We start from the raw sequence: 194293 nt of genomic DNA on the forward strand, positions 1-194293 counted from the left end.
CCAACACGCTACGCAAACAGTACCTCGCCGAGTTTCGCGCCTTTCGCGAGCAATTTCGCGACATGCTCACCAATATTGGTGCCGATTTGGTCACGCTCAGAACAGACCAAGATTTGGGGGAAACATTGGCTCAATATCTGCGCCGGCGTACCGCACAGAAGACTGCCACGTTAGCTCGTACTCGTTAAACCGAAATCCTCGTTTGAGAAGATCGCCGTGTCGTTCCTCAGTGGACTATTCCTGTTCGCCTTGCCGCTGGCCGCCGTGCCGGTGTTGATCCATCTCTATCGGGGACGGCAACACGACATGGTTTATTGGGGGGCCATGCAGTTTTTGGAAAAGGCACTCACTAAGGGTCGCAGTTGGGAAAAGCTCGAAGAAATCCTACTGATGTTGCTGCGGACGGCGGTGGTGATTGCTTTGATCTTTGCTCTGGCCAGACCTCTGGTGAGCAGCAGTTGGTGGGGTTCGGCCGGGAGCCGCGAGGTTGTGTTGATCCTCGACAATTCGCTGTCGATGTCACGCACGGTCGCCGATACTTCATCTTTCGATCAACTCAAAGATAATGCCGTGGCGTTTCTCGATGAACTTTCCGGCGACGACCGTGTGCATGTGATGCTTGCGGCCGGAGGCGGGCAATGGCTCACTGCCGAGGGTCTCACCGGCGATTACGCGGGTGTGAATCAAATTCGCTCGCTCGTCGAAGGGGCTGAACCGTCTCGCGGCTCGGCCGATTTGCTGACCTGTCTGCTTTCCGTTGTTCACCTGCAACCCGAGGACAAGCCAGCGTCACGGCGGGTGGTCGTGTTTACGGACAATCAAGAACAAAGCTGGCAACTCGAAGCCGAACAAGCCTGGACACAATTGGGAGAAACACTCACAAACGCGAATGTTCCTACAACCATCCAAGTTATGGAATGTGGATTGGAAAACAACCAGGTAGACAATCTCGCGGTACAGGGGATCGAAGTTTCGCGAAAGATTGCTCGGCCCGGTGAAGAGATTCAAGCTCGTGCGCAAGTGATCAATCTGGGAGAAGTTGAGCGTCCTGCGGGAGTTGTCGAGTGGCTGGTCGATGATGAAGTCGTGGGCACAAGTTCATTGGGAGTATTATCACCAGGCGCCACGACCGAGGTTTCAACGTCGCTGCGGCGAAAAGATGCCGGGACTTATCTGATTCGCTGCCGCATTGAGGCCGACGATCAAGTGCCGCTCGATCAGGAAGAAGGAACGGTTCTGGAAGTAACCGATGAAATTCCCGTATTAGTGGTCCATAACCCCGAATTTGCGAATGGCGAGAAATCATCCCGCGATTTTTTGACCGCAGCGCTGGGGTACAACGGCACGGACCCACAACCTTGGCACGCGGTTTATCGCCCTACGATTATTGAAACAAGCGAATTAGCCGAGACGAATCTTGCCCAGTATCGGGCCATTGTGCTTACCGAGGTCCTCGAAGGAGATGATGTAACGATTTCGCGACTCGATGATTTCGTTCGAGAAGGGGGCGGATTGTGGATCGCGCTGGGTGAGAATGTCGATCGCTCGAATTTCAATCGCGATTTTTTCGACGATGGTGATGGGCTCAGTCCGTTGCCGCTGGAAAGCCTGCAAGAAAATGACTCGGCCACCGAAGAAGCGAGCCAAATTCACCCGCCCGGCCGCGATCATCCCGCGACGGTGCAATTAGCCAACACCGCGCAACTTGATATCGATGAAGCCCGTATCAACACGCATTGGTTGTTTGCTCCGCGTGAGGAAAATGCGGCAGAAACCAAAGTTTTGCTCGAAGCGGGCGACGGCACGCCACTTGTCGTTGAGAACTACGTGGGGGAAGGACGAGTCATCGTTCAATCTTTCCCGCTGGGATTGGAGTGGAGCAACTTACCACAACTCAAATCGTATGTGGTGATGGTGTCTGATTGGCTGGATTATTTGACGGCGCCCACGTCGGCCCGTTTTAATCTTGCGTCGGGAAGTGCCTTGGTCGCTACGTTACCGACTAGCGCCGATGGTGACGAGATTCAGTTACTTACTCCTGCGGGTACCACCGTGCCACTTGTTGGTCAAGAACTTGAAGACTCACACGTGGTTCGTTACTGGCAAACTCATTTGCCGGGTGCATATCGAGTTCTGTATACCGACGGTGGCCAATCCGCGAGCATTCCTTTTCACGTTGCTCGTGATCCACGGGAATCACAGCTTAGGTTTCTCGACGAGCAGCAGCGCGATTCGCTCGCCGCGTCGGGGCTCGTGTTTGGCACGGAACTTCCCGAAGCGCAAGTGACCGAAGAATCCACCGTGCGGGAGCAGCCGATCTGGCAGACACTTTTAGTCGCACTCATCGTTTTACTTGCCGCTGAATTGTTGATTTCATCGTGGTTAACACGACAACGGAGCGGCCCAGCCTTGAACAGCTCGTTTTAAGTTTCAATCATGTCTCCCAGCCAACAATCTGAAAACTTGATCTTCGACGGCGCGCTTTCGCTGCCGACGGCGATCGTAATTGGGTTGTTGCTTATTGGACTCACGACGTGGTTATTGATTCGTGACCGTAACGCCTTAGGCACGGGTTGGGCCACTGTGTTTTGGGCCACGCGGTTGGGTGCGGTGGGGTTAGCCCTCTGGATGGCGGTCGGTCCCACGATGGAAAAAGTCGAGCGCAGCAGCACACCGCAATCGATTGCGATTATTGCCGATCACAGCGAGAGCATGAACATCGTTGATCCCCCCGACGGCGCTGAAAGCGTCCGTTGGGAATTAGCAGCTGAGAAAATGACCAGCGACCCGCAAGCGGCAGAGATCGCCATGATTGCCGCGGACCGCGCGGGAGTGGCCTTGGCCGTGGCCAATCAACATTGCCAAACCACCGCGAAAATGCTGGCAGAGCATCGGCCCTTGAATTTGCTCCGTGGAAGTTTGAAATCGGTGCGAATCGCGGTGGAACGGGCTAGCAAACATTGCGAAACCATTAGCGACGAACTCGCAGGGACGCGCGACGACATGCTCGAACGGCTTGCTCGCGTTGACACGCTGCTGGAAGGCCCGATCGCGGAATCGCTCGACGCGGCTGAAAAAGCGGTGACTGATCGGGGTGATTCTGTTGTTGAAGAATTAACGACATCCTTGGGGCAGTTGGGCGAAGGCCTGACAGGTGCTCAGCGTCGCATCGATATTTTGGCGAGCGATCTCCTCCGCGAACAAATCGATGCCAATAGCGGCGTGTTCGCGACGGACGAAAATCAAAATCGCCAAGAAAAAACATCGGAAGCCTTACGGGCTTTGGAGCGAGGCGCGCTGACGGACTTGCCCGACGACGTGCGCGTGAATCGCTTTCGTTTTGATGCGATGTTGACGCCCGTGTCGGGAGATGAGCCTTGGTCGCAGCGATTGAATGTGGAAGCGGATTCGCAACCGCGTACTGGAAAACCGGCCAATCCAAACACAAATCTGAGTGGCGTATTGGAACAACTCTCCAAAGCACGCACCACCGACGCCACTCGGCTGGCCGTCGTTTACACAGATGGCCGCCACACGGCCATTGATGGCGTCGCGCCTCAAGAAGCCGCCGCGGAATTACACGATTTGCCCGTGTTCGTCGTGCCAGTCGGCAGCGCAGCCTTGGTTCGTGATCTGGTGGTGCATCGCGTGACTGCGCCGTCGACCGTCGTGGAACGTGACTCCGCAGTGATTGAAGCGATTGTCACCGCGTTTGATTGCGACGGTTTGCAATCGGAACTCGTGTTACGGCATAACGGTGAAATCGTCGATCGCAAACCGGTCGATTTCACGGGTGATCGCATTGATCGCCGGGTGAAGTTCGATGTCTACGCCGACAAGCTGGGGTGGCAAGAATATGAGTTGGCTTTGGAACCCGTCGACGGTGAGGCCAGCCAAGCCAACAACGTGACGCCCGTTTCTTGGGAAGTCGTTAAAAATAAATTCCGCGTTTTGTTGTCGGATGGCGTTTCGCAGTGGGAATATCGCTATTTGCAGCAACTCTTCCGCCGCGATCCTCACGTGGAATGCGACGAACTGCTCTTCTTCCCTCGGCTACGTGGCACGGGCAACCTTGCCGCCAAGCCGCAATTTCCCAGAACGGTCGACGATTGGGCGATGTACGACGTGGTGATTCTGGGCGACATCAGCCCCAAACAATTGCCGCGCGCGAGCCAGGAATCACTCGTGGAATATGTTCGCAAACGAAACGGGCATCTCATTCTAATTTCTGGCCGTGATCATATGCCACAAGCCTATGAAGGCCAGCCATTGATGGGACTGCTCCCGGTCGAGCCACTCTCTGGCACGGTCTACGAAAGCTACACCGTGGCGCTCACTGACGAGGGCCGTGTCCACAGCGCACTCGCCATCGAAGATGGAGCCAAACTCAGCGAGATGGCCTGGCAAGACGTGTACGATCAGAAGCCGCTGGGTGGGGTCTCGCTATTTTGTAAGCCCAAGAAGACCGCGCGGACATTGATTGAAGCTGTTCCGTACGGTTCGACGGTGCAACTTCCCGAAGATCAGCAAGAACAAGCGGCGTTTCTCTGTTGGCATCAAGCCGGGGCGGGGAAGGTCGTTTATCTCTCTAGTCCCCAAACCTGGAAGCTTCGTTTTCGTCGCGATGATCGTCGGCATCATCGTTTTTGGGGGCAGATGCTCCGCTGGATTACTGCCACGAACTTAGGAAGCGGTTTCGATCTGGTCCGGCTTTCGACGGATCAAACCCATTACGCCACGAATGAACCGGTAGAAGTTACGGTATGGCTCAAGGATCAAACGGGTCGGCCACTCGCTGATCAAGAAGTGCAAGTGGCCGCGAGAGTTTTGGACGACACCGTTGCCAGTGTGCCCTTGGTGGCCGACGACGAAATGGCGGGACGCTACTCCGCCGTCCTCAAAGGTCTGCCCGCGGGTGCTTACGAGATCTTGGTCGAGGGGACGATCATCGATCAATTGCTGAGTGGCCAAGTGGAGCAGAAAGATGTCCGCTCGCTGATCTCGATTGAATCCAGCGACAGCCTGGAAATGATGGATACTCGCTGCGACCGGGCGCTGTTGGAGCAAATTGCCAAGACGACGGGTGGGCAAGTCATTCCGCCCACGGCGGTGGCGGAAGTTTTGCAACTTGCATCGCTGTCGCCCGAAGTTCATGAATCCGTGGAACGAACTCCGCTGTGGGATCGCTGGGCCAACCTGTGGATTATTCTCGGGTGTTTGTTCGTGGAATGGATCGTGCGCAAAGCCAAGGGCTTTGTGTAGGCCACAATAATTGACGTTGAAAAATTCTCCGTTGGAGGAGGAAACATGACTCGCCATTCGCAAGATTTTCGCGTGCCGCTCGCCGTTGCCGATAAACTGGAAGCCGTTCGTGCGCGGGCGTGGAAGATGCGGCTTCTCACGGCTGCGGTCAGTGGAATCGTTGTGCTCCTTGCCACGATGGGTATCTCCATGGCCATCGACCGTTGGGCCACGTTGTACAGCCCGACGTGGAGATCGCTGCTCACATTTTCAGCCTTAGCTGCGACGGGATTCACCGTCCTTGCCTGGATTGTGGCGGCATGGCGGTATGTGAATCGTGTCGAGCGCGTAGCCGCAGATGTTGATCGCCAAGTGCCAAAACTAGAAGAACGCTGGACCACGATCGCTCATCTCTCGACGCCCGAAAAAGCACGGGACGTTCACCCCGCGATGTTCCGTCAAGTGGCCGCCGAGGCGAACAACTATTCATCTCAAGTTGATCCCCACGAAGTTGTGCGGCCCGACGGCGTATTCCGCGCTGCTTGGTGTCTGACGGCGGTCGCGGCAATCTTGGCGGTTGCCGTGGTGATGGATTCGCATCGCACGGCCGTGTTATTCAAGCGGTTTTGGTTGCCGATGGCCAACATTTCGGCCACGGAGATTCTTCCCATTGCTCAAGAAGGTGTCGTCGCGCGGGGCGAATCGCTGGAAATCGCAGCCGAATTGAAGGGTACACCCGTCCGCGAAGCAACCTTGTTCCTCAGTCCGGAAGGGGCTGACGAGCAAACAATCACTCTCGTGCCGCGGGGTGACGAGCATAATCGGCTGACGCATCGGGTACGATCCGTCAAAGAGCCGCTGCGGTATCGCTTAAGAGCCGGCGACGGTCAGAGTGATTGGCAAGAAGTTGCGGTAGCGGATCGCCCCGAACTTGCGGCGGCAGCGCTCAAATTGATCCCTCCTACATACACCCAACAAGAGCCCCAGGAGTTTGACAAACTCCCGCGGCGTTTGTCTGCACTCATGGGAAGCACGCTCCAGTTCGCGTTCAAACCAATGCATCCCATCGCCAAGCTGCACCTCGATTTATCCGGTGGCAAAGAGCAACCGTTGCTGATAGATGCCGATGGGTGGTATCGATGGGAAGTCAAAGTGTCGGAGAACATTTCGCTGTCCCCGATCTTGGAAGAAGAGCATGGGCTCACCAACAGGCGGCCGCCACTGTGCGACGTCCAAGCGCGGCCCGACAAGCCACCTGTCGTGCGAATCCTTACTCCCAATGAAGAAGTGGCCGTTCGTCCCGACGAAAAAGTGCCGGTCACCTTTGTGGCCAAGGATGATGTTCGCGTTGGCAGCGCCGAATTAGTTGTGTTCGACGAAGGAGGAAAGCCTGGCGCCGAGCCGCGAATTCTTGATACGATTCCCGTGCCGTTGGGTGACCAAGAAGGGGCGACCGAAGTCAAAGCCACGGTCGAACTTGATCTCTCGAAATACAAAGTCCAAGACGGGGCTCAACTCAGCTTCGCCGTGCGGGTCCGCGAAGATCGTAGCTTGCTGTCGCCGGTCATGCCCCAACAACCGGCGCTCAGTGGTGGTGAAGTCACGCAAGGCGAAATGATCGAGGGAGACGCCTCGACTATTGCAAACGCACAGCAAACGCAACCTAGCTCAACGCAGCCACAACCAGCAGGGGAACAAACAGCCTCTTCTCCGAATACTGAAGCTCCGCAGCCACAGCCGGGAGCAGAATCTGTCGCGTCGGCCGAACCGACATCGCCTGCTGATCCTTCTGCATCCGAGAAGCCAACATCACCTGCTGACGAACCTTCGGCCATCTCCAAAGCCATTGCCGAAGCCATGCCTGAGAAGCTCAAAGACTTAGCAGCAAAAAATACTGACCCTGAATCGAGTTCGACATCTACCGAGCCTTCCACGGCAGCAGGTACAAATGCCACCGCCAATAAAGAAACGACCAGCGATCGCCAATCGCTGAGTACAGCCAGTTCCGAAACGGCCCAACCACAAACGACTCCGCAGGCGGACCAAGATCAACCACAGCAAGTGGCTCAGAGTTCACCGCCACAAGCTGGCAACTCTTCTCCTCAGCCGATGGCTGGCAATCAACCTTCGCAACAGGCCAACGCCAATCAGCCACAACAACGTACCCAATCGGCGGAGTCCAATTCCGAGTCTACATCTGAGCAGATGGCCGATTCGCAAAACAATCCGAATCAACAACCGAACAACCAATCGGCACAAGACGCTAACAATCAGCAAAATCAACCGCAAGAACCACAGTCCAACCAAATGGCAGGGAGTACGCCACCACCCAACAACCATGCCATGAATCAACTTGATATACCACCTCCTGCTCAGTCGTCGACCAGCAATCGGATGCGGCTGAAAGTCGATGAATGGGCCGGCAGCTTTGCGGGCCAGGAACGGGCTCAGTTGGAAATGGCTATCTCACCGCAACTCCAGGAAATCGATCTCCTGCTGGAGAAAGCGGAAAAGCTCTCTCGCAATGTGCTCGATCATCTTGATGCGGGAAATGAATGGGCGGACGCCCAGGGCCGCGACATTGATAGCGCGGGCCAGCAGATCGCTAAGTCTCTGGAAATTGTCGAAGATCTAGAACAAAAAACTCATGGCACGCCTTACGCCTTCGTCGGTTTGCAACTTGTCAACATCGGCAAGGCCCACATGCAGCCTGCACGGAGAGAGTATTGGAAAGCGTTGCAAACCAATGCCGAGTCCCGCGTCACAGCTACTCGAGACGCTTGGCAACACACGGTGCGAGCGCGGGAAATGTTGGGCGAGATCACATCCAAATTTGAAACCGCCCGACGGGAATATGCGCTCGCCGAATCGGTTGAAAAAGTCAAAAAGATGTATCAGGTGTTTGTTGAGAATTCGATGGCCATGCTGAGTGGCAACGGCGACGAAAACGGCAGCAGTCCCTATAGCCGTAAAAGAGTGGAGTTCGAACTCGATGAGGAGTATCTCGCCCGCTTGCAGGAAGTTATCGAGATGCGCAACAAGATGCGAGCCGAACTCGCCAAGATCCTAGCGGATGACCCTCGTTTGCTACGACGTTTTCTGGATTCGCAGCAGAATCGGCGGCGAATATTACGCCACGAACTTGAGGAAATGATTGAAAGCCAACGCGAATTGAATCGCGAAGTATCGGCTTGGTCTCAAGCCGATGAAGCAGCGAAGCCAGAACTGCAAGCTATGATGCTTCAACGCCATGCCGAGACTTCGGCCGATTTGGCGGTCGATGCGGCCGTGTTGCAAGATCGCTTCGACACTTGGCTGCCGCTAGCGCAAGAGATGAACAACGCCGATGTGCAGACCGCGGCGAAGCTCTTGCAAGATGTCGCTACGGCCACGCAAGAGTTGAGCGCCGATGCGGATGCCTACATCATCCAGAATCAGCAAGCGACTTTAAAAGAATCCGGTGATGAGGAAGCACTTGCCGCGGGAGCGGGGGAAACACCCGTCGTCGATGCGGGCGTCACAGTCGAAGACATTGCCGCCGATGCCCAATCTCTTCACAACCAACTTGCCAATTTGGAAGTCTCGCTGCGCCAACTGGGTATGCAACAAGACCGTTCGGATTTGGCCGTGTTCGCCGCAAATCGCATGGTCGAAACGCGCGACTTGATCGCTTCGACCTCGGAATGGATGCGGCAACTCAAACAGCATCAAGATGGGAATTATCAGAACGCCGCGGAAGTCGAGCAATATCGGCTCGCCACGCAGACGGACGAAATGGCGGGTAAGCTCGCTAATCTGGAACAGCAGATGTCCGCTCTGCTGCAGCGCGTGGATAACAAGATTCCCGAGGAAATTGCCTTGAAGTCACGGGAGTTGTTGGCGTCTCTCGACGAGCAGGCAGGTCCCAATCAATTGTCGGCCGTTTATGCCTTGCGACGCAATCAACTCCCCCGCGCCGTGGAACGTCAAGCTACGGCGCTCGAAGCGATCGAGAAGGCCGGCAAGGATTATGATGAATTGATCCAATTGGCCATCAAAGAACTCGACAAACTCCCGGTGCAAGATCCGATCGCCAGCTTGCTTGAAGACCCCACGCTTGACGAATTGTTGGCCGGTTTGGAGCAAGAGTTCGCGATTGAAGAACTCTTGGGAATTCCGAATCGGCCATCGAACTTGCAAATTAGCGGCGACTTCATGCGATTGGGGGGAGACAACTCGGTCGCCACCGCCAGTAACCAGCGGATGATGATGAATCAGATGCTGCAACAACAGCGGATGCGGCAACGTCGGCTGGATCGTGCTTATCGCCGCGCGGTGGCTCGTGCCCTGAAAGAAGGCGAAGCGATCGAAGCGCCGGATGATGAATTGGAACTTGCCAAGGAAACGGTCGATTGGAACGTACTGCTATCGCAACTCGGAGACGATTTGGAACAGGGGGCGGATAAAGCTCCTCCTGAGCGTTACCGCCGTGCCATCGAACAATACTTCCGCCAGATTAGCCGGCCTGAAAATTCTCAATTGGACTGAGATTGAATTGACAACAATGCTAAAGCTGAATTTCAAGAAACGATTATTTTACGTATCGCTCGCGATGCTGTTGGGTTACTGTTTCCATACTGCAAGTGCGGGCGAATACGAAGCACCGGCCGATGATGTTCTCACGGAAGAAGAGTGGCAAGCCCTCGATCAATCCGTAGAAAAGGGTTTGGCTTGGTTAGCGAGTCAACAACAGCCCGACGGCTCGTTCCCCACGATGCCGTTTGGTCAGCCCGGTGTGACAGCACTTTGCGAACTGGCCTTTTTGTCGCATGGTCATGTTCCCGATGAAGGCGAATACGGCGAACGGCTTCATAAGGCGATTGACTACGTCGCGGGCTGCCAAAAAGAAAGCGGCTTGATAGCGCTGGTCTCACCGGGCGGCGCCACGATTAACAGGAACATTCCCCATCTGCACGGCAGCACCGCGTCTTATAACCACGCGATTGCTATGTTGGCTCTTACTGAAAATTATGCCATGGGTGGGGCCTCGGTTGCCGAACAGCTTGATCCCGTCATTAGCAAAGCCCTTCAAGCGACTTTGCAGATGCAAAAGTGGGACAAACGCCGCAATGTCGATGAAGGGGGTTGGCGGTACATCAATGTCACCCCCGAAATTTCCGAGGCGCTGGATTCGGACTTGTCCGCGACGGGTTGGCATCTCATGTCATTGCGTTCCGCCAAGAATGCGGGCTTCGACGTGCCGCAGGAGCCAATCGACGATGCCGTTGGTTTTGTCCGGCGGTGTTTTATTCCCGACTACGGTGCGTTCTTGCTGTTTTCGTCGAAATCCGATCACCGCAGCCGGGGCATGGCGGGGGCGGGAATTTTGGCACTCGCTCATGCGGGCCTGCACGACGCCCCCGAAACCAAGGAAGCTGGCGATTGGATCCTGAAATATGGCTTCACTAACTACAACGTCCAAGAAACTTTTGGCAAAGTAGGTTTCGTCGACGACAGATATCACTATAGTGCATTTAACTGCTGTCAGGCGATGTACCAACTGGGGGGAGATTATTGGCGGGAATTTTTTCCACCCCTGGCGCGGACCTTGATTGCAAACCAGAATCCTGATGGCTCCTGGAATCCCGAAAGCCATTTCGATGACAGACCTTACGGCAACTCTTACACGACGGCGTTGGTGCTGTTGTCGTTGGGTGCCCCTAATCAGCTTATTCCGATCTTTCAGCGTTAAGAGGTGCGTGCATCGTGCCGCGACTTTTGCTGTTGTGTGGATTGATGTTGTTCGTGACCAATGCTTGCCTAGCGCAAGGTTTGGACGATGTGCTTTCTGAAAAAGAGTGGGAAGACGTTGATCGGGCGGTGTCACGTGGATTGGTTTGGCTTTCCAAACAACAGCAGCCCGACGGCTCGTTCCCGACGTTGCCTTATGGCCAACCGGCGATCTCGGCATTGTGCGAAATGGCATTTCTTTCGCACGGACATCTTCCTGGTGAAGGCAAATACGGAGATCAACTCACCAAAACCGTCAACTATGTTGCTCGTTGCCAAAAACAAAATGGCTTGGTGACGCTAATCGGTCCAAATGGCCCCACGATTACCCGCCAAGTGGGCCACGAAATTGGCAGCGTGGCAAGTTACAACCACGCGATTGGTTCCTTGGTGCTCAGCGAGAACTATTCGGTGGGCGGAAGTGACGTCGCGCAAAAGCTCGAACCGGTCATCGAAAAGTCGATCTCTGCGGCGCTGCTCATGCAGCGTTGGCCCAAACGCCGTGACATCGATTTTGGCGGCTGGCGGTATGTCGACGTGTTCAGCGGCGAGGAAGAGGATTTTGATTCTGATTTGTCGCTCACAGGTTGGTATCTCATGTTCCTGCGTTCCGCCAAAAACGCAGGATTCGACGTGCCACAAGAACCCATAGACGACGCTGTTGGGTTCGTGCAGCGGTGCTTTCAGACCGATTATGGAATCTTTCAGCTCATGGCGACACGGGCAAATCGTCAGAGCCGTGGTATGGCAGGGGCAGGCATTTTGGCGCTCGCGCACGCTGGCCGTCATCGCTCCCCCGAGGCCAAAGCCGCTGGTGACTGGATCTTGCGCTACGATTTCGACCAGTACAACGGTCTGGAAACTTTCGGCAGGACAGGCTGGATCGACGATCGCTACCACTACAGCGCGTTCAATTGCTGCCAGGGGATGTATCAAATGGGCGGCGACTACTGGCGGGAGTTCTTCCCACCGCTGGCTCGAACTCTCGTCGCTAATCAGCAGCCCGACGGCTCGTGGTCTCAAGAAAGTCATACCGCGGATGCCAAATACGGCAACGCATACACAACCGCGCTCGCGATTCTGTCGTTAGGCGCACCGAATCAGTTGTTGCCTGTGTTTCAGCGTTGAGGTTTTTGCTTATTTAACCTTTTGGCATGCCAAACCATGAAGCGCCTGCTCATTGCTGTGGGAATTCTTATCGCAGTTTCTGTGAATAGTTTTTCACAGCAACGTGATTCCAATTGGCAGCCCGTGGAAGTTGCAGCCGACGTTCTCTCCGCCGAAGAGTGGGAATCCGTGGATGAGTCCGTCGACCTAGGGCTTCAGTGGCTGGCGCGACAACAGAACCCCGATGGCTCGTTTCCGTCCATGCCTCATGCGCAACCGGGCGTGACCAGTTTGTGTGTATTAGCCTTCATGGCACATGGCCATGTCCCCGGGCAAGGCAAATACGGCACGGAGCTTGATAAGGCGATCGACTACATCGTCGGGTGCCAAAAACGCAACGGATTGTTGGCCCTTGTCGCCCCCAACGGCGAAACGCTTAGCCGCAATGTCGATCACGAAATCGGCTACACCGTGGTTTACAACCACGCGATCGGCGCCCTAGTGCTTTGCGAATCCTACGCCATGAACGGTGCCAAGCGTGCCGAGCAAATCGAGCCGTTTATCCTGCACGCCTTGGATGCGACGCTCGAGATGCAGAACTGGCCGAAAGATTACGAAGTCGACGAAGGGGGCTGGCGTTATTTGGATGATTACGACGACCGCGACTCGGATTTATCGGTGACGGGTTGGCAACTTATGTTCCTCCGATCAGCCAAGAACGCTGGCTTCGACGTCGCGGACGAGCCAATCACTCGGGCCATCGGCTATGTCCGTCGCTGTTTCCGGCGCGAAGCGGGGAGCTTTTCTTACAAAACCGGGCCTGAAGAACGCATTTCGCGCGGCATGTCGGGGGCAGGAGTCCTTGCGCTCGCCCATGCAGGTTTGCACGGCACGCCCGAGGCGAAACGCGCCGGCGAATGGATCCTGCAAAGTGGATTCGACGAATATAATGGTTACGGTGGTATGAGCGTCAGTCGGCGCGACGACGATCGCTACCACTATGGGTTGCTAACTTGCTGCCAAGCGATGTATCAATTGGGGGGAGCGCCGTGGCACGAGTTTTACCCCAGAACCGTGCAGGCAGTACTCGCCGGTCAAAGTGCCGAAGGCTATTGGCAGCCCGAAAATCATGGGCGTGATACCTATTTTGGCAATGCCTATACGTCGGCCATTTGTCTGTTGGCGTTGGGAGCACCTAATCAATTGCTCCCTGTCTTTCAACGCTAATCTTTCTGATTTGTCATGCACGAGCTAGTGATTCAAGGCTCAAGATCGTGCCTGGTCGACACTGCGCTTTCCCTGAACGAACTCCGTAGTTAAACTGAAATTCCGCGATACATAAGCAAGTCGAGAGCCCTGGGATCCCCATGCCCGAGTTGGTCAAACCCATCAAAGATTTGCAGATCGAGCTGGCACAGCTTCGCCGCAGCGAGAGCCAGCTCAAGGAACGCCAAGTCGTTCTATTGCGATTGGCCCTTTCGCAGCAGAATCCCAACCAATCGTTCGATGCCAAGCTTCGCACGTTCACCAAAGAAGTCGGCAATTTCCTGCACGTTGAGCGTACCAGCATCTGGTTTCTTGACCGCGACAACACGGCGCTGCGCTGTTTGAACCTCTACGTTCGCAGCGATGATCAGCACTTTGCGGGGGGAGAACTTCCTACCAAGCAATTTCCTCGCTACCTTTCTTTCTTAGCTCAGGAAGGGGTGATCGCGGCCGATTATGCCCCTACCGACGTTCAAACAGAAGAGTTCGACAAAAACTATTTGGCCAAGCACGGCATCACTTCGATGCTCGATACGCCTTTGCGTGTGGGTGAGCGACTTCGTGGCGTTCTGTGTTGCGAACATGTTGGTGAGCCGCGGCATTGGACCGAAGAGGATCGAGAATTTGTCATTTCCTTAGCCGACTTGGCTTCGCTGACCCTGGCGACCCACGATGTCGGCCGTACTGAGGAGATGCTGCGCGCTTTATTGGACTCGGCCGCTCAAGGCGTGGTGGCCGTCGACGAGAATGGCCAAATCGCGCTGGTAAACTCGCTTGTCGAGCTGATGTTTCTCTACAAGCGTGACGAACTGTTGGGGCAGCCACTGGAAATCCTGATTCCTCACGACTTGTGCGATTCCTATCTCCGATCGCTCGCGGATAAGGTCGATGGCCGACACACGCTCGTCCCTCCCGTCGGAAAATACTTCCACGGCCAGCGCAAAGATGGCAGCGAGTTTCCATTGGAAATCGCTTTAAGCGATGTGCAACTTCACGACGAACGCATGTCCCTTGCCCTGCTGACCGATGCCACGCAGCGGGTGCAAATTGAACAGCGACTCATTAAAAGCGAAGAACTTTACCGGAGCGTTGTGGAGGATCAGGTCGATTTGATCGCCCGTTACACGCCCGACGGCATTCGCGTTTTTGCCAACGACGCCTATTGCCGATTTCTGGGGAAGAGCCGGCGTGAATTGATTGGTCGGCCTTTGTGGGAGCATATTCCTCCCGAAGATCACGACCGCATGCGCGAGAATTTCGCACGGCTCACCAAGGACAATCCTGTTCTCTACTACGAACATTGCGACGTGACCAACGGCAAAGTGGTCGTGAATCAATGGATCGACCGGGCGATTTTCGATGCCAATGGCAACTTGCGCGAAATCCAGTGCATTGGCCGCGACGTTACAAAACAGCGGGCAACCGAGGAGCGCTTGACCGCGGCCGAGCGGATGGAATCGATCGCCATGCTCGCCAGCGGGATCGCCCACGATTTCAATAACTTGCTGACACCGATCTTGATCTATTCGGAAAATCTGCAAACACGCCTGCGCGAAGGCAGCATCGAAGCCAATCAGGTGCAACAGATTTACCTAGCCGCGGATCGCGCGAAAACGCTTGTGCGCCAGATTCTCACCTTTGGCCGCAAGGGGGAACGTGCCGAGCGAGTGCCGACTCAAGTCACGGCGATGCTCAACGACGCCTTGCAGTTGATTAGGATGTCGGTCCCTCCGCATATTCGCTTGGAAATTCAAATCGACGAAGATTGCGGCATCATCAATTCCGACGCTGCGGAACTCTATCAAGTTTTGTCCAACCTGTGCAGCAACGCCTGTTATGTCATGAAGCAGGGAGGCACGCTGACCGTCTCGGCTCATAAGAAGCATTTCGAGGCCGACGATTTCCCGGCGGGGGAGTACGTCGAAATCAGCGTCAAGGATACGGGCCAAGGAATTTCTCCCGCCGATTTGAACCGCATTTTCGATCCGTTCTTTACCACGAAGCCCGACGGCGAAGGGACCGGGCTGGGACTCTCGGTCGTTCACGGCACGGTTCAAGACCTGGGGGGCACGATCAAGGTTGAAAGCCACGTCGGCAAAGGAACGACCTTCGTGGTGCTCTTGCCGTGCATCGATCAAAACCAACTCGACGATCGCAACGGCCAAACATCCGAGCAAGGTGTCATGAAATCGCATATCTTGCTCGTGGACGACGACGATCTGGCGCTCAAGTCGATGCAGCTTGTGCTGAAGCAACTGGGGCATCAAGTGACGGCTTGTAGTTCCGCCCAAGAGGCCCTGTCGTGCATGGCACACACTCGCGAACCTTTCGACGTGCTGCTCTCCGATTTTACGATGCCCAGAATGTCGGGATTGGAGCTTGCCGAACATGTTCATAGCCGTCATCCTAAGTTACCGATCCTGCTGATCACGGGGGACGCAGGGCAAGTCGATGAAGATGCCGCCAAACTGGCCGGAATCAGCGGTTTCATCGCCAAGCCGGCAGGATCGCGCGAATTGAGCGCTGCTCTCTGTCAAATCCACAAGTCTGCATGCGCTTCTCCACCTACCACTATGACTGAACCTACCTCTGAAGCCGAGCAACATGTGCTCGTCATCGACGATAATGAACTTGTGCGCAGCTCGCTCTTGAGTTTGCTCAAAACGATTGGCTTCGAGCCACACGCCGCCGCGAGCATGAGCGAGGCTCGGCAAATCCTCGAAAAACAGCCCGTCGATGCAGTGATCGTGGATCACTTTCTCGAAGGGGAAAATGGCTTCGAGGAAGCGCCACGGTTGTTCGCCTCATCCCGCGCGGCCAATGGCCATGTTCCGCTGCTCGTGGGAATGACCGGCTCGGAATATCAGCCACAAGGTGACGAACACCAGTTCGACGCCTTCCTCACGAAACCCTTCACGGCAGATCAGCTCCGCGATGTGCTCTCCATCAATCGTGCTTGAGCGCATTCTTAGCGCCGTGTGTTCAATTCTTCCAACTTGTCCAACTCTTCCAACTTGGCAGGGATTATTTGTGATTTCAAATTCATGAAAAAAATGAAACCACGAATAAAACGAATCACACGAATACGCGGCCGATTGCCAGATACGCGTCCGCCTTCGGTGGATTCCGGCGTACAAAGCCACAGTACTATAGGCCATCGTCCACGTTCATCTTTTACCACAAGCGCGCGGCCAAATCGCCTGGCCAAAATGGAAATGCAAGAATAAAAAATTAATTCTTGAGCGCCAGCTGGGGCGCGAAATCGGCGCGAGGGGAAACGCCAGGGAGCACGTTGTTTGTTGGTTGGGGACAGCCGATGTCATGGACCAACACGCGAGATGCACCAACAAAATAGGTATGAAACTCGCCAACTTCCAAATTGTAAGCCACGGCTTCTTCGCCTTCTTTGGTAGATTGAAGTTTCAAGGAACCACCAATGGCAACCAATTGCTGACTGGTTTTCAGAAATTTAGCCATCTCCCAACCGTGGCCGCTGATCCAGAAGCGATGTCCACGAGTGGCAACGATTGTCTCTTCACCAATCACAAGGTTGACCGTCGGACTCGGCGGACCTACCGTCGTATCAATGACCGGACGATAACTGAGCTCTCCCGTGTGAGGGTCCTGGCTCAAGACGAGCGTGCCGACTTTGATCTTTTCGATCGCTACAGGACCTTCACGAGTCCAAACCGGGGTGCCAGCAATAAAACAGGAATGGGTTTCCCCAAAAGCCAAATCCGCGAATTCGCGAGTCCGATCAAACTGATCGATCGTTTCGTAAGTTGGCAGAATATCGGAAGTGTTAAGTTCGTTATGCAGATTCCATTCCCTCCACCAATCGATCGCCTCGGCTCCTTCGTCCTTACCGCGGACAACTTGCAAAACAGATTGCACCCGAGCATTTCCTTCCTCGCGCGCGGCATTAATGGCTGCGACTCGTTCCTTGGCGTCAGCAATTTGCGCAGCGGCATTTCCCTCGTCACGAATTTGATCGGACCAGATTGGCCCAAATCGTGGTGCATTTGTGACCACGCCGGGCACACGGGAAAGGCGGGGACTGTCTTGCCTGCTGCCCATAGCGTATTGGGTCAAGAACGTTGTGGCACGGGTATGCTTGAAATTGGCGAGCGGCCCCGCTTCGTAGTAATCTTCCAGCACGGTAATCGAACCGTTGGGAAGACGATTCACCGAAACTCCCAGTTCGATCGGCGCCGCCAAATTGGCCATCAGTTGCGGCACAAAGTCTGTTTGCCTCCGGTACTTCAGCGCGTGAGCAGCGCTGGCTCGAATTTCTGCATCCGAACCATAGAGTGATGACTCCACCAGACATAAAGTCGCATTGTGTTCGGGTATGCTTGAAAGGGCCGTGATGGCGGCCAGCTGCAATTGCCGTAAGAATTGCGTACCTTTGTCCTTACCAAACTTACTAAGGATTCGCCGCTCATTCTTGGCATCGGTCAGCACGATGTCCATGAGCGCATTAACAGCACCGGGGTCATCGATCTGGGCAATGCTTTTGATGGCAATCGCGCGTTCCTTGCCATCGGTCCGCTCGGCATCGCGGATGGCCAATTTGAGCAGTTTGGCGTATTCGTTGTAATTCTTGTCTGCTGCCTCGTCATCCGCTTTGTATTTTTCAATCTCCTCGGCGGTCAGGTATTCACCTCGATAAGGCCGAACTTCCAAGGCTCCTAACGCTTCGCTGTTCTTGTTGTCGTGCCGCAAGACGTTGAACCAATGCCAGCGGGCTTCCAACTGCAAACCTTGTGTTTGACACCAACGGGCCAGTTCCGCATGGGCGGTGAGTGTGTCGACGCCTGCCGCAACCCGCTCGCGGTACTCGAGCCAACTGGGGTCATGAGCCACGCCCTCTTCAACTTTTTGAAGCGACGACCAGCGGCCATTGTGGAGGACTTGCCCACTTTGCCAACGGGCAAGATTGTTCTCGGGATCTTGGGCGAGCACGTCCGCCAAGAGAGAATCACGGAGCTGGTCGTTGCCAGCAATGTCTGCGGCGAGTGCTTGTTGAAAAACTGTGTGGACCGGCTGCTGCTTCACTTCCGCGGAAGCGAACGCCGACAACGAAACCACGCAGAGCGCAGCGTAAAGAGCCTTTTTCATGTTCCTGCTCCGTTTCCTCCCCAAAATTGATAGAAACGAACCAGCCACTAATATACCGGTTCTCCAGCAAAAGGCAAAATGCTTTTTTGGCCGGTATTGAGTTGGAGAATACAACTCTTTCAGCATTGGATTCGGGCTGGGCAACGCAATTATGACCAGCGACCGATTTAAGCCCTTTTTTAGACGACAAACTCGGAGCTAGGTTGATTGTGCTCGCTCTCGGGGTCGGTAATGACGGGCTGAATGACGGGTGGGGCGTCTGCAATCGAATCGTTGGGAACGTCCGGCGAGGTGTGTTGCTTCTCGGAAAGATCAATCACCGGATTGCTAGGGCTCTCCACTGTCGGTGGTTCGCTTATGAAATCCACAGGCAGAGAGTCGGAGGCTTCGTTAGGTGCGTCAACCGTGCTCTCGCTGGGAATGACCGAAGAATTTGGACCTTGCATCGGCTGTTGCACTGCAAGCGGTTCAGGCTCAGGCCCTGGCTCGACGGGCTGGATGACTCGTGGAGGTTCTTCGGTTGGATTTTCGCCGAGCGAAGCAAACACAGCATTGAGCGCGACTAAGTCCTGGGGGATTCTCGATTCAAATGTTTCGAGCTTCAACGGTTGTTGGACGCTCCATTCCTGCCGAGTCGATTCTTCCACTTGCCAAGCATCGAAGACTTGCTGCATTAAAAAGTCAATGTCGTGTGAATCTGTTGTCGCTGGGGATTGATAATAGTATGCCAGTCCGCGACGTTCAGTCTCTTGGAATGCATAATTCTCGCTGCTTTCAAACTCGCTTGCCGAGGAGAGCATTGTCAGCAGGGGCAACAAGGCGCTGGGAGCATTGCGATGCTCAAGTCGCTCAGGCATCAACAGACGCCGCGGCGCGCAGTACGAGCCGCGGGACCGAATCGCCCCGCCTGAGAGCTCAGCTAGCCATTGCTGCGATTGCATCATAGTCACTCAAAATTGATGGAGGCCTGTTGCGCTGTTGGCAACTTATCGTTGCCAAGCCGCGCTTCGGCAGACTACCAACATCTAAGATGTCACTGCTTCCCCAATTCTTATGTTCGACTAAGCTTGCCAGTCGCCACGACTCGCTGGCAGTTTAGACACGACTCTAGCGGTCGTGACGCATGTTTGGGCTGGCGATTAGCAATCACAAGGCACAGGAACAGCGTAACCGTTACTGGTCCTAGTTCGGGTGTTTTTAGAGTTTGAGCCCCCATCCGTCCAGGGCAACCCCGGCTGCTGGGCAGGTGCAGTGCTACTAGCGAAGAACAATTGCCGGAATCACCGTCTTTCAGAACTGCCAGGCAATTTGTAGCTCGGCCATAGATTCGTCTTCGGCATCGTCATGCGTCTCGGCGAAGGGTCGCGCGAGCGTCGTGGCGACTTCCTCGGCCTGGGGAACGTAAGCGGCAAAGGCGTCGTCTTGGATCGCAAGATCGAAGGTGGTCGTCGCCACGAAATCATCGGCAACGATCGAAGTCGCCAGTTCTGCTTCACGAACATACGAGAAAGCGAAGACGGGGACGGATTGCAGTGCCGCAGTGGATGGCACAGATTCGGCAGCCGATGAAGCGACGACTTCAATTTCCACAGAAGCAAGCGAAGATGTAACCGATGGCGGAGCGACTGCTGGAACCGACTGAACGCCGACTTGCTTGGACGGCAGGATTGCCGCGGTCGCAGTGACCACCACACTTTGTGGTGAAGTCGTGATAACAACCTCGGACGGCTCGGTCACAGCGGGAACGGATGGCGTTGAACTTGTGCCGGTTCTTCCCCAACGATTGACGAGTCGTGAAAAGCGAGGTGTTGGCGTTTCGACTTCCACCGTCGCAGGTGTGCTGACCTCAACGACAACGGGATCGATGATTGTTTCTGGTTTGCTGGCCTCGGGAGTAAATTCTGAAACGACGGCTTCGGAAATTTCGCTCACTGGCGGTTCAGGTTCAATCGTTTCAATCACAACTGGCGTGACTTCAACGACGACTTCGACTGGTGTTTCGATAACAGAGGGGGCGACTTCTTCGACGATTGCTGGCGTGAGGGGTTCGGAAATCTGTGGCGTCGAAACCGGCTCGGTGGCAACCATCTCAGGAGTGGCCTCGGCAACGGGCGGTGAGACTGGTTCATCAACAACTTCGACCACAGGTGGCACAACCGGCGTTGCTTCCGACAAAGCATTTTGACGTTGCGTCAGCCGATTGAATCGGGACGGCGGCGCGGTGAGGGGTTGTTGTGCGGAAGGAGTCACAACCTCGGCCACGGGAACGACCACCGATGCTTCGATCACGGGCTCGATGATTTCGGCGACAACAGTTGTCTGAGCGCGGCGAGCCAAAAGTTTCGTGAAGCGTTCGGTAGGCGGAGTCGCGGGAACGGCGAGCGTTGTTTCCACGACGGTTGCTGGAACCTTCGTAGGGATGTTCACAACGATCGGCGTTGAATCGCTGGGAGTGCTCTCCTCGGCTTTGTTCGCACTGGTGGTTGGGGCCGAAGTCGTTTTCAAAGGGATGACAAAGGTTGTTGCAACAGCAACACTAACTGGAGTCGGTGTCGTTGTCGGCGTGGGCGCTGCCGCGGCACTGACGACCACCGGCGGATCGAAATTCCCAACCAACGGTAAGGAATAGCTATTGCCGAATTGGGCGAACAGGTCGTTGCCGAAGGGGGATGTATTGAACGAGACAAAGCCGTTGCCCGCGGTGAAGCGGTCGGCGATCGTCCCTTCGACGGCGATTGTGTTAGGGTCGTCCGCCGACATGAGGAAATACCATTGTCCCTGTTGACCCGGCGCGAGAATCGCGCCGTCGGGGAGATACAAGCCGAGGTCGTCGATGCCGTCGCCGTTCATGTCGCCCGCGACGGGCCGCTCGCGGACCCCGGCAAAGCCGTTGGGATTCTCGGGAGTGCCAACACGTGCGGTCAGCAATGTCGTTGACCAGGTGTTGGCCGCGGTGGCCAGCGCGATTGAGAAGCGGTTCGCTCCATTGGCAGGACTGTAAGTTGCTAGATCGTCGAGCCCATCGCCGTTGAAATCGCCGACGACCGGATAGCCGATCATGTTGGGGATCGTCACCGCGGAATCGGCATTGAGCAGATAATCGTGATCGGTATCGAAATACCACGTCGTGCCCGTGAAGACGCCGACTTCATCACCATTGGCGGCGTTGCCATCGAAGTTGCCCGCGACTGGAATGCCGTTAATACCAAGAGGATCAATTTGCACGATATCGGGAATGCCATCATTATCGACGTCGATCTGCCAACGCCATTGACTGCCCGAACGGCCGTAGACGGCCAACTTATCGAAGCCATCGGTCGTGGCTGAACCCTCGGGCGAAAAGTTGCCCGCGAGAATGCCATCGGTCGAGTTTCCCAGCAAGAATGCCAAATCGCGATTCGTGGGATCGGTCGTGTTGGGATCAAATACGAAGTTGCCATTGCCATCGATGAAAACTTGCCCACCGGCGTAGATGCCGAACTCGGGCATGGAATCGATTGTGAACCGCGCGACAAAGTTTCCGCCGGGGACGCCGTCGCCGCTGGGGAACGTTGGGTTCACGGGCTGCGACGCATTCGATTCGCCGTCGAGACGATTCCCTTCGGTATCGCGAAGCTGGTCGGAGACCGTCAACGTATAGCGATCATCCGCGAGCGGGCGAGCAAACGTCAAGACAACGCTAGCCGTCGCGGGTTGGCCCACGACAATTGGATCGGGAATCACTTGCACGGAAGTAATCGGCACAATGCCGGTCGCATCGCCCACCAGCGAATACAACGCGGGGTTCGCGGCAAAGGCAAAGTCGAGCGCGGGGGCGTCTCCCACATTCGAGCGTGGTGGCACATCGCGGAAGCTGATCGTCAGCGTACGGGCGGTGACCGTGGGACCAATCGGCGAGAACACATTGGTGCTGTTGGTGTTGTCGCTCACCGAAACGCCGGTCACTTGCGGGCCATTAAGTTGGTTCTCGGCTTCGGTGGCACCGATGTCGATCCGCGACACCGCGTTGCCGTCGCCATCACGCACGCGCGTAAATGGCAAGCCGCGTTGATCGAACTCGGGGACGCCGTCGATTCCGGCAAAGTCAGTGGGATCGCCCAGATCAATCGCGGGGCTGCCGGGGCGTGCCAAGTGGGTCCGCGTCGGTCCGCCATTCTCGGCCAAGTCGAACAGCATGGGGTCAGCCACCAAGGTTTGATCGCCCGGTTCGGTGAACTCCACCAAGGCGCTACCCGAGCCAATCAAGTTGTAACCTTGCGAGACAAACGTGTTCGGTACGGTGGTGTCGACATCGCTGCTGACGTTGCCGGCGATGATGGTCGAATGAACTTCGGTGCTGGCGTCGACATCGCCAGAGGAAAAGACACCGCTGCCGCCACCCACGGCGGCAGCGTTGTTCGTGATTGTGCTAAACAGGATTTGCGTGAGGCCTTCAAAATTGAAGACACCACCGCCGACATTGACCGCAGAGTTGCCGGAGATCGTAGAATTGATAATCACCACTGGCACATCGAGCGCCGTGTCGCTGACGATTCCACCGCCACTATCCGTGGCGGAATTGTCGGCCAAAGTCGAATTCACGAAGGTCGTGGGGCCCGTGACATAAAGCCCGCCACCTTGAGCGGCCGTGTTGCCTGCAATCTCCGTGTTGCGTACGGTGAGCGTTTCGGAGCTGAAGATCGCGCCACCGTTGCCGGTAAAATTAGCGCCGGTAAGCGTCAAGCCATTGATTGTGACTGTAAGGTCGGCAGCGAGATTTTCGATGTTCAAGAGGCGTGAATCACCATTACCGGCCCCATCAATTGTGATGCCATTGGCCAGCCCGCTGGCGTCGATGGTCAGATCGTCCGTGATCGCGAGTTCGCCCAACGTGAGCGGGATCGTTTGGCCATCAAGGGCCGCGGCAAACACTATCGTGTCGGTTCCTGAGTTGCCGTTGGCAAAATTGATCGCCTCGCGGAGCGAAAAATCGCCGACTGCAAAATTGCCGTCATCTTCATCTTCTAAGTTGTCGACGACTAACGTCCCGGCGAGCAGCGCTTCGATGCTGTTGAAGGCAATGGTCTTACGGCTGGCGGTGAACGTGATCGTGCCGTTGGTGGGAGGAACCGAAGGGACAATCGCGTCGGCTATGCCGGAGAGTTGCAGGATCAGGCGATCACCGGGGGCGTTTGAGGGGGCGCCACCGTTGATCTGCATAGGGGTATCGACGCTGGGGGCAACAATGAATGTGTCTTCATCGTCACCGCCGTTGACTGTAAGCTGAGTCGCGGTGATTGTTCCCAGGATGCTAATCATCGCTCCCACGTCGGGGGCATCGGCATCGGTGACGTCGGCATTCGCCACGACGTTGCCGGCATTGGTGATCGTGGCCCCCGCCGCGAAGATAAAATTATCGCCCGCGTTGAACGTTAAATTATTACCGTTGGCGTCAATTGTGACGCCGCTTGCAATCGTGAGATCATCACCCGCCGCCGCGGAATCGGTCGAGGTGAACGTGCTGTCGCCGCCGACCGTGACGTTGCCATTGATCGTAAGCGGGCTCGAAGCCGTGATCGTGGCACTGCCGCCGGCAGTGAGTTGATTGAGCGTCAACGCACCCGTGTTGACGATATTCACCGCACCGCTTGTCACGTTGGTCACGATAAGTTGTGGGGTCGTGGTTTCAATCGCGGCGGTGCTTGTGCCGATACCCGTGGAGGCTAATAAGCTCAATGTAGCGGTTTCAATCTTGCTGATGGTGTTGGCTGTGGAATCGGTGATCGCGCCACCACCGGCATCGAGCGTCACGGAAGTCGGTGCTGTGATCGTCGCGCCTAGCGTAATATTCTCACTGAGAATGGCAACGGAGTTTGCCGTCGTGATGTTGCCATTCACGGCCACAGCGTCGGTGCCTGTGCCGGTTTGCATGGTGAAATTCTGATTGAGATGCGCATTGGCTGCCGATGTCACGGTGATCGTGTCGTTGCCGTCGGTGCCGACCGTGGTGTCGATCACAAGATTGGTGTTATTCCAAAATGCCGCAGCTTCGATGGCGACGCCGCCACTCGTGCCCGACACGCGCAACGCGGGGTTGGTTCCGCCGGAAGCGAAATCGACTCCTTCTTGAATCGTGAGGACATCATCAGCGCTGGGCAAATTCAACGTGGCGTTGGCCATGCCGCTGATGTCGACTGGGGCCAGACTCGCGAAGGTGATCGCCTGGCCATCGACGGTGACAATGCCGTTGCCCGGCGTGGTGGCATCAGGCGTATACACGGCGTCTTCCGCGCCCGTTCCTACCACGGCGAGCGCATCGCTTCCGGCACCGCCGTCGAAACTGACGGCAAGCCCCGCGGCAGTGACCGCCGACAGCACTGTGAGCGTGTCGTTGCCGGCGAGCCCATTGACGATGACCCCATTTCCGGCAATGGCGGCAATCGGAATACGAACTTCGTTCGTGCCGTTGCCGGAAGAACCGGCGACGTCGGTCGTGAGCAATTGGCTCGAATCACGCACGACGAGATTCGCGCCGTCGATTGCAAGTTCGAAGTCGTTATTCGTACCACCAACGACTTGATCTGCAATCACCAAATTCAGCGAGCTGTCCAGCGTGATGTTTTTCGGTGTCGCTGTCCCCACGGGGGCTTCAAACGCACCCATGTCGATACGGGCCGAGCCGCTGCCATCGCCATCCAAAACCCGCGCGAAGCCGGAACCGCGTTGATCGAAGCTGGGTATTGAGCCCACACCAGCGACGGCCGTGGGGTCTCCCGTGTCGATGGCGGGACTGCCAGAGAGCAAGGCGTGAGTGAACGTCGCTCCGCCGTTATTGGCCAGTGGACCCAGCACGGCGCTCATGTCGAGCAGATTGCCCGTGCCTGAGACGTTGGTGATCCCGGTCCCCGCGGTGCTGCCGACGAGACTGTAACTGATCGTGGTTGTGCCGACGGCTTTGAGATCCGCATTACCACCTGTCGCTGTGTTGCCCGCAATAATCGTGTGCGACAAAACAACATTCGTTGAGGCATAGAAACCGCCTCCCACGCCGTTCTGCGACTGGTTGTTGGCAATCGTGCTGTGAAAAGCGTTAATGCCCTCTTGTGTAAAAACGCCAGCACCATGGGCACCTGTCCCGGTCGTGCTGTTTCCGCTAATGGTCGAACTGTTGAGGATAACACTTGGGGCTGAGATGCCTCCACCCACGGAATTGGTACCTTGAGTTTGGTTTCCACTTACGGTCGAGTTAAAGACGGAGGCATTGAGTGCGTAAATTCCACCCCCTAAGGAATTCTGGCCAGCCGTGCTATTCCCGGATACGGTCGAGTTGTTCAAAGTCAGATTGATCGCCGAGATTCCCCCTCCACCACTTGTGGTACCTGCTGTGGTGTTATTGCTGATCGTGGAATTGGCGATCGACAAAACGCCGACCGACTGTATACCTCCACCATCGGCATTGTTACCAAGCGTCGAGTTTCCGGTGATCGTTACGTCCGAAATTGTCAGTGTTCCCTCAGACGCCGAACGGATTGCCCCGCCACTGAAAGTGGTTTCTACCCCCGAGTTGCTGCCAACCGTTCGTCCACCTGTGAGGGTGAGTCCGCTAATATTGAAATCGCCCAAGGTCGCGGTGATGTTGAAAATTCGCGACAACTGATTGGCATCGACGATGATGTTGGTCGCGAGCGCCGAGGCATCGATTGTCAGCGCTTCGGTGATCGCCAACTCGGTGCCGGTCGTGAGTTCGATCGTTTGACCAGTCAGCCCAGGAATGAAGCCAATATTGTCGGCGCCCGGCGTGGCGTTCGCCGCGAGGATCGCTTCGCGGAGCGAAATTCCATCGCCTCCCGCATTGCCAATCAAAGCGGTGATCGACGACGTATCGCCATTCACGACATCGAGGGCGTTACCTACGGTCACAGCTGCTAGCACCCGCCGATCTTCGAGTAGTTCGGCAGCGAGGCGGCGCGGGCCCTGTACAGCACGACCCTGTGCGACACGGCCTTGGCGGCGAACTCCTTTGGTCAGGCGGCTAGCGATGAGAGATTTCCAGCGCAGCATCTCACGGTCCCACATCAAGGAAGCAAATCAAGTAGCAAGCGGGGCCGGCCAATGGCGCGAAAATTCGGCAGCAAAAGCCGGCTACCGAACCGCCATCCTAGAGGGGTCGTTTGCTGGTGGCAAGCAGTTGGCGCGGAGGAAATCCGCGAGAAAGAGCGAAGAATTCCGCTTTTCGAGTGCCAGCACGCGGCGAATTAGAATTCAAAGGTCGCGCGAGCCGTGAGACCATCGAACGTGATCGTGTCACTTTGGCTGGAATAATCGCTGGTCTGCACCGCCTGAATGAAGTCCTGGGTGGTGACCGCGTTGAACCAGGTGCTGACGATGTAACCAACTTGGTATTTCATACGACGACGAGGACCGACCCAGCCGACGCCGACTTCGACGTCGAAGACCGGGACGACGCGGCCAGCGGACCAGTCGCTAAAAACTTGCGTGCCGGCAAATGTGTTCGCCTGCGTATAGGTCGCGTCGAACTCACCCACCATCAGGTTCGCGATGCCACGACCGTAGGCAAACAAACCGGTGCTGGTGGAATGCTGTTCCCCTTCGAGTCCCAGGCGAATACCACCGCCGTTGAAATCGACATTGGTGTTCACCGAGGTTGTGCCCAGTGCCACGAAATTCGCACCAAAGTCTTGTTCCATCGTGGCCCACCGTCCGCCGATGAGATAATTCACGACGCTCGCGCATTTGCCTTCGCACGATTCGCAGCCCATTACCAAACCACGAAAGTCGGCATCGACCAAATTGTAGTCAATCGACGCGGTGGCGTTAGCATCGGTAGCATCAGTGGCGGCATTGGCTCCAAGGGGATGAGTCACCAAAGATCGCAACACGCCCACGGCGGGATCGATGCTCACCGCGCTATCGGTACTGCTACGAAAATACGTGTATTGAGCAGCGATGCTCGCTTCTTCGTTAAAAGCAAACGCTCCGCCAACGCGAAAATTGGGTTTGTATTCAAAGTCAACAATGGCTGTGGGACCGATGGGGATTTCGTTGCCCAACACGGGCGCGACGGGGCCATCGATGGGCAACGCATAAGCCACTTCCGCGTTGCGAGCCCGCATGTACAGGAGTTCGCCGAACATACCGCTGCGATGCAGATACTGCGGCGGCACCGGTTCATTGTAAAGCCAGTCTGCGAATTGGCCCGAAGCGGTCGTCGAAGCGGGTTGTGCCACCATCGGCTGCGCGACCATCGGTTGACCCATCATGGGTTGGGCCATCATCGGATTGGTGGGGACCGTGTAAGTAGGATTCGAATACGCGGAGTAAGGACCGTCCAAATGCACGGCACCATCCGGCGCGACTTGCAGAACTTGCTGACTGCCGTAAGACATGTTTTGAGGCGCGGTGAATTGAGCGAGCGCGCTACTTGTTATGACACAAGCCAAAAGTTGCGCAAGCCAAAAGATATTAAGCAATCGTGCCATAGGTCGCCCTGCGGAAAGGGTGCGATAAGTCGCGTCATTCAAAGCGGGTATGAGGCGGGGTTTATAGGAAGCGGGGGTACTTAGTGTCAATACGCCGTTCCCAAGGCTGCCAGCACTGCCAGCATGAATCGGTGATAACCTGTAGCAGCTAGCGAAAGTGATAGTCCAGCGCCGCAAATCGGCCAGCCGAATATGAACGAAAGGCAGCCAGTGGAGTGCAAACCGCAAACCATGAGGGCTGCCAGGGGAGGGAAAAGGGATGACAAGCCATTTGATGGGTCGGTCGGCGTTTGCGCTCGTGTTGGTGGCGGGAATGCTAAGTCTCGCCAATATACAAGCTCACGCTCAATCTTATGGCGTTGAGCTGCAAAACACGCTGATGCCAGCGTCGGGTGGCATGGCTGGCACCAGCATTGCGATGCCACAAGATTTTCTCTCAGCCATCAACGCCAATCCGGGCGCGCTCGCTGATTTCACAGGCACGCATTTCACCTTCGGTGGTGCCTGGGCCGGACCAACATACAACATCGATCAACTCGATCCTCTGCCGCTCATTGGCGTCGATCCCTATCGCGCGAAATCAGGTACCCCCGGCTCAGCCGTGGGCAATATTGGCGTCGCACAAGAGCTGTCTCTTAGTGGCTTGCCCGCGGTGTTTGGGCTCGCCTTGATTTCCAATGCCGGCGCGGGAGTCGATTTCCGCGACGTTCCCGAATCCAACGGCACGTCGGCCGAGTATGTGGCGCTCGATATGGACGCAGCCTTAGCCATGCCGATCACAGACCAACTTTCCGCAGGGGCGACGTTTACGTTCGGGACATCTTATATTGATGGCCCCTTCACAGACACGGGGGGCATGGTCCCCGCTTATGGGGTTCGCGGCACGCTCGGCGCACAATATAAACTTTACGATCTGACCAATGTCGGTATCTACTGGCAATCGAAAAAGCACTTCAATTTCGACGACGCAGTTGTTTACAACGGCGTGGCCTACAATCTGAAGTTCGATCATCCCGAGAACGTCGGCATCGGTTTCGCCGACAAGAGTCTCATGGATGGACGGTTGCTGTTGGCGATGGACGTGGTCTACAAACAGTACGGCGATGCTGACTTCTTGAAGGCGCTCTACAAGGACCAATGGGTCTATCAATTCGGCAGCCAGTACGAGGTTAACAGTAAGTTCAAACTCCGCTGCGGATATTCCTATAACACCAATCCGATGCGCGATGCAGCTCTCACTTCAATTGGTGGCATACCCGTGCCAGATGGCGTTCCAGGCTTGCGTTATATTCAAGGCCAGTTCGCCGCGATCAGCCAGCACTTCCTCACCGGCGGCGTGGGCGTGTCCGACGTTTTGCCGGGGATCGACTTCGACATATTCGCCGGCGGCATGTTCGAAAATTCCGACCAATTCGCCAGCACGATCGCGTCGGTCGAAAGCTATTGGGTCGGCTCGTATCTGACGTGGAATTTCGGCGGCGCGAAGCCGGTGGGACGGTAGGACTTACTGCTTTGTTAACGTGGCCGTCTGCTCCAGGAATCCAAGCAAGACCTCGTTAAACTTTTGCGGCGATTCAACCTGCGGCACGTGGCCACTGTTGGGGATGATGGCGAGTTTCGCCCCTGGGATTTCTTTGGCAAACCGCTCGCCCAGCGACAAAGGCAGCAATTTGTCTTGCTCTCCCCAGATGACCAGGGTGGGCATGGTCAATCCACTCAGCTTGCCATCGTTGGCGTCCTCATTGCGCTGGGCGGATTCCAGAAATCGAGCGATTGTGGTGCCGTCGCCGTTTGCAACCCGCGCGGCAAGAATCAGTTCCGCGAGCGCCGGATCGTTCGTAAATTTTTTGCCAGCGAAAACAAGGCTCAACAACTCGCGGCTTTCTTCGAGCGTTGTGGGATTCAACACGGCGGGGAGATGCTGATCGGCGTAGCCCGCGCTATCAACGAGAACCAAACGTTCGACGCGCTGAGGCTCGTTGAGTGCGACCAGTATCGACGCCCAACCACCCAACGAGTTCCCCACGAGCGTGGCTCGTTCAATCCGCAAATCGTCGAGAAATTTGCTGAGAAAATCAGCGAACGTGCCGGCGCGGTAATTGAACAGCGGTTTATCGGACCGGCCGTGGCCAATCAAATCCGGCGCGATCACACGATACTTGCCTGCCAGTGCTTCAATCGTGGCATTCCAAGTCCGTGCATCGTCGGCCAACCCATGGACCAGCACGATGGTCGGGCCATCGCCACGTTCAACGTAATGAATTCGCGCGCCGTGGACCGTGACAAACGTGCCCGTGTCGTAAATGGTGTTGTTGGGGACGTAGGTCGGATTCACAATTTATTTCACCGGCTGAGCCTCTGGAAATTTCCACGACCCGTCGAGAATGGCCGCTTGGGGACGATACATCCGCACGGTGTAATTCCACCCCGGCATGATCGGCAGGCAATTCGGAGTCTTGCCGTCACAACCGCCGAATTGAATCGTGTAGGAACCGTTGGCATCGGGCTTAGCCGTGATGCTGTTGAGCGAATAGGCGTTTTCGGGATTCTTGACGAAGTAGCCCTCTTTGTTGTAAACGCTGATCGACCAAAAGCCGTCGACGGGCACGTCTTTCACCGTCAAACGATAGATCGTCTTACCGTCGTTCTCCGCCGGTTCGACGCCTGAGTACATGGCACCCGCAGCGGGATTGCCACCCCAGCCCGCGGCTGTGCCGATCAAATGCTGGATCGGATCGACTTGATCCTTGCGGCCAAACATCCGCGCCGAATCCAAACCGCCGTTCGCTGCGGCCAGGGCCAGAAGCGCTTGGCGAATCTTGTCGCGCGACTCGGCATCCCAATTGGGAATCTCAAACTTTCCTTTCCCTTGCTGCTCGACCTTGATAGCATCCTGCAATTCATGCACGGCCTTCAGATCTTCTGGACTGTTGGGATCGACAAATGTCCGCACCGCCAAGGCGATGTACGGCGTGCCGGCTTGCTCCTTGGTGATAGTAAACTTGCCCGGCGCGTAGAACACATCCGTGGCGTATTGATCTTCGTTGATCACTTGCAGCGACATGAACCGCTTGCCGACTTCCGGAAGCGTAACCGTCACCGGCCCGGCGTTGAGATCGAACACACCGAACGAATAGAGCGTGTCGCGATTGAGTCGCACGACCGTTTGATTGTCGATGGAAGCCAACTCCCGTTCGTGCTGGAACTTGCCGAAGCCACCTTGCTCGACAAAGCGAGCAAAGTACATATCCGATTCCGCGCGGTCAAAATTATCAACCGTCACGCGGAGCGGATCTTTATCGGCCGTTTGTGCGGCAGCGATTTGAGGAACAGCAAGTGTCAAGGCTACGGCCACAGATGCAGAGAGTTTTGCTAGGGGCATATTGATCTCCAGTACTGCATAGATTTTTATCGCTATGGTTGTGTAAGTTCGTTATGTCTTGTTGCTGTACACCTACTTGCCATAAGAACTATTCAGGCAAAGCAGCGGCGGGTTCACCTTGCGCACCCGATGCGGGTTGAGATAGCCGCACCAAGAGCCAACGTTGGGTAGTGCCATTTTTATGAATCAATGCCGGGAGTTCATTTTGCGTCAGGTTGACGAGACCGGCTTCCATCACGCAGAACTGATTGTCGCCCACAGTCCAGGCAGCTCGCTGTGTTTGAGGATCGACCGCACCTTGAATCGGTTGCGTGTTGTCGGTCACTTCATCGGTGTAGTTGCCGCGCAGAATGCCATCTTTGTTGACGGCCAGTTGTAGAATCAAAGTGGGATGCTGCTGTTCATTGCGGACCATTGCGAACACGCCCAGCGGCATCCACTGATCTGAGTCGGTGACATTGGCCGTGGCACCGAGCGCTGCCAAGTCAGAGGCCTCTTGAGCAAACTCTTCGGCCGTGCCGACGCTTTGACCGGCAACCACCACGTTGTTGTCGACGCAAGTGACGTTGTTGCCATAGTTGTAGGAAACGGTCGAGGCGTTGTTGTATCCATTCGCAGCAGCAATGGCCGCCCACGCTGTCGGAGTCCACGCGGTACCAGCGGCCCAACCTGTGGCAGTCCAAGCAGTCGGATGAGCGCCGTACCAACCCTGGCCGTACACGTTGGGATGATTGAAGTTGCCCCTCACGGCGGCATAATTGGGCGAGCCCGCACCCGCGAGTGAAGCTGCGGCGACTCCTTGGGCTCCGGAAAATTGCGGTGAGTTCCGATTCTCGACGGCCGCACCCGCCGCAGCGCCTTGAGCACCCGAGTATTGGGGTGAGTTGCGATTGTCGATCGCCGCACCCGCTGCCGCACCTTGAGCGCCGGAGTACTGTGGTGAATTACGGTTATCGATCGCTGCACCTGCGGCTGCACCTTGAGCGCCTGAGTATTGCGGTGAGTTCCGATTATCCACAGCTGCGCCGGCTGCGGCCCCCTGAGCACCGGAATACTGGGGGTCGTTGCGATTGGCGATTCCGGCTCCCGCGGCCGCGCCCTGCTTGCCGGCATACTCCGAGGAATTGCGATTCGCAATACCGGCACCAGCGGCAGCGCCCTGGGCGCCGGAATGTTCCGCCGCGTTGCGATTACTGTAAGCGGCACCCGCTGCGGCACTTTTGTCGCCTGAATCTTGAGTTCCTCGGAAGTTGCCGCCAGCGCGGCCAGCTGCAAAACCTTGCCCGCCTTGAGCATTGTGCAAGCCGCCCAACTGATTGGCTCCGTGAGTTCCGCCAGAGTTAAAGTCGGACCAAGAGCCCCCGAGCCCCCCTCCTTGTTGCGCTGCTTGACCTCTGCCGCTCGGAGCTTGTGACCGTTGAGACATTCCCCCGGCACTGCCTCGACCTCCCTGAGCATGCCCTGCTCCACCACCACCGCCGCCAGCGGATCGGCCACTCGAGCGCCCACCGCCACCCCCGCCTCCACCACCACCCTTGCGTGGCGCGGCTTCAATGAGGGAAACCGTTAGACAACATGTCATCACAATCACTGCACCGACGAGTTGCCGAAACATTTTTCAAGCCTTCCGCTAATGAGAACTCAAACGACTCATACCAAGTCAAAGCAAAATGCAATGTTTGGTGGTGAGTGCTGGCTCTCTGTGTGTTGCATCAATTTCGTAAGAGATCAGCGGGCGGCCCCGGAGGACCGCCCGCTGCGATATTCACGCCGGTCTAGTTTCCCGGGCCTTTGCTGGCTTTCTCCGCTTGGGCCATACGCTTCGCCATTTCTTCTTTCACAGCATCCAGGTTAAAGCTTGCTCCGCGCTGCATGGGCGGATATTCCACAAACGTTTGCAGCTCCTTGCCCATCACCTGCTGGACGAAGACAAACCGCCAGAATTGGAACTTGAACCAATCGAAGTATTGCTGGGCACCTTCCTTGGTTCCATTATTGGGCCAACCCATACGCTCGAATGGATCGAGGCGGAGATTGGTGATGTAGGGAACGTCGGGATGCGTCTTCTCCCCCAGCCAGCCCTGGGGCTGATCGATGAAGCGAAACTTGTAATCGTCGATCCGCACCGCGCCAATCGTGCTTTCGCCAAGATAGAAGATCTCGTGACGATTCGACGGGCCCTTGCCCGTGATCAGGTCCAACTGGTTATAGCCGTCGAGATGGTTCTTGTAGGAACGATCACCGATCTCCACCCCCTTGAGCAGGTCTTTGGTGATGGTGGTGTTACCCGCCGCAGCCAGGAACGTGGGAAACCAATCGAGGCCCGACATGAGGCCATTTTGCACCGTGTCGGCCGGCACCTTACCTGGCCAACGCACGATGCAAGGCACTCGAAAGCCACCTTCCATGACCGTTCCTTTGCACTGAGCAAAAGGCGTTGTTCCTCCGTCAGGCCAGGTAAAAAGCTCGGTTCCGTTGTCGGTCGTGAAAACAACAATCGTGTTTTCATCCTCACCGATCTCTTTGAGTTTCTGCATCACCAGACCGATATCGTCATCGAGTTGGGCCATGCCGGCCTCTTGTTCCGACCAACCATTCTCCGAGTTTCGCAACGCCTCGTATTTTGGAGAGAGATGCGTGACGATGTGCATGCGCGTGGGATTGAGCCACACAAAGAACGGCTTACCATCTTTTTTGGCCTTATCGATAAAATTGATGGCAAGGTCGCGAATTTCATCGTCGACCGTTTCCATACGCTTGGGATAGAGCGTGCCAGCATCTTCGATCTTCTGCTTGCCGACTTTGCCCCACCGCGGCATCACCGTCGGGTCATCGACATCCGTGGCCCAACTATGCACCATGTTGCGGGGTCCAACCTTGTCGAGCAACTCTTGGGGATAGTTGGGATGAGCGGGGTCTTCCATCGCGTCCAAGTGGTAGAGATAGCCAAAGAACTCGTCGAAGCCGTGGACAGTTGGCAAAAACTCATTCAAATCACCGAGATGATTCTTGCCGAATTGACCGGTCGCGTAACCCTGGGCTTTGAGCGCGGTGGCAATCGTACAGGCCTGCGCTGGTAAACCCACCGTGGCTCCCGCTTGACCCACCGTCGTCATGCCCGTGCGAATGGGCAGTTGGCCAGTGATGAAATTAGCGCGGCCCGCCGTGCAACTCGCCTCGGCGTAGTAATCGGTAAAGAGCATTCCTTCTTTGGCGAGTTTATCGAGATTGGGCGTGCGACCCGCCATCATGCCACGATGGTACGCGCCGATATTCCACATTCCAATATCGTCTCCCATGATGAAAACGATGTTCGGTTTTTTACCGCCGGCTTCTTGTGCTTCTGCCGCTTGAATGCCGTAGAAGGCCAGGGCTACCAAGCCCAAGACGAGTTTGACTGCCGGCGCGAATGGAATGTTCTGCACACTCATAGGAGTAATCCTCTTATGGACAAGGGGGTATCTTTCTACGGATTGATCTGAATTCATTCCGTAAAGTTTTTCACTTATTTGAGTCGCACCACTCGCTACCGAAGAACTCGTTGGTAATCAGTACGAGCATCCCTCTTCGTGGCAATTGACGGAATTCCATCAAGGCCACGCGCCGTGCGTTGGTCGCGAATCAATCAGCATCCTACTGGCGGCCAAGCGTTTTGTATGCAGACAGCCAAAATCTTTTCTGATTTTTGTGATTACAAACAAGCAATCAATTTGCACGACTGTATGGAAAAATGGAATCCACGAGGTAAACCCCCATTCCCTGAGCGCGCAACATCAAGACAGTCACCGGAGCTGGTGCTGAAACAAAAACGGAAACACCACGGATATTCGAACGATTTTTCTGCGAGCGTTGATAACGCGATGTCCGCTTGAGGATCACATCGCCGCGGCGGGCGTTTCAGTACCGGTTTCATCGGCGCCAGGGCCGATCGATTCATCCATCGACAACACGTAGGCCAACATCGCTACGAGCATCAAACCGACAACGGTCCAAGTCCGCCAATCTTTGTGCCAAGCCGACTTCGGGTGATGTGTGTGTTGATGTTCGTGATGCTTATGCTGTTCTTTTGACATCTTGGTTAATTATGTTTCTTCGGAGTGTTATGGGTACTAGTCAGGCCGCTCAGCGATCCGCTAGAGATACGATCAGTTTGATGGGCTTGCAGGAGTCGCAGTCCCCTTCGAGGCATCATCCTGGTTGAGCCGCACGAGCGTCCATTGCTGGGTCTTGTCGGCGCTTTCGTGGACGAGCACGGTCGCTTCGTCTTTGGTTAAATTGTAAAGACCGGTGTCGAAAATCACCGCCGGACGATCTTGAACAAACCAAGTGACCCGCTGTGTTTGCTTATCAACAGCGCCCTGCACTTGCTGAACATTGTTGTCCGAAGAGTTAAAGTAATTTCCGCGAACGATGCCATCCTTGTTGACGGCGAGCTGGAACGTCATGTCGCTCGACTTTTGAGTGGGCTGAATCGCTTCAAACACACCAAGCGGCAACCACTGGGCATCCGCCGGATTCGCGGCAACCGCATCGCTGGTGTCGTCGCTATTCTGATTGGGAATGTCGGCATCGGCGCCGGTTTGGGCCAACTGTTGGGCCGAGTCATAATATTGGGCCGCGGTACCGACGGGCTGACCCGCGAGATAGACATTGTCGTCATCGTAATAGATGTTGTCGCCGTAGTCGTAGCTCATCGCTGGCCAGGCCACGCCGAACCACGAATTAATCCCGCCCCAGGTGGCTCCATACCAATAGCCCGCAGCGAACCCGCGATTCCACCAAGCATTCGGATGATCATGCCACCAATTATTCCCAAACGCGTTGTAGTGATTGAAGTTCGCGCGAGCGTAATTCCCTTGCACCCGCATATCGGCCGCCGAAGCGTGCCAGGTTCCTTCGCCTCGGGCGCCGGAATAGAAACCACCTGCCGCAGCCTGACCGTGGGCATACACACCGCCATCGGGACCCTTAACAACTGTGCCGCTGGCCTCACGACCTCCACCCGCCACTCCGCCGTTTGGTCCGACAGCTCCACCAGCTTCTCCCGCCTGACCATGAGCAACGGTCGTGCCATCTGGCCCATGCCAGACGTTGCCCGAGGCACCACCCATGTCGCCCGCGCGACCGCCAGCCGCAAACGGATTGGAGATACTATGCGCCCCCGCGGCGCTCATGCCGGAATCCGAAGGCAATCCGAGGAAGGAATTCAATCGACCTGCCGAAGGAGCAGCGCCTGCAAAGCCACCAGCACCAGGGAACCCACCGGCACCGCGCCCGGCAAAGCCATTCGTAATCGATTCGGGACTAAAGCCACCACCGGCAAAGCCACGAGCATCGCCCCCGGCTCCGGGAAACCCACCGGCCCCCATGCCTGGGGCTCGGCCCGCGCCGCCAGCGCCGGGAAATCCGCCCGCACCTGGGAACCCACCGGCCCCAGGAAATCCGCCGCCGCCCATACCAGGGACGTGCCCCGAAAACCCACCAGGCATTCCGCCGCCGAAACCGCCCATTCCGCCGGGCATCCCGCCGCTAAATCCGCTGAAGCCACCGGCAGGCATGCCACCGTGAAAGCCACCCATGCCGCCACCTCCCATTCCGCCAGGCATGCCGCCCATGCCACCGCCGCCATGGAAGCCACCCATACCTCCCATGCCGCCGCCTCCACCACCGTGAAAACCTCCACCGCCGCCGCGTGCCTGAACAGTGTTATGCGGAATCAATAAGAGCGAGCTCACGAGAGCCGTGAAGAATATGCGTTTCATCGTTTGACCCTTAAAAGGATTAATTGTTTTATGGTATCGCTGCGTGTTACTTCGCGGCGGGGATGTTGATGTTCGGTCGCTCGAACACGATCTTTTCCGTGTTGGGAAGGGGCTCGTTACCTAACGAGCGGCCAACCGATTGCCACGAGAACACATTCTTATCGCTCGAGCGATGCATGACGTTGGTCGCCATCGTGATAAGCCCCTCGGCAGTGACGCCTTGGGTTTGGCAAGCCAGCGCATCGCCGCTTTTGACCCAAATGCCATAAGCATGGCCGCCATCGGTATTGAAGAACCATGCCACGATTCGTCCCGTGAGCGGATCACGGCCGATGATTTGTATCCCACCGTGTTGCGGCTTGGCGTCCTTCTCGTTGGGATGAATCGTTGTTGTCGCTTGGAGGAATTGCCTGTTGGCCACCCATTCAAACTTGAGATCGACCGTCGCGTTTTCGCCTTTGCTCGACCAATCACCGACCATCCAATCGAGGCGCTGCAGTTCGTCGGCGGGGGGAGGCAGCAGGCTGTCCGACTCGCGCACGTCGGCCATCAGCCATTTGTTGTCGACTTTGACGTGCAAAACCGAATAGCTGCTCGCGCTTTGATGGTTCCCCTTGGGATCGCTCAGCGATGCCGTGCCGTCTTCCACGATCAAGGTCGGAGCCAGTTTGCGCACCGAATTGATTTTGATTTCCATCGTTGCGCCAGGATTGGCTTTGAACAGTTCCTCATACTGCTTTTGAATTGCAGCACGGCCTTTGAGTGTTTGCCCGCCCAGGCTGTATTCGCCATCAGGCGTCCACAGATTGGCAATCGCCCCCGCATTCCCGGCGTCGAAGGCAGTCACGAACGCCTTGGCTGTTTGTTCGATGTACTTCTGTTCGGGGAGGGATTGCGTGGCTTGGGCGTGCAGGCTGCTTGCCATGCCACACAGTAAAACGAGTGATGCGAAACGGGTCATAAGTTTGTTCCTGTGTTTGAAAATAATTTTCAAGCGATTCCTTCGAGCGGGGTTTGCTACTTCTGCAAGTCCCAGCTTTTAAGTTCCGTGCGAGCCGTGCCGTAGTTGCCGAGATGATAAACGGCCACGCCGACCGGCGAAAATGTGAACGATTCAAAAGGCTCTTTGAGCAGGTTGTCGAGCAACTCCAACCCTGCCACTCCGATCGTGACATGGGGATTGAAGTTCTTGCCGGAGTACTTGGGCACATAGTCGGCCACATAGTTGATCACCATTGGCACGATACCAGGGTCGTCAGTGGTCGTCACATACGCCGCAGCAGTTCCCGTCTTCACCGTGAACGGTGCCACCGCCTCGATCAGCTTCTGTTGGAGCCGCAGGAGCTCGTCGGTCGGTTCAACGACAATGCCAGCGAGTCCCGTCTCGGGCATCGGCAAATAGTAATACTTGTAGGCCTTCAACTTCCAAGTGGTAGGCTGCTCCTCGGCCAGGACTTTGCCGACGGCTGCGTAAACTTTGTCGAGATCAGCCGTTTTCACGTAACGCTGCAAACACGTGACATGCGGCCGGTGGGTTGCGTCGAGGGAATATCCCGCAAGGTAGCTCCGACGCAATCGCGCGTTCGCGGCCTGTGCCTTCTCAATCATCACAGCATCGGGCTTAAGCAAGATGTCGATTGCGGTAACCGAGCCTTGCTCGGCGGGCGCTTCTTTTTCCTGGGCATGGCTAGGAGCCCCTGCAATCGAGAGCGCGCAGACAATTACCAACAAAACTAATAAATCTCGTTGATGCATAATTGTCTGATCTTCCTAGTCGTTGCTCGGCGGTGGGTCGCGTTATGAGGTTATTCTTGGAATGGAAAAATCTTCTTCCAGTCATTCTTCATATCGATCACAATCCAACCGCGTTCCTGAGCTTGTTCGAGGCCTCGCTCGAGTTGGCCCACTTTCGAGGGATGGTCATAAGCGTATTCCCTCACCGCGTCGGTGTGATGAACAAGTAGCCCCAGCCGCGGCTTGGTCGCGCCGCTGGTGGTGTATTCGAGCATTTCATAATCGCCGTCCGAGTTGCCAAACGCGATAATCGGCTGTTGACCGATAAAACGCTGAATCCCCACGGGCTTGCCAGGACCGTCGTCGACGAAGTCCACGGCGGGCAACTTCAAGAGTATAGGTTTGCCGTCGCGCATCTCAAATTTAAGCTTGCCGCAACTGCCGATAACTTGCTGGGGAGGGATCCCGTAAGCTTCTTCGGCCCAGACGCGCATAAATTCGGCACCACCCCCCGAAACGATAAACGTCTTAAAACCGTTGGCTCGCAGGTAATCAAGGACCTCGATCATCGGCTGATAGACGCACTTGTTGTAGGGCTGGTGAAAGCGGGGATGGTGAGCCGTTTTCAACCACGTACGAACACGTTCATTAAATTCATCAGTCGTTATGTTGGCATGCGTGGCGGCGACCAGTTCTAGCAAGGCTTTTTCCCCACCAGAAAAGGCAAGTTTCAAGTCCCCAGCCAGAATCGACTTGAACGGCTCCTTCTCTTGCCATTCAGGATGCTGCGCGGCATCGAGCTTCACCTGATCGATGGCAAACGCGAATTGAGAATAGAACGGCTGTTCGCACCACAGCGTGCCGTCGTTGTCGAATACAGCGATGCGATCTTTCGGCGGAACATAGTAACCGTCGTCATCACTTTCATAGGTAACGCGGTCGACAAAGTCGATAAGTGCAGTCTTCGCCGCGGAGTCGTTCCACGAGGGGAGCGGATCCTGGGCGTAGGTCACACAGCACCCGAAACATACCGCGACAAGACAAATCGCCAGCGGTATCCGCCGTAGGCATCTCCATTTGCTCATCGAAACGACCCTTTGCCAACTCTTACGGTTTGAGGTCCACGGTGACCTGATCAATCTTTCCAGCAAATTTGAACGGTGGCGTGTACGCCTCGTCCACGGGTGAGCCCGTATCTTCGCCGATATCCAATGTGCCTCCCAGTCCCAAGGTAATTCCCTGAGTCTGTTCCAGCCGACCTTCGCCAACTTTCTTGTCGTTCACAAACAATGTGAGCGTTCCTCCCTTGCCCATTCCGCCACCATCATAAGTAAACTCGCCGCGCAGCTTGGCCTGACCCGCGGGTAAGGGACTTTTCGCAGCCACGCGCGTGGTTGTACGTCCCAAGAAATTTCCCACAAACACGGGCTTACCATCTTTCATATACAAGCCATAGCCGCCGTCACTGCCGCCGAGCGAAAAGATAGCGCCATCGGTCTCACCTTCGCCTGTTTCAATTGCGGCGGTAATCGAAAACGACTTGTTGAGAACATTCGGCGCACTGCCAGCTGGCAGCGCAACCATGCCAGGATAGTAAGTAAAAGATTTCCGCTTTCCGCTCAGCGAAGGCCGGCCTTGTAGCTCGCCATTCAAGCGTTCCGTCTTGCGGCCATCCAACGGAAGCACACTGTAGCGCGAAGCCTCGCTCCACCACAGGTCTTGCAATTCGCGTAGCTTCTCGGGATTACTTTTGGCCAGGTCGTTCGCCTGCGTGAAATCTTCCTGCAAGTTATAGAGTTCCCAGATGGCCGTATCGGGGTTCGCTGGCGCCGCAGAGCCTTCCCACGGAACATTGACCCGCGAAGCGGCCCACCAACCGTCGTGGTATATTCCACGGTTGAGTAACATTTCGAAGTATTGAGTTTTGCGCTTTCCCGGGGCATCGGCTTTGTCAAATGAATACACCATCGAAACCCCTTCCAGAGGTTTCTGGGCCACGCCGTTGAGAATATCCGGGAACTCGATGCCAACCGCTTCATAGATCGTGGGGGCGACGTCGATCACGTGATGGAATTGGTCGCGCACGTTCCCCTGATCTTTAATCCGCGCCGGCCAAGATACGGCGAGTGGGTTCCGCACGCCTCCCAAATGCGAGGCAATCTGCTTGGTCCATTGAAACGGCGTGTTCATGGCCCAAGCCCAGCCCGCGGGAAAATGATTGAAATGCTTGGGGCCACCAATCTCGTCGATGTGCTTGAGATTGTCCTCTAACGATTCGGGGACGTTGTTAAAGAACGAATTCTCGTTCAACAATCCAACGAGCCCTCCTTCGGCAGAGGCCCCATTGTCGCCCACCTGATAAAAAACGAGCGTGTTGTCGGCGTCGGGGAGTGAGCGAATAACTTCCAACAAGCGGCCCATTTCGTAATCTGTCTCGGCGGTGAAGGCTGCGAAGACCTCCATCATGCGCGCGAACAATCGCTTTTGATCGGCGGAGAGTGAATCCCAGGCAGGCAACTCTTCGGGCCGCTTCGTTAACACCGCATCCTGGGGAACGACGCCCAGCTGCTTTTGGCGGGCGAAGGTTTCTTCGCGATATTGGTCCCAACCTTGATCGAACTTGCCTTTGAACTTCTCAATATATTGGGGCGAGACCTGATGGGGAGCATGCGTCGCCCCCGTCGACATGTATAAGAAGAAAGGTTTGTCAGCGGCAATCGAACGCGTGCCTCTCAGCCAAGCGATCGCATGGTCGACCAAATCGGGCGTCAAAATGTAATTAGGATCGGTCGAACGCGGCACCAAATTGTGGTTCTCATAGAGCGTAGGCTGCCACTGATCCATGTCGCCCCCCATGAACCCATAAAAATAGTCAAACCCTAAGCCGCTGGGCCAACGATCGAACGGCCCGACTTGGCTGGTCTCCCAATCGGGCGTGTTATGATTTTTGCCAAACCACGCCGTGGCGTAGCCATGCTGGCGCAAGACTTCGGCAATCGTGCCGACATTTTTGCCGATGATGCCGGTGTAGCCGTCATAACCTGTCGCGGCTTCGGTGATGACGCCGTTACTCGTGGAATGATGATTGCGCCCGGTGAGAAGCGCGGCCCGCGTCGGCGAACAAAGGGCCGTCGTGTGAAACCGCGTGTATTTCAAACCTTGCTTGGCGACCGAATCGAGCGCGGGGGTTTCGACTTGTCCGCCGAACGTGCCAAATTGCCCATAGCCGGCATCGTCAATCAAGATAAAGACGATGTTGGGTGCCCCTTGGGGAGGCTTCACGGGTTGAGGAAACTCGGGCGGATCGCTTTCCGCGATCGTGCGTCCGACACTTCCCTTAAAATGAAAATCAGGAAATGGCAAAACTTGAGTTTGCTCTGCCGGGGCCGCGGGTTTCTCCTGCGCAGTCCCTGGATTTCCTAAGAGTAGGATCAAGACAAAGACACTGGCGATGTTTTTCATCTTTGAGCTTTCTGACGAATTAGCGACAAGTTGGCTATCGTGAGGCGCAGGGAGAACAAGTTCGAGCTCTCCGCCGACTCGCGCGTATTATTGGCAACACGCCAGCATGTGAAGTTAGGATTTTTCGACTTACTCACTCGCCTTGTTGTTCCGCTGGGCTGCTTGCAGTTTCGCGATATCTTCGGGCGAGAGTTGTGGCCGATCGACTTTGATCGTCAACTTGTTCAACTTCGCAGTCAGAGCAAATGGCGGCTGGTAATCTGCGTCGTTCACCCCGGTGAGGGTGTCTGAACCAATGTCAAAACTTTCGTCCCATTGCAGGATCATGGGGAGAGTTTTGGGCATCGCTTTTGTATCCACGACTTTACCATCGACTTTCAAAGTTCCCGTCCCTGGGCGACCAAGGCCGCTCATGTTATTGAAAGCCAGCGTGCCGACTCCCAAGCCGTCATATTTGAAATCGAATTCGACGGTATGTTTGCCTGGCGCCAGGGCATCGGGACCTTCCCACTTGAGGCGTTCCAGGTTGATGAGATTCCAAAGGAAGACCGGCTTACCCTTGAGCAGGTAAAATCCGTAGCCCGCAAAACGACCTCCGGAAGTCAGCATCATTCCTTCGGCGCCATCCGCAGGCACTTCGATCTCTGCCGTGATGGTGTAAGAGCTATTGAGCAAAAACGGAGAATCACCTTGTGGCAGACCGACCATCGGTCGCGTATAGACAAACTCAGTGCGGCCAGCAGTGATGTTCGGTCGCGGGGCAACGATGCGTGCCGCCACGGAAGCATCGAGCGGGAAGACCTGATACTTCTTCGCTTCCTCGACGAACATCGCCTTCATGGCCTGCACTTTGTCCGGATGCTTGTCGGCGATATTTTGGGATTGGCTGAAATCGTTGTTAAGGTCGTACAGTTCGAGCACTTGGTTATTGAGCGGATCAGGATTCGCCGTGCCGAACGCTTCCCACGGCGCGCGGTTGACCTTCGTGCTGAGCAGCCAACCTTCGTGATAGAGGGCGTACTGGCCCATCATCTCGAAATATTGGGTCGTGTGCTGGGTTGGCTCTTGGGCATTCTTCGCGTCAAAGGTGTAGGCGAGGCTCGTGCCTTCAATCGGCGCCTGCTTGATACCGTCCACCATCTCTGGCGCGGGGATGCCGCAAGATTCGAGAATTGTCGGCACGATATCAATCACATGGCAAAATTGCTCGCGGAGCGCACCTTTGTCGGTGATATGACCGGGCCAAGAGATGGCCATGCATTGGCGGATGCCGCCGAGCTTCGAGGCATTCTGCTTGAACCAGCTAAACGGCGTGTCAAAGGCCCAAGACCAGCCGGCCGACATGTGGTTGTATGTGGCTTCGGTGCCCCAAACGTCGTACCATTTCATTTGCACGGGAACAGGGACCGAGACGCCGTTAAAAAACGCGACCTCATTGGGGGTGCCCAGCGGCCCCCCTTCGGCGCTCGTGCCGTTGTCGCCATTGATGTAGATGATGAGCGTGTTATCGAGCTTGCCCATGTCCTCGATGGCTTGAATCACGCGGCCAATTTCGTGGTCGGTATAAGCTTCATAGGCGGCGAAAATTTCTACCTGCTTGATGTAGAGTTTCTTTTCCTCGGGCGTGCAATCGTCCCAATTCTTGATGATCTCGGTCGGCCAAGGCTCGAGTTGGGCATCCTGAGGGATCACGCCAAGTCGTTTTTGGTTCTCAAAGATTTGCTCGCGGAGTTTGTTCCAGCCCTCGTCAAAGAGGTGCATCTCGTGGATTTTGTCCACCCATTCTTTGGTCGGATGATGCGGCGCGTGAGTCGCCCCCGGAACGTAGTAACAGAAGAACGGCTTGCTGGGGTCTGTCTGATCGATTCGGCTGAGCCAATCAATCGCATCGTCGGCCATGCCCGTGATCAGGTTCCATTCAGGTTTGCCTTGAAAGGGATAGATTTGGGTCGTGTTGCGGAAAAGGTTCGGTTGCCATTGATTCGCATCGCCGCCGATAAACCCGAAGAAGTAATCGAAGCCTTGCCCGATGGGCCAGTTTTCAAAGGGTCCGACTTGGCTGGCTGCGAAGGCTGGCACGTTGTGGTCCTTGCCAAACCAGGAAGTTGTATAGCCATTTTCTTTGAGAATCCGGCCAATGGTGGCTTTGTCCTTGGCAATGATGCTGTTGTACCCGGGGAAGCCGGTGGATTGCTCCGAGATCACGCCGAAGCCCGCCGAATGGTGGTTGCGGCCGGTGATCAGTGCCGCGCGAGTCGGCGAGCAAAGCGCGGTCGAGTGGATATTGTTGTAGCGAAGACCGTTCTTAGCCACGCGATCCATGGTCGGCGTGGGGATGACGCCGCCAAATGTGCTCGGCACGCCAAACCCTGCGTCGTCGGTCATGATCAGCAGGATGTTCGGCGCCTTTTTAGGTGGCACCACGCGTGGCGCCCACCAAGCTTTTGATTGCAGGGCATCGTCCTTGATGACGCCGCCGAATTTGGGATCGGGGGGCGGAAGTTGCTTGCCGTCAATAGTTGTTGTCGCACTGGGAGAGCCTAACTCACCTGTGACTTCTTGCCCGTGGGCGACACAACAAAAACAAAATAAGAAAGCAAACGCTGCGCACAGCGAGCGCAGTTGTCGATGGGAAATCCCTCGCATACAAAACCCCTCTTAGTAGTAAACGTCTGGCGAACGTGCAAAAATTTCTAAGGCTTACTGCGGCGGTGTGGCTAGCAAAAACTGGAACGGCTTGGCCGGTTTGAATTTGCTGACCGCATTGCCAGAATAAATCTCGCCCCCGGAGACCATCAGTTTTTTGACCGGTTGTCCCGCGGCGAAATTGATTTTATCAAGGCTCACCCAAAACAAGCTTGGGCTGCGCACCGATTCGAAGTAATAGCGTTTGTTCTTTTGATCGATGACCGACCGCCACAAGGTCGAAGCGATGTTGGGTTGGCCAGGAGTCGTAATTCCCAGCGGCACCGACACGTTGCGGATCACGCTGAACGCGGCGGCGAGGGCTTCGGCATCCTCGGCAGTTTGCTGGACGGCGTTAATATAAAATGAAGCGCGGACAAAACGATCCGCCGCGCGGTTCGTGCCGGGAAGCATCGTCGTGCCGCCGATTTGTTGCCAATAGCCATTCAGTGCGAGCTGTTGATCGTAGGTCGGCGAATTGGTCATCACCTGATATTCGCGGCCGTGGTGAATCACAAGTTTGCCATCAATGTATTCAAAGATGGCCGAATCGCCGCTCGGATCGGAAATCGCCAAATGCCCAGTGCCTGCATGACCATCGGGAGTCATCACCTCGACGACGTAAAACGGCTCGGCACGGAGAGCTTCGACCGCTTCGTTAACTGTGGCAAAATTGTCGAGAACGTATTGGGCCCAGGCCGCGATAGAAATCGGCAATCGCATGTCGTTGGGACCGGGAGTGGGATACTTGGACTCGGCCAAGTAGAGCAAATTAACGACAAATCCTTTTTCGTTGATTCCATCGGCCGTGGCCGCATCAAAAGCCGTGACGACGACGCTGCCGTATTTTGACTTCCAAGTGATCGACTTCGGCCCAGCGGCACCGTTGCGGCTCATGCCGCGGGGGAAAATCCACAGATTCGATCCAATCGGCGCCGCCCAATCCATGCTTCGCACGGTGATGACGGTGTTTTCCGGACCAAGATAAACCGCCCGCGAGCAGGCACCCAGTGGTGCGGCCAGCACCGTGGCACAAACACAAAGAACAACAAAAGTTCGCAAACCGCCCAGATAGAACTTTTTCAAACGCTGATCTCCTTGTCACCGGGAATGTGGTCGGACCCATCAATGTCGACCTGTTTTGATGTCAATCTTTGGCTGGCTGCTGGTCATGAGGAATGGGGAGCTGAGGAAATGCCTCATGAATTTTCCGTTCAACCCGAATCTCCTTGTTCGTCTCGTCCATGGCTGGCGCGGACAATCGCAGGAAATTCGCCCGTGACATTTCCTCGGGCATGATACAGGTGGCCGTCTCGGGCGAGCCCTCGGAACAAGTGTCGTCCATCACCGGGGCCGATGTCGCAATCGTGGGCTCTCTGAAGGTTTGGACAAATCCCTGGGTGGCGAAGTAACCCACGGCAACAGCCAAGGACAACAACAAGACCGACTTCAACCGGCTGAGTTCCATGGCTTTGTCTTTTGCAGGAAAACAGTGGGGGCACTTGGTAAGCATGCTTGTGTTGCCGGTCAGGCGTCCGTTCGCCCGACTATCACAGCTATCACAATCCTATGATCTTGCGCCATGCACTTTCTGCTTATGGGTCTCATTACGCACCCCTGCGGCTTGTTTTCTAGCATGTTTTAACTGTTATACAAGCGATAAGGGTTGTTTCTCTTGCGAGATTGTCATCTGATTGCTCATAGAATTCATGGCAACGAACTTGTTGGGCTGTCACTTCAAATTCTCTGTTACTGACCGTGAATATTGACATGTAGGAGAGTGTTAAGCCTGCTTCTCAGTCTGAACGGTACCAGCATCTTTCCGTGCCGATTCGCACACATTGCCCGGGCGATTCCCCGTGAGTTTTCGCGAGAGCGTGAAAAATTCCCGCATTTCGTTCACAATCGTTTTGGTGCAACAGTTGCTTTTACTCCCAGGAAACCGTCACAATCACTCGTAGAGCGCGGTCGGAACCGTGCCGAGTGTGATCCACCGCGTTAGTCCCCGTGAGGAGTGTTCGATGTCTGCCGTCGCCCCAGCCGTTCCCAAAGTCGTTAAGAATCGCGAGATCGTCGCCTGGTTCGATGAGATGGTTACGCTCTGCCAGCCCGACAACGTCCATTGGTGCGACGGTTCGCAAGAAGAATACGACCGCATCTGCGAAGAGATGGTCGACAGCGGCACGTTCATTCGGCTTAATCCCGAGAAGAGGCCAAACTGCTTTTTGGCTCGCAGCCACGAAAGCGACGTCGCCCGCGTGGAAGATCGGACTTATATCTGCTCGCTGAGCAAAAACAACGCGGGACCCACCAACAACTGGATGGCTCCCCGCGAAATGAAGGCCATGCTGGCCCCCAAGTTTGAAGGGTGCATGCGCGGCCGCACGATGTATGTGATCCCCTTCAGCATGGGGCCGCTGGGCTCACCCCTGTCGCACATCGGTATTCAAATTACGGATTCGCCTTATGTGGTTGTGAATATGCGGATTATGACTCGCATGGGGACTGCAGCGCTGCAGGCTTTGGGCGATGGGGAATTCATCAAGTGTATGCACTCGGTTGGTGCGCCGCTCGAACCAGGACAGGAAGATGTGGCTTGGCCCTGTGCGACCGATCCCAAGGACAAATATATCGTCCACTTCCCTGAAGAGCGCTCGATCTGGAGCTACGGCAGTGGTTACGGTGGGAACGCTTTGCTGGGCAAGAAATGTTTTGCGCTTCGTATCGCTTCGGTGTTGGGACAGGAACAAGGCTGGCTCGCCGAGCACATGCTCATCACGGGCGTGAAGAATCCCGAAGGCGAGAAGACCTATGTTGCCGCGGCCTTTCCCAGCGCGTGTGGGAAAACTAACTTCGCGATGTTGATTCCACCCAAAGAATTCCAAGAAGAAGGTTGGGAAGTCACCTGCGTGGGAGACGACATCGCATGGATTAAGGCTGCCGATGACGGCAAGATTTACGCGATCAATCCCGAAGCCGGGTTCTTCGGAGTTGCTCCGGGAACGAACGTAAAATCGAATCCCAACGCGATGGCTTCGATCCACGAGAACACCATCTTCACGAATGTGGCCCTCACCGACGATGGCGACGTGTGGTGGGAGGGAATGACCGAGAAGCCGCCCGCACATCTTATCGACTGGAAAGGGAACGACTGGACCCCCGACAGCAAGGAAAAGGCCGCGCACGCCAACTCGCGTTTCACTGCTCCGTTGTCGCAATGCCCGTGCGTTGATCCTGAATACGACAATCCCAACGGTGTGCCGATATCGGCGTTCATCTTTGGCGGGCGCCGTGCGACGGTGTTGCCACTGGTGTATCAAGCGTTCAACTGGGCATTCGGCGTGTACACTGCCGCGACCATGGGAAGCGAAACCACCGCGGCAGCGTTTGGCAAGCAAGGCCAAGTCCGCCGCGATCCGTTGGCGATGCTCCCCTTCTGTGGCTATCACATGGGAGATTACCTAGGGCACTGGCTCGACTTTGGCCGGAAGCTTCCCAACCCGCCGCGGATTTTTAACGTCAACTGGTTCCGCAAGGACGCCGATGGCAAGTTTCTGTGGCCAGGGTTCAGCGAGAACATGCGGATCTTGAAGTGGATCGTCGGCCGCTCGAAGGGCAAGGCCGCGAGCATCGAAGGCCCGCTCGGCTGGATGCCCCAATATAAGGACATCGATTGGCGCGGGCTGGAGTTCTCGGAAAAGCAATTCGAGCAACTCATGAGCGTCGAGCGCGGCGAATGGATGCAAGAAATCGCTTCGCACGACGAACTGTTCTTCAAGCTGTACGATCGTCTTCCCAAGGAACTCACGTTCATTCGCGAGTTGTTGCTCTCAGGCTTATGGCGTTCGCCCGAGCATTGGGATATGACGAAGTAGTGGGAGTGCTGTAGCCGAGGTCTTTGACCTCGGCTCGGCCGCTCCGACCTCGGAGAGGTCGGCTACAGTGATCTATGCTATAATCGCCCCATGGCTTATGCGGTGGCGATTCTGTTGACGTCGGCACTCACGACCGTGGGCTTATTGGCCTTGTGGGCGGCGACATCGCGCGCCCATTGGTTCTGGCGGACGATGGGATTCCTGGTCGCAATTGCGCCGGTGTTGCTGATCCCCGCCTACGAGCCGTTCGTGGCGTTCGTGATTCAAGGGGCGGTGGTAGCTGCCGGGATTCAGTTGGCGAAGTGGCGCACTGCGCGCATGAACAGCGAAATCTTTTTCAAATCGCGGTTTTCGATAAAAACGGTGCTGCTGGCAATGGTCCCCATCGGAGTGCTAACTGCGGTTGCAGTGCGTGTACCTGAGCTTAACTGGTACGCATGGCAGAGCGTCATTTTGATTGGATTAGGTGGAGGATTAGCCACGCTTGCGGCATGGTGGGTCACGTATGGCCGTTACGACAATTGGAAGATGCGTGGCCTGTTGGCCCTACTGATCGTGTCGACGGTTTCGATAGGTGTATTTTGTGGCGACCATTTTATGATAACTGTGGATGGCATAACCGGTTGGCCACCAGATCCAGCGGCGCTTGGGATTAATCCTTTCGGAACGTACACCGATGGTGCTCCGGCACTCATCTGGACGCCGATTTTGCTGGCAGTTGCTACGTTAACCGCTATTTTTTCCGGTTTAATGCGTGGTCTCGTGGATTCTGAATCGACGCGGCATCTCGTTCGCTTTCGGACCGGTGTTGCAGTCCTATTGTTACTGATCACGGCGGTTCCCGCGGCGTTACTTTATATGGCGTTGATGAACCCGCTGCGCATACCGCCCGCACAAATCCCCAATCCGAATGGATACAACGATTTTCTTAGTGCAGTTGAGTTGTTGCCAGTCAACCCGTTGGTAGATAGCGGTAGCTTTGATTCAGAGACTGCCTCTGAGCAAGAGCTAGAGCAGGCCAGCAATGAAATCACTACGGTGCTTGACCGGGTCCGCAAAGGTTTTGAAAACGACGCCATGAAAGCCCTGAGCTATGGCGAAGTTGACCTCGCACTGCCAGATATAAAAGGATTTCGAACGATTTCTCGAGGGTTCGACGCTCAAGGGCGGTTATTGCTCAAACAAAATCAACCGGTCGAGTCTGCAAACATATTTATTGATGGAGCGCGGTTTGGGACTCTGCTCTCGCACGGCGGTTTGTTGGTTGATGATCTGGTAGGGGTTGCTTGTTCTGGCATTGCCTATAGAGGATTGCATAAAGGGGTCGAGCAATTACCCATCGAGCAGATTCCTAAATTGATTGCAGAGCTACAACAACTCGAAACGGAACGCGATTCGTGGGAAGATGTTATTTATCGCGACCGTGTGTGGTCGCAATGTACTTATGGCTGGTACGGGCAGTTGCAGGATTTGCTATCGCAATACTTTGACAATGGCTGGAATACCGCGGAAGCCTATCAAGAAGTTCGCCAAAAAGAACTCGCCGTGATAAGGCTGCTACAATTAGAGCTGGCGCAAAGGCTGTGGCAAGCTGAACACGAAGGCTGGCCAGAGTCGATTGACGAACTAGTGCCTGACTATATTGCCGAAATTCCTGTCGATCCGCTGTCACTGGAAGGTGAAAGAATGAAGTCTGTTCGCAAGGGTGAACGACTTATTATTTACAGCGTCGGTCTCAATCAAAAAGATGAGGATGGAGCAGAGGCAGAAGATGACAGCGGATACCGCGACCAATTCACCGGCGACCTGCGTCTGGATATTCTTTACGAACCGATAAACCAAACTCCGTCGCCAGCACTTGCATTGCCAGTAGTTACTGAAGCTGAAAAATCCGAACCATGAACCGACTGATTTCTCTTATAGTGATTATCGCCGTGGCCTTGCCGCAAGCTGCACACGCCAAGCCCAAGGGCGAGACTGTTGGCCGCGTGCAGACGGGCGAACTGCAAGAGATTTCCGGCATCACCACTAGCCACGTAAATCCCGGCGTCGTGTGGCTGCATAACGACGGCCCAACCTATCGTCTGTTCGCGATTCGCACGACGGGGGAAACGGTCGGCGTGCTTGAATGGCCCAACGCGATGGTCGACTTTGAAGATGTCGCCAGCGGGCCAGGGCCTGAGGATGGGAAAGACTACCTCTATATTGGCGACATTGGCGACAATGACGGCCGTCGTCCGCAGATCCGAGTTTATCGCACGGTCGAACCGGTGCTGGCGAACGGCGATCGCCCGGAATACTTGCGGGCGCAGATGGAGGATTTTCGCCTTACCTATCCCGATGGACCCCACGATGCCGAGGCGTTGTTCATCGACCCGATCAGCCGCGAGTTGTTAATCGCCACGAAGGAAAAAAAGGCGACCATGATTTATCATGTGCCTCTCGCCGACTTGAAGCCGAAGCAACCCATCGAACTTAAGCTGCTCGCCACACTAGGCGTGGGAAGCATTTCGGGTGGAGATATTTCCCGGGATGGGAGATGGTTCGTGTTGCGGAGCGAGAAGGAAGGATGGCTCTGGCCACGCGAACCACAAAGAGATCTGATGCTGACGTTCTCGACGACGTTGCCGCAAGCAATTCCGGTGCGAGGTAAAGATCAAGCAAAAAATGGCGAAGCGATTTCGATTGATGCCAGCAGTACCGGCTACTACACGATCAGTGAAGGGGAATACCAACCGCTGAAACTGTTTCCTCTGCCGGGGGTGGATGGCCAGTAAACACCTGACTATATCCACTAGAATTATAATACTGAATATAAATCTGCCTGCAATAAGATTCTGCAAAATTGCAGTGTCCAGATGTTGGCCAAATTGGAATTTTGTATATATTATGAAGATTGCGTGATTTTTTTAAAGAACTCTTCTCAAAAGTTTTTGGGCCTGTTCGCCATCCTATGACGCACCCCAACAGCAAATCTGGTTTTACCCTGGTTGAACTGCTGACGGTCATCGCCATCATCGGCGTGCTCGTGGCACTGATTCTCCCCGCCGTGCAAGCCGCGCGAGAATCCAGCCGCCGCACTCAATGTGCCAATAACTTGAAGCAGCTTTCGACGGGCCTGCTCAACTTCGAATCGGCCAACAAAAAATTTCCCGCGGGCCAGCGCTGGTCCGGCCCACGCAAAGATCCCGGCACCTATGCGATGGCTTGGTCGGCGATCTTGCTGCCGTTCATCGAACAGCAAGCGGTGGCCGATCAGCTCGATTTTAAAGTTCCGTTCACCGATCCGAAGAACATGCCGGCGTCTTCGCAGGTCATTAGCGTCTATCTTTGCCCGAGCACGTCGTTGATCGAGGAGCATCGCACAACCGACGCGCGGCTATTTAATATGTCGCCACTCGCTGGCGATGGTTTGGGATGCTTGGATTATTTGGGAATCTCAGGTCCCGATAAAGATGCCAAGAATCCTACGAGCAAGGAATACTATGGCCGACAGCGCGGCATTCTGATCGGCACCAAGGGACTGCCCAACGGCGATAAGCTCGAAGACCCACCCGCGATCAAGGCCTCGGATGTGACCGACGGCTTGTCGAACACGGTGTGGCTTACCGAATGCACGGGGCGTGGTGCTGGCATCAAAGACAACGTGATCGACTCGGTCCATGGCGCCTGGGCGTCGGGCAACAACGTCACCCACATCGACAAGAAGATCAACGACGCCAAAACACCCAAGGCCTGGTACGAAGAGCGGATTTTCAGCGAGCATCCCGGTGGGGCTCATTTCGCCATGTGCGATGGCTCGGTGCATTTTATGTCGGACGACACGGGCGAAAAGCTGATTCGCTCGCTTTGTAGCCGCAATGGTGACGAACCAATCGACAAGCAGAACTTAGAATAACACGCGGTGTTAATAGGAATATGTCGATGGGTTACGACGCTGGCCGCTCCGAACACAAATATCTCGTCAACGAGACGACCGCGGTCGCGCTGCGCAGTTTCGTGCGGGCTTATCTGACCCCCGACCGTTATATGCCTGCTGGCGACTCAGAAGGCTACCACGTTCACAGCCTTTATCTTGATAGTCCTTGGCACGAGCTTTATCGGGAAACAACCGATGGGGTCAAGAATCGCTACAAGCTGCGGATGCGATTTTACAATGAGTCTCCGTCATCCCCTGTGTTTCTGGAAGTAAAATCACGCACCACTGATGCCATTCACAAGCTGCGGGCCGTTGTGAGTAAATCCGCTGCGACGGCACTACTCGCGGGCATGACTTTAACAACGCAGGATTTGATCAACCCCAGCGAAAAGTCGATCGTCGCGCTCGAAGAATTTCGGCGACGCATGACGAGTCTCTCGGCACGTGGCTGTGCGTTTGTCTCCTATCAACGCGAAGCTTACATGGGACTTGATCTCGATGAAGTTCGCGTCACGTTCGACCGCCACATTGCCGGCATGCCTTATGACCCCACCGCAGGGTTTAACTTGCCCAAGCAGCGAGCCGAGGTGTTCCCTGATCAGGTGGTTGTCGAGCTTAAATATTCCGGCAACGTGCCGAATTGGATGCGCAACTTGGTGCGTGATTTTGGTTTACAGCGCACGTCGTTTCCAAAGTATGTTCACGCGGTCGATGCGTTAAATCTCAGTCCGGCCCAAAACGTAGCCAGCGTGCGAGGTGTGGCATGATGGATTGGCTGAGCGTCTTGCAATACGGCGATTCCGGGGCCTCCCCGCCGCCAGTCACGATTTTGGTTTCGCTGCTGCTGGCCTTCATTGTGGGCCAACTTGTCGGCTGGATTTACATGGCGACCCACACGTCGCCCTCTTATTCGTCGTCGTTCGTGGCTTCGCTGGTCGTGCTGCCGGTGATCGTCGCGTTGATGATGATTCTGATGTCCGGCAGTTTGATGATCGCTTTCGGGCTCTTAGCTGTGTTTGCGGTCGTGCGATTCCGCAACGTGCTCAAAGACACTCGCGACACGACCTTTATTCTGTGGGCGATCGTTGAAGGCATGGGGGCGGGAACCTATCGCTATGCCACGACGTTGATTGGCGCGGTGGTGATTATGGCGGTGATGTTTTATTTGTGGTGGACCCAATTCGGCGAACGGCATCGTTTCGACGCAGTGTTGTCGCTCTTAGCCCCCGCCGACGGTGGCGCCACGCGGGCCAGCATCGAACGGGTTCTGAACCGCTATTCTGACCGACTGCTACTCACCGGCGAACGGCAAAGCCCGGATGCCCGCAGTGTACTCAGCTACCGACTGTTGCTACGAAATCCCTCTCTCCGCGAACAATTGCGTAGTGAACTCGCAGCCGCGGGTAACGTGCAGGAACTCTCATTCACCGTGTACGACGATGAAAACGAAAGCTAATATCGATGGCCGACGCAGCTGCACAAAATGATCGAGAATTCGCTGGCAAAGTGCCGCTTGCGCGCAGTGTGCGGCTTCGTCGCTTGCGCGTGCGGGCGCTGCCGGTCATGTGTCTGTTGCTTTCAGTCGGCGCTTGGCTGGCTTTGTGGCGTTCCCAGGCACAAAGCGTTCAAGGCGTGGGCCGCGTTTCGACACTACGAATCGACATCATGAGCCCAGCCTCGGGCATGATTGCCCGCATGCCGCACCACACGGGCTTGCAATGGAGTTTGTTCGATCATGTCCGCGAAGGGGATGTCATTGCCGAATACGACGACAGCGAATGGCTTGCCGGCATGAAGCAGTTCGATCACGACGCGGCGGTGCTGCAAAAAGAATTGGTCGCCTGGCAAGATTACTTCGCCAAGGAAGCCGCGCCTGCGGTGAGGGATCAAGTAGCTCAGTTGGTAACGAAAGAAACCGAACAACTCCAATCGCTGGCAGCACAAGTACAACTTGGCGCCGCAGGGGACCGCGTCACCAGTTCCGAATCGTTGGAACAACAAACACTACCCGTTGATCTTCCCGCCGCGGCGCGGGAGCATTTCACCGAGTTACGCAACGAGCGACAGTTGCTGGCCATTCGCGCGCTGCAGCTGCGTAATCAAGCGGATGCACTCCAAGTGCGAGCGCCGATTAGCGGTACGCTCGTGGATGTGTTTTGCTCGCCCGGTCAGCGACTCCATGCGGGGGCACCGATTGCCACGCTCGCCGCGGATCACGGCAGCTACATCGTTAGCTATCTCCCCGAAGCAACCCGCTTCGAGCCCCTGCCCGGCATGCGGGTGACGCTGCGTTCGCGAGCCATGGGTGCCAAGGCCGTGGAGAGCGAAATCGAAGAAGTGGGCCGTCAGATTGAATCGATCCCCACGTCCTTGGCAGTCAATCCCGCGGTTCCCGAGCGAGGCTTACCCATTCGCATTGCCCTGCCAGCCGAAATCGATCTGCAACCCGGCGTGCTCGTTGACGTGATTTATCACGTTGATGCAACGATGTGATGTCTATTACTGGCGTCTGCCAACAATCAACACCGCACCAAACGTAAGCAATAATAGTGCGTTCGGTTCTGGGATCGCCACAGCTGCGACAATCGCCGGCGCGCCGTACTCCTCGGACCAAATCGCCAGATCTGCGGCATCGACGTCACCATCGCGGTCGGCATCGCCTTGGGAATGCGTGGCACCAATCGCTGTGCCCGTGCCGCGTTGCCAGGCGAGAAAATCGCGGCCGTCGACATCGCCATCTTCATCGAAATCGGCCGAGGGAATCGCCGAAAGTTCAAACGTGACGAGCGTGTTGAAACTCACGGGATCACTGCCATTGCTATTGTCGACCACTCCCACGAGCAGCCAATTGCCGTTGGCGAGGCGCGGACCGAGGGTGAGTCCTTCAAGATTCTGGCCATTGGCACCCGCGGCCGAGCCAGACCAGATCAATTCTTTTGAAACAGGTGTGTAGGACTTGCCGATGAGTCCCGTATTGAAAGGGGCCGTGCCGACATCTGTGGCGCTTGTGGCGTCGATTTCATAGATCCTACTTTTGTACAGCAGTGCTGAGACTCCAACATCGAAAGAGCGTTCCAATCCGAAAAGTGTGCCATCGGGCAGCGTCACCAGATCCGCCAGGCCACTGCGGCGCTCAGAGCGAATTCCGGAGAGATGAATTGGCTGAACCTGATAAGCATATTGCTCGGCGGCAGACACCGCGTTGCCGTCGACATTCAATTTTAATAGCCGCACGGTGGTGCCGGTCGAAGCGGTCGCCAGTGGTCCGTCGACCGTGAGTGCTTCTTCGTTGGCAACCCACATGGTCGAACCATCAGGACTCCGGGCCAGAGCTTCGAAGCCGCGATTGGCGCGGCGATTAGAAAACACGCTGGGAATGCTCGCCGTTTGCAAAGTGGCTCCGGTGCTGAGATCGTATTCACGCACGCCGGGGCTGTTTTCCTCCGAGAGGAACACGCTGTTGCGAGTCGGGTTCGTGTAGGCGGCCCCTTCAAAATCAAAGCTCGCTGCAAGTGTGAGCGATGCCGTGGTGCTGGCGGCAACGAGCGATCCCGTGGGAGACAACTCCACGTCGAGGGTGAGCAACTTGCCGCCATCATCTTGGACGGCCAGAAACGTGTGGTGCAGTGCCGTCGCACCGGGACCTTTGTAGGTGATGCCGCTCAGTTCTTCAGCCGCGACAAGGGACGTATCAATCAGAACGTTCGTTGGCGTAGAAATCTGCCACTTCGCGGCCTCGATGCGACTACTGATGCTTGCAATCAGCAGTGTTCCCAGCATCAATGTCAGTGTGCGAAACGATATCATAAGGCTTTCGGTATTGTGCGAGAGGATTACTTCGCTGGGACCGGCACCGGAGCTTGCGGGGGGATTGTTGGTTTGCCCTGCACAGGCGTTGGATCGGCAGGTTTTGCTTTTTCTTCAACAACAGGCACTTCGGGCAAAGTCTGGGCTTCGAGCGGCTCGCCAGCGTCGACCAATAAATAGCCCGACCAAAAGAACGGATGTTCCGCAGTGGGCAAAGTACTCGCGTCTTTGAGTTTCACTCGAGGTTCGAGTGCTGGTTCGAGTGGCAACTCCTTGGCGACTTCCACGCAGCGCTGCCAAGCTTCAACCGCCGAGGTACGCGGCAACTCTTGTATGAACTCGCGCATCAGTTCCAAAGTCGACTGCCCCCCCACGCGCCAGCGGCTCAAGAGAATCGTTTGGGCACCGCTCGACATCAGGCTGCAACTGGCGATGAACAACTCACTGCCCGGCGGCATGTTATCGTTGCGTTTACGAGAGGCCTTACCCCCCTTTTCGGCAATCGTGTGCGCGCCGGGGAACAACAAACGTTGAGGACCGATGCGGGGCAAGTTCACCCATGTTCCCAATTGACCTTCTTCTCCTCGTCCCGCTGCAATCGGTGACCACAGAAAAGGCTCAGCCCGTTCTATGTCAATCTCATTGAGCGACAACAAGGCATCGAGCACGGTGGCCACTACAGGGGGTGACTCGGGCAGCGGCGCGGGAAGGGAAATGAAACTGGGCATAACCGCTTGAAGATTGGCCAGTTCTGCTTCGCGATCCGCCACCTTATCGCCGGGAACAATTTCGCTGCCGGCAATTGTCGTGTGGAGAATGCGCCGCCAAGGGGCAGCCTGTCCCACGGCCAGACCCATCGTGGGGACGACGCGAATTGGGACGACCGAATTGAGCGTAGCCGGTTCACCATCCACCTTCAAAGGCAACGCACCTAAGGGGACATACCACACGACGCTGTCGGGAACAACAATCAGTTCCGTCACGGTCGCGAGGTCCAACGACGAACCCGTGAAGAGGGCTTGAAACAAAGCTTCTCCCGATTCGCGCCAATCGGTCGAGGCAAGCTCCTTTTCATCGAGCGAATTGTTGCGGTCGTGATTGCCGAGATCGGCAAGAAATTTACTAACATCCCGGCCAAGTGCCGCCGACGTTCCGCAATTCCAGATCGTCGAAGTGCTGTCGGTCAAAAGGAAACCCATCAGCTCGCCAGCAGTTTCGTGAAACACGACAACCACTTGGCCCGGCTGGAGACGAGCTTGCAAATCCTCGACCGCAACTACGGGGGGAAACTGAAATTCGCTGGGTGCGCGGCTCAACCCCAAGCGCGACACCAGTATCTCGCGCTCATTAAGATTGTTTGCCCAACTTCGCCAAAGTTTGTCGAGTGCTTTGGAACCCGCTTTGTCGTCTGTAGGCTTCCACTGTGTGCGGAGCTGCTGATGCAGTGCTTGACCATCTTTGGCGAGACCGGCGTATTCGGGATAGCGGAGCAAAAGATCATTGCGCAAGCTCCGTGAGCTCGGGCTCAACATATTTTCTGGTGATTCCAACGTATCGCGAATCGAAGCCAGCCGCCCGCCAAGTTCCAGCGCGTTAAAAAAGCGGCGACGCTTGGCCAGATCGGCCACTTCTATGGCGGCGGCTTTTTCCTTGCGCTCACCTAATGCGGCGATCCAACGGTCATAAGAATCTTCGAGTGGGGCTTTTAACATGGCAAGTGTATCAAGCGGACGAAACGCCCAATCCCGGGGTCCGGGATCACTCAGCATATTTTCATAGATTTCAACCGCGACGCTGGCTCGTAGTAGTTGGTCGTCAAACCAACGATTCGTGGTTTGTAACTGCATGAATCGCGACGACATGTTGTAGTGGTTGGCAATCGACGCATTCAGAACGTCGACGGCGGACTCTTTGCCCAGTTCCGCGAGCACGCGGGCTTCGAGATAGCGCGACCAATTGCCAAGCAGTCCCGTGGCCGCGTCGTTGAGTCGACTTTGGCCGCTTTGAAGCGCTGCAGCCGCTTGTTTCCACTTGTCGGCATTCATCCATTCTTCGGCACGGGTAAAACTCAATCGCGCGTAGAGATGGTCCAAGCGTTCGCGTTGGGCCCATGCCGCAGCGGCATCGAGAACAGGGATTGGTTGGGGATTTGGCGCGCCGAGCCGGTTCATCGCCATGTAGCGGAAAGCTTCGTCGATCACGCCTGGGTCTTCGTAATAGATGCCCGAGATGCTGGCTTCCAAAAAGAGTCGATCGGCGTTGTCGAACTTACCAGCTTCCATGGCGAGCCGTCCTTGTTCGAGCAAGGAAATACAAGTGAGCGGGTGATCGAACTGGCCCGCCATCCGTTCAGCGCGTTGCAATCTTTGAAAGGCCTGATCCAGATTGCCTTGGCCAGCATAAGCGAGTCCCAGTAAGAGATCGGCCCAAACATTCGACCAATGATTCGGCGGAGTGATCCGCGCGGAAAGTTTGTTCACCAGATCGCGTGACAACGGGTCATACGGAGCCAGCGGACCCAAAAGTTCGTTGCGCCGACGAATGGCGAGCGCGGTTGCGCGGATGATTTCCACGGCATCGATTTGCCAAAATTGCCTCTGACGAAGTACGCCCCCCTGCTGGGCGGTCTGGCTTTGTGTGTTGAGGTCATCACCGAAGCTAATCATCATCTGGGAAGGGACATCACCCAAAACGAATTTTCGCGTGCTCGGTCCCCAAGGAAGGACCTTACGGGCCATGCCCGCATCGGCTCGCGGAGCTTCGCGAAACTCAATCGACAGCACCCAGTTGGGATACTGCAAAAACATCGCGCAGGCTTCGTTGAATTGCTCAAGCGCGGCGGCAGGCTGCCCTTGGTGATATAGCACTTCGCCCCACAAAGCGTGATAGCAGATCGCGTCGATCCAGCGCTGTGTCACGCCGATCCTGACGGAGCTGCGGGCTTCGCGCATGAGGGTCCGCTGGGCATCGCGGTATTCGCCCCGATAGATGTCATACACCGCGGTGTAGTAGTACTGGCTGGGCAGGGTGTCGGTCACCGCCACCGAGCCCTGACCGTGCGCCTGATGGCGGCCCGTGAGGCCAATCAGAATGAACCCCACAAGCGCCGTGCGCTGAAGGATTTTGAAATAGGTCGCTAGCACGCTGTTCTCCCTGTGCGCGGAGGGTCTCTGTTCCAAGAAGAGCGCTGCCGCTAGCAATCTCAGGCGAGTGGCGCGCGTAGTTTCATTCTATCAGTCTCTCAGGAAAAGGCGATTTCCCCCGCAAAAACGCGGTGAAGACGCCGCCGGGAAGAACACCGACAAACACCGGGTCTGCCAGCTGCTGTCAGCAGTAGCACCCACGGAAATGCAAATTCTTCGGCAGAAGTCAAAGTTTGCCGTTCAGGACGACGATAACGATTGTGACGCCGGTAACGTGGAATTGGTCCGGCAAATGGTCCCTCCGTCAGGAGCAACGATTGTGAAAACTTCGTCCGGAAAAACCCGATTCAATGCCACGCTGCTCTGGAGTGGGCTCCTTATGCTCGGGTCGTTGGCGGCCACGGGTTGCCAAATGGACATCGCGGGCCAAACCTTGCCCAGCGGTTACTATCTGAGCGACGACGTGCAATACTACGCACCAGGGCCGGAATTCAAGTTGGCTCGCGAAGCCGCGGCTCTCAAAGAACAGTCCGCCAACAACATCAGCGAACCTCAACAGTAGGTGACCGCGATTGTTGGCTCGGGATCATGTTCCAAGGAATTCAATCAGCAAGTCTCGCGAGGACATCAATTTTTGCCGCTTGTTGCTAACGACGGTTTTCAAGAGTTAGCAACAAGGTTGGGGGGGACGGCGCCTCAGTGGCAGACGTCTGAGGAACGCGACCAATGCGTCGCGTGCCTCAGACGTCACTGCCCGGGGAACTCAAAGCCGAAACCGGCAAGGATTCTCGCATATCTCACCCCGCCAGGGCGAACTCCTGCCCGAACTGATTCTCCAGCAGTGCTCAAATCCAAGATGGCAAATTGAATTCTTGGCCGAGCATGGTGGCTGTTGTCGAGAGCATTGATCGATCTTCAAGACGCTCAATACGCAACATTCGAGAGAATGATGTTTTCTTTGGACCAAACCCGTTCATGACAAAATTCTCCGTCTGCAAGAACGATGCGCAACTAAAGGCCCAAAAAATGTGAGCAGGCAGATCCCACTCGGTTCTGGGATGAATTTGCCATACTGTAGGTGATCAAAACTAGGATTGAATGAAGTCGCACCTGGGATAGGACGTCGCAGTTGTTGGAAACTGACTGAATATATCCCAAATGGAGACGTGATGCCGATGAACCAGTCATCGCTAGTGTCAAAAGCCCGGGAGACGATTCCCTCGAATTCAAACGTCTCGGTTGCAAAACCATTTTCCCCAAGACCAAGAACGTATATCCTTCCTTCGGACCCGCTGTTAGCAGTCAGAACAAAACCTACCGCCGTCGGGTATTTACCGAAGGCTGTGTCATTGAAAATCCACTGTGTATAAACAGTGCAGTTTGAACCGATGCATGCATCGGGAGGAAAAGCATGGACAGAGTATCCTCCCGTATCAAGACCGTCAATAACGCCGTCGTCACCATCGACAGAGTTTCCCTGTATAGGAAATATTGAACCAGAAAAACCGCTTTCTAGCCCCGGCGTCAGCACATCGTCCTCAAAATCTTCCAAAAAGAACGTCGTGCCGAGCCCGCTCAAATTGAACGGACTATCCGCCGCACTGCGGTACGGGGTCGGTCCAAGAAACGTGAAAGCAGCGTGCGAGACGCTGCTTCCCGTTAAAAATAATCCTGAACACAGAATGAATCGCAAAGCGTTCATGAGACGGTCCTCATTCACGGAAAATTAGGCCCAGCAATACCCACGTCCAGGGTAACACGATATGGCCAGAACGGATAGCAGAAAAGCACTGGGCTCTGGCACCGCGAGCCCATACTGCACGTGATCTACCAAGACCCCAGGAGCCGAAAAACCCCTTGCGAAAAATTCAACTTGAACTATGCCGGCAGGATTTAAGATGCCAATAAATCGATCATCAGCTGAACTGAAGCTATTAATCACAAGACTATTTGTGCTGAACGTGGCACGATTACTATCGTTATCAATCACAGTAACTCCACTATCAGGTCCGGCACCACTCGTGATTACCAGCCCAACCGCCGTTGGAACAAAACCGAGCATTCCAACATCAAATTTGAATTGAATAATTTCGGTTGTCAGAGCGGCATCAATAACCATATTCGGTCCAGCGGAAAAGCCAGTAAAGCGTGAGTCGTCGATCACACCATCGTCGGCATCAACTGAACTCCCAATCTGTCTGACAATCTCCAGAATTGGATCGGGGCCTATGTCCAAACCGGGCTGGGGAACCAGATCCTCAAAATCCTCCAGAAAGAACGTCGCACCCAGACCGCTGAGATTGAACGGACTATCCGCCGCGCTGCGGTACGGGGTTGGACCGAGAAACGTGAAAGCGGCGTGAGAGACGCTGCTGCCAAACAGAAGCAACCCTGAACACAGAATGAATCGCAAAGCGTTCATGAGACGGTCCTCATTCACGAAAAATTAAGCCCGGCAAGACCCTCGTCTAGGGTAACACATCACGGCTGAGATGGCTAGCACAAAGGCACTGGTATTTGGCACTCAAAGACCATAATGCTAATGGTCAAATGTCGGTGCGAGATGCGTGAACTTAAACCTGTTACAGCCTCGTCGCGAGTTAATACTTCGCTACGGAAGCACTTTAAGATGAAAGTGCCGGCTTACTTGCCACCACTTCTTCAGCAGCCAGTTGCTGCCGCAACCATTGGGTGATTCTGATTCCCTGCGATCGCCAGGAATTCCACGGGTAGTAGCTATAGCGGTAGCTCTGTTCCACGCCCGTGCGAAAGCGTGCTTTGAAATCGAATTCTCCGATACCCAAATCAAGCACGCGATCACCGCGCAGAAAACTATCTTCGATAAAGAGGGCGAGCAGAACTTTTCCCACTCCCAACTCGCGGGCCTGGCGGTCGTAGCCCATGCGCAGCCCAAAGATGGTGCCCGCATGGTGGTAGTTGTATTGATAAGCGAGCGGCTGACCCGCCACGCGCAAGATCGCCACGTCGAGCATGCCGAGTCTCGCCGCTTCGGCGTGACAATCTTTGAGAAACGGCAGCACGTCGGCATGGCAAATCGTATTGCCATTGTGGGCGTCCGACTGCCAGCTTCGGCGTGAAACGGCAAGGCACTCATCAAAGAGGTCCCAACGCGGATCGACTTCGCCCACAGTGGGACGATATCTGACGAATTCGACGGGCCCCAGCTTTTCAAGATTCCGTGCTTGCCGGCGGATCTCGTGGCGCCATTTTTTGTTGAGGCCGTTGAAATAGGTTTCCCAATCCGTCGAATCGAATTCGATGAGCGACGTTTGTTGGAAAATGCTCTTCTGAGGTTTCCAGCCAACGGCCGACATCGCCCGGCCGGTCATGTCGTGATCTTCCGAAGTCCAACGGAGGTCGATCAGGTCCCAATCGCGGTCGGTCTGGCGAATGTGCTGCAAGGCCATGAACATCGTGGCCGAGGGATTGGGGCCCAGCGGTCCGGCCCACATGCCCCAGTCGTTGAGCGGGTAATTGAGTACCCTGACCTTCGCCAAGCGGTGAACTTCTTCTGCCACGCAAAGCGGCACGATTCCGACGATCGTTTCCTCGGACCGCACGACCAGCACGCGCATCCGGCGGTTCGCTCCGAAATGTTTCCAGAACGTGTTGAACCAACTGAAAGTATGAAAGAACGAGAAGCGGGGCGTTTGTTGGGCCAGAGAATCCCACGCGATGGCGTAAGATTGAAGATCCACGAGGGAATTGATTTCGACGACGTCCGCCATGGCTGGCCTCAGTGAGCTGGAGTCGAGCTGGCCGTAAGCGTCGTTCATTTTGCAAGGTTCATGCCGAGAAGGATTTGCTAAAATCAAAGATACTTCGCCCGGGGGAATCGAGCGGAATTCTTACGGAAGTTCGTCGCGGAGTGCGTGGCATTTTGGCATCATGTGGCTTTCCAGCAACAAACAACCAACGGATTAGCACTTGTGAGTGAGGCTTCTTGGCAAAATCTGATCACGGCCATCCATTCCAGTGGCAAACAATCGGTAATCGCCATCACGGGAGGTGGCAGCGCGGCGATTGGCAGGCTGCTGGAAGTGCCCGGCGGATCGCGGTCAGTGATTGAAGCCGTGGTGCCGTATGCTTCGAGCGCGCTGACCGATTTGCTGGGGGGTACGCCGGATCAATATTGCAGCGAACCAACGGCTCGCGCGATGGCGATGGCGGCCTGGATGCGCGGGCGGAATCTTTCTCCCGCCGCCGATCCGCTAACACTCGTGGGCATCGGCGTGACCGCCAGCCTTGTGAGTGATGTTCCTAAACGGGGCGATCATCGCATTCATGTGGCGTGGCAGACCGCGACGCAAACATGTTCGTTGACTTTAACACTCACCAAGGGGGCACGAACTCGCGAACACGAAGAACGAATCGCGGCTGACCTGGTGTTGCTTGCGATGGCGGAAGCATGCGGAGTTGATGCTTCTATCGGCTACAGCGAACTTCAAAAACAACTTGAAACGGCTGAGCAAATTGAGCGATTGTCGCAAGTTGCTGACCCTGCGTGGAAAAAGCTTCTACTTGGAGAAGCACACTGTGTCCTTTGTGGCGAAAACAAGCAACCAAAGATAGTATTTCCCGGCGCGTTCAATCCCTTGCATCAAGGTCATCGCGAAATGGCGCGGATTGCCGTTGAACGCTTAGGCAGCGAGCTGTGCTATGAAATCTCGCTCGCCAATGTCGATAAGCCATCGCTCGACTTCATTGAAATAAAACAGCGGATCACCGGCATACAGAAACAAGACCGGGGTAAAGAACTTTTGTTGACGACTGCGCCCACGTTTTGCGAAAAGGCCGAGTTGGTGCCCAACGCGACTTTCGTCGTAGGTGTCGACACGCTCGTGCGGATTGCTGATCCCATATATTACGGCAACGAGGCCGCCAAGCGCGATCAAGCCATCGCCGCCATCACCGCGGCAGGTTGCCGGTTTCTGGTTTTTGGCCGCACGTGTTCGGGAGACTTTCAATGCCTGAGCGACGTGGAGATTCCCACCGCGTTACGAGCGATCTGCGACGAAGTCCCCGCGAGCGAATTCCGGGAAGATATTGCGTCGACGGTGCTGCGGCGTGTTTAGTACTAATACGAGTCGCGCGCCGTGTGTCGAACCGCGACAATCAATATCCCTTCGGAGTCGTTGCGATAAGCGATGTAATAAGGAAATTTTTTGAGCAGCAAATAATGATGTTCAGTATAGAGCTTGGGGAATCGCTCTGGCTCACGAACGATCTGAGAAACAGCGTCGTCGATTTCTTGTTCCAAACGCTCAGCAGCAGGTACGCTTTGATCGAGATACCATTGTAGCGCTTCGGCGATATCGTTTTCAGCCGACGAAAGTATTCTGACGTGATTCATCAGTTTACTTTTGCCCAAAAAGTCGCTCGCGTGCTTCTTGCCAGGAAGTGGTGCTCTCCTGGCCAGCATCGTAGGCCGCCGACCTCCGCTGCACCTCGGCAATTTCCTGGGCTGGTAGGTTAGGCCACTGCTCCGGGGGGAGGCTATTCCAGATTTGATCGATCAGCCAAAGCCGTTGCTCGGGGGCCAACATTTTTGCCGCGTCGACGAGTTCTGTAGCAGTATTCAAGCTTTTGCTCCTGGGACGTTTGTCGGGGGGAAACGACAGACACGGGTTATTGTAGTTTCTTCGGTTACGGAGCGTCAAATTTCTAGCTGCGGCGGTAACGTGCTGCTCAATGCCCGCTGTATCTCGAATTGCGGCCCGGGGGCGGCAATTTTATACTGGTGAGTTCGATTTCTTCCCGTTTCGACCAGTATATGACCACACTTCCATGACCGGCTCCAAGTTTATTATCACGCTCGCCGAAGCCGAGCTTCCTCTGTTCATCGGCATCGATGTCGGCGGCACGAACATCAAGCTGGGGTTGATCGACAACCGTGGCCGCACGCTGGCTTACCATTCCGTGCCGACCGAAGTCGAACGTGGTGCAGACGATGCCGTCCGCCGGATGTGCGAGGCAGTAAATGAGCTGTTGAACAAAGCCGGAGCAAAAAAATCCGACGTCGCGCGAATTGGCGTCGCGACACCGGGACCGATGGATATTAAGGCCGGCATGATTCTCAAACCAGGGAATTTGCCAACGTGGTGGAATTATCCCATTCGTGATCGTGTGGCCGAAGCCTGCGGCAAGCCCGTCCGTTTTGCCAACGATGCCAATGCGGCGGCGTTTGGCGAATATTGGCAAGGCGCGGGCAACAGTTCGCGCAACATGGTGCTGCTCACCATGGGCACGGGCATTGGTGGTGGGATCGTGCTCGAGGACTATTTGATCGAAGGGGCACACAGTTGCGGGGCGGAATGTGGATTCATCATCATCGAATCCGATCCTCAGGCACGGCGCGATACGCAAAACCTCACCGGCACGTTGGAAGGCTACTGTGGTTCCTACGGCGTTGTGGGTCGAGCCGTCGACGCGCTGCAAGCGGGTCGTGATAGCAGTTTGGCGACCGTACTGAAAAACGAAGGTGAGATCACTCCTTTGGCGATCGCCGATGCCGCGGAAGCGGGCGATGCGCTCGCTTTGGAAGTCGTGATGGACACGGCCAGATACCTGGCGATTGGCATCGTGACCTTGATTCACACGGTCGATCCCGATAGCGTTGTCCTCGGCGGGGCGATGACTTTCGGTGGTGCTGGTCACCCGCTCGGTGAAAAATTTATCCAACGGGTCCGCGATGAAGTCCGCCCCCGGATTCTCACCGCGCTCCAAGATTCGCTGCGGATCGAATTCGCCCGACTAGGCAGCGATGCGGGTTTCGTAGGCGCCGCCGGCCTTGCTCGCCTCGAACACCGCCAGAAGAATTAAAAATAACAACACATTCATTTACTCAGCCCCAACCCCTATCCCCACCTGACCTCCGACCCCCGACCCCGGCCTCTCCCTCAATGACCGCACCTCAATATATTCGAAATTTCTCGATTGTGGCTCACATCGATCACGGCAAGAGCACGCTCGCTGACCGCCTGATGGAAGTGACGGGCACGGTGAGTGTCCGTGAAATGAAAGAGCAACTGCTCGACGACATGGCCTTGGAGCGTCAGCGCGGCATCACGATCAAATCCCACGCCGTGACGATGCACTACGAATACAAAGGTTATAAGTATGAGTTGAACCTCATCGACACGCCGGGGCACGTCGATTTTCAATACGAAGTGTCACGGTCGCTCGCTTGCTGCGAGGGTGCCGTGCTGTTGGTCGATGCATTTCAAGGCGTGGAAGCTCAAACCGTGGCGAATGCTTATGCCGCGATGGAACACGACCTCACGATCGTGCCGGTGATGAACAAAGTGGATCTCATCCACGCGCGGCCCGACGAAGTCAAAGCGGAGATGGAACACACGCTGGCGGTCAACGCCGACGAGATTCTGGGGTGCAGCGCCAAGACTGGCATGGGATGCAAGGAGATTCTCGATGCGGTCATCGAACGCGTTCCAGCTCCCAAGGGCGATCCCAAGGGCCCCTTGCAAGCGATGATCTTTGACGCGGTCTACGACGAATACCGCGGGGCGATTACGTATATTCGCGTGATGAGCGGCACGATTACCAAGGGGCAGAAGATCAAATTTCTTCAACAAGGGACCGTGCACGAAGTCCTTGAGTTGGGTCACTTTGTTCCCCATCGCAAGCCGTCATCCAAACTTGCAGCCGGTCAGGTGGGGTACTTGATCTGCAACATCAAGTCGCTCGACAAGGTCCACGTCGGCGACACCGTGAGCACCACCGATGGAGAAGCCGACCTGAAGCTGCCCGGCTATCAAGAACCCAAACGGATGGTGTTCTGCGGCCTGTATCCTTCGGATGGTCAGGACTTCAAACAATTGCGTGAGGCTCTCGATAAGCTTGTGATCAATGACCCCAGCTTTGAGTTCTCACCGGAAACGAGCGATGCCTTGGGCTTTGGCTTCCGCTGTGGTTTCCTAGGGCTCTTGCACATGGAGATCGTGCAGCAACGGCTCGAACAGGAAGCTGACATCGATCTCGTGCAGACCGCGCCCAACGTCACGTATGAGATCGTCAAAAAGAATGGCGAAACCATCGAGGTGCATACGCCGCAAGACGTGCCCGAAGTGGGGGATATTGAAGAATTCCGCCAGCCAATTGTGCGGGTGAGTTTCGTGCTCCCCACGGAGTACATCGGAGGCATTATGAAATTGTGCAGCGACCGCCGCGGCACTTACGTCCGCACGGAGTATCTCTCGCCAACGCGGGCGATGTTGGTTTACGACCTTGCGCTAGCCGACGTCATTTACGACATGCACGATAGGCTCAAGAGCACAACCCGCGGCTACGGCACGATGGATTACGAACTCCTGGGTTATGAATCGGGCGATCTCGTGCGGATGGATATTCTGGTCAAGAACGAGCGGATCGACGCGCTGTCGATTGTCTGCGATAAGCGCGATGCCGACGTGCGGGGCAGGGCGGTTATCAAAAAGCTCAAGCAGGAAATCCCCCGCCACATGTTCGAAGTGGCGCTGCAAGCCGCCATCGGCACGCGAATCATCGCCCGTGAAACCATTTCGGCGATGAAGAAGAACGTGACCGCCAAATGCTACGGCGGCGACATCACCCGCAAGCGCAAGCTCTGGGAAAAGCAAAAAGAAGGCAAGAAGCGGATGAAGTCGATCGGTTCGGTCGACATTCCTCAAAAAGCCTTCCTCGCGGTGCTGGAGACCGGTGAGGAAGAAGGGAAGAAGAAATAGCGGCTGCTATCTCAGCTTTCTTCCACCGCCTCTTCGATGGGTGGCTTCGTCGATGCCGTCCAATGGCGCGCGAGCACGTAGATCACGCAAAAGGCCCCCAACGTGTAGGCCGCTCCCAAGCTCCACACTATCGATTGATGTCCGCCAGCACGATCGAGTTGCCTGATCGTCAGCGACGCCGAGATCACGAAGAATAACAAAAACAGCGAGCTGAAACCGACGACGAACGCACGGTCGACTTCGCGATAGCGCTGCTGCGATTCGAGCCAATGCTCCCAGCCCAGCAAATCGCCGATCCTGGGTTCCACGACTTCGCGCAAGTAGCGGCCCGCGCGGCTGATGTTACTTTCTTCGGCGATGAACGAGAGCATGATCGCCAGCAACAAAAAGGGAATCGAGGCATTGGCAAACGCTGAAGGTTGTGCCGCGGCCAAGTAGCCCGACGCGAGGACCAAAAAGATCCCCACGATCAACAGCCAAAACACGCGTGATTTCGATTCGCTGATTTCGGCACGCAAGGAAATATATTGTTGCTTCGAGAAATCGTCGGAACTCATGAGAATCACCTCCGCCAGTTGGGCGATTGAGTTAAGAAAAGAGCTGAGCAGAACTGCAGAAAAGGGAGCGCAAGCAGCTTGGCTGTTTGCGCTTTCAAGGAGCCGTCCTTATCGTAACCCTAGAATAGTCGCTTCACAACTACGCGCGGTTCTTGAAGTTTATCCGTTTATGATTGAAAATAAGAGCATGCGTGGCGGGTAACATAGATTCTGGGAATCGAAGGGACATGCCATGCACAAATACATAATCATGGGAGTGCAAGGTTGCGGCAAAGGGACGCAAGCCAAACTGCTCTGCAAGCGATTTGATCTCACGCATATCAGCGTCGGCGACATCTTTCGCTGGAACATTCAAACGCACACCAAGCTAGCCGCACGCATCAAGCGCATCATGGACGCTGGACAACTTGTCTCGGATGAGATCGTCGAAGAAGTGGTTCGCCGTCGACTTGAAGAACACGATTGGAACTATGGTTTCGTGCTCGACGGCTTTCCGCGAAACCGCCCGCAGGCGGAATTCTTTTTGGAAAGCTATGACATCGACGCGGTAATTTTAATCAACGTGCCTGATGAGGTCGTGTTCGAGCGCGTTCAGGCCCGGCGACTTTGTTCGCGTTGCGGGTTGGACTACAACCTGATGCACCACCGCCCGGCAGTGGAAAATTGCTGCGATGTCTGCGGAGGACCGCTCGAAATACGCCGCGACGATCATCGGGAAGCGATTCAAGCGCGGCTGGCCGATTATCACGCGCTAACGCGGCCGGTCGTAGAATTGTTCCGCTCAAAGGAACTGGTCGTGGAAGTGAATGGTTGCACAAGCGTTGAGGAATTGCACCAGGAAATCTGCGCGCGGCTGGAGATCGCTCCCATCACAAAGATTTCCTTATGAAAGTCTTGACGCTAAACGCCACCATTTGTGATCAATAGGGTATGAGATCGTGACCGCATTTCTTTTGACCGAACGATTATCGTTCCGCGAATTGACCGAAGCCGATCTCGACTTTTTAGCCGAGATGCTCTGCGATCCTGAAGTGATGCGACATTATCCCTACGTGTTCGACCGCGCGGGTGTGCAAGAATGGCTCCGTCGCGCGCTTGAGCGACAAGCGCGCGACGGACTTTCATTTTGGTATGTCGCCAATCACAAAACGGGCGAGCCCGTCGGCCAAGTCGGCATCTTGAAGCAAGACGTCGATGACATGGTCGAAACAGAGATTGGTTACATGCTTTTGCGTCGGCAGTGGGGTCAGGGTTACGCTCACGAAGCCACGACAGCACTCCGTGATTATGCTTTTCAAACCCTAGGCAAGCAGCGCGTGATCTCGCTTATCAGACCAGCCAATATTCCGTCCCAGCGAGTAGCGCTCGCCTATGGCGCAAAGCCGGAAAAAATGGTGGTTTGGCGCGATTACGAACACCTCGTCTTCGCGCTGGCGAATCAACAGGCTTGAAGGCTGGCCTTGATCACTGACCGCAAGCGCACCCACCGGCACCCATGGTGGGGCCCATCATCATCGCACCGCTATCGAAGCCGGCCGAGACGGCGGTTCCACCCGAGCAGCAAGGATCACATGGTGGTGGGCAGCACATCGGTTGACACATCGGCTGGCAAGCTGGCGCACATTGTTGCATATGGCCAACCATCGGAGCCGCAGCCGTTTGGTTACGGAATAAACCGTTCCGGCATGCACCACAACCGGTGGCATTGAGGATCATCACCGCCACCGCAACAAACAACAAAGATTTTTTCATTACCTGCATTGTCCCCACCGGGGGACGCTCCGTTCACGTGGTTTGCCCGAGGCAATTGTCGGCCCGGCGTGAACGTGGATTCACGTCGAGCACAGTTAAGATTTCTCCACACAACCATTGCCCCTGGTGTGGCGTTTGGCAAACAGCCGGTTGATTTTTTGCCTCATTTTCTCAGCTCGCAGTACACGGCGTAGGGGTCGTGACGACGCTGTGGTTCACCGTGTGTGCAAGGAAACACTCGAAACGATTGTTCGGAGCGTGGCGCCAACGTAGGATGGCAGCAGTGGTAGGGATTTTCGTGACTGTGATTTCATCTATGTATCGCTCGCTGAACCGTTCTTCGTTGCTGAATTACGCGACTTGTACCATTGTGTTCGTACTTCTGCTGCGAACTTGGTTCATGATGGGACTCATTGAGCCGATCACGATTGCCGGCAGTTCGATGGCACCGACTTTGCGCGGACCACACTACTCATTTCACTGCACAGAATGTGGTCAGCCATTTGACGTCGGTGCGGAATTCGTCGGCGCGAATTCCCACGTCGAATGTTTGGCTTGCGGTGACGTGCAAAATTTTGGCGAAAACCGCGCCGTGAAACGCGGTGATCGCGTGCTGGTCGACCGCACCGTGTTTCAATTCCGCGAGCCAAAGCGGTGGGAAACGATCGTCTTTCACTCGCCCGATGACGCGCAACTCACAGTAAAACGTGTCGTCGGTTTGCCGGGAGAAACTGTCGAGTTGCGTGAAGGCGACGTTTGGATTGACGGTAAGATCGCAATGAAAAGCCTGTCGGAAATGCGCAAGCTCTGCCAGTTGATCCCTAGAGAAAGCGACCAATCGCGTCGTTGGCAGGGGCAGGGTTGGCATTGGCAAGACGGTGCGTGGCAGGCGGCCGCGAGCGACGATTGGCAGTGGCTCATCTATCGTCAGAGTCGGCCACTCACCGATGACACGGCTTATAACGGCGATCTATCGCGGCGGGTATTCGCAGTGCGCGATGTGGCTTTGTCGGTAAACATCGATCCTCAAGGCCCGGGAGAAGTCGCCGTTCATTTCCAGAGGAGTGGTGAATCGCTCCGCTGGCAGGGCCAGATTTCTAAAGCTGCACAACTGGAAGTTTTTACTTGTGATGGCCGTTGGCAAGTTTTTATCGATGGAACTTCTGTTGCCGATGAAAGCTGCAATACATCTTTATCGAACGCCGACGAACCAGCATTCCAAATCGGCGTACAGAATACGGACGTTTCGCTCCGCGATTTGCGAATTGATCACGACATTTATTACGCGTCGCAAAACGAAGAACTCGGCCTCCTCGAGCGGATGCCTCCCTGGGTGCTTGGAAAGAATGAATTTTTCGTGCTTGGTGACAACCATGCGGTATCGCTCGATAGCCGCCAGTGGGGGCCCGTGTCGCGGCGATTGATCGTCGGAAAGCCGCTCGCAGGCCGCTAGCAATACCTAGTAATTTGTATTCAACGAGGATGTAGGTAACACCAACAGTTCGCCAGACGTGGTTTTGCATTCTCAATCCGCAGTTTCCGGCAGATTAATAGGTGCCACCCGCGCGTAGCTCCTATGCATTTTCCCCTGAGGCTCAGCGAATTCTGTTGACTCTCATGTCGGCGTTGATATGCTGAAGTTTCCGGGCGATGCAAGTTCGTCCGCAGATTGTGTCATACCGATGTTGGTCGGCGAGATGGTCTGAAATGTCCTTCTCCTTTTGATTCGCGGTTGACGATTGTGTTGCTTGTGCGACCTGTTTCCTATTGCTTCTTGATAGGATTGCCTAATGTCTCGTTGCTTCGTGATTCGGCGATATAGAGCGTTGTTGCTACTAGGTGTGGCTGTTGTGTTGGGCAGTGGCTCGGTAGCCGAGGCCCAGGTGCTCCAATGGACCCGCCAACTGGGGACTGCCAAAGACGACGTGAGCAACGGCGTTTCTGCGGACGGTCTAGGTAACGTTTACATCTCGGGCAGTACGAGTGGCAGTCTTACAGGAGTGTCCGCCGGTAATGTCGATGCGTTCGTGAGCAAGTACAATGGGGCCGGTGCCCTCCAATGGACCCGGCAAATAGGCACTCTTAGTTTGGACAGGAGTTCTGGGGTTTCTGCCGATGGGCTGGGAAACGTCTATATCACGGGCGATACGCTGGGCAGTCTAGCCGGGACGAACGTTGGTGACTGGGATACGTTTGTGAGCAAGTACGATGAGACCGGCTCCCTCCAATGGACCCGACAACTGGGGACCGCCCGTTTCGACATGAGCAACAGCGTCTCGGCGGACGGTCTGGGAAACGTCTTCATATCTGGCTACACCCAGGGTAGTCTCGCAGGGTCGAATGCGGGTGGTGTCGATGCGTTTGTGAGCAAGTACGATGCGGCTGGATTCCTCCAGTGGACCCGACAACTGGGGACTTCATCCAATGACCGATCTCTCGGCGTCGCGGCGGACTCTCTGGGAAATATCTTCATATCTGGCTACACCCAGGGCAGGACTCGCGGGAGAGAACATCATTGGTGATTGGGATGCGTTCGTGAGCAAGTACGATGCGGGCGGCTCCCTCCAGTGGACTCGCCAGCTGGGGACTGCCAATATCGACCTGAGTAACAGCGTCTCGACGGACGGCATGGGAAACGTCTACCTTTCAGGCAAAACCTATGGCAGTCTTGGAGGAGTGAACGCTGGCTTGGACGACGCGTTCGTGAGCAAGTACGATACGGCGGGCGTCCTTCAGTGGACCCAACAATTGGGCACCGCCATTCAAGACGAGAGCTTCGGTGTCTCGGCGGATGGGAAGGGTAACGTCTACCTCTCGGGAATGACCCGAGGTAGTCTCGGGTGGGCGAACGAGGGTGGTGTCGATGCGTTCGTGGCGAAATTCGGCATTCCCGAGCCAGCCACGTCGACCATGCTGACGGTTGTCCTCGCACTGTTATCCCTAAAACGAGACAGAAGTTAGCGCCGACACTCGACCGTAGATATCCGTACTCAGACACATTCTCGTTCCGCCTGAAAGTCGGTGCTAACCTAGGGACCACTCCAGCAAGCGTATCCGCGCGGACTTCTCTCTTGTTTGAATACATCCATCATAATCACAACGATGTGTTCGCTAGAACCGAATATCGCGACCAAGGTTCATCAGACTAACGACAATCCAAGCAACTTGGCCTGGACTTGCACTCAGTGCAATCTTCACAAGGGAACGAACCTGTCCAGTATCGATCCCGAGACCTCGGCTCGCGTCGATTTGTACCATCCCTGTCAACAAAAATGGGTCGAGCACTTCCACATCGCCCCAGAAGCAAGAATCGTAGGGATTACTGCCGTGGGTAGGGCCACAGTACGACTTTTGGACATGAACGGCAGCCCCCAACTGGAACTACGCCGCGAGTTGATCGAGCAGGCCATGTTCTAATAATTTCAGCATCAGCAGGCCGCTAGCACCGTGAATGGGCCGAGTTTTAAGTTTCCCGTGGCTGGGAATTTTAGCTATATTGCCGGTCCGCTAGCGAAGTGCCGATAGCGGATGTTTTACTACTTTCAGGATCGCTAAGCCGCACCGGCTAAAAATATGGCTAAGAAGAAGACTCCTCAATATCGGCAAACGCCCTCGGCCGCTCCGCGTGAGCCTCAAGCTGCACCGGCTCTAGTCAATCGTCCACGCCGCACCGCTTCCACCGCGACGCCGCGTGGCGATGAACCACAACCGGCCAGCAGCAGTTCGGTCGCCGTGCGCGAAACGATCGAATCGATCGTGATCGCGTTCGTGCTGGCTTTTTTGTTCCGCACGTTCGATGCCGAGGCGTTTGTGATTCCGACCGGCTCGATGTCGCCGTCGCTGCAAGGTCAGCACAAAGATGTCAATTGCAGCGAATGCGGTTACCGCTTCCGCACCACGGCCAGCACCGAAGGGGAAGATCGCGACGCGATGATCGCGAGGATGAACTCCTCCAATTCCATGCAGCAGCGATCTGAACTGCAACGACAGATCATGGGCGCAGAAACCATCGCAGGCATGTGCCCCATGTGCCGTCAGACGATGTTGTTCCGCACCGACAATCTTCCCGATAACCTACCGCCGTCGATTTCGACCGAGAATGTGGAATTCGAGCCGAGTTACCCCGGCGATCGCATTTTGGTGAACAAGTATGGCTACGACTTCAACAAGCCCGAGCGATGGGACGTCGTAGTGTTCAAGTTCCCCGGTAACGGCGAGATGAATTACATCAAGCGGCTTGTCGGTCTTCCCAACGAAGAGTTGCAAGTCTATCAGGGCGACATCTTCATGCGGCCCTTGGATAAGAGCAGCGACTTCGCGATCGAGCGCAAACCGCCGCACAAAGTCCACACGATGCTCCAGCCGGTGCATGACACGAACTACGATCCCTCGATTTTGTACAACGCCGGTTGGCCGTTACGGTGGAGCGACACCGGCACGTCGGGTTGGGAAATCGTCGCGAAACCTGGCGAACAGACGGTCGCCCAGCAATTTAACTTCAACTCGAAGGATAACAACAAGGATGCCCCCGTGGCGTGGTTGCGCTATCAACATTTGCTGCCGAATGACGATGATTGGGCCGTCGCGCGGCATTTTGCCTCGACCGGTAAGGAGCTAGTTCCCAAAAAACAGTGGCAGAACAGCATCACGCCGGAGTTAATCACTGATTTCAATCCGTACAATGCCCGCGTGCAGCGTGAGCAACTTTATCGTGCGCCGTTACAAGTTGAGCCTTATTTACTCGGTATGCAATGGGTGAGCGATCTGGCGGTGGCGGCCGATGTTGAAATCCACGAATCACGGGGCGAGTTGCTGCTCGATTTGGTGAAGGCTGGCAAGCATTTCACTTGCCGCATCGATCTGACCACCGGCAAAGCGACCTTGGAGATCGAAGGCTTGGCCGATTTTTCACCAACCGCCGAAACGCCCCTTTCCAGCACGGGCGATTTTCGCCTGTTGTTCGCCAACGTTGATGACCAATTGATGCTGTGGGTCAACGATAAGCTGATCAAATTCGGCGAAGGCAATGGTGCCGCGGAATTTGACGCCGACGCTGTGTTTGGTGAGCGCAAGAATGCCATTCCTAAAACTTCGGAAGAGGATCCCGGCGATCTTTCACCCGTGGGAATTGGTGCCCGTGGTGCATCGCTCACGGTGACGCATCTCGAAGTGTTGCGCGACATTTATTACATCTCCGCGCGGGCCGACGATTATGCCGTGCCACCCCGTTGGTATGGCCCAGGCTATCACACCGATTACGAGCGCTGGGATTTCCCCGCCGAACTCCCCGATGGCAGCCAGCAAGACCCCTTGTCGTCGGAACGCCAACTCTTCCGCGACCCCAGCACATGGGACCGTTTCCTCACGCGGCATTCGCGGGAGTTTCCGGTTGAAGAGAAGCAATATTTCGTGATGGGTGATAACAGCCCCGAGAGTCTCGATTGCCGTTTATGGAAGCGCGGCAACGATTTGAAAGGTATCCCCGGCGGAGCCTATTTGGACGAACGCTTGATGACGGGCGAAGCCGCGTTCGTGTTTTGGCCCCATTCCTGGGGAAGCATCCCAGGCTTAAAGAAACTCCCCGGCTTTCCCAACTTTTGGGATATGAGAATTGTAAGATAAGCTTTTAGCAATCAGCTGTTAGCTTTTAGCCAGATTGGCTAATGGCTAAAGGCTAACAGCTTCCGTCGTCATGGAGGACGAACAACGTGTCGCTATTGCGTGCCACTGGATTGGTGAAGAACTACGGCCGTCGCCGCGTGGTAGACGGTGTCGATTTTGACGTCGAACGCGGCGAGATTGTCGGTCTCTTGGGTCCCAACGGCGCTGGCAAGACCACCAGCTTCCGCATGACCTGCGGCATGATCGAACCCGACGCGGGGCAGGTTATGCTCAATGGCCATGATGTCACCGATTGGCCTATGTATCGCCGAGCCCGTGATGGCGGGATGGGCTATCTCGCGCAGGAATCGAGCGTCTTCCGCAAGCTCTCGGTGCAAAACAATTTGCTCGGCGTGATGGAAATGCTCGGCATCGACCGCAAGACTCGCCGCGCGCGGTGCGACGAACTGCTCGATCAATTTGGCATCACCAAACTTCGCCGCAGCAAAGCGATGTCGCTCTCCGGCGGTGAACGCCGACGTTTGGAAATCGCCCGCTGTTTGGTTTCCAATCCTGAAATCATCCTGCTCGACGAACCGTTCACCGGCATCGATCCCGTGACGATCGCGAGCATTCAGGAAATCATTCGTGATTTGCGTGCCCGAGGAATCTCGATTCTGATTACCGACCATCAAGTTCGCGAAACGCTGCAAATCACCGACCGCAGCTATGTGATTCGCAGTGGCCAGGTGCTTTGCCATGGCACACCCAACGAAGTGCTGAAAAACAAAGAAGCTCGCAAGCATTATTTCGGCGAAGGAATGGACATGGGCATTTCCCCGCCCCGCATTCCGGCACCATCCGCAGCGAGCGCTACGGAAAGCCGTTTGGCCGCGCTGCGTGGCAAACTCACGGGGCATTTTCACACAACGAACGACGATGAAGCCGCTTAGTCGCTTTTCGAGTGAGCCGGGGCCGTGACGACTCGGCTCGCTGCAACTACAATGCTCGCATGAGCGACGAACCCACTGAACCTGCCGCCGACGCCCCTGCCCCGCTCCGCAGCGTGCATACGTCGAATCTGCCCCAACTTTTTGCCGAAGCAGGGATCTCGGTTCTGGTCACAACCTACCAGGCCGGCAAGCTCGTGATCTTGCGCAACAATCAGGGTGTGCTCAACACCCACTTTCGCAATTTTCTCAAACCGATGGGGATGGCCCTCAGCGGCGGCAAGCTGGCCATCGGTTGCAACATCGACATTTGGGAATTTCATAATGTGCCCGCGGTTTGCCCCCGTCTCGACGCACACGAAGAAAACAAGGAGACCGGCTTTCATCACGATGCCTGTTTCCTTCCCCGCCGCAGTCACACGACGGGCGACATTCAAATCCATGAAATGGCCTGGGTGAACGACGAACTGTGGTTTGCCAACACGTCGTTCAGCTGCCTCGCCACGCGGAGCGACATTAATAGCTTTGAACCCCGCTGGCGGCCTAAGTTCATCACGGAGTTAGTCCCCGGCGACTACTGCCATTTGAACGGCCTAGCCATGCGCGATGGCCGCGTGCGTTATGTGACCGCGCTAGGCGAAACGAACACCGTCGGTGGTTGGCGGGAAAACAAACGCAACGGCGGCTTGTTGATCGACGTCGATTCCAACGAGATCATTGTCCGTGGCCTGTCGATGCCTCACTCGCCCCGCTGGTATCGCAACAAACTGTGGCTGCTCGAATCGGGCGACGGCAGCATTGGTACGGTCGATTTGCAGACTGGTCGCTATGAGGCCATTGCCCAACTGCCGGGCTTCACGCGGGGCTTATCGTTTTACGGACCGCTCGCGTTTGTCGGTTTGTCGCAAGTCCGCGAGTCGGCCGTCTTCAGCGGGATTCCACTCGTCGAACGCTTGGAAGAACGCACCTGCGGCGTGTGGGTGATCAACATCGAAACCGGCCAGACCGTGGGCTTCTGCCGATTTGAAGACGCCGTGCAGGAAATCTTCGCCATCGAAGTTCTCACGGGCACGCGCTTCCCTGACCTTGTGAATCACGACGCTGAATTGATCGGTCGATCCTATGTGCTGGGCGATGATGCACTCGCGCAAGTGCCCGCTGATTTGCGGTCCGACAACCGCGTGTAGCCGCTCATTTTATTTTCGGCTATGCTGCAACGTTCTAAATACGAATCTGCTTGGGTGCCACTGCTGGCTTGTCCAGCAGTGCCCTTGAAACACGGGTGGGCAAGTTGCCTTGAATCCGCCGCGGCGGGCCACCCGTGGCACCCCCGGCTCATATCGTTTCTACGAGGAACACATGGAGAAGCAGCGCACTGTTCTCGTTACCGGATGTTCAACTGGGATTGGCCGCGCCGCGGCGCTGATGCTGGCCCAACGTGGCTTTGCCGTCTTCGGCGGTGTTCGTAGCGACCAACACGCCGCGGAACTTCAAGCACTACACACCACGATCAAGCCATTGATTCTCGACGTGACTTCCGAAGAAGCACTCGCCAGTGCGGTGGAAAAAATTCGCACCATCACGCCCCAGGGTTTGTATGGACTCGTGAACAACGCCGGTGTTGGCTTGCCCTCGGCCGTGGAACTCACCACCCCCGACGAGTTGCGTCAGTTGTTTGAAGTGAACACAATCGGCCCCCTGCGGTTGATCCAGGCGTGTCTCCCTATGCTGCGCGAAAACAAAGGTCGTATTGTGAATGTCACGTCGCTCAACGGAACCGTGGCCCTTCCGATGGTGGGCGCCTATTCCGCCAGCAAGTTCGCGCTCGAGGCGATTTCCGACACCTTGCGGGTCGAATTGCGGCCTTGGAGAATTTCGGTGAGCACCGTCCGGCCCGGACAAGTGCGCACGGCGATTTTCGACAAGGCAGGCGCAGCGCTCGAAGGTCGCATGGCCGCGATCCCCGACGAGTTACGTTGTGGTTACGACAAGTTGTACGCCCAAGGATTGTTTTTTAATAAACGAGGCGTGAAATCCCCCACTTCCCCAGAGGCCGTCGCAAAGGCGATTTACCGCGCGCTCACAGCCCGCCTACCGCGGCCACACTATCACGTCGGCGCGGATGCGAAGCTGCTCAAATTGGGACAGCTCACCCTGCCGACGAGAATTCTCGACCGCATCATCGCGCGGCTGATGGGAACCTTTAAGCGATTGGGTTAAAACTACAGTCGCAGAAACGCCCTAAGTCCCTTGCAGGCAAGCAGCTTGCGCTCACCGCTTCTCACGGCCATTAAAAGTTTGAGAGAATAAGTTTGCATCGCCGAGTGGATTCGCCTAGAATCACCAGCGTCTGCTCCGGTATGCAGAAGGCAACGGGGGGGAGCAGAAGGGAACGAGGCATCGATGGCAAGCTCCTCTCGGCGGCAGCAAGGTTCGCGGCACGCCCACACCCCGGCACTTTTCGCTCGCTCACCCTACGCCCGCTCGCTCCGCTGCGAAGCTCTCGAAGATCGGCGTATGCTGGCCCTGTTGACGGTCACAACCGATCAAGACGTCGTGGATCTCGACGACGGCCAAACCTCACTCCGCGAAGCGATCTTCGCGGCGAATCTCGTCCCCGGTGCCGATGAGATTCAATTCGACTTCGGCCACGATGGCCCCGCGACGATTCTTTTGACGCAGGGTGAGCTGAGAATCGAAGATTCGCTCACCATTACAGGGCCGGGGGCGGAGTTGCTCACGATCGATGCCAGTGGAATTGAAACTGTCACAAGCAGTTCGATATTTAATATCAGCGATGGCAAAGCCATGATCATTGATGCTTCCATCTATGGGCTCACATTGACTGGGGCCCAGAATTCAGCCATCAGAAATCGGGAAAATCTAACTCTGACTTCCATGATACTCACGGACAACACGAGTTCGGCTGGTGGTGCTCTTTGGATGGACTCATCATTTAATAACCAAATCATGAGTTTGAACATCATCGACACAAGCTTTGTTGATAATACGTCCACTGGCTCTGGTGGGGGAGCCATTTACTATCAGGGCGACAGAGATCAAATAACAATTCGCAACACGGAATTTTTTGGTAACAATGCCGAGTCGACGACTCGCAGTCGTGGAGGTGCGATCTCTATCCAAGGTCTCGAAAACCAAGTTGAAATCGTCGATACGAAAATCAAGAATAATTCAGCCACTGAGGGCGGAGGAGTGCATGTTCGTAGTTTTGGTGGAAATGTTCGCATCGTCGATTCTGATATCTCACGAAACACATCTTGGGCTCACGGCGGAGGTATTAGTACGGAAGTAGGTTATTTGCAAATTGATCGATCAACTATTAGCGAAAATACTGCAGGGAATGACTCGCATTCGGGCTATGGTGGCGGACTTTGGTCTAGGGCCGGTACAGCAGCCATTCACGAGTCGACAATAAGCGGAAATTCAGCCACATCGCGCGGAGGAGGTGTAAGTGTTGACGGTGGACTTCTAACAGTGCTTCAAAGTACGTTATCAGCGAATTCAAGTTTCTATGGTGGCGCTATCTATGAAAGTTCTAATAGAAGCCTAGATGTCCGTCACAGTACGGTCAGTGGCAATCATGCTCAGCGTAGTGGTGGAGGCATCCTGTCGCGTGGTATGCCCACAATTACCAATTCAACTATCGTTGATAATTCTGCTGGCTACAGCGGAGGAGGCATCTCAGCCCAGGGATTCTTGCTGGAAGGTTCTGTTGTGGCAAAAAATACTGCTCAAACAAGGCCTGATGTGTCTCATGGTCCTCTAATATCATCCTGGATCGCAGCCAGTCATTCCCTCATTGGCTTTTTCGATAGCCAATATCTTACCGAAGCTTCCATCGGCTCCCCCGATGCCAACGGTAATCTCATTGGTGGTCCGATTCACGGTGCGATCGATCCCCTGCTCGGCCTCCTCGCCGATAATGGCGGGCCAACTCTCACCCATGCCCTGCTGCCCGGCAGTCCGGCGATCAATGCGGGCGACCCGACGCTCGTCGCTGGGGTGGGCGACACCCCCGAGTTCGATCAGCGCGGCGAACCGTTCCGCCGGATTGCCGGGGGGCGGATCGACATCGGTGCGTTTGAGGCCCAATCGCTCATCGTTGATACGCTCGTCGATGAATCGGACGGCGATTTTTCCGCGGGAGATTTTTCGCTCCGTGAGGCGATTGAACTGGCCAACAAAATCGCCGGGGCGAATACGATTGAATTCAGCCACAGCCTTGCTGGCAGCACGATTTCTTTGACGATTGGCAGTCTCAATATTTCCGACTCGGTAGAAATCGTTGGCCTTGGGCAAAACGAATTGACAGTTACCAACGTCCTCACCCAGGGTCCGATTTTCAACGTCGATGATCAGTTGCCCCAGTCGCTCATCGAAGTGAGTCTTGCCGGACTCACGCTCACGGGTTCAACGAATTCCGCGATTCGCAACACCGAGGACCTGACAGTCGACTCTCTCGCGATTCGAGATAATTCCGGATTTACTGGGGGAGGTATCCGCGTCGAGATAGGCGGAACGGCACGAGCACTCGGAGCCAAACTCACCGTCCGAAACTCGATGTTCACGAACAATCAATCGACCGCGCCGAACAGCTCAAGTCGAGGTGGAGGTGGTATTTACTTTACGGGGTTCTCTGGTGAACTAACCATTGAGAACAGTGCATTCTCAGGAAATGAGGCGCTGTCGTTGGGGGGGGGTGTCTTCGTCGCCGGGCTTAACACTATCGTTCAAATCAGAGACACGACCTTCCACGGCAACACCGCGTGGCAGGGGGGCGGCGTGGCGATGATCGACGATATTACGGAAGCGGTTCAACATGCCATGTTCGAGCGGCTGATCGTGACCAATAACATTGCCACCCGGGCAGGGGGAGGGATCTACGTTTCAGGCAAAGGACTCGAGATTATTGACAGCCACATTGAAGGAAACCAAACAGTAGGAACTGCTACTGTCGCGTCGAGTGGAGAGGGTGGCGGTATCAACAAAATCGGTGGCGGCACTTTCATAATACGTGGTACAACAATTAGTAATAATCTTTCCAGCAGCGTTGGTGGAGGAATTGCATTAGTAGGGCCGTGGCTGACGCTGCTCGATTCACGTGTTGAGAATAATACTGCCAAGAGCAACGGCGGGGGCATTTCAATTCTAGGGGGCGACACTGTTGAATTGCGACAAACCTCGATCTCAGGCAATTCAACGCTGGCCAATGGCGGCGGCCTTTATGCGAGAGGTGGTAGCGGTATACAGATGCGTATTTTTGACTCCACGGTCAGTGAAAACATTGCCAACAAATCGGGAGGTGGGTTCTACATTTCGGCAGGCACGTTAGATTCGATCAACACGACCGTCAGTGGCAATCAAGCCTATGAGTCTGGCGGCGGTTTATTGTTGGGAAGGGCTGTGTCCCAAACCTCATTTCGACACAACACGTTTACAAACAATACGGCGGATGCCGATCAAAATGGCAAAGGTTCAGGTGGGGGAGTTAGCGCTCCCAACAATGTTCTCATCAACTTCGATAATACAATCGTGGCGGGCAATTTCGATCATTCAGGAGCGGCCCCAGAAATTTCTGGAATTATCAACTCGCGTTATAGCCTGATTGGCTCGGGGGCCGCTTTCCTTGGCCCTCTCGCAAATAATGGCGGACTAACCAAGACGCATTCTTTGAGGCCGGGAAGTCCCGCGATCAATGCGGGTGATCCAACGCTGAGCCTCGGTATTTATAGTATCGAGTTCGATCAACGCGGCGCACCCTTCGCACGCATTGCCAACGGGCGAATTGACATCGGCGCTTACGAATCGCAACCTGCCGCCGGCCTGCTCAACGGCGATTTCGATGGCGATGGCGACGTCGATGGGCGTGATTTTCTCATCTGGCAGCGCGGTGCTGGGACAACCCCGGCCGACAAAGCCTACGGCGATGCCACGGGCAACAATGTCGTCGACAGCCAAGACTTGGCCGTCTGGCAAGAAACGTACGGCCAATCGGGACTTAACACGTTGCCGCTTACGCTAATTGTTGATCATGAAGTGACCGACAACTCGGCCTTCTTGGCGGTGGAAGTTCCGAGCGAGATTTCACTGACGCTGAGCGATGAAACTGTCCCGTTAGGTTTTCAAGTCGGTGCGATTACGGACGAAAAGCCCACAGAGGACTTCGATTTTTCAGCGATTGCCCGTGAGCAGTTGGTGGACGAAACCACCTGGGACACAGCGTTCGACAATTGGTTCCCGCAGCGAGCCGCGTTCGATTTCGGCGACATCGCCACCCGCCGCGCGGTACGCCGAAGCGGACTCGTGATAAGTCGTTAGCTCAGAGGTCACAAAGTCTTTGTTAGCCGCAAGACGGAGCGCGTCGCAGACGAGCGAGCGGTCGAACTGGGATTGCGGATTTTGTAACAAAGGCAGTGGCCAAAGAATTCAGAAGATTTGGCCACCCCAATTGGTTAAAATACACGGCCGCCGCGAGCGGCGCGTGTTCTTTGACAATTTAAACCGTTGAGTGAATTTTGGAACACATGTTTTGTGCGTTTTGACCAAAATTCGACTCATTTTGGCACATGCGTATTTCGCAAGGGCTTGAACTTTCAGCACTTGCGACATCGCCATGTGACAAAACCCAGGAGTTTCGTCACCAAAGTTGGGACCCCAGCGCACGCGCGAAAAGTCAGCTTGGCAGTGGGGAGAGGCCGCAAACCACGCAAACCTGGCCAAGCTGGCAAACCTGAAAAGCATGTAGGCCGGAACAAGCCGTGCGCAGTTCCGGCAAGAAGTACAACAGGCTGTGAATTGCCGGAACTGCGCTGAGCTTGTTCCGGCCTACACCTAACACGAGTTTAAACCCTGTGAATGTGGAGGCTAGATTCTTCGGTCGCCTAGGCTCTCTCAGAATGTTTGTTTTCAACCATACATCAGAAATCCTAAATCATAAATTCAATGATCAAGTCTCCAACTGCACCGGCTCCAACTTCGGAACAAGCAAGTGAATCACCAGCAATGCCACTAAGTACGCCGAGCCCGCGATCGCGAACATACCGATGTAGTTGCCCGTCATCTCCTTGAGACGACCGGCTCCGAGGTTCATGAGGAAACCACCCATGGCCCCCGCGAAACCGCCGATGCCCACGACCGAACCGACAGCCCGGCGGGGAAACATGTCAGATGTGAGCGTGAACAGATTGGCCGAAAAACCTTGATGTGCCGCCGCGGCTATGCCCACCAACAGAACGGCGATCCATTTGGCGTCGATTGTCACGTTACCGAAGAGGGCGTATTGACCCTTCACCAACGGAGCGAAAACCACAGGCACAATACAGATCGCACACGTGAGCATCGCGGTCTTGCGCGCGGCGTTGGCCGTCCAACCCCGCATCAAGAGCCGCGAGCTTTGCCAGCCTCCGGCAATCGAGCCGACGTCGGCGAGCAAATAAACAATGATCATCGGCGGACCGATCGTTTTGATGTCGACGCCGAATTGTGAACTCAAAAACGGCGCAAACCAAAACAGATAGAACCACCAAATCGAGTCGGTCAAAAACTTACCGGCCGCGAAGGCCCAAGTTTGGCGAAATTTGAGTAGTTCAAACCAGGAAATGTGAACCGGGGGATCGGGTGGATCGCTTTCAATGTAAGCCAGTTCTGCGGGAGAAAGGCTGGGATGCTCTTGCGGACGGCGATAGATGGGCCACCAAAAGAACACCCAAATCAAACCCGCGAGGCCGGTCGCTAGGAACGCCGCTTGCCAATGCCAGTTAATGACAATCCAGGGGACAACTGCCGGGGCGATGATGACCCCCACGTTCGACCCGCCGTTGAATATGCCCGTCGCGAAGGCGCGTTCCTTTTTGGGGAACCATTCGGCGACGGTCTTGATCGCGGCGGGGAAGTTTCCTGATTCGCCGATCCCGAGCGCAAAACGAGCAATCGCGAAGCCCACCACGCTGTCAGCAAACGCATGCGCGGCGGCAGCCAACGACCAAACCACCAGAGCAATCGTATAACCCACCCGCGTGCCGAGACGATCCATCATTCGACCGGCGAAGAGAAAACCAATGGCATAGGCCAAGGCGAACATCGCATTGATGTCGCCGTATTGTTTGTCGGTCCACTGGATCGTTTCGCGAAGCGTCGATTCCAACACACCGAGCACCGCGCGATCGATGTAGTTGATCGTCGTCGCAAAGAAGAGCAACGCGCAAATGATCCAGCGGAAATGACCACCGGAGGATGTTGGTGAATCGGGGACGGACATGAACAGGCTTTCGGGATAAGGAAATCCAGGCAGCCCGATGAAATCGGCGCCCGGCATGAAAAGTCGCGAATCGTTCGTGCGATTATAAGCAGGCCAAGAAGCGACTGCCACCCGCGCAGGCCAATGTGCGAGGGTAAAGCTTCACACTATGACGATTAAAAAGAAATGTGCGTTTTGCGCACCATGAATTGCGCTTTTCGTGGTGCTAATTTTTTCCCGCGGCGGCGGCTTCATCGCGCTTCAAACGCGATCGTACAAAGGATTCGTCGTCGCGCAAGCGCGGCATGTCGGCGTATTCGGGATATCGATAGTCAACCGGCAGCACGATGCCGCGCGATTTTTCGTCGCCCAGTTTTGCGGTGCGGCGCAATTTGGCCATTTGATTCATGAGGTTCTGGAAATTGTCGCGTGCCACAAGTTGGCGAGTTTCGGGCTTAAGAACTTCGAGCAACGGCTCGAACTGGGAAATCGTTTTGGCCGCGGTGCTAGAGCCGCCCACAACATCGCTACCGAGCATGAAGCGCGTCGGATATTTTTCGATCAACTTCGCCCAAGTGCCGATGTCGTCGGCGATATAGTTTTCCCAAATCACCCAAGAGAGATCGATGTAAACATTTTCGCCGAACGAAGCGAGGACTTCATTAATCCAATAGGGGAGGTTCTCGACTTTAACTCGACGGCTAGCGCCCGCGTGGCACCAGATGAATACAGTTGATTGTCCCGGCGAACCGGGTTCAACGTGACAGTAACGAAACAAGTCAATCAATTCATCGAGATAGACAGGAGGCTTGGTCACACCTGGCCGGGAAACGGGGGCGATATTGTGATGAAGGCTCACGGGCAGAAAATTCGCGCCGGCGAACTTACAGACTCTCAAGACCGCCGGATGATTGCTGCGTGGGCGTTCTCCCAGTTGCAAGTGCGTAAGGTCATCGTGACGCGACATGATCTCGCCAATACCTTGCCACACGCCGGGATATTCTTGAATGCGGCCAACGACTTGATCGACCGCGCCGAGATCCGTGGGATCGAATCCACAGACAAACGGCGCGACGCGATCCAAGTCTTTGAGTTTTTGTTCGTCTTGGCGAAACTCTTGTTGATATTCCAGCACCGCCGCGCCAATCGCCAGATCGGTGTAACTTGCCAGGAGCACGTGCGATTCGTTGTCGAGATAGCCGTCGGGACGTTCGTAGGTTTCGTTATCCGCCCATTTCTTCAAAACAGGCATGCCGCAGACCATGGCATAGTCGATGTTGCCGCGGTCCATGGCATACAACAGCCCCGCGATCCGCCGCCAACGCTGCCCGGCCGGCAGGGGAATGAACCGCTGGTGATCAACCTCACCCCAGCGCGAACCGGGAAACTTGTCGTCATCATTAAGAAACTCACCACCTTGCAGGAAATTTAAGAGGTGTATGTGGCAATCGGAATAGTGGATTGGTTCAGAATCGCCATCGGGCTTCGGCGTTTCTTCTTCGGCATGAAGGGAAACGCTAAGCAAACAGCACAGGATCATCGAACTCAGAAGGTAGCTTTTCATGGCTCGATTATAGATAGACGACGCTTGGTCGGCGACCGGCTAGCTATTTGGGCCACAACCCCTATCAGAAACGAAAAAGACCTGCTCGTGTGAGCAGGCCCGGTATTCTGGGTGCGAACTTACACGAAGGATTAGTGATGGTGGCCGTGATCCCAGTGACCTTCTCGGTGGAAATCGTAGTGCCCAGGGACGTAGTGGTAGTGGTTCCAGTGCCGCTGGTAGCCGCCGGGGTGGTAGTCGTAGTGGCTCGTGTCATGCCAAAAGTGACCGCCACCGTGATGTCCGTGACTGTAAACCCGATGGTTGTAGCCACGACCATATCCCCCACCATAGTTCCCGCGATACCAACTGCCGTGGGGATTGCCGACGTCGACATGCACGGGGCCAGCTCCAATGTGAATACCTTGTGCTCGGGACTCGTTCGATTCGCTGCCCAATCCCCAGGCGACAACGATTGCCGCACCCAACAACTTTAAGTTTCTCATACTTCTATCCCCTCTGATTTCTGGCGACCACATGCCCTGCGGTCATGGTTCATCAATTTTGCGAAGACCATGCCAAAGAGAAAAAATCGACAATACTTGCCGATTTTTAATGAAAGCCCATTAAAACGACTCACACGCAATGCAATCAGAGTGATAAGAAATGTCATCGAATCGATACGTAATCCGGAAGTCCATGACCTATAAACAAAACACCCCGCTGCCAAATTCCTTGGCGCGGGGTGAAAATTGTTCAGCGGATATAGCAGCCAGATTACCAATAACGATATCTGTAGCCGCCATTCCAGTAGGGCGTCATGACGTGGTACGAACCGTAGTTGCCATAGAGATTCATATAGCTACCGGGATACCAGCCACCTTCGTAGGAATAGGTCGGGACGGGGTAGCGATACCCGCCGTAAACATACCCACTCCTGACAACCACAGGACGGTTCACGTAGTAAAAACCCTGGGCTTTTGCTTCGCTCGCACGACCATCTAAAGCCAATGCCACCAACATGGCGGCAGCAAATAAGCCCAAGCTTCTCATTTTATTTCTCCTTACTATTAAATCTTGGCGACGGTACCCTTGAATTCAAAAGAAGAAATATGCGAACGGCATGCCGAGATGGGAATTCACAGAAACGTCGAATGCTACGAGGAATTTGTGTAAGAAAGCCCACCGTTTCAGCTCATTTCGAGCGAAAGTGTGGTCGAATTGATTTCATTTCAACTAGGTCAAGCTGGGAGAATTATTGACGTTCGTTCAAGAGTTCGGCCACGGCGGCATCAATGTCTGCGGTCGTAAATTGCTTCACCGCCGCTGGATCGAGTTCGAACGTGCGGCGGAGTTTGCCTGTGCGATCGTAGAGTTTGTAGTACGGGAGGGCACCGTTAGAGATTTCGAATTCTTCCATCGACTGTGGGCTACCCCCCTGTTGACTGATGAAATGCGTACCTGTTGTATCACCACCCTTGGAAGTCAGCATTTTCGCCACCTGCTCGCTTTTGGTGGGGCTATCAAAATTCAATGTGACCAGGGCTAACTCATCGTGCTGCTGGCCAAGCTGCATGGTGTGAGGTAACTGCTGCAAACAAGGCAAGCACCATGTGGCCCAGCAATCGACAAGGACAACGCGGCCCTTGAACGAAACAAGGGCCGCGTCGTATTCCGCCCGGTCGACAATTGTGACTACGGCGGAATGCTGCTCGACGCGGCCCTGTAGCTCGGTGTTAGCGTTTTTCGTATCGTCCGGCGAACAGCCGACCAGGCCACTAGCCATAAGTGTGATTGTCGCGAAACTCAATCCCCAATTATTCATAGCGAATGCCGCAACCCATGGGCTTCATCGAATCGACCTCGGGCTTGCTGCCAGCCAGCACGGCATCAATTGCATCGCGTAAATATCGCTGCTGAACCTCGGCGAGTTCCATGTTGTCGTCAATAGCGCCGGCATAAGCGAGCTTACCTTCACCATCTAATAGGAAGGCATGCGGCGTGACCGTCGCACCAAAGGCGCGACCAATTTCCTGCGAAGGATCATAGAGATAAGCAAACTCAAAACCTTTTTCCTCGGCCCGCTTCTTCATCGCCGGGAGTTTGTCATCTTCCATATTGTTCACGTTAATGGCGACGACTTGGACGCCTTTGTCTTTGTAGTCTGTTGACAGCTCAATGATGCGATCTTCATAGGCTTGGGCAACGGGACAGTGATTGCAGGTAAAGACAACTACAACGGCCTTAGCATTATTGATGTCACTCAGACTGTGCGTTTTGCCGTCGACACCTTCGAGGTCTTTCCATACGGGAGCTACATCTCCGACGGCCAAGGCTTTTTTCTCAGTGACGGCGGCTGTCGATTCCTCTGCTGCATTTGTCGGGGTGGTAAACATCGCCAGCATGGCGACAGTAATATAGAGGCTCAGCAAATACTTCATACGAATTTCCCTTCAAAAACTGATAGTTCAAATAGTTGAACGAGACGCAATCTCCCTATTACCGCCCTTCTACGCCGCGGTTCGGCATTAGGTTCGTGGCTGATTTCAGAAATTTGTGGGGTCAACCGTGCCCTCTTTTGCCGCGAAATTCAACATGACTTGGAACTTCAAGAAAAATTCACGGCACTCTATTGACTTGTCGATAATTTACATGTAAATTAAATGCAGGTGAAGCAAATAAGGAAGCATTCAACATGACCAGCCGACTACAACATGAACTTAAGAAGAAACGCCCGTTCGAGTCGGCGGAACAGGAAGCCGTTTTGAACCTGCTGCGTACCAGCGACTGGATCGACAATCGCTTTGGTCGGTTGTTTCGAGACTTTGGCCTGACGAACTCACAATATAATGTGCTGCGAATTTTGCGTGGTGAAGGCCAGCCTTTACCTTCGCTTGAGATTGCCGATCGCATGATCCAAGTTGTGCCAGCCATTACGGGGTTGATCGACCGCTTGGAGAAACAGGAACTTGTGTCGCGTCGCCGCTGTTTGGAAGACCGCCGTGTGGTGTATGTCGAGATTACCAGCAAAGGGCTGTCGCTGCTCAAACAGTTGGATGCCCCTGTGGACGAGATGCATAAGAGTTTGGTGGGACATCTTACTCGTACGGAACTGAAGGAACTGTCACGGCTGTTGGAGAAGGCACGCCATTCTCCAAGTGAAATCGAAGCCGGATAGTTTTTTTAAGACAAACACTTGATATGTAAACAATTGACGTGAAAGTAAATAAGGAATTTGATAATGGTTACTATTCGCAAAGCTGACGACCGTGGCCATGCCAATCATGGCTGGCTGAATACCTATCACACATTCTCGTTCAGTTCGTACCGCGATCCCGCTCACACGCATTTTCGTGCTCTGCGAGTGATGAACGAGGACTTCGTTGCCGCTGGGGAAGGGTTTGGCACTCATCCGCACGAGAACATGGAGATCGTGACCTATGTGCTCGAGGGAGCCTTGGAACACAAGGACTCGATGGGCAATGGCGAAGTGCTGCGACCCGGTGAATTTCAACGCATGTCGGCCGGCACGGGGATCACTCACAGCGAGTTTAACCCCTCGTCGACCGAGCCCGTGCATCTATATCAGATCTGGCTGTTTCCCGAAGAGAAGGGAATCACGCCCAGCTACGAACAGAAGCGATTTGCTGAGGAAGAACGCCACAACCGTTTGCGGCTCGTGGCTTCGCGCGATGCCACCGAAGGTTCATTGTTGATCCATCAAGATGCTCGTATTTACTTGTCCTCTTTGGATAAGGGGCAGCAAGTGAGTCACGAACTTACCGAGAAACGCCATGCTTGGTTGCAAGTTTTGCGAGGAAACGTGACGCTCAACGGTGAGCGGCTCAGCACGAGCGATGGTGCGGCTGTGAGTGATGAAACCCAACTCACCATCGAAGCCAACGACGACGCCGAGATCATGCTCTTTGATCTGGCGTGATTCAACTTTCAAACATCTCCAATTAACTCAAGCGAGGAATTCTGACATGAACAACACACTACAGAGCGCTTTGACCGTCGTTGGTCGCGTCATGATCGCTACAATCTTTTTGATGAGTGCCGTGGGGAACAAAATTCCTAACTTCAGCGGAATCGTGGGATACATGAGCTCCGAAGGAGTCCCCGCTCCGCAAATCATGCTCGTGGGGGCCATTGTGTTTCTCATTGCTGGCAGCGTGTCGATCATTCTGGGCTACAAAGCCAAGATTGGCGCTGGCCTGTTGCTCGTGTTCCTAGTATTGGCCACTTACTTCTTTCACGACTTCTGGACCTTTGAAGGCCAGGAGCGTGAGATGCAGATGATTCAGTTTATGAAAAATCTTTCGATGATGGGCACGATGGTCTTCCTGATGGCCAACGGCTCAGGACGTGCGAGCCTTGACTCGCGACTAACAAAGAACGAAAACATTTCCGCCTAACTCAAGACGCGGCGATATTTCAATTCCGGACGCAGTACCTTTCCAAAACAGACAAAAAAGTAATAGGAGTTCCTTCCATGGCTAATATTCTTCCACACACCGACCAAGGTCTAATCACTGCCGACAACAGCGCGCTTGTATTCATCGATCATCAACCACAAATGTCGTTTGGAGTTGCGAGCGGAATCGATCGGCAGCTACTCCTGAATAATGTGCTCATGCTCGCCAAGGGGGCCAAAGAGTTTAGCGTGCCGACGATTCTCACCACGGTGGAAACCGATTCATTCAGCGGGCCGATGTGGCCACAGCTCTTGGATATCTTTCCTGAACAAACGCCAATCGAACGAACGGGCATGAATTCGTGGGATACGCCGGCATTTCGCGAAGCCATCAAAGCCACGGGCAAGAAGAATATTATCCTCTCGGGGCTTTGGACCGAAGTCTGCATTACCTGGCCCACGCTAAACATGCTGGCCGAAGGCTACAACATTTACGTCGTCGATGACGCTTGTGCCGGTACATCACCCGCTGCCCACGAAGCCGCCCTATCTCGAATGGTGCAAGCCGGCGCCGTACGAATGACAGCGCTGGCCACGGTGCTGGAGTTCCAACGCGATTGGGCCCATCGGGATCATTACAACGCCTTGATGGATATCTTCCGCGAGCATGGCGGTGGCTATGGAGTGGGCATTGAGTACGCCTACACGATGGTTCACAAAGCGCCTGCAGCCCGGAAGAATCTCAAGTAACTTTTTTTGGGAAAGCGGTCGGTTCCCTGTGTCAAACCGACCGCTATGAGAAAGGGTTTGATGATGGCCCCCGAAACAATTCTTTATCGCGGCAAGATCACGACGTTATTGAAGGGAAAGCCCGAAGTGACCGCCTTGGCGATCACCGACGGGAAAATCTCGGCGTTTGGAACCGATGACGAGATGCTGGCCCTTGCTGATCACGGCACTCAGAAAATCGATCTGAATCATCGCCGCGTGATTCCAGGGTTGAATGATTCTCACCTGCACGTGATTCGGGCAGGTCTGTTTTACAATCTGGAATTACGTTGGGATGGCGTGCCGAGCGTGGCACAGGCCTTGGAACAATTGCGTCAACAGGCTCAAAACACCCCGCCACCACAGTGGGTGCGGGTCATCGGCGGCTGGAATGAGTTTCAATTTGCTGAAGGCCGCATGCCCACGCTGGAAGAGATCAATAAAGCCGCGCCCGATACCCCGGTATTCCTGTTGCATTTGTACGATTCAGCTTTGCTAAATCGTGCTGCGTTACGTGTCTTGGGTTTCGATAAGAAAACTCCGAATCCCCCGGGCGGTCTGATTGCTCGCGACGGCCAAGGCAATCCGACGGGGCTTTTGATTGCTGAGCCGAGTGCCTTGATTTTGTATTCAACGATTGCCAACGCACCGAAGCTATCGTTCGAGGATCAGCTCAATTCCACGCGGCATTACATGCGTGAGCTCAATCGGTTTGGTGTGACGAGCGTGTCGGATGCCGGCGGCGGCGGACAAAACTATCCCGATGATTATGCGGTCGTAAAAAATCTTGACGAGGAAGGTCAGCTCACCGTGCGAGTTGCCTATAGTTTGTTTGCCCAAAAATCGGGTGAAGAGCTGGCCGACTACACGCGTTGGTTGGGCATGACGAAGCCTGGCGACGGCGGCGATCTGCTGCGAGTGAATGGTGCTGGCGAAAACTTAGTGTGGTCGGCAGCCGACTTTGAAAACTTCTTGCAGCCGCGTCCTGATCTTAGACCCATCATGGAAGCGGAGCTTGAGCCGATCGTCCGCATGCTTGCCGAGGCTCGTTGGCCTTGGCGGATCCACGCCACTTACGATGAATCGATCGGGCGATTCTTGGATATTTTCGAGCGAGTCCACCGCGAATTTCCGATCAACGATTTGCGCTGGTTCATCGATCACGCCGAGACGATTTCCGAGCGAAACATGGAACGCATCCACGTGCTGGGTGGCGGAATCGCGACTCAACATCGGATGGCGTATCAAGGTGAATACTACATCCGCCGTTACGGTATCGAATCAGCGAAGCGCAAGCCGCCGCTGCGGCAGATGCTCAAGATGGGACTTCCCGTTGGCGCAGGAACAGATGGCACGCGCGTCGCTAGCTATCATCCTTGGACGTGTTTATGGTGGATGGTGACTTCCAAAACCGTGGGCGGCACGGTCTTGCATGATCCCGCGGATCGTCTCACACGCGAAGAAGCACTGCGGCTCTACACCCAAGGCAGCGCGTGGTTTAGCGGTGAAGACGATCGCAAAGGGACATTGGACATCGGCCACTTTGCTGATCTCGCGGCACTCAGCGACGATTACTTTGCCGTCCAAGAAGACGCGATTCGTGGGTTGGAAAGCGTTCTCACTATAGTCGGCGGGCGCGTCGTTCACGGCAGCCAAGAATACACGAAACTAGACCCACCCCTTCCTGCGGTCAGCCCCGATTGGTCACCAATGGCACGATTCGGAGGCTATGACAATTCGCAGCCTACCCCTCCCGTCTTTCAACACACGCCAATCATGGCCGCGGATGGCCGGGTGTGGGAAACAAGCTGCGGTTGTGGTGTTTAAGTCGAGGATAAAAGGAGCTTTCTACTATTAAGGTTCCTCTCAGTTTCATCACAAAAATTAAAACTTAGTAATTCGTAGACAATCAAGCTGGTCGTCGCGCGTTCAGCCACAAAGCTCTGTTGACTATAAGTTTACATTAACACTGTCGGTGCGGTTTTCTGTTTCTCGTTAAAGCTTAGCTAACCGGCGAAGTGTCTTGTAGCCGCGTGCTGTAACCTCGCGAAAAAAGTAGCTCATCGCTCGTATCTTTTTGTCTCCACGGTAAAATGAGTGGAGTTCTCTTCCATTCGGAACATCAGCCGTGTTTATCCGGGGGGATCACAGCACGGCAATATCTTTATCTTTTTTTAGACGCCATGATTATGTCGAGCGAAGAGACTCTGTCCGTACGAATTGCTGTGGCGGAGGACGAACCAGCCAGCCGGAGCATTTTGGTGCGACTGTTGGATGCCTTGGGCCACCAAGTGATTTATGCGGTAGCCGACGGCGCGGATTTAGTCGACGTTTGCCGTGTCGGGGAAGTCGATTTGGTGCTCGTTGATCTCGACATGCCAATCATGGATGGCTTGGCCACGGCTGAAGTCTTATCGCAAAAAGGGATACCGGTCGTTCTCATCTCTGGACATCCGGATGCTCAAGAACTTGTGCTCGAACACGAACCCGTCGCCGCGTGTGTCCGTAAGCCCGCGAGTTTGCAAACCTTGCGAACGGCTATTGCCCAAGCGCTTGCGGAATAGATGAAAAGCAATTTGCATTTCTTCTTTATTGCGTTTGTGGCTATTAGAAACTGGTTGAATCTCGACCAGGTCGGTTTTTAACCACCTAGTACCTTCTTTGATGCTGAGCCACAAACTCTTGTGGCGTAATTAGTTGCAATTCCATAACTCTCTCGGCATATCGCTTGCTTCTCAACCGAGCCGTATCAAAAAGAAGTGATGCTCGAACTCCTCAAAAGGGCAAAGTTTTTTGCGAATGGTTTTACCATGATTCATTCACCGAATGAAACAAACAGCAACGAGCCGCTAGCACTGACCGGCATTGAAGGGTTAGACAATATCCTCAATGGCGGTTTTAGTACTCGCAGGTTGTATCTCATCGAGGGAGTACCGGGGTCAGGAAAAACAACCCTGGCCATGCAATTTCTAATGGAAGGTGTACGAAACAATGAGCCGGTCCTGTATGTCACTCTGTCGGAGACTGAAGATGAACTACGGGCCGTGGCGGCATCGCATGGTTGGTCTCTCGATGGACTGACAATCCGCGATGCCGTGCCCTCCGAGCATACATTGCAGGGCGATCAACAGTACACCATGTTCCACCCTTCAGAGGTCGAACTCAACGAGACGACCAAAGCCATTTTGGATGACGTCGAACGGATCAAGCCCCGCCGTGTGGTGTTCGATTCCTTGTCGGAGTTGCGCTTGATCACTGGGAGCCCGCTGCAGTACCGCCGTCACATTTCCGCTCTCAAGAGATTTTTCTCGGGACGTAACTGCACGGTCATCCTCCTCGATGATCTTACGGCCACTGATCGTGACATGCAGGTGCAAAGTATTGCTCACGGCGTTGTCTTTCTCGATCAATGGTATCCGGATTACGGTTCCGAACGACGGCGAGTGCGCGTCGTGAAGTATCGGGGGATGAAATTTCGGGGTGGCTTCCACGATTATAAGATCGAACACGGGGGCCTTAAAGTTTTTCCGCGGCTGATTGCAGCCGAGCATCGGCATACATCACCTCGAAGAAAACTGACGAGTGGAATTGAGCCTCTTGATCAGCTTATGGGTGGCGGCATTGAAAGTGGGACAAGCTCGCTCATAGTCGGAGCGGCTGGAACTGGCAAGTCGACGATTGCTGCGCAATTTGTCTATGCCGCTGCCGAGCGAGGCGAGCATGCAGCCATGTTCGTTTTTGACGAAGGAGTTGAGACTCTTCTCACTCGTACTGACGGATTGGGTATCACTCTTCGTTCCCATGTCGAAGCAAAACGTGTTAAGGTCCAACAGGTTGATCCCGCAGAATTGTCGCCGGGTGAATTGATCCATGACATTCGCCTAGCCGTGGAGGTCGACCATGCCAAGATTATTGTGATCGATAGTTTGAATGGCTATCTGAATGCTATGCCTGGCGAAAAGTACCTGGCTGTCCAATTGCATGAGCTTCTTATGTACTTGGGGCAGCACGGTGTGGCAACAATTTTGATAGGCGCTCATCAAGGCTTGATAGGCGGAGCGATGATCACTCCGATTGATGCCAGTTATTTGGCAGACGCGGTGATTTTGATCCGTTATTTCGAATCGAAAGGTCAGGTTCGCCAGGCGATTTCTGTCGTGAAGAAACGCGGAGGACAGCATGAACGAACTATCCGTGAGTTTCGACTGGCTAATGGAAAAATAGAAGTCGGTGAACCATTGCACGAGTTCCGCGGTATTTTTTCTGGGATTCCCGTCCCAGAGAATAGCGATCACCAACGCATGAATGGTTGATGTCATCCCAACAAGACTGCGACAGCTGAGAGACGAATCGTTATGGCCAGCGACATCGAGCAACGTGTGTTGATCATCGCACCGACCATTAAAGATGCGGAATTGACTTCGCATATTCTCAGCGAGAGCAACGTTCGCTGCGATTTGTGTCTGGATATTCCGTCGCTGGTGGACGAAGTGGCCCTGGGGGCGGGGGCCATTTTGATCGCAGAGGAGATTTTGCTAAACACTCAAAGTCAGCTTTTGGTTGAGCTTGTGCAAAATCAACCGCCGTGGTCAGATCTGCCAATCATTCTTGTAACACGGCAAGGTTTGGAATCAACAGCTGTCACCACGGCCCTTAAGACATTGGGAAATGTCATTTTGGTCGAGCGGCCCACGCGAGTGATTGGCCTCACGAACGCGGTGCATAACGCGCTTCGTGTGCGAAAGCGGCAATATCAGGCTCGAAATCTCTTGGTGGAACATGAACGGATCGCCCAAGAGTTGCGTTTTAGCGAACAACGCTACCGGATGCTGGTCGAGCAGGTCAAGGATTATGCCATTTTCATGATCGATCTGAGCGGAAAGGCTACGAGTTGGAATGAAGGTGTGTTGCGAGTGCTCGGGTTCGCAGAGAACGAATTCATGGGGCTCGAAGTGTCTCGCCATATTTTTACTTTGGAGGATCAACTCTCAGGCATTCCTCAAGAAGAGTTTGAGGTAGCCGCGCGAGATGGTTCGGCGAGCAACGATCGTTGGATGCGGCGCAAAGACGGCAGCCATTTTTGGGCTTCGGGTATTACGTCGGCGCTCTACGATCCCCAGGGCAAGCACATCGGTTACACCAAGGTGATGCGAGACTTGACACTTAGCAAAGAGGCAGAGGACGCACTCAAGCAAGCCGACCGCCGCAAGGACGAATTTTTGGCGACGTTGGCACATGAACTGCGAAACCCATTGGCCCCCATTCGTAACTCACTACATATTTTGAAGCTCGCCGCGGACGAGGATGGCACGCTCAAAAATGTTTGTGATATGCTCGAGCGTCAAGTTAACCATTTAGTGCGGCTCGTTGATGATTTGTTAGAAGTATCGCGAATCACTCGCGGCAAGATTGAGTTGCGCAAGGAAGCAGTCGATTTAGAGACAACCATGCGCAGCGCTCTTGAAATCAGTCGGCCACTCATCGATGCCGCTAATCACCAGCTCACGGTGGAGTTTCCCGCCGAGCCTCTTCAAGTCTGGGGTGATCCGGTCCGATTGGGCCAGATCTTTGCGAACTTGTTGAATAACGCGGCCAAATATACCAACGAAGGGGGGGAGATATGGTTTGCCACCAGAATTGAGGGAGACGAAGTCGCGATCTCGGTACGCGACAATGGCGTGGGAATTCCAGCAGAGATGATGCCCAACGTCTTTGAATTGTTTATGCAGGTTGATCGCACGACCAAGCGGGCACAGGGAGGCTTAGGAATTGGCCTGACTTTGGTAAAAACCATGGTCGAGATGCATGGAGGAACGATTCGTTTGCATAGTGAACCGTCCGTGCCGGGAAGCGAATTCACGGTGCGATTGCCTCTGTTGAAAGTCGACAAATCGAGTCCAGAGATTAAATCTGATCCCGCGAAAGAAAAATGCACCAGTTTCAAGGGCTGCAGAATTTTAGTAGTCGACGACAATGTCGACGCAGCAACGAGTTTAAGAATCCTGCTGAAGCTGCAGGGTGCTCAAGTGGAAGTTGCTCACAGCGGCCCCGCCGCTTTGGAAGCAATCGTTAAATCGCGACCTCATGTTATTCTTCTCGATATTGGCATGCCGGGGATGGATGGATTTGAAGTCGTGGAGCGGATCAGGCAAGATCAAGCAAACAACGACGTCTTCGTGGTTGCGCTGACGGGCTGGGGACAGGAAGAGGATCGTCGGCGCACCCGCGAGGCGGGATTCGATCACCATCTGGTGAAACCCGCTAACATTGCTGAGTTGCAGGAAGTATTGGCCAACCGCTAAAAGAATAAAACCGCGGAGCTAATTAGGCCCCGCGGTTTTTGCTTTACTTACAGCGTAGCGATTATTGCTGGGGAGCGTCGCCCTGACCCCGGCCACGGCCTTCGCGCGGATCAAACCGGCCACCGGCCCCACGCTGAGAACGGAATTGTTCCATCCTCTGCCGAGCATTTTCCATATAGAGACGAACCTCTTTGGGATTGAGTGCCCCGTCGCCATTGGTGTCGGCCCCTTGCATCATACGAGACATCTGTGGGTCCATTTCATTGGCGCTAATCACGCCGTCGCCGTTTTGATCGGCCGTCATCACTTGCTTGGTCATCGAATCGGCATCACCCATCGGGCCAAAGCCGCCACCCATGCCACCGCCAGGCCCCCCTGGGCCGCCGCCACCAAAGCCAGGACCGCCTCGCATGTTTTGCATGGCCGATTCAAGTTCAGCGCGATCAATCGCACCATCTTGGTTGGTGTCGGCTCCTTGCAACATGCGTCCCATCCGTTCGTCGACCTCGTCGATCGTGAGTTTGCCGTCGCCGTTGGCGTCTTGTTCCATAAAGCGGTCGATCATTGCGTTGGGGTCACCGCCCCGTCCTCCAGGTCCACCCGGCCCGCCGGGGCCACCTGGACCACGCATGGGCGAGGCTTCTTCGAGTGAGATATTGCCATCTCCATCGGCATCAAGCGATTTGAGTGCTTTGGCTGCGGTTCGCAACTCGCGGGCAGTGATCATGCCATCGCCATCCGCATCCATCACCTCAAACATGGGATTCGGACGTGGCCCACGACCACGCGGTCCGCCGCCTTCACCTTCTTCTCTGCCACGAAATCTTTCGCGGCGATCACCACGATCCGCGGGCGATCCGTCGTTCTCGGAAAAGCCCTCTGCTGGAGCATCTTCCTCGAATTGAGCGAACGTAGGTACAGCCATGGTGCCAACTAGCAGCATGGTCAACATAAAAAAACGATGGCACATCATATGATTTGTTCTCCCGAAATTGGGTTTGCCGTAGGCAATACCCTGCCTCTTCAGCCCGCCCCTTAAAGTGTACGCCAGTCTAACCCCCCGGCACGAGCTTAGTTTTGGCAAAATTCGTTCCAACGAGCAGAAAAGCCGAAAATATGGCGAGGTCCGTTTAAGCATTTTGCTCAACTGTGATCCCGTTTGAGCCAAAATCTCGCCAATGCAGCAATGACAAGCGGTACGGCGATTGACCCACAAACTGCGAATACGAGCCAACCCTGCTCGCTCGCTGTATGCCCCAGGTAGGAATAGGTTCCCGCGATCAGCAGATTGCTGACGATGAGTGCCGGCAAGAATGTCTGCCAACTCATTTGTAGCGTACCCACCAGCAGCACCGCCGCTTCGGCAAGCACGGGTAGTGGTCGTGTAATCAGCAGCAGCCAGAGTCCATGAGCATCGGCCGCGGATTCGAGGGCAGCGAGTTGCTCGCGATCGGCGAATCGTTCTGCCAGCGGACGGCCCCATCGCCGCGCGAGCGCAAAGGCAATCGTGCCGCCGACTGTCATGCCAAGTGTGGAAGCCAACATTCCTCCGATTAGTCCCAGTTGACTCCCGGCGAGCGTGCTAATCGGTCCAGACGGTACAGGCAGAAAAACGTCCGTCGCGAGGATCGCGGCCACGGCTATGAATGTTGTCGTGGCGGAAGGCGGATCATTTTTTACGCGATCGATGAACGTCGTAAAACTCTCTCCCGCGAAAGCCAATAGCACCAACGGCAAAACTAGCACAAGCGACACGAGCAGCAAGGGTTTAGCAAACGGATGAGTCATTGTCGCAAGAGTCGAGTCAACCCGGTTTTTGTAAGTGGCCGATGGATTGTATGTCGGCAGAGGTCTCGTTCCAATCCGTGCCGTCGTGAGTTCATAATTCTTGGGGAGATGCGTGGCAATGGTTCAGTCGAACGGCAATGAACGACTTACCGTGTTTGTGAGCATGGCGGTGGCCGTAGCGATCTTAGCGGCGGGTGTGACAGCACATCAAAGCAGTTCTCCTAAGTCGACCGACGTGGTGCAAATGGGATCCGATCTGCGATTCCAATTGGAAATGGCGTTCCGACATAACGAGCAGGAGCGTACATCACGATTGGCACAACTCGACGAGGTGATGGCGTCTTGGCAAAAGTCGAAGCAAAGCGATACCGATCGCGAAGTGCTCGTGACTTGGCTGCAAGAAGCCGGCGCGAGTTCACTGCCGGGGGTAGCAAGGAGCTTGCCGGCAGCTCCCGAATTCTCGCGTATTCAGCCGCCGGTCGAGCACAAAGTGATGAAGCCTGTGGCGAACGAAGAGACGTCGCCCTCAAAGGAAGTGGTCGTCGAGATTGAAGTCGCTAAGCAAGAGATTGACTCACCAATCACACCAACAGCCTTTGATCCGTTCGAAGAAGAAGTTGATGAAGTTGTGACATTGCGCCAACCGCCGTCTTTAAATCCCGGCGAACGGGGAGCGAATGCAAAGAGCACGCTGGAAGTCGCTCCTCGTCCTGGCACGGCCGAGCAGCCCCAACTTCTGGAAGAAAACTTGCTCGAAACTATTGTCGAAAAGCAAGACGAACCTGTCGGGCCCGTGGGAGTCAATTTTACGGAGTTGGCAGCACGCATTACCGGCTATCACGAAGGCTTGGACCAAGTGAACCTCGCCTTGTCGCAAATGAGAACGGCGAATTTGGAAGTTGTGGCTGCCCAGATCAATGAGCTCGAGAGTTTGGCGCGTGACTATAGTTTTGTTGAGTTGTACTACGATTCGCTGAACAACGCAGAGCGCCAGATGGTTCACGCCCCACGGGATATCCGCACAACGCTCGCTGAAACCAAAGAGCAACTTGATCTATGTGCCGAAGTGCTCGACGGCGACTTTTTAGGCGCGTTCGACAAGGCCGCCGAGAAAGAAATCCAAATACAGCAAGACAAACTTGCGGAAATTCAGCGACGGATTGACCGCTAAAGACACCTCAATTGACATGGGACGGGCGATCCCGCAAGATGTCGTTATGTACAACAGGACATAACGAGCATGTTTCACGCCAACAACAACTCTCTGCAACGCAGCGGCTTCACTTTAGTGGAGCTCTTGGTGGTGATCGCCATCATCGGGGTGCTCGTTGCGCTGTTATTGCCGGCGATTCAGCAGTCGCGTGAAGCCGCGCGGCGAACCCAGTGTGTCAACAATCTGCGGCAACATGGACTTGCGCTCTCGATGTTCCATGAGCGCGAGAACAATCTGCCCCCCGCGGTAACTGATGATAATGGTGGTAGCACGCAGCTTCATACTTGGGCCGTGCTGGTCTTACCGCATCTTGAACAAGAATCGCTTTACGCCCAATATGATTTCCCGGCAGGGCAAAACGCCGCCGTCAATCGGCCCGTCGTTTCAACACCGCTTTCGATCTATTCTTGCCCCAGCTCAGATGATGCGTACTACGAAGGAGACGGTCACTATGCTAAGGGGGATTACGCCGTCGTGAGTGGCGTGCAACCCGCCGAGAATGGCGGGTCCATGTTTCCAAAATCGAAAGTGAAGTTCAAAGACATCGTCGATGGACTTTCTCATACACTCCTTGTCGGCGAGTTGTACTTTCACAACTTGGGTTGGGGACGCGGTTCGGCGGCGGGCACGACCGGTGGGGGTGGCGGCCTCGGCGCGGCGTTTAGCCGTGGAGTATCGCGCTGGTGGTCGTGCAACAGCCCCTGTGCCGAACCGGGACTGAATCCCGCAGATACCGATTGCAACAACCATTGCGAACGCCGCTTTCAATTTAGCTCACCGCATGGCGACGGTGTGCATTTCGTTTACTGCGACGGCCACACGGAGTTCATCAACGACGGAATCGATGATGTGGTATTGCGATCGTTGATGACGATTGCCGATGGCGAGATCGTGCAAGCCACGCCATAGTTGTATGATGGCGGGCGCGAAGAAATGATGGTCGCCGAGGCTATAGCGAAATCTTTTGTTGCTGATTGCCCTGTTTTAGCGACGAAAAATCGCTCGCTTCCCGAATCGGTTCGCTCGCTTTACGATAGGGGATTCCCTGAGACTCCCCTCGCAAAGCTACGAGATGATCGACAACGCTCCCATTCAAACCTTGGCCTACGACGGCCTGACGATCGAAGGCTATTCCCGCGCCGCGGTGCAGAGCTATTGGCGGATCCCCGAGCTTAAGATTGGCTTTGACCTGGGAGCCCAGCCCTGGTCGTTCATGGGAACCGAAAACTGGTTCATCTCCCACGGCCATTTGGACCACGTCGCGGCACTTCCCGTTTATGTGGCCCGTCGGCGGATGATGAAGATGGAGCCGCCGCGAATCTATCTGCCCGAGGAAATGGTCGAGACGGTGCAACGGATACTTCGGCTCTTCACCAAGCTCGATCGTGGCCGTATGCCGTGTGAACTTATTCCATTGCAGCCGGGGATGGAGATTGAACTCAACCGCGAGCTGGTTGTCACAGCGATGGCGACAAAACATACGGTACCATCGCTCGGATTTTTGGTGTGGGAACGACGCCACAAACTTAAATCAGAGTACCAAGGACTCAGCGGGGAACAAATTCGCGATATCCGCCTGAGCGGCAAGGATGTCACCGAGGAACAACGTAAGCCGTTGCTTGCCTACCTAGGCGATACCACACCCGAAGGGCTCGACAACAATCCGGCAATGTACGACGCCAAGATTATGATTTGCGAAATGACCTTTGTTTCGCCGGAGCATCGCAAAGAACGCATTCATAAATTTGGCCACATGCACTTGGATGATTTTGTCGAACGGCAAGGGCGTTTCAAAAATGAATTGATCGTGGCTGCGCATTTGAGCACACGCTATCACGTCAATGTCGTGCGGCGGTGCGTGGAAAAAGCGTTTCCCGACATGCTCGGCGGCCGGCTAAAGTTGTGGTTGTAAGCGGCAAATTTAGTCCGCGTGATTTCGTCGCGGGAAGCGACTCCATTCTTGAGACACGCCGCAATAGGCCGCCGTTTCGCGGTCCGTTGCATCCCGTCGCTGACTTTCTTAATCTGAAGGTTAGGGAGAAACACGCACCAGCTCAAGGCTTCCACTCGACTAAGGATGGCACAGATGCGCTCTTGCTTATCTGTTTATAAAATCGGTTTGTTGATCCTGATTTGTTGGGTCAGCGCTTTAGGCGCAGTCGGATCAGCCCAAAGCTTCAAGTTCTTGGAAGTGAAAGTTCTTGATCCCGACGGCAAGCCGATGCCCAATGTGAATGTGAATATCAGTCTCGACGGCATGGCCTTTCCCATGCCTACGGATGATAAGGGCACGGTCTCCTTGAATGTCCCCGGCGAGGGAGGTAGCCGCGTTAAACTTTCGGTGTTGCACGATGGGTTCCTCGCACAAGGCGCCTCTTGGGACAAGGGGGAAAGCGTTCCCGACAAGTTTGAAATCCCCATGAAGAAGGGCGTCCCCATCGGCGGAATCGTGCATGATGAGGACGGCAAACCACTCGCAGGAGTCAAGATCGAAGGGATCATGACCTATGACAATAGCTCGCAGCTTCCCGGCAAAGGACAATTACTACCTGATTTAAGCGGTGAGTTGGACACCACAGATAAAGAAGGTCGTTGGCGAGTGAATTCGGCCCCTGAAGAATCAGCCAATCTGCAATTGCGATTCACACATCCCGAGTACGTGAGTGACCAAGGCTATGGTTTTCGCGGCGGCACTTGGGAAGAACTGCGCACGCTCGAAAAAATTGTGATCATGCAAAAAGGAATGGGCGTGAGCGGCACGGTGGTCGATTCCGCGGGTCAGCCCGTGCCAAATGCCAAGGTGGGGCTCGGTCGGGACTATGTTAACAACGACATGATTGTAAAAACTGACAACGAAGGAAAGTACCGCATCAACAATGTCGAGGCTGGCGAGAATCTGCTGACGGTGTTCGCCAATCAATTCGCCCCCGACATGCGGACTATCACAATCAGTCGCGACTTGGAGCCGGTTGATTTCAAACTCAAACCAGGCCACAAAGTGATCTTCAAGGTTGTTGATCCCGATGGCAAGCCCATTCCCGGAGTTGGGATCGCGGCGGACACTTGGCGGAATTGTCGCGCGCTGATGAGCATGGCCAGTCGCGGCTCGACCGATGCCGAAGGGATGTGGACTTGGGAACACGCCCCCGCCGATGAGGTGCAGTCCGATATGTTTTGCCGTGGCTATATGTCGGTGCGCGGGCAAAATTTCGCGCCGCAGGAAGAGCCGCACGTCATCACGATGCCCCGGGCGCTGAAAGTTTCTGGGACGGTGGTCGACGCAGAGACTGGCGAACCTTTGAAGCAGTTTCAGGTGATTGAAGGGCTGAGATTTAAGGGCAATGATCGCGACTATTGGCAGCGACATAATGATCATTTTGGCAAAGATGGAAAATTCAGCAAGGAGTTCGGCGAGCCCTACGAAGGCTATCTCGTGCGGATCGAGGCTGAGGGCTATCGCCCGGCAATTTCGCGTTTAATTAAAAGCGATGAAGGGGAGGTCACCCTCGATTTCAAAGTGGAAAAAGGAGCAGGTCCCACGGGCATCGTGAAATCGCCCGATGGCAAACCGGTCGCGGGCGCTGAAGTTCTGATGGCTACTGCCGGCAATAACCAACTTTATATTTCCAGTGGTCGAAGCCAACGGCAATCGGACACCGTTCAAGTGACGACTGATGCCAATGGCAAATTCTCGCTTCCATTTCCCGATGCCGATTTTAAACTCATCTGCTTGAGCGACGCCGGATGGAGTGAGATTGATAGCAAAGTCGATAGCAACAACCTCGAAATCACCTTACAGCCTTGGGCCAAGGTGACTGGCAAATACATGCGCGGCGAAAAGCCAGTGTCCAATCAGCAAGTTAGCCTCAATTATCAGATGGCTTATGAGCAGAATCGGCCGCAGTCGTATTGGTGGTACGGCGCACAAACTGATGCCGAGGGAAAGTTTGTTTTTGATCGCGTGCGCGCAGGTGACTATCAGGCCGCGCTCAGAATCGACTATGCCAATACCGGCAACGGCAGCATGTCGAGTAATTCCCACGCGGTACCTGTTAAAGTGGAAGCCGGCGACACGGCCTCCGTTCAACTGGGGGGCAAGGGGCGAAACATCAAGGGGCAGATGACGGTCCCCGAGGCTTATCAAAAGACGGTATCTTGGAAAATGGGGGCGGTGCAACTCTACGAACAAACTCATGTCGCTCCCAGTATGTTCCACGCGATAGGTCAAGCGATTGCCAATGCGACTTCGCCGACCACGCCTCAGCCGGCTCAGCCCCAATTTCGGCGCAGTTACGCTGCGGCATTTGATGAAGATGGAAACTTTGAAATCTTCGATGTAGAGCCAGGAAACTATCAATTAACGGTCACGCTCTACGAACTTCCAACAGGGCAAAACTACAACTGGAATAATCTCGCCACGCTCAACAAGCAAATCACCATTCCCGAGGGATCCGCCGACGAAATCGACGATTTGGGCAAATCTGAGTTAAAGATGACGAATCCCATCCCAACTCAAGCAGCCGGGGGAGTGAGTGTCTTTCAGGTCACCCCTACGCTTCCACAGCCAGCCAAGTAGTAGCTAGGCGCCAGATATTGAGTAAAATCTCAGGCAGTTCTTAACCTCACAACTCGTGCGCAGATTGCTATGACTGCTCGTTCTATCCTTCTCATTTGCATTGCACTTCTGTGTGTCGTCAGCAATGCGCACGCGCAGGAGGCATTTCGCTATCTGGAAATCAAAGTTGTCGATGAAGCGGGCAAACCGCTTCCCCAAGCAACCATTGACGTAACGATGGACGACACCGAATTTCCGCTCACGGTCAGTAAAGAGGGAATCGCTACGCTGAATCTGCCGAACGATTCCACCTCTTTGACGATGAAAGCTACGGCACCAGGCCGCATTCCGCTTGAAGTCCGTTGGCAGCAGAAATCAGTTCCCAAAGAATTTGCATTCACACTCTCCAAGGGACAAACCATTGGCGGGATTGTGCATGACGAGCGCGGGAAGCCCGTCGAAGGGGTGACCGTCGAAGGCTTGGTCGTTTCGTCGCGGGTCGCCGATGAGGGAGAAGTTTGCCCCGTAATTGGCGGTGAACTTGGCAAGACAAACGCCCAAGGAAGTTGGCGAGCCGAGATCGCTACGCCCGAACCGCTGGAGATGCGCTTGAAGTTGTCACACGAAATATATTTCAGCGACGTCGGCTTTGGAAAACGGCGACTCGGTAACGAACAGATTCGCGATCTTAATCACGTCGAAGTTTTGGAGGACAAGCTTGCTCCGCAGGGGCTTATCAAAACGAAGGAAGGAAAACCCTCCATTGGTGCCAAGTTATATGTGATTAAGCCGGAAGACAAACTTCTGATCGAGAATGGCGCCGTGACGACGAAGGACCAAACGGCGCATTTCGTGAGTGGAGAAAATGGCAAATACGATTTAGCCGCTCAAGAAGGTGAATATCGCGTGCTCTGCCTGGCCGATGAAGGGTGGGGACTCGTGCCCGGCAAGAAATTCGCCAAAAACGAACCGATTGATATCGTACTTACGCCATGGGCACGCGTGGAAGGCGTAGTCTCGGTTGGTCAGAAGCCCGTGGCCAATGATAAGCTGCAACTTATGGTCGTGGAATACCAGGCATTCGGCGAGAAAAGCCAAATCACTTGGAACAACTTTTCTACTGCCAATGACAAAGGCGAATTTGCGTTCGAGCGGCTGACCAATGGCTATGCCGTCCTGGGGAAGCAATTGGAATATTGCGTTGAGACGGATCACAAACAGCAGGACTTCTCTAACGAAGCCCATGTCACCTTATCGCCCGGCGCGACGAGCAAGATCGAAATCAACCGCGCAGGCATCAGTGTTTCTGGCACGGTCGTTCCCATATTTTACGACGGCAGCGAAGCGTTGATCAGTTGCGGCATGGTTCAGTTGGAACGAGAAGATGAGCCAACTGATATGGTTAAGAACATCTTCTTTGAGTGGGGTCGGTCAACGACGGTTGGAATGAATTTCGATCCCGTCGAAAACGCGGCGTGGCTCGCGAAGATGCCGAAGAGTTCCTACGTAGCGAAGCTCGATGAGGACGGAAGCTTTACTCTCCAGCACGTGCCGCCAGGAAGCTATAAGGCCAAAGTGAAACTCTGGATCGAGGAAACTGACGAACTTTCCGCCGGTTGGTTGGAAGGAGAAATATGGGAGCCACTCGCGGTGACTCCCAAAGAAAACGACAAAAGTGGCGATCTCGGCTTAATGGAAATCGAAGTTTACGAAGCGGACGAATAATGATCGCCGATTAGTGAACGCGCTGTCCAGGGACCGAGCCTTGGTCGGGCGACAAGACGTACACTTCGCTGCCACCCGAACCGCTGGCGACAACCATCCCTTCGCTTAGCCCAAATTTCATCTGCCGCGGAGCGAGGTTGGCCACCATGATCACCAGCCGACCCACGAGTGCTTCAGGTTCGTAAGCCGATTTGATCCCCGCGAAGACTTGTCGGTACTCACCGCCGCCCAAGCTCAACTTAAGTTTCAATAACTTACGTGCCTCGGGCACGGCTTCGGCTTCGACCACGCGCGCGACACGGAGGTCTACCTTGGCAAAATCGTCGATCGTGCATTCCGCGGCGAGAGGCTCGGCGGCGAGCGCTTCGCCGGGGTCGTTCCACTTGTCAGTTACGGTGGCTGAAGCACCGCCCGCTGAAGCGGGCTCGCCAGGGGTTTCACTAGGTTTGGATTCTTCGATCATGGCTTGTACATCCTTTTCTTCGACGCGTTTGAGCATGTGTTGAAACTTGGCAACCGGCGTCCCCACGAGTGGAGTCTTTGCCTGGTCCCAAGATGTGATTGGATCGTTCAAGAGCTCGCCCGTTTGTTGGGCTAGCCGTGGTAAAACTGGAGCGAGGTAGATCGCGATTTGACGGAATAAATTCAGCGCGATCGTGCAAACGTCCTGCAAGCGACCAGCTTGCGCGGTATCTTTGCGCAGTTCCCACGGTTTGTTCTCTTCGACAAATGGATTGGCCTGATCGGCTAGCTGCATAATCAAACGCATGGCCCGACTGTAGTCGCAAGACTCATAGGCTTCAGCGATTTCATTGCCCAGCGTAACAGCGTTGGCAAACAAACCCCCGTCGTCAGGATACTTTTCGGATAGCCCCGTTTGCTCGACAAACTTCGCCGTGCGGCTGGCGAGATTCACGACCTTACCCACGAGATCGGTATTTACCTTGGCGATGAATTCGTCGAGTGAGAGGTCGAGATCGTCAACGCGGTCGTTCAGCTTGGAAGCAAAAAAGTAGCGCAAGTAGCTGGGATCGAGATTGTTGAGATACGTGCGTGCGTTGACGAACGTTCCCTTGCTCTTAGACATCTTCTCGCCGTTGACAGTGAGAAAGCCATGAACGTGGACGTGCACGTTCTCGACCGGACCGTAACCAGAAACCTTGAGCATCCCGGGCCAAAAGAGCGTGTGGAAGTAGGTGATGTCCTTGCCGATGAAGTGATGAATCTCGGTGTTCTTCGATTTCCACCAATCATCGAGCTTTTGCCCATGACGATTGCACCATTGGTGTGTGGACGCGATATAGCCAATCGGCGCGTCGAACCACACATACCAATAGTTGCCGGGATAGTCGGGAATCTCGAAACCGAAATACGGCGCGGGGCGCGAGATGTCCCAATCCCGCAGCGGTTCGCCGAGGAAGTGCCCCTTCAAGTAATTGGCAATCTCCGATTGCAAGTGCTTGCCGTTTTGCGACCAATCCTCAAGAAACTCGTGCAGTTGTTCCAGTTCGATGAACAAATGCTTGGCGGAGCGAATTTCGGGGGTGGCGCCGCTGAGCGTGCTCTTGGGGTCAATCAAGTCGGCGGGGCTGTATGTGCTGCCGCACTTCGAACAATTGTCGCCGGGTTGATCGGGCGTATGACATTTGGGACAGGTGCCTCTTACAAAACGGTCGGCGAGGAAAGTTCCAGCCTCAGGGTCAAAGAGTTGCTCGACGTCAGCTTCCTTGACGAGACCTGCTGTGCGGATCGATTTCCAAATCGTTTGACACAGCAGTTCGTTCTCGGGATCGTTCGTGCTGCCGTAGTTGTCGTGGCCGATATCAAACCCCGTGAGATCAGCCACATGGGCCGCTTGCATGTCGGCGATAAGTTCCGTTTCGGTACGTCCTTCTTGTCGGGCGCGAATCATCGTCGCCGTGCCGTGCGTGTCGTCGGCACAAACGTACAAGCATTCATTACCGCGCAGTTTTTGAAAGCGAACCCAGATGTCGGTCTGCACCGATTCGAGGATATAGCCCAAGTGAATATGGCCATTCACATAGGGCAGGGCGGAGGTCACAAGGATGCGGCGTTTGGTCATGAATGCTTAAATAAATGCTATCAGTGCAGGTGTCAGGTCGGCTTATTGTAGCGTGCGATTCGTTCCCCCGGGAGACCGCGCGGCATTTGGCACGAGAGGTGCTCAACGGGTGTTGGTTGAAATTTGCGGCGATGGTAGCGTTGCTGGCAAGTTGTTGAGACACGCGATTTATAGCGCAGGTTCTCGCACGTTTGTCAGGATTTTTACCTGGTCTTGTAAGAGTTACCAAGTTGACGCAAATTTAGACCAAGCCCGGACGGCTCTGCTAGCCCCTGGGGATAAGACTGAATACGGTAACTCGTCGCAGCACCTCTCGTGAAAATGGATTTTCGCCAGCGGTGACAAACTCGTGCGAGGGTCGCATCGTCGAGACAACACGGATGTTGTCGCGGACGCAAGGGATTCGTGCTCTCATCAGGCTGATGAGCCGCGCATCAATTCTTGGCCGCGTTCCCAACTTCTCGTGCGGCATGTGGTTCTCTCGCGGCAGCGATGCAAAGAATTTTTATCCGCTTGACCGTGGATCCATGGAGGGAACCGATGGTCGCTCTGAAAAAGTTTGCAGGGACAAAGCAAACATTGCTTGTCTGCTTGATTCTGTCGCTGTGTCACACAGCGTCGGCCGCTGAAGTGGTGCTGCTGGATTTCGGTTCGGCCACTTGTGGACCGTGCCGCGAGATGCGGCCCGTGGTGCAAAGAATTGCCGCGGCCGGTTACGACGTGCGGCATATCGATATCGCTCGCGACACGGCGCTCGCTGCCCAGTTCAAAGTCGATCAAGTTCCAACATTTATCGCGCTTGTCGATGGTCGTGAATATGCTCGGATGATTGGCACGGGATCGTTTGAACAGCTTCAAGAAATCCTGACCCCGCGTGGTACAGATGTGCGGGGACAGTCGCCCGATCCGATGGCATCGCAGGCGATGCCTTCACAAGCCCTGCCGACTCAGGCAATGAACGCAACGGCCGCCGCGGCACCGATGGCGAATCCTTTTGGCAATCCGCCGCCAGCAGCGAGTGCTACCCCCAGTGGCCCTGCTCCATCCCACAACAAGTTGCTGGAAGCGACCGTCAAAATTTCCGTAGAAGATGCCGACGGCACTTCCGCGGGGACGGGCACGATTGTCGATGCTCGTGATGGAGCCGCTTTGCTTTTGACCTGCGGGCATTTGTTCCGCACGTCAGCCGGGAAAGGCCCGATTGAAGTCACCTTTTATCAAGCGACTCCGGCCGGGGCTCAAGTCAAGGAAACGGCGCAGGGGCAACTGTTGAATTACGATCTCGAACGTGATCTAGCGTTGGTGATCGTGCGGCCCCAATCGCCCGTCCAAGCCTTGTCGATCGCACCCCCGAACACGCCAATTTCACCCGGAGCGAATATTACGACGGTCGGCTGCAACGGGGGCGACAATCCCACGGCAATCGACTCACAGATTACGACCATTGATCGTTACCAAGGCCCGCCGAATGTGGAAGTGGCCGGTGCCCCCGTCGAAGGTCGCAGCGGCGGTGGTTTATTCAACGCCGCAGGGCAATTGATCGGCGTTTGCTTTGCGGCGGACCCTCAGAGCAACGAAGGACTGTATGCATCGCTTCCCTCGATTCAAGCCAAGCTCGACAGTTTGAACCTGGCCATGGTGTATCAATCACCCGCTGGTCAGAATGCTGTTAGTCAGGTGACCTCGCTAGAGGATGCGCCGGTAGCACCTACGGAGGATATTGCCATCCGTGGTCAAGATGAGCTTATCGATCGGCTTCCCAATGAATTCGCGGGTGCAGCCAATACTTCCCCGAAGTTGCTCTCAACCAGCGAGCAAGCCGCGTTGGAAGAGATTCAACGCCGGGGACTGAAGTCGGAAGTGATCTGCATCATTCGAGCGCATGATCCCGAGGGGAAAAGCGAAGTGATCACACTGAATAATGTCTCGCCTGAATTCGTGAATTCGTTGGCTCATCCCCCCGCACCGGTCCGTTCCCCTGCCACGGCGGCGGCCGGGCGACTTCTTCGATAATGGCCCCCCTATAGTCGCTACAATCGATTCCCCGCGTAGGGAAAGCGGTTTCCACGCGTATTTGCCCCAGCCGAACGGCGTGCGGTGATTCGCGCGAAGTAGGCTTTCTGAGACGGACGACGTGCGGACAACCGCGCGGTCCGGTCGCTCATTCGATTCGGGCAGGAATTGATATGGTTTTGGTCATCGGATTTTTAACGATCACGAACATCGCATTGGGTTATGGCTTGGCGGTTTACGTCAACAAGCATTACGGCACTTTGATGTTCCGCCGCGATCAAGCGGTAGATAAGACTCAAGCTGCTAGCCAAGTCGCGCCGGTTGCTACTCAAGTGGTTGCCGAACCGACGGCACTTTCCCACGCTGCCGTGAGCGCCATTCTCGAGCAAGCGATTGCAGAGCCGCAGGGTATGGACAGCGAAAGCTCACCTGCAACCAGCGGTGAAACGGCAGCCACGGAACCCGTGGACGAAGAAAATGTCCTGGCCGGCATCCAAGAATTCCGTTCGCAATTGGCCAAGATGAACGCTCCCGCCGACGAATCGGTCGCTCAGGAAGAAGAACTCGCGGTCGCGGCCAATTAATCTCAGGCCGGGTGCAACTCAAAAATCGCTTCGATTTCCACGGCCATTCCCGCCGGCAGTGAGGCCGCGCCGACGGCACTCCGAGCGGCAATCCCCTGCTCTTCCCCGAAAACGTCTTTCATTAACTCGCTGAAGCCATTGATCACGGCGGGTTGATCCACGAATTCGGGCGTGCAGCGGACGAGGCCAAAAGTTTTGATCAGTCGCTTGATGCGATCCAAACTACCAAAGTGAGCCCGCAAACTGGAGATCACGGTTAGCCCCGTTTGCCGAGCTGCGTATTGTCCTGCGGCCAGATCCATGTCCTGGCCGATCGTGCCGCAAATCAGCTTGCCGTCAAATTGGAGCGGCCCATGGCCCGAGAGATAGGCCAAGTTGTCGACAACAATGATGGGGCGATAAAGTCCCATGGCCTTGGGGGCGGGCGGCAGCTCAAGATTAAGAGCAGCAAAACGTTCTTCAAATCTCACGGCGAATGTCTTTCTTGCTCTATGGCCAATCAATGGCCGGGCTTTTCGTAGACTTGCTGGGGATCGAACACGCGCTCAACTTCGATCGAGTAGCCGTTGCCATCCCACCGGCGGAAAAAGCAGGTGGAATATCCCTCGTGGCAGGCGGCCCCGCCGACTTGTTCGACCTGCAACAGGATTGTATCCGCGTCGCAGTCGACGTAAATCGCCTTCACCCGTTGCACATGGCCGCTTTCTTCTCCCTTTTTCCAGAGCTTCTGGCGGCTGCGGCTGTAGTAAACAGCGTTCCCCGTGGCGAGCGTTTGCTCCCAGGCGTCCTGGTTCATATAGCCAAGCATTAAAACGGCCCCGCTCGCCGCGTCTTGGGCGATTGCCGGAAGCAATCCGTTTCCTTGGGAAAAGTCGGGGATCTGGCTCAAGGGGGTACCTTTGTTATTAGGGAGGTGATCGGAAATCAGCTTATCGCAAGTTGGCTACGCTTGCCATTGGCGACGTTGGAATCGCTTAATCGTTATGACCCGCAGGCCGGTTAGAAATCAATCGACCGGCTCGATTTCTCATTTTCTCCAGCCGATGCAGTTCGTTGGTCGATGGCACAACTAATAGCCTAGTTCTGGCAAAAAATGTAACCAGACACATCGGTCGAACGGCGGCGGCACGTTTGTTCTTATCGAGTGCCCCCTGCGGAGCGACCCCAAGATGGGAGTCCCGGCTTTGACACAGCAGCTAACCGTCGTGTTGCCGATGCACAATATGGAGCGGCAAATCCGCTCGATCGTTCACGATGTCCTCGATTTGTCGATGCTCGTTCGCACCGAAATCGACCTGGTGATCGTCGACGACGGTTCGACGGACGACACGTTTGAGTCCGCATGCGAACTCGCCCGGATGTATCCCCGCGTTCAGGTTCTACGACAAGCATTTCGGGGTGGTTTATCGGCTGTGCTGGAACTGGTCAGAAATCGCTTGTCCGTCGAGATGGTGATCGTTCACGACGGGGTGTCGCCCATCGACGTCACCGAACTGAAGGACCTTCTTAAGGATCAGCGAAACCGACCCAACAGCGTACGGAAGGCCGACATTCAAACGGCCGAGAGCATCGATTCCCATGGTTCCCGCCGCTTTGCCGCGGTGCGTGCATTGCACGAAAGCATGGAAACTGCTCATCGTTCGTTGCTCGGTTTTACCTGGCTGAGGCTGGAAAAACCGTTGGTTCCACGACGGCGGCAAGTAGTTGAACAAGCTCGTCCCACTACGCCGGTGCTAAGTAGTTTGGGGTCTGCTAACTATTTGGCAAACTTGCCGACCGGCTTCACCGCGTTGCCATTGTCCTAAGCAATTGACTGCACAAGTGCTTTACAAATTCGCTCTTTGGCAGGCGACTTCCGAATCCCGTAGTGTCCAGTTCAATAGAACTTTTTGCGTCATTGCCTGCTGATGTCTATGACAGTGACGGCATTGAAAGCGGTCTCTCAGTTATGATTTCGAGTCGGCTGGGACACATCCCGAGGAGTTGTCCCAGGTGAGTAGTTGCCGCCATTGAAATCCAATGGCTTTCTCTTGCCAAAGCCTAGGGGCAAGATTAGGATGCTTACGACACGCGAAAGATGTCATAGACAAACATCTTGAGTTTTCATCCGGAGGATTGAAAGAAGTAGTTCAGGCGATCGCCGCGGGCAAAAACCTCTCTCGGCTGGTTGGTTTGGTGATCGACCTACACATCGCAACTTAAAGGCACTGATTGCCGTTTGTTGCGTCCATCTCATAAGAAGATAACCAGCTTTTCTCGGAACAACCCAGAGCCCGTGCTCGGCTATTTAGCACCTTGCCAGAAGTGCTATTGCGCCTTGCCATGAGGCACCTTTTCACTCGGGCATTCTTGCCCTGCGGAGGAACACGCGCATATGAGTACCATCGAGTACAACTACGAAAGTAACGGCTTCAATATTCCGATTCCTCGGAATACCACGCCCACGTCGTCAACGCCCAAGACCACGATCAAGTATCATCGCATCCAAGAAGTTTGTAATCAGCAAGGCGCTACGATCCGCTCGCTCACACGCAAGATGGATCTGAACGCGAATGAAATTCGCGAGCAAGGGAATCCCCAGTGCGATTTGCGGATTTCGGATTTGCTCAAGTGGCAAAAAGTTTTGGAAGTCCCCCTGGCCGACCTGCTCGTCGACAACGAGGGGCCCTTGTCTGAGCCCGTTAACCGACGTGCTGGCATGTTGCGGGTCATGAAAACCGCCAAGGCGATTTTAGAATCGGCTCACGATCGTTCGGTAAAACGCTTGGCCAGCATGTTGGTCAGCCAACTGATCGACATCATGCCCGAGCTAGCGGAAGTTTCGGCATGGCACACGGTCGGTCAGCGCCGGACCCAAAACGAATTGGGTCGCATTGTCGATCGAACGATCCCGGACAACTTCTTCAACGATCCCAATCGCAGTTGAAGATTAAAGTGTGACTGGCTGGCCTCGCGGGGAGGCCAGAATTGATAACCGACATCCAGCTTGTCTGCAGGCAAGGTGGATGTCGGCCTTTTTGTGCGCGATTATTATGTTGAGGGTTGAATGCGGTTGATAACTTGCTCGAAGAGTTGTGGTGTGCTCGCCACGCAATAATCGCCTTGGGCAACGTTGTAAGCTTCTCCATTAAACGAGCGCACGATTCCGCCAGCCTCTTGAATGAGCAGCGCCCCCGCGGCGGAATCCCAGCTGTGAATAAAGTGGGCCCAGTGGGCATCTAGTCGTCCGCAGGCCACGAACGCCAAATTCAAAGCCGCCGACCCAGTCCGACGCACGGCTTGGCATTCCGGTGAAATTTTGAGAAACGCTTGGATGTCAGGGGAATCGGGTCGGGGGTTTGGTGGGAAGCTCACAGCAACCAGGGCGTGATCGAGTTGTGTGACTTCGCTCACATGGATCGGCGCTCCATTCAACTTACTGCCTAGTCCACGAGCCGCAGTGAAGCATTCACCGTTTAAGGGATTCATGACCACCCCTGCCGCCAGTTGGTTCTCGAAAGCGACGGCGACCGAGACGGCATAACAAGGAAAACCATGCACATAGTTGGTAGTTCCATCAAGGGGATCCACCACCCAACAGTAGGGAAGTTGCAATTGCTGGCGGTCTGGGTTTTCTTCACCAAGAAAGCCATGATCTGGGAATGCTGCTTGCACGATTGCTTGAACGGCCTTTTGCGAAGCGAGGTCGGCATCGGTGACCAAATCCCTGGCCGACTTCTCCCGAGTGGCAAACTTTCCCTGCCAGGCCAACAGTTCCGCGGCGCCGGCTTGGGCCGCGGCTTCGCAAACGGTCAATAATCGTGCAAAATCCGGCATGGTTATCCTCTGTTTGGTTGCACGCTGTCACAAGCGGCGTAAGAACGTAAGACTTTATCGAATAAGTAATAACGACAAATTGTCAGGAGATTGTCTAGATGGGGCCAGGAATTCTTCCAAAGATTTTGGCAAGAAAGCTGGACATGGGTGTGGGAATGAGTATGATCGTGATTGAGCTAGTAGATGAAGTTTGATTGTTTGCTATAGACAACCCGACTGCTGATTAGCAGAAGGCAATTGCCTAATATCTATTATTCCCCCCCAAGCAAACATCGGCCTCTTCTCTGTTCCGGCCCCGTCGCAGCACCTCGGTGTTCGGCGGGGTTTTTTTATTGCTACAACGCAGTTTGAATTCCACTGCAACAAAATCGAATCGCCAAGCAAATCTCGAATCATGAATCCTTGGCAACTCGTCGATTCCCGCGCAAAGCTCCAAGCGAATTCTCTGCAGGCCCAAGTTGATTTGTCGAATCCGGCTGGCGGATTGCAGCAACTTGCTTGGAACGGTGCGGCGCTCACGGGCCAACTACTCGGTCTGACCGTGGCCACGCAATCTCATGAGCCATCGAGCTTGAATACGGAAGGACTCGACAAGTTTGTGCGGGGCAACGACCTTGTTGCCAACTATCCCCAAACCGAGGCCCAGCCGTTTACGCTCCACATGTATTGGCGAATTGTTTCGGCAGATTCACTGTACGTGATTGTGGATGGTATCGTGTCGTTGCAAACGTCGCTCTTGGAATGTTTTCCCAAAGCGGTGCTGAGGAGTGAATTGCCAGCGGGGGAAGTTTTGCAGGTTCACGGCGATGGGACACCAGCAACCAGCATTGATGCAGTCATCAGCAGCGATCGCTTTGCGGGTGTGCTAGTACGAGATGCATCTCTGCGATGGAGCTACTTCGAAGCCACGTACCCCGAGGACTTAGGAACTTGGCACGTGGAAGCGGGTCCACAAGTTGTCATTAACAGAGAACTCGGCGGCGAGTTTCAAGAAAAGGGCGTCATTCGCCGCTTGCGCGTGCGAAGCGCTTTCCTGCCCTATGCCAATGACGTTGCGACGGCCACGCAACTCCTGAAAGAGTTTGCTGCGTCTCCGCCACCGTTGACGGCATAATTTCAGGGTGCTTTTCGCAATTTGGGTTTGCCAGCCGTGGGCAACACTTCGCCGTTGGAATTTTCGTTGTTCAAGATATGGAAGATCCCTGAAGGCTTGACCAAGTCAGCGGCAGAAATCAGTTCCGCGAGCCCAGCACCCGCGAGCTCCGCACCCGAGATATATTTTCCGGGGTTGATCCAACTGTGCATGACGTCGCGTGAGACACCGAACAAGTCGGCCAGCAGCGCGTCCATGTCTTTTTCCAATTGTCCGAAATGGCGTGCCCATTCCGCGGCTTCCGCCAATCCGACGTTCTCTTCGCTTTGCCATTTCATGGGATGAAACAACAGTACGCTATAGGGCGAAACGAACCGCCGTTCGCAAGCCGCAAAGGGCCAGAGCGCCGCGGAGGAGCATTCGCCCGTGACGATGCCCGTCGCGCGCAAACCTCGCAGGCGAATGAGCGTCATCAACGACACGGCACAATACGGGCTGCCACCCGGGGAATCGAAATAAAGGGTGCATTGTCCGCCGGGTGCGATATCTAACAGCCGTTCCGTGAGATCGGATTCGTGCTCAGTGAGATCGCCAGTGATGGCAATTTCTGGAATGCGCTGATCCTCTTCATGCCGATCGTGATTCATAGACGGGTGTCCTGATGTAACTAAGGTCGCTCATGCGAAAGCAACGAAAACATGCCCGCAAGGCTTATCGAGAGGCAAGTCCTCTAGTGAGATTTGCAAAGCTTGGGAAACTGCATTTAAGTTAAGTGTTGATCCCAGGAACAAGCTATCCCTCCATTTTAAGAATCCGTGAGAATTCGCACCAGTTTTACGACCTGTTTTGGGCGGATTTTCAGCGCCCCTCCCCCGCAAAGCCCTTCCAAGCCGCAAAAAACAACCTGTTGCCCCGGCCATGGCCAATCCGGTTGGGTAGATGCAGGGCCTGCTATCGTTAGAATCGAAGGCTCGCCATGCCGGGAAAGCCATCGCCAGGGGCTGGCTTCCAAGCACCCAAACTAATGCAGAATCAACAGTTGGACTATGGGCTATTCCAGTCTTCAAGAATGTGTTGCTGATCTTGAGCGCCAGGGGCAACTCATCCGCATCGCCGAACCGATTGATGCCAATCTGGAAATGGCGGCAATCCAGCGGCGCGTCTCGGCTGCTAGCGGTCCCGCGATCTTGTTTACGAATGTGCGTGATTGCCGGTTTGCGATGCTGGCCAACTTGTACGGCACGATGGATCGTGCCCGGTTGATGTTTCGGGATGGTCTCGCTGCGATCAAGCAACTTGTGGAACTGCGAAGCGATCCCACGCTCGCCTTGCGTTATCCCTGGCGCTACCGGAGTGTGCCCCTTAGCGGACTTACGATGCTGCCGAAGTGGGTATCGAAGGGCCCCGTCCTCGCCAACCGCACGACCATCAGCCAACTGCCTCAATTGAAAAGCTGGCCACACGACGGTGGGGCATTTATCACGCTGCCGCAAGTTTATACCGAAGATGTTCGCAGCCCGGGGCTCAAGCATAGCAATCTTGGCATGTACCGCGTTCAGTTGTCGGGCAAACCTTATCGCGCTGACGAAGAAATCGGTTTGCATTATCAAATTCACCGGTCGATTGGGGTGCATCATGCTGCGGCACTCGCGCAAGGCAAACCATTCCGGGTGAACATCTTTATTGGCGGCCCGCCCGCGATGTCCGTGGCGGCGGTGATGCCCTTGCCCGAAGGAATGAGCGAACTTGGGTTTGCCGGAGCGCTTGGTCGCCGCCGCGTTCGCATGATCGCGCGGAACGACAGCTTGCCTCTGCATGCCGACACCGATTTTTGTATCACGGGCGAGGTGATACCCAATCGTTTGGAGCCCGAGGGGCCGTTTGGCGATCATTTGGGCTACTACAGTCTGGCCCACCCGTTCCCAGTGATGCGTGTTACGAACATCTATCATCGTGATGGTGCGATCTGGCCTTTTACGGTCGTGGGGCGACCTCCGCAAGAAGATACAATTCTGGGTGCATTGATTCACGAAATCACCGGTCCCCTGATTCCCGAAGTTCTTCCAGGAATTCATGGGGTCCACGCTGTTGATGCCGCGGGAGTGCATCCTTTGCTCTTGGCCATCGGCAGCGAACGCTATATGCCGTTTCTCGATGCCAACAGGCCGCAGGAATTGTTGACGCAGGCGAATGCAATCCTGGGACAAGGGCAGTTGTCGCTCGCCAAGTTTCTGTTGATCGTTGCTCAACAAGACGCGCCGCAGTTGGATATTCACGACATCGGACCATTCCTCACACATCTTTTGGAACGCGCAGATTGGTCGCGGGATTTGCATTTCCACACCCAGACCACGGTGGACACGCTTGACTACAGCGGCTCGGGATTGAATGCCGGCTCGAAAGTTGTAATAGCGGCCGTGGGGCCCAAGCGTTTCCAATTGGCAACTCAGGTTCCTAGCAACTTGAACTTGCCAACCGGCTTTCGCGATCCACGCATCGTGCTGCCCGGCGTGTTGGCAATCACCGGGCCCAAATGTCCCGCACCATCGTTTGACTATGATGTTTCCGCGCGGGCTCAAACGGAGTCCGGTGCCGAAGTCGCTGCCGCCATCGAGCGTTTTTGTGAGTGTTTCACGGCAATTGATACGTTCGAAGGGATTCGCTGGATTGTGATCGTCGATGACAGCCAATTCTTGAGCGAATCGCTGCGAAACTTCCTGTGGGTGACGTTCACTCGCACCAATCCAGCCGTGGACTTGTATGGAATAGAATCTTTCACGCGAGACAAACATTGGGGATGTCGCGGGCCGTTGGTGTTTGATGCGCGTATTAAACCTCATCATGCCCCGGTGCTGGAAGAACTCCCCGACATCACCGAGCGAGTCGAAGCCTTGGCGGCCCCCGGCAAGCCGCTTCATGGAATTATTTAACTCACGACCCAGGCAATCAGGTCTGTAAGAAGGACGATCATGACAAAACTCACTTTCTACGGCGCGGCGCAGACGGTCACCGGCTCGAAGTATTTGCTCGAAGTCGATGACGCGAGCGTGTTGATCGATTGCGGCCTGTTTCAAGGTATCAAACAACTTCGCGAGAAAAACTGGGCACCCACGCCGTTCAGTACTAAGAAGCTTGATGCCGTGGTGCTGACGCACGCCCATCTCGACCACGTGGGCTTTTTGCCACGGATCGTGAAGCAAGGCTACCGCGGCAAGATCTGGTGTACCCCCGCCACGGCGGAACTCACCGAGATCACATTGCTGGACTCGGCCAAGATTCAGGAATCCGACGCGAGCTATGCCAATAAGAAAGGGTACTCGAAGCACATTCCGGCGTTTCCATTGTACGAAGTCCGTGATGCCGAGAACACAGTGAAGCTGTTTCGCACGGTGAGCCGCGGTGAATGGTTTTCGCCCGTCGAGCCAATTTGGATGCGATATCACGACGCGGGTCACTTGCTGGGCTCGAACATGATCGAAGTCGAGATTCGCAATCAAACCCCGCCGCTGCGTATCCTCTTTTCGGGCGACGTTGGCAATTACAATGGCCCCCTGTATCACGATCCCACTCCACCGCCGGCATGCGACTATCTCATCTGCGAGTCGACATACGGCAACCGCAATCATGCCAACGAAGATTTGACACAAGGCTTGGCCGACGTCGTCAATCGCAGTGTTGAACGGGGCGGGGTGATGCTCGTCGCCGCGTTTGCAATTGGCCGTTCGCAACAATTGATTTATCTGCTGCAGGTGTTGAAGCAAGCGAAGCGAATCCCGGATATTCCTATTTATCTCGATAGTCCCATGGCCGTGGATGCGACGCACATTTATCGCGAGCACGATGAAGACCACGATTTGAGCGAAGGGGAACTCAGTCCTGAGAATCCGCTCTTCGACGGTTCCCATGTTTTCCTCTGCCGCAAAACAGAGGAATCCAAAGCCTTGAACCGGCATCCGGGTCCGGCGGTGATTATCTCCAGCAGCGGCATGATGACGGGGGGACGAATCGTGCATCATCTCAAGCAGCGGCTCCCCGACCCGCGCAATACTGTGATTTTGGGTGGCTATATGGCCGAGGGGACTCGTGGCCGGTTGTTGCAGGATGGTGCCAAGTTCCTGCGAATGCACGGCCAAGAGGTGCCCGTGCGGGCCGCGATCGAGACGATTCCCGGCCTGAGTGGCCACGCCGATCGCAACGGCTTATTACGATGGCTGGCGCCGCTTGAAGCCCCCCGTCGCACGTTCCTGACCCACGGCGAAATCGAGAGTGCCGAGTCGCTCTCTGCCGAACTTGCCGCTTCGCGGGGTTGGAACGTGCATCTGCCCAGCCTGGGTGAGACCCAAGAACTGGTGTAATCCGAAAGTTTGCCACCCTCGCCCGACCACTAGGCTTGCCTTTACAATCGTGACGATAAGTGAAAATGCGCCCAGCGCGATTGGCTCGTGACTGGTCAAACAGAGAGCGATTATGGAACTCCCCCCCGAAGTAGAAAAAAACCGACAAGCGATTCTTCGCTCTCCCGGCTATCGCAAAGCAGAGATCGATATCGACTTCCTGGGTCGCGCTGGCCAACGGCCGATCCGGATGCAGCTCGAACTGCACAAGGTCGAAACACTCCTGCGCGAGAACAAGATCGATTCGACGATCGTGGTTTTCGGGGGAACGCAAATCGTCGAAAAACACATTGCCGATGCGCGGTTGAACGCTGCACAGGAAGCCTTGGCGGAAAATCCCACGGACCATAGGGCCCAGCGCAATCTGATTCGCGCACAGAGTGTTATCGCCAAGACACGGTTCTACGATGATGCCCGCGAGTTCAGCCGTCTTGTTTCCTCGTCGTGCCAAACGAACGGCAAGTGTAACTTCGTGATCGCCACGGGTGGCGGGCCCGGCATCATGGAAGCCGCGAATCGAGGCGCGTTTGAAATCGGCGCCAAGAGCATCGGCTTCAACATCGAACTGCCCCACGAGCAGGAACCTAATCCGTATATCACGCCCGAGTTGTGCTTTCAATTCAACTACTTTGCCTTGCGTAAGTTTCACTTTATCTTGCGCGCCGCAGCACTCGTTGTGTTCCCTGGTGGCTTTGGGACTCTCGATGAATTGTTCAACACGCTCACCCTTCGCCAGACGGGCCGCATGCAAGAGATCCCCATCATCTTGTATGGCCGCGAGTATTGGACGAACACGATCGACTTCCAGTACCTCGCCGACCAAGGGGTGATCGCCGACGACGACGTCGAGCTGTGTTATTTCGCGGAAACGCCGGCCGAAGCTTGGAAGATCATCGCTGACTTCCATCACATCGACTGACCAACGCGTTGGTTTCCACGTGATAGCGGCACTGGTCGCGAATTCCTCGGCAATTTCAGTCGTTTTAGTACTTCGGGGGCCCGTGATTCGACTTGCAGCAAGTCGCCGGACCGGGATAATTACGCTGACCTCGCCGTCGCCAGTCATCCCTCCCACCCCCGAGTTTTCGTGACAATGGTTTTGCGTTGCATATTTTGTGTTCTCGCTTCTTCCGCTCTCGCCGCCGCGTTGCTGATTAGCCTCAACAGCAACCCAGCTTTCGCTCAACAACAAGCTCCTGCGGTGGGTGCCGCGCCGCAAGACACGGGCGAGACGATCCCCGTTCCGCCGGAAGCACAAACTCCCGAACAGATCTTCGAGTTTCTCGACGGCTTGGGTGAGATGGAACCGGCTGGCAAGAGCGACGAAGAGATCATCGTTCATCAAAAGAAGATCTTCCGCACCGTGCTGCAGGCGATTGATAAAGTCTTGACAATGCAACTGACCGACCCGCAAGCGCAGGAGGCTCACTTCTATCGTTTGCAAGCCTTGCAGTATCTGCAACAACTTGGAGATACCGGTGCCAGTGACAGATTCAACCAAGCGATTGCCGCCGCGATTGCCGACCCACGCCCCCAAGTGAGCGAGATCGGCATGAAGTTCCACATCGAACTCGGCCTGGGTATGTGGGGTAAGCTCAACGAACAGCAACGCATGGGCTTGATCGACACCGTGGTGTCTTTTGTGAGTCGTGGCACTCCCGACGAGAACAAACTGCAAATGATCATGGCGGTCGTCGATTACGTGGGTGACATGCCTGGCGGCGAACCTTATGCCAAGCGGTTGCTCGATGCCACGATTCCACTCTACAAGAATAGCGGCAATGAAGATTTGATGAGTATCGTCCCGATGCTCGAAGGCATCGCTCGTCGCATGGGCTTGCCTGGTCATCCGATGGATATCACGGGCACCACGCTCGATGGCCGTCCCTTTGATTGGGCCTCCTATCGTGGCAAAGTCGTGCTCGTGGACTTTTGGGCAACTTGGTGCGGCCCTTGCCGTGCTGAAGTCCCCAACGTGCTGAAGTTGTACAACGCTTACCACGGCAAAGGCTTCGACGTGGTGGGGATCAGCCTCGATAAAACCCCCGAGGAAGCTCAGTCCTATATCACAGCCACCAAAATTCCTTGGGTCACCTTGTTCAGCCAGGATCAAAACCTGCGTGGCTGGGAGAATCCGCTCGCCACGTACTACGGCATCACCGGCATTCCCCGCGCGATCTTGGTTGATCAGCAAGGCAACGTCGTGAGCATGCGTGCCCGCGGCAAGAATCTCGAACGCGAGCTGCAAAAGCTGCTGGGCCCACCGCTGGCCGCTGCCGACATAAAGGCCGACGATTCGGTCGCACCGGCCAGTCACGAAGAAGTAGCGAAAGAGAAATAAGCAGCCCGAACGTCTGTTTTGCCGATTGCCGTCTTCGTTTTCGCAAGGCTCGTTTTGGAGTTTTGTCACGATATCGGGTATTTCGATTTTCGGTGACAAAACCCTGTGGTTTTGGAACGTGTGTTGATTGATAACTCGTTGCCAGTTAAGCACAAACGATTTCTGCAAAGTGACAAAACCCTCGGGGTTTAGGTCGAAATAATTTCCATTCGCTGCAAGATCTCTTTACTACCGACCGGCTCAAAGTCGGCCGGTGTGGCTTTTCGTATTTATCTTTCGCACCCCGCATTATCGTGATTTCTTAGCCGCTCGCCACAAGAGTTTTTGGCCAGCGCGAGGACTGTTTTTCTTTTGCCGGAAGCACGTTACATTGTTCTTCGACGACATGCGGCAAATTAATATCTGGCAATGAATTGTCATCGGCCGGTTGCCATTATTAATCGCTTCGCTGGCGCTTCGCAGCGCGGCTAACGATTTCCTACTCGTGGTTTATTTTCTTTATGCCCGAACCTTTGCCCAAGATCGTACCCCAGGAATATCACGGCGTGTTTGCCGAGCCCTGGTCGCTGGCGAAACTTGGGCGCGTGTTGCATATCTTCGGACCGGCGGCCATTGTGGCGTCGGTCGCCATCGGTGCGGGTGAAACTATCGTTGTCGTTCGCGCGGGGGCGTGGGCGGGTTACGGATTGCTCTGGCTCGTGCTGCTGAGCGTCATTGTCAAAGGGATATTTGTTACGTATCTGTTGGGGCGATACACGGCCGTGAGCGGCGAGCCGATCAGTCAGCGGCTTGTGCGCGTGCCAGGTCCACGGGGATGGCTGTTAATTCTTATCGTGCTGTTAGAAATGGCAGCGGCGGGGCCATTGTGGGCCGCGGTGGCACGACCGTGTGGCGATTTGTTGTATTACTTGCTGTTTGCGAACCAAGGAACGGTGGTCAGTCCTGAAACACAAAAGTGGATCGCGCGTGGGATCACGCTGGCCTTCATCATCGCGGCGCTAGGATTCAGCGTCGTGATGAATTACGACAAGCTCGAAAAACAGCAGGTGATTATCTGTTGCTTGTTAGTGCTAGGAACAATCATCGGCACGGTGCTAGTCAAACCCGACCTGTGGGAAGCACTCAAGGGAAGCTTGGCGTTTGGCCGCGTGCCGGAGTTTCCCGGTTGGGCACCGGCCACGGTGAAATCGCAGCCGGCGCTTACGCTCGCCACAACGTTTGGCTACGTCGGGGGCAGCGTGCTGGGCTACATAGTTTATGCGAATTGGATTTCGCTACATGGCTGGGGAATCACCAGCCACCCGCAGATCGACGAAATCCGCCAACGTGCCGCGGCAGGAACTCCCGGCGATTACTTGCCACAGGACACAAATCTTGCCAAGCGCGTGTTGCGTTCGCTCGCGCCGTTGAAGTGGGACGTGGCCTGCGGAGCACTCGTGCTCTGGATCGTGACGGCCTCGTTCATGATGGCGGGGGCGGCCGTGTTGTATCCGCTTGCCGCCCGTGGCGAATTGCCCGCGTCGCTCAGCGATTGGAGCTTGCTCACCGATCAAGCTTACATTTGGCGAAACATTCACCCGGCGTTGATTTGGGTCTATTACATTTGCGTGCTTCTAGCACTCTGGGGAACACTGCAAGCCTTTCCGGAAATCTATTCGCGGACCATCTTTGATTTCTCGCAAGCCATTTGGCCGACCAAGCATTGGTCGCAAAAGAAGATTCACGCCGTGGTGCTGGTTTACGTGTTAGTGATGTCGGCACTGGTCATCGTCAGTGAATTAAAATTCGATACACTCACCCACATCGTGGCCTTTCTCACAACGAACATGGCTGTCGCGGTGGCGATGTGCGCGGCATTGTATCTCAATTTCCAACTCCCGCCGAGCTATCGCACTCGCTGGTGGATGCTTACCGGTGGAATACTGTCTGCCGCGATTCTTTTATGCGTGACAGCGGTGAGTGGGATTGGCTTGTGGGCAGAAGTAAGTGAATTGATGGATTAATTATCGCTTTCGCCCATAACTTTCCGTCCCTACGCGCAAAACGTGAAATTGCTAAAATGACAGGCCTGTGAAAACTTGTCCCGCCCTTGGCATTTCTGGAACTATTCATGTCGCGTAAGACACTCAACGTCGCTCTCATTGGCTACAAATTCATGGGCAAGGCCCACAGCCAGGCCTGGAGCACTGTCGGCCGGTTTTTTGATCTCGATTTGCAGCCCGTCCTGAAGGTGGTCTGCGGGCGAGATTCCGCTGCCGTGGCGGAATTCGCCGAGCGGTGGGGCTGGGAAACCTCGGCCACCGATTGGCAAAAGGTCGTCAAACAAAGCGACGTCGACGTGGTGGATATCTCGGCCCCGGGGAACGTTCACGCAGAGATCGGCATCGCCGCCGCGGAAGCCGGCAAGCATGTGTTCTGCGAAAAGCCGCTTTGCTTCACGCTCGCCGAAGGCAAGCAAATGCTCGCCGCGGTCCGTAAGGCGGGCGTCAAGCACATGGTCAATTTCAATTATCGACTTTGCCCGGCGGTGTCGCTTGCCAAGCAGATCATCGAATCGGGCGGCATCGGCGAGATTCGTCATGCTCGGTTCACGTATTTGCAGGATTGGTTGGTCGATCCCAACTTCCCCATGAACTGGCGGCTACGCAAAGATGCCGCGGGGTCAGGAGCACACGGCGATCTGGGGGCCCACTCGATTGATCTGGCAAGATTCTTGGTTGGCGAAATCGGCGAAGTCGTCGGCATGAGAAAGACGTTCATCACCGAGCGCCCTGCCGAGGGAACTTCCGCCGGTTTGTCGGCGACGGCCGGCGAAGGAACCGAGCAAGTGACCGTCGATGATGCGTCGGTGTTTCTGGCGAAATTTAAGGATGGCGCGTTCGGAACTTTTGAAGCAACGCGACTGGCGCCGGGACGCAAGAATTTCAACCGCTTTGAAATCAACGGCAGCACCGGTTCGATTGCCTGGTGTTTCGAAGATTTGAATATGCTCGATTTTTATTCGACGAAAGACCCCGCCTCGGCGCAAGGTTTCCGGCGGATCATCGCCACCGAGGGCGTGCATCCCTTCGTGGGCAATTGGTGGCCGCCCGGGCACATGCTCGGGTACGAACATGGCTTCACGCACGCGGTCTACAGTCTCACGCAAGCGATTGCTCAAGATAAACCGTGTATGCCGGATTTCCGCGACGGCGCGCAGTGTGTGGCGGTATTGGATGCTGTGGACAAGTCAATTGCAAGCAAGGGCTGGGCTGAAGTCGAAATCCTTGAGTAAACTCGGGCAGTGCCAAGTTACATGTCATCCTGAGGGAGCCTCGGCGACCGAAGGAACTAGCTCGCCATTTTACCTAGTTAGAAGCTTTGTACAGAAGTAACCAAGATTCTTCTAGTCGTACAACTCCTATCAGAATGACCTCCTCATGAAAAAACTAAAAGCCGGCATCATCGGCACGGGATTTATCGGTCCAGCACACGTCGAGGCGATTCGTCGCTTGGGTTATGTCGAAGTTGCGGCGGTCGCCGAGCGGGGGCAGGAGCTTGCCGAGCGTAAAGCCGCCGAGTTGTCGATTCCCAAAGCCTATGGCGACTACCACCAACTGCTAGCCGATCCTGAGATCGACGTTGTGCACAACTGCACGCCGAATCATTTGCACTTTGAAGTGAACCGCGACATTCTCGCGGCGAAGAAGCACGTGGTTTCGGAAAAGCCACTCGCCATGGATTCGACGGAATCACGCGAGTTGGTCCGCCTGGCGGATGCGTCGGGCGTGGTCCACGCGATTGATTTCAATTATCGCTACATGCCGCTCGTGCAACAGGCTCGATTGATGTGCCAAAGCGCCGACGACGTGGGGCGCGTGTTGGCCGTACATGGATCGTATTTGCAGGATTGGCTGCATAAAGACACCGACTGGAACTGGCGGCTGGTGCCTGAAATGAGTGGCGCGTCGCGGGCCGTCGCCGACATCGGTTCGCATTGGTGTGACCTGATTCAATTCGTGACGGGACTCAAGATCGTGCGGGTGATGGCCGACCTGGTGACGATTCACCCCATGCGGAAGCGGCCCAAGGTTGAAGTCGAAACCTACGCCGGCAAAGTCTTGAAGCCAGAAGACCTGGAAGACGTGCCGATAAAGACCGAGGACTACGCTTCGATCCTGTTGGAGTTCGATTCCGGAATGCACGGCGTGTTGACGGTGAATCAATGCGCGGCGGGGCGGAAGAATCGCTTGTACTATGAGATCGACGGCAGCAATTGTGCGCTGGCTTGGAATCAAGAGAAGCCGAACGAACTGTGGGTCGGCCGCCGCGATGGACCGAACCAAGTGATTATGAAAGATCCGAGCCTGCTTTACCCAGGAGCACGGGAGTACGCCCATTATCCGGGCGGGCACAATGAGGCATATCCCGACGGGCCGAAGAATTTGTTCCGCAATATCTATGGTTTCATCGCCGGCGAACGCCCCGGCGGCGACTTCGCCACGTTCGTGGATGGTCACAATGAGATCGCGATTTGCGATGCGGTGCTGAAAAGCAGCCAAGAAAAGCAATGGGTGACGGTAGAGTATTGAGGGGAGGTCACCGCTAATAGACGCTGATGGGCGCTAATAGCTGGAAGAGGAGTTGAGGACGAGCGTAGAGATTTTCTAGGCTCTCTGCTTCCTCTGCTATCTCCTGTAAGAATAGAACACCGATGAACGCGGATTTGGCGGATTGTCGCTGATCTGATCCGTGCAAATCCGTTCGATCCGCGTTCATCCGCGGCCTATGTTTTCTTGATAAGATTCGCCAACTTGCGCCCGGTCGTGCTGAGCGGCAATTCTGTTAACTCGCTTACCATTAACCAGCGGAGTGCTTTGTCGGTGGCGAGTCGGCCCGATTGATATATCGCCGTGTAGCAATCGAGCGTAATACGATAGCGCGTGACGCCGTGCTTGATTGTGGTGAGCAAGTTGCCCGGCTGGATCGTGATGCCCGATTGCTCGCGGGTTTTGGCGATTAGCTCATCGCGCACGAACAGCGGGCCTTCGCTCGAGAGTTCAAAGCGCGGGAAATCCCACAAGCCGGCCCAACGCTCGTTCGCTCCGCATTGTCGCACCAGAACTTGGCCGTTCTTTATAACGACGACCGCCGCCTCGCGGAGATCGGTGAATTTCTGCTTGGCCGTGGCTTTAGGGATTTTGTTCTGCAGTCCCTGAGCGAAGGCTTCGCAATTCTGAGCAACCGGGCAGGCATCGCACTTGGGGGTTGCTGGCGTGCAAACCAACGAACCGAGTTCCATCAGGGCTTGGTTAAACTCCGCGACATTGGTGCGTGGCAGAATCTCCTCGGCGGTCGCCCAGAGAAGTTTCTGTCCGGCAGATTTCGTGGGGTCATCCGGATACGCAAGCAAACGTGCGAGCAAGCGAATCGTATTCGCTTCGAGAATAGGAGCCCGCTCGCCAAAGGCAATCGAAGCGATCGCGCCGGCTGTGTAGCGGCCGATACCGGGCAAGGTTTGCAGAGTCGCGACATCGCGGGGGAATTGGCTGGTGTGTTCGGCCACGACCTGCTTCGCGGCGGCATGCAAACCCCGCGCGCGGCGGTAGTAGCCCAATCCTTCCCACAATCGCAGCACTTGGGTTTCGTCCGCCGCGGCCAACTTTTCAACCGTGGGAAACGCTTTGAGAAATCGCTCGAAGTAGGGCTTCACCGCGGCGACGGTCGTTTGCTGGAGCATCACCTCGCTGATCCAAACGCGATAGGGATCCTGCGACTTTCGCCAAGGAAGATCGCGTTTGTGATGGGCATACCAAGCGAGTAACCGACGACGGAAAGATTGCTTCCACTTGGAATCAAGTTCTGGCGATGAAGTGCAATCCGTTGCCATGATTTTTCACGCAGAGGCGCTGAGGTCGCAGAGGGAAAGAGATTTTTCGTGGCTATTCTTCATACACAAGCAAAGTTAACGAAATATCAATCGAATGCTATTTAGCTATCAATCACTGCGACCTCTGGGCCTCTGCGTGAGAGAGATTGATTTGTTTGATTTGCACCAACGGCTTTTGGTTAGTCGCACAACTGCCGCATGAGCCGCAACTACTCGAACGCTTCGTGGCAAAGCTCAGCCATGCCACGCGGCCGAGATAGCCGGCGGCGATTGCTACGATCGTGAGTGCGATTGCGTCTTGCATAAGTGTTTCTTGGCACCACTATAACCAAATGCGGCTGGTAACTTGATAAGTCACGAGCGCGCCAATGTACGCCAGCAGCGTCATGTACCCAAACGCGAACACCGGCCAGCCCCAGCTGTTGGTTTCGCGTTTGATGACGGCGAGCGTGGCCGCGCATTGGGCACACAAGGCAAAGAACACCATGAGCGACAACGCCACAGGGAGATTGTACACTTTCTCGCCGGTGTCGTCCCAGCGAGCGGCTTGAAGCCGCGCTTGCAGGCGGGTTTGATCGGATTCTTCCCCCACGTCGAGGTCGCCCCCCAGATTGTAAATCACACCGAGCACACCCATCACGACTTCCCGCGCGGGGAACGAAGCTATCGCGGCGCTGCCAATCCGCCAATCCCAGCCCAAGGGCCGAACGACCGGTTCGATCAGCTTGCCGGCACGTCCTAAAAAGCTGAATTGCTGGTGCAGGCTCGCGTTGAGGTGGTCGAGATTCTCAGGTTCATTGAAATCGGCGAGTTCTTTTTCCGCCGCGACATGTTGGGGCGTGCCGGGAGTCGCCGTGGCAATGTTTTGTTGAAGGACAGATTCCCGGGCGGCGATGGCTTCCGCCACTTTGGCTTCGGAGCGTGGATAGTAGGCCAGTGCCCAGACAATGATCGTGATCGCAAAGATCAGCGTGCCAGCCACGTACAGAAAATCCCAGCCCCGTTCCACCATGCGAAACAGGACATTACGCAGCGACGGAGTTTTGTAGCTGGGGAGTTCCAACACGAACGGTGGCGTTTCACCACGCAGCAGCGTTTTCTTGAGCAGCCAGGCAATCGCTACCGCCGCGAAGATCCCCACCAAATACATCGACACCATGGTCAGCCCTTGCAGGCCAATGAGCCCACCTAAATAACTCTGCGCGGGAACAAAGGCGCTGATCAGAATGATGTAAACCGGCAAGCGGGCCGAGCAACTCATCAGCGGGGCGATGAGAATCGTCGCCAAGCGGTCGCGGCGATTTTCGATGACTCGCGCGGCCATGATGCCGGGCACGGCACAAGCAAACGACGAGAGCAGGGGAATAAACGACCGGCCACTCAAGCCCACGCCGGCCATCAGGCGATCCATGAGATACGCTGCCCGGGCCATGTAGCCGCAATCTTCCAGCACCGCGATGAAAGCAAACAGAATAAGAATCTGCGGCAGGAAAATCACGACGGCCCCCACGCCGCCGATGATGCCATCCACAACGAGCGATTGAAGGGCCCCCTCGGGAATCATCCCAGCAGCTGTATCGGCCAGCCAACTCACTCCCGTGTCGACCCATCCCATCAACGGCTCGGCAAAGCGAAAAATCGACGAGAACAGCAGGGCCATGACGGCGAGCAGTACTAGCGATCCCCACACCTTGTGCGTGAGCACGGCGTCGATGCGGTCGCTCGCGGTGAGATGTCGACGATCGGGAACATGCACCACGCCGTCGAGTACTTTGCCGACCCAATCGTAACGGGCCATCGCTTCGACTGCGGGGACGGGTAATCCCACCGCGGCGAGCGATTCGCGCGCCGTGCGTAGGCTTGTGTGCTGAGCGGTTTGCTCGCTTGTCAGTAGTTGCTGCTCAAGATAACCGTTGCCATCCAAAATCAGCCGTTCGACCAGATAACGGGGCAGGGGAGTCTCGCGGCCGGCGTTGAGCTGTGTAGCCAAACGGTCCGCGTGTTCTTGAAACACAGCAGGGAACGGATTGAATGCAGGATGCTGATCCCGATCCGCCGCTGCGGCGATGGCCTGCTTGAGTTCCTCGAGCCCTTGGCCACGGCTAGCTTGAATGGGAACAACCGGCACGCCCAGCCGTTGGCTTAACCCCGCGACGTCGATTTCGATCCCCCGATCCGCCGCGACGTCGACCATGTTCAAAGCGACGACCGTGGGGAGACCGCACGAGAGGACCTGGCTCACCAGATAAAGATTTCGTTGCAGGTTCGACGCATCGATAATCGAAACCACGATGTCGGGCGATGATTCTCCCGAACGACGACCGAGCAATACGTCGACCGCCACCATCTCGTCGGGGGATCGCGGCGCGAGGCTGTAGGTGCCTGGCAGATCGATGACTTCAAACTGCTGTTCGCCGTGGCGAAAATGCCCGACCTTTTTTTCGACAGTGACGCCCGGATAATTGCCAACTCGTTGTTGTACGCCGGCCAGGGCATTGAAGAGCGTCGACTTGCCCGTGTTGGGATTGCCAATCAGAGCGACGCGAATCGTCGAGCGCAAGGTCGAGTTCGACATTCAGGGCGCTTCCACTTCGATCTGTTCGGCCTCGCTACGCCGCATGCAAAGTTTGTAACCGCGCAGCTCGTATTCGAGCGGATCACCCAGCGGGGCGGAACCAATGAAACGGATTTGAACGCCGGGTGTGAGGCCCATTTCCATGAGCCGCTGGGCGCTCTCGCCGTTTTGAGAAAGCTGGACGATTTTGGCTGACTGACCCACGCCAAGCTGAGCGAGCGAAGTCATGCCGAATGCCTCGCGGCAGGGAGCGGCATAACCATCACCTGCAACAACTCATCGCCACGGACGCAGAGTTTCGACCCGTCGATACGCAGGATGCACGTCGTCCCAGGACGAATCATTTCCAACCTGGTGCCTGCACGCAAACCAATCTCCGCGAGATGACGGACAAGATCGGCGGTGCCTAACACGGTTTGCACCTCGCCCAATTCACCAGCGCGTAGCATGGAGATCGGCAGCAAATCGGCGAAATTTTCGGCTGGTTGCATAAAAGCCCAAGACCGGAATGAGACTCTGCATCAATTAAGCTTTGATTTTATCGCAAAGTTTTATGTCAGACAACCAGGGGACTTTCACGCACTCAGCTTGGGGTCCTAGCCATCATGCTGGCCCCCGGAACGTCACGAAGTGCTGAAAACGGCCCGTGGCACGACAGCCTGATAATCGAAAAGACTCGTATTAATTGCATCGTCTTGGTGATCCAACAGACATCACTCTTATTAATGGCAGTTTCATGACAGAAGGCGAACGGGAGCAAGTCGGCATACTCTTTGCGTATTGTTCCGGCGTGGGTCACAAGTCTTTTGCAACGCTATCAATTTTTCAAGGAGCCATGCTATGAAACGCCTCCCATTACTCGCCCTGGCATTGTTTGCTTTCACGGGTTGTACGGACAACCCGATGAACGATGCCACGACCTCGACGACCCGTGACGATGCGGATCGTTATGAAGTCAGCAAACCTGTTGTCGAACATCCTGTTGTCGATCAAACGGCCGATCCGACGATGCCAGCTGATCCTGGCGTGACACAAGCCGTGCCCGAAGGGCCAGCACTTCCCACGGATGAGCCAGTAAGTGCGCCGGATTCTGATTTGGCTACGCCGGCAACTTCAGCACCGGCAATTGAAATTGATAGTGAGCCAGCTATCAATAACGACGCCGCTGAGAATGAGAATCAAGCGAGCGAAGATCTCTCAGCGAATATTCGCGATGAGATTGATGCCGCCGATTTGTCGACGCCTGCTGACGACGTGCAAGTCGAAGCTGCTGATGGCAAAGTGACTTTGAGCGGTACGGTTGATTCGCAAGAAGAAAAGGACCGCATCGGCGAGATCGCCAGCGATGCCGCCGGTGAAGACAACGTCGAGAACAATCTCGAAGTGAAAGCTGCGGAATAGTTTTTCGTAGCGAAAGCTGTTATTTAAACAACCAACTGCATCCGGTCTTAATCAGGATGTGGTTGGTTGTTTTTTTATTGCTCTTTCACGGCCGCCACTAATTGAATGAGCGCGTCCTTGCCGTCGCCGAACAGCATCAGACAATTGTCTTGGGCAAAGAGCGGATTGGGAATTCCCGCGAAACCGGGGCTCAGGCTCCGCTTCACAACCACCACGGTGCGAGCATCGCCCGCTCTAAGGATCGGCATGCCCGCGATGGGGCTCGTGGGATCCGTATCGGCCAGCGGGTTCACCACGTCGTTGGCACCGATCACAATCGCCACGTCGCACTGAGCAAACGTCGGATTGATCTCGTCCATTTCCTTGAGTTGTTCGTAAGGAACGTCGGCTTCGGCCAGGAGCACATTCATGTGGCCCGGCATGCGGCCCGCGACGGGATGAATCGCGTAGTCGACGACTGTGCCCTGCGCTTCGAGCAAGGAAGCCAGTTCACGAACCTGATGCTGAGCCTGAGCGACAGCCAGCCCGTAGCCGGGGACGATAATCACGCGCTGGACCCCATCGAGCATCATGGCCACTTCTTCGGCCGAGGTACTTTTGATTTTGCCGGAATAGACTTCGTCATCCGTGGGGCCGCCTGCCGACGGTTCAAATTTGCCGAACAGAACGCTGGTGAGCGAACGATTCATCGCCTTGCACATGATGTTCGTCAATATGATGCCTGACGCACCCACGAGGGCACCAGCGATGATCAACACATTGTTGTTGATCACAAACCCCGCGGCGGAGGCAGCCAGCCCTGAATAGCTGTTCAGAAGCGCAATGACGACCGGCATGTCGGCACCACCGATGGGAGTGACCAAAAACACGCCCAGTACCAGCGAGATAATACAGAGCAGCCAATATTCCCAGCCCGTGCCGTCGGTCATTTCCAAACTAAGCAAAACGGCCGCGGCAAACATCGCGGCATTGATGGCCAATTGACCGGGAAATGCAAACGGTTGGCGGAAACGCGGAAGTTCTTGCAGCTTGGCCGCGGCGACCATCGAACCTGTAAACGTGACCGAGCCAATCAGTCCCGTGAGTCCCGCGGCTAGGCCCGCTATACCCGCATTCGGCAAGCCCGCCGTGGGTATTTCAACAGCCGCGACAAGCACCGAAGCGATGCCGCCAAAGCCATTGAACAACGCCACGAGTTGTGGCATCTGTGTCATTTGCACGGCCGTGGCAAACCAAGTTCCGATGGCCGTGCCAATCGCGATGCCTGCGATCGCCAGGAACCAATTGGTTTCGGTGCTGATGAGCGTGACCATCACGGCAATGAACATACCGACGGCACCCAGCAAGTTGCCTTGAACCGCGGTCTTGGGGTGCGTCATGCCTTTGATGCCCAGAATAAAGAGCACCGAGGCGAGCAAATACCCCGCGTTGGCCCAGGGAGAATGAGAAACCAGCGCGGCCGCATTCTCGACAAGCTGCGTCGCTTGCTCAACAGGAGCAAGCGGCGGAGTTTCTTGGGCAAGCACGAAGCAGTGGGATAGCAGATCTGTCACGGTAGGAACCTTTGTGTGCGGCTATTTCTTTTTCTTAAACATTCCCAACATGCGGTGGGTCACGAGAAATCCGCCGATCACATTAGTCGTGGCAAAAATGATCGCAAGAAAACCAAACAACGAACCCCAAAATCCGTGGCCCGCAACGAGGGCCCCCACCAAGGTAATGCCACTGATCGCGTTCGAGCCGCTCATCAGGGGTGTGTGCAAAGTGGGAGGCACCTTGGCGATGATCTCGACGCCGATGAAGACGGCGAGGACAAAAATTGTCAGACCTGTAATGATATCCATGCGTTTCTTATCGAATGATTTCGTTGGGACTGTCGTTTTACTGATTGGCTAAATGATCGATCGGGGGCGAGCTGGGTGGCAGAACCAGCGGGCCAAGATTGAGCATGTCGCGTAAACGCTGATTTTGAACCTGACCATCTTTCGTGGCGAGCGTATCGCGAATCACTTCGTCTTTGAGATCAATTTCCAGCTCACCCTTTTTCGCAAGGAGCTGCAAAAACGTCACCAAGTTCTTAGCATACATCTGGCTGGCATGTTGCGGCACTTCCGAGGACAGATTCGTGGGGCCGAAGATGGTCACGCCATGGGCAACCACCGTTTGGTCGGCTTGAGTGAGCTCGCAATTGCCGCCCCGTTCGGCCGCCAAATCGACGATCACCGAGCCAGGTTTCATACGTTCCACGGCATTGGCGGTGATGAGTACGGGTGACGTTTTGCCAGGTATCGCGGCGGTTGAAATACAAACATCGCAATCGGCGATCACCTGGGCCAGTTGTTCTTGTTGAAGGCGAACCTGCTCTTCGGTGAGTTGTTTGGCGTAACCGCCCTGATCTTCTGTTTGCGATGTATCGAGCCGGAGTTCAACAAACTTGGCACCGAGGCTTTCGATTTGTTCTTTCACGGCGGGTCGCACGTCGTAGGCCTGAACAATGGCCCCCAAGCGGCGTGAGGTGGCGATGGCTTGAAGTCCTGCAACGCCGGCACCGAGCACCAACACTTTGGCGGCCTTGAGCGTGCCCGCCGCGGTCATGAGCATCGGAAACATTTTGGGCAAGGAATCGGCGGCACGCAGCACGGCTTTGTAGCCCGCGATCGTGGCCATCGAGGAAAGCACGTCCATGCTTTGCGCGCGGGTAATACGGGGGATCAATTCCATCGCGAAGAGAATCACGTCGTGATCGGCAAGTTCCTTCACGGCTTGAGGATTGCCCAAGGGATCGCACGTACCGATGACAATCAAACCTTTGCGCAGTAACCCAAGATCGTTGCGGCCCGCCTCGGGATTTGTACCCAGCGTGCGTACCTGCAAGACAACATCGGCTTGAGCAAAGGCCTGCGCGCGATCGCCGACGATCTCCGCGCCTTTGTTTTGATAGTCAGCATCCGTGAAGCCAGCGGCCAGACCGGCCCCCGCTTCCACGAGGACTTGCGCACCGATTTTGGTCAGCGCGGGGATCAGATCGGGAACGAGCGCCACACGGCGTTCCCCCGGAAAGGTTTCACGAACAACGGCAACTTTCATGTCAGCCTAGCAGCAAATACACGTAGCAGAATCATTGGGAAAAGCACCCGCCGACAGGAAGGCTGACGGCACAACCGGCACTGAGACTGGGCCGATTGTGGCACAATTCTCCCCAGGTTCAATAGTAGCACACGGACCGGATGCCAGATTTTCCGGGGAAATTCGCGATTTTTACGAAGTTAAGAGAGTTCGCTGAGCAAACCGGCTTTGGCAGTTTTTGCGATCAGGATCGTCGCCGGGTGAGTAAGTTTGCGCTCGGTGGTCGCTACGAAGTAGCGTATCCGAACGTCAGGCAAACTCCCGACGACTTCCACGCCATGCTGCTTGGTGAGTTGCGGCAGGACCGCCGTGGGGACGGGGAACAACCCGCTGCCACCGCCGCCGAACTCTTTCATCAATGCGCTGTCGTCGAATTCGGCCACGATGTAAGGATTGAACTGCTGCTCGTCGAACCAGCGATCCAGCACACGGCGCATATCCGTGAGCGCGGTCGGTAACAGGATCGGACAACCATCCAAGGAGGCCGGAAAGTTGACTCGATACTTTTCAGCGAGCTCCGCCGTCGCGCAGAAAGTCACATCGCTCTCACCGAGCGGATGATTGTAAGTCCGCACGCCCAGGGTGGGTGGGATCGATGTATCTGTGAGGATCGCATCAAACTTATGTCGCGTGAGCCCGGTCACCAAATCGCTGAGTTCCCCTTCGTGACAGATTAATTGAATCTGCTGAGGCATCTCCAATACGGGCGCTAGCAAGCGGTGTGTGATCAGCTTGGGGAGAGACGTCGGAATGCCAACATGCAACCGGCCGGAGCGCTTGCCGGGTAGACCACGAAGGGTTCCGAGCAATTCGCGGCCAATCGAAAACATTTCGTCGGCGTAATCGAAAACTGTACGGCCTACGTTGGTCAGCACCAAATTGCGGCCCGAACGGTCGAACAAGCGGTGGCCCAGCGCGCGTTCGAGCTTGCGGATCTGCATGCTGATCGTGGGCTGGCTGATTTGCAGGCGTTCGCAGGCGCTGGCGATACTGCCGTCGCGCGCTACGGCCCAGAAGTACAGCAGGTGCGAGAAATTCAGTTGCTGCAGGTTCTCAAACAGTTGTGGCTTCACACCGACGTTCTGCTCGGGAACGCTCGCGTGGTTTACCACTTTGTGAGAATTGAGTTCGTGCATGAGAGTCTGGCGATAGGTCGTAAATACTGGCGAAACCTAAGAGGGATGCGGACATCCGCAGTAAAACCGTTGTTTTCCCAGCGAATAAACGCAATCTGACATATCGCTACTACTGCTGGTAAGTGCAAATGGTTCGCTTCCAGCAGATGTTGACGGGAAATTGCATAAATCAATACGATCCATCGATAAATTCTAACTATTAGAAATTATTGATGATTCCAGTGCTGGCAATCGAAGCAACTTCGCTCGAACAAATCCGTAGAATTCATTACACTCCCGCCCCCCATGAGCGATCATGCCGGATTTTTTCCGGTTTTCGCAAGGATCGAGCCTATGTTGAACAGCGTTTTGTTGTACTTGGAAGAAGAACAACAGGCTCAATCCGTGATCCATTGGGGAGTTAAGCTGGCGAAACAAGTCAAAGCTCGGGTCCGGGGTCTGACGCTCGTCGACACCCGTGCCAGCGACGATGCCCACCTCAGCGAATCGGCCGCCTACGCTTCGCTTGTCAACTCGCATCAACTGCTGGCCGAACATCAAAAAAATCAGTTGCGCAGCGATCTTTCCCAGGCCTGTCTGAAAGCCAAGCTCGATTTCGACGTTCGCAGCATTGCCGGCAATCCGTTGAACTTGTTGCCACAAGAAGCGCGGTTTCACGACCTCGTAGTGACGGCTGGCTTTGTGGGTGGCGATTCCGCGGGGCTCACGTCGGCGGACTTGATGGACCTCGTGACCCGCGGCGTCAATCCGCTCTTGGTCTTGCACCCCGAGCAACGTGCGATCGAGCGGGTGCTGTTGGTGTATGACGGCAGCGAGGCCATGGGCCGTGCTATTCGCTCGTATCTAAGTCTGGGAATCATGGAGAAAGCCCAACATCGGTTGTTGGCCATTGGGGAGAACGATCAAGCCGCGCGGAGTGCACTGCGTGAGATGTCGGACTATTGTCTGGTTCGCCGCCCGCATTTGGAAACAGGTTTTGTGGTGGGCAAAGTTCGCCATGTGCTTTTGCCGTACATCAAGAAATGGCAAGCGGATTTGGCCGTTATCGGCATGAGTCGCGGAAATCGTTTGTATCGTCGTTTGTTCGGTGATAGCACGGTCAACATCTTGCAGCAGACGTCCTGCGCACTGTTTGCAATCGCATAATCGGAAGAAAGAAATTAGGTCATGGAACACAGGAATTTTTGGCACGAAATCTTTCTCACCAATACCTCGGTGACGCCGGGGATCAAGTGGCGCATCGCGGTTTTCGGAATTCTCGCGACAATCGTTTGGCTTGTAGGAGTTAACACTCGCTTGATCCCATCGTCTGATGTGGCTCCTTACGAATTGATTGGTGCGGCATTGGCCGTGCTGCTCATGTTACGCACCAACACCGGCTACGACCGCTGGTACGAAGGCCGCAAATTGTGGGGTGGCATCGTCAATCAATCTCGCAATCTTGCTCAAGTAGGCTTGGCCTACGGACCGGACGATTTGCGGTGGCGCGATCAGTTTGTCCGCTGGAGCGCGGCCTTTTCCCATGCCTGCCGACACAGTCTACGGGCGCAAAATAACATCGACGACATGCGACTGTTGTTGGGCGAAGCCGATTTGCAAAAGCTCGCCGCGGCTCAACATAAGCCGCTCTATGTGACGCAGCGACTTGCCGAGCTCCTGCGTGAAGCTTTGGATAACCACCAAATGGATCGCTTCGCGTTCAAGGAAGCCGAAGAGCAACGGACCATGCTCATCGATCACGTCGGGGCGTGCGAACGGATTTTGAAAACGCCGCTGGCCAAGGCGTTGTCGGTCAAGATTCGGCGGTTCTTGTTCCTGTATTTGATCGCCCTCCCGTTTGGCATCTTTGACCGCGTTGACTTCTTGACGCCGATCATCGTGATGCTTGTGGCCTATCCGTTGTTGGCGCTCGACCAGATTAGCGTGGAGCTACAGAATCCGTTTTCGCTCAGCCGTGTGAGCCATCTACCGCTCGACGACATTTGCCGAACGATTCAAAGTAACCTGCTGGCGTTGTTGGATGAAGAAACCAACAAAGATCTGACGGAAACCGTTTCACCTCGCGCCAAGATCGCCGTCTAAATTGGGCTTCTGCTTCTACTAGCCGCAGGCGGAAGCCCACGGTTTATGAACTCTAGTTCGACGCCGTGACGGCAACCGGAAACGAATAAAAATCAATCACCACCGCTTCGAGCGTGGGATCAAGCTCCGGCAACGTTTCCTGGGGCTTTGGCAAGATTTTGCCGACGATGCCAATCTCATCACCCACGGCGTGATTGGCATTGCCGATCAGAACGGGAACGGCCGGAACAGCGGTGGCGCTACCCAGCGTGACAAACGCCAAAGGTCCGGCGGCGGTCTCTTCAATCCGCTCGACCTTGCCGGTGAAGATCATGCCGGGATTTGGTCGGTCGGCATACTGCCACCAACGCAGCGCGATCTGAGGAAGATCACGTTGCACCACGGGATCAGCCAGCAGACTGGCAAAGAGCCGCTTAGCCGAGAGGGCTTTAGTCATTTCATCTGGCGAGAGGCCGGGCTGATTCATGTAGGAACTCTTCTCGGCAAGCCGCGCGAGCGACATGTAGGCTTGGCCTTTGCTGGAGACGGATTCGCGGGTCGAGAGATCGCCCTCGCCGAGTTGGTTGGCGACTTCCTGGGCAGTGGCGAAGAGTTCACTGAACTCCTGTGGGTTCACCAACTCGAGCGAAGGCCCACGATAGGCCGGCACTTCCGCTGAGGCGGGGGCAACGGCCGCATCTTCGCGGACAAGCGGCTCTGCTGCGGGAAGTTCGGTTTCTGTTTCGTTTGTTTCCGCGAGGAGTTCTTCTGCGGGCGGCGTTTCTTCCGTGACCGACGGCAAAGGTTGCTCCGCGATTTGCTCTTCACCTGGAATGAAGTCAGGCTCTTCAAACGACGCCGGCAACATGAACGCAGGCATGTATTGAGCGACGTGCAGCATGTCGCCTGCAGGTCCGCGCAGCCACAGCAGGGCATACAAACCCAAGGGTATGCCAACCACACCGAGGCTCGCGCTGGCCAACGTGCGAACTAAACTTCGCTTCCGTTTGGTGCGCGGCTTGGAACTGGTTTGGACATCGAAAGGGAGCTCTCGTTCGCTTTTGATATTAGCGGCGATTTGTTCGATCGTGGGCGCGTATTCCGGTTCTTCGACGCCAGCTACTTCAGGCTCGTAAGACTCGTCCGGCGCATAAGCGTCGGCGGGCGACCAAGCCACTGGTTCGGGCGTTGGTTTCCGCGACTCTGTCTTGGGAAATAAATCTTCGTCGGCAACTTCGTACTCTTCGGGCTCGGCGAGCGAATCGGATTTCGTTGGTCCAAGTCGTGCACTACCAAAGTCGAAGCTGGGTCGTTTGGGTTCCGAGGTCTCTGGTTCGTCATCAACGTTATCGGCAATCGCACGCTTCAAACGCGCTTCCCAATCCGAGAGCGTGGCACTCGCGGTCAGCGGTTCCGAGGACGGTGTTTCCATCGACGGCATTTCAATGGAATCGGGAGCATCGTCCAGCGATTCGCGCGCGAACATGGCCGGCGAGTATTCGTCATCTGCAATGTCGGCCGTGGTGGTTTCAGGTTCGGTTTCGCGTGGCGGGAGGATTTCCGCTTCGGGGATAGAAAACTGCACCGTCTCCATCAGCAGGAATTCATCCTGGCAGCGCGGACAACGTGCGCGATCACTGAGCGTGGCTTGCTCGGGCAAGGCCAGTTGAGTGGTGCAACTCGGGCAGGTAGCGAGTTTTGCCATCGGATACATTCTCGGCGAAATTAAAAGGCGACGCGTCTACCTCGATTTTACCGCACCGAGTTGCTCGCAACACCATCGATTCCTGGCGACATGGTCTATCAAACCGTCTGAATCGAACGGGTCGCCACAAGCCGGGGGGATTGTAGCGATTGCGTGGTCAAGCGGATTGCTAGCTCAGCAGTACTTGCAGAATCCCTCGGCAAAAATCGGGCAGATCATCCGGCTTGCGGCTCGAGACAAAATTCCGATCAACGACCACCGAAGCATCTTCCCAAATCGCGCCGGCGTTGACCAAATCATCCTTGATGCCGGGCGAACCGGTCACGCGCACGCCGCGATACACATCGGCTGAAATCGGAATCCACCCGCCGTGGCAGACCGCGGCGATCAGTTTTTGCGCGGCGTTGAATTCACGAACGATGGCCAGCACGTCGGGATCGCGGCGGAGCTTGTCGGGCATAAATCCGCCGGGGACGATCAGCCCATCGAACTTGCTGGCGTCGACGTCGCTGATCGCAACATCCGATTTGCAGGGGTAGCCATTCTTGCCGGCATACGTCACACCCGCTTCAGGCCCCGCGAGCACGACTTCAGCGCCTGCTTCGATCATCCGCAGCTTGGGATACCAAACTTCGAGGTCTTCGTAGATATCGCCGACGAACATCAAAATACGTTTGCCAGTGAGGGGAGTTTCCATGCTTTGATCCTTTTTCGTTTTATGGCTTCCCGATGAAGCGCAGCATTAAATTTGGCAGCTCGGCGTGGAACTGAATGGGCTTGAGCGTTGCCGGGTGTATAAAACCTAGGGAAGTCGCGTGCAATGCGAGCCGGCTTTTGGGCCAACGCTCGTGCCGGGCGAGCTTGCGATTGTAGCGCGGATCGCCCAGCACGGGATATCCATGATCGGCAAAGTGAACGCGGATTTGATTGCGACGGCCCGTCTCGAGTCGCACTTCCACCAAAGTCGTATCGGCCAATTGACGCTGAACTTCATAGTGCGTGATCGCGAGTTCTCCTTTTCCCTCCTCGCGTGTGGAATATTGATCGAGATTGTCGCCCGTCACCAGATACGAGCGAAATGTTCCTTTCACAGGTTTTAAGTGCCCCGCCACGATCGCGAGGTAGACACGCTCGGGCTTACGGTCTTTGAATTGCTCTTGGAGGGCAAACAAAATTTTCGGCGTCTTGGCAAACACCAACAGCCCACTCACCCCGCGGTCGAGGCGGTGAACGACAAACGCCTTGCGCTTGTGGCCGGTACTCCTGAGGTAATGCGTGACGCGGTTCTCCAGCGTGTTGAATTCCCCATGATCGGTCGCCACGGTCAGCACATTGGCACTCTTGTTGACGACAAGCAGGTGCTCATCTTCGTACACAATTTGAAACGTGCGGTCGGTCCACTTCTTTTTCTTTTCAGGATAACCTTGTTGCGGATCGTACCGGACTTCAACGCGATCACCGGGGCGGATCAGCTTGCCGTTTTCCGAGCAAGGCATGCCGTTGAGAGTGACGCAGTCGTGGTCGAACAGCCCCCGCATCTTGCTGTGCGAAAGCTTGGTGAGTTGCTGCACCACGGCGCCAACACGACCAGCTTGGTCTTCGGCGACAGTGGCGGTGAGAGTGGTAATGGGCATGAAGATTATTTTCTGTGAATGAATAACGTTCTAGGCTACTAATTACAGCCCATAAATCTCACCATACTTGGCCGTGAGCTGTTCCATCAGCGGGCCGTGGGAGAGGGGTTTGCCGGTGATTCGCTCGGCGAGTTGGGCCGGTGTGTAACGGCGGGCGTGAGTATGTATGTTCGCACGTAGCCATTCACTCAAATTCCCGAATTCTCCTTGGCGGAATTGGGCATCGAGATCGCCCAGGTCTTGTGTGGCTTGGGCGAAGAACTGGGCCGCGTAGAGATTTCCTAGTGCATACGTGGGGAAGTAGCCAAACAACCCCGCGCTCCAGTGAACGTCTTGCAAAACGCCGTCGGCATTGGTGGGTGAAACCACGCCCAAGTACTTGCGATATTTTTCCTGCCACGCTGCGGGCAAATCGGCGACGAGCAGATCCCCCTCTAGCAACGATTTCTCCAATTCAAAGCGAATCAGAATGTGCAGGTTATAGGTGACCTCGTCGGCTTCCACGCGAATCAGCGAAGGTCGCGAGTCGTTGATCGCCGCATAGAAATCGCCAACCGCCACGTTGGCAAGTGCCTCGGGGAAGACTTGTTGAGCTTGTGGGAAGAAAAACTCCCAGAACGCGCGGCTGCGACCGACTTGATTCTCCCACATGCGGGATTGCGATTCGTGAATGCCCAGCGACACATACTCCCCCGTGGGAAGTCCATAGAATTCTCGCGGCAAGCCTTGGTCGTAAATCCCGTGGCCTGCTTCATGAAGAATACTGAAGAAGCCATCGGAGAACGCGTGTTCATCGTAGCGCGTGGTGAGTCGCACGTCGCCGGGGCCCAATCCTGCGCAGAACGGGTGATCGGTCACGTCGAGCCGCCCCGCTTGGAAATCAAAACCAATCTTCGCGGCCGCTTGTTTGCCAAACAGTTCTTGAGCCCCCGCAGGATAGGTTCGCGCGAGAATGCTGGTGTCGGGTCGGAACTTACTTTCACTGATCGCTTGCACCAAAGGAACGAGAGCATCGCGTAACTCAGCCAACACGCGGGCGACGTTGGCCGTCGATTCGCCCGGTTCGTAGTCATCGAGCAAAGGATCGTAGGGCGTAGTCGTGTAGCCCAAGGCCGCGGCTTCCTGTTGTTTCAGCCCGATCATTTTTTCAAGAATCGGTTGGAACGCGGCGAAGTCGTTCGCCTTGCGTGCGGTGGCCCAAACTTGTTGGCCTTGGACGGCAGTGCGTGTCAATTCTTCGACAAGTGTTTGCGGCAAGCGTGTCTTCTTGTCGTAATCGTGTTGCAGATGCTTGATAACCGCTCCGGTGTCGCTGGTGGCGTCCTTGGCAAGTGGGCTGTCGGCGAGTTCGGCGAGCCATTCGCCCATGACGCTTGCAGTTTGCTTTTGATGCACGAGCCCCGCCACGTAAGCGGCCTGATTGGCGCGGTACTCGCCGCCAGCCGGGGGCATTTTGGTCCGCTCGTCCCATTCCAACAGCTCTTGGATGCTGGCCAGATAGGTGGCTTCGCGAACGTGATGGCAAAGCTGCGAGTAGATGTCTTCGGGAGTCGGCATGGATATTCCTTCGCAGTGGTCGACGCAAGTCCCCGGCTGCAATTCTTGACCGTCGGCTGCCTTCTGCGGCTAGCAGTTGGTTTCGTCTGAATAGTACAATGATTCACGCTATTGAACCTTAATCTCACCGTGAGTCGCAAGGTCTGAGTTCGATTGGAAGCAATATGCTCGATGTTTTAGTGGTTGCGCCGCATCCCGATGATGCGGAACTTGGCATGGGCGGGGCCATTTTGAAGTTCGTGGCCGAAGGCCTGTGCGTGGGAATTCTGGATCTCACCAGCGGCGAACCGACGCCGCACGGCTCGCTGGAGATTCGCGCCCGAGAAACTGCCGCCGCCACGAGAATTTTGGGAATCGAATGGCGCGAGAATTTGGGGCTGCCGAATCGCAGCTTGGAAGCCACTCTTGAGAATCGCGCCAAGCTCGCGGGAGTCTTTCGCCGCGAGCGGCCCAAATGGTTGTTCGCGCCGTATTGGGTCGATGCGCATCCCGATCACGTGGCTGCGACCGAGTTGGTCGATGGGGCTCGATTTTGGTCGAAGCTTACGAAGACGGATCTCCCCGGCGAGCCGTTTCACCCGCAGCGGATTTACAACTACTACTGCGTGCATTTGAAGCAGGCGTTGCAACCAGCATTCGTGCTCGACATCAGCGAGCAGTGGGAAGCCAAGTTCGCGGCGATCCAATGCTTTGAAAGCCAGTTCATCACCGGTCGCGTGACCGAACCGCCGACGTTTATGGATGGCCTGCGCGACGAGGCGGCCTACTGGGGCAAGACGATTGGCTGCCGCTACGGCGAACCATTCACCTGCCGCGAACCGCTGGGGATGAAAACGATGGCGGGGTTGGTTTAGATCAATGACGCTAATCTTGGGCAGAGAGGCAAGATGTGCTAGAATTAAGGTATGGAAGCTACTCGCGATATTTTGATTCGTAAGTCCACGCTCGCCCAACAAGGCAGCGAAGATGACTTGAGTCGCTTAAGCCCCGAAGAACGCATGGAAATGGTGTGGCCCTTAACAATTAGTGCCTGGGCTATGAAAGGCGAGGACATTGCTTCCCAAAGACTACAACGACATGTTGAATGCGTTGAACGACGCAGGCGTTGAGTATCTGATCGTAGGAGCTTTCGCGCTAGCCGCACATGGAAACGTGCGAGCCACGACAGGCCCAATCTGAGCCAAGTTGGAGCATATGACATCCCTTCCTCCCGCTGAAGAACCTGCGAAGACGACGCTCACGCCCTATGAGCGCGCGAGCGAGTTTCTGCTGGGACGCATCAATTACGAGCGAATCACCGAGTTGCCCTATGGCAAGCGGCATATGAAGCTCGACCGGATGCGGGAGCTTCTCACGCGGCTCGGAAATCCTGATGCGGGACTGCCGATTGTTCACGTCGCGGGCACCAAAGGGAAAGGCTCGACCTCGGCCCTGGTGGCGGGCGTTCTCCAAGAAGCTGGCTACGAAACGGGCTTGTTTACTTCACCGCATTTGGAACGCATCGAAGAACGCTTTGTCGTGAACGGCGTCCCCTGCCCCAGCGACGATCTTGTCGCGCTCGTGGAACAACTGCGACCCGTGGTCGAGCAAATGGATCGCGAAGCCGACGGCTCATTGGGCCTGACATATTTTGAACTCACGACCGCGATCGCGCTCATGCACTTTGCCCAACGCAAAGTGGACATTGCCGTGCTGGAAGTCGGTCTAGGTGGTCGGCTCGATTCGACAAATGTCTGCCAGCCGGCGATCACCGTCATCACGAGCATCAGCCTCGATCACACGAAACAATTGGGCTCGACGGTCGAAGAAATCGCCGCCGAAAAAGCAGGAATTATTAAACCCGGCGTCCCCATACTCTGCGGACCGCTGGAAACGGGGCCACGCAACGTGATTGCCGAGATCGCGCGTCAGCACGGCTCACGCATGATCGAAGCGGGCCACGATTTTCAGCATGTCTATCATCCTCCTGTCGAATTTGAAAAGCGTAACAAGCTGGGTCGGCTCGATTTCACCGGCGATTTGGGCAGCGAAGATGCCACGCTCTCCGGCATTCCGCTCAAGATGTTGGGCGAACATCAAGCCGAGAACGCGGCGCTGGCGATTGCGATTGTCGCGCGATTACGCAAACAAGGTTGGTCGATTTCCAGCGAGGCGATCCGCGAAACTTTTGCCAAACTTGTGTTGCCGGGGCGAATTGAACTCGTCCGCCGACATCCCGCGGTGTTGCTCGACGTGGCGCACAATGTCGCGGCCGTGGAGGCTTTGGTCGAGGTCATCACAACCTGCTTTTCCTGCGAGCAGCGCATCCTTGTCTTGGCAGCCACTAAGGATAAGGACGTTCGTGGCATCGTGCGCGTGTTGGTGCCGCATTTTCAAAAGGTGATTGTGACCCAATATCACAACAATCCGCGGGCCGTCGAAACCGACAAGTTGGGCGAAGTCGTTCGCGAAGAGTTGGCCAAGCTCACGAGCACTGAGACAGTGGTGTACGAGCGATTGCTCCCGGCGGAGGCTTGGCAATTAGCCCAGGAATTAGCGGAGCCGGATCAGCTCGTGTGCGTCACCGGCTCGTTCTTTATTGTTGCGGAGTTACGCCCCGAGCTATTAGCAGGCGTTTAAGCCGTCGACTGCGCCGCGTTTTCACACGGCGCGTGATCATAACGGCCAGGCAGCATCCCAGGTAAGTTAACATCACAAATTCTTTCGCGATTGTCTTTTCGTATTGTCTGCGGGGGGGAACCGGCGAGCGGGGGATGTTAATCCCCTGCAATGTGATTACTGAGGCCAAGTCCAGCGCGGTTCCTCGTGCCATTCCCATTCACTCTCTGTGAAGGGCGTGGGAGGATCCAAATCGGCGACCGGACTTTGGTTTGTCCGCCAGGCCAACTTGGCTTGCCGACGTTCGCAGCGAACTTCGTCTTGCAAGTTAGCAACCAATCGGGCAATCGTTGGGTCTGACCATGGCAAGCGATTGCTGGGGCGTTCTTCGGTCAGTGTGGTGCCGTTTAATAAAGTATCCATAAGGTCGTTGGCGGGAACACGAATTACCGTGCAAACCACTTGCCGAGTCTTCCTTGGTGCGACCATGTTTCTCTTCCTCTGCGTCTGTGAGCGAATCGTCCGCTCGTCTGTTCCATAAGATGATTTGAAAAGAAGCGCTGTGTTGCCCAAGCCTAAAATCCCTTAGCGTTGGAGCCGAACACGTTTCGCCCGGCGGACTCGCTTGCTCCGCAAACTCATCCAACCTTCATGGCATTAGTATTATGCAGACCGCGTGCCAAACTCACGTTCCAGCCCGCTGGCACGGCAAACAGGCCGAGAAATGCGATTTTCTCCGTGTTTATAAGGCGCTAGCATGCCAGAAAATTCCATTGGCCCGAGGAAGAAATTGCAAAACACCTTGCAAGCAGCCATAAGCTGTAGGGTCTAGCGAAAGCTTGTGGGATAACGGTGATTTCATGCCCGCTGCCGGCAGAGAAGTAGTGGCGGCTTGTTTCTTCGCGGAAGTGATTTACGAGCGAGCAGGGCAGCACTGACATTTCGTCCTGAACACGAGTTGCATGCTTGAAGATTTGCCAGGGCAAGCAAGGGTTCATCAGTGTGTTTTCTTATTCGTGCTTTTCTAGAACGCGCTGAACTAGAATCCAGCGGCGATAGCGACACGAAGTATCGCATTGACACGAGTACGGGAGAGCAGCTAGTCAGTCGATAAGAGAATCAGTTGAGCCGCTTCTTGCAACGGATTAGAACCGTCGGGCATACGGTCGGCAGCGACTTGCCAAAAGAACACGCCACGAAGGCCGCGCTTGTTGGCCCAGTCGGTTTTGAGTTTGATAGATTCAGCGTCGTCATAGCCGATAATTTCTGACTTATCGGGGGCCACGAGCCAAGGCGTTTTGGTTTCGTCATCCCAGATACGCTGCCAACCTTTCGTCTGGATTAGTTCGTCAATCTCTTTGTAATTGGCGGATTCGCGTGAAGGTTTCTTGGCTTGAGTCGTGTCGGCATAGGGTTCAGAAACGGCAAAGGCACGGCCGTAAAGCGGTAGGCCCAGGGCAATGCGATCGGCGGGAATGCCACGCTCAAGTAGAAACTCGATGGACTTTTCCGTCGAGAGTCCTTCGCCAGACGGTGCCTTACTGGAAGCGTACAGCGGCGAATGATGGCCGGCGAATTTGGCCCAACTGCCGCAGTAGTCGTAGGTCATGACGTTGATCCAATCCATGGTCTCTAGCAGAAAATCCTTCTTGAGCCATTCGAGGGTCGTCGGATGAGCCGCGGCGGCCATGGTGAGCAGCATCGGGCGATTCTTTTTCTTTCCCAATTGATCGAGCTGTTCGCGAAAGCGTCGCGAGAGTCTTTCAAAACCGACAATCTCGATGTTGGTGTCGGGGTATTCCCAGTCGAGATCGATCCCGTCGTAGTCATACTTATCAATGAGGTGCATGACTGACTTGACGTAGAGATCCTCGGCGGTGGGATCGAGCGACATCGCGGCGAATTGCTCGTCCCAGCCCCAACCTCCCAGAGACAGCAGGATTTTAACGCCTGCTGCATGAGCTTCACGTGCCAGCTGCTCGCTGGGGACATTGTCTTGAGGAATCAAAGTCCCATCTTTGTCGGCCACCACAAAGGCATGACACAGATGCGTATAGAGATCGTAATTGATATCGACCGGTAGCCCTGCGACATAGCCGACGAAGACTTTGGGATCATTCTTGGGTGGGGTAGCCGCTAACAGTGAAACCTGTGTGAGAATCACGGCGGAGAGAATCGCGAATACCTGGGCGATCCGAACGATCATATTGCTATTCCAAATGAGTTGTTGGTTAGTCGGTGCTAATTCGGTCAAAGAATTTGAACAGAAGTCCCGCTGCAATGGCAGCGATTACGCCCAGAATCCCGGCCTGAATCCAATTGCCATAGACGGCACCACCTATGCTGAACAGGGAACAGTAAATGGCTAGGCATCCCAAGGACACGCACACGAGTTGCAGTGGCATCTGCCACGCCTTCCCGTGGACAGCTTCATCAACGAGATCACCTTCGCTCCGTGCTCGCGCAACAACCTTCGCCCAACCGGGCCCGCCGGGATAGCATTTGCGATAAAACTTGCGAAGAGTGGCTTGATCTTCTGGAGGCGTAATCAAGGTGCCGACAAGCCAAGCTATCGTGGTCGCGATCACACAAATGAGCAATTTCATTGTGAACCCATCGATAGGGCCTCGCGCCACTGCGGAATCATCAACCAGGAGGACCAGCACAAAGGCCAGCGAGGCCGAAACAGCCATCGCAAAGATTTCGGACCAAGCATTAATCCTCCACCAGAACCATCGCAGCAGATAAATCGCTCCGGAGCCCGCCCCAGATAATAGCAGGATATTGAACGCTTGCGTGGCACTCGTCAAATAGAGTGAGAGAAGCCCAGCCAATATCATCAGAGCTACAGTGCAGATGCGCCCCATCAGCACCAATTCTTTTTGCGAAGCATCGGGTTTGATAAAACGCCAATAAAAATCGTTAACGATATACGACGAACCCCAATTCAAATGCGTTCCAATCGTCGACATGTAAGCGGCGAAAATCGCCGCCAGGATCATGCCAAGGACGCCGGGTCCCAAACGCGACACCATGGCGGGATACGCAAGGTCATGGGCAATGATCGAGTCGTCGACATGGGGAAATGCCGCTTTGATGTCAGCGAGTTCAGGAAAGCAAACCACGGAGGCCAACGCCACGAAAATCCAAGGCCATGGGCGCAATGCATAATGGGCAAAATTAAAGAACAATGTAGCGCCGATGGCATTCTTCTCGTCTTTGGCGGCCAGCATTCTTTGAGCGATGTAGCCACCGCCACCAGGCTCAGATCCAGGATACCAGACGGCCCACCACTGCACGGCGAGGGGAATAAGCAGCAGCGGTACATATTGATTCGCGTCTGAAAAATCGGGAAAGATACTTGTCTTCGCCGCGACTTCTTTCGTGTTCAGCAGGTCCGCCATCGAGTAGGAGTCTATAAATCCGGCAACTTGACTGGCATCTATCGAGCCAGCATTTAAGGCATTTTCAGCGGCGGTCTGCGCGGCAATATCCAATGAGTAAAAAGCTGCAACGACGACGCCGACCATGGCGAACGTGTACTGAAAAAAATCAGCCCAAATGCAACCCTTCAGTCCACCCAGCGTCGCGTATATCACAACGCCAATCGAACCGTAGACAACGCATTCCCACTTCGAAGCACCAAACATCAAGGATCCGTATTTAATAATGGCTAAAGTTACGGAGGCCATGATCAACACGTTGAAAAACACACCGAGGTAGATCGATCGAAATCCCCGCAGGAACGAGGCCGGCTTTCCGCCGTATCGCAATTCATAAAACTCTAGGTCAGTCAGCACCTCGCTGCGGCGCCAGAGTTTGGCATAGATGAAGACTGTGACCATGCCCGTGATCAAGAAAGCCCACCAAGCCCAGTTCTTGGAGACACCTCCCTCACGGACCATTCCCGTCACAAGATTAGGCGTGTCTGCTCCAAAGGTGGTGGCCACCATCGACGTGCCCAGCAGCCACCACGGCATACTACGACCACCCAAGAAGAATTCGGAACTACTCTCCCCCGCTGTTTTTGAGGCCCAGGCACCAATCGAAATAACAGCGACAAAAAAGGCCGCAATGATGGCCCAGTCGATGCCGGCAAGATGAACGGCAAAAAGACTCGGTGCGTTTGTTACCAAAGAATTCAGCAAGAGACGTTCCCTTCTCGCATAAGCTTAGTCACAGAAACCGACTGGTATTCCCAAGTCACATCAAGCCAACTTGCGTACGAACATAGAAAAACTCAGCACACAAAAGACAAGGATGCTCGATGTAGGCTCTGGGACTGCTAGGGTCTCAATGAATGGTGAACTCGGAGCGTTATGATTGCGTTGCCAGATCAAAAAGTCCCGGCCATCGCTGTCCCCATCACCATCGGCATCGCTTTCGTCATTGATGCCGTAGTCGTCCTGCCATTGCAGGAGATCGTCAGAGTCGACGTTGCCGTCGCCGTTAAAATCTCCCGGGACTGGTGCAAGACTAGCAAGCTTGTCGGCAGCGATCCGTAGCATCGAGTTTGGGTTACTCGCTGGTAGATCCTGTGCGATTTCCCAAATAATTATGTGCTGCAAACCCTCGTCATGGGCAAACTGCACGCGATCCTCGATGTCATCTTGGTCGGGAACCCAAATCGTTTGGCCATTGAGCGAATAGTAACCATTGCCCAGCGGAGTTCCGATTGTTGCGAGATCAGCGTAGGTAAAGGCCGCACCGTTAACGATGTTCTTCCCATAGAACGGCAAGCCGATCCCCAACTTGTCGGGAGCCACATTGTTGCCCCAAGTGGCGTTTGTCCAAACGTAGGGACGCTGCGTATTTGCACTAACGGGATTAGTCCAGGCATTCGTGGCATCGACAATATATTCGTGCAGTGAATGCTCGCCTTGGTTAGGATTGGCTGGATCGTTGCCCCACCAGTCGAGGTCATAGGTCATTAGCGAAATGCCATCGATCGCATTTGCGCCAGTCAGCACATTGTTATTGATCATCACCGTGGGATCGACCGTCGCATAAACACGATTCTCCGCACCGACTGTTTCCTTGATCTTCTTGAGCATCGCGGGATAAGTGGTTGTCCGCTCGACGCCTGCATCGGGATGCTCCCAGTCGATGTCGACCGACGTGGCGCCAGTTTCTGTCAGCAGGGCCGCGATATTATTTGCTAGTGTTGTCTGCAAGGTCGTACTGGCCGCTACGCTACTGAAAACAGAATCGACTCCCGCACCGCCGAGTGTAATGTTGAGTCGTGGCCGTTGATCGATTGGCAAAGCCGCGATCAAGTTCTTGATCGTGGTGATATGGGCCTTGTCGGTATTGATATTGCCATTCTGCGAGGTAATAGCTCCTGATGAGTTGACACTCAGGCCGAAATATCGAACTTCGTCCAACAACTCGAGTTGGCCAGGCAGTGTGTTGTTAACATAGGAACCGTTCATGCGGTAGTACGGCACATAGCCGACAAGTTCGACGGCATGAGCGCCGTGAGCTTGCCAGATCGCCAGACAAATCAAGCCAACGCGAAGATACAGATGAGCGATATTCATGGCGGGTGAACTCATAATGGCCAATGTCTGATGCATAGAAGAACTTAAAACTTGTTAATTCGCACGATAGATTTGTTCTTGGACCTTTGTCGCGCGACTTGAACGACCGTTGGTCGTAAAAACTTTCAACGATGCCTGCGAAGGAGCAGGCACCGGTTCCGTGTATGTGGGAGACGCTTGATTGGGCACGGAACCATCCGTCGTGTAATGAATCGTGAGCCCCGGAAGCGAAACGTTGGCTTTCAGCATGCCGTCTTCAATCACCGCGCCCGCCTCGGGAATACGATATTCGAAGCCACTAAGCAGGTAATCGAGGCGTGGTAGTTCCCGTTGTCCCAGCTGAGCCGCGAAGCTGCTCCAGGCCTCGCGGAATTTCATCGGCCATGTCTCTGGATTATCGTCGGTAATCCAGACCGGTTCTTGAGCCCAAGCACGCTCGGCCAAGGCAATCAATTTAGGCAACGCCATGTATTCGAGCTGTTGTTGCCCTTTAAGATTCTCGGCCCAAAGCTGCCCCTGTATGCCGAGGATGTGCTTTCGGCCTTCCTCGGTGAGTTTCTCGCGGCGTTGAATGTTTTCCAAAGCAATATCGTGGCCAAAAATATCTCGGCGCATTTTGGCCAGATAGTTCATGGGTGCAAAGGAATAGACCGTCTTCGTATCGGTAAAACCGGCCCAATAATAGCCCGGTTCGCGAGGATCCTTGTTGTAAGCCAAATCAAAGTAAAGATGCGTCGCATTGCACAGCACGACGTTCACGCCCGCGTTAGCGAGACGATAGGCCACGTCTTCCTGCCCCCACCCCCAAACATTGTTCCAGACGTAACATTGATATTCGGGGCCGACAAACCGATTGCGTGACGCATCCTGCACGACTTGCGACTTCCGCATGTCGTTCAAAAAAACTTCTTCCCACGCACCCATGACGATGTCATCCGCCGAGAGCGAATCGGAGATCCGCTGGAAAAACTGAGCCATGGCATCCTTAGTCAACGTTACCGCCTCGCGGTCGGTTTGTGAGTAGAGATCCTGGCATTGCTTGGAATCTTTCCACACGCCCGTAGGAACTTCGTCGCCGCCTAGGTGAACCGTTTTCAAATCAACGCCGGCTTCGTCGTACATGCTGCGAATATCATTCAGCACGTGCTCGACAAATTTATAAGTCGATTCCTGGCAAACATTCACGACGTTATCGTTCCACATCTGCACCGACTCATATTGCGATGTGTCGTCGGGATCGTGAAGTACGAATTCGTTGGCTTCGACAGCTTTGCCTTCCGCGAGCAAGCGCTGTTGACGAGCCTTCATGGAGTAAATCGCCGCTCGCGAATGCCCCGGCAGGTCAAATTCGGGGATGACTTCAATATGTCGAGCGTAGGCGAACCGCAGGATATCCAAGAACTCTTCGCGAGAATAATGGCCCGTTCCATGGGAAGACTTGGCATCCGGCTCGGATCCAGACCCAAAGGAAGGAAGCAAGGCAGCGTCGTCATCTCCCTTGAAACCACGTTTGCCGCCGATTTCCGTGAGCTCGGGTAAGCCCTTAATCTCTAATCGCCAGCCTTCATCGTCTGTCAGGTGAAAGTGAAATTTATTGAGCTTGTAGAAGGCCATAAGCTCAAGCAATTTCTTGACCGCCTCAGGACTCTGAAAATTTCGTGCGACGTCGAGATGTAGCCCACGGTATGCTAACGCTGGATAATCTTCAATCGTTACAGATGGGACTTTAATTGTCTCATTGGATTGACGATAAGAACTAACCGGCAACAAGGCCCGTAGGCTTTGAATGCCGTAGAAGATGCCGGCACGGTCGGTGCCTGTGATTTCGATCCCCTGCTCTGGTCCGATCACAAGCTGATAAGCATTGTCCCCTGCCTTCTTGCTTTGGCCGTTAATCTCCAAATCTTTGATCGCCAACCTGATCGAAGTACTGTTAGTAGGCTCAGCGTGGATCGCGATCTTGGACTTCAATACTGTTTGCAACGCATCGGCCAAGTACGACGCTTCTTGTTGAAATTCTTTGTCAGCAACGATTGTCGTCTTATTATTAATCTCGAATTTGCCGGAAGTTGCGTTGATTGCCACGGGTGTGGGTACGATCTGCCAGTCGGCGACTTCAACCGGCATCAATTCTAGATTCTCTTCGTAACGAGAACCCGCCGTTGGGGCGGCAACTTCGTCATCCGGTGCCCGTAATGTTTGGGTCTTGCTATTGATGGGGCCAACGACCGGATCACCCAGTGCTTCCACCACTTTGTTGTGACGGACGGCGTCGTTCAAGACGACAAAAAAACCGTTGGGGGCGTCGGTCTGTTTGATCAGGGCCGATTCCGTTTGAAACTGAAAAGTTCGCTTCGTGCCCTGCCGGAATGCCGTGAAATTATCGCGCGGCTCAAGACGAAATAAATCGCCGTTGACGTGAGTTATGGAAAAACTCTCGTTCGGTTCTTGCGGTAGAATCTTACGGCAGAAGTTAAAGTAAAGCTGCCAGCCATGATTGCCCAAAGATTGATCGCCAGCATTTTCGATCACGAGCTCGCTTGGATAATGGCCGCCAGTTTTTGCTCGCGGCAGTAAGTTCCAGCTGATGTTGAGTCGGTGGCCTTCATTCGAGCGCGCGGGGGGAGCGGCAATCACGCCCAAGCAGATGAAAAACACACAGACAAGAATCAACAAGCTCATCGGGTGACGCCAGTTCCGATCTTTCGGCCATTCAGATTCCGCGCGCACACCAAAGCGTGTTCGGACAACCCCGTCGGCTTCAGTGCGCAAGCAGCCGGTCTTCAACGCACTGCTATTGTAATAAGAATGGCCGCTGGTTGCTGTAGGCCGCGGGACACCGATGATTGGCGAGCGATGGGCTTTTTCCCGATACGAAAGAAGCTGAACCAACCAATAAATTCTGTCTGGGATCGTCACGGAATTGCTTGGCTCTTCTCTGGATAGTCTAGTGCGTGGCCAGCGATCTGTTCATGGTAATCCCGGCAAAGCGGACATAGCCTTCCAAGTCGGGCACGCGTGAGTCGGTCAGATAGTCGATCACGCTGGCGATCGTTCCTTCCAGAACGCCGCCCGTGGCACGCACAAAATTGCACGCATTAAACGAGAAATCCATCGCGTATTGTTCGGTCTTTTCTACAACAAGGTCGAACAACTGCGGGCAAGCCTGGAAGACACGACCGTGGATATAAAATGTGCCGGGATTCATCAGGTTCACTACGTGAGCTACGCCGATCGCCAGATAGCCGCACATGGCTTCGAGTTCCAGCAAGACTTGTTGGTTGCCCTCTTGTGCCATTTCAAGAATTTCATTGATCTTCACGGGTCGTCGCATAACTAACGAAATCCGCGCTTCGAGCGCCCATTCGCTGGCGACCGTTTCCAGGCAGCCTTTCTTGCCGCAGTGGCACACGTCGCCGCCAGGCACGATGGCCGTGTGGCCAAGTTCCCCCGCGAAGCCGCTGTTGCCAGTGAGGAATTGCCCCTCGGCCATTAAGCCGAGGCCGACCCCGCGGCAAAGATCAAGAATCGCAAAGTTGGTGACCTCTTCGCTTGCGCTGTGTGCTTGCTCTGAAAGTGCCAGCGCATGGGTATCCTTCAAAATTAAGCATTCGATGCCTAACATCGCTTCCAAGTCTTTGCCGAGCGATTCATTCGTAAGGATCGGCATATTAGCCGAGAAGACTGAACGCTGAGCTTCATAATCGATCACAGTCGGCATGCTGATGCCAATGATCAGAGTCGACTTCCCATCGGGCGGCATCAACTTTTTGACGTGGCGAGTGATGTGAACCAGCAGGGAATCGTAAGTCTTGGGCGTGGGAAACGTCACGCAACTTCCGCTGTGAACAATGCCATTGAGTCCCGCCGAAGCCACGGTGCATTCCGACACGGCAAGGGCCACGCCGATCACTTGGGCATTCTCGTTGGCTAAGCGAAGAAGTTTGGCAGGGCGTCCTGGGCCCGTGGTCGATTCCTCGACTTCTTCCAGAAGTTTCGATTCCAATAAAGTGGCAACAGCTTTAGCCACCGTGGGGAATGTGATGCCAATCGATTTGGACATCTCCGCGCGAGTCGATGGCCCCCGGTCTTGAATCAGCTTCAAGACCAAACGCTCGTTGATCTTGCTCAGGAGCTTCGATTGAATGGGAGAAGGGTTGCTCATGGCTTCGTTGCGCTTTTTTTGTTATGAGGTCCATCCGATGGACCCATGCCGCCTAGTCATCAAATGACTTAGAAATTTTGCAAGATATCCCCATTCTCCATCGAACTGGCCGCTCGCCACGTGAGAAGATCGATATCGTCTGTCTTAAAGCTCACGGAGCCGTCGACCATCACAACATTGACTCCACCAGGATGACGACTGCGGGCAGAAGCGCGCTCAAAGTTAGGTCCCCCCTTTTGATTACAAGGAGGATTTAAAGGGTTCCCACCCTCTTTCAGTTGGTCTTTACAGTAAGGCAGTTGTTGGATGTAGTCAGTACCATCATTGGGCCCAGAAAATGTCTCGAACCCAGAACTAAACCCCCACCAGGTCAAGCCACGGTAGTCTCCATCCCGCCCCTGGACTGTCTCCGAGGCTAACATGGTATTGCTCAGGCCGTCGGAAATTTGCCTGAAAGTAGATTGGAATTTCTTTTGCGAACCCCCTTCGGATTCGGGAGGGAGAATGTCCCAACCTGTAAATGGCCCAGGCAGATATTTAACAAAAGCTGGATTAGTCGGGGACATACCAGTGGCATAGTCACGTCCGATGTGATGCGTCGTGCCGTAATTCACGACATAATTGTGTAGAGTGACTCCATTCTCAAGCGTTTGTTGCTCATCGCTAGGACACGAGAAGGTGGCGATACGAGTCCTGACGACATCCAAATTGGTCACTGCGGGTGTTACCGCGGTGCTATTAGAGTCATATCGGTACTCGTCAGGAATTCCAATATTCGATTTCGGAATGAATTGATAACGATCCCCGAGCTGTGCCTGCTCTATGTACGGCAGAATAGCCATTTGCCAGGTTCCCCAGCAGCAGCTCATGAAGCCCCTGGGAAGCTCTCGGTTTGTATCGTGATAGTTTTGCATCGCGATGCCAAGCTGCTTCAGGTTGTTAACACATTGCGAGCGTCGTGCCGCTTCGCGCGCCGCTTGAATAGCAGGCAACAAAAGTGCGACAAGAACTCCGATGATCGCGATCACCACCAGAAGCTCAACTAAAGTAAAGCCCGGATTCTTCTTTCTCATGACTAATCGTTCCTCAATTCCATGAAAACGCAATCGCAATACTATTTACTAACAATATCAAAGACAAAGTGATTTTCACCGTCGAGCGTGACATCGACAGTCTTCTCACTATTGGTGTTGTACTCGGGAGGTATCAGTTCCGGATGCGCAGTGGTTACAGGATTGCCAGCCGCATCCTTAATGGTCACCATCGGCGAATTCTCATCGATCGCACTAATCACGATATGGTAGGCTCCTGGCGGCAGACCCTTTTCTTGAGAGATCGAATATTGCCCGTCTTTGATCGATGCCTCTTTCGACACAACCTTTTCGCTAGCCGTCAAGGTAAAGCGAATCGAGCCGCTCTTAAGAGGCGCTCCGTTCAAAGAAACTGCACCGCTAACTTCCAGCAGATCGGATTTGGGGCCACAACCAACCGTGCCCAGAATAATTGCAATGATCATGATGCATGCCGCCAAGCGAGCCGTATCAGCATCTCGTAACAGCAAGGCTATCTTCCTAGGAATGCCCATTAACACCTAAATCCTGTGCTGAAAAAGCAATTAAGTTCGTAAACAACTTGGGTTTGAGCCACTGGCTTCTGGCCTAAGCATCGAACGACCATATCTTAAACGGCGCTTACTATTGTTGTCAAGCTTTTGGTAAAACCACGAAATCAGCATTCTGATCTTTAATTCCGTCGCGATTAGGAACTGTTTCACACCAACCATGCCAACTATTTGTCCCCAATTTGTTGCAATTACTTTATGGTGTGTTATAAATGGTCTCAATAACATTGCGCAGCACACTCTCGTTATTTCTTTCCAATGACTCGCAATAAATCAACCATGGGAAAGTACGCAGGCGGTCTGACTAATAACTACGTCGGCATAAACTGCCTAGATTGCCCGAGTTTTGAAAGGCCTATAAAAGGAACAATGCCTAATGAAAAACCTCACTAAATACACTTCTTTAATCGCGGCTTGGCGACTCGCAGCGGTCGCACTTGCCTTCCTAGTGTTGTCCTCATCAACAAATCTTTATGCCCAAGGCACGCTGGCCTATTCATTTGAGGACGGTTCGCAAGATATGGCGAACTTCGCCGCAAATGGAACTTTTATCTCGCCGCTGACCCAAGACACGATTGGGGCAACAGACGGCACGAAGTCCTTGAAAGTTGAACTACAGCAAAACGCCTTCTATGCAGGCGCTTTAGCAGGGAATCTTGACCCGAACATCATCGGCGACCCACCAGGCGTCTTCTCGATGACTTTCGACTTGACTATCCCAACACAATTTCCTCTCGAAAGTTTTGTGGACATTTTCGTCGTCTTTTTTGGTGTTGGGCAGGCAGGCGAGGAAGCTGAGGTGTCGTTTCAGGGTGATTTGACGAACCGGGTGGGTGTTGGCGATTTTGCGCCGGGAACATACCCAATTAGGATGGAATTTAACGAGGCATTTCATCCCTTAGACTTTGAGAATTTTGAAGCGCGGTCTTTTAACGACATCTTTGGCACCCAAGGCAGTGGGCCGATCGACATCATCCCCACCGGCTTTCAGATCACCATCAATAAATCGACGACCGCCCCTTGGGTCGGCTACATCGATAATGTTCGCTTCTCTTCCACGGATGGAATACCGGGTGATTTCGATGGCGACGGTGACGTCGACGGACGCGATTTTCTGGCTTGGCAACGTGGCAATTCGCCTATTCCCTTTAGTGCCGAAGACTTGGCACTCTGGCAAACGAGTTACCCCGGCCCATTAACTGGATTTACGACCGTCCCCGAGCCAACATCAATTATGCTCATTATGATGGCTGCTTGTGGATTGCTTTGTGGTCGACCAAGGACTGCATAAAGCTTGAGCCTTTTAAATGGTTTCTGTCGGCGGCATCGTCAAATAATACTGTTCCGTTTCCTTTGCTTCTGTGAATGAGGAGTTCTAATGATGAGAAAACTGAGAAATTGTTTATTGGCCACGGCGGCTCTCGCTGCCATGGTGTGTGTTGGTAGCGCTGCTAAAGCGGCAGACCTGTATTCGTTCGAGAGCGGATTAGATGGCTTTTTTGGTTTGGGTGCAGCCGTGAGTGCTGACACCATCGGGGCGACTGATGGCAGCACTTCCATGAAATATCTCGCCGGTGGCGGCGGATTCGTTGGAGCTCGCACCGAAACGGTCATTCCTGCGGCTCTTAACAACCCTCCTGGAGTTAAGTCCATCGTGTTCGATATGACGATTGTCGAACTGCCACTCGCTCTCACCTTTGCCGACATCGGCGTCACCATTTTCGGTCATGACATCGATAACGGAGCCTTCGGTATTCAAAAACAGTTTACCGATACCGTATCAATCGTTGGACTAGGTGTTGGTACACACACAGATCTTGTGATCGATCTCGATTCCGAATTCTTTTCGGGAGAGTCATTCAACGAAATTTTTGGCGACGACACCAGTGATTTGGATGTCGCCTCGGCATTCCAGTTTTACATCAGCAAGACTGCTGGCGTTCCCGTGACGGTCTACATCGACAATGTCCGCACGCTTGTGCCCGAGCCAACTTCCGCGCTGTTGTTGGGGCTCGCTGGTTGCATCGGACTGGTTGCACGTCGCCAGCGTTAATTCGCAAACGTAACGGAACTTTTTAGGGCAGAAGACAGTGCTGCGGCGAGCTTTTGAGCTTGCTGCACACTGTCTTCTTTTTTGAAATGAACGTCGAACTCAAGCAAGTCTATCTAATCATCCATGCGGAACATTAACTCCTAGCCAGGAGTTGCAAATGAACTTTTGATTTCGTCGGATTTCCTAGCTCTGATTTCGTGCTACATCGTGAGAATTCTGCACCGATGCGCTTCAACGATACTGTTTCATGATCTAGGGTGAAGGTTACTTCCGCACGAACGGCCAATCATCGACGACCATCGTTTCCGCTACGCGGTCTTCCAAGTTGGGTCGAAAGATTGTCAGCAGCAACAACGGCAAAAACCACGCGACAAAAACACCGCCGTTGCTGGCGTTCCAGAACTGCGTCGCCGCCATGATCGCTCCGGTGCAGCAAATGAGTGTCGCCAGATTTTTTTGAAATGGCCAAATCGTAAATCCAAACGACAGAGCCACGAATGCCGCGATGATCGGATATCGAAACACGGGGTTCCAAAATTGCCAAATCCCTAGAAGGTTCGCTCGCGTCGGCAAACGGAGGCCGAACATCCGTATCGTGTTCTCGACAAATCGCTGGGTATCGGTCGCCGTGAACGCCAGTGTTAACACCAGCACGACAATCATCAACAGCACACCCGCCACGAACCGCTTTAGCCCGCGCGTCCAATAAAAACTGCACCACAGCGGAATCAAGAACGCGGGGTAATACACCGTTCCCGAAGCAAGTCCAATCATCATCCCGGCGAGCAACGGTCGACGATAGCAGACTATCGACCAAACCAACAACATCGCGGGGACGGCATGAACGGGATCGCCTGTCCACAGGGCCGTGTAAGGCAACAACAGATAGCTTGCCGCCGCGGCAATTCCCATCGTGATATTGTCGAAGTGCCGATGACCGACAATCAACATGCCAACGACGATCATAATATGAGAAAAAATGGCAACCACGCGGACCGTGGCCTCTTGAATGCGCCGCTCTTCCCGCACGTCGGTCAACGGCGTAGGTGGCTCGCTGCGGGGCGTAGCTTTAATAACGGTCTGCGTTGAAATCCGCGGGAGCCGATAAAGCAGAAAAAAGCCGGGCCCATCGGCCGCAAAGCTTCCTTGCTCTTCATCCATCACCTGGTCGTCGCGAACTTCCTCGGTCGTACGGCCGGGACGCAAATTTTCCGCCTTGGGATCGCCCGTCACGACGTTGGCCATCAAGAAGAACAGCAGCGAGCTGCCCATGAACATCAAGCCCGCCGCGTTGAGATTGGGATCCAACAGCGGCCGCCGGACCATGGCGTTGTCGACCAATAGTCGCAATAGGAGGATTAGTTCTGTGGCAAGCAACCACAAGAACCCCAAGTGCTCGATGGCCAGCGCGTTCTCCGCCGTCTTGTTTTCCCACGACCACTGCACCAAGAGTAACCCCGGTGCGAGCAGAATTAGCAGGAATAAATCGACGTTCCGTACGCTCAACACGCGGTTGAACTTGAAAAACAGAGCCAACATCAGCAGCGACGAAAGATAAGCCCAACTTGTGGGGTTAACTCGCTCGTAATGGAAAAGAATCTCGGGCATTTGATCTTAAATGCCAAGCGGCACAAATCCAATAAATAGCCGGCGGGCACGAGGCATCGATCCCGCCTGGAAAAGTCTCTTATCTAAGCCTACTAAGATAAGTCCTGGGCGCGGAAGTGCAAACACCATAAAACTTCATCAAGCAGGATGAGCCATGATTCGCCCAGAATCTATAGACATTTATTTTTGTAACCTCCCCTCGGCCGTCTCCGCCCAAGGGCTTTCGGGGGCCAATTCCAAGAATCGCCGCCAATGCGGTTCGGCCTCGCCACGGCGGTCTAGGCGATCAAGAGCGGTCGCCAGATGATAATGCACGTCGGCATAGTCGGGATGAAAGGTGAGTGCCCCCTGGAAAGCCGCCACGGCTAGTTCAATTTCGCCTTGCTCGGCCAGCACGCAACCCAAATTCGCACGGGCTTCAACATATCCCTCATCAAGCTCTACGGCCATGTAGAACCTTTCACGCGCCGCGGGAAGTTCGCCCATCCGATAAAGCAAGTCGCCGAGCGCAAAGTTCACTTCCGCGGAAGGGCCTTCAAACGCGAGCATCATCCGATACGCTTCCGCCGCTTGAGCTAAATCGCCTTGATCTTCCCAGGCCTGCGCCGATTGCTGTAGATCGCTCGCGGGAGAGTTTTCTTTGTCCGGTGAAACCACCGAGTGAAGCCCAATTGCCGCGACTTCGTCGTTCGCCGTTTCAAAATCAATGAGCAACTGCCCCCCGGGTTCGGCCAACTCTTCGCCACGCCTCAGGAACAACTGTTTGCCGACGACCACCACGGCTGGATCGGCCAAAGGACGTTCCAACTCCGGTACTTTTCGAGCAAATTCCACGAGCTTGCGATCGATCACGCGAAGCGAACACCCAGCCTGGAGCAATGCCGCCAGATGGCGTGCGATCCCCACTTCCGTGAAATCAAAGTAGGGGAGCCGTCCCACGGTTTGCGATGCGTGCAAGAAGCCACAACGCTGCCAACGCCGAATCGCCGCCGTCGGCACATGCAACAATTCCGCCAACATCGCCGGCGTGTACAGCCGCATAATCTCGGCAGACGGCTCGGCATTGGGACTGGAAAAGGACATCAAGAAACGCTCATACAATCAGAAAACGGGGCTGCCTGAAAGCTGCAGTTTCTGGCCCTGAGTGAGCGCTGTCAATGTACGCTGAATTCAAGAGAATGAAGAGAAATTAACAGGAGATAGCAGAGTGAGCAGAGGACAAAGTTTGGAACACTACCTCTGCTTCCCCCGCTCTCTCCTGTAAAAACAATCCGCGAATATCCGCCAAACCAGCGTCATCCGCGTACTCTCTCTTAGAGCGCCGAGGCCAACTGCAATTCTTCCTGCTCTTCGACCTTGGCCGTCGCGTCAGTCGTCGCAGCAGCGGGCTCGGGGGTTAATGCTGGCGCCGACTCAATCACCGTGCCATCGCAACCACACGGCACTTTGAGCATCACCGTCCGCGGTACACGCAGCGTGTAAGTGACCGGCACTTTCTTGCAGATCGTTTGTGGCACTTGCACGGTTTGCCTTTCTTCGACCATTTTGCAGACGCGGACATTGAACTGCTCGACACGTTCCTCTTGCACAAACCGGCAAGTGGTCACGGGAATTTGACGAACACGTTCTTCTTGCACCATCCGGCAAACCTGCACGGGAACTTGCTGCTCGACTCGCTCAACAACCTGACGGCACGTCGTGACGGGCACCATCCGAACTTGCTCTTCTTGTACCATCCGACAAACGCGCACCGGCACCTTGCGGCAAACTTCTTCGGCCACCTGCCGACAAACCGTCACGGGCACTTTCTGCACAACTTCCTGGGGGCACATCGTCGTCACGGGAACTTGCACCGGCACGAGATTCGGCTTCCAAACTCGCTGCACCACTTGCTGTGGTGGCGACTGGACATTGGCCCAAACGAGACCAGGACGCTGCACTTGAATCTGACCCGTCACGGGATTCAAAACTTGGGTGGCCGGCATCCACGTCAAACCGCGGCGCTGGAGTTGGCCGGGCACGACCGACACTTGATCGACAAAACAACCTTGATCGGCCATCTGAGTTTGAAACGTCGTCACGGGCTGCATCACCGTGTAGCGGCGTTCTTGCTCCACGGTTTCGTTCACGGGACGCATCACGGTGAAACGCTCCTCGCGTTCGGCCGTTTCCCAAACTTGCCGTTGTACGGTGAAACGCTCTTCACGTTGGCTGGTTTCTACCACGTTGCGAACGCGATTGTAGCTCGCATCGCGCATTTGAGTTTCAAACACGGGGCGGTTCACCACGAAACGCTCTTCCCGCATGCTGGTTTCTTGCACGGGACGCGTCACGGTAAAACGCCGTTCGCGGGCTTGTGTCTCCCAGACGGGAACCATCCGCGTGACTTGCTCTTCACGGAACACGGTTTCCGTTTCCATGCGGAAGGCCGTCACTTGTTGTTCCTCGTAAACCGTCTGGCACTGCAAACGGAAGGAAGGTGCACAGCACGTGTCGCATTGCGCGAAACTTTGCGATGAACTACCAGCGAGCGAAACAACGGCCACAGCCACGGCGAACCAAGTACAGCGGTTCATGACACACACCCCAAACAATTTGGACAAGAGACACATCCGCCGACGACCCACTCACACAGCCAGTCATCAGGCGGACAAAAAGGACCCTCTACAACAGTGTTGCGGACAAAGTGCGCCGAGGCAAAAAAATTTATGCTTCATTGACTCGCTAGCAACTTGACGTTGCAAAAAAACAACATCTGCTTTTGCCCTCGGCATACAACTGTCTTTACTGTGCGCGCGTGCCATCGGTTCAAGCAAGTCTTCAAGGCCTTGCTAGCAAAAAAAGAATAAACGGCCGCCTATGCAGCCACTACAACCGGCAGGGTTTAACACGTTGCAAGCAAAAACTTGCTATCGAAGGAGAATTCCGCTCAAGAAACCGGCCCGGAAGTGGCGGATGAAAGGGGATTTTTTTACAGGAGTCAACAGAGAGAGCAGAGAAAAATTAACATACAGAGAACACTAATAACCACTAATCTTCGCTAACGAATAAACAAAAATTAGTGTTTATTAGTGGTAATTAGCGTTCTCGTTTCTGCCTTCTCTGCTACCTTCGTGATCTCCTGTTCATCCGTGTTCTATGGATTCTCAACGACACGGTCTAAAACTTCTCTCGCACTTCCTTCGCACGATCGATAAGTGGCAACGGAACCGCACCTTGCTTTTCCCAGGTGGGAGCCGTGGCAATGAAGTTCTCGAGAGCTGTCCGCAACGCACTGAAATCCGCGTTCGGATTCTTTTCTTTGATCACCACCACGGCATCGAGCGCATTCTTGAGAATCGTATTGCGTTTGCGCGTTTGCAGTTCAGGACGCGATTCCCCTTTGATGCTCGTCGCTAGCGATTCCAAATCGAGCATCTCCTCCAACGGCGCGACGGCTAGCAAACTCCCTCGCCGCGCCAAGCCCGTCGCCGCGTTGTACCGCGCGTCGGGATACAAATCCTCGGCCAGCTTTTCAAGCTCTTCATTGAGTCGCGGATCGGCATCAGGGGATTGTGTCATCACCCCCAGCGCAAACGCGGTCCGCGAGCGAATCGTATCGCTCTTGTCGTTGGCCAGATCGACAAACGTCTCCACAAGTTCGTCGCTTCCAATCGCCTGGGGAGGTTCCGCCGTGCGAAACGTCTCGGCCAGCACCGCAATCGCATTGATCGCATCCCCGCGCACGGCCTCGTCGACGTCGTCGTGGGCCACGGTCAATAGCACGGGCAGACCATTGTCGACGTGAAATGCCCCCAGCGCCGAACACAAAAACGTCCGCAACTTCACCGAGTCGTCGTCGGTCCGCGCCGCCTCATGCTCTTCCTGCAAAAGCTTGGCCAACTCGTCGGCTAGTTGAGTGTTCGATTTCAGCTCGGGATTACGTTTCTCCGTTCGCAACGCATTAGCTAGCTCAAACGCCTCTTGCCAGCGGTTCTGGCTCGAACTGCGGAGCGCGGCTACGATCTCTTGGGGGTCACGTTCCCCCGTCGTGGCCAGCGACGTCACCAACCAGCCCAACAACACCACGACCAGCACGATCACGGCCGGGATCACAAACAATTGCAAGATGAACCCCGCGCTGGGGGGCTCAACCGGGGGCAACAATTCATCCGCCGCCAAGGGACGCGGAGCGTTAGGATTGGGAGGCAATGGGTCGGGGTTGGAAGACATGCTCTACCATGGGAAAATGAGCCGAAAGGTAATCTTTTAGGTTAACACAACGACCCAAAACCGACGAGAGCCTCACCATGTCCTCCAACTTCAAAAAGCGATTAACTATCTAGATTCGAGACGGAACCGCTCATCGACGCTAATGTCCGCTCATGAGACTATCGCGTTTATTAGCGTACCTCAGCGGTTCCCTTAATTGTTTTCCTATGTTTTTTCTTAACCATACTCTACCGCTGCCCGCCGAAAATCTCGCCCTCGACGAGGCCCTGCTCGCTGCCTCCGAAGCCGGTGAAATCGCTGGCGGGACCTTGCGACTGTGGGAACCCGACGAACATTTCGTGGTGCTCGGCCGGTCGTCGGACCCGGCCGTGGAAGTCAATCTCGCAGCCTGCCGCGCGAAGAAAATTCCCGTGTTACGCCGAGCCAGTGGCGGTGGCACGATCCTCACGGGGCCCGGCTGCCTGATGTACGCCGTGGTGCTCAGTTACGACGAACACCCCGCAACAAAATCGATTACCCACGCCCATCACTTTGTGCTCAATCGAATCGCGGCGGGGCTCGCACCACTCGTCCCAGGCATCACACTTGCCGGCACCAGCGACCTCGCCTTTCGCACCACCGCAGGCTTACAAAAATTCTCCGGCAACGCCCTTCGTGCGAAGCGCACCCATTTCCTCTACCACGGCACGCTGCTTTACGACTTCGATCTCGACCTCGTCGCCACGGTCTTAGCCCAACAAACCCGCGAACCGCAGTATCGCGCGGCACGAGCGCATCGTGAGTTCGTCGCCAACCTACCCTTGAGTCGCGAACAAATCGTCAACGCTTTAACCGTAGCTTGGAACGCCAAGCAGCCACTCAACACTTGGCCACAAGAACAAATGCAGTGCATCATCAAACAAAAATACATCGGCAATCCTCAATGGGTCATCATTAAGTAATTGAAACGCAGAGATCGCAAAGGTGCAGAGACACGCAAAGTTTCTCTCTGCGAACCTCTGCACCTTCGCGTACTCTGCGTTAAAATCAATCTGCCATGCACCGCCAATCCCTGCTCAAACTTCTGGATCGCTACGCCACTCGTTGTCCCGATGAAAGCGAGGTCACCGACCGAATTCGTTTGCTCGTCATAACTCACTCCAACTGTTTCGAGCGAACTTGCCGCCCGGGGCATATCACCGGCTCGGCATGGGTCTTGTCGCACGACCAGACTCGCTGCTTACTCGTCCATCATGCGAAGCTCAATCGGTGGCTCCAACCGGGGGGACACGCGGACGGCGAGACAGAAATCGCGGAAGTCGCGCTCCGTGAAGCGCGCGAAGAAACCGGACTCACACGGCTAACGCTGCCCAAGTTTGCTGGCCAACTTGTGCCGCTCGATCTCGACGTGCATCTCATCCCCGAGCGACGTAAACCCGATGGCTCGCTCCTCGACGATACCCACGAGCATCACGACGTGCGCTTTCTCCTCATCGCCGAGCCCGATCAAGAAACGGTCCTCAGCGAGGAATCGCACGCCCTCGGCTGGTTCACCCACGACGAAGTCCTCGCGCTCACCAACGAGGAAAGCGTCCTAAGGATGCTCCGCAAGGCCGGGCCGAAGAAATAGAACGCGGATGAACGCGGATGGGGCTGATCTTCGCGGATTTTTACAGGAGGTAGCGGAGAGAGCAGAGAAGAACTGGAGCTAATAACCACTGATCTTCGCTAATAAATTATTTCTTCATTAGTGTGCATCAGCGGTTATCAGTGTTCCTAAATCCCTCCTCTTCTTCCTCTGCTGACTCCTGTTAATCCAATCCGTGTGAATCCGCCCAATTCGCGTTCTTCTGCGTTCTATAACTCCCCAGCTGCTTCTCAATTCCCCTCGCAAATGCTAAGGTAATGATCTGAAATTTCCGTAATTCCCCAAGGATTCCCCTATGTCCGCCGGCTTCGGTCTGACCACCATCAATCGCGACGAACTCCCTGAAGGCAAAGTTCTGTGTGAATATTGCTCGGCGAAGTGCTGCCGTTATTTCGCGCTGCCGATCGACACGCCCGAGGAGTTCAAGGATTTCGAATACATCCGCTGGTACCTGCTCCACGAACGGGCCAGCATCTTCAAGGACGACGGCGACTGGTATCTGCTGGTCCACACGGTCTGCAAGCACCTGCAGCCCAACAACATGTGCGGCATCTACGAAACCCGGCCGCAAATCTGCCGCGAGTACACGACCGACAATTGCGAATACGACAGCGACTGGACTTACGACTTTTATCTGGAAACCGCCGAGCAAGTGTGGGAATACACCGAAGCGGTGGTGCAGCCTAAAGGCCAAAGCATCCGCAGCCGCAAACCCGAGCTCTTACCTGTCTTGTAATTTTTGAACCACAAAGGACACAAAGAGCACAAAGAAAAATAGTGTTCAATGCAAAATGCGCAGTTGTACATGCTATACGCTTGTAGTCATTCCTTGTAATCTTTGCATTTAATATTTTCTACTTTGTGGCCTTCGTGTCTTAGTGGTCAGAGTTCTCAATGATCCAGCCCCGTACACTCAAAGGTTTTCGCGATTATTTGCCCGCGACCATGATTCCGCGCGAGTGGATCATCGACGTTGCGCGGCGGGTGTATCGTTCCTACGGCTTCGCACCCATCGATACTCCCGCGCTCGAGCATCTCGAAATCCTCACCGGCAAGGGGAGTGACGAAACCGACAAACAGCTTTATCGCTTTCAAGATCACGGTGGCCGGGACGTCGGCATGCGGTTCGATCTCACCGTGCCTCTCGCGCGGTTTGTGGCCCAGCACATTCAAGAACTCGGCACGCCGTTTAAGCGGTATCACATCGCCAACGTCTGGCGGGGCGAGAACACTCAGCGCGGCCGGTATCGCGAGTTCATGCAGTGCGACTTCGACACCATCGGCACTCTGTCCAACTCCGCCGACATCGAGATGGTGCTCGTCGTGCACGATCTGTTCTCGGCAATTGGTTTTACTGGGTTCACCATCCACGCCAACAACCGCAAGGTCCTCAACGGCCTACTGGAGAAACTGGGCCTCAAGGAACAATCGACGCACGTCCTGCGGGCGCTCGATAAATTGGCCAAGGCCGGCCCCAACGCCGTCGCCGCGGAACTTACCTCTGCCGCCGGGGCGACGACCGACCAGATCGATCAGATTTTGCAACTCGCCGAGCTCACCGGTACGAACGAGCAGATTCTCAGTAAACTCACATCCTTGCTCAAAGGTAGCGAAACCGGTGAGCGGGGCCTTGCTGAACTTTCTGAAATGACGAGCGCTCTCGCTGCCGTCGGCATTCCGAGTGAACGCTTTATGATCGATGTCTCAATCGCCCGCGGCCTCGACTACTACACCGGCACGGTGCTCGAAACCTTCTTGGACGAGCTCCCCGAGATCGGTAGCGTCTGTAGCGGGGGGCGTTACGACAATCTGGCCGAGCTGTACACCAAAGAGCATCTCCCCGGCGTGGGGGCCTCACTGGGTCTCGACCGCTTGCTCGCGGCGATGGAAGAACTGGGACGCATCGAGAAGATCGCCACCCCCGCCCCCGTGTTCTTGCCGTTCTTCGACGCTTCACGGCGGAACGATTACTTAAAGCTCGCCGCGCAAATCCGCGCCGCTGGGATCGGCGTCGAGTTCTATCCCGAGCCCAAGAAACTTGGTAAGCAATTGCAATACGCCGACCGCCGGGGTTTTCGCATTGCCTTAGTGGCCGGCGAAAACGAATTCGCCGCCAACGAGTGCCAAGTGAAAGATCTCGCGTCAGGCGGCAGCACAAGTGCCTCGCTCGCCAACGATGCCGCCGCAGTGGTGACACAAATCCAGCAAATTCTGGGGAGCTAACAACAGAAGTTTCTGTATGTTATCTGTTGCAAGAGGAATTCCACTCGAAGAATTTTTATCGCAGAGGTCGCAAAGACGCAGAGATTCGCAGAGAATATCATGTCATTCCGACAGGAGTTCCGCGACTGGAGGAATCGGTGTTCAAGCTGTTTACGGTTTGCTAAACGAGCGAAGCTTCTCGGCTAGATTCTTCGGTCGTCGGGACTCTCTCAGAATGACCAGTTAGTCTCTGCGATTCTCCGCGCCTCGGCGTTCTCTGCGTTTAATCCTTAACTCGAATGGCCAAACGCCACAACCATTACGAGCTCGCCTTCGAAGCCTATCTGCGGCAACAGCGGGTGGCCTATGTTGCGGTCGACGAACAACGTCGCAGTCTGATTGCCGGCGGTTCGCTCAAGAATCTGGACTACATCGTCTCGCCCTCCGACAGCGTGTCGCTGCTCATCGACATCAAAGGACGCCAGTTTCCCTCGGGCACGAAACAAAAGCAGTATTGGCGAAACTGGTCCACCTGGGACGATCTGGTGAGCATGGCCCACTGGCAAGACAAGCTCGGTGCCGGCAGCTTGGCCCTGTTGGTCTTTGCCTACGAAGTGGTGGGGAACCGCTCACCCATCGAGGCTTCGCGGCTGTTTGCCTTCCGGATGCGGCTCTATGCCTTCCTGGCGGTCCGCACGGTGGACTACATCCAATTTTCCCGCCCCCTGTCGGCCAAGTGGCAAACCGTCAGCATGCCCACAGCCACGTTCCGTCAGGCAGCTTTTCCGCTCGATACGATCCTCGGCCCCACAAAATCCGCCGAAAGCACGTTGGTTGGCTCTGCTGCCCATGCCGATTAGAATAAATATATACGGCAGGGAATAGAGAGAACTGAAGTGGAGTAACCACGAATCAACCGAATCACACGAATTATTTCTTATTCGTTAGATTCGTGATTTCTCTTGGTGCCCCTCTGCGACTTGGCGATCTCTGCGTTTCAAAATAGCGTCCATCAGCGGTTTGAAAAGGTTTTGTTATGGCTTGGGGAATTGTCTTACTCTGCATCGTTCTCGGTTCCCTCTGCGCATTGCGCCCCAGTGGCCGCGCCGCCGACTTCCGCCGCGTGAAAGCGGAAGATTAAACCGCTTATTAACGCTAATGATCGCTAATTACAATTGTTATTAGCGCCGATTAGCGTCCATCAGCGGTTCAAAATTTCTACGCCGCGCGACGACCTGCCGCCAAGCCGAAGTACTCGGCGATCGAACCGATCACATAGGACTGCTCCTCGGCGGTGAGGCATTCGTAGATCGGCAGGCTCAACACTTCGTCGCACGCCCGTTCGGTGACGGGCAAGCTGCCGGGTTGATGTCCTAAGAAGGCAAAACACTTTTGCAGATGCAGCGGCACGGGATAGTACACCGCCGAGCCGATCTTCCGCTCGTTCAAATGCTTTTGCAGGTTGTCGCGTTCGCCGTCCCGCACCCGCACGGTGAATTGATTCCACACGCTCACGCAACCTGGCTTGACGGTCGGAATCGCGATCCGCGCATCGAGCCCCGTCCGTGCGAATTCCTTGGCATAGGTTTGCGCGTTCTTGGCCCGACCGGTCGCACAGGCTGCGAGTTGCGACATTTTTACGCTGAGCACGGCCGCCTGAATCGAGTCAAGCCGACTGTTGATCCCCACTTCGTGATGATAGTAACGCGGATACTGGCCATGATCGCGCAAGATTCGCAGCTTGTCGGCAAGCTCAGCGTTGTCGGTCGTAATGAGACCGCCGTCCCCCATACCGCCGAGGTTCTTGGTTGGATAGAACGAGAAACAGCCGAATTGTCCCAAGGCCCCCGCACGGCGATGCTCGAACTCAGCACCAATCGCTTGACAGGCATCTTCGATGACGGGAATGTGCCCCGCATCGCGGGCAATCGCGTTGATCGATCCCATGTCGGCACACTGTCCGAACAAATGGACCGGCATGATCGCTTTGGTCCGCGGCGACAACTTGCGCGCGATATCCGCCGGGTCGATGTTGAATGTTTCTGGCACGATGTCGGCAAACACGGGAGTCGCGCCCAATCGTGTCACGCTGCTGGCCGTCGCAAAGAACGTAAAACTGGGGATGATCACTTCATCGCCCTTGCCGATTCCGAGTGCCATCAGCGCAAGCAGCAAGGCATCGCTCCCCGAGGCACAACCGATCGCGAAACGCGTCCCGCAATAACGTGCCATTGACTCTTCAAACTCTTTCACCGCCGGGCCGTTTACGAACGCCCCGCTGGCACATACGCCTTGAATGGCCGCGTTGATCTCGGCGCTGATCGGACCGTTCTGACGATTGACGTCAAGCATGGGGACCGAGGTGGGTTGTGCATCCGTGGGTGCCATATCGTTTCTCCAGAGCTAAATAGCCGTCCCATCCTGGGGCGGTTTGGGAAAGAAGAATACGACCTCGCTGAGCGGCCAGCAAGTTCATTTCTCACCTAGAAAACAAGTCATAGAACGCGGAGAAACGCGGATTGGGCGGAGGGGGCGCGGATTTTACAGGAGAGCGCGGAGGTAGCAGAGAAGATGAAAACCAGAACGCTCATCGACGCTAACAAACACTAGTTTTTGAATTAAGCGAAGATTAGGGGTAAAGAGTGTTCTTGAATTTCCTCTGCTTTCTCTGCTCCCTCCTGCGAAAAAATCTGCGCAAATCAACTGCATCGGTGTTCATCCGCGTTCTATTCTTCCACGGATCATTGAAACCGTTGTGCGCAAGTAGGCAATTATCTTTTGCGCCTGATACAGAATGTGGCCACAAAATTCATAGCGATAACAATAGCAGTCGGCTCAGGAATGGCTATGGCCGTCGCCACTGCCTCCTGTGAAAAATTTCTCTGCCAAATTAAAAAATCACGGCCATCGGTGTCCGTGTCTCCGTCGGCATCGCCACGATCATCAAGGCCGTAGCTATCTTGCCAAACAATCAGATCGTCCGAGTCGACATCGCCGTCACGATCGAAGTCGCCGGGTACGATCTCGATGGGAGCAGCGATGATCTTATAAACATCGCCTCGAATGCGATCGAAAAAATAGAGTTCCCCTTCGGAGTCTTCACCAAAAGAGACAATCGAGTTGTACTCACCTCCCGTGACTGGGTCGATCAATTCGGCAGTGCGATCGATTAAATCGACGACATTCGTTCCGTCATACCGAAACGAGGTGAAGGCCCCCGTCACAGCGTCGGTAAAAATATAATGTCCCTGAAATCCCGGGATCGCCGAACCGCGGTAAACATAGCCACCGATAACCGCTGCTCCATCGCCGCGGGGATAATAATAAACCGGATCAATCGCGCCCTCGGGAATGGGGTCAGGATAGGCGGGATGATCAAACGGTCCTTCCTTGGTTCGCCAACCAAAGTTTTGTCCTCCGCCGGAATTCGCTGGCAAGATATTGATCTCCTCATACTGCACCCCGCCTACGTCGCCGATATAAAGATCACCCGTCAAACGATCGAACGAAGCTCGATAAGGATGACGCAAACCCATCGCATAGGCATCTCGAATCACGCCGTTAACCACAAATGGATTTGTGCCAGGTACCCCATGATTCTGTAAGTCATTAAACGGATAATCATCCACGTCAACACTGATTCGCACGATTTTGCCTTGCGGACTGATGGGGTCCTGAGCCGGCAAACCGGCCAGAGGTCCGCCGATCGCACCGCCATCGCCCGTGCCAATATACAGATAGTTATCAATGGGACTAAAACCGAGCCAACCGCCGTTATGGCTTCCGGAAGGATTATCAAACGAATAAATTTCTCGCCGTGAGTTGGGATCAGCGACTAAGGGATTCTCGATAGAACGTTGATATTCAACGATCTTCACCCGCCTGTCCTCTAGGTCGAACAGATTGAGATAGAATTTACCGTTCACAGCATAGTCGGGATGAAAGGCAAAGGCCGACAGCCCCGCTTGCCCCCCTGTGATGTTAGGCAAATCCAAGAATGTGGTGAGCTGCTTCGTCTGGAGATCGAGAATCTTGATCGCTACGTTGTTCTGCTCTGAAATGTAGAGCTTGCCCGTTTCTCCCGCCGGGGCGGCTCCAAAGACGGGAGCACTCAGCCCCGTGCCAATTACAAGTTCGGCCTGAAGAGTGACCGCACGGGCTGGTAACACTCCCATCGGCACGACCAAGAACAAGCCACTAAGAAGACACCACGATACGGTGGCGCGTGAACATGTCAATAAACTTTGCGGCCAAAGAGGATGACTCATGAGTAGGAATTTCTGGCTTGTGCGGTTGCTTGATGACCCTTGATTTTGTGTGAGCCAGACCTGCAAGTCAAATTGTAAACAAGATTTTTATATCCAGTTCCGCTCGTGTCGACCGCCGAAATGACCTTACCACTGCCCAATAGCTGCCATCCCTAGGGTGTTAAGGAGTTCAGGACATTTAAAGATCATCATTAATTAGTATCCCGCGTCGGTTTTCTTGTTAACGTTATTCATGTAATTCGAGGTTTTTCTCGGCGATCACGGCGTCTCAGCGTGAAAATATTGAATCCCGCGCTGGCCAAAAATCGTTGTAGCATCCCGTTTGTGAATCACGATAATGGGGTCTTATTGTTAGCCGCGACGTGATGCGAAGCAACGCGGAAGAGTGAAGTGTCTTGAGGCCGCACCGAGTAACACGAGTTCCGGCAAGAAGAGGGGGGGACGCCAAAACATTTTTCCGATGAGCATTGCCGGTACTTCGTAAGAACTTGTTCCGGCCTACAAGTTTCACAACCCATTTCGAGGGACGGAGACTTTACACTATCCGTCCTGGCCATGCCGGAGGTCCAGTCTTATGGCAAACACACGATGAAAAAACACAATCATTTCAAAAGTGCGCAAAAAAGTCTGCCAAGTTGGACAAGTTGGAAGTCTTGCCGTTTTTCCCGAGAAATAGGAGGGTCGCCACCAGAAATCAACTTGGCAAGGTTTGCCAAGTTGAAGGGAGGTCAGAAATCAAGTCCTTATTCACCAATTTGACTTTGCAAGTAGCCAGCGGCCTGCTCAAGAGCTTCATCAGTAAAATTCTCGGGCAGTTTGCCGTCCTGCTCGTCGAACTGCTCGGCGAGAGAACCTTCCTGGCGCGGTCCAAGCAAGTCGCGGCGATAACGATACTTGCGCCATAGCAGATACTGCTCGTCGTCCATGGGAACGTCGAACCCTTCGTCCGGTTTCACGCCCCAGGGATCGGCGTCAGTATCGCCGGGCATGCGGTGAATGTTGTCGCCGCTTGGCCGCCAGTAAGTGGCTGAGGTGAGTTTCAACAAACTACGACCCGATTGAATCGGCATGAGCCGCTGGACGGTCCCTTTGCCATAAGTGCGCTCGCCGACGATGACCGCGCGTTTGTAATCCTGCAAACACGCGGCGACGATTTCGCTGGCGCTGGCGCTGTTGTGATTGATTAACACGGCTAGCGGAATATCAAGGTATCCTCCGCGGCCAGTTGAAACATACCGTTCACGAATCTGCTCATCGCGATCACGCGTGGTCACGATGGGAAGTCCCGCACGGAGAAACAAATCGCTGATGCCCACCGCTGCATCCAATGCGCCACCGTAATTGTCGCGGACGTCCAAGATCAAGGCTTGAACGCCTTCGGCCATGAGTTCGGCTAAATGGCGTGTGAGTTCCTCTTCGGTCTTATCGCCGAACTTGGTGATCCGCATGTAACCGATACGAGTATCGTTGAGGAGGTGATATTGCCACTTGTTGTTTTCATCGCGGTAATCGCCGAGGATCGATTCGACCGTAATGACGTCGCGGACGATTTCGATGTCGACCGGTTCGTCTTCGTCGAGGTGGATCACCGTGAGAATGACTGCCGAACCAATTGGGCCGCGCATCAGTGCGAGCACTTCTTGCATCTCAAGGCCTTCGGTGAGCTTGCCGTCGATGGCCACGACGAGATCGCCCGAGCGGATGTCGGCGTTGAACGCGGGAGTGCCCGGCTCAGGAGGACCAACGATAGTGAGCTGCGGCGGGTCGCCCAATTGCAAGATGCGAACTCCGATGCCGCCAAATTCTTGGATGAGATCTTCCTGAAACAGATCGCGGTCGGTTTCGTCGACGAACATCGAATGCTCGTCACCCCGTTTGTTGAGCACTTCGACCATGCCGTTCAGGGCGCCGTCGAAGAGCTCCTGATCGGGAGGATTCACCAACGACCAGCGGTCGATGACCGAATAACTGGACGACACATAACGGGCGAACGGGTTTTGTTCGGCCCGCACGTAGCAAGCATAGGAGACGATCGCGATCGTCAGAAACAAAAGCAGATTGCGGAGCGACACGACTCAGCCTCAAAGAACACGGTGCGAACAAATGCTGTTCGTATCGTATCAGTGTTCTACGAGATTATGAAGGGTGCCGACGGGGAGAGGTTTCGCGGCGGAGATTACGCAGACGGGCGTGCAAATCGGCGTGCGCACCGTCGATGACGTCGGTCCGTTGCTCCGTTGCAGGTGCCATGCGTGCTGCAAACGCTGCCGTGGGGGCAGGTTCAGCAGGGACATCGACGAACACGGGAGTGGCCGTTTCAGAAATCGACGGCAGATCGGATTCGGTGGAAAACCGGAGCTTTTTCAGGACTCGTTTGGTAGCCTCGGCGAAAGCACCAGGCACAGCCAAGGCAGCCGTGTCGGTCACGGATCCCTTGCCACCAAAATAGTAACCAAGCGGACCCGCCAACAAAGCGGGCAACAGAATGAGATCACCCACCAAAGCCACCGCCAATGTGCCGACCATTAAGAAGCCGAACTGCTGCGTCGGCGTGAAGCCGCTCAGGCCGAACACGGACAATCCAAGGCCACCGATGATCGCAGTCTGCAACATGGCCGGAGCACAACGATAGTAGGCAAACATGACGGCCTCAATGCGATTGAGACCCAAGGTAGTACCGCGACGGAACCAAGTTAAATAATGAATCGTGTGAGACAAGGCCAGCGCCAGTGCGATGCTCGCACTCAACATGATGCCGATGTCGACTTTGATGCCGAGCCAACCCAAAGTTCCGAAGATCACCACGAACGGGAACATGTTAGGAATCATCGCCGTGAGACCTGCCACAGCGCTGCGGAGGATGATGATCATCACGCCCGTCACGCCAACCGAGGCCCAGAAGACACTGTAGTTGAGTGTTTGCAGCAATTGCCGCTGAGTTTTGTAAACAACCGGCACAACGCCCGTGTAAACCGAACCAATCGGCCGCGGTTCGACGGATTTTTGCACGTCGACAGCCGCAGACAAATTGCTGACCTCCACGTTGGTGACGTCAATCATGTTGAAGCCACCGTCAGCGAGTTTTTTGGCGGTGGGGTCACTTTCCGCCGACACGAGAATCAGGGCATCCTGAGCACCCAAGGCTTCCACGGCTTTGTCAAGGTAATGAGGTTCTTCCATCTGCGTATCAAACGGAGTCAGATTAAAGAACGTCACGCCGCGCAAGCGCTGCCCATCAGGCAAAGTCCTGGGCCGCACGCCGCTTTTGAGTAGCAAATTCGCAAGCACCGATTCTTGGCTGTTGAGAATGGGTTCCGGAGCAGCATCGGGTGTGCGGTAGAGAATGCAAATCTGCGCCCCGTCGAGTTTTTTGCCCTGCTTGTGCAATTGCTCGACTATGATATCCCGTTGCTGATAAGCAACGAGCACCGGATCGACGGCCGATTTCAATTCTTCCACGAATTGGCCGTAGTCAATTTCCTTAACGCGCCCCTTGGGATTAGCCAAAGCTTCCACGCGTGCGCTCACGCGCCACAATTCGCGGCCGGTTTCGGAATAAGCGTCGGTGAGCCTCTCTTTGCGCAAGTAATCGCCGGTCAACAGCAGGGCACTTTGCTCTTCGATGCCTTTATTGATCGAATAATCGTTGCTGCGATCCGCAGCTATGCTGATTCCTGTATCAGTATTGGTCGGAGCAAACGTCGCGGCCGACATGGCGCGGCTGACTTCCGGAAGGGCTTCGACGCGGAATTGGATTTCGCGGATCATTTCGAGCCGTTCGAGCATCGTCATCCGATATTGTTTGCCGTCTTGTTCGGCATGGACATCAGCGTTGCGAATTTTCTCGGGCGGTACGGTCACCACGACTTCCATGGGAACGAGATTACCCAAGTTTTCTTCCAGCCAGGCGTAGTCTTGAATGATGTCCGTCTTCGGGCTGAAGAGTTTCAATAGCTGCACCGAAGTGCCAATTCGCGTTAAGCCAAGCGCAAAGATAGCCGTCACGATCACACAAATGACGCTAACAAGGGCGTGCCGTCCGACGACAAAGCCGAACAGATCGAGCAGCCAATCAGGCAGGTTCGTGCTGCTGGAGCGTTGGATTTTGCGATCGTCGAGCGGAAAGCGATAGAGAACCACCGGTAAGATCGAGAACAGGACTAGAACCATCGCCAACACGGCGACAGTTGTAAACAGGCCGAATTTCTGAATTGGCAAGATGTCGCTGGCAAGGAGGGTGCTCAATCCTAAGGCAGTCGCCAAGGACGCCAATATACTGGGCCACCAACAACTGCGAACGGCTGTTTCCACCGCGGCAGTCGTTCCCTGTTCACGGCGAGCATCGAGATAATAATTGATGAAATGAATCGCGCCGGCCAATCCGAGGACGTAAACCACGGCGGGCATCGACATTAGAATCGCATCGACCTTACCAAGATGAGGCTCACTCAAGCTCAGTAGTGCGATCTCCGCAACTCCGAAATAAAACACAATGGCCAGACTTAAGCCGGCGCTCAGAACGCCGATGGCAAAGACAAGAGCGGCGATCTTGAAGCTGCGGAAACAGATGAAGGCTAGGCCAAAGCCGAATAAACCGGCACAGCTGGAAAGCTGCACAATGGTGTGTGTGGCTTCGAAGTCGATGGCAATATTTTCGACGGGCGGTCCGCCCATGTGAATCGTTTCACGGGGAATAGCACATTCGTTGGCGGCAATGTCGGTAATTTTCTCGACAGCTTGCCGCAACGTTTTGTTGTCTTTGGTTGCTTCGGCAGTGAGATACACTACCAAGCAAGTCGTGCGGGTGTGATCTCCCAGCGAGCGGCCTTGGGCATCGCGTCGCACGGGCCCAACCAACGCTCCTTCCAATCGGGATGAAGCTTCGGCATAGCTCAAACTAAGTGGAGCAGCAGTGAGTTGCGCAAGAACGCTAGGTCCCGAGACGACCTGGTTGTACCAACGTGCTCGTTGACGAAGGTCGGAATTCTCAGCCGCATTCGAAATAGCGTCCTGACTGGGCGCAAGTTTGCGAGAGAGTTGATCGAGTTTTTCGGTGTTGGCGAGGGTGCAACCGTCCCAGCTTACGAGTGCGAACTGCTCTCCCGTGAAATGGTCACGAAACCACCGGAGATTGGAGGATTCAGAAGATGTGTTAGGTAGCCAGTCCTCAACGCGATTGGCGTTTGATTGAATCGCACGCCTCGCCCCCACGGGAATCAGGGCGATCAGGAACGCGGCCGCCAGCGCCAACACCAAATAGTTGGGCAGGCCGAACGTATTTCGCGCCAAAAAGGTAGTTCGCGATGTGTTTTGAGGAGCTGTCACTGAGCTAGGTTCTCGTCTTTCGTAATCCGTCACGAAGAAGCATGAATTGTTGAACGGGCCAATGGGTTGGCCGCGGACACCCCGTTCGTTTTGCGGTCTACCAATAGCTCTCGAAGCCAAGGCTTCCACCCAGGTAATAGTTGTCGCTACCACTTGAGATCGTGGTGTTGCCGCTCGGGACGAAGTCGAGTTGTTTTGGAGCAACGGCCAGATGGTTGATCAGCATGGCTTCCAAACCGACTCGCAATGACAAGTTGGGGCGAATATGATACTTGCCAAGCACGCCCGCTTGTCCGATGAACGCAATATTATCGCCTTGCAGGTCGGCACTTCCTGATGTCACGTTACCCGTCACGGCGAAGTCCGATTGAAGGTCCATAATATTGAGATACATGCCTCCCTTACACCATACTCCTCCACTCCACCGGGCTGTTTCGTAAGTGCTGCTGGCACCAAGTTGAGTGCCGATTAGCAAATTGTTGGTGTTGACGTAGTAGTTGCCGGTTTCGGTGACGTCGTCATCATCTCCGTCCGGGATGCCAAAGGCGTTCCAGTAAAGCTGTTCGCTCAAGTTGAACAACCGAAGGCCAGCCAAGAAAGCGTTGGATCGTGTCGGGTTGGCTCGGCGTACCCAGTGCCCGCTCGGTTCAAGTTCCATGCGATCTTTGAGCATGCGTTGCTTGACGTGATAGTTCAATTCAAAGTTATTGAACCAGCTGTCATACTTGTAATTTGTAGATTGCGCCCCATCGAATGAAGGATTGAATCCATCGATTTGGATGGGAACACTAAGATCTGCGCCGGTCAACTGGCCCTGTTGGCTCCAGTTCCCGCCGCCCCAAGCCACAAACTCAAGGTTGTGATCGCGGTTGGCATCATCACGGAAGAGAAAGCGACTAAGCGTGAGGCGTGGAGTTCCTTCGGCACCGGGGATATCGCCGCGAATGCCCAACGTATTGAGATTTGCTGTATCGTCCGAAACAAGCAAAATCGGATCGCGAGCAAATGTTCGGTTCATAATAACGGCGTCGACCTCTGCAGACCAAAAGCCGCGTCGCAACCAAGTCCCCGAGCTTTCCAAGATTGCCGGTTGGCAGCTGAAAAGCTGCAAATCTTGGCCGGTGAAATAATCCCAGGAGGGCGCGGAATCGTCGGAACTCGTGGACGGCAATGAGAGCGGTTCCTGCATCGGCACCGGCTCAAGGCTTTCGCTCGGCAACTCGAGCTTGCTTGAGGAAATCGACATTGGTTCGGCAGGGTCGGGCATCATCATTTGAGGCGGCAATTCGCCCAAAGTCTGAGACTCGAATAGGTCCTGCGCGGTTGCCCCTCGACTGGAAACCACCAGTCCCACCATCATCAGGATCACAACGAACTTTTTCACTGGAGAAACCTCCCACACGAACAAAATGCTCAACGTAGCGCACCGGGCGCGTCAGTATTCTCGGACAGGGAAATCATCGACTTCCGGGCCGCGGGGATGCAGGAATAACCCTCAAAATCGGAAAAATCGTCAGAAGTCTCCTATTCAGAAAAGCGGTCGTTAAGCCTCGCAGTTTTGCTAAACTAGCGAGTCGCATCCGCTAGCAGCCTAACGAAGCAGGAATTGTTAGAATGACGGCGACGATTAGCATCTGCACCGCTAGCACGCATTACTCTTTAAAATGGAGATTGTCGAAGCATGGCTTCTTCACTCGCATCCTTGGTTCAGTGTGGTACGAAACTGTGGCTCGACTCGGTTGATCCGGACCTGATTATCGAGAACTTGGCATTCGGCGCGACTGGAGCCACCTCCAATCCCATCATCATTAGCGACCTCGTGAAAACAGGGCGCTTTGATGCCCAACTGGCCGAACTCACCAAGCAACCGGGGAGCACGGCACAAGCTGCCGCGTGGGCGTTAACCGATCAAGTCGTGGGCGCGGCGCAGCAAAAGTTCCTACCCGTTTGGGAACGAACCGCTGGTGATGACGGCTATGTGAGTTTTGAAGTCGATCCGCTGCTGGAAGATCCCACGGCTGATATGCCGCACGTTGAGCGAGTGGCTCGCTATGTGTCCGAGGGAACTAAATGGTCACGCGGCCACAAGAATCGCATGATCAAAGTGCCGGCGACCCCGGCGGGCTTGGCGGCACTACCTGAACTGGCTGCACGAGGAATTCCCCTCAATGTGACGCTGATCTTTTCGATGCGGCAATACGAAGAGGCTCGCGACGCGATCTGGCAAGGGGCACAGAAGCTCGATTCGTTGGACCACTTCAAGAGCGTCTACAGCATCTTTGTTTCACGGGTGGATGTCTACACACAGAAGCACGTCCCCGGATTGTCGAGTGCAGCGCAAGGGCAAGTTGGCATTCTCAATGCCAAGCAACTTTGGAAAGCCAATCAACAGTTCTGGGCCGAGCACCCGACGCCGCTCAAGCAAGAAATCGTCTTTGCCAGCACCGGCACGAAAAGCGCCAGCGATCCCCCCTGGAAGTATGTGATCGCACTTGCGGGGAGCGACATTCAAACCAATCCTCCGGCAACGAACGAAGCCGTGGCCAAGAGTGATGTCGAATTCAAGCGGACCGTGGATGTCTTTCCTCCGGCGGAGGTGATGAACGAGATTTCTACCGCTGTCGACATGAAAAAATTGGAAGAAACCCTGATGAGCGAAGGGATTCAAAAGTTTGCCGATCCGCAAAAGGCGCTGCTGGCTTTAATCGCCGAAAAATCGGCGAAGCTAGCCAGCTAGTCACCACTCCACGCGGCTTAGACGCAGGTTCCCCCCTGCCCTGGGATTGTGTTACGATTCAGGCTGTTAAATTGCCCTTTGTAACACATTCGACAGGCGGACTCTCATGGCCCTCGATCCTTACGCCCCGTGTCCCTGCGGCAGCGGTAAGAAGCTCAAGTTTTGTTGCAGCGACCTCGCACCGGATATTGAAAAAGTCCAGAAGATGATCGCCGGCGAGCAGCCCCATGCCGCCCTGAAGCATATTGAGGCCTTGCTCGAAAAGCAGCCTGACCGCGCGTCGCTGCTTGATCTGCAAGCCAATCTGCAGCTGTCGATGCATGAGTTCGACGCCGCAGAGAAAACGATCAATCACTATTTGGCGAAGCAACCCAAGAACCCTGCCGCCCACGCGCAGCGAGCTGTTCTGCTCGCCGCGACCGGTGAGGGGATGGCCGCGATTGGTCCTTTGCAGGATGCCCTGGAACTTTTGAATGACGACATGCCGTTGCGGGTGTTCGAGGCGATCGGCTCGGTGGGGCACGCGTTGTTGATCGAAGGCGAGTTGGTGGCTGCCCGTGGGCACTTGCTGCTTTATGCGGGGATTGCTCCCGAAGGTGACAATCTCGCGCTTGAGTTGCTGCTGCGGATGAACCTGCAAGCTGGCTTGCCTTTGTTGATGCGGGAATACTTGTTGCTGCACGATGCTCCCTCTGATGCAGCATGGAAGGTGGAGTTCGACCCCGCGCTCAAGGCTTCGGGCCGTGGGCAATGGCGCGCGGCCGAAGGAATTTTCGCGTCGCTGCGCGATAAAGTCGGTCCCGAACCGGCGATTGTTTATAACCTCGCGCTGGTGCGCGGTTGGTTGGGCGATGTTGAACGCTTTGCCGCTGGGTTGCATGAGTTCGCGCGGCTGGATGTGCCCGAGCATCAGTCTGTGGAAGCCGAAGCGTTGGCTCAGCTTGTGAATCCCAAGCTCATTGATCCGGTGCTCGAAACCGTGCGATTGGCCTACGCTGTGAAAGATGAGGACGCACTCGCCGAAAAACTTTCCAGCGACAAACGTATCGAAGAGTATCCGCTCGATCCGACGAAGTTGGAAGAAGATGCCGTGCGTCCGCGGAGCACGCACATCTTGCTCGATAAGGTCACGCCTCCGGCGAATCCCGATCTCAAACGCGACGAAATCCCCAGCGTGTTGGGTTTCTTGAGTTTCTATGGCAAGCGCACCGATCGTGGTGCGCAGCTTGAACTCACCACTGACCGCACGGCCGAGTTTGAAGACGTCAAAAAGTTGCTCGTTGAAATTGCGGGCGAAACACTCGGCGAGATTTTGGAAGAAGAAGTCGTCGCGGAAAAATCGGTAAGCGAAGATTCGCTGAGTTGGCGGTGGCGATTGCCACCGGGAACGCCCATCGAACAGCGCCGCCGCTTCGTGGCCGAAGAACGCCGCAGCGCGATCATGGAACGCTGGACGGCCAGCCCTCGCGCGGCTCTCAACGGCAAGAGTCCAAAGGAAGCGGCGGGAGACGCCGACTTGCGAATCCCGTTGCTGGCCAGCGCGTTGATCATCGAACAAGCGGCCGGTGAACCGAGCGAGCTGGAATTGTTCGACCGCGTGCGCGGAGTCTTGGGTTTGCCTCCGGCCGAAGTGATCGATCCCGCGGACGTCGACGTCGCGCAGATTTCGATAGTTCGCGTGCCGCATTTGAACCTGAGCAAATTGAGTGATGCTCAACTGATGAAGCTGATCGAGCGCTCGACCATGTTGGGTGCGAACCTGGCCACGCTTGTCGTCGCCGGGGAATTGGTGTCGCGTCCGACTCACGAGGAGAAAACCGATCTGAGCTCGGCGTTTCGTCAGCTCGCGAGAATTGAACCCGATTTGGCGAAGGCGCAAGAATGGGTTGAGAAAGCACGTCAGTGGTCGCACGCCAACAATCGTTCGGTTGCCGAGTGGGTCTTGATGGCCTTGGAGATTGCGATCCAGCGCGGCGATTCACCACTCGCTCAAAATCTGCTCGATGAGATTCGCATGAATCACATCAACGAGCCAGGTGTGGCCGAAGCAACGTATCGTTTGTTGTATGCCGCGGGGTTGATCTCGCCACGTGGCGGTGTTGGCTCGCCCACGCCACTCGCCATGCCTGCCAATCGGACAGATGCTCCCGCGAGCCGCAGTGGATTGTGGACGCCTGGCAGCGAAGATGCCACAGCAGCACCGCAAGGCAAATCCGCGATCTGGACACCGTAAAGGATCTGTGAACCACGAATAAACCGAATTCGTGGTTTCTCTCTTATGGCATACGCAAACCATCAACAGTTTTTGGCACATGCGATTGGCCTTGCCGAGGCGGGGCGGGGGTGCGTCGAGCCGAATCCGCTAGTTGGTTGTGTGATCGTTCGCGATGACCATGTCGTGGGCGAAGGTTGGCATCATCAATTTGGCGGACCGCATGCCGAGATCAATGCGCTCGCGCAAGCTGGCGAACGAGCTCGCGGGGCCGATCTCTATGTGACGCTCGAACCTTGTTGCCACCACGGCAAGACACCGCCCTGTACCGAGGCATTGATTCAAGCGGGCATCGCGCGGGTGTTTGTTGGCTGCGAGGATCCCAATCCGCAAGTCGCTGGGCAAGGCGCTGCGAAGCTGCGTGAAGCGGGCATCGCCGTCGAGGTGCTGCCCGACCAACAGGCGGCGAACAAGCTGATTGCCCCCTTTCGCAAGTTGATCACGCAGCGCCAACCTTGGGTGATCGCCAAGTGGGCGATGACGCTCGACGGCAAGATCGCGACCCACACCGGCAAGAGCCAATGGATTTCCAGCGAAGCCAGCCGCGCGCTCGTCCACAAAGTCCGCGGGCAAGTCGACGCGATTCTCGTCGGCCGCTTGACCGCGGAACGGGACGATCCGCTGCTGACCGCCCGGCCTACCGGCCCGCGCGTGGCGACACGGATCGTGCTTGATTCCGAGGCTTCGATTTCGCTCGAAAGCCAGTTGGTGCGAACCATCGACCAAGCGCCGCTCTTGATCGTGACCAAGGAAACGGCTCCCGTGGAACGGATCAATAAACTTGAACAATTGGGCGTGGAAATCTTCAAACTCCCCACCGTCCCTTGGCAAGAACAACTCGTGCGGCTGCTCGAAGAACTCGGTTCGCGGCAGATGACGAACGTGATGGTCGAAGGGGGCGCGCTCGTGTTAGGGGCGTTTGCCGACATTCATGCGATCGATGAAGTCCATGCGTTTATTGCTCCCAAATTGGCTGGCGGCAAGGACGCTCCTTCGGCGCTCGCCGGTGAAGGTTTAGCTGACATGATGGCCGCCCAACGGATCGTCGACGTGGAAATCAACGTGCTCGACGGCGACGTGCATGTCCACGGGTTCGTAGACCGCGCGTAGGTGTTGCACGGTCAGTCCGTGATTCCCGCGCAGAGCCAGCCTCACGGAGGTGGGGGCGGGAATTCAGTGTAGGCCGGAACAAGCTCCGCGCAGTTCCGGCAATTCACAGCGTGTTGTACTTCTTGCCGGAACTGCGCACGGCTTGTTCAGGCCTACATGCTTTTCAGGTTTGCCAGCTTGGCGAGGTTTGCTTGGTTTGCGCCCTCTTAAATGTTGCCAAGCAGACGCAATCGAACTTTGTCATCTTGTTCAACTTTTGCAACTTTGTCATGCCTGCGACGGCTGCTCATTCCAAGAGCGTAGCCCATCACGAAGCCATGCAGGCGATTTATTTTTGCTTCTATAATTTCTGCCGTCGCCATGAGACAATCAAGCAGACCCCAACGATGGCAGCGGGGATTGCTGATCGGCAGTGGACCGTGCAAGATTTGCTACGGGAAGTGAGTAACAACTAACCTGCCCACCCAATGGTGCGCGGAAAGGAACCTTTTATGGCTACATCCAAGACTAGTGTCCTCGTCGTGAACGTGCTGTTCTGGGTCGTGGCAGCCCTACTCCACCCGGTAGCGAATCTTTTGCCTACTGGATCGGGCGAGACACCCAAGGTGTTTTCCTTGCTGATTCCTATCCTATTCTTATTACTCGCGTTTGGATCAACCGCCATGATGTCTCGTGCGATAGGACAGCAGAAGGGCCAATAATTCTCAAGGCGATGAAATTTAATTAGCCCCAAAAATACCGACAGTGCCTGCGGTTTGATCAACTTGCCGAGCGGTTTTCTCGAAGCGGCCAACGATTTCTCGACTTTTTGCCCAAGCTGCCAAGCTTTGCCGAAGGGGCCAAGAAAAAGAGGACTGTCGGACTATGGACGGTGGGACTATGGACCGTCGACTATGGGACACTGAGTGGAACGAAAGCGCGTACCGCTAGCGCAGCTCAATGTCATCCCCGCGCAGGCTCAATGACCAAGGCCCAATGACCGAATGACCAATGAGAAACTGGCCTCTGACCTCCGGCCTCTCGCCTCTTTTCCAAATTATCAAAGAACGTCTCGCCATGTGGGCACGAAAGTTTTCATGACGAATAGCTTTCCCTCGATTTTACCCCATCCGCGCGGCCATTTCTTGCGCGATTTTTGGCCGGTGGGGATTTTGTTCACGCGGAGACGCAGAGGACGCGGAGACAGGAAGTCGATTTCTCAACAGAGGGATTGATTGGCTGGCATGGCGGGTAATTTTGACTTGGCTACCCGAGAGCAAGACGGCGAAAAGCGGTGGTCTGTTTGCTAACCGCATTACTTCATGTAGTTGTTCTGATATGTGCCAACTACTCTCAGTTTGCCATCGGAACGGAACGCAAAGGCGAAGCCGGTTCGGTAGAGGCTATCACTTCCCGGCCCCAAATATGCGAACGATCCCACAATACAGACCCACCCATCTTCTTCGGACATGGTTTCATAGTCATACTCAGTAAGGTCAATCTGAACGTGTGTGTGATCGCACCCTGCGTTTGGTGGAACCACGCTTACGGCCCGTTGGAATTCGCCTTGGACCTCCGCAACTTCTTCCCATTGCTCTTTGGCATGAATGTTCCGGGTGCGGAACATAATCAGACTAATTCCAAGGACAACACCGGGGCTGGGACCAGTATTCTCGAATCTGAAAGACAAATCGGGCCGGTTGGTAACGCCACTTTTTTTGAGGAACGGATTGACTATCGCCACCCACGGCCTTTGCCCATTACGCATTAATTCAAGAGTTTGCTCTGTTTGTTGGACTTGGCGACCCGTAATCCACCATTGCAGGCCAGCAACTACAAACAAAGCCGCTGTAAACAAGGCTACTATTTTTTCGGAACTATCTATCCATCCGGGGCGAGAAATCGCCCAAATTGCTACGGCAGCGAGAATGCAAAGGAGAAGAAATTTACTGCCATTAAGGATGGCATTGCTGACGCGACCGCTTACGTTTTCATTGGATTGGCACTTTTTCCGTTTTCGTGCAAAGAACTGACAAATAGCGTCGGCACCAAGCCAAGCGTATTCCCCATTTTCTTCCTGCCTTTCGCGATCTTGCTGAGGGCCAGGGCTTTGGGTGCCATCTTCGGATAGTAAATTTGACATTACGCGTGAACCATTGGTGTAAAATTATGTCTGCTAAGTATGAACACAATTTAGCCCCAATGCCACAATTCCTTACGAAAAGTAGCCCGCGGCGATGCTGGATTATTGTGAGCCGAGACGGCAAGAGCTTCAGTTGGCTGGAATTCTCTTAAATGGATTTCGTGGTAGAATATACGTATGGCTACCGATCTCTCAAACTCAGGACTGACGGATCACACCGAAACAGAACGTATCGTGCTGACGGCTGATACGTGCCGGGGAAAGCCACGCATCGCAGGTTCGCGCATTCGCGTGCAGGACATCTATTGGTGGCACGAAGTGGAAGGCAAAAGCGCCGATGAAATTGTGACTTCGTATCCGCAGCTTTCGATGGCCGATGTGTACGCGGCTCTGAGTTATTTCTGGAGCCATCGCGACACGATGCTCGCAGAGTTGCAAGCAGACCGTTTAAGCTACGAAGAGCAAAAACGATCCGCGCCCTCACTCGTGGCAGAGAAACTTAAAAGCATCGGCCATTTGAATGTCGCGGACGATTCGGTTTCATCTTGACGAGCATGTTGATCCCGCGATTGCCGATGGCTTGCGGCGGCGCGGCATTGATGTCACAACGACCGTCGAGACTCAACTGCTCGGTGCTGCTGACTCTGAACAACTTGCTCATGCGATTCGGGAGGCACGAACGCTGGTGACTTTTGATTCCGACTTCCTGGCGATAAGTTGTCGAGGAGCAAATCACTATGGAATCGCATATCGCTTTCAAGGCAATTCTCATATTGGCCAAGTGATTCGAGGACTGGAACTCATTTGGGAACTGCTTGAGCCTGACGAAATGAGAAATCAGTTGGAATACTTATAACTGTCCAGCTATTACTCCAAGCCTCTCGTCCTCAACCACCTTTCCAGCCAACCTACCGTCTGCCCGTGAGTGAGCGTTTCGGTATGCAGAAATAGCGTGCGCGCGTTGGCGAGTTGTTCGTCGGTGACGTCGGTGTCGATCAGCATCTTGCTCGCAGAATCCAGCTTTTGTATGTGCGTGAATAAGTAGACGTTCTCTTTCGACAGATGGTCGGTGAAGATGCTGAAGAGTTTTCCCTCGGGATTCTTTTTGACCCAGTCCACGAACATGTCGAGATTGCCGTAGCTCGAGTCCAAGAGGCCGATGCCCGCGATTTGCTGTTCGAGCCCGCCATGATCGGCTGAGCAAGCTATTGCTCGGTAGGCGCCACTACTGCCGGCGAGCAGGAGTTGGCCGAGTTGGGGTTCGTCGATTTTCCCTTCCTGATGCAGCGTGGCGAGCGCTTCCTCGACCAGATGCTTGAGGCCGTCGGTGTCTTCGAGCTTGCCGCAGGAGGAATCGGGCGCATCGCGCGGACCTTGGGGAAAGACCAGGATGATGTTTTGGCCGCTGGCGACAATCTGCTCGCGGAGTTTTTGCTTGGTCAGCGCATTGCGGACGTTGTTATTCCAGCCGTGGAGATAGACGAGCAGATTGGCTTTCGGCGTACGGCGAAAGTCGCGCGGCACGAACAATCCCACGGTGCTATCGGAGTAATGCGGATCGGCGGGATACGTGACTTTGTCGTAAGTGTGTCCCTCGGCGCGGGTCGGATGGGGATAGGGAGCGGACTTCATCGGCACGAAGGCGGTTTCGCCCTCGGCGGTCGTTTCCCATTCTATGGGCGCAGCCTCCGCTGGTGGAGCGGCGGTGAGGTTGTTGGAGATAAGTAATGCGAAGGTCAGTAGGAGGGTGCGTAGCATGGCTTTGTTTTGAAATTGTTTGTGTGAAGGGAAATAAGTCTTAACTTGTGTGAAACCTTGCAGGGGACTTACGTCCCCCGCTCGCCGGCTTCGCCGTGGATGGTGGCGATGACTTTTCTGCGGCCGCCGTGGTTGCGGTGTTCGCAGAGATAGATGCCTTGCCACGTGCCGAGGCAGAGTTGGCCGTTGGAGATGGGGATGGAATGCGAGCAGCCGATCATCGACGACTTGACATGCGCGGGCATGTCGTCGGGGCCTTCGCAGGTGTGTTGGTAGGGGAACGACTCCGGCGCGATCGCGTTGAAGCTGCTTTCTAAATCGAGCGGCACATCGGGATCGGCATTCTCGTTGATCGAAAGCGAGGCCGACGTGTGTTGCAAAAACAAATTCAACAAGCCGGTTTGAATGCCGTCGATTTCGGGCAAGGCCTCGAGAAGTTCGCGAGTGATGAGATGAAACCCACGCGGGCGGGGCTTGAGTTCGAGCTGTCGTTGGATCCAGGGCATAATTGCTTTCGCGAATGTCGGTTAGGGCTATTATTAGCACCTTAGATTCTAGTCATTTTGTGGCGTGTTCTCATTCCTACAAAACGAAATGTCCAACAGAAGATTTCGGAGTCGAAAGCTTGGGTGAGAAACCGTTTCAGGGGCTTAATCCTCGGGAAAAAGCTGGTCCCGCTGACCCACGTGTTAAAGTTTCACAAACGGCGCACATTTCGTTGCGCGAATTGTCAATCCCTCTTAACAAAAAACTTGACATCGTAAATCCTGTAGCAATAATCTCTTACTTGAACGTTAACAAAAGCGAAATGGCCGGCAACAAGAAGCTGTCGGCGAGCCGAATGGATCGGGCCTGGCGGCAGACCACGCGGCTGATCCATCGTGGTAGTTTATCCACCTCACCCGAGTTGGTCGTTCAAGCTCCTTCGAGTGGCTTGCCCCGCCGGAGACCAACTTTACAGCTGACGGAGTCTGAAACATGCCTGACCCAAAACTGAAGAACGTGTTTGAAGCCATTCTCAAGTATGGCCATGACGAAGATTTTGCTCCCCGCGTTGACGACCAGTTCAAGAGCACGCAAGCTCCCGCTGGTTCCCGCGAGAAGTTAGAAGTGTTGGCCGAGCGGATCCGCTCGGGCCATCCCTTGTGGCACACCGATGACCGGGCTGACTACAGCGGTCTGACCGGTGCCGTGCGTCCGCGTGACTGAGCGACGCGAATTTGAGATCCATTTGAAGGCCGCCGGCTGTTGTCCGGCGGCCTTTTTTTGTTGCTGTCGCCAAATTTTGAAGAAGAGAGTTGCGAAGAGCGGCCGCATTACGGGGGAGGGTGCTAGGCTGCGGCGGGCCTGCTAATTTTTGCTGGCTTAGCCAGCGATTTGGAGGTTGGCCAAATCGGTTTCGATTTCCAGGACGTTGTTCTGACCTTTTTCAAAAGGCTCGAGCTCGTCACGCAACACCAGCATATCCTTGGGGGCTTCGATCCCGATGCGGACCTTGTCGCCGCCGATGCGGACCACTGTGATGACGATCGAATCTCCGAGACGAATCCGCTGAGCTTCTTTTCTTGAGAGTACGAGCATTTGAGACCTCCTTGTTTTCCCGCGATGGGTCATGTGAACTTATGTATAGTAATTGGGTTGCCGCGAAGTTTCAATCCCATGTTTCGCGTTGGCCCGGACAATAACTTCTTGTGTTTGCTAGCGGTCGTTAACGGAGTTGGGACAACTCCGGCTAACTAATCTCGTGGGGGAGTTCGGGGGCTTCGACCAGTTTGGTGCGTTGCACCCGTTCGCCACGTGATCCGTAAAACAGAATCGAGTTGGAATCTGTTTCCCAGATCGCTGAAAGTCTTACTGCTCGCGGGCCGTAGAGGCAAAAGTACACCCCGCAGGGTCGGCCGGCTCTCGTGAGCAATCTGACAATCAGTTGGCAGCAGTCGGTTTTTAATAATTCCAGTTGGCTTAAGGTTTCGAGGACGTAACAGCGAATTTGCTCAAAGTTTTGAATGCGTTCGTGGCGCTCCAGCATTTGAGTTTGTTCACCTCCAATGAAGGGCGGAATGATTGGATAAATGTAACTCTTCAGTAGCTTGGCGATTCTGGGTAATATGGCGACAGGGTAATGTATCGGCAAGATATGCCGGCTACTAAAGCAGGAATGCTAGCGCACGCCAAACGGAATTTTGGCGGAATGGTTCAAGAGGGAAAAGCGAGTGAACCGCTCATGGACGCTGATCAGCGCTAATGAAATATCCATGTAACACTGCTGGGCGATCCAGCAGTGGCACACGTGCTAGCACCGGGGGAGCACAGTCCCTGGGCGTTGAGTTGCTAAGCTAAAAGATGCCCGTTCCGAATGAGTCGCCCTTTTCGCGTGGTGGTGCGGTGCGGGGGTGCGTCTTGCCGTGGGAATCGTGCGGAGCAGGCCGGCCGTGGGCGCGGTCGACTCGGCCGCGAGCCGGAATCGCGTCGTTGGAATCGTCTTGAAAATCGATGTCCACGTCGTCGTAACGCGAGATATAGCCGGGGACCTTGGAACGCTCGATTTCGTCGTAGTATTCGTTAATCACATGGTCCTGAATCATTTCGCGGCAATGCGAATTGATCGGGTGGGCAATGTCGGCATAGAGTTTCGCCCGGCCATCGGCATCGAGCGGCATGCGATCTTGCGAAAGCCCCGCGCCGCATTGGTTGCAATACTGCGCGCGCAGGTGGTTTTTCATCCCGCACCGGCCGCAATGGGCCGTGAGTTTGCGGCTTGGCATGGCGACAAAGGGCCCGTTCGATCCGTCGATGATTTTCAAATCGCGGACCACGAAGCAATTGTCAAAGGTGATCGAGCAAAACGCCTTGAGACGTTCGCCCGGATCTTCCATGAGTTTGATTCGCACCTCGGTAATATCCACGGTAAGTCTCCTTGCGAGGTGAAACGCCTTACCAGCCGCTGGAAGTTGCCAGCACAGTCCCCAAATATTGCGCGGAAAGCTTACGAGCCAACCGTCGTGCATGAATTGCCGAGCGGGCGATTCCCACCAACGTGGAACCGCTGCCCGTCATAAATTGTCCGAGGCAGCCCGCCCGAGACAATGCCGCTTTGATCCGTAGGATCTCTGGCGCGAGGCGGGCTGCGGCCGCATCGAGCCGATTAGTCATCAGTTCACCTGCCCCACCAATGGCTCCCCGCTGGAGCGTCGCGATCAATTCCCGCACGCGGGTTGCGGAAGCTTGGGATCGGGCGGGAGAGGGCCGTTCTCGTTCACCCAATTCCGCGAAGACACACGGCGTAGACAAGCCGCGAACTGGCTTGACCAAAACAAAATGTAAATGCGGCATTCCCTCGATCGCTGCAACTCTTTCACCGCGACCGCGGCAAATTGCGAAACCTCCGCCGACGAAACCACCTTCTAAAAAACAAGGCACGTCGCTCCCCAATTTGACAGCCAGATCGATAAGTTTGGAATGTGTGAGACCCAGATGCCAAGCTTGATTGGCCAGGACCAATGTCGCGGCGGCATCACTACTGCCACCTCCCAAACCGGCCTCGGTGGGGATGCGCTTGACGAGGTGAAAATGGCCATGGGGCTGGACACCAGCCATTTCCGCCAAAAGTCGTGCAGCGCGAAGAACCAAATTGTCATCTGCCTTGAGAGGCGAATGGGTACGGCTGCCGAGAGCCTGTTGGTCAATCGTCAGTGAGCAGGTTGACTCGTGCCGCGAATTGACCCTCACCGACCAGGTCAATTGGTCGTAGATGCGGATCGGCACC

The 194293-nt window shown here is 55.0% G+C and carries 152 protein-coding genes (1 of these 152 running past the window's edge); 76 read left to right on the top strand and 76 right to left on the bottom strand.

Going from position 1 to position 194293, the window contains the following annotated elements; translation table 11 throughout:
- The 8 genes from AC6T8Q_RS09870 to AC6T8Q_RS09905 all read left to right on the top strand — a co-directional run.
- Positions 1–188 carry the final stretch of a DUF58 domain-containing protein gene (locus AC6T8Q_RS09870; protein ID WP_500678914.1) on the top strand. It extends 835 nt beyond the left edge of the window, so the window shows 188 of its 1023 coding nt (coding positions 836–1023); its start codon lies off the left edge, out of view; it ends in the stop codon at positions 186–188.
- 28 nt (positions 189–216) lie between these two features.
- The gene (locus AC6T8Q_RS09875) at positions 217–2427 is read left to right on the top strand and encodes a BatA domain-containing protein (protein WP_500678915.1); all 2211 of its coding nucleotides are present in this window, start codon (positions 217–219) and stop codon (positions 2425–2427) included.
- 9 nt (positions 2428–2436) lie between these two features.
- Entirely contained in the window at positions 2437–5262 is a 2826-nt protein-coding gene (locus AC6T8Q_RS09880; RefSeq protein ID WP_500678916.1) for a hypothetical protein, read from the top strand.
- Between the two features lie 45 nt (positions 5263–5307).
- Positions 5308–9768: an AAA family ATPase gene (locus tag AC6T8Q_RS09885; RefSeq protein WP_500678917.1), complete on the top strand. Its 4461-nt coding sequence runs from the start codon at positions 5308–5310 to the stop codon at positions 9766–9768.
- 16 nt (positions 9769–9784) lie between these two features.
- Positions 9785–10972 (top strand): prenyltransferase/squalene oxidase repeat-containing protein, encoded by a 1188-nt coding sequence (locus tag AC6T8Q_RS09890; RefSeq protein WP_500678918.1) that lies wholly within the window; start codon positions 9785–9787, stop codon positions 10970–10972.
- Between the two features lie 14 nt (positions 10973–10986).
- A complete protein-coding gene (locus AC6T8Q_RS09895) occupies positions 10987–12138 on the top strand; it encodes a prenyltransferase/squalene oxidase repeat-containing protein (protein ID WP_500678919.1) in 1152 nt (383 codons plus the stop codon).
- 36 nt (positions 12139–12174) lie between these two features.
- Entirely contained in the window at positions 12175–13344 is a 1170-nt protein-coding gene (locus AC6T8Q_RS09900) for a prenyltransferase/squalene oxidase repeat-containing protein (RefSeq protein WP_500678920.1), read from the top strand.
- A gap of 140 nt (positions 13345–13484) precedes the next feature.
- Positions 13485–16343 (top strand): PAS domain S-box protein, encoded by a 2859-nt coding sequence (locus tag AC6T8Q_RS09905; RefSeq protein ID WP_500678921.1) that lies wholly within the window; start codon positions 13485–13487, stop codon positions 16341–16343.
- A gap of 271 nt (positions 16344–16614) precedes the next feature.
- On the opposite strand, the gene AC6T8Q_RS09910 is transcribed toward AC6T8Q_RS09905, so the two are convergent.
- From AC6T8Q_RS09910 to AC6T8Q_RS09925, 4 genes are all read right to left on the bottom strand, one after another.
- On the bottom strand, positions 16615–18504 hold the full coding sequence (locus AC6T8Q_RS09910) for a polymorphic toxin-type HINT domain-containing protein (protein WP_500678922.1): 1890 nt from the start codon (positions 18502–18504) through the stop codon (positions 16615–16617).
- Between the two features lie 179 nt (positions 18505–18683).
- Complete coding sequence (locus tag AC6T8Q_RS09915; RefSeq protein WP_500678923.1) at positions 18684–19361, bottom strand: hypothetical protein; 678 nt, start codon at positions 19359–19361, stop codon at positions 18684–18686.
- Positions 19362–19794: 433 nt separating this feature from the next.
- Complete coding sequence (locus AC6T8Q_RS09920; RefSeq protein ID WP_500678924.1) at positions 19795–26544, bottom strand: beta strand repeat-containing protein; 6750 nt, start codon at positions 26542–26544, stop codon at positions 19795–19797.
- 194 nt (positions 26545–26738) lie between these two features.
- Positions 26739–27983, bottom strand: a complete 1245-nt coding sequence (locus AC6T8Q_RS09925; protein WP_500678925.1) for an Lpg1974 family pore-forming outer membrane protein — start codon at positions 27981–27983, stop codon at positions 26739–26741.
- Positions 27984–28242: 259 nt separating this feature from the next.
- Between AC6T8Q_RS09925 and AC6T8Q_RS09930 the strand changes: the two genes are divergently transcribed.
- Positions 28243–29484, top strand: a complete 1242-nt coding sequence (locus AC6T8Q_RS09930) for an OmpP1/FadL family transporter (RefSeq protein ID WP_500678926.1) — start codon at positions 28243–28245, stop codon at positions 29482–29484.
- A gap of 3 nt (positions 29485–29487) precedes the next feature.
- On the opposite strand, the gene AC6T8Q_RS09935 is transcribed toward AC6T8Q_RS09930, so the two are convergent.
- From AC6T8Q_RS09935 to AC6T8Q_RS09950, 4 genes are all read right to left on the bottom strand, one after another.
- Entirely contained in the window at positions 29488–30318 is an 831-nt protein-coding gene (locus tag AC6T8Q_RS09935; RefSeq protein WP_500678927.1) for an alpha/beta fold hydrolase, read from the bottom strand.
- 3 nt (positions 30319–30321) lie between these two features.
- On the bottom strand, positions 30322–31365 hold the full coding sequence (locus tag AC6T8Q_RS09940; RefSeq protein ID WP_500678928.1) for a DUF1254 domain-containing protein: 1044 nt from the start codon (positions 31363–31365) through the stop codon (positions 30322–30324).
- Between the two features lie 88 nt (positions 31366–31453).
- On the bottom strand, positions 31454–32980 hold the full coding sequence (locus AC6T8Q_RS09945; protein WP_500678929.1) for a hypothetical protein: 1527 nt from the start codon (positions 32978–32980) through the stop codon (positions 31454–31456).
- Between the two features lie 160 nt (positions 32981–33140).
- Positions 33141–34796: an arylsulfatase gene (locus AC6T8Q_RS09950; RefSeq protein ID WP_500678930.1), complete on the bottom strand. Its 1656-nt coding sequence runs from the start codon at positions 34794–34796 to the stop codon at positions 33141–33143.
- 138 nt (positions 34797–34934) lie between these two features.
- Here AC6T8Q_RS09950 and AC6T8Q_RS09955 point away from each other — a divergent pair, with 138 nt between their 5' ends.
- On the top strand, positions 34935–35237 hold the full coding sequence (locus tag AC6T8Q_RS09955; protein ID WP_500678931.1) for a hypothetical protein: 303 nt from the start codon (positions 34935–34937) through the stop codon (positions 35235–35237).
- A gap of 3 nt (positions 35238–35240) precedes the next feature.
- Here AC6T8Q_RS09955 and AC6T8Q_RS09960 read toward each other — a convergent pair whose 3' ends face one another.
- The 9 genes from AC6T8Q_RS09960 to AC6T8Q_RS10000 form a co-directional block, all read right to left on the bottom strand.
- Positions 35241–35438, bottom strand: coding sequence for a hypothetical protein (locus AC6T8Q_RS09960; RefSeq protein ID WP_500678932.1), 198 nt, complete (start codon positions 35436–35438; stop codon positions 35241–35243).
- Positions 35439–35510: 72 nt separating this feature from the next.
- On the bottom strand, positions 35511–37127 hold the full coding sequence (locus AC6T8Q_RS09965) for a protocadherin (RefSeq protein ID WP_500678933.1): 1617 nt from the start codon (positions 37125–37127) through the stop codon (positions 35511–35513).
- Positions 37128–37173: 46 nt separating this feature from the next.
- Positions 37174–38088 (bottom strand): YybH family protein, encoded by a 915-nt coding sequence (locus tag AC6T8Q_RS09970; protein ID WP_500678934.1) that lies wholly within the window; start codon positions 38086–38088, stop codon positions 37174–37176.
- 56 nt (positions 38089–38144) lie between these two features.
- Positions 38145–38882, bottom strand: a complete 738-nt coding sequence (locus AC6T8Q_RS09975) for a 2'-5' RNA ligase family protein (RefSeq protein WP_500678935.1) — start codon at positions 38880–38882, stop codon at positions 38145–38147.
- Between the two features lie 50 nt (positions 38883–38932).
- The gene (locus AC6T8Q_RS09980) at positions 38933–39946 is read right to left on the bottom strand and encodes an HAD family hydrolase (protein WP_500678936.1); all 1014 of its coding nucleotides are present in this window, start codon (positions 39944–39946) and stop codon (positions 38933–38935) included.
- 22 nt (positions 39947–39968) lie between these two features.
- Positions 39969–42323 carry a sulfatase-like hydrolase/transferase gene (locus tag AC6T8Q_RS09985; protein ID WP_500678937.1) on the bottom strand — a complete coding sequence of 785 codons (2355 nt, stop codon included), beginning with the start codon at positions 42321–42323 and terminating at the stop codon, positions 39969–39971.
- Positions 42324–42452: 129 nt separating this feature from the next.
- Positions 42453–44969 (bottom strand): arylsulfatase, encoded by a 2517-nt coding sequence (locus AC6T8Q_RS09990; RefSeq protein ID WP_500678938.1) that lies wholly within the window; start codon positions 44967–44969, stop codon positions 42453–42455.
- Between the two features lie 54 nt (positions 44970–45023).
- Positions 45024–46094 (bottom strand): linear amide C-N hydrolase, encoded by a 1071-nt coding sequence (locus AC6T8Q_RS09995; protein ID WP_500678939.1) that lies wholly within the window; start codon positions 46092–46094, stop codon positions 45024–45026.
- Between the two features lie 61 nt (positions 46095–46155).
- A complete protein-coding gene (locus AC6T8Q_RS10000) occupies positions 46156–46476 on the bottom strand; it encodes a hypothetical protein (protein ID WP_500678940.1) in 321 nt (106 codons plus the stop codon).
- Between the two features lie 553 nt (positions 46477–47029).
- Here AC6T8Q_RS10000 and AC6T8Q_RS10005 point away from each other — a divergent pair.
- The 7 genes from AC6T8Q_RS10005 to AC6T8Q_RS10035 all read left to right on the top strand — a co-directional run bounded on the left by AC6T8Q_RS10005 (position 47030) and on the right by AC6T8Q_RS10035 (position 55295).
- On the top strand, positions 47030–48883 hold the full coding sequence (locus tag AC6T8Q_RS10005; RefSeq protein ID WP_500678941.1) for a phosphoenolpyruvate carboxykinase (GTP): 1854 nt from the start codon (positions 47030–47032) through the stop codon (positions 48881–48883).
- Positions 48884–48973: 90 nt separating this feature from the next.
- Positions 48974–50785, top strand: coding sequence for a hypothetical protein (locus tag AC6T8Q_RS10010; protein WP_500678942.1), 1812 nt, complete (start codon positions 48974–48976; stop codon positions 50783–50785).
- A complete protein-coding gene (locus tag AC6T8Q_RS10015) occupies positions 50782–51660 on the top strand; it encodes a hypothetical protein (protein WP_500678943.1) in 879 nt (292 codons plus the stop codon). The genes AC6T8Q_RS10010 and AC6T8Q_RS10015 overlap by 4 nt, the downstream gene beginning before the upstream one ends.
- A gap of 176 nt (positions 51661–51836) precedes the next feature.
- A complete protein-coding gene (locus tag AC6T8Q_RS10020) occupies positions 51837–52781 on the top strand; it encodes a DUF1559 family PulG-like putative transporter (RefSeq protein ID WP_500678944.1) in 945 nt (314 codons plus the stop codon).
- Positions 52782–52807: 26 nt separating this feature from the next.
- Positions 52808–53569 carry a VTC domain-containing protein gene (locus AC6T8Q_RS10025; RefSeq protein WP_500678945.1) on the top strand — a complete coding sequence of 254 codons (762 nt, stop codon included), beginning with the start codon at positions 52808–52810 and terminating at the stop codon, positions 53567–53569.
- Complete coding sequence (locus tag AC6T8Q_RS10030) at positions 53566–54258, top strand: DUF4956 domain-containing protein (protein ID WP_500678946.1); 693 nt, start codon at positions 53566–53568, stop codon at positions 54256–54258. The genes AC6T8Q_RS10025 and AC6T8Q_RS10030 overlap by 4 nt, the downstream gene beginning before the upstream one ends.
- Positions 54259–54263: 5 nt before the next feature.
- Entirely contained in the window at positions 54264–55295 is a 1032-nt protein-coding gene (locus tag AC6T8Q_RS10035; RefSeq protein WP_500678947.1) for an HlyD family secretion protein, read from the top strand.
- A 6-nt stretch (positions 55296–55301) separates the two neighbouring features.
- Here AC6T8Q_RS10035 and AC6T8Q_RS10040 read toward each other — a convergent pair whose 3' ends face one another.
- Both AC6T8Q_RS10040 and AC6T8Q_RS10045 read right to left on the bottom strand, forming a co-directional pair.
- The gene (locus AC6T8Q_RS10040; RefSeq protein WP_500678948.1) at positions 55302–56609 is read right to left on the bottom strand and encodes an esterase-like activity of phytase family protein; all 1308 of its coding nucleotides are present in this window, start codon (positions 56607–56609) and stop codon (positions 55302–55304) included.
- Positions 56610–56635: 26 nt separating this feature from the next.
- Complete coding sequence (locus AC6T8Q_RS10045; RefSeq protein WP_500678949.1) at positions 56636–59752, bottom strand: CHAT domain-containing protein; 3117 nt, start codon at positions 59750–59752, stop codon at positions 56636–56638.
- A 319-nt stretch (positions 59753–60071) separates the two neighbouring features.
- Here AC6T8Q_RS10045 and AC6T8Q_RS10050 point away from each other — a divergent pair, with 319 nt between their 5' ends.
- On the top strand, positions 60072–60314 hold the full coding sequence (locus AC6T8Q_RS10050) for a hypothetical protein (protein WP_500678950.1): 243 nt from the start codon (positions 60072–60074) through the stop codon (positions 60312–60314).
- A gap of 411 nt (positions 60315–60725) precedes the next feature.
- Here the strand turns inward: AC6T8Q_RS10050 and AC6T8Q_RS10055 are convergent, their stop codons facing one another.
- The 3 genes from AC6T8Q_RS10055 to AC6T8Q_RS10065 all read right to left on the bottom strand — a co-directional run bounded on the left by AC6T8Q_RS10055 (position 60726) and on the right by AC6T8Q_RS10065 (position 63549).
- Complete coding sequence (locus tag AC6T8Q_RS10055) at positions 60726–61454, bottom strand: hypothetical protein (protein ID WP_500678951.1); 729 nt, start codon at positions 61452–61454, stop codon at positions 60726–60728.
- Between the two features lie 24 nt (positions 61455–61478).
- The gene (locus AC6T8Q_RS10060; protein ID WP_500678952.1) at positions 61479–62174 is read right to left on the bottom strand and encodes a hypothetical protein; all 696 of its coding nucleotides are present in this window, start codon (positions 62172–62174) and stop codon (positions 61479–61481) included.
- 202 nt (positions 62175–62376) lie between these two features.
- A complete protein-coding gene (locus AC6T8Q_RS10065; RefSeq protein WP_500678953.1) occupies positions 62377–63549 on the bottom strand; it encodes a GNAT family N-acetyltransferase in 1173 nt (390 codons plus the stop codon).
- 153 nt (positions 63550–63702) lie between these two features.
- Here AC6T8Q_RS10065 and AC6T8Q_RS10070 point away from each other — a divergent pair, with 153 nt between their 5' ends.
- Positions 63703–64848: a hypothetical protein gene (locus tag AC6T8Q_RS10070; protein ID WP_500678954.1), complete on the top strand. Its 1146-nt coding sequence runs from the start codon at positions 63703–63705 to the stop codon at positions 64846–64848.
- Between the two features lie 2 nt (positions 64849–64850).
- Here AC6T8Q_RS10070 and AC6T8Q_RS10075 read toward each other — a convergent pair whose 3' ends face one another.
- Entirely contained in the window at positions 64851–65126 is a 276-nt protein-coding gene (locus AC6T8Q_RS10075) for a type II toxin-antitoxin system RelE/ParE family toxin (RefSeq protein ID WP_500678955.1), read from the bottom strand.
- 4 nt (positions 65127–65130) lie between these two features.
- Positions 65131–65355, bottom strand: coding sequence for an addiction module protein (locus AC6T8Q_RS10080; protein WP_500678956.1), 225 nt, complete (start codon positions 65353–65355; stop codon positions 65131–65133).
- Between the two features lie 205 nt (positions 65356–65560).
- On the opposite strand from AC6T8Q_RS10080, the gene AC6T8Q_RS10085 reads away from it, so the two are divergent.
- Positions 65561–66595 (top strand): ROK family protein, encoded by a 1035-nt coding sequence (locus AC6T8Q_RS10085; RefSeq protein ID WP_500678957.1) that lies wholly within the window; start codon positions 65561–65563, stop codon positions 66593–66595.
- An 80-nt stretch (positions 66596–66675) separates the two neighbouring features.
- Positions 66676–68493 carry a translation elongation factor 4 gene (lepA, locus tag AC6T8Q_RS10090; RefSeq protein WP_500678958.1) on the top strand — a complete coding sequence of 606 codons (1818 nt, stop codon included), beginning with the start codon at positions 66676–66678 and terminating at the stop codon, positions 68491–68493.
- 11 nt (positions 68494–68504) lie between these two features.
- On the opposite strand, the gene AC6T8Q_RS10095 is transcribed toward lepA, so the two are convergent.
- Complete coding sequence (locus AC6T8Q_RS10095) at positions 68505–69050, bottom strand: hypothetical protein (protein ID WP_500678959.1); 546 nt, start codon at positions 69048–69050, stop codon at positions 68505–68507.
- Here AC6T8Q_RS10095 and AC6T8Q_RS10100 point away from each other — a divergent pair.
- From AC6T8Q_RS10100 to AC6T8Q_RS10110, 3 genes are read left to right on the top strand one after another with little or no spacing between them, the layout of a single operon-like run.
- Positions 69049–69252, top strand: coding sequence for a hypothetical protein (locus AC6T8Q_RS10100; protein ID WP_500678960.1), 204 nt, complete (start codon positions 69049–69051; stop codon positions 69250–69252). The two genes, AC6T8Q_RS10095 and AC6T8Q_RS10100, sit on opposite strands and share 2 nt — an antisense overlap.
- A gap of 30 nt (positions 69253–69282) precedes the next feature.
- Entirely contained in the window at positions 69283–69939 is a 657-nt protein-coding gene (locus AC6T8Q_RS10105) for an adenylate kinase family protein (RefSeq protein WP_500678961.1), read from the top strand.
- A 49-nt stretch (positions 69940–69988) separates the two neighbouring features.
- The gene (locus AC6T8Q_RS10110) at positions 69989–70501 is read left to right on the top strand and encodes a GNAT family N-acetyltransferase (RefSeq protein ID WP_500678962.1); all 513 of its coding nucleotides are present in this window, start codon (positions 69989–69991) and stop codon (positions 70499–70501) included.
- Between the two features lie 13 nt (positions 70502–70514).
- On the opposite strand, the gene AC6T8Q_RS10115 is transcribed toward AC6T8Q_RS10110, so the two are convergent.
- Positions 70515–70802 (bottom strand): hypothetical protein, encoded by a 288-nt coding sequence (locus tag AC6T8Q_RS10115; protein ID WP_496920201.1) that lies wholly within the window; start codon positions 70800–70802, stop codon positions 70515–70517.
- A 316-nt stretch (positions 70803–71118) separates the two neighbouring features.
- Between AC6T8Q_RS10115 and lepB (AC6T8Q_RS10120) the strand changes: the two genes are divergently transcribed.
- The 8 genes from lepB (AC6T8Q_RS10120) to AC6T8Q_RS10155 all read left to right on the top strand — a co-directional run bounded on the left by lepB (AC6T8Q_RS10120) (position 71119) and on the right by AC6T8Q_RS10155 (position 83692).
- Entirely contained in the window at positions 71119–72255 is a 1137-nt protein-coding gene (lepB, locus tag AC6T8Q_RS10120) for a signal peptidase I (RefSeq protein ID WP_500678963.1), read from the top strand.
- A gap of 337 nt (positions 72256–72592) precedes the next feature.
- Entirely contained in the window at positions 72593–73324 is a 732-nt protein-coding gene (locus AC6T8Q_RS10125; protein WP_500678964.1) for an SBBP repeat-containing protein, read from the top strand.
- Positions 73325–73337: 13 nt separating this feature from the next.
- Positions 73338–73763: an SBBP repeat-containing protein gene (locus AC6T8Q_RS10130; protein ID WP_500678965.1), complete on the top strand. Its 426-nt coding sequence runs from the start codon at positions 73338–73340 to the stop codon at positions 73761–73763.
- A 612-nt stretch (positions 73764–74375) separates the two neighbouring features.
- A complete protein-coding gene (gene lepB / locus AC6T8Q_RS10135; RefSeq protein WP_500678966.1) occupies positions 74376–76424 on the top strand; it encodes a signal peptidase I in 2049 nt (682 codons plus the stop codon).
- 86 nt (positions 76425–76510) lie between these two features.
- Positions 76511–77356 (top strand): LPS export ABC transporter ATP-binding protein, encoded by an 846-nt coding sequence (gene lptB, locus AC6T8Q_RS10140; protein ID WP_500678967.1) that lies wholly within the window; start codon positions 76511–76513, stop codon positions 77354–77356.
- A gap of 59 nt (positions 77357–77415) precedes the next feature.
- The gene (locus AC6T8Q_RS10145) at positions 77416–78540 is read left to right on the top strand and encodes a TIGR03032 family protein (protein WP_500678968.1); all 1125 of its coding nucleotides are present in this window, start codon (positions 77416–77418) and stop codon (positions 78538–78540) included.
- 172 nt (positions 78541–78712) lie between these two features.
- Positions 78713–79573, top strand: a complete 861-nt coding sequence (locus AC6T8Q_RS10150; protein ID WP_500678969.1) for an SDR family oxidoreductase — start codon at positions 78713–78715, stop codon at positions 79571–79573.
- A 183-nt stretch (positions 79574–79756) separates the two neighbouring features.
- Positions 79757–83692 (top strand): choice-of-anchor Q domain-containing protein, encoded by a 3936-nt coding sequence (locus AC6T8Q_RS10155; RefSeq protein WP_500678970.1) that lies wholly within the window; start codon positions 79757–79759, stop codon positions 83690–83692.
- 628 nt (positions 83693–84320) lie between these two features.
- Here the strand turns inward: AC6T8Q_RS10155 and AC6T8Q_RS10160 are convergent.
- The 6 genes from AC6T8Q_RS10160 to AC6T8Q_RS10185 form a co-directional block, all read right to left on the bottom strand.
- A complete protein-coding gene (locus AC6T8Q_RS10160; protein WP_500678971.1) occupies positions 84321–85688 on the bottom strand; it encodes an MFS transporter in 1368 nt (455 codons plus the stop codon).
- Positions 85689–85836: 148 nt separating this feature from the next.
- Positions 85837–87174: an amidohydrolase family protein gene (locus AC6T8Q_RS10165; RefSeq protein ID WP_500678972.1), complete on the bottom strand. Its 1338-nt coding sequence runs from the start codon at positions 87172–87174 to the stop codon at positions 85837–85839.
- Between the two features lie 131 nt (positions 87175–87305).
- On the bottom strand, positions 87306–87659 hold the full coding sequence (locus AC6T8Q_RS10170; protein ID WP_500678973.1) for a hypothetical protein: 354 nt from the start codon (positions 87657–87659) through the stop codon (positions 87306–87308).
- A gap of 271 nt (positions 87660–87930) precedes the next feature.
- Positions 87931–88206, bottom strand: a complete 276-nt coding sequence (locus tag AC6T8Q_RS10175) for a hypothetical protein (RefSeq protein WP_500678974.1) — start codon at positions 88204–88206, stop codon at positions 87931–87933.
- A 202-nt stretch (positions 88207–88408) separates the two neighbouring features.
- On the bottom strand, positions 88409–88978 hold the full coding sequence (locus tag AC6T8Q_RS10180) for a TlpA family protein disulfide reductase (protein WP_500678975.1): 570 nt from the start codon (positions 88976–88978) through the stop codon (positions 88409–88411).
- A complete protein-coding gene (locus tag AC6T8Q_RS10185) occupies positions 88971–89594 on the bottom strand; it encodes a thioredoxin family protein (RefSeq protein ID WP_500678976.1) in 624 nt (207 codons plus the stop codon). The genes AC6T8Q_RS10180 and AC6T8Q_RS10185 overlap by 8 nt, the downstream gene beginning before the upstream one ends.
- Before the next feature lie 254 nt (positions 89595–89848).
- Here AC6T8Q_RS10185 and AC6T8Q_RS10190 point away from each other — a divergent pair, with 254 nt between their 5' ends.
- The 8 genes from AC6T8Q_RS10190 to AC6T8Q_RS10225 all read left to right on the top strand — a co-directional run bounded on the left by AC6T8Q_RS10190 (position 89849) and on the right by AC6T8Q_RS10225 (position 98640).
- Positions 89849–90331 (top strand): MarR family winged helix-turn-helix transcriptional regulator, encoded by a 483-nt coding sequence (locus AC6T8Q_RS10190; protein ID WP_500678977.1) that lies wholly within the window; start codon positions 89849–89851, stop codon positions 90329–90331.
- Positions 90332–90394: 63 nt separating this feature from the next.
- Positions 90395–91093 carry a pirin family protein gene (locus tag AC6T8Q_RS10195; RefSeq protein ID WP_500678978.1) on the top strand — a complete coding sequence of 233 codons (699 nt, stop codon included), beginning with the start codon at positions 90395–90397 and terminating at the stop codon, positions 91091–91093.
- Between the two features lie 46 nt (positions 91094–91139).
- Positions 91140–91571, top strand: a complete 432-nt coding sequence (locus AC6T8Q_RS10200; RefSeq protein WP_500678979.1) for a DoxX family protein — start codon at positions 91140–91142, stop codon at positions 91569–91571.
- Between the two features lie 77 nt (positions 91572–91648).
- The gene (locus AC6T8Q_RS10205) at positions 91649–92320 is read left to right on the top strand and encodes a hydrolase (protein WP_496920217.1); all 672 of its coding nucleotides are present in this window, start codon (positions 91649–91651) and stop codon (positions 92318–92320) included.
- A 63-nt stretch (positions 92321–92383) separates the two neighbouring features.
- Positions 92384–94165, top strand: coding sequence for an amidohydrolase (locus AC6T8Q_RS10210; protein WP_500678980.1), 1782 nt, complete (start codon positions 92384–92386; stop codon positions 94163–94165).
- Positions 94166–94521: 356 nt separating this feature from the next.
- Entirely contained in the window at positions 94522–94902 is a 381-nt protein-coding gene (locus AC6T8Q_RS10215; RefSeq protein WP_500678981.1) for a response regulator, read from the top strand.
- Positions 94903–95148: 246 nt separating this feature from the next.
- Complete coding sequence (locus AC6T8Q_RS10220; protein WP_500678982.1) at positions 95149–96651, top strand: ATPase domain-containing protein; 1503 nt, start codon at positions 95149–95151, stop codon at positions 96649–96651.
- A 42-nt stretch (positions 96652–96693) separates the two neighbouring features.
- The gene (locus tag AC6T8Q_RS10225; protein WP_500678983.1) at positions 96694–98640 is read left to right on the top strand and encodes a hybrid sensor histidine kinase/response regulator; all 1947 of its coding nucleotides are present in this window, start codon (positions 96694–96696) and stop codon (positions 98638–98640) included.
- Between the two features lie 61 nt (positions 98641–98701).
- Here AC6T8Q_RS10225 and AC6T8Q_RS10230 read toward each other — a convergent pair whose 3' ends face one another.
- Entirely contained in the window at positions 98702–99565 is an 864-nt protein-coding gene (locus tag AC6T8Q_RS10230) for a hypothetical protein (protein ID WP_500678984.1), read from the bottom strand.
- Between the two features lie 218 nt (positions 99566–99783).
- The gene (locus tag AC6T8Q_RS10235; protein WP_500678985.1) at positions 99784–100428 is read right to left on the bottom strand and encodes a TVP38/TMEM64 family protein; all 645 of its coding nucleotides are present in this window, start codon (positions 100426–100428) and stop codon (positions 99784–99786) included.
- Positions 100429–100546: 118 nt separating this feature from the next.
- Here AC6T8Q_RS10235 and AC6T8Q_RS10240 point away from each other — a divergent pair, with 118 nt between their 5' ends.
- The 5 genes from AC6T8Q_RS10240 (at position 100547) to AC6T8Q_RS10260 (ending at position 107921) form a co-directional block, all read left to right on the top strand.
- Positions 100547–101599, top strand: coding sequence for a hypothetical protein (locus tag AC6T8Q_RS10240; RefSeq protein ID WP_500678986.1), 1053 nt, complete (start codon positions 100547–100549; stop codon positions 101597–101599).
- Positions 101600–101668: 69 nt separating this feature from the next.
- A complete protein-coding gene (locus tag AC6T8Q_RS10245) occupies positions 101669–102550 on the top strand; it encodes a DUF1559 family PulG-like putative transporter (protein ID WP_500678987.1) in 882 nt (293 codons plus the stop codon).
- A gap of 163 nt (positions 102551–102713) precedes the next feature.
- Positions 102714–103553 carry an MBL fold metallo-hydrolase gene (locus tag AC6T8Q_RS10250; protein WP_500678988.1) on the top strand — a complete coding sequence of 280 codons (840 nt, stop codon included), beginning with the start codon at positions 102714–102716 and terminating at the stop codon, positions 103551–103553.
- Positions 103554–103727: 174 nt separating this feature from the next.
- Entirely contained in the window at positions 103728–106217 is a 2490-nt protein-coding gene (locus AC6T8Q_RS10255) for a carboxypeptidase regulatory-like domain-containing protein (RefSeq protein ID WP_500678989.1), read from the top strand.
- Positions 106218–106286: 69 nt separating this feature from the next.
- Entirely contained in the window at positions 106287–107921 is a 1635-nt protein-coding gene (locus AC6T8Q_RS10260) for a hypothetical protein (RefSeq protein ID WP_500678990.1), read from the top strand.
- Positions 107922–107931: 10 nt separating this feature from the next.
- Here the strand turns inward: AC6T8Q_RS10260 and metG are convergent, their stop codons facing one another.
- Positions 107932–110004: a methionine--tRNA ligase gene (gene metG / locus AC6T8Q_RS10265; RefSeq protein ID WP_500678991.1), complete on the bottom strand. Its 2073-nt coding sequence runs from the start codon at positions 110002–110004 to the stop codon at positions 107932–107934.
- A 540-nt stretch (positions 110005–110544) separates the two neighbouring features.
- Between metG and AC6T8Q_RS10270 the strand changes: the two genes are divergently transcribed.
- The gene (locus AC6T8Q_RS10270; RefSeq protein ID WP_500678992.1) at positions 110545–112017 is read left to right on the top strand and encodes a trypsin-like peptidase domain-containing protein; all 1473 of its coding nucleotides are present in this window, start codon (positions 110545–110547) and stop codon (positions 112015–112017) included.
- 173 nt (positions 112018–112190) lie between these two features.
- Positions 112191–112601 carry a hypothetical protein gene (locus AC6T8Q_RS10275; RefSeq protein ID WP_500678993.1) on the top strand — a complete coding sequence of 137 codons (411 nt, stop codon included), beginning with the start codon at positions 112191–112193 and terminating at the stop codon, positions 112599–112601.
- Positions 112602–112603: 2 nt separating this feature from the next.
- Here the strand turns inward: AC6T8Q_RS10275 and AC6T8Q_RS10280 are convergent, their stop codons facing one another.
- Both AC6T8Q_RS10280 and hisI read right to left on the bottom strand, forming a co-directional pair.
- Positions 112604–113071, bottom strand: coding sequence for a RidA family protein (locus AC6T8Q_RS10280; protein ID WP_500678994.1), 468 nt, complete (start codon positions 113069–113071; stop codon positions 112604–112606).
- A 29-nt stretch (positions 113072–113100) separates the two neighbouring features.
- Positions 113101–113526: a phosphoribosyl-AMP cyclohydrolase gene (hisI, locus tag AC6T8Q_RS10285; RefSeq protein WP_500679062.1), complete on the bottom strand. Its 426-nt coding sequence runs from the start codon at positions 113524–113526 to the stop codon at positions 113101–113103.
- A 244-nt stretch (positions 113527–113770) separates the two neighbouring features.
- Here hisI and AC6T8Q_RS10290 point away from each other — a divergent pair, with 244 nt between their 5' ends.
- Both AC6T8Q_RS10290 and AC6T8Q_RS10295 read left to right on the top strand, forming a co-directional pair.
- Complete coding sequence (locus AC6T8Q_RS10290; RefSeq protein ID WP_500678995.1) at positions 113771–114406, top strand: glycosyltransferase family 2 protein; 636 nt, start codon at positions 113771–113773, stop codon at positions 114404–114406.
- A gap of 569 nt (positions 114407–114975) precedes the next feature.
- Positions 114976–115527 (top strand): hypothetical protein, encoded by a 552-nt coding sequence (locus tag AC6T8Q_RS10295; protein ID WP_500678996.1) that lies wholly within the window; start codon positions 114976–114978, stop codon positions 115525–115527.
- A 104-nt stretch (positions 115528–115631) separates the two neighbouring features.
- Here the strand turns inward: AC6T8Q_RS10295 and AC6T8Q_RS10300 are convergent, their stop codons facing one another.
- Complete coding sequence (locus tag AC6T8Q_RS10300) at positions 115632–116417, bottom strand: inositol monophosphatase family protein (RefSeq protein WP_500678997.1); 786 nt, start codon at positions 116415–116417, stop codon at positions 115632–115634.
- Between the two features lie 394 nt (positions 116418–116811).
- Here AC6T8Q_RS10300 and AC6T8Q_RS10305 point away from each other — a divergent pair, with 394 nt between their 5' ends.
- Positions 116812–117531 (top strand): hypothetical protein, encoded by a 720-nt coding sequence (locus AC6T8Q_RS10305; protein WP_500678998.1) that lies wholly within the window; start codon positions 116812–116814, stop codon positions 117529–117531.
- A 2-nt stretch (positions 117532–117533) separates the two neighbouring features.
- Here AC6T8Q_RS10305 and AC6T8Q_RS10310 read toward each other — a convergent pair whose 3' ends face one another.
- Complete coding sequence (locus AC6T8Q_RS10310) at positions 117534–118157, bottom strand: hypothetical protein (RefSeq protein WP_496920239.1); 624 nt, start codon at positions 118155–118157, stop codon at positions 117534–117536.
- 399 nt (positions 118158–118556) lie between these two features.
- On the opposite strand from AC6T8Q_RS10310, the gene AC6T8Q_RS10315 reads away from it, so the two are divergent.
- The 7 genes from AC6T8Q_RS10315 to AC6T8Q_RS10345 all read left to right on the top strand — a co-directional run bounded on the left by AC6T8Q_RS10315 (position 118557) and on the right by AC6T8Q_RS10345 (position 128816).
- A complete protein-coding gene (locus tag AC6T8Q_RS10315; protein WP_500678999.1) occupies positions 118557–120440 on the top strand; it encodes a UbiD family decarboxylase in 1884 nt (627 codons plus the stop codon).
- A 39-nt stretch (positions 120441–120479) separates the two neighbouring features.
- Positions 120480–121865 carry an MBL fold metallo-hydrolase RNA specificity domain-containing protein gene (locus tag AC6T8Q_RS10320; RefSeq protein ID WP_500679000.1) on the top strand — a complete coding sequence of 462 codons (1386 nt, stop codon included), beginning with the start codon at positions 120480–120482 and terminating at the stop codon, positions 121863–121865.
- A 112-nt stretch (positions 121866–121977) separates the two neighbouring features.
- Positions 121978–122823, top strand: coding sequence for an LOG family protein (locus AC6T8Q_RS10325; RefSeq protein WP_500679001.1), 846 nt, complete (start codon positions 121978–121980; stop codon positions 122821–122823).
- A gap of 174 nt (positions 122824–122997) precedes the next feature.
- Positions 122998–124245: a TlpA family protein disulfide reductase gene (locus AC6T8Q_RS10330; protein WP_500679063.1), complete on the top strand. Its 1248-nt coding sequence runs from the start codon at positions 122998–123000 to the stop codon at positions 124243–124245.
- A 500-nt stretch (positions 124246–124745) separates the two neighbouring features.
- Positions 124746–126248 (top strand): Nramp family divalent metal transporter, encoded by a 1503-nt coding sequence (locus AC6T8Q_RS10335; RefSeq protein WP_500679002.1) that lies wholly within the window; start codon positions 124746–124748, stop codon positions 126246–126248.
- A 107-nt stretch (positions 126249–126355) separates the two neighbouring features.
- Entirely contained in the window at positions 126356–127519 is a 1164-nt protein-coding gene (locus tag AC6T8Q_RS10340; protein WP_500679003.1) for a Gfo/Idh/MocA family protein, read from the top strand.
- A gap of 145 nt (positions 127520–127664) precedes the next feature.
- The gene (locus tag AC6T8Q_RS10345; protein ID WP_500679004.1) at positions 127665–128816 is read left to right on the top strand and encodes a Gfo/Idh/MocA family protein; all 1152 of its coding nucleotides are present in this window, start codon (positions 127665–127667) and stop codon (positions 128814–128816) included.
- Positions 128817–129010: 194 nt separating this feature from the next.
- Here the strand turns inward: AC6T8Q_RS10345 and mutY are convergent, their stop codons facing one another.
- The 5 genes from mutY to AC6T8Q_RS10370 all read right to left on the bottom strand — a co-directional run bounded on the left by mutY (position 129011) and on the right by AC6T8Q_RS10370 (position 133180).
- Positions 129011–130114 carry an A/G-specific adenine glycosylase gene (gene mutY / locus AC6T8Q_RS10350; RefSeq protein WP_500679005.1) on the bottom strand — a complete coding sequence of 368 codons (1104 nt, stop codon included), beginning with the start codon at positions 130112–130114 and terminating at the stop codon, positions 129011–129013.
- Between the two features lie 112 nt (positions 130115–130226).
- Positions 130227–130418 (bottom strand): hypothetical protein, encoded by a 192-nt coding sequence (locus AC6T8Q_RS10355; RefSeq protein ID WP_500679006.1) that lies wholly within the window; start codon positions 130416–130418, stop codon positions 130227–130229.
- A gap of 18 nt (positions 130419–130436) precedes the next feature.
- On the bottom strand, positions 130437–132689 hold the full coding sequence (gene feoB / locus AC6T8Q_RS10360; RefSeq protein WP_500679007.1) for a ferrous iron transport protein B: 2253 nt from the start codon (positions 132687–132689) through the stop codon (positions 130437–130439).
- On the bottom strand, positions 132690–132917 hold the full coding sequence (locus AC6T8Q_RS10365) for a FeoA family protein (RefSeq protein ID WP_500679008.1): 228 nt from the start codon (positions 132915–132917) through the stop codon (positions 132690–132692).
- Positions 132914–133180: a FeoA family protein gene (locus tag AC6T8Q_RS10370; protein ID WP_500679009.1), complete on the bottom strand. Its 267-nt coding sequence runs from the start codon at positions 133178–133180 to the stop codon at positions 132914–132916. The genes AC6T8Q_RS10365 and AC6T8Q_RS10370 overlap by 4 nt, the downstream gene beginning before the upstream one ends.
- A 349-nt stretch (positions 133181–133529) precedes the next feature.
- Here AC6T8Q_RS10370 and AC6T8Q_RS10375 point away from each other — a divergent pair, with 349 nt between their 5' ends.
- Complete coding sequence (locus AC6T8Q_RS10375) at positions 133530–134090, top strand: BON domain-containing protein (RefSeq protein ID WP_500679010.1); 561 nt, start codon at positions 133530–133532, stop codon at positions 134088–134090.
- A 74-nt stretch (positions 134091–134164) separates the two neighbouring features.
- Here the strand turns inward: AC6T8Q_RS10375 and AC6T8Q_RS10380 are convergent, their stop codons facing one another.
- The 4 genes from AC6T8Q_RS10380 to AC6T8Q_RS10395 all read right to left on the bottom strand — a co-directional run bounded on the left by AC6T8Q_RS10380 (position 134165) and on the right by AC6T8Q_RS10395 (position 138352).
- Positions 134165–135643, bottom strand: coding sequence for an NAD(P)(+) transhydrogenase (Re/Si-specific) subunit beta (locus AC6T8Q_RS10380; RefSeq protein ID WP_500679011.1), 1479 nt, complete (start codon positions 135641–135643; stop codon positions 134165–134167).
- Positions 135644–135664: 21 nt separating this feature from the next.
- A complete protein-coding gene (locus tag AC6T8Q_RS10385) occupies positions 135665–135934 on the bottom strand; it encodes an NAD(P) transhydrogenase subunit alpha part 2 (RefSeq protein WP_500679012.1) in 270 nt (89 codons plus the stop codon).
- A gap of 37 nt (positions 135935–135971) precedes the next feature.
- Positions 135972–137177, bottom strand: coding sequence for a Re/Si-specific NAD(P)(+) transhydrogenase subunit alpha (locus tag AC6T8Q_RS10390; RefSeq protein WP_500679013.1), 1206 nt, complete (start codon positions 137175–137177; stop codon positions 135972–135974).
- 179 nt (positions 137178–137356) lie between these two features.
- Positions 137357–138352 (bottom strand): LysR family transcriptional regulator, encoded by a 996-nt coding sequence (locus AC6T8Q_RS10395; protein ID WP_500679014.1) that lies wholly within the window; start codon positions 138350–138352, stop codon positions 137357–137359.
- Between the two features lie 333 nt (positions 138353–138685).
- Here AC6T8Q_RS10395 and AC6T8Q_RS10400 point away from each other — a divergent pair, with 333 nt between their 5' ends.
- Together AC6T8Q_RS10400 and AC6T8Q_RS10405 are read left to right on the top strand one after the other, a co-directional pair.
- Positions 138686–139498 (top strand): universal stress protein, encoded by an 813-nt coding sequence (locus tag AC6T8Q_RS10400; RefSeq protein ID WP_500679015.1) that lies wholly within the window; start codon positions 138686–138688, stop codon positions 139496–139498.
- Positions 139499–139519: 21 nt separating this feature from the next.
- Positions 139520–140434: a bestrophin family protein gene (locus AC6T8Q_RS10405; protein ID WP_500679016.1), complete on the top strand. Its 915-nt coding sequence runs from the start codon at positions 139520–139522 to the stop codon at positions 140432–140434.
- 52 nt (positions 140435–140486) lie between these two features.
- Here the strand turns inward: AC6T8Q_RS10405 and AC6T8Q_RS10410 are convergent, their stop codons facing one another.
- From AC6T8Q_RS10410 to AC6T8Q_RS10425, 4 genes are all read right to left on the bottom strand, one after another.
- On the bottom strand, positions 140487–142118 hold the full coding sequence (locus AC6T8Q_RS10410; protein WP_500679017.1) for a hypothetical protein: 1632 nt from the start codon (positions 142116–142118) through the stop codon (positions 140487–140489).
- A 169-nt stretch (positions 142119–142287) separates the two neighbouring features.
- The gene (locus AC6T8Q_RS10415) at positions 142288–142815 is read right to left on the bottom strand and encodes a type 1 glutamine amidotransferase domain-containing protein (RefSeq protein ID WP_500679018.1); all 528 of its coding nucleotides are present in this window, start codon (positions 142813–142815) and stop codon (positions 142288–142290) included.
- Positions 142816–142834: 19 nt separating this feature from the next.
- Positions 142835–143752 carry an RluA family pseudouridine synthase gene (locus tag AC6T8Q_RS10420; RefSeq protein ID WP_500679019.1) on the bottom strand — a complete coding sequence of 306 codons (918 nt, stop codon included), beginning with the start codon at positions 143750–143752 and terminating at the stop codon, positions 142835–142837.
- 42 nt (positions 143753–143794) lie between these two features.
- On the bottom strand, positions 143795–145309 hold the full coding sequence (locus AC6T8Q_RS10425) for a carboxypeptidase M32 (RefSeq protein ID WP_500679020.1): 1515 nt from the start codon (positions 145307–145309) through the stop codon (positions 143795–143797).
- Between the two features lie 164 nt (positions 145310–145473).
- On the opposite strand from AC6T8Q_RS10425, the gene bshB1 reads away from it, so the two are divergent.
- Together bshB1 and AC6T8Q_RS10435 are read left to right on the top strand one after the other, a co-directional pair.
- Positions 145474–146163: a bacillithiol biosynthesis deacetylase BshB1 gene (bshB1, locus tag AC6T8Q_RS10430; RefSeq protein WP_500679021.1), complete on the top strand. Its 690-nt coding sequence runs from the start codon at positions 145474–145476 to the stop codon at positions 146161–146163.
- 340 nt (positions 146164–146503) lie between these two features.
- Entirely contained in the window at positions 146504–147928 is a 1425-nt protein-coding gene (locus AC6T8Q_RS10435) for a bifunctional folylpolyglutamate synthase/dihydrofolate synthase (protein ID WP_500679022.1), read from the top strand.
- A gap of 156 nt (positions 147929–148084) precedes the next feature.
- Here the strand turns inward: AC6T8Q_RS10435 and AC6T8Q_RS10440 are convergent, their stop codons facing one another.
- The 8 genes from AC6T8Q_RS10440 to AC6T8Q_RS10475 all read right to left on the bottom strand — a co-directional run bounded on the left by AC6T8Q_RS10440 (position 148085) and on the right by AC6T8Q_RS10475 (position 159128).
- Positions 148085–148396 (bottom strand): hypothetical protein, encoded by a 312-nt coding sequence (locus tag AC6T8Q_RS10440; protein ID WP_500679023.1) that lies wholly within the window; start codon positions 148394–148396, stop codon positions 148085–148087.
- A gap of 610 nt (positions 148397–149006) precedes the next feature.
- Positions 149007–150113, bottom strand: a complete 1107-nt coding sequence (locus AC6T8Q_RS10445) for a glycoside hydrolase family 18 protein (protein ID WP_500679024.1) — start codon at positions 150111–150113, stop codon at positions 149007–149009.
- Between the two features lie 25 nt (positions 150114–150138).
- The gene (locus tag AC6T8Q_RS10450) at positions 150139–152055 is read right to left on the bottom strand and encodes a sodium:solute symporter family protein (protein WP_500679025.1); all 1917 of its coding nucleotides are present in this window, start codon (positions 152053–152055) and stop codon (positions 150139–150141) included.
- A 60-nt stretch (positions 152056–152115) separates the two neighbouring features.
- Positions 152116–153483, bottom strand: coding sequence for a glycoside hydrolase family 18 protein (locus tag AC6T8Q_RS10455; RefSeq protein ID WP_500679026.1), 1368 nt, complete (start codon positions 153481–153483; stop codon positions 152116–152118).
- Positions 153484–153501: 18 nt separating this feature from the next.
- Positions 153502–156129 carry a beta-N-acetylhexosaminidase gene (locus tag AC6T8Q_RS10460; RefSeq protein WP_500679027.1) on the bottom strand — a complete coding sequence of 876 codons (2628 nt, stop codon included), beginning with the start codon at positions 156127–156129 and terminating at the stop codon, positions 153502–153504.
- 265 nt (positions 156130–156394) lie between these two features.
- Positions 156395–157612, bottom strand: a complete 1218-nt coding sequence (locus AC6T8Q_RS10465; RefSeq protein WP_500679028.1) for an ROK family protein — start codon at positions 157610–157612, stop codon at positions 156395–156397.
- A 68-nt stretch (positions 157613–157680) separates the two neighbouring features.
- Entirely contained in the window at positions 157681–158685 is a 1005-nt protein-coding gene (locus AC6T8Q_RS10470) for a DUF1559 family PulG-like putative transporter (protein ID WP_500679029.1), read from the bottom strand.
- A 41-nt stretch (positions 158686–158726) separates the two neighbouring features.
- The gene (locus tag AC6T8Q_RS10475; RefSeq protein WP_500679030.1) at positions 158727–159128 is read right to left on the bottom strand and encodes a hypothetical protein; all 402 of its coding nucleotides are present in this window, start codon (positions 159126–159128) and stop codon (positions 158727–158729) included.
- A 481-nt stretch (positions 159129–159609) separates the two neighbouring features.
- Here AC6T8Q_RS10475 and AC6T8Q_RS10480 point away from each other — a divergent pair, with 481 nt between their 5' ends.
- A complete protein-coding gene (locus AC6T8Q_RS10480; RefSeq protein ID WP_500679031.1) occupies positions 159610–160524 on the top strand; it encodes a hypothetical protein in 915 nt (304 codons plus the stop codon).
- 90 nt (positions 160525–160614) lie between these two features.
- Entirely contained in the window at positions 160615–161286 is a 672-nt protein-coding gene (locus tag AC6T8Q_RS10485) for a PEP-CTERM sorting domain-containing protein (protein WP_500679032.1), read from the top strand.
- A gap of 264 nt (positions 161287–161550) precedes the next feature.
- On the opposite strand, the gene AC6T8Q_RS10490 is transcribed toward AC6T8Q_RS10485, so the two are convergent.
- From AC6T8Q_RS10490 to AC6T8Q_RS10505, 4 genes are all read right to left on the bottom strand, one after another.
- Complete coding sequence (locus tag AC6T8Q_RS10490) at positions 161551–162894, bottom strand: hypothetical protein (protein WP_500679033.1); 1344 nt, start codon at positions 162892–162894, stop codon at positions 161551–161553.
- Between the two features lie 180 nt (positions 162895–163074).
- Positions 163075–163977, bottom strand: coding sequence for a tetratricopeptide repeat protein (locus tag AC6T8Q_RS10495; protein WP_500679034.1), 903 nt, complete (start codon positions 163975–163977; stop codon positions 163075–163077).
- Positions 163978–164207: 230 nt separating this feature from the next.
- Complete coding sequence (locus tag AC6T8Q_RS10500) at positions 164208–165470, bottom strand: hypothetical protein (protein WP_500679035.1); 1263 nt, start codon at positions 165468–165470, stop codon at positions 164208–164210.
- 583 nt (positions 165471–166053) lie between these two features.
- Entirely contained in the window at positions 166054–167106 is a 1053-nt protein-coding gene (locus tag AC6T8Q_RS10505; protein WP_500679036.1) for a hypothetical protein, read from the bottom strand.
- A gap of 206 nt (positions 167107–167312) precedes the next feature.
- On the opposite strand from AC6T8Q_RS10505, the gene AC6T8Q_RS10510 reads away from it, so the two are divergent.
- The 5 genes from AC6T8Q_RS10510 (at position 167313) to AC6T8Q_RS10530 (ending at position 171795) form a co-directional block, all read left to right on the top strand.
- On the top strand, positions 167313–168047 hold the full coding sequence (locus AC6T8Q_RS10510) for a lipoate--protein ligase family protein (RefSeq protein WP_500679037.1): 735 nt from the start codon (positions 167313–167315) through the stop codon (positions 168045–168047).
- Positions 168048–168142: 95 nt separating this feature from the next.
- Positions 168143–168715 (top strand): NUDIX hydrolase, encoded by a 573-nt coding sequence (locus AC6T8Q_RS10515; RefSeq protein WP_500679038.1) that lies wholly within the window; start codon positions 168143–168145, stop codon positions 168713–168715.
- 313 nt (positions 168716–169028) lie between these two features.
- A complete protein-coding gene (locus tag AC6T8Q_RS10520; RefSeq protein ID WP_500679039.1) occupies positions 169029–169469 on the top strand; it encodes a YkgJ family cysteine cluster protein in 441 nt (146 codons plus the stop codon).
- A 158-nt stretch (positions 169470–169627) separates the two neighbouring features.
- The gene (gene hisS / locus AC6T8Q_RS10525) at positions 169628–170956 is read left to right on the top strand and encodes a histidine--tRNA ligase (protein ID WP_500679040.1); all 1329 of its coding nucleotides are present in this window, start codon (positions 169628–169630) and stop codon (positions 170954–170956) included.
- 278 nt (positions 170957–171234) lie between these two features.
- Entirely contained in the window at positions 171235–171795 is a 561-nt protein-coding gene (locus tag AC6T8Q_RS10530; protein ID WP_500679041.1) for an HYExAFE family protein, read from the top strand.
- A gap of 358 nt (positions 171796–172153) precedes the next feature.
- Here the strand turns inward: AC6T8Q_RS10530 and AC6T8Q_RS10535 are convergent, their stop codons facing one another.
- From AC6T8Q_RS10535 to AC6T8Q_RS10555, 5 genes are all read right to left on the bottom strand, one after another.
- Positions 172154–173323: a DegT/DnrJ/EryC1/StrS family aminotransferase gene (locus AC6T8Q_RS10535; protein WP_500679042.1), complete on the bottom strand. Its 1170-nt coding sequence runs from the start codon at positions 173321–173323 to the stop codon at positions 172154–172156.
- 383 nt (positions 173324–173706) lie between these two features.
- Entirely contained in the window at positions 173707–175203 is a 1497-nt protein-coding gene (locus AC6T8Q_RS10540; protein WP_500679043.1) for a PQQ-dependent sugar dehydrogenase, read from the bottom strand.
- A 743-nt stretch (positions 175204–175946) separates the two neighbouring features.
- Positions 175947–177275, bottom strand: a complete 1329-nt coding sequence (locus AC6T8Q_RS10545) for a S41 family peptidase (protein ID WP_500679044.1) — start codon at positions 177273–177275, stop codon at positions 175947–175949.
- A 64-nt stretch (positions 177276–177339) separates the two neighbouring features.
- Positions 177340–180492 (bottom strand): efflux RND transporter permease subunit, encoded by a 3153-nt coding sequence (locus AC6T8Q_RS10550; protein ID WP_500679045.1) that lies wholly within the window; start codon positions 180490–180492, stop codon positions 177340–177342.
- Between the two features lie 133 nt (positions 180493–180625).
- Positions 180626–181912 (bottom strand): hypothetical protein, encoded by a 1287-nt coding sequence (locus tag AC6T8Q_RS10555; RefSeq protein WP_500679046.1) that lies wholly within the window; start codon positions 181910–181912, stop codon positions 180626–180628.
- Positions 181913–182209: 297 nt separating this feature from the next.
- Here AC6T8Q_RS10555 and AC6T8Q_RS10560 point away from each other — a divergent pair, with 297 nt between their 5' ends.
- From AC6T8Q_RS10560 to ribD, 3 genes are all read left to right on the top strand, one after another.
- Positions 182210–183265 (top strand): transaldolase family protein, encoded by a 1056-nt coding sequence (locus AC6T8Q_RS10560; RefSeq protein WP_500679047.1) that lies wholly within the window; start codon positions 182210–182212, stop codon positions 183263–183265.
- A gap of 106 nt (positions 183266–183371) precedes the next feature.
- A complete protein-coding gene (locus tag AC6T8Q_RS10565) occupies positions 183372–185498 on the top strand; it encodes a YecA family protein (protein WP_500679048.1) in 2127 nt (708 codons plus the stop codon).
- A 45-nt stretch (positions 185499–185543) separates the two neighbouring features.
- A complete protein-coding gene (gene ribD / locus AC6T8Q_RS10570) occupies positions 185544–186647 on the top strand; it encodes a bifunctional diaminohydroxyphosphoribosylaminopyrimidine deaminase/5-amino-6-(5-phosphoribosylamino)uracil reductase RibD (RefSeq protein ID WP_500679049.1) in 1104 nt (367 codons plus the stop codon).
- Positions 186648–186853: 206 nt separating this feature from the next.
- Here the strand turns inward: ribD and AC6T8Q_RS10575 are convergent, their stop codons facing one another.
- Positions 186854–187009, bottom strand: coding sequence for a hypothetical protein (locus AC6T8Q_RS10575; protein WP_500679050.1), 156 nt, complete (start codon positions 187007–187009; stop codon positions 186854–186856).
- Between the two features lie 129 nt (positions 187010–187138).
- On the opposite strand from AC6T8Q_RS10575, the gene AC6T8Q_RS10580 reads away from it, so the two are divergent.
- Positions 187139–187348 carry a hypothetical protein gene (locus AC6T8Q_RS10580; RefSeq protein WP_500679051.1) on the top strand — a complete coding sequence of 70 codons (210 nt, stop codon included), beginning with the start codon at positions 187139–187141 and terminating at the stop codon, positions 187346–187348.
- Positions 187349–187941: 593 nt separating this feature from the next.
- On the opposite strand, the gene AC6T8Q_RS10585 is transcribed toward AC6T8Q_RS10580, so the two are convergent.
- A complete protein-coding gene (locus tag AC6T8Q_RS10585) occupies positions 187942–188769 on the bottom strand; it encodes a hypothetical protein (RefSeq protein ID WP_500679052.1) in 828 nt (275 codons plus the stop codon).
- Positions 188770–188946: 177 nt separating this feature from the next.
- Here AC6T8Q_RS10585 and AC6T8Q_RS10590 point away from each other — a divergent pair, with 177 nt between their 5' ends.
- Both AC6T8Q_RS10590 and AC6T8Q_RS10595 read left to right on the top strand, forming a co-directional pair.
- On the top strand, positions 188947–189318 hold the full coding sequence (locus AC6T8Q_RS10590; protein WP_500679053.1) for a DUF433 domain-containing protein: 372 nt from the start codon (positions 188947–188949) through the stop codon (positions 189316–189318).
- Positions 189290–189625 carry a DUF5615 family PIN-like protein gene (locus tag AC6T8Q_RS10595; protein ID WP_500679054.1) on the top strand — a complete coding sequence of 112 codons (336 nt, stop codon included), beginning with the start codon at positions 189290–189292 and terminating at the stop codon, positions 189623–189625. Before AC6T8Q_RS10590 ends, AC6T8Q_RS10595 begins: the two co-directional genes overlap by 29 nt.
- Before the next feature lie 11 nt (positions 189626–189636).
- Here the strand turns inward: AC6T8Q_RS10595 and AC6T8Q_RS10600 are convergent, their stop codons facing one another.
- Together AC6T8Q_RS10600 and AC6T8Q_RS10605 are read right to left on the bottom strand one after the other, a co-directional pair.
- Entirely contained in the window at positions 189637–190527 is an 891-nt protein-coding gene (locus AC6T8Q_RS10600; protein ID WP_500679055.1) for an alpha/beta hydrolase family protein, read from the bottom strand.
- A gap of 68 nt (positions 190528–190595) precedes the next feature.
- Complete coding sequence (locus tag AC6T8Q_RS10605; protein WP_500679056.1) at positions 190596–191033, bottom strand: secondary thiamine-phosphate synthase enzyme YjbQ; 438 nt, start codon at positions 191031–191033, stop codon at positions 190596–190598.
- A gap of 472 nt (positions 191034–191505) precedes the next feature.
- On the opposite strand from AC6T8Q_RS10605, the gene AC6T8Q_RS10610 reads away from it, so the two are divergent.
- A complete protein-coding gene (locus AC6T8Q_RS10610) occupies positions 191506–191736 on the top strand; it encodes a hypothetical protein (RefSeq protein WP_496919942.1) in 231 nt (76 codons plus the stop codon).
- A 156-nt stretch (positions 191737–191892) separates the two neighbouring features.
- Here the strand turns inward: AC6T8Q_RS10610 and AC6T8Q_RS10615 are convergent, their stop codons facing one another.
- From AC6T8Q_RS10615 to AC6T8Q_RS10625, 3 genes are all read right to left on the bottom strand, one after another.
- Positions 191893–192108, bottom strand: coding sequence for a carbon storage regulator (locus AC6T8Q_RS10615; RefSeq protein WP_496919941.1), 216 nt, complete (start codon positions 192106–192108; stop codon positions 191893–191895).
- Between the two features lie 755 nt (positions 192109–192863).
- On the bottom strand, positions 192864–193433 hold the full coding sequence (locus AC6T8Q_RS10620) for a septation protein SpoVG family protein (protein WP_500679057.1): 570 nt from the start codon (positions 193431–193433) through the stop codon (positions 192864–192866).
- 28 nt (positions 193434–193461) lie between these two features.
- Positions 193462–194293: 4-(cytidine 5'-diphospho)-2-C-methyl-D-erythritol kinase (locus AC6T8Q_RS10625; protein WP_500679058.1), on the bottom strand; the 832-nt coding region annotated here is incomplete at its 5' end.

The sequence above is a fragment of the Bythopirellula sp. genome (assembly GCF_041737835.1).
In the GTDB taxonomy this organism is placed as follows: Bacteria; Planctomycetota; Planctomycetia; order Pirellulales; family Lacipirellulaceae; genus Bythopirellula.

Excerpts from the sequence above, each read along its gene's own strand:
- AC6T8Q_RS09880 (WP_500678916.1), top strand. The coding sequence starts at position 2,437 with ATGTCTCCCAGCCAACAATCTGAAAACTTGATCTTCGACGGCGCGCTT.
- AC6T8Q_RS09885 (WP_500678917.1), top strand. The coding sequence starts at position 5,308 with ATGACTCGCCATTCGCAAGATTTTCGCGTGCCGCTCGCCGTTGCCGAT.
- AC6T8Q_RS09890 (WP_500678918.1), top strand. The coding sequence starts at position 9,785 with ATGCTAAAGCTGAATTTCAAGAAACGATTATTTTACGTATCGCTCGCG.
- AC6T8Q_RS09900 (WP_500678920.1), top strand. The coding sequence starts at position 12,175 with ATGAAGCGCCTGCTCATTGCTGTGGGAATTCTTATCGCAGTTTCTGTG.
- AC6T8Q_RS09905 (WP_500678921.1), top strand. The coding sequence starts at position 13,485 with ATGCCCGAGTTGGTCAAACCCATCAAAGATTTGCAGATCGAGCTGGCA.
- AC6T8Q_RS09910 (WP_500678922.1), bottom strand. The coding sequence starts at position 18,504 with ATGAAAAAGGCTCTTTACGCTGCGCTCTGCGTGGTTTCGTTGTCGGCG.
- AC6T8Q_RS09915 (WP_500678923.1), bottom strand. The coding sequence starts at position 19,361 with ATGCCTGAGCGACTTGAGCATCGCAATGCTCCCAGCGCCTTGTTGCCC.
- AC6T8Q_RS09920 (WP_500678924.1), bottom strand. The coding sequence starts at position 26,544 with ATGCTGCGCTGGAAATCTCTCATCGCTAGCCGCCTGACCAAAGGAGTT.
- AC6T8Q_RS09925 (WP_500678925.1), bottom strand. The coding sequence starts at position 27,983 with ATGGCACGATTGCTTAATATCTTTTGGCTTGCGCAACTTTTGGCTTGT.
- AC6T8Q_RS09930 (WP_500678926.1), top strand. The coding sequence starts at position 28,243 with ATGACAAGCCATTTGATGGGTCGGTCGGCGTTTGCGCTCGTGTTGGTG.
- AC6T8Q_RS09940 (WP_500678928.1), bottom strand. The coding sequence starts at position 31,365 with ATGCCCCTAGCAAAACTCTCTGCATCTGTGGCCGTAGCCTTGACACTT.
- AC6T8Q_RS09945 (WP_500678929.1), bottom strand. The coding sequence starts at position 32,980 with ATGTTTCGGCAACTCGTCGGTGCAGTGATTGTGATGACATGTTGTCTA.
- AC6T8Q_RS09950 (WP_500678930.1), bottom strand. The coding sequence starts at position 34,796 with ATGAGTGTGCAGAACATTCCATTCGCGCCGGCAGTCAAACTCGTCTTG.
- AC6T8Q_RS09960 (WP_500678932.1), bottom strand. The coding sequence starts at position 35,438 with ATGTCAAAAGAACAGCATAAGCATCACGAACATCAACACACACATCAC.
- AC6T8Q_RS09965 (WP_500678933.1), bottom strand. The coding sequence starts at position 37,127 with ATGAAACGCATATTCTTCACGGCTCTCGTGAGCTCGCTCTTATTGATT.
- AC6T8Q_RS09970 (WP_500678934.1), bottom strand. The coding sequence starts at position 38,088 with ATGACCCGTTTCGCATCACTCGTTTTACTGTGTGGCATGGCAAGCAGC.
- AC6T8Q_RS09975 (WP_500678935.1), bottom strand. The coding sequence starts at position 38,882 with ATGCATCAACGAGATTTATTAGTTTTGTTGGTAATTGTCTGCGCGCTC.
- AC6T8Q_RS09980 (WP_500678936.1), bottom strand. The coding sequence starts at position 39,946 with ATGAGCAAATGGAGATGCCTACGGCGGATACCGCTGGCGATTTGTCTT.
- AC6T8Q_RS09985 (WP_500678937.1), bottom strand. The coding sequence starts at position 42,323 with ATGAAAAACATCGCCAGTGTCTTTGTCTTGATCCTACTCTTAGGAAAT.
- AC6T8Q_RS09990 (WP_500678938.1), bottom strand. The coding sequence starts at position 44,969 with ATGCGAGGGATTTCCCATCGACAACTGCGCTCGCTGTGCGCAGCGTTT.
- AC6T8Q_RS10000 (WP_500678940.1), bottom strand. The coding sequence starts at position 46,476 with ATGGAACTCAGCCGGTTGAAGTCGGTCTTGTTGTTGTCCTTGGCTGTT.
- AC6T8Q_RS10005 (WP_500678941.1), top strand. The coding sequence starts at position 47,030 with ATGTCTGCCGTCGCCCCAGCCGTTCCCAAAGTCGTTAAGAATCGCGAG.
- AC6T8Q_RS10010 (WP_500678942.1), top strand. The coding sequence starts at position 48,974 with ATGGCTTATGCGGTGGCGATTCTGTTGACGTCGGCACTCACGACCGTG.
- AC6T8Q_RS10015 (WP_500678943.1), top strand. The coding sequence starts at position 50,782 with ATGAACCGACTGATTTCTCTTATAGTGATTATCGCCGTGGCCTTGCCG.
- AC6T8Q_RS10020 (WP_500678944.1), top strand. The coding sequence starts at position 51,837 with ATGACGCACCCCAACAGCAAATCTGGTTTTACCCTGGTTGAACTGCTG.
- AC6T8Q_RS10025 (WP_500678945.1), top strand. The coding sequence starts at position 52,808 with ATGGGTTACGACGCTGGCCGCTCCGAACACAAATATCTCGTCAACGAG.
- AC6T8Q_RS10030 (WP_500678946.1), top strand. The coding sequence starts at position 53,566 with ATGATGGATTGGCTGAGCGTCTTGCAATACGGCGATTCCGGGGCCTCC.
- AC6T8Q_RS10035 (WP_500678947.1), top strand. The coding sequence starts at position 54,264 with ATGGCCGACGCAGCTGCACAAAATGATCGAGAATTCGCTGGCAAAGTG.
- AC6T8Q_RS10040 (WP_500678948.1), bottom strand. The coding sequence starts at position 56,609 with ATGATATCGTTTCGCACACTGACATTGATGCTGGGAACACTGCTGATT.
- AC6T8Q_RS10055 (WP_500678951.1), bottom strand. The coding sequence starts at position 61,454 with ATGAACGCTTTGCGATTCATTCTGTGTTCAGGATTATTTTTAACGGGA.
- AC6T8Q_RS10060 (WP_500678952.1), bottom strand. The coding sequence starts at position 62,174 with ATGAACGCTTTGCGATTCATTCTGTGTTCAGGGTTGCTTCTGTTTGGC.
- AC6T8Q_RS10065 (WP_500678953.1), bottom strand. The coding sequence starts at position 63,549 with ATGAACGACGCTTACGGCCAGCTCGACTCCAGCTCACTGAGGCCAGCC.
- AC6T8Q_RS10075 (WP_500678955.1), bottom strand. The coding sequence starts at position 65,126 with ATGAATCACGTCAGAATACTTTCGTCGGCTGAAAACGATATCGCCGAA.
- AC6T8Q_RS10085 (WP_500678957.1), top strand. The coding sequence starts at position 65,561 with ATGACCGGCTCCAAGTTTATTATCACGCTCGCCGAAGCCGAGCTTCCT.
- lepA (WP_500678958.1), top strand. The coding sequence starts at position 66,676 with ATGACCGCACCTCAATATATTCGAAATTTCTCGATTGTGGCTCACATC.
- AC6T8Q_RS10100 (WP_500678960.1), top strand. The coding sequence starts at position 69,049 with ATGAGAATCACCTCCGCCAGTTGGGCGATTGAGTTAAGAAAAGAGCTG.
- AC6T8Q_RS10095 (WP_500678959.1), bottom strand. The coding sequence starts at position 69,050 with ATGAGTTCCGACGATTTCTCGAAGCAACAATATATTTCCTTGCGTGCC.
- AC6T8Q_RS10105 (WP_500678961.1), top strand. The coding sequence starts at position 69,283 with ATGCACAAATACATAATCATGGGAGTGCAAGGTTGCGGCAAAGGGACG.
- AC6T8Q_RS10115 (WP_496920201.1), bottom strand. The coding sequence starts at position 70,802 with ATGAAAAAATCTTTGTTGTTTGTTGCGGTGGCGGTGATGATCCTCAAT.
- lepB (WP_500678963.1), top strand. The coding sequence starts at position 71,119 with ATGTATCGCTCGCTGAACCGTTCTTCGTTGCTGAATTACGCGACTTGT.
- AC6T8Q_RS10125 (WP_500678964.1), top strand. The coding sequence starts at position 72,593 with ATGTCTCGTTGCTTCGTGATTCGGCGATATAGAGCGTTGTTGCTACTA.
- lepB (WP_500678966.1), top strand. The coding sequence starts at position 74,376 with ATGGCTAAGAAGAAGACTCCTCAATATCGGCAAACGCCCTCGGCCGCT.
- AC6T8Q_RS10145 (WP_500678968.1), top strand. The coding sequence starts at position 77,416 with ATGAGCGACGAACCCACTGAACCTGCCGCCGACGCCCCTGCCCCGCTC.
- AC6T8Q_RS10150 (WP_500678969.1), top strand. The coding sequence starts at position 78,713 with ATGGAGAAGCAGCGCACTGTTCTCGTTACCGGATGTTCAACTGGGATT.
- AC6T8Q_RS10155 (WP_500678970.1), top strand. The coding sequence starts at position 79,757 with ATGGCAAGCTCCTCTCGGCGGCAGCAAGGTTCGCGGCACGCCCACACC.
- AC6T8Q_RS10160 (WP_500678971.1), bottom strand. The coding sequence starts at position 85,688 with ATGCCGGGCGCCGATTTCATCGGGCTGCCTGGATTTCCTTATCCCGAA.
- AC6T8Q_RS10165 (WP_500678972.1), bottom strand. The coding sequence starts at position 87,174 with ATGAAAAGCTACCTTCTGAGTTCGATGATCCTGTGCTGTTTGCTTAGC.
- AC6T8Q_RS10170 (WP_500678973.1), bottom strand. The coding sequence starts at position 87,659 with ATGAGAAACTTAAAGTTGTTGGGTGCGGCAATCGTTGTCGCCTGGGGA.
- AC6T8Q_RS10175 (WP_500678974.1), bottom strand. The coding sequence starts at position 88,206 with ATGAGAAGCTTGGGCTTATTTGCTGCCGCCATGTTGGTGGCATTGGCT.
- AC6T8Q_RS10180 (WP_500678975.1), bottom strand. The coding sequence starts at position 88,978 with ATGAATAATTGGGGATTGAGTTTCGCGACAATCACACTTATGGCTAGT.
- AC6T8Q_RS10185 (WP_500678976.1), bottom strand. The coding sequence starts at position 89,594 with ATGAAGTATTTGCTGAGCCTCTATATTACTGTCGCCATGCTGGCGATG.
- AC6T8Q_RS10190 (WP_500678977.1), top strand. The coding sequence starts at position 89,849 with ATGACCAGCCGACTACAACATGAACTTAAGAAGAAACGCCCGTTCGAG.
- AC6T8Q_RS10195 (WP_500678978.1), top strand. The coding sequence starts at position 90,395 with ATGGTTACTATTCGCAAAGCTGACGACCGTGGCCATGCCAATCATGGC.
- AC6T8Q_RS10200 (WP_500678979.1), top strand. The coding sequence starts at position 91,140 with ATGAACAACACACTACAGAGCGCTTTGACCGTCGTTGGTCGCGTCATG.
- AC6T8Q_RS10205 (WP_496920217.1), top strand. The coding sequence starts at position 91,649 with ATGGCTAATATTCTTCCACACACCGACCAAGGTCTAATCACTGCCGAC.
- AC6T8Q_RS10210 (WP_500678980.1), top strand. The coding sequence starts at position 92,384 with ATGGCCCCCGAAACAATTCTTTATCGCGGCAAGATCACGACGTTATTG.
- AC6T8Q_RS10215 (WP_500678981.1), top strand. The coding sequence starts at position 94,522 with ATGATTATGTCGAGCGAAGAGACTCTGTCCGTACGAATTGCTGTGGCG.
- AC6T8Q_RS10220 (WP_500678982.1), top strand. The coding sequence starts at position 95,149 with ATGATTCATTCACCGAATGAAACAAACAGCAACGAGCCGCTAGCACTG.
- AC6T8Q_RS10225 (WP_500678983.1), top strand. The coding sequence starts at position 96,694 with ATGGCCAGCGACATCGAGCAACGTGTGTTGATCATCGCACCGACCATT.
- AC6T8Q_RS10230 (WP_500678984.1), bottom strand. The coding sequence starts at position 99,565 with ATGGCTGTACCTACGTTCGCTCAATTCGAGGAAGATGCTCCAGCAGAG.
- AC6T8Q_RS10235 (WP_500678985.1), bottom strand. The coding sequence starts at position 100,428 with ATGACTCATCCGTTTGCTAAACCCTTGCTGCTCGTGTCGCTTGTGCTA.
- AC6T8Q_RS10240 (WP_500678986.1), top strand. The coding sequence starts at position 100,547 with ATGGTTCAGTCGAACGGCAATGAACGACTTACCGTGTTTGTGAGCATG.
- AC6T8Q_RS10245 (WP_500678987.1), top strand. The coding sequence starts at position 101,669 with ATGTTTCACGCCAACAACAACTCTCTGCAACGCAGCGGCTTCACTTTA.
- AC6T8Q_RS10250 (WP_500678988.1), top strand. The coding sequence starts at position 102,714 with ATGATCGACAACGCTCCCATTCAAACCTTGGCCTACGACGGCCTGACG.
- AC6T8Q_RS10255 (WP_500678989.1), top strand. The coding sequence starts at position 103,728 with ATGCGCTCTTGCTTATCTGTTTATAAAATCGGTTTGTTGATCCTGATT.
- AC6T8Q_RS10260 (WP_500678990.1), top strand. The coding sequence starts at position 106,287 with ATGACTGCTCGTTCTATCCTTCTCATTTGCATTGCACTTCTGTGTGTC.
- metG (WP_500678991.1), bottom strand. The coding sequence starts at position 110,004 with ATGACCAAACGCCGCATCCTTGTGACCTCCGCCCTGCCCTATGTGAAT.
- AC6T8Q_RS10270 (WP_500678992.1), top strand. The coding sequence starts at position 110,545 with ATGGTCGCTCTGAAAAAGTTTGCAGGGACAAAGCAAACATTGCTTGTC.
- AC6T8Q_RS10275 (WP_500678993.1), top strand. The coding sequence starts at position 112,191 with ATGGTTTTGGTCATCGGATTTTTAACGATCACGAACATCGCATTGGGT.
- AC6T8Q_RS10290 (WP_500678995.1), top strand. The coding sequence starts at position 113,771 with ATGGGAGTCCCGGCTTTGACACAGCAGCTAACCGTCGTGTTGCCGATG.
- AC6T8Q_RS10295 (WP_500678996.1), top strand. The coding sequence starts at position 114,976 with ATGAGTACCATCGAGTACAACTACGAAAGTAACGGCTTCAATATTCCG.
- AC6T8Q_RS10300 (WP_500678997.1), bottom strand. The coding sequence starts at position 116,417 with ATGCCGGATTTTGCACGATTATTGACCGTTTGCGAAGCCGCGGCCCAA.
- AC6T8Q_RS10305 (WP_500678998.1), top strand. The coding sequence starts at position 116,812 with ATGAATCCTTGGCAACTCGTCGATTCCCGCGCAAAGCTCCAAGCGAAT.
- AC6T8Q_RS10310 (WP_496920239.1), bottom strand. The coding sequence starts at position 118,157 with ATGAATCACGATCGGCATGAAGAGGATCAGCGCATTCCAGAAATTGCC.
- AC6T8Q_RS10315 (WP_500678999.1), top strand. The coding sequence starts at position 118,557 with ATGGGCTATTCCAGTCTTCAAGAATGTGTTGCTGATCTTGAGCGCCAG.
- AC6T8Q_RS10320 (WP_500679000.1), top strand. The coding sequence starts at position 120,480 with ATGACAAAACTCACTTTCTACGGCGCGGCGCAGACGGTCACCGGCTCG.
- AC6T8Q_RS10325 (WP_500679001.1), top strand. The coding sequence starts at position 121,978 with ATGGAACTCCCCCCCGAAGTAGAAAAAAACCGACAAGCGATTCTTCGC.
- AC6T8Q_RS10330 (WP_500679063.1), top strand. The coding sequence starts at position 122,998 with ATGGTTTTGCGTTGCATATTTTGTGTTCTCGCTTCTTCCGCTCTCGCC.
- AC6T8Q_RS10335 (WP_500679002.1), top strand. The coding sequence starts at position 124,746 with ATGCCCGAACCTTTGCCCAAGATCGTACCCCAGGAATATCACGGCGTG.
- AC6T8Q_RS10340 (WP_500679003.1), top strand. The coding sequence starts at position 126,356 with ATGTCGCGTAAGACACTCAACGTCGCTCTCATTGGCTACAAATTCATG.
- AC6T8Q_RS10345 (WP_500679004.1), top strand. The coding sequence starts at position 127,665 with ATGAAAAAACTAAAAGCCGGCATCATCGGCACGGGATTTATCGGTCCA.
- mutY (WP_500679005.1), bottom strand. The coding sequence starts at position 130,114 with ATGGCAACGGATTGCACTTCATCGCCAGAACTTGATTCCAAGTGGAAG.
- AC6T8Q_RS10355 (WP_500679006.1), bottom strand. The coding sequence starts at position 130,418 with ATGCAAGACGCAATCGCACTCACGATCGTAGCAATCGCCGCCGGCTAT.
- feoB (WP_500679007.1), bottom strand. The coding sequence starts at position 132,689 with ATGTCGAACTCGACCTTGCGCTCGACGATTCGCGTCGCTCTGATTGGC.
- AC6T8Q_RS10365 (WP_500679008.1), bottom strand. The coding sequence starts at position 132,917 with ATGACTTCGCTCGCTCAGCTTGGCGTGGGTCAGTCAGCCAAAATCGTC.
- AC6T8Q_RS10370 (WP_500679009.1), bottom strand. The coding sequence starts at position 133,180 with ATGCAACCAGCCGAAAATTTCGCCGATTTGCTGCCGATCTCCATGCTA.
- AC6T8Q_RS10375 (WP_500679010.1), top strand. The coding sequence starts at position 133,530 with ATGAAACGCCTCCCATTACTCGCCCTGGCATTGTTTGCTTTCACGGGT.
- AC6T8Q_RS10385 (WP_500679012.1), bottom strand. The coding sequence starts at position 135,934 with ATGGATATCATTACAGGTCTGACAATTTTTGTCCTCGCCGTCTTCATC.
- AC6T8Q_RS10390 (WP_500679013.1), bottom strand. The coding sequence starts at position 137,177 with ATGAAAGTTGCCGTTGTTCGTGAAACCTTTCCGGGGGAACGCCGTGTG.
- AC6T8Q_RS10395 (WP_500679014.1), bottom strand. The coding sequence starts at position 138,352 with ATGCACGAACTCAATTCTCACAAAGTGGTAAACCACGCGAGCGTTCCC.
- AC6T8Q_RS10400 (WP_500679015.1), top strand. The coding sequence starts at position 138,686 with ATGTTGAACAGCGTTTTGTTGTACTTGGAAGAAGAACAACAGGCTCAA.
- AC6T8Q_RS10405 (WP_500679016.1), top strand. The coding sequence starts at position 139,520 with ATGGAACACAGGAATTTTTGGCACGAAATCTTTCTCACCAATACCTCG.
- AC6T8Q_RS10410 (WP_500679017.1), bottom strand. The coding sequence starts at position 142,118 with ATGGCAAAACTCGCTACCTGCCCGAGTTGCACCACTCAACTGGCCTTG.
- AC6T8Q_RS10415 (WP_500679018.1), bottom strand. The coding sequence starts at position 142,815 with ATGGAAACTCCCCTCACTGGCAAACGTATTTTGATGTTCGTCGGCGAT.
- AC6T8Q_RS10420 (WP_500679019.1), bottom strand. The coding sequence starts at position 143,752 with ATGCCCATTACCACTCTCACCGCCACTGTCGCCGAAGACCAAGCTGGT.
- AC6T8Q_RS10425 (WP_500679020.1), bottom strand. The coding sequence starts at position 145,309 with ATGCCGACTCCCGAAGACATCTACTCGCAGCTTTGCCATCACGTTCGC.
- bshB1 (WP_500679021.1), top strand. The coding sequence starts at position 145,474 with ATGCTCGATGTTTTAGTGGTTGCGCCGCATCCCGATGATGCGGAACTT.
- AC6T8Q_RS10435 (WP_500679022.1), top strand. The coding sequence starts at position 146,504 with ATGACATCCCTTCCTCCCGCTGAAGAACCTGCGAAGACGACGCTCACG.
- AC6T8Q_RS10440 (WP_500679023.1), bottom strand. The coding sequence starts at position 148,396 with ATGGTCGCACCAAGGAAGACTCGGCAAGTGGTTTGCACGGTAATTCGT.
- AC6T8Q_RS10445 (WP_500679024.1), bottom strand. The coding sequence starts at position 150,113 with ATGATCGTTCGGATCGCCCAGGTATTCGCGATTCTCTCCGCCGTGATT.
- AC6T8Q_RS10455 (WP_500679026.1), bottom strand. The coding sequence starts at position 153,483 with ATGCATCAGACATTGGCCATTATGAGTTCACCCGCCATGAATATCGCT.
- AC6T8Q_RS10460 (WP_500679027.1), bottom strand. The coding sequence starts at position 156,129 with ATGAGCTTGTTGATTCTTGTCTGTGTGTTTTTCATCTGCTTGGGCGTG.
- AC6T8Q_RS10465 (WP_500679028.1), bottom strand. The coding sequence starts at position 157,612 with ATGAGCAACCCTTCTCCCATTCAATCGAAGCTCCTGAGCAAGATCAAC.
- AC6T8Q_RS10470 (WP_500679029.1), bottom strand. The coding sequence starts at position 158,685 with ATGAGAAAGAAGAATCCGGGCTTTACTTTAGTTGAGCTTCTGGTGGTG.
- AC6T8Q_RS10475 (WP_500679030.1), bottom strand. The coding sequence starts at position 159,128 with ATGATCATTGCAATTATTCTGGGCACGGTTGGTTGTGGCCCCAAATCC.
- AC6T8Q_RS10480 (WP_500679031.1), top strand. The coding sequence starts at position 159,610 with ATGAAAAACCTCACTAAATACACTTCTTTAATCGCGGCTTGGCGACTC.
- AC6T8Q_RS10485 (WP_500679032.1), top strand. The coding sequence starts at position 160,615 with ATGAGAAAACTGAGAAATTGTTTATTGGCCACGGCGGCTCTCGCTGCC.
- AC6T8Q_RS10490 (WP_500679033.1), bottom strand. The coding sequence starts at position 162,894 with ATGCCCGAGATTCTTTTCCATTACGAGCGAGTTAACCCCACAAGTTGG.
- AC6T8Q_RS10495 (WP_500679034.1), bottom strand. The coding sequence starts at position 163,977 with ATGTCCTTTTCCAGTCCCAATGCCGAGCCGTCTGCCGAGATTATGCGG.
- AC6T8Q_RS10500 (WP_500679035.1), bottom strand. The coding sequence starts at position 165,470 with ATGAACCGCTGTACTTGGTTCGCCGTGGCTGTGGCCGTTGTTTCGCTC.
- AC6T8Q_RS10505 (WP_500679036.1), bottom strand. The coding sequence starts at position 167,106 with ATGTCTTCCAACCCCGACCCATTGCCTCCCAATCCTAACGCTCCGCGT.
- AC6T8Q_RS10510 (WP_500679037.1), top strand. The coding sequence starts at position 167,313 with ATGTTTTTTCTTAACCATACTCTACCGCTGCCCGCCGAAAATCTCGCC.
- AC6T8Q_RS10515 (WP_500679038.1), top strand. The coding sequence starts at position 168,143 with ATGCACCGCCAATCCCTGCTCAAACTTCTGGATCGCTACGCCACTCGT.
- AC6T8Q_RS10520 (WP_500679039.1), top strand. The coding sequence starts at position 169,029 with ATGTCCGCCGGCTTCGGTCTGACCACCATCAATCGCGACGAACTCCCT.
- hisS (WP_500679040.1), top strand. The coding sequence starts at position 169,628 with ATGATCCAGCCCCGTACACTCAAAGGTTTTCGCGATTATTTGCCCGCG.
- AC6T8Q_RS10530 (WP_500679041.1), top strand. The coding sequence starts at position 171,235 with ATGGCCAAACGCCACAACCATTACGAGCTCGCCTTCGAAGCCTATCTG.
- AC6T8Q_RS10535 (WP_500679042.1), bottom strand. The coding sequence starts at position 173,323 with ATGGCACCCACGGATGCACAACCCACCTCGGTCCCCATGCTTGACGTC.
- AC6T8Q_RS10540 (WP_500679043.1), bottom strand. The coding sequence starts at position 175,203 with ATGAGTCATCCTCTTTGGCCGCAAAGTTTATTGACATGTTCACGCGCC.
- AC6T8Q_RS10560 (WP_500679047.1), top strand. The coding sequence starts at position 182,210 with ATGGCTTCTTCACTCGCATCCTTGGTTCAGTGTGGTACGAAACTGTGG.
- AC6T8Q_RS10565 (WP_500679048.1), top strand. The coding sequence starts at position 183,372 with ATGGCCCTCGATCCTTACGCCCCGTGTCCCTGCGGCAGCGGTAAGAAG.
- ribD (WP_500679049.1), top strand. The coding sequence starts at position 185,544 with ATGGCATACGCAAACCATCAACAGTTTTTGGCACATGCGATTGGCCTT.
- AC6T8Q_RS10575 (WP_500679050.1), bottom strand. The coding sequence starts at position 187,009 with ATGGCGACGGCAGAAATTATAGAAGCAAAAATAAATCGCCTGCATGGC.
- AC6T8Q_RS10580 (WP_500679051.1), top strand. The coding sequence starts at position 187,139 with ATGGCTACATCCAAGACTAGTGTCCTCGTCGTGAACGTGCTGTTCTGG.
- AC6T8Q_RS10585 (WP_500679052.1), bottom strand. The coding sequence starts at position 188,769 with ATGTCAAATTTACTATCCGAAGATGGCACCCAAAGCCCTGGCCCTCAG.
- AC6T8Q_RS10590 (WP_500679053.1), top strand. The coding sequence starts at position 188,947 with ATGGCTACCGATCTCTCAAACTCAGGACTGACGGATCACACCGAAACA.
- AC6T8Q_RS10595 (WP_500679054.1), top strand. The coding sequence starts at position 189,290 with ATGTCGCGGACGATTCGGTTTCATCTTGACGAGCATGTTGATCCCGCG.
- AC6T8Q_RS10600 (WP_500679055.1), bottom strand. The coding sequence starts at position 190,527 with ATGCTACGCACCCTCCTACTGACCTTCGCATTACTTATCTCCAACAAC.
- AC6T8Q_RS10605 (WP_500679056.1), bottom strand. The coding sequence starts at position 191,033 with ATGCCCTGGATCCAACGACAGCTCGAACTCAAGCCCCGCCCGCGTGGG.
- AC6T8Q_RS10610 (WP_496919942.1), top strand. The coding sequence starts at position 191,506 with ATGCCTGACCCAAAACTGAAGAACGTGTTTGAAGCCATTCTCAAGTAT.
- AC6T8Q_RS10615 (WP_496919941.1), bottom strand. The coding sequence starts at position 192,108 with ATGCTCGTACTCTCAAGAAAAGAAGCTCAGCGGATTCGTCTCGGAGAT.